Origin of the sequence: Massilia sp. UYP32 (assembly GCF_050434365.1) — a bacterium.
GTDB classification, from domain to species: domain Bacteria; phylum Pseudomonadota; class Gammaproteobacteria; order Burkholderiales; family Burkholderiaceae_D; genus Telluria; species Telluria timonae.
Map to the genome: position 1 here is coordinate 1 of NZ_JBNDIK010000012.1, position 175,735 is coordinate 175,735.

At 64.1% G+C, this 175,735-nt stretch carries 154 protein-coding genes; 70 read left to right on the top strand and 84 right to left on the bottom strand.

Annotated elements, in window-relative coordinates:
* Nucleotides 1-459 precede the first annotated feature (459 nt).
* The 11 genes from ahpF to ABIB42_RS10965 form a co-directional block, all read right to left on the bottom strand.
* Nucleotides 460-2,028: an alkyl hydroperoxide reductase subunit F gene (gene ahpF, locus ABIB42_RS10915; RefSeq protein WP_005662711.1), complete on the bottom strand. Its 1,569-nt coding sequence runs from the start codon at nucleotides 2,026-2,028 to the stop codon at nucleotides 460-462.
* A 103-nt stretch (nucleotides 2,029-2,131) separates the two neighbouring features.
* Nucleotides 2,132-2,695: an alkyl hydroperoxide reductase subunit C gene (gene ahpC, locus ABIB42_RS10920; RefSeq protein WP_005662712.1), complete on the bottom strand. Its 564-nt coding sequence runs from the start codon at nucleotides 2,693-2,695 to the stop codon at nucleotides 2,132-2,134.
* A 235-nt stretch (nucleotides 2,696-2,930) separates the two neighbouring features.
* Nucleotides 2,931-4,142 (bottom strand): hybrid sensor histidine kinase/response regulator, encoded by a 1,212-nt coding sequence (locus ABIB42_RS10925; RefSeq protein ID WP_071361826.1) that lies wholly within the window; start codon nucleotides 4,140-4,142, stop codon nucleotides 2,931-2,933.
* The gene (locus tag ABIB42_RS10930) at nucleotides 4,139-4,744 is read right to left on the bottom strand and encodes a chemotaxis protein CheB (protein ID WP_005662714.1); all 606 of its coding nucleotides are present in this window, start codon (nucleotides 4,742-4,744) and stop codon (nucleotides 4,139-4,141) included. The genes ABIB42_RS10925 and ABIB42_RS10930 overlap by 4 nt, the downstream gene beginning before the upstream one ends.
* Nucleotides 4,741-5,532 carry a CheR family methyltransferase gene (locus ABIB42_RS10935; RefSeq protein WP_051205044.1) on the bottom strand — a complete coding sequence of 264 codons (792 nt, stop codon included), beginning with the start codon at nucleotides 5,530-5,532 and terminating at the stop codon, nucleotides 4,741-4,743. Before ABIB42_RS10935 ends, ABIB42_RS10930 begins: the two co-directional genes overlap by 4 nt.
* Nucleotides 5,533-5,567: 35 nt before the next feature.
* Complete coding sequence (locus ABIB42_RS10940; protein ID WP_219864812.1) at nucleotides 5,568-9,050, bottom strand: response regulator; 3,483 nt, start codon at nucleotides 9,048-9,050, stop codon at nucleotides 5,568-5,570.
* Between the two features lie 174 nt (nucleotides 9,051-9,224).
* The gene (uvrA, locus tag ABIB42_RS10945) at nucleotides 9,225-11,762 is read right to left on the bottom strand and encodes an excinuclease ABC subunit UvrA (RefSeq protein WP_429248318.1); all 2,538 of its coding nucleotides are present in this window, start codon (nucleotides 11,760-11,762) and stop codon (nucleotides 9,225-9,227) included.
* 78 nt (nucleotides 11,763-11,840) lie between these two features.
* Nucleotides 11,841-13,088, bottom strand: coding sequence for a glycosyltransferase (locus tag ABIB42_RS10950; protein WP_429248319.1), 1,248 nt, complete (start codon nucleotides 13,086-13,088; stop codon nucleotides 11,841-11,843).
* Nucleotides 13,089-13,105: 17 nt separating this feature from the next.
* Complete coding sequence (locus ABIB42_RS10955; RefSeq protein ID WP_429248320.1) at nucleotides 13,106-13,642, bottom strand: pyridoxamine 5'-phosphate oxidase family protein; 537 nt, start codon at nucleotides 13,640-13,642, stop codon at nucleotides 13,106-13,108.
* A 134-nt stretch (nucleotides 13,643-13,776) separates the two neighbouring features.
* On the bottom strand, nucleotides 13,777-14,259 hold the full coding sequence (locus ABIB42_RS10960) for a DUF1854 domain-containing protein (protein ID WP_184240356.1): 483 nt from the start codon (nucleotides 14,257-14,259) through the stop codon (nucleotides 13,777-13,779).
* Nucleotides 14,260-16,539: an ABC transporter ATP-binding protein gene (locus tag ABIB42_RS10965; protein WP_083415320.1), complete on the bottom strand. Its 2,280-nt coding sequence runs from the start codon at nucleotides 16,537-16,539 to the stop codon at nucleotides 14,260-14,262. It abuts the gene before it with no gap.
* A gap of 295 nt (nucleotides 16,540-16,834) precedes the next feature.
* Here ABIB42_RS10965 and cphA (ABIB42_RS10970) point away from each other — a divergent pair, with 295 nt between their 5' ends.
* Together cphA (ABIB42_RS10970) and cphA (ABIB42_RS10975) are read left to right on the top strand one after the other, a co-directional pair.
* A complete protein-coding gene (gene cphA, locus ABIB42_RS10970) occupies nucleotides 16,835-19,003 on the top strand; it encodes a cyanophycin synthetase (RefSeq protein ID WP_429248321.1) in 2,169 nt (722 codons plus the stop codon).
* A 23-nt stretch (nucleotides 19,004-19,026) separates the two neighbouring features.
* A complete protein-coding gene (gene cphA / locus ABIB42_RS10975; protein WP_429248322.1) occupies nucleotides 19,027-21,606 on the top strand; it encodes a cyanophycin synthetase in 2,580 nt (859 codons plus the stop codon).
* A 51-nt stretch (nucleotides 21,607-21,657) separates the two neighbouring features.
* Here cphA (ABIB42_RS10975) and ABIB42_RS10980 read toward each other — a convergent pair whose 3' ends face one another.
* On the bottom strand, nucleotides 21,658-22,305 hold the full coding sequence (locus ABIB42_RS10980; RefSeq protein ID WP_005662732.1) for a hydrolase: 648 nt from the start codon (nucleotides 22,303-22,305) through the stop codon (nucleotides 21,658-21,660).
* 238 nt (nucleotides 22,306-22,543) lie between these two features.
* Between ABIB42_RS10980 and ABIB42_RS10985 the strand changes: the two genes are divergently transcribed.
* Together ABIB42_RS10985 and ABIB42_RS10990 are read left to right on the top strand one after the other, a co-directional pair.
* Nucleotides 22,544-23,326, top strand: coding sequence for a MaoC/PaaZ C-terminal domain-containing protein (locus ABIB42_RS10985; RefSeq protein ID WP_429248323.1), 783 nt, complete (start codon nucleotides 22,544-22,546; stop codon nucleotides 23,324-23,326).
* On the top strand, nucleotides 23,323-24,222 hold the full coding sequence (locus ABIB42_RS10990; RefSeq protein ID WP_429248324.1) for a hypothetical protein: 900 nt from the start codon (nucleotides 23,323-23,325) through the stop codon (nucleotides 24,220-24,222). The genes ABIB42_RS10985 and ABIB42_RS10990 overlap by 4 nt, the downstream gene beginning before the upstream one ends.
* A gap of 32 nt (nucleotides 24,223-24,254) precedes the next feature.
* Here the strand turns inward: ABIB42_RS10990 and ABIB42_RS10995 are convergent, their stop codons facing one another.
* Both ABIB42_RS10995 and ABIB42_RS11000 read right to left on the bottom strand, forming a co-directional pair.
* Nucleotides 24,255-24,713, bottom strand: a complete 459-nt coding sequence (locus tag ABIB42_RS10995; protein WP_005662738.1) for a hypothetical protein — start codon at nucleotides 24,711-24,713, stop codon at nucleotides 24,255-24,257.
* A 10-nt stretch (nucleotides 24,714-24,723) separates the two neighbouring features.
* Nucleotides 24,724-25,257 carry a lysozyme gene (locus tag ABIB42_RS11000; RefSeq protein WP_051204999.1) on the bottom strand — a complete coding sequence of 178 codons (534 nt, stop codon included), beginning with the start codon at nucleotides 25,255-25,257 and terminating at the stop codon, nucleotides 24,724-24,726.
* Nucleotides 25,258-25,387: 130 nt separating this feature from the next.
* Between ABIB42_RS11000 and ABIB42_RS11005 the strand changes: the two genes are divergently transcribed.
* A complete protein-coding gene (locus ABIB42_RS11005) occupies nucleotides 25,388-25,882 on the top strand; it encodes an Hcp family type VI secretion system effector (protein WP_005662741.1) in 495 nt (164 codons plus the stop codon).
* Between the two features lie 37 nt (nucleotides 25,883-25,919).
* On the opposite strand, the gene ABIB42_RS11010 is transcribed toward ABIB42_RS11005, so the two are convergent.
* The 3 genes from ABIB42_RS11010 to ABIB42_RS11020 are packed head-to-tail and all read right to left on the bottom strand — an operon-like array spanning nucleotide 25,920 to nucleotide 29,564.
* Nucleotides 25,920-26,816 (bottom strand): pirin family protein, encoded by an 897-nt coding sequence (locus ABIB42_RS11010; RefSeq protein WP_005662744.1) that lies wholly within the window; start codon nucleotides 26,814-26,816, stop codon nucleotides 25,920-25,922.
* Between the two features lie 34 nt (nucleotides 26,817-26,850).
* Nucleotides 26,851-27,750: a LysR family transcriptional regulator gene (locus ABIB42_RS11015; RefSeq protein WP_005662745.1), complete on the bottom strand. Its 900-nt coding sequence runs from the start codon at nucleotides 27,748-27,750 to the stop codon at nucleotides 26,851-26,853.
* 50 nt (nucleotides 27,751-27,800) lie between these two features.
* On the bottom strand, nucleotides 27,801-29,564 hold the full coding sequence (locus ABIB42_RS11020) for a monovalent cation:proton antiporter-2 (CPA2) family protein (protein ID WP_005662747.1): 1,764 nt from the start codon (nucleotides 29,562-29,564) through the stop codon (nucleotides 27,801-27,803).
* A 309-nt stretch (nucleotides 29,565-29,873) separates the two neighbouring features.
* Here ABIB42_RS11020 and ABIB42_RS11025 point away from each other — a divergent pair, with 309 nt between their 5' ends.
* From ABIB42_RS11025 to proX, 4 genes are all read left to right on the top strand, one after another.
* Nucleotides 29,874-30,713 (top strand): AraC family transcriptional regulator, encoded by an 840-nt coding sequence (locus ABIB42_RS11025; RefSeq protein ID WP_218918175.1) that lies wholly within the window; start codon nucleotides 29,874-29,876, stop codon nucleotides 30,711-30,713.
* Between the two features lie 349 nt (nucleotides 30,714-31,062).
* Nucleotides 31,063-32,298, top strand: a complete 1,236-nt coding sequence (proV, locus tag ABIB42_RS11030; protein ID WP_005662750.1) for a glycine betaine/L-proline ABC transporter ATP-binding protein ProV — start codon at nucleotides 31,063-31,065, stop codon at nucleotides 32,296-32,298.
* Complete coding sequence (proW, locus tag ABIB42_RS11035) at nucleotides 32,295-33,410, top strand: glycine betaine/L-proline ABC transporter permease ProW (protein WP_005662752.1); 1,116 nt, start codon at nucleotides 32,295-32,297, stop codon at nucleotides 33,408-33,410. Before proV ends, proW begins: the two co-directional genes overlap by 4 nt.
* Nucleotides 33,411-33,427: 17 nt before the next feature.
* Complete coding sequence (proX, locus tag ABIB42_RS11040; protein ID WP_429248325.1) at nucleotides 33,428-34,477, top strand: glycine betaine/L-proline ABC transporter substrate-binding protein ProX; 1,050 nt, start codon at nucleotides 33,428-33,430, stop codon at nucleotides 34,475-34,477.
* A gap of 74 nt (nucleotides 34,478-34,551) precedes the next feature.
* Here the strand turns inward: proX and ABIB42_RS11045 are convergent, their stop codons facing one another.
* The 4 genes from ABIB42_RS11045 to ABIB42_RS11060 form a co-directional block, all read right to left on the bottom strand.
* A complete protein-coding gene (locus tag ABIB42_RS11045) occupies nucleotides 34,552-34,875 on the bottom strand; it encodes a hypothetical protein (protein WP_005662756.1) in 324 nt (107 codons plus the stop codon).
* The gene (locus tag ABIB42_RS11050) at nucleotides 34,872-35,489 is read right to left on the bottom strand and encodes a T6SS effector amidase Tae4 family protein (RefSeq protein WP_005662758.1); all 618 of its coding nucleotides are present in this window, start codon (nucleotides 35,487-35,489) and stop codon (nucleotides 34,872-34,874) included. The genes ABIB42_RS11045 and ABIB42_RS11050 overlap by 4 nt, the downstream gene beginning before the upstream one ends.
* On the bottom strand, nucleotides 35,482-36,033 hold the full coding sequence (locus ABIB42_RS11055) for a PAAR domain-containing protein (RefSeq protein WP_005662760.1): 552 nt from the start codon (nucleotides 36,031-36,033) through the stop codon (nucleotides 35,482-35,484). Before ABIB42_RS11055 ends, ABIB42_RS11050 begins: the two co-directional genes overlap by 8 nt.
* A gap of 109 nt (nucleotides 36,034-36,142) precedes the next feature.
* The gene (locus ABIB42_RS11060; RefSeq protein ID WP_429248326.1) at nucleotides 36,143-36,406 is read right to left on the bottom strand and encodes a hypothetical protein; all 264 of its coding nucleotides are present in this window, start codon (nucleotides 36,404-36,406) and stop codon (nucleotides 36,143-36,145) included.
* A gap of 130 nt (nucleotides 36,407-36,536) precedes the next feature.
* On the opposite strand from ABIB42_RS11060, the gene ABIB42_RS11065 reads away from it, so the two are divergent.
* The 3 genes from ABIB42_RS11065 (at nucleotide 36,537) to ABIB42_RS11075 (ending at nucleotide 38,893) form a co-directional block, all read left to right on the top strand.
* Nucleotides 36,537-37,016 (top strand): hypothetical protein, encoded by a 480-nt coding sequence (locus ABIB42_RS11065; RefSeq protein ID WP_429248327.1) that lies wholly within the window; start codon nucleotides 36,537-36,539, stop codon nucleotides 37,014-37,016.
* A gap of 451 nt (nucleotides 37,017-37,467) precedes the next feature.
* Entirely contained in the window at nucleotides 37,468-38,526 is a 1,059-nt protein-coding gene (locus tag ABIB42_RS11070; RefSeq protein ID WP_429248328.1) for an RNase LS family HEPN domain-containing protein, read from the top strand.
* Nucleotides 38,516-38,893: a type II toxin-antitoxin system RnlB family antitoxin gene (locus ABIB42_RS11075; protein WP_429248329.1), complete on the top strand. Its 378-nt coding sequence runs from the start codon at nucleotides 38,516-38,518 to the stop codon at nucleotides 38,891-38,893. The genes ABIB42_RS11070 and ABIB42_RS11075 overlap by 11 nt, the downstream gene beginning before the upstream one ends.
* A gap of 42 nt (nucleotides 38,894-38,935) precedes the next feature.
* Here the strand turns inward: ABIB42_RS11075 and ABIB42_RS11080 are convergent, their stop codons facing one another.
* Nucleotides 38,936-39,991, bottom strand: a complete 1,056-nt coding sequence (locus ABIB42_RS11080; RefSeq protein ID WP_429248330.1) for a hypothetical protein — start codon at nucleotides 39,989-39,991, stop codon at nucleotides 38,936-38,938.
* Between the two features lie 11 nt (nucleotides 39,992-40,002).
* Nucleotides 40,003-41,454: a hypothetical protein gene (locus tag ABIB42_RS11085; protein WP_429248331.1), complete on the bottom strand. Its 1,452-nt coding sequence runs from the start codon at nucleotides 41,452-41,454 to the stop codon at nucleotides 40,003-40,005.
* Nucleotides 41,455-41,610: 156 nt separating this feature from the next.
* Here ABIB42_RS11085 and ABIB42_RS11090 point away from each other — a divergent pair, with 156 nt between their 5' ends.
* Genes ABIB42_RS11090 through ABIB42_RS11100 form a run of 3 tightly spaced genes read left to right on the top strand, consistent with a single transcriptional unit; the run spans nucleotide 41,611 to nucleotide 44,825 of the window.
* Nucleotides 41,611-42,837 carry a Shedu immune nuclease family protein gene (locus ABIB42_RS11090; RefSeq protein ID WP_429248332.1) on the top strand — a complete coding sequence of 409 codons (1,227 nt, stop codon included), beginning with the start codon at nucleotides 41,611-41,613 and terminating at the stop codon, nucleotides 42,835-42,837.
* A complete protein-coding gene (locus ABIB42_RS11095; protein WP_429248333.1) occupies nucleotides 42,818-43,651 on the top strand; it encodes an abortive infection family protein in 834 nt (277 codons plus the stop codon). The genes ABIB42_RS11090 and ABIB42_RS11095 overlap by 20 nt, the downstream gene beginning before the upstream one ends.
* Nucleotides 43,632-44,825, top strand: coding sequence for a DUF3800 domain-containing protein (locus tag ABIB42_RS11100; RefSeq protein ID WP_429248334.1), 1,194 nt, complete (start codon nucleotides 43,632-43,634; stop codon nucleotides 44,823-44,825). Before ABIB42_RS11095 ends, ABIB42_RS11100 begins: the two co-directional genes overlap by 20 nt.
* Here the strand turns inward: ABIB42_RS11100 and ABIB42_RS11105 are convergent.
* From ABIB42_RS11105 to ABIB42_RS11125, 5 genes are all read right to left on the bottom strand, one after another.
* Nucleotides 44,811-45,656 (bottom strand): EAL domain-containing protein, encoded by an 846-nt coding sequence (locus ABIB42_RS11105; RefSeq protein WP_429248335.1) that lies wholly within the window; start codon nucleotides 45,654-45,656, stop codon nucleotides 44,811-44,813. The two genes, ABIB42_RS11100 and ABIB42_RS11105, sit on opposite strands and share 15 nt — an antisense overlap.
* 205 nt (nucleotides 45,657-45,861) lie before the next feature.
* Nucleotides 45,862-47,745 (bottom strand): diguanylate cyclase domain-containing protein, encoded by a 1,884-nt coding sequence (locus ABIB42_RS11110; protein WP_429248336.1) that lies wholly within the window; start codon nucleotides 47,743-47,745, stop codon nucleotides 45,862-45,864.
* 468 nt (nucleotides 47,746-48,213) lie between these two features.
* Nucleotides 48,214-48,642, bottom strand: coding sequence for a hypothetical protein (locus ABIB42_RS11115; protein WP_429248337.1), 429 nt, complete (start codon nucleotides 48,640-48,642; stop codon nucleotides 48,214-48,216).
* 230 nt (nucleotides 48,643-48,872) lie between these two features.
* Nucleotides 48,873-49,832 (bottom strand): hypothetical protein, encoded by a 960-nt coding sequence (locus tag ABIB42_RS11120; RefSeq protein ID WP_429248338.1) that lies wholly within the window; start codon nucleotides 49,830-49,832, stop codon nucleotides 48,873-48,875.
* Nucleotides 49,833-50,166: 334 nt separating this feature from the next.
* Nucleotides 50,167-50,553, bottom strand: a complete 387-nt coding sequence (locus tag ABIB42_RS11125; RefSeq protein ID WP_429248339.1) for a response regulator — start codon at nucleotides 50,551-50,553, stop codon at nucleotides 50,167-50,169.
* A 292-nt stretch (nucleotides 50,554-50,845) separates the two neighbouring features.
* On the opposite strand from ABIB42_RS11125, the gene ABIB42_RS11130 reads away from it, so the two are divergent.
* Nucleotides 50,846-51,991 (top strand): sensor histidine kinase, encoded by a 1,146-nt coding sequence (locus tag ABIB42_RS11130; RefSeq protein ID WP_429248340.1) that lies wholly within the window; start codon nucleotides 50,846-50,848, stop codon nucleotides 51,989-51,991.
* 123 nt (nucleotides 51,992-52,114) lie between these two features.
* Here ABIB42_RS11130 and ABIB42_RS11135 read toward each other — a convergent pair whose 3' ends face one another.
* Nucleotides 52,115-52,504 carry a response regulator gene (locus tag ABIB42_RS11135; RefSeq protein WP_429248341.1) on the bottom strand — a complete coding sequence of 130 codons (390 nt, stop codon included), beginning with the start codon at nucleotides 52,502-52,504 and terminating at the stop codon, nucleotides 52,115-52,117.
* A gap of 345 nt (nucleotides 52,505-52,849) precedes the next feature.
* Between ABIB42_RS11135 and ABIB42_RS11140 the strand changes: the two genes are divergently transcribed.
* Nucleotides 52,850-53,956 (top strand): sensor histidine kinase, encoded by a 1,107-nt coding sequence (locus ABIB42_RS11140; protein WP_429248342.1) that lies wholly within the window; start codon nucleotides 52,850-52,852, stop codon nucleotides 53,954-53,956.
* 249 nt (nucleotides 53,957-54,205) lie between these two features.
* Here ABIB42_RS11140 and ABIB42_RS11145 read toward each other — a convergent pair whose 3' ends face one another.
* Complete coding sequence (locus ABIB42_RS11145) at nucleotides 54,206-54,598, bottom strand: response regulator (RefSeq protein WP_429248343.1); 393 nt, start codon at nucleotides 54,596-54,598, stop codon at nucleotides 54,206-54,208.
* A gap of 462 nt (nucleotides 54,599-55,060) precedes the next feature.
* On the opposite strand from ABIB42_RS11145, the gene ABIB42_RS11150 reads away from it, so the two are divergent.
* Nucleotides 55,061-56,194, top strand: a complete 1,134-nt coding sequence (locus ABIB42_RS11150; protein WP_429248344.1) for a sensor histidine kinase — start codon at nucleotides 55,061-55,063, stop codon at nucleotides 56,192-56,194.
* Between the two features lie 151 nt (nucleotides 56,195-56,345).
* On the top strand, nucleotides 56,346-57,470 hold the full coding sequence (locus tag ABIB42_RS11155; protein ID WP_429248345.1) for a sensor histidine kinase: 1,125 nt from the start codon (nucleotides 56,346-56,348) through the stop codon (nucleotides 57,468-57,470).
* 146 nt (nucleotides 57,471-57,616) lie between these two features.
* Here ABIB42_RS11155 and ABIB42_RS11160 read toward each other — a convergent pair whose 3' ends face one another.
* The 3 genes from ABIB42_RS11160 to ABIB42_RS11170 all read right to left on the bottom strand — a co-directional run bounded on the left by ABIB42_RS11160 (nucleotide 57,617) and on the right by ABIB42_RS11170 (nucleotide 61,276).
* On the bottom strand, nucleotides 57,617-57,919 hold the full coding sequence (locus tag ABIB42_RS11160) for a hypothetical protein (RefSeq protein WP_429248346.1): 303 nt from the start codon (nucleotides 57,917-57,919) through the stop codon (nucleotides 57,617-57,619).
* A complete protein-coding gene (locus ABIB42_RS11165) occupies nucleotides 57,916-58,896 on the bottom strand; it encodes an ArdC family protein (protein ID WP_429248347.1) in 981 nt (326 codons plus the stop codon). The genes ABIB42_RS11160 and ABIB42_RS11165 overlap by 4 nt, the downstream gene beginning before the upstream one ends.
* Before the next feature lie 541 nt (nucleotides 58,897-59,437).
* A complete protein-coding gene (locus tag ABIB42_RS11170; protein ID WP_429248348.1) occupies nucleotides 59,438-61,276 on the bottom strand; it encodes a type IV secretion system DNA-binding domain-containing protein in 1,839 nt (612 codons plus the stop codon).
* A 369-nt stretch (nucleotides 61,277-61,645) separates the two neighbouring features.
* Between ABIB42_RS11170 and ABIB42_RS11175 the strand changes: the two genes are divergently transcribed.
* From ABIB42_RS11175 to ABIB42_RS11185, 3 genes are all read left to right on the top strand, one after another.
* Nucleotides 61,646-62,206 (top strand): hypothetical protein, encoded by a 561-nt coding sequence (locus ABIB42_RS11175; protein WP_429248349.1) that lies wholly within the window; start codon nucleotides 61,646-61,648, stop codon nucleotides 62,204-62,206.
* Between the two features lie 62 nt (nucleotides 62,207-62,268).
* Nucleotides 62,269-62,793: a S24 family peptidase gene (locus ABIB42_RS11180; RefSeq protein WP_429248350.1), complete on the top strand. Its 525-nt coding sequence runs from the start codon at nucleotides 62,269-62,271 to the stop codon at nucleotides 62,791-62,793.
* A 136-nt stretch (nucleotides 62,794-62,929) separates the two neighbouring features.
* Nucleotides 62,930-63,178 (top strand): hypothetical protein, encoded by a 249-nt coding sequence (locus ABIB42_RS11185; protein WP_429248351.1) that lies wholly within the window; start codon nucleotides 62,930-62,932, stop codon nucleotides 63,176-63,178.
* A 357-nt stretch (nucleotides 63,179-63,535) separates the two neighbouring features.
* On the opposite strand, the gene ABIB42_RS11190 is transcribed toward ABIB42_RS11185, so the two are convergent.
* Entirely contained in the window at nucleotides 63,536-64,144 is a 609-nt protein-coding gene (locus tag ABIB42_RS11190) for a helix-turn-helix transcriptional regulator (RefSeq protein ID WP_429248352.1), read from the bottom strand.
* Between the two features lie 362 nt (nucleotides 64,145-64,506).
* Between ABIB42_RS11190 and ABIB42_RS11195 the strand changes: the two genes are divergently transcribed.
* The 7 genes from ABIB42_RS11195 to ABIB42_RS11225 all read left to right on the top strand — a co-directional run bounded on the left by ABIB42_RS11195 (nucleotide 64,507) and on the right by ABIB42_RS11225 (nucleotide 75,012).
* Complete coding sequence (locus tag ABIB42_RS11195; protein WP_429248353.1) at nucleotides 64,507-65,682, top strand: hypothetical protein; 1,176 nt, start codon at nucleotides 64,507-64,509, stop codon at nucleotides 65,680-65,682.
* A 949-nt stretch (nucleotides 65,683-66,631) separates the two neighbouring features.
* Complete coding sequence (locus ABIB42_RS11200) at nucleotides 66,632-67,711, top strand: competence protein CoiA (protein WP_429248354.1); 1,080 nt, start codon at nucleotides 66,632-66,634, stop codon at nucleotides 67,709-67,711.
* Nucleotides 67,712-68,025: 314 nt separating this feature from the next.
* The gene (locus tag ABIB42_RS11205) at nucleotides 68,026-69,234 is read left to right on the top strand and encodes a site-specific integrase (protein WP_429248355.1); all 1,209 of its coding nucleotides are present in this window, start codon (nucleotides 68,026-68,028) and stop codon (nucleotides 69,232-69,234) included.
* Between the two features lie 73 nt (nucleotides 69,235-69,307).
* On the top strand, nucleotides 69,308-69,598 hold the full coding sequence (locus ABIB42_RS11210) for a hypothetical protein (protein ID WP_429248356.1): 291 nt from the start codon (nucleotides 69,308-69,310) through the stop codon (nucleotides 69,596-69,598).
* Nucleotides 69,599-69,601: 3 nt separating this feature from the next.
* On the top strand, nucleotides 69,602-72,688 hold the full coding sequence (gene mobF / locus ABIB42_RS11215; protein WP_429248357.1) for a MobF family relaxase: 3,087 nt from the start codon (nucleotides 69,602-69,604) through the stop codon (nucleotides 72,686-72,688).
* Nucleotides 72,689-72,768: 80 nt separating this feature from the next.
* Nucleotides 72,769-73,548 carry a hypothetical protein gene (locus ABIB42_RS11220; RefSeq protein WP_429248358.1) on the top strand — a complete coding sequence of 260 codons (780 nt, stop codon included), beginning with the start codon at nucleotides 72,769-72,771 and terminating at the stop codon, nucleotides 73,546-73,548.
* 396 nt (nucleotides 73,549-73,944) lie between these two features.
* On the top strand, nucleotides 73,945-75,012 hold the full coding sequence (locus tag ABIB42_RS11225) for an ATP-binding protein (RefSeq protein WP_429248393.1): 1,068 nt from the start codon (nucleotides 73,945-73,947) through the stop codon (nucleotides 75,010-75,012).
* A 134-nt stretch (nucleotides 75,013-75,146) separates the two neighbouring features.
* Here the strand turns inward: ABIB42_RS11225 and ABIB42_RS11230 are convergent, their stop codons facing one another.
* From ABIB42_RS11230 to ABIB42_RS11245, 4 genes are all read right to left on the bottom strand, one after another.
* Nucleotides 75,147-75,557 (bottom strand): hypothetical protein, encoded by a 411-nt coding sequence (locus ABIB42_RS11230; protein WP_429248359.1) that lies wholly within the window; start codon nucleotides 75,555-75,557, stop codon nucleotides 75,147-75,149.
* A gap of 27 nt (nucleotides 75,558-75,584) precedes the next feature.
* Nucleotides 75,585-76,052, bottom strand: a complete 468-nt coding sequence (locus tag ABIB42_RS11235; RefSeq protein ID WP_429248360.1) for a hypothetical protein — start codon at nucleotides 76,050-76,052, stop codon at nucleotides 75,585-75,587.
* A 160-nt stretch (nucleotides 76,053-76,212) separates the two neighbouring features.
* Nucleotides 76,213-77,178, bottom strand: coding sequence for a hypothetical protein (locus ABIB42_RS11240; protein WP_429248361.1), 966 nt, complete (start codon nucleotides 77,176-77,178; stop codon nucleotides 76,213-76,215).
* A gap of 73 nt (nucleotides 77,179-77,251) precedes the next feature.
* Nucleotides 77,252-77,551 (bottom strand): hypothetical protein, encoded by a 300-nt coding sequence (locus ABIB42_RS11245; RefSeq protein ID WP_429203831.1) that lies wholly within the window; start codon nucleotides 77,549-77,551, stop codon nucleotides 77,252-77,254.
* A 180-nt stretch (nucleotides 77,552-77,731) separates the two neighbouring features.
* Between ABIB42_RS11245 and ABIB42_RS11250 the strand changes: the two genes are divergently transcribed.
* Nucleotides 77,732-78,118, top strand: a complete 387-nt coding sequence (locus ABIB42_RS11250) for a helix-turn-helix domain-containing protein (RefSeq protein WP_429248362.1) — start codon at nucleotides 77,732-77,734, stop codon at nucleotides 78,116-78,118.
* Nucleotides 78,119-78,173: 55 nt separating this feature from the next.
* Here ABIB42_RS11250 and ABIB42_RS11255 read toward each other — a convergent pair whose 3' ends face one another.
* Nucleotides 78,174-79,175 carry a hypothetical protein gene (locus ABIB42_RS11255; protein WP_429248363.1) on the bottom strand — a complete coding sequence of 334 codons (1,002 nt, stop codon included), beginning with the start codon at nucleotides 79,173-79,175 and terminating at the stop codon, nucleotides 78,174-78,176.
* Nucleotides 79,172-79,705 carry a hypothetical protein gene (locus ABIB42_RS11260; protein WP_429248364.1) on the bottom strand — a complete coding sequence of 178 codons (534 nt, stop codon included), beginning with the start codon at nucleotides 79,703-79,705 and terminating at the stop codon, nucleotides 79,172-79,174. Before ABIB42_RS11260 ends, ABIB42_RS11255 begins: the two co-directional genes overlap by 4 nt.
* Before the next feature lie 457 nt (nucleotides 79,706-80,162).
* On the opposite strand from ABIB42_RS11260, the gene ABIB42_RS11265 reads away from it, so the two are divergent.
* Nucleotides 80,163-80,579, top strand: coding sequence for a hypothetical protein (locus tag ABIB42_RS11265; RefSeq protein ID WP_429248365.1), 417 nt, complete (start codon nucleotides 80,163-80,165; stop codon nucleotides 80,577-80,579).
* An 11-nt stretch (nucleotides 80,580-80,590) separates the two neighbouring features.
* Entirely contained in the window at nucleotides 80,591-81,028 is a 438-nt protein-coding gene (locus tag ABIB42_RS11270; protein WP_429248366.1) for a DUF2442 domain-containing protein, read from the top strand.
* Between the two features lie 161 nt (nucleotides 81,029-81,189).
* Here the strand turns inward: ABIB42_RS11270 and ABIB42_RS11275 are convergent, their stop codons facing one another.
* Complete coding sequence (locus ABIB42_RS11275) at nucleotides 81,190-82,743, bottom strand: tyrosine-type recombinase/integrase (protein WP_429248367.1); 1,554 nt, start codon at nucleotides 82,741-82,743, stop codon at nucleotides 81,190-81,192.
* Nucleotides 82,744-83,070: 327 nt separating this feature from the next.
* On the opposite strand from ABIB42_RS11275, the gene mutS reads away from it, so the two are divergent.
* Nucleotides 83,071-85,707: a DNA mismatch repair protein MutS gene (gene mutS / locus ABIB42_RS11280; RefSeq protein ID WP_429248368.1), complete on the top strand. Its 2,637-nt coding sequence runs from the start codon at nucleotides 83,071-83,073 to the stop codon at nucleotides 85,705-85,707.
* The gene (locus ABIB42_RS11285; protein ID WP_005662764.1) at nucleotides 85,707-86,672 is read left to right on the top strand and encodes a hypothetical protein; all 966 of its coding nucleotides are present in this window, start codon (nucleotides 85,707-85,709) and stop codon (nucleotides 86,670-86,672) included. The genes mutS and ABIB42_RS11285 overlap by 1 nt, the downstream gene beginning before the upstream one ends.
* A gap of 46 nt (nucleotides 86,673-86,718) precedes the next feature.
* Here the strand turns inward: ABIB42_RS11285 and ABIB42_RS11290 are convergent, their stop codons facing one another.
* Nucleotides 86,719-87,252 carry an FKBP-type peptidyl-prolyl cis-trans isomerase gene (locus ABIB42_RS11290; RefSeq protein WP_005662765.1) on the bottom strand — a complete coding sequence of 178 codons (534 nt, stop codon included), beginning with the start codon at nucleotides 87,250-87,252 and terminating at the stop codon, nucleotides 86,719-86,721.
* A gap of 77 nt (nucleotides 87,253-87,329) precedes the next feature.
* Here ABIB42_RS11290 and ABIB42_RS11295 point away from each other — a divergent pair, with 77 nt between their 5' ends.
* The 3 genes from ABIB42_RS11295 to ABIB42_RS11305 all read left to right on the top strand — a co-directional run bounded on the left by ABIB42_RS11295 (nucleotide 87,330) and on the right by ABIB42_RS11305 (nucleotide 89,516).
* A complete protein-coding gene (locus ABIB42_RS11295) occupies nucleotides 87,330-88,451 on the top strand; it encodes a cupin domain-containing protein (RefSeq protein WP_005662766.1) in 1,122 nt (373 codons plus the stop codon).
* 14 nt (nucleotides 88,452-88,465) lie between these two features.
* Entirely contained in the window at nucleotides 88,466-88,945 is a 480-nt protein-coding gene (locus ABIB42_RS11300) for a hypothetical protein (RefSeq protein WP_184239260.1), read from the top strand.
* A 292-nt stretch (nucleotides 88,946-89,237) separates the two neighbouring features.
* Nucleotides 89,238-89,516: a hypothetical protein gene (locus ABIB42_RS11305; protein WP_081589823.1), complete on the top strand. Its 279-nt coding sequence runs from the start codon at nucleotides 89,238-89,240 to the stop codon at nucleotides 89,514-89,516.
* Nucleotides 89,517-89,652: 136 nt separating this feature from the next.
* On the opposite strand, the gene bamC is transcribed toward ABIB42_RS11305, so the two are convergent.
* The 8 genes from bamC to ABIB42_RS11345 all read right to left on the bottom strand — a co-directional run bounded on the left by bamC (nucleotide 89,653) and on the right by ABIB42_RS11345 (nucleotide 96,319).
* Complete coding sequence (gene bamC, locus ABIB42_RS11310; RefSeq protein ID WP_005662770.1) at nucleotides 89,653-90,855, bottom strand: outer membrane protein assembly factor BamC; 1,203 nt, start codon at nucleotides 90,853-90,855, stop codon at nucleotides 89,653-89,655.
* A gap of 46 nt (nucleotides 90,856-90,901) precedes the next feature.
* On the bottom strand, nucleotides 90,902-91,780 hold the full coding sequence (gene dapA, locus ABIB42_RS11315; RefSeq protein WP_005662772.1) for a 4-hydroxy-tetrahydrodipicolinate synthase: 879 nt from the start codon (nucleotides 91,778-91,780) through the stop codon (nucleotides 90,902-90,904).
* 53 nt (nucleotides 91,781-91,833) lie between these two features.
* Nucleotides 91,834-92,403, bottom strand: a complete 570-nt coding sequence (locus ABIB42_RS11320; protein WP_429248394.1) for a class I SAM-dependent methyltransferase — start codon at nucleotides 92,401-92,403, stop codon at nucleotides 91,834-91,836.
* A gap of 31 nt (nucleotides 92,404-92,434) precedes the next feature.
* On the bottom strand, nucleotides 92,435-93,088 hold the full coding sequence (locus tag ABIB42_RS11325) for a site-2 protease family protein (RefSeq protein WP_429248369.1): 654 nt from the start codon (nucleotides 93,086-93,088) through the stop codon (nucleotides 92,435-92,437).
* Between the two features lie 63 nt (nucleotides 93,089-93,151).
* Nucleotides 93,152-93,775 (bottom strand): L-threonylcarbamoyladenylate synthase, encoded by a 624-nt coding sequence (locus ABIB42_RS11330; protein ID WP_429248370.1) that lies wholly within the window; start codon nucleotides 93,773-93,775, stop codon nucleotides 93,152-93,154.
* Between the two features lie 18 nt (nucleotides 93,776-93,793).
* A complete protein-coding gene (gene htpX, locus ABIB42_RS11335) occupies nucleotides 93,794-94,669 on the bottom strand; it encodes a protease HtpX (RefSeq protein ID WP_005662780.1) in 876 nt (291 codons plus the stop codon).
* 104 nt (nucleotides 94,670-94,773) lie between these two features.
* Complete coding sequence (locus ABIB42_RS11340) at nucleotides 94,774-95,886, bottom strand: extracellular catalytic domain type 1 short-chain-length polyhydroxyalkanoate depolymerase (RefSeq protein WP_429248371.1); 1,113 nt, start codon at nucleotides 95,884-95,886, stop codon at nucleotides 94,774-94,776.
* A 1-nt stretch (nucleotide 95,887) separates the two neighbouring features.
* The gene (locus tag ABIB42_RS11345) at nucleotides 95,888-96,319 is read right to left on the bottom strand and encodes a hypothetical protein (protein ID WP_005662784.1); all 432 of its coding nucleotides are present in this window, start codon (nucleotides 96,317-96,319) and stop codon (nucleotides 95,888-95,890) included.
* A 281-nt stretch (nucleotides 96,320-96,600) separates the two neighbouring features.
* Between ABIB42_RS11345 and ABIB42_RS11350 the strand changes: the two genes are divergently transcribed.
* The gene (locus ABIB42_RS11350; RefSeq protein WP_005662786.1) at nucleotides 96,601-97,059 is read left to right on the top strand and encodes a hypothetical protein; all 459 of its coding nucleotides are present in this window, start codon (nucleotides 96,601-96,603) and stop codon (nucleotides 97,057-97,059) included.
* Between the two features lie 27 nt (nucleotides 97,060-97,086).
* The gene (locus ABIB42_RS11355; protein WP_429248372.1) at nucleotides 97,087-98,994 is read left to right on the top strand and encodes a RiPP maturation radical SAM C-methyltransferase; all 1,908 of its coding nucleotides are present in this window, start codon (nucleotides 97,087-97,089) and stop codon (nucleotides 98,992-98,994) included.
* 92 nt (nucleotides 98,995-99,086) lie between these two features.
* On the opposite strand, the gene ABIB42_RS11360 is transcribed toward ABIB42_RS11355, so the two are convergent.
* On the bottom strand, nucleotides 99,087-99,920 hold the full coding sequence (locus ABIB42_RS11360; RefSeq protein WP_005662789.1) for a 3',5'-nucleoside bisphosphate phosphatase: 834 nt from the start codon (nucleotides 99,918-99,920) through the stop codon (nucleotides 99,087-99,089).
* 63 nt (nucleotides 99,921-99,983) lie between these two features.
* Nucleotides 99,984-100,844 (bottom strand): LysR substrate-binding domain-containing protein, encoded by an 861-nt coding sequence (locus ABIB42_RS11365; RefSeq protein WP_040774817.1) that lies wholly within the window; start codon nucleotides 100,842-100,844, stop codon nucleotides 99,984-99,986.
* Nucleotides 100,845-100,924: 80 nt separating this feature from the next.
* Between ABIB42_RS11365 and ABIB42_RS11370 the strand changes: the two genes are divergently transcribed.
* Complete coding sequence (locus ABIB42_RS11370; protein WP_429248373.1) at nucleotides 100,925-101,992, top strand: NAD(P)H-dependent flavin oxidoreductase; 1,068 nt, start codon at nucleotides 100,925-100,927, stop codon at nucleotides 101,990-101,992.
* A 251-nt stretch (nucleotides 101,993-102,243) separates the two neighbouring features.
* On the opposite strand, the gene ABIB42_RS11375 is transcribed toward ABIB42_RS11370, so the two are convergent.
* Both ABIB42_RS11375 and ABIB42_RS11380 read right to left on the bottom strand, forming a co-directional pair.
* Nucleotides 102,244-102,786, bottom strand: coding sequence for a FlgO family outer membrane protein (locus ABIB42_RS11375; protein WP_429248374.1), 543 nt, complete (start codon nucleotides 102,784-102,786; stop codon nucleotides 102,244-102,246).
* 7 nt (nucleotides 102,787-102,793) lie between these two features.
* Nucleotides 102,794-103,489 (bottom strand): hypothetical protein, encoded by a 696-nt coding sequence (locus ABIB42_RS11380; RefSeq protein ID WP_005662795.1) that lies wholly within the window; start codon nucleotides 103,487-103,489, stop codon nucleotides 102,794-102,796.
* 363 nt (nucleotides 103,490-103,852) lie between these two features.
* Here ABIB42_RS11380 and ABIB42_RS11385 point away from each other — a divergent pair, with 363 nt between their 5' ends.
* The 3 genes from ABIB42_RS11385 to ABIB42_RS11395 are packed head-to-tail and all read left to right on the top strand — an operon-like array spanning nucleotide 103,853 to nucleotide 108,326.
* Complete coding sequence (locus ABIB42_RS11385; protein WP_429248375.1) at nucleotides 103,853-105,142, top strand: efflux RND transporter periplasmic adaptor subunit; 1,290 nt, start codon at nucleotides 103,853-103,855, stop codon at nucleotides 105,140-105,142.
* 44 nt (nucleotides 105,143-105,186) lie between these two features.
* Nucleotides 105,187-105,897, top strand: a complete 711-nt coding sequence (locus ABIB42_RS11390; protein WP_429248376.1) for an ABC transporter ATP-binding protein — start codon at nucleotides 105,187-105,189, stop codon at nucleotides 105,895-105,897.
* Nucleotides 105,894-108,326 (top strand): ABC transporter permease, encoded by a 2,433-nt coding sequence (locus ABIB42_RS11395; protein WP_429248377.1) that lies wholly within the window; start codon nucleotides 105,894-105,896, stop codon nucleotides 108,324-108,326. Before ABIB42_RS11390 ends, ABIB42_RS11395 begins: the two co-directional genes overlap by 4 nt.
* Here the strand turns inward: ABIB42_RS11395 and ABIB42_RS11400 are convergent.
* Complete coding sequence (locus ABIB42_RS11400) at nucleotides 108,319-109,200, bottom strand: alpha/beta fold hydrolase (RefSeq protein ID WP_429248378.1); 882 nt, start codon at nucleotides 109,198-109,200, stop codon at nucleotides 108,319-108,321. The two genes, ABIB42_RS11395 and ABIB42_RS11400, sit on opposite strands and share 8 nt — an antisense overlap.
* A gap of 140 nt (nucleotides 109,201-109,340) precedes the next feature.
* Here ABIB42_RS11400 and ABIB42_RS11405 point away from each other — a divergent pair, with 140 nt between their 5' ends.
* Nucleotides 109,341-109,865, top strand: a complete 525-nt coding sequence (locus tag ABIB42_RS11405) for a gamma carbonic anhydrase family protein (RefSeq protein ID WP_429248379.1) — start codon at nucleotides 109,341-109,343, stop codon at nucleotides 109,863-109,865.
* Between the two features lie 3 nt (nucleotides 109,866-109,868).
* On the top strand, nucleotides 109,869-110,837 hold the full coding sequence (gene hslO, locus ABIB42_RS11410) for an Hsp33 family molecular chaperone HslO (protein WP_005662809.1): 969 nt from the start codon (nucleotides 109,869-109,871) through the stop codon (nucleotides 110,835-110,837).
* Nucleotides 110,838-110,993: 156 nt separating this feature from the next.
* Here hslO and ABIB42_RS11415 read toward each other — a convergent pair whose 3' ends face one another.
* Both ABIB42_RS11415 and abiEi read right to left on the bottom strand, forming a co-directional pair.
* On the bottom strand, nucleotides 110,994-111,566 hold the full coding sequence (locus tag ABIB42_RS11415; RefSeq protein WP_051205000.1) for a nucleotidyl transferase AbiEii/AbiGii toxin family protein: 573 nt from the start codon (nucleotides 111,564-111,566) through the stop codon (nucleotides 110,994-110,996).
* Nucleotides 111,559-112,098 carry a type IV toxin-antitoxin system AbiEi family antitoxin gene (abiEi, locus tag ABIB42_RS11420; protein ID WP_005662812.1) on the bottom strand — a complete coding sequence of 180 codons (540 nt, stop codon included), beginning with the start codon at nucleotides 112,096-112,098 and terminating at the stop codon, nucleotides 111,559-111,561. The genes ABIB42_RS11415 and abiEi overlap by 8 nt, the downstream gene beginning before the upstream one ends.
* Nucleotides 112,099-112,409: 311 nt before the next feature.
* Between abiEi and ABIB42_RS11425 the strand changes: the two genes are divergently transcribed.
* Nucleotides 112,410-112,925 carry a Dps family protein gene (locus ABIB42_RS11425; RefSeq protein WP_005662814.1) on the top strand — a complete coding sequence of 172 codons (516 nt, stop codon included), beginning with the start codon at nucleotides 112,410-112,412 and terminating at the stop codon, nucleotides 112,923-112,925.
* 60 nt (nucleotides 112,926-112,985) lie between these two features.
* Here the strand turns inward: ABIB42_RS11425 and ABIB42_RS11430 are convergent, their stop codons facing one another.
* The 5 genes from ABIB42_RS11430 to ABIB42_RS11450 form a co-directional block, all read right to left on the bottom strand.
* A complete protein-coding gene (locus ABIB42_RS11430) occupies nucleotides 112,986-113,270 on the bottom strand; it encodes a hypothetical protein (protein ID WP_005662816.1) in 285 nt (94 codons plus the stop codon).
* 9 nt (nucleotides 113,271-113,279) lie between these two features.
* Nucleotides 113,280-113,639, bottom strand: a complete 360-nt coding sequence (gene ftsB, locus ABIB42_RS11435) for a cell division protein FtsB (RefSeq protein WP_071361775.1) — start codon at nucleotides 113,637-113,639, stop codon at nucleotides 113,280-113,282.
* Nucleotides 113,640-113,712: 73 nt separating this feature from the next.
* Nucleotides 113,713-114,999 (bottom strand): phosphopyruvate hydratase, encoded by a 1,287-nt coding sequence (eno, locus tag ABIB42_RS11440; protein ID WP_005662820.1) that lies wholly within the window; start codon nucleotides 114,997-114,999, stop codon nucleotides 113,713-113,715.
* An 86-nt stretch (nucleotides 115,000-115,085) separates the two neighbouring features.
* Complete coding sequence (gene kdsA, locus ABIB42_RS11445) at nucleotides 115,086-115,940, bottom strand: 3-deoxy-8-phosphooctulonate synthase (protein ID WP_005662822.1); 855 nt, start codon at nucleotides 115,938-115,940, stop codon at nucleotides 115,086-115,088.
* Nucleotides 115,937-117,625, bottom strand: a complete 1,689-nt coding sequence (locus ABIB42_RS11450; RefSeq protein WP_005662823.1) for a CTP synthase — start codon at nucleotides 117,623-117,625, stop codon at nucleotides 115,937-115,939. Before ABIB42_RS11450 ends, kdsA begins: the two co-directional genes overlap by 4 nt.
* A gap of 288 nt (nucleotides 117,626-117,913) precedes the next feature.
* Here ABIB42_RS11450 and ABIB42_RS11455 point away from each other — a divergent pair, with 288 nt between their 5' ends.
* Nucleotides 117,914-119,647: a methyl-accepting chemotaxis protein gene (locus tag ABIB42_RS11455; protein ID WP_429248380.1), complete on the top strand. Its 1,734-nt coding sequence runs from the start codon at nucleotides 117,914-117,916 to the stop codon at nucleotides 119,645-119,647.
* A 54-nt stretch (nucleotides 119,648-119,701) separates the two neighbouring features.
* Here the strand turns inward: ABIB42_RS11455 and ABIB42_RS11460 are convergent, their stop codons facing one another.
* Nucleotides 119,702-120,253: a hypothetical protein gene (locus tag ABIB42_RS11460; protein ID WP_005662826.1), complete on the bottom strand. Its 552-nt coding sequence runs from the start codon at nucleotides 120,251-120,253 to the stop codon at nucleotides 119,702-119,704.
* 214 nt (nucleotides 120,254-120,467) lie between these two features.
* Here ABIB42_RS11460 and ABIB42_RS11465 point away from each other — a divergent pair, with 214 nt between their 5' ends.
* Nucleotides 120,468-121,856: an MFS transporter gene (locus tag ABIB42_RS11465; protein ID WP_005662828.1), complete on the top strand. Its 1,389-nt coding sequence runs from the start codon at nucleotides 120,468-120,470 to the stop codon at nucleotides 121,854-121,856.
* 20 nt (nucleotides 121,857-121,876) lie between these two features.
* The gene (locus ABIB42_RS11470) at nucleotides 121,877-124,222 is read left to right on the top strand and encodes a GH36-type glycosyl hydrolase domain-containing protein (RefSeq protein ID WP_429248381.1); all 2,346 of its coding nucleotides are present in this window, start codon (nucleotides 121,877-121,879) and stop codon (nucleotides 124,220-124,222) included.
* 1 nt (nucleotide 124,223) lies between these two features.
* Here ABIB42_RS11470 and ABIB42_RS11475 read toward each other — a convergent pair whose 3' ends face one another.
* Together ABIB42_RS11475 and ABIB42_RS11480 are read right to left on the bottom strand one after the other, a co-directional pair.
* On the bottom strand, nucleotides 124,224-126,017 hold the full coding sequence (locus tag ABIB42_RS11475) for a glycoside hydrolase family 16 protein (RefSeq protein ID WP_005662830.1): 1,794 nt from the start codon (nucleotides 126,015-126,017) through the stop codon (nucleotides 124,224-124,226).
* Between the two features lie 242 nt (nucleotides 126,018-126,259).
* Entirely contained in the window at nucleotides 126,260-126,778 is a 519-nt protein-coding gene (locus tag ABIB42_RS11480; protein ID WP_429248382.1) for a gluconokinase, read from the bottom strand.
* Between the two features lie 300 nt (nucleotides 126,779-127,078).
* On the opposite strand from ABIB42_RS11480, the gene ABIB42_RS11485 reads away from it, so the two are divergent.
* The 4 genes from ABIB42_RS11485 to cynS are packed head-to-tail and all read left to right on the top strand — an operon-like array spanning nucleotide 127,079 to nucleotide 130,748.
* Nucleotides 127,079-128,479, top strand: coding sequence for a CmpA/NrtA family ABC transporter substrate-binding protein (locus ABIB42_RS11485; RefSeq protein ID WP_429248383.1), 1,401 nt, complete (start codon nucleotides 127,079-127,081; stop codon nucleotides 128,477-128,479).
* 18 nt (nucleotides 128,480-128,497) lie between these two features.
* Nucleotides 128,498-129,373: a nitrate ABC transporter permease gene (ntrB, locus tag ABIB42_RS11490; protein ID WP_429248384.1), complete on the top strand. Its 876-nt coding sequence runs from the start codon at nucleotides 128,498-128,500 to the stop codon at nucleotides 129,371-129,373.
* Entirely contained in the window at nucleotides 129,363-130,259 is an 897-nt protein-coding gene (locus ABIB42_RS11495) for an ABC transporter ATP-binding protein (RefSeq protein WP_429248385.1), read from the top strand. The genes ntrB and ABIB42_RS11495 overlap by 11 nt, the downstream gene beginning before the upstream one ends.
* 39 nt (nucleotides 130,260-130,298) lie before the next feature.
* Entirely contained in the window at nucleotides 130,299-130,748 is a 450-nt protein-coding gene (gene cynS / locus ABIB42_RS11500; RefSeq protein ID WP_005662838.1) for a cyanase, read from the top strand.
* Between the two features lie 11 nt (nucleotides 130,749-130,759).
* Here cynS and ABIB42_RS11505 read toward each other — a convergent pair whose 3' ends face one another.
* Nucleotides 130,760-131,788 (bottom strand): LacI family DNA-binding transcriptional regulator, encoded by a 1,029-nt coding sequence (locus tag ABIB42_RS11505; RefSeq protein ID WP_005662839.1) that lies wholly within the window; start codon nucleotides 131,786-131,788, stop codon nucleotides 130,760-130,762.
* Nucleotides 131,789-132,011: 223 nt separating this feature from the next.
* Between ABIB42_RS11505 and ABIB42_RS11510 the strand changes: the two genes are divergently transcribed.
* Nucleotides 132,012-133,634, top strand: coding sequence for a methyl-accepting chemotaxis protein (locus tag ABIB42_RS11510; protein ID WP_005662841.1), 1,623 nt, complete (start codon nucleotides 132,012-132,014; stop codon nucleotides 133,632-133,634).
* Here ABIB42_RS11510 and ABIB42_RS11515 read toward each other — a convergent pair whose 3' ends face one another.
* Nucleotides 133,635-136,832: an error-prone DNA polymerase gene (locus ABIB42_RS11515; protein ID WP_005662842.1), complete on the bottom strand. Its 3,198-nt coding sequence runs from the start codon at nucleotides 136,830-136,832 to the stop codon at nucleotides 133,635-133,637.
* 90 nt (nucleotides 136,833-136,922) lie between these two features.
* Nucleotides 136,923-139,064: a hypothetical protein gene (locus ABIB42_RS11520; protein WP_429248386.1), complete on the bottom strand. Its 2,142-nt coding sequence runs from the start codon at nucleotides 139,062-139,064 to the stop codon at nucleotides 136,923-136,925.
* Nucleotides 139,065-139,382: 318 nt separating this feature from the next.
* On the opposite strand from ABIB42_RS11520, the gene ABIB42_RS11525 reads away from it, so the two are divergent.
* Both ABIB42_RS11525 and ABIB42_RS11530 read left to right on the top strand, forming a co-directional pair.
* Nucleotides 139,383-141,551 carry a serine/threonine-protein kinase gene (locus ABIB42_RS11525; protein ID WP_005662844.1) on the top strand — a complete coding sequence of 723 codons (2,169 nt, stop codon included), beginning with the start codon at nucleotides 139,383-139,385 and terminating at the stop codon, nucleotides 141,549-141,551.
* The gene (locus ABIB42_RS11530) at nucleotides 141,551-142,129 is read left to right on the top strand and encodes a hypothetical protein (protein WP_157225396.1); all 579 of its coding nucleotides are present in this window, start codon (nucleotides 141,551-141,553) and stop codon (nucleotides 142,127-142,129) included. The genes ABIB42_RS11525 and ABIB42_RS11530 overlap by 1 nt, the downstream gene beginning before the upstream one ends.
* A gap of 11 nt (nucleotides 142,130-142,140) precedes the next feature.
* Here ABIB42_RS11530 and ABIB42_RS11535 read toward each other — a convergent pair whose 3' ends face one another.
* A complete protein-coding gene (locus tag ABIB42_RS11535) occupies nucleotides 142,141-143,679 on the bottom strand; it encodes a sigma 54-interacting transcriptional regulator (RefSeq protein WP_005662846.1) in 1,539 nt (512 codons plus the stop codon).
* A 228-nt stretch (nucleotides 143,680-143,907) separates the two neighbouring features.
* Between ABIB42_RS11535 and ABIB42_RS11540 the strand changes: the two genes are divergently transcribed.
* The 4 genes from ABIB42_RS11540 to ABIB42_RS11555 all read left to right on the top strand — a co-directional run bounded on the left by ABIB42_RS11540 (nucleotide 143,908) and on the right by ABIB42_RS11555 (nucleotide 148,367).
* On the top strand, nucleotides 143,908-144,699 hold the full coding sequence (locus ABIB42_RS11540) for a PhzF family phenazine biosynthesis protein (RefSeq protein ID WP_005662847.1): 792 nt from the start codon (nucleotides 143,908-143,910) through the stop codon (nucleotides 144,697-144,699).
* A 156-nt stretch (nucleotides 144,700-144,855) separates the two neighbouring features.
* On the top strand, nucleotides 144,856-147,234 hold the full coding sequence (locus ABIB42_RS11545) for a TonB-dependent receptor plug domain-containing protein (protein WP_040774830.1): 2,379 nt from the start codon (nucleotides 144,856-144,858) through the stop codon (nucleotides 147,232-147,234).
* 120 nt (nucleotides 147,235-147,354) lie between these two features.
* Nucleotides 147,355-148,134, top strand: a complete 780-nt coding sequence (locus ABIB42_RS11550) for a hypothetical protein (RefSeq protein ID WP_005662850.1) — start codon at nucleotides 147,355-147,357, stop codon at nucleotides 148,132-148,134.
* 83 nt (nucleotides 148,135-148,217) lie between these two features.
* Nucleotides 148,218-148,367 (top strand): hypothetical protein, encoded by a 150-nt coding sequence (locus ABIB42_RS11555; protein WP_005662852.1) that lies wholly within the window; start codon nucleotides 148,218-148,220, stop codon nucleotides 148,365-148,367.
* A gap of 42 nt (nucleotides 148,368-148,409) precedes the next feature.
* On the opposite strand, the gene ABIB42_RS11560 is transcribed toward ABIB42_RS11555, so the two are convergent.
* The 5 genes from ABIB42_RS11560 to ABIB42_RS11580 form a co-directional block, all read right to left on the bottom strand.
* Nucleotides 148,410-149,540 (bottom strand): branched-chain amino acid ABC transporter substrate-binding protein, encoded by a 1,131-nt coding sequence (locus tag ABIB42_RS11560; protein ID WP_229520504.1) that lies wholly within the window; start codon nucleotides 149,538-149,540, stop codon nucleotides 148,410-148,412.
* Nucleotides 149,541-149,600: 60 nt separating this feature from the next.
* On the bottom strand, nucleotides 149,601-150,941 hold the full coding sequence (locus tag ABIB42_RS11565; RefSeq protein ID WP_005662854.1) for an ATP-binding protein: 1,341 nt from the start codon (nucleotides 150,939-150,941) through the stop codon (nucleotides 149,601-149,603).
* The gene (locus ABIB42_RS11570) at nucleotides 150,938-151,600 is read right to left on the bottom strand and encodes a response regulator (RefSeq protein ID WP_005662855.1); all 663 of its coding nucleotides are present in this window, start codon (nucleotides 151,598-151,600) and stop codon (nucleotides 150,938-150,940) included. Before ABIB42_RS11570 ends, ABIB42_RS11565 begins: the two co-directional genes overlap by 4 nt.
* 42 nt (nucleotides 151,601-151,642) lie before the next feature.
* On the bottom strand, nucleotides 151,643-153,178 hold the full coding sequence (locus ABIB42_RS11575) for a Do family serine endopeptidase (RefSeq protein WP_005662856.1): 1,536 nt from the start codon (nucleotides 153,176-153,178) through the stop codon (nucleotides 151,643-151,645).
* A 225-nt stretch (nucleotides 153,179-153,403) separates the two neighbouring features.
* Nucleotides 153,404-153,874: an Hsp20 family protein gene (locus tag ABIB42_RS11580; protein WP_005662858.1), complete on the bottom strand. Its 471-nt coding sequence runs from the start codon at nucleotides 153,872-153,874 to the stop codon at nucleotides 153,404-153,406.
* A gap of 218 nt (nucleotides 153,875-154,092) precedes the next feature.
* Between ABIB42_RS11580 and ABIB42_RS11585 the strand changes: the two genes are divergently transcribed.
* The 3 genes from ABIB42_RS11585 (at nucleotide 154,093) to ABIB42_RS11595 (ending at nucleotide 158,218) form a co-directional block, all read left to right on the top strand.
* A complete protein-coding gene (locus tag ABIB42_RS11585) occupies nucleotides 154,093-156,006 on the top strand; it encodes a M61 family metallopeptidase (protein ID WP_273163800.1) in 1,914 nt (637 codons plus the stop codon).
* A 183-nt stretch (nucleotides 156,007-156,189) separates the two neighbouring features.
* Nucleotides 156,190-157,431 carry a tyrosine--tRNA ligase gene (tyrS, locus tag ABIB42_RS11590; RefSeq protein ID WP_429248387.1) on the top strand — a complete coding sequence of 414 codons (1,242 nt, stop codon included), beginning with the start codon at nucleotides 156,190-156,192 and terminating at the stop codon, nucleotides 157,429-157,431.
* Nucleotides 157,432-157,480: 49 nt separating this feature from the next.
* Nucleotides 157,481-158,218: an AAA family ATPase gene (locus ABIB42_RS11595; protein ID WP_005662864.1), complete on the top strand. Its 738-nt coding sequence runs from the start codon at nucleotides 157,481-157,483 to the stop codon at nucleotides 158,216-158,218.
* 13 nt (nucleotides 158,219-158,231) lie between these two features.
* Here the strand turns inward: ABIB42_RS11595 and ABIB42_RS11600 are convergent, their stop codons facing one another.
* From ABIB42_RS11600 to ABIB42_RS11610, 3 genes are all read right to left on the bottom strand, one after another.
* Complete coding sequence (locus tag ABIB42_RS11600) at nucleotides 158,232-158,600, bottom strand: hypothetical protein (protein ID WP_429248388.1); 369 nt, start codon at nucleotides 158,598-158,600, stop codon at nucleotides 158,232-158,234.
* A gap of 69 nt (nucleotides 158,601-158,669) precedes the next feature.
* Nucleotides 158,670-159,275, bottom strand: coding sequence for a flavodoxin family protein (locus tag ABIB42_RS11605; protein ID WP_429248389.1), 606 nt, complete (start codon nucleotides 159,273-159,275; stop codon nucleotides 158,670-158,672).
* Nucleotides 159,272-159,757: a DUF2938 domain-containing protein gene (locus ABIB42_RS11610; RefSeq protein WP_429248390.1), complete on the bottom strand. Its 486-nt coding sequence runs from the start codon at nucleotides 159,755-159,757 to the stop codon at nucleotides 159,272-159,274. Before ABIB42_RS11610 ends, ABIB42_RS11605 begins: the two co-directional genes overlap by 4 nt.
* Nucleotides 159,758-159,840: 83 nt before the next feature.
* On the opposite strand from ABIB42_RS11610, the gene ABIB42_RS11615 reads away from it, so the two are divergent.
* The gene (locus tag ABIB42_RS11615) at nucleotides 159,841-160,284 is read left to right on the top strand and encodes a helix-turn-helix domain-containing protein (RefSeq protein WP_005662871.1); all 444 of its coding nucleotides are present in this window, start codon (nucleotides 159,841-159,843) and stop codon (nucleotides 160,282-160,284) included.
* On the opposite strand, the gene ABIB42_RS11620 is transcribed toward ABIB42_RS11615, so the two are convergent.
* The 7 genes from ABIB42_RS11620 to ABIB42_RS11650 all read right to left on the bottom strand — a co-directional run bounded on the left by ABIB42_RS11620 (nucleotide 160,273) and on the right by ABIB42_RS11650 (nucleotide 168,367).
* On the bottom strand, nucleotides 160,273-161,907 hold the full coding sequence (locus ABIB42_RS11620) for a Y-family DNA polymerase (RefSeq protein ID WP_429248391.1): 1,635 nt from the start codon (nucleotides 161,905-161,907) through the stop codon (nucleotides 160,273-160,275). The two genes, ABIB42_RS11615 and ABIB42_RS11620, sit on opposite strands and share 12 nt — an antisense overlap.
* Complete coding sequence (imuA, locus tag ABIB42_RS11625; protein WP_005662877.1) at nucleotides 161,837-162,544, bottom strand: translesion DNA synthesis-associated protein ImuA; 708 nt, start codon at nucleotides 162,542-162,544, stop codon at nucleotides 161,837-161,839. The genes ABIB42_RS11620 and imuA overlap by 71 nt, the downstream gene beginning before the upstream one ends.
* A 111-nt stretch (nucleotides 162,545-162,655) precedes the next feature.
* A complete protein-coding gene (locus ABIB42_RS11630) occupies nucleotides 162,656-163,693 on the bottom strand; it encodes a DUF2955 domain-containing protein (protein ID WP_005662878.1) in 1,038 nt (345 codons plus the stop codon).
* Nucleotides 163,694-163,695: 2 nt separating this feature from the next.
* The gene (locus ABIB42_RS11635) at nucleotides 163,696-164,850 is read right to left on the bottom strand and encodes an HlyD family secretion protein (RefSeq protein WP_312485409.1); all 1,155 of its coding nucleotides are present in this window, start codon (nucleotides 164,848-164,850) and stop codon (nucleotides 163,696-163,698) included.
* The gene (locus ABIB42_RS11640) at nucleotides 164,847-166,412 is read right to left on the bottom strand and encodes an efflux transporter outer membrane subunit (protein WP_312160700.1); all 1,566 of its coding nucleotides are present in this window, start codon (nucleotides 166,410-166,412) and stop codon (nucleotides 164,847-164,849) included. The genes ABIB42_RS11635 and ABIB42_RS11640 overlap by 4 nt, the downstream gene beginning before the upstream one ends.
* Nucleotides 166,413-166,414: 2 nt before the next feature.
* Complete coding sequence (locus ABIB42_RS11645; RefSeq protein WP_184239184.1) at nucleotides 166,415-167,560, bottom strand: AI-2E family transporter; 1,146 nt, start codon at nucleotides 167,558-167,560, stop codon at nucleotides 166,415-166,417.
* 24 nt (nucleotides 167,561-167,584) lie between these two features.
* Nucleotides 167,585-168,367, bottom strand: coding sequence for a 3-hydroxybutyrate dehydrogenase (locus ABIB42_RS11650; RefSeq protein ID WP_005662886.1), 783 nt, complete (start codon nucleotides 168,365-168,367; stop codon nucleotides 167,585-167,587).
* A gap of 176 nt (nucleotides 168,368-168,543) precedes the next feature.
* On the opposite strand from ABIB42_RS11650, the gene hepT reads away from it, so the two are divergent.
* The 6 genes from hepT to ABIB42_RS11680 all read left to right on the top strand — a co-directional run bounded on the left by hepT (nucleotide 168,544) and on the right by ABIB42_RS11680 (nucleotide 175,593).
* Nucleotides 168,544-168,963, top strand: a complete 420-nt coding sequence (hepT, locus tag ABIB42_RS11655) for a type VII toxin-antitoxin system HepT family RNase toxin (protein ID WP_005662888.1) — start codon at nucleotides 168,544-168,546, stop codon at nucleotides 168,961-168,963.
* 126 nt (nucleotides 168,964-169,089) lie between these two features.
* Complete coding sequence (locus tag ABIB42_RS11660; RefSeq protein ID WP_005662890.1) at nucleotides 169,090-169,674, top strand: DUF2760 domain-containing protein; 585 nt, start codon at nucleotides 169,090-169,092, stop codon at nucleotides 169,672-169,674.
* On the top strand, nucleotides 169,671-171,527 hold the full coding sequence (locus ABIB42_RS11665) for an Hsp70 family protein (protein WP_005662893.1): 1,857 nt from the start codon (nucleotides 169,671-169,673) through the stop codon (nucleotides 171,525-171,527). Before ABIB42_RS11660 ends, ABIB42_RS11665 begins: the two co-directional genes overlap by 4 nt.
* Complete coding sequence (locus ABIB42_RS11670) at nucleotides 171,524-174,337, top strand: Hsp70 family protein (RefSeq protein WP_429248392.1); 2,814 nt, start codon at nucleotides 171,524-171,526, stop codon at nucleotides 174,335-174,337. Before ABIB42_RS11665 ends, ABIB42_RS11670 begins: the two co-directional genes overlap by 4 nt.
* Nucleotides 174,338-174,447: 110 nt before the next feature.
* Nucleotides 174,448-175,113, top strand: a complete 666-nt coding sequence (locus ABIB42_RS11675; protein ID WP_081589824.1) for a potassium channel family protein — start codon at nucleotides 174,448-174,450, stop codon at nucleotides 175,111-175,113.
* 3 nt (nucleotides 175,114-175,116) lie between these two features.
* Nucleotides 175,117-175,593, top strand: a complete 477-nt coding sequence (locus ABIB42_RS11680; protein WP_157225397.1) for a hypothetical protein — start codon at nucleotides 175,117-175,119, stop codon at nucleotides 175,591-175,593.
* The last annotated feature ends 142 nt before the right edge of the window (nucleotides 175,594-175,735 follow it).

Below are 175,735 nucleotides of genomic sequence, written 5' to 3' on the forward strand. Positions count from 1 at the left end.
GAGAAAGATTGGAAGATGCCACAGCGTACCTGGAAGCAGGCTGCCAACCAGTTCGCCATCATGTTCGGCGAGCGCTTCACGAACGCGATTATCTAACTACGAATTCTGGCCCCGCACACAGAATTTCTGACAGGTCCAATTCTCGACAAGGTTTAGTCCTACAACCCGACGGATATTTGACCGATGCCGGGTGTCCAGCTAGACATTTACTATTGTGACCATCATTCACCTATCCGCCATCTTCAGGAGAACCATCATGTCGCGCCGCCCTATGACCTGGACCGCAGTCCACCTGGCCCTTGCCAGCGCGGCCACCTGGTTCCTGCTGGAGTCCGGCGCGCTGTCGTCGGCCTTGCTGTTCTCGTTCCACTAATTCTCACTGCATAAAAAACGCCGCCTTCCCAAGGGAAGACGGCGTTCATTTCCTCGACATGGCGGGCCGCGTGGCCCTCCCGGTCATCAAGCAGCTTTCTGCTCTTCCTCTTCCACCGGCAGGCGGATCAGGTGGTCAAAAGCGGCCAGCGATGCCTTGGCGCCCTCGCCCACGGCGATCACGATCTGCTTGAACGGCACCGTGGTCACGTCGCCGGCGGCGAACACGCCCGGCAGCGAGGTGTGGCCGCGGGCATCGACTTCGATCTCGCCGTGCGCGGACAGGTCGATCGTGCCCTTGAGCCATTCGGCGTTCGGCACCAGGCCGATCTGCACGAACACGCCTTCCAGGTCCAGCTTGTGCAGCTCACCGGTATTGCGGTCCTTGTAGCTCAGGCCGTTGACGATCTTGCCGTCGCCGTGGATCTCGGTGGTCTGGGCCGACTTGATTACCTTGACGTTCGGCAGCGAGTACAGCTTGCGCTGCAGGACCGCATCGGCGCGCAGTTCATTGCCGTATTCGATCAGGGTCACTTCCTTGACGATGCCCGCCAGGTCGATCGCCGCCTCGACGCCGGAGTTGCCGCCGCCGATCACCGACACGCGCTTGCCCTTGAACAGTGGGCCGTCGCAGTGCGGGCAGTACGCCACGCCGTGGTTCTTGTACTCCTTCTCGCCCGGCACGTTGATCTCGCGCCAGCGGGCGCCGGTCGCCACGATCACGGTCTTCGACTTGAGCACCGCGCCGCTCTCGGTATGCACCTCGATCATCTTGCCGCCCACCAGCTTGCTGGCGCGCTGGGTGTTCATGATGTCGACGTCATATTCCTTGACGTGTTCTTCCAGGGCGACGGCGAATTTCGGACCGTCGGTGGCCTTGAGCGACACGAAGTTCTCGATCGCCAGCGTATCGAGCACCTGGCCGCCGAAGCGGTCGGCCAGCACGCCGGTACGGATGCCCTTGCGAGCTGCGTAGATCGCGGCTGCCGCGCCGGCGGGGCCGCCGCCGACGATCAGCACGTCGAATGGGTCTTTCTGGCTCAGTTCCGCAGCCTTGCGCTCACCGCCCTTGACGTCGATCTTCGACAGGATCTCTTCGACGTTGGTGCGGCCCTGGCCGAAATGCTGGCCGTTCAGGAACATCATCGGCACGGCCAGGATCTGCTTGTCTTCCACTTCCTTCTTGAAGACGCCGCCATCGATCGTCACGACCTTGATGCGCGGGTTGATGACCGACATCGTGTTCAGTGCCTGCACGACTTCCGGGCAGTTATGGCACGACAGCGAGATGTAGGTCTCGAAAACGTAATCGCCGTCCAGGGCTGCGATCTGGTCGATGACGGCTTGTTCCAGCTTGATGGTGTGGCCGCCGACGTGCAGCAGGGCCAGCACCAGCGAGGTGAATTCGTGGCCCAGCGGAATGCCGGCGAAGCGCACGCCGATATCGGTGCCGACGCGGTTGATCGCGAACGACGGGGTGCGCTCGTTGGCTTCCTGACGCACGGTGATCTTGTCGGACAGGGCTGCGATCTCGTTCAGCAGCTCGTCCATTTCGCGCGATTTTGGCGAATCATCCAGCGATGCAACCAGCTCAATCGGCTGCACCACTTTTTCCAGATAGGCTTGCAACTGTTTCTTGAGGGTTGCGTCCAGCATGATGTTTTTCCTTTTGTTTATTTCACTTAACTTGCACAGACCGGGCGTGCAACGGGCCGCCGCAGCGGCCCGTTCACGGGTGCTACTTAACTACAGGTATTGCTTAGATCTTGCCGACCAGGTCCAGCGACGGGGTCAGGGTTTCTGCGCCTTCGGTCCACTTGGCTGGGCAGACTTCGCCTGGGTGCGAAGCGACGTACTGGGCTGCCTTGACTTTGCGCATCAGTTCCGAAGCGTCGCGGCCGATGCCGTTGTCGTGCACTTCCATGATCTTGATCTGGCCTTCCGGGTTGATCACGAAGGTGCCGCGCAGTGCCATGCCTTCTTCTTCGATCATGACTTCGAAGTTACGCGACAGGACGCCGGTTGGGTCGCCGATCAGCGGGTAGTTCACTTTCTTGATCGCGTCCGAGGTGTCGTGCCATGCCTTGTGAGCGAAGTGGCTGTCGGTCGAGACGCCGTACACATTGACGCCCAGCTTTTCGAATTCCGGCTGGAATGCGGCCAGATCTTCCAGTTCGGTTGGGCAGACGAAGGTGAAGTCTGCCGGGTAGAACATCACCACCGACCAGGTACCCTTGAAGTTCTCTTCGGTCAGGTCGATGAACTTGCCGTTGTGGTAAGCGGTTGCTTTGAACGGCTTGATCTGGGTGTTGATGAGGGACATGTAATCTCCTGTTTGGGGGTTGATGAAACGTATGACAAGCAGTTTACCGCCCTGCTCGTCGTTTGTGAAATTGATTGATTCGATATTCTTGATTGATTTTGGCTATCAGTCAAGTGCGGTCTTGCCGTCCTGATAAAGGAGGGCCTCGAAGCAAACCCGGACAGTGTGTCGTAAATGGCAAGCGGGTGCAACCGGCGTCTCTCCAGGACGCCACATGCACCCGCCTATGGATGGGTCAAACGTCGGCTTCGGCGCACACCGGGACGTCGGTGCACGGCAGCACCAGGCTGAACACCGAACCTTCACCGGGCTTGCTCGTCACGCGCAGTTCGCCGCCGTGCGAGATGGCCAGCTGGCGCGAGATGTACAGGCCCAGCCCCAGGCCTTTCGGCTCGCCATTGCGGGCGCCCCGTTCGTAAGGCTCGAAGATGCGTTCCAGGTCGGACGAAGCGATGCCCTTGCCCTGGTCGCGCACGTCGATCCGCACCATGTCGCCGCTGCGCTCGACGCTGACCTCGACCGGCTGGCCGCAGCCATAGCGCAGCGCGTTGGTCAACAGGTTGACGATCACCTGCTCGACGCGGAATTCGTCCCAGCAGCCGGTCACGCCGTCGTGCGGGCGCAGGGTCAGCGAACTGCCGGTGGTGGCGGCCTGCAGCGACAGGTCGCTCACCACCCGTTCCAGCAGGTTCATCAGCTCGACCTGGGCCGGGCGGATCGACAGCTTGCCGCTGCGCATGCGCGAGACGTCGAGCATGTCGTCGATCAGCCGGATCATCGACTTGATCTGGCGCTCGTCGCGCTGGATCATCGCTTCCATCTGCTGGGCGCCGAAGGCGGCCGTGTTGCCGCGCTTGAGCTGCAGGCTGCGCATCTGCGTTTCCAGGAACAGCGTGTTGAGCGGCGTACGCAGCTCATGCGCCACCAGCGACATGAATTCGTCGCGCATGCGCAGCGAGCGCTGCAGCTCCTGCTGGGTCTGGTTCAGCTCGCGCAGCAGCACCTCTTGCTCCTGCCGGCTCTGTTCCAGCGCCAGCATCTGGCGCCGCGTCTCGCGCCGCTGCTGGTCGAGCGCCACGAAGACGTTGACCTTGCTGCGCACCGCGTCGGCGTCGAGCGGCTTGTACATGAAGTCGACCGCCCCGCTCTCGTAGCCCTTGAAGGCGTAATCGAGTTCGCGCCCGGCGGCCGAGACGAACACGATCGGAATGTGGCGGGTGCGGGTGGTCGAGCGCATCACCTCGGCCAGCTCGAAGCCGTCCATGCCCGGCATCTGCACGTCGAGGATCGCCAGCGCGAACTCGTGCTCGAGCAGCAGCGCCAGCGCCTGTTCGCCGGACCCCGCCTGGTAGATGACGCGCTGGTCATGGCGCAGCAGCGCCTCGAGCGCCTGCAGGTTTTCCGGCAGGTCGTCGACGATCAGTATCTTGCTTGGGTCCTGGTTCATGGGGTCTCCAACAGGGGCAGCACGGTGCGGATGCCGGCCAGCGGCAGCACCAGGTGCGGGGCACAGCGCCGGATCGCCTCTTCGGGCATCGTACTGGCCTGTGCTTCTTCAGGGTCTTGGACGATGGTCAGGCCGCCGCGCTCGCGGATGCGGCACATGCCGTCGGCGCCGTCGTAATTGGCGCCGGTCAACAGTATACCCGCCAACGCCGGACCATACACGTCGGCGGCGGATTCCATCAGTATATCGATCGCCGGCCGGGCGAACTGCACCGGCGGCTCGCAGCTGAGCGAAAAGCTGCGGTCCTGTTCTATCGACAGGTGGTAGCCGGAACCGGCGAAATACACGGTGCCGGGCTGGATCGGTTCCTTGTCCTGCGCTTCGCGCACCGGCAGCGCCGCGCGCATGGCGAACAGCTCGGCCAGGCGGCTGTCGCGGTCCGGCGGCACGTGCAGGATGCAGGTCACGGCCGGGCCGAACCCGGCCGGCAGCGCCGGCACCAGGCCGACCAGCGCGTCGACGCCGCCGGCCGAGCCGCCGATGACGACCATCTCGATCCGGCGCGAACCCATGGCCGCGGCCAGTTGCTGTGCGGGGCTCATGGGGACACCTTGCGGAACAGGCGCTCGCGCTTGGCCAGCGCCTCGAAGCGGTCGGCGTAGCTGGAAAAGTCGATGCTTTCCTTGCTGCCCAGGCCCAGGAAGCCGCGGTGGCACAGCGAGTCGTGGAACAGGCCGAGCACGCGATCCTGCAGGCGCCGGTTAAAGTAGATCAGCACGTTGCGGCAGCTGACGAAGTGGGTTTCCGAGAACACGCTGTCGGTCGACAGGCTGTGGTCGGCGAAGGTCACGTTGTCCATCAGGCTGCGCTCGAACAGCGCGCCGCCATAGGCGGCCGTGTAATAGTCCGAGAACGCGGCCTTGCCGCCGGACTTCTGGTAGTTCTCGGTATACAGGCGCATGCGCTCCAGCGGGAACACGCCGCGCCGCGCCGCTTCCAGCGACTCGGGATTGATGTCGGTCGCATAGATGATGCTGCGCTCGAGCAAGCCCTCTTCCTTGAGCAGGATGGCCAGCGAATACACCTCTTCGCCGGTGCTGCAGCCGGCCACCCAGATCTTGAGCGACGGGTAGGTCTTGAGGAAAGGCGCCACCTGCTCGCGCACCGCCAGGAAGTACTCCGGGTCGCGGAACATCTCGGTGACGGGGATCGTCAGGTATTGCAACAGCTGGGCGAAACCGTTCGGCTCGTGCAGCACCTTCGACTGCAGTTCCGACACCGTGTCGCATTCCATCTCGCGCATGGCGACCAGCACCCGGCGCTTCTGCGAAGCGCCGGTGTAGTCGCGGAAATCGTAGTTGTACTTCAGGTAGACGGCTTCGACGAGCATCCGCAGTTCGATGTCGAAGTCGCTCGGGGGTTGGCTCAAATTCGCTCCAGGGTAGGCATCCAGACCCGCAACAGCGAGTACAGGCGGGAGAGGTCAATCGGTTTGGCCAGGTAATCGTTGGCGCCGGCGGCCAGGCACTGCTCCTGGTCGTCCTTCATGGCCTTGGCGGTGATGGCGATGATCGGCAGGCGGTCGAAGCGGCCGTCGGCGCGAATGCGGCGCGTCGCTTCCAGGCCGTCCATGCCCGGCATCATGATATCCATCAGCACCAGGTCGATCCCCGGCACTTCATCCAGTTTCGCAATCGCTTCGAAGCCATTCCGGCCGACTTCGATCTTCGCCCCGCGCTGCTCCAGCGCGGAGGTCAAGGCGAACACATTGCGCACGTCGTCGTCGACCAGCAGGATGGTGCGGCCTTCGAACACGCGGTCGCGTCCGCGCACCGCCTTGAGCATGCTCTGGCGCTCGGTCGACAGCTCGGACTCCACCTTGTGCAGGAACAGCGTCACTTCGTCCAGCAGGCGTTCCGGCGAGCGCGCGCCCTTGATGATGATCGAGCGCGAATAGCGCAGCAGTTCGGCCTCTTCGTCGCGCGTGAGGTTGCGGCCGGTGTACACGATCACCGGCGGGAACGAGCACAGCTCTTCATGCGACATGCGCTCGAGCAGCTCGCCGCCCTGCATGTCGGGCAGCTTGAGGTCGATGATCATGCAGTCGAAGACTTCGTTCTTCAGGTGCGTGAGCGCCTCGCTGGCGGTGCCCACGGCCGCGATCTCGACGTCGTCGTCGGCGATCAGGGCCACCACGCTCTCGCGCTGGCGCTCGTCGTCCTCGACCAGCAGCACGCGCTTGATCTTCTGGCTCGATTTCTCCTGCAGCTTGCGGAACACGTCCTCCAGCTCTTCGCGGCTGGTCGGCTTCAATGCATAGCCGATGGCGCCCAGGTGCAGCGCTTCGCCGCCGTTCTCGATGCTCGAGATGACGTGCACCGGAATGTGGCGGGTCGACGGATTGTCCTTCAGTTGCTGCAGCACGGTCAGGCCCGAGCGGTCCGGCAGGCGCACGTCCAGCAGCACGGCGTCCGGACGCTGGCTGACGGCCAGCGCCAGGCCCTCGTCGGCGCTCATCGCCACCAGGCAGCGGTAATCAAGTTCGCGCGCCAGGTCGTACAGGATGCGCGCGAACGGCGCCTCGTCCTCCACCACCAGCACGGTGCGGCGGCCGTCGGCCGGCTTGTCGCGGTCGTCCGGGAAGCTGTTGACCGGCTCAAGGCTGGCCGCGGGCGCAGCGGACGCCGGAGCGCTCGGCGCCGGCGCCGGCGTGTAATGCGGCAGCGGGGCCGAGGCGACCGGCAGCTCGGCCGGCGCCGGCACCGCCGGGATCCCGCGCGGCAGGACCAGCGTGAACACACTGCCCTCGTTCGGCGCGCTCGACACGGCCACGCTGCCGCCCAGCAGGCGGGTCAGGTCGCGCGTGATCGACAGGCCCAGGCCGGTGCCGCCGAAGCGGCGGCTGGTGGTGCCGTCGGCCTGGTGGAAGGCGTCGAAGATCTTGTCCTGCTGGTCGGACGCGATGCCGATGCCGGTGTCCTGCACGCGGAAGGCGATGTCGCCTTCAGGCGTGGTCGACACCGACAGGCTGACCGCGCCGACCTCGGTGAACTTCACCGCATTCGACAGCAGGTTCTTGAGGATCTGCTCCATGCGCTGGCGGTCGGTGTGCAGGCTGGCCGGCACGCCGGGATCGACGGCGACCTTGAACTCGAGCTGCTTCTGGCGCGCCAGCGGCTCGAAAGTGCGCGCCAGACCCTCGACCACGCGCCGCACCGGCACGTCTTCCGGCACCAGTTCCAGCTTGCCCGCCTCGACCTTCGAGATGTCGAGGATGTCGTTGATCAGCTGCAGCAGGTCGTTGCCGGCCGAGTAGATCGTCTGGGCGAAGCGCACCTGTTCGTCGGACAGGTTGCCGCTGGTGTTGTCGGCCAACAGCTTGGCCAGGATCAGGGAGCTGTTCAGCGGCGTGCGCAGCTCGTGCGACATATTGGCCAGGAATTCGGACTTGTAGCGGCTCGCGCTTTCGAGTTCGACCGCGCGCTGGTGCAGCTGCTCCTGGGCCGATTGCAGGGCCGAGTTCTTCATGTCCAGGTTCAGCGCCTGCTCGGCCAGCTGGTCGTTGGTGGTGCGCAGCTCGGCCTGCTGGTTTTCCAGCGCCGACTGCGACTCTTCCAGCGCGCGCGACTGTTCTTCCAGCTCTTCGTTGGCGGTGCGCAGCTCTTCCTGCTGCACCTGCAATTCCTCGTTCAGGGTCTGGCTTTCTTCCAGCGCGTCCTGCAGGCGCTGGCGGTACAGCACCGCAGCCATGGCGGCGCCGACCGATTGCGCGATGAAGCCCAGGAACTCGCGGTCGCGCTGCTCCACCGGACGCAGGAAGGCGATCTCGAACACGCCCTTGACCTTGCCGTGGTTGTGGAACGGCGCGATGACCACGGCGCGCGGCGGCGTGTCGCCCAGGCTCGAACTGACCTTGATGTAGTCGGGCGGCAGCTGGTCGAGGACCATCAGGCGGTTTTCTTCGGCGGCCTTGCTGGCCAGCGTGGCGCCCGGCGCGATGATCTCGGCGCGCTCGGTGTCCGTGTGCTTGAAACCATAGGCGCCGATGCGGCGCATCGCGCCGTCGTCGCTGCGCACGTACATGGCGCCGATCACGCCGTCGAGGTACTTCACCACGTAGGGCAGCACGGCCTCGGCCAGCGGCTCCAGGTTGATCTGGCCGGCGCTGCGCACATTGAGTTCGTTCTGGCCGGTGCGCAGCCAGTCCTGGTGGCGCAGCTTGTCGTTGTGCTCGGCCTCGTGCCGCAGCACCTCGTTATAGGTGTCGGACAGGCGCACCAGCTGGCGCCGGCCGAAGGCGGCCAGGCTGCCGCCGACGATCGCGGACAGGAGCAGGAAGGCCGCCACCGACCAGAACGTGGTGCTGCGCGCCGAATCGCTGCGTTCCTGCAGCAAGCGCATCTCGGAGGCCAGCACCAGGTCGAAGTTGCGGCGCATCTCGTCGGTCAGCGCCTTGCCGCGGCCGCTGCTGACCGCATCGATATAGCCGATGTCATTGGCCCGGCGGCGATCGATCATCTCCTGGGCGAAGGCTTCCCACTGCTTCTGGATCTGGGTGATGCGGGTCAGCCGCTCGGCCTGGGCGAGGTTATCCTCGACCAGTTCGCCCAGCGAATCCAGGCTGGACGCCATGCGCTGCCTGGACAGGACGTAGGGAGACAGAAATTCCTCGTCGCCCGCCAGCAGGTAGCCGCGCATGCCCGATTCCATCTCGGCCGACAACTTGCGGATTTCATGGGCGCCGCCGATGACTTTCTGGGAATGCTCGACCCAGGTCAGGCTGTTGATCAGGTAGGCGATGATGCCCACAAACACGATCGCGCTAACAATACTCATGCCCAGCGGCAGCGCGACGTTACGGGTGAGAATGCGGCGAAACTCGCTGTTTTCGATGGTTGGACCGGCCATGCCTGTTGTTCTGTTAGAAAAAAAATATCCTAAGTGTAACGCAAACGTGAAATGTCGCGCACACGAAAGCGGCACGGTCGTGCGTAAGCGCGTCCCGTCTGGCGAAGGAACGATCTTATCAAAATGCACACAAAACCGGCGCACCGCTCGGCTCGCCGGTTTCTATCACTTTCATTAAATTATCTGCGCAGCCAGGTAGCGCGCAGTGCGACTTTTCTTGTTGCGTGCGACTTCCTGGGGTGGACCGGAAGCCACCACCGAACCGCCTTCGTCGCCGGCGCCGGGGCCGACGTCGATCACCCAATCGCTGCCGGCCACCACCCGCATCGTGTGCTCGACCACGATCACGGTGTTGCCGGCATCGACCAGGCGGTTCAATTGCACCATCAGGCGGTCGGCGTCGACCGGGTGCAGGCCGGTGGTCGGTTCGTCCAGTACATACAGCGCATTGCCGCGTGTCGCGCGCTGCAGTTCGGAGGCCAGCTTGATGCGCTGCGCCTCGCCGCCGGAAAGCTCCGTGGCCGGCTGGCCCAGGCGCAGGTAGTCCAGGCCGACCTCATTGAGTACTTCCAGCGACCGCTCGACGGGCGCCTCGTCCTTGAAGAAGTCGATCGCCTCGCCCACCGTCATGCCCAGCACCTCGGCGATGTTCTTGCCGCGATAGGTCACCTCCAGCGTCTCGGCGTTGTAGCGCGCCCCTTCGCAGGTCGGGCATGGCGCGTAGACGCTGGGCAGGAACAGCAGCTCGACCATCACGAAGCCCTCGCCGGCGCAATGCTCGCAGCGGCCCTTGGCGACGTTGAACGAGAAGCGGCCGGCGTCATAGCGGCGCTTCTTCGCATCCTCCGTGGCGGCAAACAGCTTTCTGACCTGGTCGAACAGGCCGGTATAGGTCGCCAGGTTCGAGCGCGGCGTGCGGCCGATCGGTTTCTGGTCGACCCGCACCAGGCGCCGCACGCCCTCCATGCCGGACACGATGCGGCCCTCGAGCGGCAGTTCCTCGTCGCGTTCCAGGTCCGGCTCGTCCGGCTGCTCGTCCTGCGCCGCGCCGCCCTGCCCCAGGGCCTGGCCCACCAGTTCGACCAGCACCTGGCTCACCAGGCTCGACTTGCCGGAGCCCGACACGCCGGTCACGCTGGTCAGCACGCCGAGCGGGAAAGCGACTTCCAGGTCGTTCAGGTTGTTGCGGTGGATGCCCGCGAGCTTCAGCCAGCCGGTGGGTTCGCGCGGGGTGCGCTGGGGCGGCGGCGCTTCGCCGAACAGGTAGCGCCGGGTCTGCGACTTCTCGACCTTGCGCAGCCCGTCCGGCACGCCGCTGTACAACACCTGGCCGCCACGCTCGCCCGCCAGCGGGCCGACGTCGACCAGCCAGTCGGCCTGCCGGATCACGTCCAGCGCATGCTCGACCACGAACAGCGAGTTGCCGGCCGCCTTCAGCTGGGCCAGCGCGTCGAGCAGGGCTTCGGTGTCGGCCGGGTGCAGGCCGCTCGATGGCTCGTCGAGCACGTACACCACCCCGAACAGGCTCGATCGCACCTGCGTCGCCAGGCGCAGGCGCTGCAGCTCGCCCGGCGACAGGGTCGGCGTGCTGCGCTCCAGCGCCAGGTAGCCCAGGCCCAGCGCCAGCAGCACTTCCAGGCGCGCGGCCAGGTCGGCGGCAATGCGGCGGCGCACGATCAGCTGCTCGTTGTGCAGGTGGCCGTCGTCCTTGTCCTTGCCCTGTGCGTAGGGCTGGAGCAGCTCTGCCAGGCGCGCCAGCGGCAGGCGCGAGATCTCGGCGATATCATGGCCGGCGAAGGTGACCGACAGCGACTCGCGCCGCAGGCGCTTGCCTTCGCATTCCGGACAGGCGGTGCTGACCATGTAGCGCGCCACGCGCTTCTTCATCGAGGCGCTTTCGGTATTGGCGAAGGTCTGCATCACGTAGCGCCGCACGCCGGTGAAGGTGCCCTGGTAACTGGGTGTGTCCTTGCGCTTCAATGCCGCCTTCGTTTCCTTCGGGCTCAGGCCGGCGTACACCGGCACCGTCGGGCTCTCGTCCGTGTACAGGATCCAGTCGCGGTCCTTCTTCGGCAGCTCGCGCCATGGAGTGTCGACGTCGTAGCCGAGCGTGACCAGGATGTCGCGCAGGTTCTGGCCATGCCAGGCCGGCGGCCAGGCGGCGATCGCCCGCTCGCGGATCGTGAGGCTGTCGTCCGGCACCATCGAGTGTTCGGTCACGTCGTAGATGCGGCCCATGCCCGAGCAGCGCGGGCAGGCGCCTTGCGGGGTGTTGGGCGAGAAGGATTCGGCATACAGCAGCTCCTGCCCTTTCGGATAATCGCCGGCGCGCGAATACAGCATGCGCAGGGAATTGCTCAAGGTGCTGACGCTGCCGACCGACGAGCGCGCGGTGGGCGTGCCGCGCTGCTGCTGCAGGGCGACGGCCGGCGGCAAGCCTTCGATCTCGTCGACCTCGGGCACCGGCATCTGGTGGAACAGGCGGCGCGCATAGGGCGAGACCGATTCCAGGTAGCGCCGCTGGGCTTCGGCGTACAGGGTGCCGAAGGCCAGCGACGACTTGCCCGAGCCGGACACGCCGGTGAACACCACCAGCTGTCCGCGCGGGATGTCGAGGTCGACGTTCTTCAGATTGTGTTCGCGCGCGCCGCGCACATGGACGTAGCCGTCTTCGGCCATGTTTTTTTTCTTGTTGGAAGTTTTGTTGGGCATCTGCCCTCCGGCATCATCGAGAAAGCCTCATTGGACGCCTGCCATCGCCCGACGTCGGTGCGCTTGCCAACAATGCGGTCAAGCCAGGGTTTCCAGACGCGCACAGACCCCATCGACGCCGCCCTGCCCCGCGAAGCGCGCGGCGAGCGCGGCGCTCTGCGCCGCGACCTGCGGGTTCCCGACCACGCGCTGCAAGGCCTTCGCCATGCGCGCCGGCGTGACGCGCGCCGCATGCAGGCTGGCGCCGGCGCCCATCGCCACCACCCGCGCCGCATTGTCGAACTGGTCGTGGGCCAGCGGCACCACCAGTTGCGGCGTGCCCGCGCGCAAGGCTTCGGCCGTGGTGCCGATGCCGCCGTGATGGACCAGGGCCGCCACATGGGGCAGCAAGGCCTTCAACGGGACGTATTCCTGCCAGCAGATGCTGGGGGCGAGCGTGGCCGGCAACTGTTCGACGTGCGGCGTCAGGAACACCGCGCGCAGGCCGAGTTTGGTCACCGCCTGCGCCGCCGCTTCGAAATAGCCGCGCGCCTGGCGGTTGCCGGTGCCGGGCGTGAACACGACCGGCGGCGCGCCGCCGTCAAGAAACGCGCGCAGCTCGACGCTCGGCGCGGCATTCGGGTCCGGGTCATAGAGCGGGAAGCCGGCCTGGTAGAGCGGCCGGGGCCAATCCGGTGGCGGCGCGGCGAACCAGTCGGGGAACAGGGCCAGCGACAGGTCGGGGATGGACGGGATGGTATTAACCATGCTGTCGACTTGCGGCAAGCCCCGTGCCACGCGCGCCGTGTTCAGGCTGGGCAGCGCCACCGGATCGAGGAAGCGCGCCGCCAGCGCACGCCACAGCCAGCGGCGCGCGCCATGCGGCACCCAGGTGGGCACCGGCCAGGGACCGAGCAGCAGCGGATCGTGCACCGTCGGCAGGTTGGAGGGCGCCAGCCAGGCCGCCGCGATCTTCAGGCCGGGACAGGCATGGCGGCACAGGTCGGCTTCCGGCAAGGCCAGCGGATGCACCAGCAGCACGCGCCGCTCGTTCGGCTGTTTGCGGGCGAGCGCCTCGACCACCCGCGGCAGCTGCGCCATCGCCGGCCGCGTCGCTTCCCACACCACGGCAAGGCCGCGGGTGGCGTGCCACAGGTCGGGATGGTCGAGCACCGCCATGTCGGCCGGCAAACCGTGGAAAGTGAGCCCGGCCGCCTCGACATATTGCGCATGCTGCTGCGGGCCGAGGAAATCGACCCGGTTGCCGCGCTCGCGCAGCGCGCGGCCGATCCAGAGGAAGGGAAACAGGTCGCCGGCCGAGCCGATCGTCGCCAGGATGAAATGCACCCGCCCTCCTCTTTATATTAGAAGGACAGTGTACCTTCGATCGAATCATCGAGCGTCTTGCCGATCACTGCGCCAACCGCCACCTTGACGCCGGCCACCGCGTCGCCGTGCTTGTTGTCCCAGTAATAGCCGGCCCTGGGCGTGATCTTGATGACGGTGATGCGCGGATCGTCCTCGCCCTCGGTGAACCAGGTCTTGAGCATCGAGTTCCACAATTGCTTGATGCGCGCCTTGTCTTGCGAGATCTCGGCGTGGCCGTCCAGTTCCAGGAAGCCCGAATGCTTGCCCGACTGGAAGAACAGCTTGACGCTCGGATTGGCCTGCAATTCCTGGTTCTTGTGGCTGTCGATGCTGCTGAGGAACCAGATGGCGCCGGCGTCGTCGGTCTCGCGCACGCTCATCGGACGCACGCCGCGGCTCGGGCCCTGGCCATTGCCGGTGCAAAAGAAGCACGAATCGGCGTCGTCGATCATGTCCTTGATGCGCTCGATCGCGTCCACGCCGGCCAGGTCGCGGCGGTTTTCTTCGGGTTGGTTGCGGTTGATGGAATCCATTGTCTTCTCCTGAGAGCATGGCCATGTGGCCGATGAGGAGACTGTAGCCGGATCGTCAACGCGGGTATGTGGGTGGCCGAACGCTGGATAGACGAACTGTCCAGCGCCCGGTTCAATACAGGTTCACAGCAGACTTACAAAAAGCGGTCGAGGATCTTGCGACTGTGCTTGTCGATCTTGAACATATCGCGCACCAGGAAGTTGATGCCGTGGTTGTCCGCCACCAGCAGCGACGCTTCGCCGATGCGGCGGATGTCCTCGTCCACCTTCAGCACGAATTCGGTGTCGCCGCGGTCGGTCTTCACGAACCAGGTGCAGGGGGTGGCGAAGCTCGACACGTCCATGATGGCCAGGATCTCGGGAATGAACTCGCGGCCTTCGATTTCCTCGCGGATCAGGGTGCGGATCGTGTCCGGCATGTCGGCCAGGTCGTCGATCCAGGCGACTTCCTTGCCGCCGTCGCGCACCAGCGAGATGCCCTTGGTCGGCGCCTGGATCGGGAAGGCGCGCACCGGCGTCACGCCGACCCATTCCTCGCCGTTTTCCAGGGTGATGACGAGTTTGCCGAAGCTGTCGCGGCGCAGCTGGAAGGCCGTATTCAACGTAGTCGATGTCATTTATGCGTCCTTGTCGTCCAGGTCCTGGTCCACGTTGCGCGCCTGCGCTTCGTACAACCGGTGGTAAGCGCCTTCGCGCGCCATCAGCTCGTCGTGACTGCCCTCTTCGACCACCACGCCGCGGTCCAGCACCACCAGGCGATCGGCCCGGTGCAGGGTCGACAGGCGGTGCGCGATGGCGATCGTGGTGCGGCCCTGCACCAGGTTGTCGAGCGCCTTCTGGATTTCTTTTTCGGTTTCCGAGTCCACCGACGAGGTCGCTTCGTCCAGGATCAGGATCGGCGGATCGATCAACAGCGCGCGCGCGATCGAGATGCGCTGGCGCTCGCCGCCCGACAAGCCCTGGCCGCGCTCGCCGACCATCGAATCGTAGCCCTGCGGCAGGCGCAGGATGAATTCGTGGGCGTGGGCAGCGCGCGCCGACGCGATGATCTCTTCGCGCGTTGCGTTCGGTTTGCCATAGGCGATATTCTCTGCGATCGTGCCGAAGAACAAGAACGGCTCCTGCAGCACCAGGCCGATGTTGCGGCGGTAATCGGCCACGGCAAACGAGCGGATGTCCTGGCCATCGAGCAGGATCGCGCCTTCGGCCACGTCGTAGAAACGGCAGATCAGGTTGACCAGCGTGCTCTTGCCCGAACCGCTGTGGCCCACCAGACCGACCATTTCGCCGGCCTTGATCTTGAGCGAGATGCCGCGGTTGACCGCGCGGTTGCCGTAACGGAAACCGACTTCGCGCAGCTCGATATTGCCCTCGATCTTGTCGACCTTCACCGGATTGACCGGGTCCGGCACGCTCGAGACGTGGTCGAGGATGTCGAAGATGCGCTTGGCGGCCGAGGCCGATTTTTGCGTCACCGACACGATGCGGCTCATCGAATCCAGGCGCACGTAGAAACGGCCGCTGTAGGCGATGAAGGCCGACAGCGTGCCCACCGTGATGTCGCCGCGCGACACCTGCCAGATGCCGAAGCACCAGATCACGAGCAAGCCGAGTTCGGTCAGGAAGGACACGGTCGGCGAGAACAGCGACCACACCCGGTTCAGCTTGTCGTTGACCGCCAGATTGTGCTTGTTGGCTTCGCGGAAGCGGGCCGCCTCGCGCTTTTCCTGGGCAAAGGCCTTCACCACCCGGATGCCGGGGATGGTGTCGGCCAGCACATTGGTCACCTCGCCCCAGACGCGGTCGATCTTTTCGAAGCCGGTGCGCAGCTTGTCGCGCACGATGTGGATCATCCACGCGATGAACGGCAGCGGCAGCAGGGTCACCACGGCCAGCCACGGGTTGATGGTAAACAGGATGAGGCCCGTCATGATGATCATCAGGACGTCCGACAGGAAGTCGAGCAGGTGCAGCGACAGGAAGACGCAGATCCGGTCCGAGCCGCTGCCGATACGCGCCATCAGGTCGCCGGTGCGCTTGCCGCCGAAAAATTCGAGCGACAGCCGCATCAGGTGTTCATAGGTGGTCGAGCGCAGGTCCGCGCCGATGCGTTCGGACGCCAGCGCCAGCACATAGGTCTTGGCCCAGCCCAGCAGCCAGGCCAGCAGTGCGGCGCCGAACAGGCCGCCCATGTATAAATAGACAAGACTGGTGTCGATCGCCTGCCCGTTCTGGTACGGGATCAGGACATTGTCCATCAGCGGCATCGTCAGGTACGGCGGGATCATGTGCGCGCCGGTCGAGCCCAGCATCAGCAGGAAGCCCAGCAGCAGCTGCCCTTTATAGGGCTTGGCGAAGCGCCACAGGCGCAGCAAGGTCCAGGTCGACGGCGGCGTATGCAGCACTTTTTCGCAGATCGGGCAGTCTTCCTGGTCCGGCTCGAGCGGTGCCTTGCAACTTGGACAAGTGTGCTGGTCGGGCGGCAGCACGGGCACGCCGGTGGCCACGCTATGGACCTGGTCGCGGAACTGGTCGGCGACGCGGATCGCGTGCAGGTTCTGGCCCAGGGTGAAGCGCCAGGCGGCCAGTAATCCGCCTTCGTCGACCAGCTCGAGATGCCCGACGCCGGCGTGGTCATGGTGGCGCAGCGCGGTGCCGGCGCGGTGCGGCCAGTCACGCCACGCGGTCTCGCCCGGCGCGCGCGCCAGCAGGCGGCGATTCGTCACCAGCAACAGGCCTTTTGAAAAATGTAATTTCGCGTCGAGGTCAACCTCCACGCTGCTTAAAACGTTTTCCCCTGGTGCAAGCTGTTTCGCGACGTCACTTTGCCACCGTTCAGGTACGGAACTGGCGGCTACCGCAAGCGACGGTGGAATAGCAGGTTGTTGAGTTGTCATGTATTGCGCCCTATAACAGGCTTTTGTTCTCTAAGGGTGGACATGGCGCCGAACCGGCGATGCACAAGGACCGTCGTTACGCCGTTGCGTGAAACGCTCCACAGAGCGCTAGAACGTTTGTGCGTATCGTTTGGATGACACGAGAAACGTGTTAGTAGGAATGTTGCGGCGCAGCAGGCCGGCAAGTGTACCTGTATTCGGCGGGTCGCGGCCGCTTTCGGCACCGTTTTGAAAGTCGGGCAGACAAGGACAAGTCGCCAGCGCAAGAGAGGCGCCAGGTGGCAAAAGTGATTACATGACCAAGAAGAATGACATCAAATTCCTGCGCGTGAGCTACCTGCGCGGACCGAATATCTGGACCTACCGTCCGGTACTCGAGGCCTGGCTCGACATCGGCGAGCTGGAAGACTACCCCTCGAACCTTCTTCCCGGCTTCACCGAGCGCCTGATCGCCTGGCTGCCCGGATTGGTCGAGCACCACTGCGGCGTCGGCTACCGCGGCGGCTTCCTGGAGCGCCTGCGTGACGGCACCTGGGCCGGCCACATCCTCGAACACATCGTGCTCGAGGTGCAGAACCTGGCCGGCATGAAGACCGGCTTCGGCAAGACCCGCTCGACCGGCGAGCACGCCATCTACAAGATGGCCTTCCGCACCCGTGATGAAACGGTCGGCCGCGCCGCGCTCGACGTCGCCCACCGCCTGATGATGGCCGCGATCAACGACGAGCCGTTCGACCTTTCCAGTGAAGTCGCGCGCCTGACCGACATGGTCGACCGTCACTGCCTGGGTCCGTCCACCGCCCACATCGTGGACGCCGCCACCGATCGCCGCATCCCCTCCATTCGCCTGACCGACGGCAACCTGGTGCAGCTCGGCTATGGCGCGGACCAGCGCCGCATCTGGACCGCCGAGACCGACCGCACCAGCGCGATCGCCGAAGGCATCGCCAGCGACAAGGACATGACCAAGTCCCTGCTCGCCTCCTGCGGCGTGCCGGTGCCGGAAGGCGCGATCGCGCGCAGTCCGGACGACGCCTGGGAAGAAGCCCAGGACATCGGCCTGCCGGTCGTCGTGAAGCCGATCGACGCCAACCACGGCCGCGGCGTGTCGCTCAACCTGATGACCGAGGCCGAGGTCAAGGCCGCCTACACCATCGCGTCGCTGGAGGGTGAGAGTAAATCCGTGCTGGTCGAGCGCTATGTCACGGGCAACGAACACCGCCTGCTGGTGGTCGGCCGCAAGGTGGTCGCTGCCGCGCGCGGCGAATCGGTCTGGGTGACGGGCGACGGCCGGAGCAACGTGGCCGCGCTGTGCGACGCCCAGATCAACATCGACCCGCGCCGCGGCGAGAGCGAGGAATTCCCGCTCAGCCCCGTCAAGCCGCGCGAGAGCGAAGAAAACCAGCTGCAGCTGCAGCGCCAGGGCCTGACCCCTGATTCGGTTCCGCCCGAGGGCCAGAAAGTGCTGATCCAGGTGAACGGCAACGTCGCCGACGACGTGACCGACCTGGTGCACCCCGACGTCGCCCACGCCGCCGCCCTGGCCGCGCGCATCGTCGGCCTGGACATCGCCGGCATCGACCTGGTGTGCGAAGACATCTCGCGTCCGCTCGAGGAACAGCGCGGCGCCGTCATCGAAGTCAACGCCAGCCCGGGCCTGCTGGCCCACATGAAGCCGGCCAGCGGCACAGCGCGCAACGTCGGCAAGGACATCGTCGACCACCTGTTCGCCGAGGGCGAAACGGCGCGCATCCCGGTGGTCGGCGTGACCGGCTCGAAGGGCTGCAGCCTGATCACGCGCCTGGTCGGCTGCCTGGTCAACATCACGCGCAAGGAAGTCGGCGTCGCCAACGGCGAAGGCCTGTACCTGAACGCGCGCGCCATCTCGCACCGCGATTCGACCGGCGTCGAAGCGGCCCAGCGCATCCTGATCAACCGCAACGTGCAAACCGCCGTGTTCGAATCGAACGCGCGCTCGATCCTGCAAGAAGGCCTGCCCTACGACCGCTGCACGGTCGGCGTGGTGACCGACATGAACGGCATCGAGGACGTGGCCGAGTTCTACGTGCGCGACGAGGATGCGATGCGCAACGTGATCCGCAGCCAGGTCGACGTGATCCTGCCGGACGGCGTGGCGGTGCTGAACGCGGCCGACGGACGCGTCGCCGGCCTGGCCGAGCTGTGCGACGGCAGCGTGATCTATTACGCCGCCGACGAGACCAACCCGATCCTGGCTGCGCACCGCCAGAACGGCGAACGCGTCGTGTTCGCGCGCGAGGGCCGCATCGTGCTGGCTGCGGGCGAACAGGAAACGCCGCTGATCGCGCTGTCGGCGATGAAGCCGTCGACCGTGAAGTACCCGGAAAACGTGCTGGCGGCAGTGGCGGCCGCATGGGCCCTCGGCGTGCCGAGCGACCTGCTGTGCGGCGGACTGCGCGCCTTCGACGCGACGCCGAAGAAGTAATCCCTCATAAAGGAAGACGGTTTATGGAAGTATCTCGCGTACGGGCCCTGCGTGGCCCCAATCTCTGGAGCCACCACACCTCGGTCGAGGCGATCGTGGCGTGCACGCCGGAGGAAGCATCGATCGACGGCCTGGCCGGTTTCGAAGCGCGCCTGCGCGTGCGCTTCCCGCAGATGGGCGCCCTGCAACCCTATGGACATAACGACACGGTGCCGCTGGCGCAGGTGCTGGAACTGGTGGCGCTGACGCTGCAGGCCGAAGCCGGCTGCCCGGTGACCTTCAGCCGCACCACCGCCACGCTGGAAACCGGCATCTACCAGGTCGTGGTCGAATACAGCGAGGAAGACGTCGGCCGCCTGGCTTTGGCCCTGGCGCAGCAACTGATCCAGTCGGCGCGCGACGACACCCCGTTCGACCTGGCCGCCGCGCTCAAGCAGCTGCGCGATCTTGACGAAGACGTGCGCCTGGGCCCATCGACCGGCTCGATCGTGCAGGCCGCCGTGGCCCGCAACATTCCGTTTCGCCGCATGACCGAAGGCAGCATGGTGATGTTCGGCTGGGGCAGCCGCCAGCGCCGCATCCAGGCCGCCGAGATCGACGCCACCGGCGCCATCGCCGAGTCGATCGCCCAGGACAAGGAACTGACCAAGAAACTGCTCGACGCGGCCGGCGTGCCGGTGCCGCAGGGCCGCAGCGTGGTCGACCCTGATGACGCCTGGGCCGCCGCCCTGGAAATCGGCCTGCCGGTCGTGATCAAGCCGAAGGACGGCAACCAGGGCAAGGGCGTGACGGTCAACGTCACCACCCGCGAGCAATTGGACGCCGGGTTCAGGGCCGCCAGCGAGTTCCGCGACGACATCCTGGTCGAGCGCTACCTGCCGGGCCACGACTACCGCCTGCTGGTGGTCGGCGACAAGATGGTGGCCGCCGCGCGGCGCGAACCGCCGCAGGTGATCGGCGACGGCAAGCACACCGTGCGCGAGCTGGTCGACGAAGTGAACCGCGACCCGCGCCGCGGCGACGGCCATGCGACCTCGCTGACCAAGATCCGCTTCGACGACATCGCCCTGGGCACCCTGGTGCAGCAAGGGATGAACGCCGACTCGGTCCCGGCCCTGGGCCAGCGCGTGGTCCTGCGCAACAACGCCAACCTGTCGACCGGCGGCACCGCCACCGACGTCACCGACGACGTCCATCCCGAAGTGGCCGAGCGCGCGATCGCCGCCGCCCACATGATCGGCCTGGACATCTGCGGCGTCGACCTGGTGGCCGACAGCGTGCTCAAACCCATGGAAGACGTCGGCGGCGGCATCGTCGAAGTCAATGCCGCGCCGGGCCTGCGCATGCACCTGGCGCCGTCGTTCGGCAAGCCGCGCGCGATCGGCGAAGCGATCATGGACACCCTGTTCAAGGATGGCGACGACGGCCGCATCCCGGTGGTGGCCGTGACCGGCACCAACGGCAAGACCACCACCGTGCGCCTGATCGCGCACCTGCTCACCGCGTCGGGCCTGCGCACCGGCATGACCAACACCGACGGCGTCTACATCGAAGGCCGCCGCATCGACAGCGGCGACTGCAGCGGCCCGCGCAGCGCGCGCAACGTGCTGCTGCACCCGGACGTCGACGCCGCCGTGTTCGAGACGGCGCGCGGCGGCCTGCTGCGCGAAGGCCTGGCCTTCGACAAGTGCCAGGTTGCGGTGGTGACCAATATCGGCGCCGGCGACCACCTGGGCCTGAACTACATCACCACGCTGGAAGACCTGGCCGTGCTCAAGCGCGTGATCGTCCAGAACGTGGCCGTGGGCGGCATGGCGGTGCTCAACGCCGCTGACCCGACCGTGGCGGCGATGGCCGAGAAGACCCGCGGCGAAGTCACCTTCTTCGCCCAGGACGTGAGCAACCCGATCATGGCGATGCACCGCGCCCAGGGCCGCCGCGTCGTGTTCGTCGAGGAAGGTTACCTGGTCGCCGCGCAGGGCAGCTTCGTGGAGCGCATCGACTTGAAGGAAGTGCCGATCACCCGTGGCGGCGTGGTGGGGTTCCAGGTCGAGAACGTGATGGCGTCGGTGGCGGCCGCCTGGGGCGTGGGCACCTCGTGGGACGCGATCCGCCTGGGCCTGAAGACCTTCGTGGGCGAGAGCGACAACGCGCCGGGCCGTTTCAATGTGTTCGACTACCGCGGCGCCACCGTGATCGCCGACTACGGCCACAATCCGGACGCGATCGCCGCGCTGGTCAATGCGGTCGAAGGCATGCCGGCCAAGCGCCGTTCGGTGGTGATCAGCGGCGCCGGCGACCGCCGCGACCAGGACATCCGGCAGCAGACCGAAATCCTCGGCAAGGCCTTCGACGACGTGCTGCTGTACCAGGACCAGTGCCAGCGCGGCCGCGCCGACGGCGAGGTGATCGCACTGCTGCGCGCCGGCCTGGCCGGCGCCACCCGCACCGGGCACGTGGAAGAGATCAATGGCGAGTTCGTCGCCATCGACCGCGCGCTCGACCGCCTGAACGAAGGCGACCTGTGCCTGGTCCTGATCGACCAGGTCGATGCGGCGCTGGCGCACATCACGCGGCGCGTGACCCAGGCCAAGGCGGCCTGAGTCGTCTTGCCGCCGGGGACGGCCAGTTGCTGGCCGTCCCCGACAATCCGGTCAGGCCGAATTCCTGGCGCGGGTTGCCAGCAACTGCGTTTCCCACGACAGGGCCACCGAGGCGGCGCCGCCGTTCTCGAAAATGAGGTTGGACACGCCCTCGAGCGTGCTCTCGCGCGCATAGTCGCGCTGCCACTCGGCCGCCACGGCGAACCAGGTGATCGGCGTGCAGCCGGCTTGGACCATGCGCCGTACGGCCATCTCGTGCGCTTCCTCGCTCACCCCTCCGGATGCATCGGTGACGACGAAGACGTCGTAGTCTTCGCCCGCAGCCTGGATCGCCGGCATCGCCAGGCAGATCTCGGTGTACAGCCCCGCGAGCACCAGCTGCTTGCGGCCGCTCTTCTTGACGATGTCGGTCACCTTCGCATCTTCCCAGGTGTTGATGAAGGTGCGATCGATCGGCTTTTGTTCAGGGAAGACCGCCTGCAGTTCCTTGATGAGGTAACCGCCACGCTCTTCCAGCACGGTCGTCAGGATCGTCGGCACATCGAATACCTTCGCCGCCTTGGCCAGGCCGACCACGTTATTCATGATCATGGTCGGCTCATGGCTTTTCAGGCAGGCGAACTGAAATGGCTGGTGATCGATGAGAACGACGATGCTGTCTTCCGGACGCAACAGCGCCTTGAGTCCATTCTTGCTCATTTTATGTATCCCTTAAATTGACCAAGCGCCGGGGCGCGCCTGGGATCAATAAGGTAGCAACGCGATGATCGAGCGGCAATGACGGTTCCTGCGGTTTGCAGGCCGATCCTGCTGTGTCGGAACCGGATCATCGCCAGCTAACGGCCGGATCGTAGCGGGTTGGCAACGATGGTATCCTGCGCGGATGAGCCCTGCGCACCTCGCTTCCCTGCCCTCTCTTCCTCCGTTTGGCGCGGCCATGCTGCTGCGGGCGCTGCTCAAGCATCCGGCGCGCCGGCCGACCGGGCAGGTCGGCGCCACCTGGCGCCTCGAGCGGATCGACCTCGATCACGTGCGCCGCTATAACGCCGCGTTCGGATTCGAGGGCGACGCCATTGCGCTCACCTTCCTGTACCTGCTGGCGCAGCGCGCGCAGCTGGCGACCATGCTGGCCTGCCCGATCCCGTTCCGCATTCCGGGCCTGATTCACGTCGAGAACCGGCTGGCGACGCAGGGGGCGGTCGTGCCTGACGCGCCGCTGGCGCTGACGACCACCTTGCAATTGCCGCCCCCTGCCCCGAACGGCGCCCTGCATTGCGTGCTGGAGACACGCGCCTTCGACGGCGAGCGGCTGGCCTTTTCTTGCGACAGCACCTATCTGATCCAGCGCGGCAGCCGCTCGGGCCGCGCTACGCCGCCGCCCGAGCCACCGCGTGGCCAGGCGCTCGGCGGGTGGACGGTCGCGCATGACGCCGGCCGGCGCTATGCGGCCTTGTCGGGCGACTGGAACCCGATCCATCTGTGGCCATGGTCGGCGCGCCTGATGGGCATGCGCGCGCCGATCATCCATGGGGCGCATACGCTGGCGAAGGCGTGCTCGCTCTTGCAGGCATCGACGGGCCGCGATATCGCCGAGGTCTGGTGCCGCTTCCGTCAGCCGGTGGCGCTGGACGCCGACGCCATCTTGCTTGTGGGCGGCAGCAAGGGCGAGTTCACGGTCATGTGCGACGGTCGTATCGCCATGGAAGGAAGGTATTCATGAAAGGCTTTCTTGCCATCGTTCTGCTCGCAGCCGCTGCAGCAGGCGCCGCGGCCACGCCGATCGGCGATCGATTCCAGTGCTTCGATGCCGAACTGAAGGCATGGGACGACGCCCAGACGCCGGAAGCGAAGGCGAACAGCGTTTCATTGGCTTACCGGCAGATGAAGAAGGGCCTCGATTACCGGCTCGTCCTGCCTGACGCCGGCACCGCCGACCTGCACCTCCTGTTCCAGGCTGCGAATGGCGCGCACTTTTACACCCCCTCGAGCGAACATGCGCTCGACATGCTGGCGGTGGCGCGCGAGCTCGCGGCGCGCCAGGTCGCGAGCGCCGGGCAACTTGACGACACCTACTACGCCCTCATCGGCGCGCGCGAATACGGGGCCGCGCGCGCGTGGCGCATCGAACATGCGCTCGCGGTGAATCAGGTAGAGCTGCACGAGGTGGACCTGCCGCCACTGCCGCCCGGTCAGGCCGCCGAACTGCTGTTCACGGACGGCAAGCGCAGCGCGCGTACTTTTTCCTTTCCAGGCGGCGCTTACGTGATCGTCGTCGCCGATCCCCATTGTGGCTTCACGCGGGACGCCGTCGCCCGGATCACGGCAGACCAGCCCCTGATGGCCGCGCTAAAGAACCGGATCAAGTGGCTGGCACCGCAGCAGACCGAACGTTCGCTGCAAGCCTACCTGGACTGGAACGGGCGCTATCCGCAGGCCCCGATCTCGCAGGCCTACAAGAACGAGGACTGGGATGCGCTCAGGAACAGGCAGTTCCCGGTGTTTTACTTTTACCGCGACGGCGCCTTGCAGACGCATTTCGCGGGGTGGCCGAAGGAAGGCCGCATGCGCGAACTCACCGAAGCACTTGAATTGATCGGGATCGCCGCGCAGCAGTAAGCATCTGGACGATTGTGCGCAGCACGCCACGGTTACTCATTCTTCACCGCGTCGAAGAAAAATCCTTTCCAATACACGACAATCTTGTTGTAGCCCTTGATCAGCGCTTCAGTACACGACAACTCGACAGCTTCCACGGTCGTCGGAATGCCCAGTCGGTCCACCGGCGCGTGCGCGGTTTCCCGGATATATCGTGCGGCGTCCTCGTAATGGCGCGTGAATGTGGGACGTTTGCGGCAGCTTTCTCCCGCGACTGTTATCTTGTCCGGCGCGATCACCAGAGCCTTTCCAACCAGGTCTGCGGCCTCTGTATCGTCGATTGATGCGATCGAGGAGGAATCAAGGACTTTTGTAAGGGTCCAGGTGCCCACCAGCTCATTACTATTATTCGATACGTCAGCCCACCCCGCCTGCGATGCAGACGCGATCATCAGGATCACCGTAGCCCGCGACAACGTCTTGGGACGCACAGCTGATTTCAGAAATGACATTGCAGTATCCTCACTTTCCGACGGTCTGCGCTTCAGCGGCTTCCAGGAATGGCGCCGCTTCCTCTCTTCGCCGGTACACCAGACCGCGTGCAATGACCTTCTTGCCCTTGACCGTCGTTCTCGTCATTTTCAAGATGTTGGCGGCGGCGCCTCTGAGGTCACCGCTATCGACCAGATCAAAGGTCGTGCCTGCACCGCGCTCACCAGCGTTGTACGCAAGACTCACCAGGGCGTCGAACTGTGCTTGAGTCAGCGCCTGAGTGATGACGTTCCGACGCACTACCCGTTCCATATAGGCGACCCTGCGCGCAAACTCTGCATCTGCCTCAGCCCGGCTAACCGGCCGGTTTAACTCCTTCTTCGTACAAGGCCCGCGATGCGCCAGGATACCGGCCCCCCATGTACAGTTACCTTTTCCTGGGCCCATATCGTCGTAATAGTTCAATACGACCACCTCTAGCCGTTGCATCCGTTTTCGCGCTTCTCCGCTCATACTCAAATGGTCGTTTGCTCCCCCGATTGCTCCGCTGGCTGCTTGCCCCATAGTTCCTCCTGCAGAATCGCTAGTGGTCCAATCTATCTGCCCTAGCATGCTCGTCTGTTGTGGGGCCACAAGCGATGTTTGCTACTGCTGGCGAATAATTGCAGCCGTACCTGACATAGAGGAGCAAATCGTGGCCATCGATGTATATCTGCAGATTGACGGCATCAAGGGCGAGTCGCAGGATGCCAAGCACAGGGACTGGATAGAGTGTACGAGCGTGCACTGGGGCATTCCTCAACCAAGATCAGCGACTGCTTCGACCGGCGGGGGCCACACTGCGGAACGTGCGGAGTTAAAGGAGATTTCGTTTACCAAGATCGCAGATCTGGCCTCACCCATCCTGATGCAGACCTGCGCCATGGGCAAGACAATCCCCAAGGCAAAGTTCGATTTCATGCGCGCCGACGGCAATGGCGAACCCATCTGCTACTTCCAGATTGAACTGGAAAATGTACTCATCGGAGGTATCGCGCCCGGTATCGAGCCCGGCACCATTCTCGACGAGCACGTCAGTCTCAAATTTTCCAAAGTGAAGTGGCGCTACACCCAACAGAAGATCGGCGGCGGTGGCGGCGGCAGCACTGTCGGCGGATGGGACTTGGCGGCGAACAGAGTCGTGGCATGACCGGCTCACTGCATCTCCACCGCCGCCGACATTAGTGCTAGGACATGGCCGGCGGCGCCGGCGGTGGCGGCGCATCCGGCAACGGAATGAACTCCTTGTCGTCCGCATCCGGCAGCTTCATCCTGCCCGCCTTCCAGTCGGCCGCCGCCTGCGCCAGGCGGTCCTTCGACGACGACACGAAATTCCAGTACAGGTGACGCTCGCCGACCGGCTCCCCGCCCAGCACCATCACCGTCGCGTGCTCCAGCGCCTCGACGCGCGAGGCCGTCGCCCCCAGCACCAGCATCCGGCCGCTCTCGTGGCGCATGCCGTCGAGCTCCACCGCGCCGGTGGCGATGTACAGCGCGCGCTCCTTGTAGCCGCCGGGGATCTCGGCGGTCGATCCCGGCTGCATGTCGAGATGGGCGTAGAACAGCGGCGAACACGTCTTCGCGCCGGCGCAGAGGCCATAGGCGCTGCCGGCGATGAGTTGCCCGGTGACGCCGCCATCCCGCCACTGCGGCAGGTCGGCGCCGGAATGGTGCGAGAACGACGGGTTGACTTCTTCCATCCCGTTCGGCAGCGCGACCCAGGCCTGGATGCCGTGCAGGTGGTCGCCGTGCGCCCGCGCGTGCTCGAAGCGCTCGCTGTGCGTGATGCCGCTGCCCGCGGTCATCCAGTTGACTTCGTGCGGGTGGATCTCCTGTTCGACGCCCAGGCTGTCGCGATGCATGATCCGGCCCGAGAACAGATAGGTCACCGTCGACAGGCCGATATGCGGATGCGCGCGCACGTCGACGCTGCGGTCGATGCCCGGGGCCAGGTCGAGCGGTCCGATGTGGTCGAAGAAGATGAACGGCCCCACCATGCGCCGCTTGGCGAACGGCAGCACGCGGCCGACTTCGAAACTGCCGCCCAGGCTGCGGCGGCGCTGCTCGATGATCATGTCAATCATGGTTTTCATGGCTCCATAGTGGATTGAAGGAGCGCTAGGCACGGGGCCAGGCGCGGGCGATCGGCGGCTTGCTGTCGAAATACGCCACCAGCAGATCGGTCAGGATGCGGATCTTGCGTGCCGGATGCTGGCCCGGCGGACGCACGACGTAGGCGCCGGCCGGCGGCGGGGGATAGCGCGTCATGACCGGAACGAGCGCGCCGGCATCCAGGTATTCATGCATCAGGCCATAGGGCAGATAGGCGACGCCCAGCCCCGCTAGCGCGGCTGCGACCAGCGCCGTGCCGTTGTCCGCCTTGAAGCGTCCCTGGGGCCGGACCGACACGATCTTCTCGCCATCCAGGAACTGCCAGGCCTCGGTGCCCTGCATCAGGGCCTGGTGCGACAAGAGCTGGTCTGGCGTCTCGGGCGCCCCGTGGGCCGCGATATAGGCGGGACTCGCGACCGTGAGCCCATGGATCGGCCCGATCCGCCGCGCCACCAGGTTGGAATCCTGCAGGTAGCCGAGCCGTATCGCGCAGTCGTAACCGTCCGCGATGAGGTCCACGTTGTGGTCGCTGTAGCAGGTGTGGATGTGCAGCCTCGGGTGGAGGCGCGCCATGTCGGCCAGCACCGGCGCGAAGTGGGTCGGTCCGAACGACAGCGGCGCGGCGATGCGCAGGCGGCCGCGCAGTTCGCCGGCGGGCAGGATCGTTTCGCGCGCCAGGGCGATCTCGGCGCAGACCCTGGCCGCATAGTCGCGGAAGGTCGTGCCGGCTTCGGTGAGCGCCGCGCCGCGCGTGGTGCGCGACAGCAGCTGGATGCCCAGCTCTTCCTCGAGGCGGGCGAGGCGCCGGCTGACGATCGACTTCGATACGCCCAGCCGCAGCGCCGCCGCCGAAATGCCGCCGGCATCGGCAACTTCCACGAATGTCTGCAACTCTTCGATATCCACTTGCCTGCTCCCGGTTGTGCCACACGGCGTCGCTGAGATGATACTGCCGTCTAGGCCGCGGGCTTGCCGAGCGGCTCAGGCATGACGGGCAGGTGCAGGTGGTCGCGGCCCGACAGCTCGTCGCCGTGGATCTGCTCGGACAGCCGCTCGGCGTCGCGCCGGCGGATGTCGAGCGACGCCTCCTGGACGTCGGCTTCGGCAAAGCCCAGCGCGCGCAGGCCCTCGGCGCCCATCAGGTAGGCCGATTCGACGGTCTCGCGCACCTGGACATCGACGCCGGCGCGGATCAGGGTGATGGCGTGCCCGCGATCGTAGCTGCGCACCAGCAGCCGGGCCTGCGGGAACTCGCGCCTGGCCAGCGCCACGATGTCGTTCGCGGCCTTGGGCTCGTCGACGCACACCATGATCGCATCGGCTTCGGCGGCGCCGGAATGGCGCAGGGTATCCATCCTCGTGCCTTCGCCAAAGAATACCTTGAAACCGAAGCGCTGCGCATCGCGGATGCGGTCGGGGTCCTTGTCGATCACCGTCAGCTTGACCCTGCTCGCCAGCAGCACCTGCGAGGCGATCTGGCCGAAGCGGCCGAAGCCGATGACGAGCACCCGCCCCTTCAGGTCGCGCGCATGCTCGACGCCGTCCATCGACTTTTCATGCCGCAGCAGGCGGTCGGTCACGAGCGTCAGGAGGGGCGAGAGCGCCATCGAGAGGATCACGACGGTGGCGAACAAGGCGTTCTCGCGTTCGCCCAGCACGCCGGCCGAGAGCGCGGCGGCATACAGCACGAAGGCGAACTCGCCGCCCTGCAGGAACATCGAGGTGCGGTGCAGGGCCTGGTGGTTGCTGGCGCCGAACAGGCGCGCGACCACGTGGACGACGATGCCCTTCGCGACCATGAAGCAAAACAGCATGGCCAACAGCAGCCGCCATTCGGCCGCGACGATGGCCAGGTCGAGCGACATGCCCACCGCCAGGAAGAACAGCCCCATGAGCAGGCCGCGAAACGGCTCGATATCGCTTTCGACCTGGTGCCGGTAGCTCGAACTCGACAGCATCACGCCGGCCAGGAAGGCGCCCATCGCCATCGACAGGCCGGCGAATTCCATCAGCAGCGCCGCGCACAGCACGACCAGCAGCGCACCCGCGGTCAGGACTTCGCGCGTGCGCGACCTGGCCAGCAGGGCGAAGAACGGGTCGAGCCCCCAGCGCGCCACGGCCAGCAGCCCCGCCAGGGCGGCGATCGCCAGCAGCAGGCCGGACCAGCCCTGCCCCTGCTGCCCGGGAAGCTGCGGCGCCAGGAAGGCGACCACCGCCAGCAGCGGCACGATCATCAAGTCCTCGAACAACAGGATGGCGACCGACTTCTGCCCCTGCTCGCTCGCGATCTCGCCCCGGTCCTGCAGCGCGGTCATGATGACGGCGGTCGAGGACAGGACGAAGCCCGCGCCGGCGACGAAGGCGGCCGGCCCGGACAGGCCGAACAGCGCATGGCCGGTCAGCGCCAGCGCGGCGGTCGCAGCGAAAACCTGGGCCAGGCCCAGGCCGAAGATCTGGCCGCGCATCGCCCACAGCTTGTGCGGCCGCAGTTCCAGCCCGATCACGAACAGGAACATCACCACGCCGAGCTCGGAGAAATGCAGGATCGAGCGCGCATCGGTGACCAGGCCCAGCACCGACGGTCCCACCAGGATGCCCGCCCCAAAATAGCCGAGGACCGCTCCCAGGCCGAGCCGCCTGAACAACGGCACGGCGATCACGGCCGCCCCCATCAGGACGACCACGGGGCCGATCGTCTGCCCCAGGCTTGCTCCAGCCATCAACTCTCCTCGCTCATCTCATTCATTCGATGCATTCATCTGCTATCGCGCCACGCGCAACGGCAGGCGCAGGCGTTCCCGATTGCGCAACACAGCGTGTCCGGGAACGGCACTAGCGCGTACGCCGCATGGCCAGCAGAATCGTTCTTGCGCCCAGGCGTTGGAGACAGAACGATACCAATCCGATATCGGCGCGGCAATGTTCAATCCTGCTATCGATGGTTCATTCCTGCTGCGCCGGATCCACAATGACAGTCTTAGGAGAACATTATTCCCGCCCCAATGGTCATAGACTCGCTCCCCGCCAACGTGACCGGCCTGACGCAGGCGCAGCGCGGGTGGAGCGGCGTCCAGCTCGTCGTCACCGGCTACGACTGTGACGGCGAAGGCACGAGCCCCTTGCCGCATCGCGACCAGCCGCGCCTGAGCGTGGTGCTGGAAGAGCACGGCGGCGCATGCGAGCCACGGTTTCATCCGGATCGTCCCTGCCCCGTCGAGCATGTGCCGCGACATATGTATTTCGCGCCGGCCGGCATGGAGATCTGGGGCTACACGAAAAATGCGCGGCGTGTCGTCGATGCCGTGCTCGTATTCGACACCGATATCCTGAGCGAACGCCTGAAAATGCCATTGGACCCGGGCAGGACCGGCGTCCCGAGACTGCGCTTTGCCAATGACCGGATCTGGAACCTGGTCAAGCTGCTTGCCGAGGCGGTCCATCACCCCGACCCGTCGATGCATTTATATGGCGACGGCATCATCACCGCCGTGTCGTCCCAGCTGTTCGCGGCGCCGCGCATCACGGAGTTCAAAACGGGCGGACTCGTGCCATGGCAGCTGCGGCGGGTGATCGACTACATGGAAGCGCATCTCCCACACCGCATCGAGCTGGAAACCCTGGCGGGACTGGTCAATCTCTCGCAAGCCCACTTCAGCCGCGCGTTCAAGAGATCGACCGGGCTCGCACCCTACCAATGGCAGCTCGACGCCCGCATCCGACGGGCGCAGCAGTTACTGTCCGCTTCCGATGCGACCCTGGGCGAGATCGCGCACGCCATGGGCTTCGCGGACCCGGTCCACTTCGGCAGGACGTTCCGAAAAATGATCGGCGCGTCGCCGGGCGCATGGCGAACCGAACACAAACGATAGACGCTCCGGCTTCGCAACGTCGAATAAATAAATCAAATTGACTTATCATTCGCCTTGCTCTATAATTCATGCCCACTAGACAATAGTTACTCTTAGCAACACCCCTGCTGCACCATATTTGCCATCCGCTGGGTGGGAAATAGCTCTTAGGCCAAGCGCCTACATCCCGACATCGTTTGACGACACTCTCGTCAGCATCCGTCGCGCCGGCAAAGCGTGCCTGCCCTTTCCGCCGCCTGGGCGCTTATCGCGCCATTCGCACCGCCGACGGCTCGGGGCCATCGATTCCCATGAACGCCAATGGCTGCAGGGTTTCATTCCATTCGCCAAATCGAAGGAGAACAACAACGTGGCAAAACAAATCATCATCGACCATGTCTTCAAGGTGTACGGCGACCAGACCGACGACGCCCTGGCGCTGGTCCGCCAGGGCGCCAACAAGCAAGACATCCTGGCCAAGACCGGCTGCACGATCGGCGTGTTCGACGCCACCTTCACCATCGAAGCGGGCGAGATCTTCGTGATCATGGGCCTGTCCGGCTCGGGCAAGTCGACCCTGGTGCGCATGCTGAACCGCCTGGTCGAACCCACCGACGGCCGTATCCTGGTCGACGGCAACGACATCAACACGCTGCCGGACGCCGAGTTGCGCGCCTTGCGCCGCAAGGACATCAGCATGGTGTTCCAGTCGTTCGCGCTGCTGCCCCATATCACCGTGCTCGACAACACCGCCTTCGGCATGGAGCTGGCCGGCATTCCCAAGGCCGAGCGCCATGCGCAGGCCCGGCAGGCACTGGAGCAGGTTGGCCTGGCGGCCTATGCCGCCAGCTATCCCGACGAGCTGTCGGGCGGCATGCAGCAGCGCGTCGGCCTGGCGCGCGCGCTGGCCAGCGATCCATCGATCCTGCTGATGGACGAGGCGTTTTCGGCGCTCGACCCCATCATGCGCACCGAGATGCAATCCGAGCTGCTGCGCCTGCAGCAGATCAAGCGCCGCACCATCGTCTTCATTTCGCACGACCTCGATGAAGCAATGCGCATCGGCGACCGGATCGCCATCATGAAGGATGGGCACGTGGTGCAGGTCGGCACGCCCGAGGAAATCCTGCGCAAGCCCGCCAACGACTACGTGCGCAATTTCGTGCGTGGCGTCGACGCGGCGGCGGTCTTCAAGGCCGGCGACATCGCCCGCAAGAGCCAGATCGTGGTGTCGGAATCGCCGAGCCGCGGTTCGCGCGCGGCGCTGTCGATGCTGGAGGAGCAAGACCGCACCTATGCCTACGTCGTCAATCCGCAGCGCGAATTCCTCGGCCTGGTGTCGGTCGATTCCCTGCGCAGCGCCCTCGACGGCCATACCGGCCCGCTGGGCCTGGCGCATGCCTTCCTGCCGGACGTGCAGACCATCAAGGCGGACGAACCCGTTGCCGGCCTGTTCGGCCAGGTGGCGCAACTGCCGTACGCAGTGCCGGTGGTGGCCGACGACGGACGCCTGTGCGGCGCGATCAGCAAGACCACCTTGCTGAAATTCCTCGACCCCGACACGCCCGCCATCCCCGAGGCCTCGACTCAGAAAGGACAAGCATGAGCACGACCGACAACAGCATCACCGCAGTACAGCCGGCCGCAGCGCAGGCTGCAGACACGGCGGCCCAGGCCAACCCCTGGCTGCCGACGCCGCCGAGCGACACCTCCTGGCTCGACGCCGCGGCGCCGGCCGCCGCGCCCGAACACGCCAGCAGCTTCGACCTGGCGCACGCCCTCGACGGCGCGCTGCCGCTGCAATCCTGGATCAACGACGGACTGGGCTGGGTGGTCGAGCATTTCCGCCCTTTCTTCCAGGCCGTGCGCGCGCCGATCGATGCGACGCTGACCGGTTCCAGCGAGCTGCTGCTGGCCGTGCCCTCCCTCGTCCTGATCGCCATCATCGGCCTGCTGGCATGGCAGTTCACCAACCGCGCGCTGGCCGTCGGCACCGTGCTGGCGCTGGTGGCGGTCGCCATGCTGGGCGTGTGGCCTGAAGCGATGATCACCCTGTCGCTGGTGCTCACCTCGCTGGTGTTCTGCCTGATCATCGGCCTACCGCTGGGGATCTTCCTGGCCAGCAGTGACCGCGCGCAAAACATCCTGCGCCCGCTGCTCGACGCCATGCAGACGACGCCCGCCTTCGTCTACCTGGTGCCGGTGGTCATGCTGTTTGGTATCGGCAATGCGCCTGGCGTGATCGTCACCATCATCTTCGCGCTGCCGCCGCTGGTGCGCCTGACCAACCTCGGCATTCGCCAGGTACGTCCCGACCTGATCGAAGCGGCGCGCGCCTACGGCGCCTCGCCCTGGCAGCTCTTAACGCGCGTGCAACTGCCGCTGGCAATGCCGTCGATCATGGCCGGCATCAACCAGTCGCTGATGCTGTCGCTGTCGATGGTGGTGATCGCCTCGATGATCGCGGTCGGCGGCCTCGGCCAGATGGTGTTGCGCGGCATCGGTCGCCTGGACATGGGCCTGGCCACCGTGGGCGGCCTCGGCATCGTCCTGCTGGCCATCATGCTGGACCGCCTGACCCAGGCCATGGGGCAACCGCGCCGCGGTGTGCGTCACTGGTACCAGACCGGTCCGGTGGGCTTCGTCCTGCGCCGGATTGGCAGCGGCGGCGCGCGCACCGATGCGGCGCCAGACACCAAGCCCGCCACCGCACAATAAGACAAGAAAGGATACCGATGCGTCAAACCGAACACTTCAACGCCACCTATAAAACGCAGCGCGCGTTCCGCTGGATCTCGGCCCTGGTGCTTGCCGGGCTCGCCCTGAGCACCGGCATCGCGACGGCGCAAACGCCAGGCGCCGACCTGCCCGGCAAGGGCGTCAAGGTGCAGGCCCTGCAGGGCCCGCTGGCCGAGGAAACCTTCCAGACCATGCTGGCCAATCGCGCCTTGGCCCAGCTGGGTTACGAAACGCAGCCGATCAAGGAAGTCGCCTACCCGACCGCGCACATCGCGATCGGCAACGGCGACGCGACCTTCCTCGCGGTGCACTGGGACCCGCTGCACAGCGACTATTACGACAATGCCGGCGGCGACGCCAAGCTGCTGCGCACCGGCCAGTATGCCGGCCCGGCCGCCCAGGGCTACCTGATCGACAAGGCCACGGCCGAGAAGCACAACATCACCAATATCGACCAGCTGCGCGATCCGGCCATCGCCAGGCTGTTCGACCACGACGGCGACGGCAAGGCCGACCTGACCGGTTGCGATCCGGGCTGGGGCTGCGAGGCGATGATCGAGCACCACATGGACGGCTACAAGCTGCGTTCGACGGTCACGCATGTGCAGGGCAGCTATTCGGCGCTGATCGCCGATACGATCGGCCGCTACCAGCGCGGCGAATCGATCCTGTACTACACCTGGACGCCGTACTGGGTGAGCAGCGTGCTCATCCCAGGCAAGGACGTCGTGTGGCTGCAGGTGCCGCACTCGTCGAATCCACAGAACGCCGATACCCGGATGGCCGATGGCAGCAATTATGGCTTCTCGGTCAACACCACGCGCTTCGTCGTGAACCGCGCCTGGGCCGAGAAGAATCCGGCGGCGGTCAAGCTGTTCGAAGTGATGCGCCTGCCGATTGCCGACATCAATGCGCAGAACGAGCGTGTGCGTAATGGGCAGGGGTCGCAGGAAGACATCGCGCGCCATACGGCGGGGTGGATCAAGTTCCACCAGGCGCTGTTCGATAGCTGGATCGCGCAGGCGAAGGCTGCGGCGAAACCGTAATCGTTGGGAAGATGGCCGGCTGATGCCGGCCACCGACGTTCCGGACGAAAAACTCCCGTCGTCCAAGCGGTGAGCTATCGGGACGCGACCATGACCAGGGAGTGCGCGACCACTAGCGCGGCGAGAAGTCCCAGCCATGCTGGCAATGACCGCCTCCGGCCGCCAAACACAAATGCACTAGCCGCGAACACGACACTTGGGCCGGCCCAGACCGCAAGCCGCAGAATATTCAGGCGCTCATCGCCCTCGCACACGTCGATGGGGCAGTAAATGGCCGCGACACAGACGAAGAAACGCGCGCAAAGCCACTGGCTCACCACGTCAGCCACCAGCAGGCTGGCGACGCCCAGCAGCGCGAACACCATGCCGATGGCAAGCCGATTGGCCTGGTGGATCATTCGATCTCCCAGAACAGGATCTCGGACGATCTTCCCAGATCTGAATAGCCCCACGACGTTCCCGCACCAAGCGAATCGAGGCCGAGGCGCCGGCCCATCGTGGAAAAGAAGCTCATGCCCGTCGCGGTCAGCCTGGCCCCATTCCACAGGTCGATGTGATCGCCGGTGGGCTTGCCACTGGCCTTCTCCCTGCCGTTTCTGGCCCAATAGTCCGCAAAGTACACAATGCCCGTCCGGCCGCGGATCTTGTTCTGCCAGTCGGCGCCGGTCACATTCTCCGCCGACGTTGGCAGGCCGCAGAACGGCTGCTGTTTCAGCCAGGCTGCCAGTTGGGACGCGAGCAATGCGGCGGGCAGGCCGTTCACCTTTTCGGCCGCGCCGCGGAACGACTTCATTTCGACGCCGACGCCGTGAATCGCTACGCTCACCTTGATCGCGCACTGGTTCTCGTAGCCTGGTGGCGGCTTGCCCGTCCTGGGATCGACGAAGGGAGGGTTGTCCGGATAGGATGCCCACAACGTCGAGAACTCGACCGCTTTCACCAGGACACTGCACACCGATTCCTTCCTGGTGTTGGTGCGGACCCTGGCCTTCTGGACCAGCGTGCTATTCATGCGTCGGCTCTTCCTGCAGCTTGGCCAGGGCGTCGTCGCCCCACAGGACTGTGTATTCATCCTCACCAAAGGTATCGACCCGTGGCAGCAAACCGTCCGGCCCGATCCGGCCTGAAAAGACACGGCCGTCCATCGTTTCGATATGGTAAGGCAGCCCGTCGGCGCGCTGGTGCATCAACAAGACCTGCTCGTCGTAAGAGTGCTCGCCGAGCGCCGGCGCGGCGTCCGTCCAACGGCCGTCCGCATTCATGAAGAAGCTGGTCGCGACCGGACCACCGTGGTTGCTCACGCCGTTCAGGTCGTTAAGGGTCGACACCAGTGGGCAACCGCCGCTCGTTCGCATGCCATGGATGACCGAGGCGCGACCATTCATGAGCATGCGGCGGCTGAGTCCGTCCGTGATCGAGCACTTCTTCGTGCAGGCCATCTGGGCACCCTGGAATGCGTAAGCCAGGCCCTGCCCGCGGCATAGCGGGTCTCCCTCGGCCACCACGCCACCGCAAGCCGCTTTGTCTCCTTCCCGAATCCAGCCGATGATCTTCATGCGTCCGCCCATTGGTCAAGACTGAAAAACCAATCTATCGGAACGTGACGACAATTCATTACTCATGCGCAAAAAGCCAGCGCATTGACGCCGCACACCACCATATGGATCATTCGGCAAAAAACTCTTGAGCAACAACGATCTTTGCAGCGAGCTGCCGGGTCGATCGGGTTAAAATGTCAAGTCCTGGCCTTTCACGCGCCAAGCCGTACCGAATCACGAAGACATGACCACCGCCCCCAAAGAAATCAACGCCGCCGCCATCAAGAACAGCGCGACGGAAAAGCTCACTCCGATGATGCAGCAATACCCTCGGGGGACTTTTTTTGAGCAGGTCCCGCCCTAAGGATGCAACAAGAGCCAGGATTTTCAACTAAACAGTCCCCTTCTTGCCCCCTAGGCTTTGCGCTTGAAGAGCGCGCTTTATGCCAACGCGACCAGCAAACGGAAATTACAAAAGGTGAACAATGGTTCTCCACGCCTCAGCTCAGCCAGAAGACCGCATGCTTCTCGCCACCAGAGACTTCGTGCTCTCTTCCTTGGAACTCGTGGAAGAGGACGCTTTTGGCCCTGGGGCGAGTGTTTGGGCATGCGACACGACCATTGCCAAAGGCCGCGCGTTATGGGTTGGCCATCGAAATCCCGACGGCACAACTGAGCTATACGCCTACTTGGCATTGATCGCTGCGAACTTGGGTGGGCTGCCGGTGATGGAAGCAAAGAAAGCGTGGACTGATCCCGAATGGAGGCGGCGCGGACTGGGTCGCGGGCTCCTTTTGAGGGCTGCGCAAATTGCCCCCGTGTTGAGCGACTCCGATGGCATGACCGATGAAGCGTTCGCTCAATGGAACAGCTCACTTGGCTTGAGGAAGCGCTGGTGGGACGAGAAGACGCGAAACTTCGTTGCCGAGGCCACCGTGCCGCAAGAAGATCGCCACACGGGGTATGCCCAAGGTTCGCGGTGGCGCATCCTCCTGGGATAGGCCCAAGGCCATCAGGACACGTGGCGGTCGCTGGGTTTGAGGAAACGCACGAGATCAAAAGCCGCGCCGATTACGCTCTCGTCACGAGGCCCGCATACGACCGACTCACCCACTACGTTTTAGACGACTTCCGAAATCGACCTGACTTTCCGCATTGTGGACATTGGAACGGAGTTGGCGCACCAAGATGGTCGCAAAGCGGCTGCCATGATGGACGCTGCGGGGGCTCCATTCCGAGTGATCGTTCGCGTGCCTCCCGAGCCAACCCTTCGCAGCCGTCGCTTGCCCTCGCTGCCGCGCGCGCTGGGCTATAGCTGCCGCGCCTACCCAAAGTTCCCCTTGCGAAATCCCCGCGTTCTCATTTATCCTTGCATTCCCCCATCTCGACCATCGATCTTTCGGATCAGTTCTTGCCATTTCAGATGGCGAGGAGACCGACGCCGCGCGCACAATGACCCAAAATTTCAAAAAGCTTTTCCTCGACGAATCGCAGATCGAGGGCGCCGTTCGCAGCTTTTCCGATGTGGCCACGATCACCGGCCCCAACGCCCGAGGACAATTCACCGAGTATGAAATTTTTATCGAAGGCCAAGAAGTCGCGAAGCTGCATGTCTACGCTTGCAATGACAGCACCTTCACGCTGTCGGCCTCGGTAGGGAAGAATACGCCCCTGTCTCAACAGGTCGCAGCGTATGTGGCCGAAAAATGCAAACGCAAAGCATACGAGCAACGCCCGTTTAGCCTTGAGCGCATCAGCAAGGACGATTGGAAGTTCCTGTTGGAGCATCTCGAGCATGATTACGGCTTCGCCGTCACGGAGGGCTCGGTGCCCCATGGAGTTCGTTTCGATGTGAAAAAGGCGCACAACGACTACGTCAACTTGAACCGCTACACGAAGAGCGGAAAGCTGCTCATGCAGGGCAAATCACGCGAAGTTTATGCGACGGTCGTCGAAGTCTTGTCGGATCACCTGGCCGACAAGCGAGAGCTTGTGGAAGCGCAGTTGAAGACCTACAACGTCCAAGACGTGAAGGTGGAGGACCTGTTTGCCGAATTGCGTCAGCACGTTCCAAGCGCGATGAATTTGCTGGGCGAAACCGGCGCGGCGGTGATCTCCCCGGCCCTCGCGTTGGCAAAACTCGACATTGATCTGCCTGACTATTCTTGCGTCGCCTACCACGCGCTTCGCGGCCTGGAGCTCTACATCAAAGCGATCATGGCTAAGCATGGCTGCCCGGTGCAGAACAACACGGGATTCGGCAACTACCTCGCGGCAGGCAACGCGCAGCTTAAGATTGGCGTTCGTGCTAAGATGACCCCAGAAGAGGCAAAGGCCGTCGAAGATGGATATGCGATGCTAAAAATCGACCGCAATGAGCTCTTCCACGCAGACGCCAATCCTGAGATGTCTCGCATTCTTCCCGACAAGGCGGAGGCTGCTGCTATTTTGCATACTGTCTTAGAGCTTATTGAAAGGACCGCTGCTGCGATACCTGATCATGCGCGATAACAGACATTACGAAATTCTGAGCGTTGTCAACGAAGACACCCTTGTGTGTTTTTCGATCGACCGCGCTCGCCCAGACTCGTATATGGACGAGCTGGAGGACGAGTTGCGGCAATTGGCGTATCGCGGAGAAGTTGTTCTCGATCTGTTCGCGGCGAACGGTAACAACTATCGACGCTTCATGCGTCTGCCATTTGACGGCGTGAAGCTGCATTGGCTTCAGGCGAAGATCACGAAGTTCGACACCATCCCCTCTGCGGTTTTAGACTTCTGCAACGACTTCTATCTGAGCCATCCGGAAATCATTGAAAACAGCGTCCTTTCGCGCGACGCGCAACTAAAATTCCTAGGCGACCACGCCTTCGCCTAAGTTGCCTATCGCTGACGGGATCTTTGGGTCCAACCTCGCGGCCTAGTCGTCCTTGTCCCGTTGGTATGCGTGGAAGCCACATAGGCCACTGTTGTGCTGGTCGTCCAAACCCAACGCTTCGCCGCATACAACGCACTCCCAATCTTCAAGTTCATAGCCGCACCAACGGCATTCTCCATCAGCAACGACAAATAAGCTCTCGGAACAGTTTGGGCAATCGCGCAACGGCGGCTCATCGCCGTCATATGGATCGTAGCTGCCGGCCTCCGCCTCCACGACCGCTTCCATAAGCTCTGACATAAGCGGAGAGCTCTCGCCGCAGGCCACGCATGTATATTCTCCGTCGTCATCTTGGCTAGGAGCCAAGAGCGGCGAGCCACACTCTCCGCAACGGATAGACGCCAGATATGGCAGCATGCCACTTGGGAGACTGCTTGCGCGCCAAGCGGCCAAGCACTCCTGCAAACGCCCTTCAAAGAATGCTCGATGTTCGAGCATGATCCGCCAACAGGGGCCCAAAAAATCCGCCGGCACTTCCTCAAGCTCTTCGACAACGAACTGCTGCACTATCGGGAACGTTTCAGCGACGAAGCCAGCGATGGCGCCAATGGATTTGGTGGGATGCAAGTGCTCCAAATTGTTTCGCTCGTCTTGGAGCTGCCGCATGGCGTCCCAGTCAACCTCGATGCCGAAGGCTTCAAATCGAGACTTGATGCCATCCACGTCGATGGTTTGCTTCGCGAATTTTCCGACCGGGCGCCATTGGACACCGCCAGAGCCATCGGGATGGGGAACAATCTGCTTGGGTGGGTTAAACAGCACCAAATCGATCTCTTCGGCCTTCGTGACCTTGGCGGCCAATCCATACTTGAACAGCAAAAGCAACCCGGCAAAAAGGTTCCTCGCGGCAGAAATCGCGCGCTCAGGATCGCCACCATCGGTTGCCGCCCTGCTGGCTCGTTGAAAATCCTCGACGCCCAACCTTATGGAAGTCAAGGCGTTTTCCTTTAATTTTTCCTGCGAAAGCATCGTTTCCCCATGGATCAACCAATGACCAATCGACAGCGTCCACCGGTCGAGAAAGTGGCTGCTGCGCATTCGCGGCTGACTTATTCTCCCGTCGGCAGCGCGCCAAGCACCGGCTGCAAAATCGCCTTCCCAACGATCGCGAGGCCTGGACCTTCGCCCATCAACTCGGCGAAGCGCCTCTCGTTCAGTCGCCCATTTTTATAGTCGTCGAGCATCGTGGACAGGATCGCCTGTTTTGCCAGATGGAAGAAAGCTGTCGCCTGCCGCGACAAACCATTTGTGGACATCGGATCAAGCTCAACCAACGTGTCGATAATAGGCCAGATTTTTTGAAACCTGCGGCCTTGGGCCGACTTTTTGAAATCTCTGACAAAAAATAGCATCAAATTGAGAATTCTCTGAGATCTCGCTTCCACGATGTCGGCAATGCGCCGTTCGATTTGGCCTTGCGACAGGCAAGATGCCTCGGCCAATTCATCGCTCATCTCACTCGCTGTCTTCGCCAGCGAGTGAGCGCTCATCCGCATCATCAAATCATCGAAAAGCCTCGACGCGTCGTCGCTTGCAATGGCCTGAGCCAACCCAGCGGTTTGAGATCGAGGACGCTCGACACGCATGAGCGCGTCGAACCGCTCAGTCCTCGCGATGTCCTTCGGCGGATGCTCGGCCAAAGGATCGATGTCGATGGTGACGGCCTTGGACTCGCGCGCGTCCGGCGCCACGCCAAAAACCATGGAGAAGTGCACTGACGAGAAGAATGACAATCGCCCATAAATCAAGCCGTCGTCGGCGTCGACGCCAACGGTCACGCGGTGCCCGAAAGAAAAGTGATTGGGCGCGACATCGGGCTTCGGCTCAAAGTCCCACCAGATGGGCGCGTCGGCCGACGCGGCTGCGCCCATCCCTTCGATTTGCATATTCTCGCTGGTAGACTTCTTTCTCGCCTTCGCTGCGATCTGGGTAAAGCGTATGAAATCCTTCACGCCTTGGGAGCGCGCCAACTCAGGAAATTCCTGCGCCAAGAACGTCTGCGACACGTAAGCCACCGCGGCGAGCCCGTCGCGTCCTCCAAACGCCCTACTGAAATGCACAGGCCCCACAAAGTAGGTCGACGGCTCGCCAGTTTTTTCGACTGTCACTGTGCGCCCCAATGCCTCTTGCTCGGCCCGCCATCGATTCATCGAAGCTAGATCGGGGAACGCCATCTGGAACAGAGCGCCTTCTCCTCGCGGCTCCTGGGAAAACACGCGAGGCCCAGCGAATTTGCTCGCTTTCGCGGACAACTCGATGTCTCGTCCATCGCTATAGCGTCCGCGGACGGACTTGATGTCTCTCGAGTGATCCGGCCGCACGCCCAGCAGCGAATTGAAGACATCCAACTGCCCTGCCAGCTCCGACACAAGGTAGGAGTAGCCGTTATCATGCGTCAAGCAGTAAATGCCGCGATTGGTGCGGCGGCCGCCCAGCGACGCGGGAAACACATGCTCACCCGATCCCGCCGGGCCTCCGCATACGATGCAGGTTTTCGCCATGTATAGCTCGCCCTTCGACAAGGTCGACCAAACCAGTCGAAACAATAAAAATTTAGAAGAAGCAACTCTCAAGTAGATTATAAACATATAATTTACTCAAGAGACATCACGAAATTGATCGATTTTTCCGCTTCAAATGCTCGCACGGAGATTTGCATGGACGAAGGTGACTACGACTTCAACAAGAGGCCAGACAAAACCTATATGAGCCCTAGCCTTCCAGATTTGAATGGCAGTGGACGGAAGATTCGGATCGCCACCAAGACTTTTGCCGCCACGACCGAGCCGGAGTTCGCCACCGTCAAGGGCGAACTGGTGGTGCGGCGCAAGGAGGGCCAGAAGAGGGTCATCACCGCGAAGTTTTTCGAGGACAACCGCGAGGTCAACGTTTTGAGCCTTCAGGCTTACACGGCGGCGACCGGGTCCGCCCACAAAAATGGATTTGCCCTTGTTGGCCGCGAGATCGCGACCTTCTTGGAGTTCGCGAAACACATCCAAGAGCACATCTTCAAGCACGACCATCCCGTCAACATCGAAGACGAAGAGCTCCGCCGCTTCATCTTATCCGAACGCCAGGCCGTTCAAATTATCGCCGAATATCCAGAGGCACTGGCCGAGGCTCTGCGCACTCAGGTGACAACGAAAGACCTTGTGGCGGTCGCCTATCGACGCAAGCAACTTGAAACGTTCGAGCGCCTTCTGAAAGATCCGGATTACTTCGCGAACGCAAAGACGCGCAAAGGATGCGCGGACGAGGGGCTCTGGCAACGATTCTTTGAAAAGAACACCTGGATCTTCGGGTATGGACTGGGTTACTTGTTCTTGTCATCGCTGGACGATCAAAAGCTCGAATCCGCCGTGCAGGGGCATTCGATCGTGGCCCATGGCAAGCGAGCGGACGCCTTGATGAAGACCCGCGGTTTAATTTCGAGCCTCTGCTTCGTCGAGATCAAGATCCACACCACCAAGCTCCTCTCCTCGACGAAGGCGCCCTACCGGGCCGGGTGTTGGGCCCCTTCGCCCGAACTGGTGGGGGCCGTCGCGCAAGCTCAGGGGACAGTCCACGCCGCCGTCAAAAACATCGGTGAAAAATACTCAGGACGCGACGAGTTCGGCGCGCCCACCGGCGAGGCGGCTTTCAATGTTCAGCCCAGGTCGTTCTTGGTCATTGGCAGTTTGGACGAATTCATGGGCCCACACGGCGTGAACGAGGAGCAGTATCGGTCATTTGAGCTTTATCGCCGCAACACGGCGTGGCCGGAGATCATCACCTTCGACGAGTTGTATGAGCGGGCGAGCTACATCGTCAACCATGCCGAGGCGTCGGAGGGCGAATTTGTGGACGAGAAAAACGGAGAGGGCCATGGCGCTTCCCATCAATGACACCATCATCGCCGCGGTGTCTCAGCTCATCGACGATTCGAAATCGAACGGCCAATATCGCGACCCCACCCACTCGGATATCGATTTCTACGTCAATCAAGCCGGCCTAGCGGCGTTCGACCCCAAGGGCCAAGGGCAAACCGTTGGCAAAGCCAAGAGGCTTCGAGCGATCTTGCATGAGGCGCTGGAAAAGAGCCTGCCTGGCGGTCCAACGCTGATCGCCTCGATCCTGTCGAAGGTGAAGGCGTGCGGCGGCTTTCGAGAGAGTTCGCCCAACTTTGTCGGATCCGAGGCCATCGCCAACGCGCAGGCAGCTTTCGACGCGGAGGGCTACGCGCTTTCCGCCGACGGATCGATCGGCCCGAAGGTGCTCGATTCGCTACGAGGCGCGGAGTTGACCGCCGCTTTGCGCGCCTATGCCGAGCGCGCGCGAAAAGGCTCTCAAGATGCAGCCTTGCTGGCTGGGACAAGCAAGGATTTGCTAGAGGCCACAGCGGCGCACGCGCTCATGACGATCAATGGAAACTACCCTACCGGGGCCAATTTCCAGAGTCTGCTTGGCATGGCCTTCGTGGCCGTGGGATTGGCTGTCCCCGAGATGCCTGAGCAACCAGGAGAATCCCCAATCAAGGCTATGGAACGGGGAATGTTCGCCTCCGCGATAGGTGTCAATCGTTTGCGAAACAAACAGGGGACAGGGCACGGTCGTCCCTTCCTGTCCACGCTGACCGAGGATGAAGCCAAGGCGGCTATTGAGATCATGGGATGCGTGGCAAGTTATGTTCTAGCTAAACTTGCCGCGCATCGCCGATGAATTTGAATACCGATTTTTTCTAAGCCGCGCCTACATGACCGATAAAATCGAACGTCAGGCCGACGTCTTTGGCCAACACCATCCGGGCATCTACGGAACCGAGCGCGAGATGACGCTCTACTACGACGAGACTAACAACATCCGGAAGCTCCGCTTGCGAGAAAATCACCTCAATGCCGCCAAACAGGACAATTTTGTTTTGGGGGGCATTGTGCTGCTGCCTGGTCAAAGCCTAGGCGACATCCACGAACTGCGGAAGACTCTCTACATTCAGCCGAGTGCTAAAGAGATCAAATTTGACTTGATCGCCAAGGGCGCTTTCATGGAGGCGCTCGGCTCCGAAAAACTCGAGAGAGTCTTAAAGTGGTTGCTAGATCAAGACATCGGCATCCACTACCTTAATGTAAACGTGCTGCATTGGGTGATTTTGGACATCATCGAGTCCATCGTCGCAGATGATGAGTTTGCCGAGAGCCTACCGTTTCAGGCCGAACTGAAGAATGAGCTTCATTACATAGCGATGCGCGACTTGCCGAACTTCCTAGTGATCATGCAGACCTACGCGTTTCCGGACATTCCGCGTGAGCGCACCGGCGACTTTATCCGCGAAGTGCGTGATTTCGTGCGCGCAAACTGGCCGAAGAACCCGAATCTCGCGACTATGATGCTGCGTGACCTCTTGACTAAGGCGGTGTCGCTGAACGAACTGGCTTTTCTAGTCAATGAGCAATCCGGCCAGCTCATCGACGGATTTGATCGTTTTTTCCTCAATCGAATCTGCATTTTCAAGAACGCGCGCCATATCTTAGACGAGGAGAAAACGGTTCAAGCTGAGCTAGCGCGCTTCCGATTGATGAATGGAAAAGAAGCAATGGATATCAGCTTCGTGGACTCGATAAACGTTCCCGAAGTCCAATTGTCGGACGTGGTCGTCGGCCTGCTCGGCAGGTATTTTACGTTCATCGAAAATACTCACTGCTCCGAGCTAATACGGTTGCGCGCCAATCTGACTGCAACTCAAAAGCGGACTCTCGAGACGTTGGGGAAGCTGATCAGCATTTCCGACGAGGTTAGCAACGGTTTGCTGTTTCACGTCACGACCTTGGACAGCAACTACAAAAACGACATTTTTCTGTGGGGCATCACTCCGTCACCTCATCTACTCCAACGGTAACTTATCTAGGCCATTCCCGATGTCGCTGCGACTTCTGCCACGGCAAATTTCCGGCTGAGGGGGCAGCCATGCATCGTCGTTCATTGGCGCGATGGCGTTGAAGGCTGGGCGGGCGAACAAAAATCCTTGCATGAGATCGATGCCAATACTCGACAGGAACTCACGCTCCTCGACAGTCTCCACGCCTTCCGCCAGTGGTATCACCCCAAGCTTGTCGCACAGGCTGACGATGTTCTCGACGATGATCTGCTTGGTTTTGTTGGCGTGGACATCGCGCACCAGATCGATGTCGATCTTGACAATGTCGGGCTGAAAGCGCGCCAGGAGATTCAACCCCGCGTAGCCGGCGCCGAAGTCGTCGATGGCCGTTTTGATCCCAAGCTTTCGGTATTCGCGGAAGATCCTCACGAGCGTCTCCGCGTCGACGATTTTCTCGCTCTCCGTCACTTCGAAGATCAGCCTCGAGAGGTCGAATCCGCAATCCGCCGCCGCGCGCAAGGTTCCACGCAAACACGCCCGTGGATCAGTCACGGCGTTGGGGATGAAATTGATCGAGAGCGATTCGCGCATGTCGAGAGCCGCGGCTTGCTCGATGGCGCGCATTCGACATTCCTGATCGAATCGGTGTCGATTCTCCCATGTCACCTGGCCAAGCACCGAGTCCGCCGGCTGCCCTTGCGGCCCCCTGGCTAACGCCTCGTGCGCGAAGACCGTATGGCTCTTGACCGAAACGATCGGCTGAAATGCGAATGCGAACTCAATGCCAGGAGCGCTCTCCGCGCACTTCGCGCAACCTGGTCGATCGGACATGTGGGACTTGTTCACGCGCATGGCGCCCTCCACTGCTCAACTGTAGCCCGCGAGGAACTGAGCGGGCATGAATTTATTTTACTCTGAGGAATACCATACAACCCATCGCACGCTTGATTTTTGAAACAAATTTAGTGGCGAGTGAATGCCAAACAACGACCATCCGAGCCAGGGCCCTCCGCCCCTCTCGACCCCTCATCATGCGCGGCGTCGCTCGCTCTCATGTTCAAGCCGCGAAGTCCGTCGCGAAACTGCCGCGGCCTGCGCGCTTCACTCGATACAGGGCCTCGTCGGCTCGCCTCATGATGGCGTCTGGATCGTCGCCCAGACCATGCGACATGGCGACGCCAACGCTCGTCGAGACCGATCGCCATCCGCCGGCGATGAAAAATGGCGCTCGCATCGCCTCGATGATCCTCGCGGCCAGCCGAGCCGCCTCGGGTTGGTCCGCGCCTTCCAGCACGATGACGAACTCGTCGCCGGCCAAGCGGGCCACCAAGTCGATTTCTCGCACCGTGGATTGAAGGCGCCGACCAAATTCGCGCAGCGCTTCGTCGCCACCCGCGTGCCCAAGCGAATCGTTGATCGACTTGAAGTGGTCGATGTCCAAGAATAGGCAAGCGATCTTCTTGTCGTCTCGCTGCGGCCTTGCCAGCGCCTCTTCCAGCCGCTCGTATAACTGGGTTCGATTGGGCAATCCAGTGAGCTCGTCGACGCGGGCTTTGGCGCGAAGGCGTTGCTGCGCCTCCTTCATGTCCGTGATGTCGATGCCCAGTGTGTAAAACCCAACGGTCGCGCCCGACTCGTCGAAATCCGGCGTGTATTCAAACTTGAACCAACGCTCCGACGGCCCGCTGCCAAGGGGCTGCTCAAAGCTCACACGCTTTCCCGCCAAAACTTGGCTGACTTGGTGGGCGATCGACTCGTAGGCCTCGCTCCCGATCACCGTCCACATTTCACGCCCCACCAATCGATCGGCGCTCGATCCAAACACCGTCTTGTAGTAGGAGTTGTGGAACACATATCGCTTGTCGGCGGCGATGTAAGCCACCAAGGCGGGAATACTGTCGGCGATCATGCGCGCGCGTTTTTCACCTCGGGCGTTCTCATCGCGCGCCGCGCGCAACGCTTCGTTGAGCCGCTGTTGATTCGCTTGGCTGTTTTCCAATCGCAGGAAGCTGCGCAACGCGAACCTGCCGCTGAACACCATCGCAAGGGCGATGACGGCCAGCGCGCCCAACGCCACCGAGACGTCGCGCGCGATGGTGCGCTTCCATGAATCCATGGCGATCCCCACCGCGACCACTAGGTCGCCGCCATTGACCGTCTGATACGAATAAACACGCCGCTGGCGATCGACTTGGCTGCGCCCTTCAAAACTGCCGCTGGGCGCGGACTTCCAGCGCCGATAAAGCTCGGAGGTCGAGAGATCGGACGCGAAAGAGCGCTCGAAGAGGGGGGCTCGCGCCACGACCTTTCCTCTTTCATGCAAGAGGGTGATGGAAAGCGACGGCTGGAACATCGCGTTGGAAAAAACGGCGGCGATCGCCGCGGCATCGACCGACGCGACCACCACACCCAGAAACACTCCCTCTTTGGAGGTCACGCTCCGGCTCATGAAGAACAGCGGCCGCTTGGACACGCGCCCCAACTCAGGCGAGCCCACATAGAGTCCGTTCCCATTGCTTCGCGCGTGGGCCATGAAGTAGGCGCGATCCGAGTAAGGCACGCCGGCAATTGGAAGCCCATTGGAGGCCGCGACCCCGACGCCGAGGGAGTCGACGAAATGAATCCAAAAATGCGCATCCGACATGCTCGCCGACAGCGCCAAGACCTGCCCGGCCTTCTTCGGATCTTTGAGAGCTTCGCGGTCGAGCGCAGCGAGTGACTCCGCGGCTCGCAGCAACGAGAGATCAATCACTCTCGAATCGCTTTCGACATGCGCCCGCATCGCCAGCGCGAAGCTTTTGGTCTGAGCGAAAGCGGCGTCGCGGTCAGCCTCAATTCCTGACGAAATCTTCCAGAACATCAGCGCCGCGAGCAAAGCGATCAGCAGCGCGAAACTCCAAAGCAGCCGGGCTCGAAAAATAGAATAAGAGGGTCTTGGCATTTATCACATCAGTCGCGCGCCGGCCTGAGCCAACAGTCTGCCGGCAAGGGGCGCGACGGCTTTCGCCAAGCGAGCTCTATGCGGAAGGCATGCGCAAGATTACCATGCGACAAATTTAGTTCGCTGGGAGAATTCAGCGAGTGGGCGAAAACGAGACACTTTTTTACATTTCGCTAACGCCTTCGGCACAAGCGCATAGTGCCCGATGGCCATGCGCGCCCGGTGTAGCCGAGGTCAACCTAGGCCACATCGACGATTGCATCGTCGATAAGCACCCCTTTGCATAGAGACTTCACGCGCATTTCCTCAGCCGTTTCCGACAGAGGGATCGTTCGCTCGAGGCCATCTGGTATGCGCGCCCGCACCATCGTCAAGGCGCGGCGCGATCGGGAAGTGACACATCGGCGCCCGATCCCGATGATGATGCCACCGCTTGGCGCCTCACGAGCGACAGATGGTTTGCGTGGACTACAACGTGTTGGTGCGATTTTTGACCGACCGCCGCGGAAGGGAATTCGCGGCCTTGCTCCCGCGAGCAATTTGGCTGGCCTCATGGAGCGCGAGAAGCTGCGCCGGGGCGGGAGCGAAGACTTCGTAAGCCATGTCCTCCCTTGGATTTCCCTGCGGCGAGCGGGCTCCGAACCGCGCCCCGAGAGAAACCAACCACTCGCCTTGGCTATCCTCGCGTCCGCTCGGGTAAAAGGAAACCTTTACTCTGAAGTCTCCGCTGTTAACCTGCCGTCGCATGGCGGCTGCGGAGGAGGAGATGCGCTTTTCGGTCTCGGCGCCGCAGTCCAAATAACTGACGCCGGCGAGCCTCTTGCAGCATGTGAACTCTTCACCGTGCTTGACCAGAAGAAGCGCGATGTCCTGATCACGCAGCGGAAAATCTTTCATCGCAGCCTCGCATCTTTACAAAAGGCGACCATGGCGGCGGTCGCATGCCCAAGTCTTATGACGACGAGCCCTCTCAGCATTTTCCGCCCCGTTTTTGGTCGAGCCGCGTGGGAGCGAGCTTGACCAAGCCTGCCTAACGTTGCGTCGCGCTGGCGACAGCGCAAGCGATTCGGCTCAATCGTTCGGCATGCCGGCGTCCAGAGCAAGCTTTCGATCACTCCGCAGGCCTGTCAAAGGGGACCGGAGCGCCGGTCGGTCAAAGCCCCCGTTTCGGCAAGCGACGATTCCAAATCGAATTTTGTTTTCAGCGAGTCGAGCCCGGCGTCGGTTAAGAACGGCGCCAGCCGAACATGCCAGCCCGGCCCAGGTCCAATTTCGCGGCGCACGAGCGCCATGAAGGAGTTCATCTCCGCCCCCTCGTCGTCCCATGTGAATTCACCGCGCTTCGAGACATAAGTCTTGTCGAACGGATTGCCGCCTTCGCGCAAACAGCAGATTGCGCCGTCAACACCATGGCCGCAACCAACATGCCGTTCGGCGACAAAGGAAGCCTCCCAATCCTTCTGCTTGGACAGCAGCGGATCGGTGAGCTGAGGCGGGTTCGTTGCGTCGCCATTGGCCTGAGCGCCGTGGAACTTCTCGACAAGCTCCCGCGCGCGCGCGTCGACTGAAAATCGGATCTTGAATCCGGTGACTCGGCGCTCGCCTTGCCAGATGGGACCAAAACTGAGCTTCCAGTGGCTCGCGCCGCCACGCCCCGTATCTTCGCATGTCGCATTCTCGATGCGGTTCCACTTCGACCCGATCAGTTTGGCGGCGGCTTTCGCGGTATCGAGCCCCCGCAGCTTTGTTCCCGGGTCCCCTGAAAGCAGAGTCGTCATCCCAGAAAACTCATAACCTCGCAGAGCCACAAACTCGACAAACGCGCGACTCCATCGACCGGGGCTCTCCGCCATCGCGGGAAGACCTTTGAGACCGCGCGACCGAGCCGCCTCTTCAATCATCTGCGAAACCGCGCTCGCTCCACGACTTTTCGCCAGATCGCGCAATAGCGTCGAGCCATCAATCCAAAAAGCCTCATAGTTCGCGTTGGCTTTCAGGGCGCCTCGCGCCGCCTCCGCGTCCCCCTCAATGATCGCCTTGGCCAGCGCCAAGGTGGCCAGCTCTTTCGCGCTTGCATTCTTTTTCATCCGACAGCTCTTGATCCTGGTGCATTTGAGAGCGCTCGCCGGTCTCGACAACGCGTGAGCAGTCGTCTGACCGGGCCGATCGGCAGCGGACGCTGCGTGGTCGAATCAAATGCTCAACGCATGCAAGCATACAGACGCGAGACCATGACAAACTATAAACCAAAAAAGGTTATATTTATACAGCGTAGGCTGCGGCTTTTTGATTGAGCGGCCGGCCGCAGCACGCCAAGCCATATCGGCGCTGCGAGACTGGACAAGGGATTCCCCGCACTCCGTCCCAAGTCATCGAATGGAACTGTGAAGCGCAGACTGGCGTTCGCCGCGATGCAAGACCTCAGTGAATGGAGGCGGTTCTCGCGGCCTCGCTTAATAGAAGCTCGGCGCGCGCCGGTTTGACAAGGTGGGCGTCGAATCCTTTGGCCGCCGACCACTCGCGGGCCTTGGCGCTTCCCCACGCGGTGAGGGCCACGATGCGAGTCCTCGGAAAACGGCCGGACCGGCGCAGCGCCGACGCGACCTGATATCCGTCCATGCCCGGCATGCCGATGTCCAGAAACACCACCTCAGGGTCGAGACGTTCGGCGGCCGCCAGCGCCTCCACGCCGCTGCACGCGAAGACCACTTCGTGGCCTTGCAGCGCGAGCAGTTGAGCGACGAGCTCCGCCGCGTCTGCGTTGTCGTCGACGACTAAAATGCGGCGAGAAGGACTTTGTTGGCCCATGGTTCACCTCTACTGGATCGGGCATCGCGGCTTATTCAGGCGCGGCCTGGATTCCATTATGCCTCAACCCCTAGGCGCGCACCGGCCATCCGCCTTCAATCGAACCGCGACCGAACAAGCGAGTCGTTTATGCGGCCTTCGCGCCACATGTTCGGTGCGACCAAGATCGCCAAGGAGTAGAATTGCGCCCTCAACTAAGAGCGCGCAACAGCCGCAAGCCCACTCCCGAGTTGTTTATCAAGCGACAATGCGCGCCGCGGACGCGCCGCAACCACCCTCTTCCTGAATGAACATGAACTTGGCCACTGATCAAAATCTCGACGACGACGGCTTGTCCGAGACCGCTCGAAAATTTGTCGAGATGCGAGATTCGACCATCGCTCGTTGGGAGCGCGAAATTCGCTCGCGCATCGATGGCGCCGACGAGCTTCGCAGCCCCGTGCTGACCAACACGATCCCGGCCTTTTTCGACAACATCGCCGAGGCACTCAGCCCAAGCCACAACCGGCGCGACGCGACGAGCCACACCAACGCGGCGGCGGTCCATGGCGGGGAACGCGCTCGCATGACGTCGTTTAGCCCTGACCAAGTGATCCACGAGTATCAGATTTTGCGCGAGTCGATCGCGGCGGAGGCTTTGGGCAAGGTCGACTTGACGGCGCGCGACTGGGCGATCATCGACCGCTCGATCAACCGCGCGGTGCGCGAGGCAGTGCGCGAGTTCGTCTCGATTCAAGACGACCTGCGCCGCAAGCTCGCCGCGGCCCTCTCCCATGACATGCGCACGCCGCTTGCCGTGATCCTCAATGGCGCCGAGGTCGTGCAGATGGCGCCGGACTTGGGCATGGCCCAACGCGTTGCGGCGAAGATCTCGAACAACGCCATCCGGCTCAAAGACATGATGGAAGAGCTGCTCGACGCCCTGACTTCGAAAGGCGGCGACCAACTCCCGATGACCCTCTCGTCGTTCGACATCGTCGACTTGGTCGACGACGTCGCGGTCTCGTATGGACAGCCTGGCGACGTGGACATTGAGACTTCGTTGGAGCCTGTTCAAGGTTTCTGGTGCCGCGGGTCGATGCGCCGGGCTTTGGAGAACCTCATCAACAACGCATCGAAATATGGCGACGGCTCCAAGGTGACCGTCGCGGCTACGCAGACCCGCGGACGGCTGATGCTTTCCGTGCGCAACACTGGCGAGCCGATTCCCAAAGAACGGCAAGGCGCGATTTTCGATTATTTGACTCGCGAACACGCGGATTCCACGGTGGGTTGGGGAGTGGGCCTCCCCTTCGTCAAACGCGTCGCCGAGAGCCATGGCGGCAGCGTGGCGGTGGACAGCTCGCTTGAAACCGGCACCACCTTCCTGATCGACATTCCAGTCGACTGCCGTCCTTACGTCGCTCCCTTCAACAGCTCGGCCGATCGCCCTGGCTGACGCGCGCGTTCACTGATGGCTGCGCACGCGCGGCCCGCCTCGCCGGCTTGGCGCTCCCTAGTCAGCAGCATCCCCATGCGCCGATGAGGCAAAATGCTGGGCTGCCCCCGCCCCCCAATCCTCTCACTCCGAAGGGCGTCCCAGGGCGGCTTCGCTGAGCAGCCGGTCAAGCTTGGCCGGCTTCACCAAATGGGCGTCGAAGCCACAAGCGATGACTCGCGCGCGCGACTCGTCGTCGCCCCACGCCGTCAGCGCAACGATTCGCGCGGCGCTCAGCGAGGGATCGCGCCTCAGCTCCATCGCCACCTGGTAGCCATCCATGCCGGGCATTCCGATGTCCAAAAACACCACGTCCGGCAAAAATACAATGGCTGCGGCCACACCCTCGCGGCCGCCATGCGCCACCTCCACCACATGCCCTTCCATCGACATGATCGCGCCGACCAGCTCCGCCGCGTCCGCGTTGTCGTCGACGACCAAAATGCGTCGACCATTCAATGGCTGTTGCGTCAACAAGTCTCCCGCGAGCGTTATTTGTGAAATTTCAAAAAAACATCACTTCACACTATATCATTCGTGGAAATATACTTCTTTTTAATTTTGGCTTGATCCGTGGCGCGAATCCGACAACAGTGGCGACGGATCGTTCACTTCTGCCGGACTGGCTCGAACGAAATAATTGTCGAAATGAGATCGCATTTCCTCCATTCGTATTAAGATGGAAGCAAATTTAGAGCGCCACCAAAGTCACATGCGAACTGGGCGCGCCAAGCGCCGTTCGCGGAAGTCTCTTAAACGTTTCAAGCATAAATTCTCTCGGGTAAGTCGCAGTCCTCATCCAACCGGATTGGAATCGCCATGCCGCTTGAACCACGCTTCGTTGCGATGGCGCTTTCGCCAAACGGGGAGAAACTCCTGGCCCACGGCGAAGAAATAGCGTCCAAATGGGAGCTGGTGGCCAGATCGCGCATCCTCGGCGCCGACGTCTTGTCCACCCAATCCCTGACCTTGATGCTGCCAGCTCTGCTCGTCGACATCGCCGAAGCCTTGACGCCTGATTTTTCCAAACCATTTCGAGACCGCGCCGACATCGCGGTCTACCATGGCGCGGAGCGAGCCCGATGCGCCGACTATGGCCCGGAGCAAATTGCCCAGGAATTCCAGTTCGCGCGCGAAACGATCAGCGAATTCGCTGCCACCCACCTCGATTTGACGGCGGAGGATCATGTGGCCATCGACCATCTGATCGACTTGGCCATGTGCGATTCACTTCACGCGTTCGCCTCCACCCAAGAAGAACTGCGGCGCAAGCTGGCGGCCTCGATCTCGCACGACATGCGCACCCCGTTGGCGGTGGTGCTTAGCGGCGCCCAGCTGGTCCAACGCTCCGGGGAGCCCGGCCAAGCCAGACACTGGGCTCAAAAGATCGCGGCCAACGCCGACCGGTTGAAAGAGATGGTGGCGGAGCTTCTCGACGCCCTCACCTTCGCGCATGGCGACAAGCTGCCTTTGGAGCTGTCGAGCTTCGACATGGCCGATCTGGTCAAAGAAGTTTGCGGGGAGTATCGGCAAATGAGCGGCACCCGCGTTCGGACGCGCTGCGAGGCGACCTTGGGAACTTGGTGCCGCAAGTCCATGCGGCGAGCGTTGGAGAACCTGGTCAACAACGCGGTCAAATACGGCGACGGCCAAGCCGTGGACATCGTGGCCACTCGCCGGGCGGACCGGCTGCTCTTGTCGGTTCACAACAGCGGAGCGTCCATTCCCATCGAACAGCAAAGCCGAATCTTCGAATATTTCACGCGGGACGTGACCGCGGCGGCGTCCGTCGGCTGGGGGTTGGGGCTTCCGTTGGTCAAGCGCGTGGCCGAGAGCCATGGCGGCAGCGTCAAGGTCGAGAGCTCGGAGGCGGATGGCACCACGTTCATCATGAACGTGCCAATCGATTGCTCGCCCCGCGCTTAAGTCATCGATCCGAACAGCCGCAGCGCAATCGTGATGGCGGCTGACTTGCATTCGCGCCGAGGGTCCGATGACGGCACCAAGCTGCGCGCGCAGCCGTCGAAACTACGCGGCATTGCACAGGCGACGTTTATGCTGGAATAAAGTGGGAAGTCTAGACTAGGCGAGAGCCCGTTGGGCCAAGTTAAAACTTGAAGCCGCCGCTCGTCGAGAGGGAAGGAAACCTGCGCATTGGATCAGCACAGCGCTAAATCACGCGGTAGCCAATCCAACGCTAAGCGAAGGGCGGCGCACGGCATCAACCAGTGACGCCAAAGGGGCGGGCTTGGTCAAATGAAGATCGAATCCGGCCAAGCGTGTGCGCTCTCTCGACTCGTCGTCGCCCCACGCGGTCAACGCCACCAATTTGACTTTGACGAACGCAGCTTCTCGTCGCAGCGCTGCAGCCACGGCGCAGCCGTCCATCAGAGGCATGCCGACATCCAGGACAATGACTGCTGGCGTCAGTTTTTTGGCCATCTCCAAGCCTTCGAGGCCGCCGTATGCGACGACGACATCGATGCCATGCATTCTGAGCACTTCCGCAGTCATGTCCGCCGCGTCCATGTTGTCGTCGACCACCAAAACCAGTGAGCTTGATCCCATTGCGCCTCCCGCGTCTCGGCCGCTCGTGTCACATCCGCTCGGTCGTTGGCTTGATCCATTGATTTGAGCCGATTGTAAAGCGTAGCGCTGATGTTGACGATGTCTAAAAAACATTTCTAAGCAAAGGAAGTTTTCGTCCTACATGGAAGGAGTAACGCTTCCTACATTCGCGACAATCAGCGGCGTTATCATAAATGCACTTTATCAATTTTAAAGCCACTCAGCCTGGGTTGGAATCGATAATTCGGAGCACTTTGCGATTCAGCCAAGATTGACTTTTAGCCTATACTGCACGATCGGACAAGGCTGAGCGCGCGGACCAGCTCTTGCCAATGACGACACACAAATTCGAGCCTGCCACTGGCTGCCTGGGCCGGCGTCGAACACGGGCGAGGTCGCGAGGACTCGGGCTTAAAAATTCCGGCGCCAAAGGCGTCAAAGCAGGACGGACAAGGACAACGCGTGACGCTCGCCACCGATCAACTATCAGATGGTTCTCATCTTTCAGCGAAGGCTCGGCAGTTTTTGGCCTTGCGAGAAGACGTGATCGACCATTGGGAGCGCTCCGCCAGGGCGAAGATCGAGAGCGCGCATGCGGTCGCGAGCCCAGTGCTGACCGACACGCTGCCAGCGTTTTACGACAACATCGCCCAAGCCCTCAGCCCCGAGCATCCGCGCGAAGACGCGACCAGCGACAACAACACCGCGTCCGCTCATGGCGAAGAGCGAGCTCGAATGACCAACTTTCGGGTCGACGAAGTGGCGCAGGAATATCAACTGCTTCGCTTGTCGATCGCCGCGACCGCGTCGGGTCGCGTCGAGCTCGACGGCGACGACTGGGCGATCATCGACCGTTCGCTGGGAGCCGCCAGCTTGGAAGCGATGCGAGCGTTCATGGCGCTGAGCGAGCGAATGAGGGCCAGATCGGCGGCCATGCTCACTCACGACATGCGCACGCCGCTGGCGGTGATCTCGAACGCGGCCGAGCTGATCGGCGTTTCGCGCGACATCGAGCGGACCAAAACGTTCGCCGCGAAAATCTCGACCAACGCTCGACGTCTCAACGCGATGATGGCTGAGTTGATCACCACCATGACGTCGCGCCGGGCAGTTGGGAGCGCGCTTGAACTCTCCGAGTTCGACATGCTTTCCCTGGTCAAGGAGACGCTTGATCAATACACCATGTTTGGCGGCGGAGAGATTTTGATGGACTGCGCCGGCGAGTCGGTCGTCGGCTTCTGGTGCCGAGATTCTATGCGACGCGCCTTGGAGAATCTGGTCAACAACGCGATCAAATATGGCGACGGCGGCTCGATCAAGATCAAGACACGCCAAAGCCGAGGCCGGCTGATGCTCAGCGTGAGCAATTGGGGCAATCCCATTCCGAAAGAACAACAGCAGGGCATTTTCGACTACCTCAAGCGCGAGAGCAACGGGGCGCGAGCGCCGGGTTGGGGAATCGGGCTGCCGTTTGTGAAAAGCACGGCAGAAGACCATGGTGGCGTCGTCGCCATCGACAGCTCTTCCAAAGCCGGGACGACCTTTCTCATCAACATCCCCGTCGATTGCCGCCCTTACGTCGACGCTGGCGCCTGAACCGGGAAGCTCCGCGCAAATCCGTCGCGGGCATTTCGCGCCCGATTTCGCGGTGCTACAATTGGACGGATTGGCGCTTGGCCTCGCTAGCTGGCCGCGCTGTTCCTTGCCGAGCGCGTCGTCGCGTGGGCAACAACGAAACCCGCCAGACTTGACCAAGAAAACTTCCTCTCCCGACGTCGGCCGAGAGCTGATCATTTCTCAGTTTGCCTCGCTTCAAAGCGAGGTGATTGGGCATTGGGAGCGCGAAGTTCGGGCGCGCGTCGATAGCGCGGACACCCTGCGTCGCTCGGCGCTCACTCAGGGCATGACGGCGCTTTACGACGAGGTGATCGCGGCCGTTGGCGATCGCTCAAACTCCGCCCAAACCCATGACGGCGCCATCTCCCATGGCGTCGAGCGCGCGCGCAACACCTCCTTCGGACCTGATCACATCGTCCATGAGTATCAAATCTTTCGGGAGTCCATGTTGGTCGTCGCCGAAGGACGAATGGAGATTAGTTTGGGCGAATGGCGCAAGGTCGACAGCGCCATCGACAACGCCATGAGGAGCGCGCTGCGAGCTTTCCTAGGCGTTCAGGAGCAGGCGCGGCGCAAGGTGGCGGCCGAGCTCTCCCACGACATGCGCACTCCTCTGTCCGTCATCGCCAACGGATCGCAGCTGATCTCCGTCACACCCAGTTTGGACATCGCCAAGTCGTCAGCGTCGAAAATCCAGCGCAACGCCCAGCGGCTGACCGAAATGATTGGCGAGTTGGTCAACGCGTTGACCTTTCAAGGCGACGCGACCATCTCATTGCATCCAACCCATTTCGACGCGATGGACCTTCTGCGCGAAGTTTGCGATCAATACGCGCAAGCCAATTCGGCTTCGGAATTTGAAGCCGAGGGAGATCGCGTGAGCGGGCACTGGTGCCGCGAGGCCCTGCGTCGCGTTTTGGAGAATCTGGTCAACAACGCTTTGAAATACGGGGACGGGGGACTGGTGAAGATGGCCGTCCGCCAAAACCGCAATCGCTTGATCCTCAGCGTCAACAATGCGGGCGCGCCCATCGCCCAGGAGCAGCGAGAACGCATCTTCGATTACCTGCGGCGAGACAACAATGTCTCCGCGGTGCCAGGCTGGGGGATCGGTTTGCAGTTCGTGAAAGCGGTCGCCGAGGCCCATGGCGGAGATGTCTCCATCGACAGCTCGCTTGATCGGGGCACGACGTTTTTCCTTCAACTTCCACTCGACAGCAGGCCATTTATTGACGAGGCGGGCGGTCAAGTTTAGTCGCGCCCCGATGCTGCAAACGAACCGCCACTGTTAAAGGCGTCGGCGCTACGAGTCCTGACGACGCCAACTGCTCAGGCCCCCACCGCCAGCGACGATCCCTATGCGAAAGCCACCTTGAGGGTGGCTTTTCGACGCGTGCGCGGCTAACAGGCGCGCAGAAAAATAGGTGGAGAAGCCGAGATCTTGCTGCCTTCGATGTTGTAACTGAAAAACTCCTCGGCGCCCTCCTCGTCCATGCCGTCGCGGCGCATCAGCCGCCGAATGACCGCGCCATGATCATAGACCACGCGCGTATCGCCCTCGATCTCAGCCAAGCCCAAGATGGCGTCATCGTGCCCGTCGATGAACACGAGAGGATCGCCATCGACAGAGTCCTGGCAACGCTGCCGACGACAGGCGCATGAACCCAGCAAGTCGCCACACTTTCCGCATTTCGCCTTCATCATGCGCTCCTCGCGTTGTCGTATTCTTCAATCCATTCTTGGTGCTGCCCGATCGCCGATCGCTGTTTTTCCAGTTCGAGCATGTAACCAGCCATATATTCGGCATCCCTCGCGGCTGAGAAAATGGCCATGGGATCTGCGGCCGCGACTTTCAACCAGCTTTTGAGGTAAGCAGCGTGGTTGTCGATGTGCGCCTGAGACACCGGCACGCCCGTCTCCGCCGCGAGGATGGCCGAGCAGATTTCCGCGCGCAGCTCCTCGACCGCATAAGCCTCGTCGCCCCACTTTTTCGACAGCGCCTCCTTGCGGTCCAGGCGCTTCGCGTGGAGGGTGCTGTGGGCTCCTTCATGCATGGCGGTCGCGTAGTAGTCGTAGACGCTGTTGAACTTCTTCTTCGGAGGCAGCCGGATCTCGTCGAGATCAGGGATGTAGCATGCCTGCGCGCCTTTGTGGACGACAATCAGTCCGGTTTTCTCTTGCAGGGCCGATATCACCGAGTCAGCACGTGCGACGGGGTCGAAGTCCAGCGGCGCCGGCGCTTCGAGCTCCGGAACCCCATCGATCTGCTGAGCATTGAACACGGTGTAGCGCCTGAGCGCGAACGCTCGACGCTGCCCGCCCGCCTCTTGCCCTTGCTCGGCATCGCCGCCGGCCTGCCCTGCCTCGTGGGGACTGAGCTCCACGAGTTTGACGATCGCCGTTCCTTTCTCGCCGCGGCGCACTTGCCACTTGTTCGCCTGCGCTTGTTGGTAAGTCATCCAGCGCGGATCGTCCCGCCCGGACATGGCGAGAAGCAGCCGATTGATGCCCCGGTAGCCGTTGCCCGATGTGGGGTTCGTGGGACGCAAGGCTTGGGCATTCCAAGGCTTCTGCCAGGGCGTATCGCCTCGCTCCATGGCTTCGATCAATGAGCGCACGATCTCTGATTTGATATCGACGCGCGCTGCGAAGGTTTCGCTTGCCACTGCCGGGGCGCTCATCGCGCGCCTCGCTGGATCGAGTTACCATTTGTATTGCCCCCAGACGTCGGGGCTGGTGGAGGCGAAGCTTGGCTGGGCGCGCCGCCACCGCCATCATCCTCGCGCAGCTTCGCGAAAAGCGCGGACTCGCTTAGTGCAATCCAATCAGCATCCGAAAAAATGGTTCCGCCATCCAACCGGGACACTCGCCGTTCTTGGGCGCTCCGAGTCCACAGGGTCCTGAGCCGCGCGAGAATCGCGGAGAGTTTCCTGTTGCCGATGTCTTCATCGAGCGCTTCTTGGGGTGTTTGGCGCCGAAGCGGCTCCTTGTCGGAGCTGTCCGCCGCAAACAGAGGATGCAGATCATCGCATCCGCAATTCGTCGAACGTCCACACCTCGTGCATCTCTGTTTCTTTTCCATGCGCATCTCCGGTTGATGCGCCCCCATTTGGGCGCTTCGCGGAATGCTGGCCGTCGTCATCCTGCGGCGGGGAGCCCGACAAACGGCGCGTAGGGCGCGCGCCGTCGGAGATCCATGAAGGCCGGCGACGCGCATGGAAGTCAGTGGGTGTCGACGTTGGCCAGCAACGCTTCGATCTCCGCGAGGCTGGGCATGGAGCCCATAGCTCCGTCTTGTCGATGCGGCTCCTCATCCAGCTCGTCGACAAGGTCAAGCAGATCCGCCAGCTCGGCCGCTTGCTCGACGGATAGCGCGTCGCCTCCAATCACGGACAGCTCGCTCGCGTCGCTCGATAGGACCGCGCCAACCGAGGCGCCTGCGACGGGCTCGGCGTCGGCAAACGAGGCCGCTTTGCCAGGCCCTTCCCGGTCTAGGACGGAGACGTCCGGCGACTGGACATCATCGCAGACAAAGCGGCGCGTCCACGGCGCCGGAACGTGAGCGCGCCGAGCGTTGTCCATGTCGAAGCGCGGCCAGAACAACTCGTAGGCGTTCCCCGCGACACAAAGGGCCAACCGCACGCCCCGCCCGTCCGCGGTCAGACCCAGACGGGAGGCCAGCTCCGAGGGCTTGTATAGGACGAGCTCGTCGCGCGAGAATGAGAGCGTTGTCGAGCGGCCCGATCCGGCCCCGACCGACGCCGACACGTTCGCTCGCTCCACTTCGCGAGTGCCCAACGCCTTGCAAAGATGTTCGGACGTTTCGCCTGGCATCATCTGGCCCAACAAGATCGAACCCGCCATCGACACGATGGCCTTCACCGTCTTGTCCCCATGGATCTCTTCAAGCTGGCCGAGGTCTTGGCAAGCGATCACGCAGCGGACGCCGCGAGAGCGCCCGACATCGAACAATGGCCGAAGCGGGATCTTCCCCATCTGGGCCGACTCGTCGGCGATAAACCAAATTTTACGACGGGGATCGTCGTCCATCTCGACGCTGTTGACGATCGCGGCCACCACGCCAACGATCCCCTCCAAACAACTTTTAGCCAAGTCCGGATACGCCCCGTGCCCCTGCAAAATAATCTGCTTTCGCTTGTCTCGCCCATGCGTCCACTCCACAAAGCTGACCCTACGCTCTTTGGGAACTTCACCCCAAGCCTGCGCCAAGTCCCGCACCGGCGACATGAACGACGCGAGGTTGATCAGGATGCCTTGCGTCGTCACCGAAGCGCGCTCCACGGCGCGGACAGCTTCCGGATGGTGCTCCTCCATCATCGGCAAAATATCGGTCTGCGGCGCCGACGCGATCTCGTCGAGCTCTTTCCAGCCCCAGTCGTTGCGGCGGGTGGCTTTCAGGTAGACCATGAACCCCACGAGAAGCTGGCGCGCGGCATTGGACCACATCGGGTCTTGCGCCTCCCGCACAAAGGCTGCCGCGAGCCGGCGCATGTCGCCGATGTTGCGCATGTCCTTCGCCACGTCCCACGCGACCGAGCGCGCGTCCCAAGGCGCCAAGATGGCGGGCCGGCCAAACCCCTTCGTGAATTCGCCTTTGGGGTCGAAGATCAGCGCGCGCTCGTTCGCGTTGATGACCTTCGCGATCAGCGGCTTCAACGCGGTCGATTTTCCACTGCCCACGCCTCCGACGACCAGCATGTGCCGGGTCCACATGTCGGCCGGATAGGGGACGTTTGGTGCGACGTCGTGGTCCGGGCGAGCAGCGGCGCGCTTGGACAGCATCTTGCGCAGCTCGCTCTTGGCCGCCTCGCCCTCGAGCCTGCTCGGCCCGCGAAGCACGGTCAACCCGTCGCGGGGCCGCAGCATCCTCGGGGCCAGCAACGCCGCGGGAAGGCAAGCGGCCAGCGCCGCGGCGCAGGCCCGCCATTGCAGCGCGAATTTGGCCGAAGGGCCGAGCCCCGCCAAACCTGAGGCGTAGTCCGTAGCTTCTCGCGCGAACGCTGGCGCGAAGGCTTGATGGATCGCCCAGCGCATCGCCATCCCCGCATGCTCCCGAAGTCCCCCGATGGGCGCATCGAGCCCTGGCCACGGCCGCCACGAGAGCGCCAGGACCGCCACTCCCGACACCACCCCCAACGCGACCCCGGCAAACGCCCACGATGACACGCCCACGCGCTTTGTCGTTGGCGCCACCAGCGGCATCGCTCCTAGGTCGCGCCATGTCTTGTCTCTTCGCTCCATCGCCTCCCCCCCTTGCGCGGGAAATGCAGGCGAGACCTTTCAAGCGCCATCGCATTCGCTTTGCTCCGACGGCCGGCGTTTCGCCCCTTCGGTCGGGCCGCCGGGCCGCGGCGGCGTCTGAACCGCCATCTGAGCAAAGCCCACATCACATCAACTTTGGAATGCACAATGACCCAACACGCCACGCCGCAGGACATCATGGACGCCTTCGCCAATCTCTCCGATCGGGAGCGGCGCGTCATCCATGCGATCGCCCGCAAGCATCTGGGCGGCACCCGCTTTTCCGAGCCGCTCGACCTGGTCCACGAAGCGCTTTATCTCGCGGTCGAGGGCCGGCGCAACTGGCCTTTGGGTTTGGACTTCGCGATCTTTCTCGCGATGACGATGCGCAGCGTCGCCTATGCCGACCGCACCCTCAGCGAGAACGCGATGGCCATCAGGGCGCCGGTTGAAGATATTTTGGAATGGACGACTGGGGACCATGCCTCGCACGCTTCTGCCGAAGACTGCGCCGCGCAGGCGCAGGACTTCAAGATCGCTTGGGGCAAAGTGGCGTCGGCGCGGGGACGCTTGGCCGAGCGCGATCCGATCGCCGCGCGCGTGCTCGATGGCTTCGTGGCTGAAGCGCCGGCCGCGGAGCTGCGCCGAGAGCTCGGGCTGTGCGCGGCCCAGTTGGACGCCGCGAGAAAAAGGGTCTTGCGCGCGCTGCGGAATACAGCGAGACTTTGACGCCGACGGGGCGTTCAAAAAGGCGCAGCCTTCGCTACCGCCGGCGCTCGGAGCCTGCGCCCATGAAAAACAAAGCGAAGCGAAACCGCGAACGTCAATCCGGCTGCGCTCAGCCCCTCCCGGTGGAGGAGTTCGCACGTTTGGTCGAAGGGCTCGGCGCCGCCGATATCGAGTGGGCATGCGCGCAAGATGGAGCGAGCCCGGGTTGCGCGCCTCCGGCTTGGGCTGAGAGTCGAACGCTGGACGTCCGCAAAGAGCGAGCAGCCAAGGCGGGCGCCCCCGATGCTTGGCCATCGGCGACTCGATCGGAATGGGAAGAAACCACGGCGCGCCGGATCGTCGCTCGCGGCGACGACCTCGCCGCCATCGAAATCCGAGACGGCGATCAATTTGATATTGACGGCGACATCGAGCCCCTCGAAGGCGACCTGGTCGTCGCCGAGGGTCCTCGCGGGAGGTTGCTACGCAAGCTGCGAATCGTTGGCGGCGCGTGGCTGCTTTGCTCTGGCAATCCTGAACGACCTGCCATCCCATTGGATGATGGGCTTCGGGTGCTCGGCGTCGCGCTCAAAGCCGCGTTCCGCTGATCGCCGTTTGCGATCGCGAATCGTCGCGCTGAGGGCGGAGCGATTCCCTTCAAACATGCGTTCGCCCGCAAGAGGGTTGCGAATTTCCGCACGCCATGGCAAGAACAGGTTCTGTCCTCACCACTTGGAGCCCACCATGTTCCCCCTCGCAAAATCGTCAGCCGAACAGATCAACGACATCATGGTCTTCGCAGGCAACCTTCGAGTCGCCTGCGAGTTGTGCGCCCGAGTGGAGCGAACCGACGAGATCGCCAACATGCACAAGATCTTCGAACGTCAAATGGTGGCGGCCCTGCGAGCTGCTGCGGACATGCTCTCAGATTTGGAGCGCTCGGGAAAAACCGGCGAAAAACTTCAAAGTAGCGATCCGATCCCAGCTTCCTGAGCAAGCTCGTTCAGCCTGCGCGCGTCTGCTCCGTCCACCCCACTGCTTTGCATGCGATTAGCCTCAGTGGACAGATTCTGTTTGATTGCGGCTTGCTGGTTGGGAGTCAACTGAACCAAGATCGCTTTGAGGATCATAGCGAGGATTTTGGCATCCGGGGACTGGGGGTTTGGGGCAGACAACATTTTATTGCCTTTCTTTGTTAGGCGACGGATCGTCGATCCCGATACTCTAGCACGCGAAAGTCACCCATCGATCGCGGGCGCATATATGTCACTAGTGGGGACTCGAAATTGCGTTTGACGGGGCAGCTCCCAGCAAAAAAATGGCGGCCACCGGGCCGCCTTCCTCATGTTTTCATGGACGCCGGCTCCGCCTGCGCTTGCGGGGTTCGATCCCCATCGAACGCATGGCATCGTCCGCCGCTTTGTCGACCGCTGCGTTCACCTCCTCCCGCGACAGCGCCCGACCCTCGCTGCCCTCGTCCCCCTCTTCGTCCCTGACCGTCTCGCTCCGAGGTTTGGAGCCAAAGGCAGGCACGACGCCCCTTCCCGAGCAGTGCCACTCCACCAGGTCGTCGATGAAGATCTTGGGCGCTGCGTTGAACATTCGGTAGGGAAGGAAAAATCGGCCGGCCCGCATGTGCCCGTAGATCGCCGACGGTGACAGTCCCAAAATCGTCGCGAGCTGGCTGACTCCGATGTATTCCGAATCCAGCTTGTATTGAGCGATCAGCTTAGCGCGATAGCGATCCCGTTGCGCCATGCCCGCCAGGTTTGGCGTTTCGGACGGATTCGGAGCAGGCGAAGCATCCGCTACGTGTCCGGCTTCCGGGCCCCTCTCCTGCGGATCTCCTGCCAGTCCCTGCTCCTGGTCCTGGGCCTTGCCCTGGGGCTGGCCCACGGGATGGCCGTTATCCAATCGGCGCCTAGCGCGCAGCTTTTCCACATCGAATTCGTGATCCATCCTCAGCCTCCTCGCGATCGCCGCCCATGCGGCGCGCCGGCGTTTGCTCGGCCGGACATGCGCGTCGCCATCGCGAGACTGTCTTGCGGCATCGAATTGGACGCGCGGGCGACCACTGGCCGCATGTCGGAGGGTTTAGAAAATTTCGGCCCAAAAGCCGCGCTGGGGAGCTTTTACCGAGCGAGGCTAGGTCAACGGCGCGACGGAGTGGGTCCAGGGCGCGCCGTTTTTCCTGAGCGCTTTCAGGAGATTTGAGAATCGCGACGACGGCTATTGACAAACCGCTTGGCGCTTGAGAAGGGTTAACCCGCCCGAATGCGTAAACCATCGTTTACGCATTCATCGATTGCCAGGAGAACGCGATGGAAACTTCTCAAGCCGTCCCCGACGACGACCCGCATGGCTGGCCGAGTGTCTACGAGCCCGACCCTATGCCTGCGGCGCAAGCGCCCGCGAAACCAGCGGTTGGCGCGCCCACAACCCAACGAACCCTGGAAACGTCCCCCTGGGGGCGAGACAACTTGCATGTCCTAGGAGACGACGAGGATTGGTCCGCGGGCGCCAACGCGTCTTTCAAAGCACCCAAGGAGGCCGAAGCCAGCGACGCACTCGCGGCGAGAGGACTGGGCCTGGGCGACTCGGCCGGCAAACACGCCTATGGCAAAATCGCCTCGCCCGCCGCGCCAACGATGTCCAAAATTTTGCCTCACGCGGACCACGAGGACATGTTCCCCGCATTCATGTCGAGAAGCGCCCTTTTCGGGGCCTTGCGGCCCAACCTTGGGGATGCCTACGCGGGACCGCTCAAAGCGGCCGGAGACGTCTCCCTGACGTTCGAGGGCCCCCGACTTTCGATGGCGGACAAACGCGTCTGGGAGGCCTTGATCCGGATCGCCAAGCGAGACCGGATCGACGCATCGGAACCTTTCGACGCCCGCCTTTCGGAAGTGGCGCGGTTGGCGGGTTACGGTCAAGGCCAATCCCGACCGGCCTGGGCCTCGATCGAACGGCTTGCGCGCTCGAAGCTCGACGCGACGGTTTACGGCGCGAAGGCCAACGGCTGGCTGGTGATGTCCAGCGAGCGACGCGGGCGAATCGCAAGGGTCCGATTCGATCCGGCGTTCATCCGACCCGCCCTGTCCCTGACGATGCAAGCGTCGATGGCCGGCGCGGTGGGCGATGGCCCGCGCTCGTTGCTCGGGCAATGGCTGCGCGACTACCTGTCCACCCACAAGCCTCCCGCCAGGCCGCTCACCTTGGACTACCTGCGCGAGCTGAGCGGCTACGTCTCGAAGCCCAAACATTTTGTGGCGGCGCTCGAAGCCGCGATGGGCGAGCTGGCGTCCGTCCGCCCCGACCTGGTCGCGTCTTGGTCGATCGACAAGGGCGAAGCTGTGGGCAACGCGAGCGATCGTTGGACCCTGCTTGCGATCCGCGGTCCCGCGATGCCCGTGGTGAAGCACCCGCCCAAAGCGGCCCCGGCCGAGGCGCCTGCAGCCACGACTGCGACGAAACGACGGGGCGGTCCAAGCCTGTGATTTCAGGTCGTCTTGGCCGGCAATGCTCGCGCTTATGCTTATTTAAGATCTAGCATTTTGCGAGATCGATACGTAACCTTATGAAAGCCTTCCTCGACGAGGATGGGCCGCCCAAACACGCATACCCGATTATTCATTTGCTCCAACCCGCGTTGAGTTGACCGACTTTCCTATGAAGTCGTCGTTTTCGTCCGATCGGCCGATCAAGTCGAAATTGCCAGCGCTTCACTACGAAGTGTCGACGGGTCGGCAATCCAAACGCCGAGGCATGAAAGCGAACGTTCAAATGTCTGAACAAAGACTCCAGGACAGCATCCCGCTCGCCTGTTTTTTGCGCCGCTCCCAGAACGGAAAATCGTGAAGCCTGGACGCCGAGAGAGGCCTCGTTGGCGACCTGCGTCATCGGATGCCCAAGCGCCTCGGACTTGTCCCCACATGAGAAATCCGCGCCAGAGAACCCGCGTCGAATTGGCCGGAATCGGTGTTGAATTGGCCGCAACCCGCGTTGAGTTGGCCGACTTATCTCAAAACCCGCGTTGAATTGGCCGTAAACCCGCGTTGAGTTGGCCGATTTCCCTATGAGCCATAGGTTTTAAATAGAACTACAAAACCCATAGGGAAACGGCGCGGCCCTCGGACAGCGCTTTGGCGCCGCCGACGTCCGCCGTGTCCGCGAAGCGCGGCGCGCAGCGCCGCTGGCTGCCTGATGGCCCAAAACCCCAACGACTGCGGCAGGCCCATGGGCCTCGCCGGAACAGCGACGGCGAGCCCCGCGCCACCATGACCGACTCAGCGAAATCAGTTTGCGGCGTTGAGACCTGGGACGCGACTTTGACATCGACGACTCTTCTGGGTAGCCTGAGCCGCTGCTAAACGATTTCGTCCTTCTTTTCCTCTTTGCCCGCGCCGACCCATGCCTCTCAAATGCCATCGCGACGACCAACCCCTCATGGCTTTCGACTTCGAGTCCGAGGAAGCGTGGGAGGCGCTGCGCCGCGAAAACGCGCGGGAGAAGAATCTCCGGATGCCGTGCTGCGGCGCCGGCGTCACGCTTCGGACCAGCGCGCTGGGGACCAAGCACTTCGCGCATGCGCGCCGCGGCCCTTGCGCGACGGCGCCCGAATCGGCCGAGCACTTGCTTGCAAAGCGAACGATCGTCGAGGGCGTTCGTCAAACGGACTGGGAGGCGGTCGCCGAGCACGCCGGATGCTCGCAGGACGGCGAGCCATGGATCGCCGACGTGATGGCCACGAAGGAGCATCGCAAAGTGGCCTTCGAGGTGCAATGGAGCCGGCAGGAGAACGCCGAGACAAGGCGCAGGCATCGGCGCTACGCGGCCTCGAGCGTGCGCGCGCTATGGTTCTTCCGCCAACATGCCTTCCCGATCGAGAAGGAGGTCCCCGCGTTCCGCCTGGCCTTCGATGAGGAAGCGTCCCGCTTCATGGTCCAGTTGCCCTCCCCGTCACACAACGAGTGGATGAGCGCCAAGGACAAGGACGAGCCGCGCTATTGGCGCCAATCCGTCGAGCTCTCGCGCTTCGTCAAAGGCGCGCTGACTGGGCGCCTGCGCTTCGCCCCGGCGCTTGGGCTGACGATGCCCGTCGAGGTCCTCACCCAGACAACCATTTGCTGGAAGTGCAAGGAGGACACGCGCCTCGTCCTGGGCATCACCTTCGCCGCCAGTCGCGTCCTGCCGGGATGCGCCGACATCGAGCTCAATCTCCATTCGTTCGGGGACAACCTGCAAGATGGTGCCAGCGTTGTCGCCCGCATGCTCCCGCGCGCCTTGTTGAAGTCCCACGGCATCGGCGAGCTGCGACCGCGCCACAGCCGCACCGAGGGCGGCTCCTACCTCTCTAACGGCTGCGTCCACTGCGACGCCCTGCAAGGCCGCTTCTTCGAGCATGAGCACGGGTTCAACATGGAGAAGGCGCTCGAAGTCGAGGCCCGCTTCGAGCCCGAGTGGGCTCCTCTCATGGAAGACGCGGCCAGCGACATCTATCGCTGGTGGTTCGACGAGCGCGCCTGATTGGCAGGCCCGGATGAGCGGAAAAAGCAACGCTCTTCATGCCGTTTGTCGGCAAATTTTACCGCGCGAATTGCGCCGCGATTTGCGCGATATGCTCGATCTGCGCGAGCCTGAAAATCATTTCTTAAATTAATGAAGAAACATTATTCAAATAACGTCTAGCCGCTACAAATAATTTCGTCGGATTTGACCAAATTTTTCAGTAGATAGGCCAATCCAGATGCCAAGAATTGATCGACCTATGTTCTTACATGATCAGGAAACCTCGCCTTGCACCAAAGCTAGTTTTTGATTTCATGGTTTCGTGAGCTTCGATGCGCACCGCGAAAAAAACCGCGACACGCTTATTCGCGATGTCGCGCCGCCTGGCGTCTCGACGGCAAGTCAAGACCAGCCGTCAGCACCTCGCTCGAACTCACAACGCCAACGACATCATGGAGGAGAGCGCAATGGGAATTAAGGAAGTCCAACGAGCGAATGGCCAAATAAAATTTCACGCCGACGTTCGAGTCGGAAGTGCCCCAAGAAAATACGGAACGTTCGACACGAGAAAGGACGCGGAGACCTTCATCGCCATCACGGAAGCATCCGCGCGAAAAGCTATTCGCGCGAGCGCCCAGAGCAGCTTGCAGCAAGCTGCGAAGCTGGGCGGGGAGCGAAACTATGCCAGAGCCAGACTGGCCGACGTCGTCACAGACTATCGCGAAAGTTCAAGTTGCAGCATGCGTGGGAAGAAAGCTCTCGTTCCGGTCGCAGATTTGGTTGGCAATGCGCGCGTAGGCAGTGCCGATGACGAGTGGTCAGCTAAATATGTCGCCGACGTTCGAGCTACGTTCACGAACCGACGAAAGCCCTATGCATATTCGACCATCAAGGTGCAACTCACCTACCTCATCAAGGCGTGCAAATGGTGGGCGAAGCAAAACAAGGTGAGCGCAACCACCATTGGCATCTCGACGGAGTGCATCCCAGAGGGCTCGGACGTGCAACGTGATCGACGTTTGGAGCATGGCGAATACGACGCGCTGATGGCGCAGATCAAGCAGGCTCATTCCCGTGCCGATCATTGGCGATGCCTAGTTGACCTGTGCTTGGAAACTGGCGCGCGTCTTCAAGAGCTTGTTTTGGCAAGTTGGGATGAGCTGCACAGTGAAGATCGACTTTGGAAAATCCCTGCGAAGCACACCAAGAAAAAGAAAGCGCGCAAAGTCCCACTGTCGCCCAAAGCGCGCTCCGTCATTGCGGAGCTGCGGGCACTGGAAAAGAAAGGGGACAAGCGCATCTTTCAGGTGTTCCCTAACCCTACCGCCACGTCCTGTGGCTTCCGCAATATCGTCATCGCCGCGGGCATTAAGGATTTCAGATTCCATGACCTCAGGCATGATTCCATAAGCATGATGATCGTCAACAATCCCAAAGTTTCCGTCCGAGCCATCATGGAGATTGTGGGTCATGCGGACTATGCGTCATTCGTGAGATATTCGCACCTGCGAGACGACGAAGTCATCGGCCTCTTCGACTGAACCACCCCGCTTCGGCGGGTTTCCATTTGGCGGACCAGCTCGCTCGCCAGCAATGCTTCGCAAGGAGGAGTCCATGCGAGAAGAAGAGAAATCGACCTCGGGCAACGCGCGGAAGCGGCTGGCATCCAAAGCCGCCTACGCCAAGAGTAAAACGGAGTATGAGCATGCGCTCCTGCGGCTACGACCCGGCTCACTCGCCCGACTGGACGCCGCAAGAACTCCCTTGGGCCTCTCACGATCGGCCTACATCGACGCCCTGCTTGACGCGTCTGCTCAATCGACGTTTTCTCCCAAGGTTGCCAGCGGCATCGACCATCCATCACGTTCGATCGGCGACGAATTCGAAGCACTGTTTGGCGGCTGATCCATGCTGTCGATCACCAAGATCAACTCCGCCTCCAACCAAGCCAAGCGCGGCGTGGCTGGCGGATATCTGCATTACCTGGGCGGACCATCGACGTCCACCAAGCAGCGCGGCGACTTCGACGACTACGCCCGCGGCGACGCCAAGCAAGCCGGCCCCCAACCGACCTGGGCGTGCTCCGGCGCTTCGCTGCTGGGCCTTTCCGGCATCGCCCATCCCGAGCATGTGGAGCGTCTGGCGAAGGGCTTTCATCCTCTCACTGGCGAAGCGCTGGTCAAGGGCGCGGGCGAAGATCATGTGATGGGCTTGGACATGACCTTCTCCGCCCCCAAGGACGTCTCGGCCGTCTTCGCCGGCGCCGATAGCGCGACGCGCGACGCTGTCGCCGACGCCGTCATGCAAGCCGCCAAGATCGCCCTGGCCCACGTCGAGACGCAATGCGTCACCCGCCATGGGCGCGCCGGCGCCGAGAAGCGCTTCGCCAAGGCCGCTGTCGCCGCTTGCTATCCGCACTTCGCCAGCCGCGCGGGTGAACCGCAGCTCCACGTCCACGGGTTTCTCTTCAACCTGGGCAAGCGCGACGGCAAGGATGAATGGAGCGCGTTGGAGCAGCGGGCCCAGTTCGAGCGCAAGATGAGCGTGGGCATTCTGTTCCGGGCTGAGCTTGCCAGCCGCATGAAGGCGCTGGGCTTTCAGGTCGAGGCAGACGGCAAATACTTTGCCTTGCGCGGCATCGACCAGACCCAGCGCGACGCGCTGTCGTCGCGCTCGAAGCAGATCGCGGACTATGTTCGAGAGTGCGGGATGCTGGGCGTCGACGGCGCCGCCGCGCGAGAGGTCGCCGCACTCAACACCCGACAAGCCAAAGCGGAGCCGCCCTTGCCGGAGCTCCTGGCCAGCTTTTCCGAGCAGGCAGCAGCCATCGGGCTGACGCCGCAAAGCGTCGCGGCGATGCGAATGCCGCTCCCCTCCCCTGGCCTTGGCTCCGAGTTGCCCAGCCTTGCCAGCGGTTCGCCTGGGCCGTCGCGCGACGCTTATCTGGCCAGCACGGCCGAGGGCCAAAGTGAGGCGCAAAACGACGCGCAAGAACCCTTCAAAATCGACCATCACGACCTGATGGATCGGCTCACGGAGTCGCAGTCGTGCGCGACCTCGTCCGACGCGCTGGCCGTCATCTGCGAGATGGCCATGGGCCATTGGGACGCGGCGCAATGCGTCGCCGAGCTTGCCTGCTTCTTGGCCTCGCCCTTCGTGGTCCAACTGGGACGCACCGAGCAGCTCGCGCAGGTGTTCACGTCCACCGCCACCCTCGCCGCGGAGACCGAATGCTCGGAGGCCGTCGAGCGCTGGGCCGGAGACGCGGCTCACCGACTGAGCCGCGCCACGATCGATCTCGAATTCGACCGGCTCGAAGCGGAGATATCCGCCAAGATCGGCGCTCCGGCCTCGCTTGCCCAGCAGCGCGCCGCGGCGCTGCATGTGGCTTGCGAAACGGGCCGCCACGCCTTCGTCGAGGGCTGGGCCGGCACGGGCAAGACGACCATGCTCAAAGCCCTTGGCGACTCGTATAAGGCCTCCGGCTTCGACGTCTTGGGATGCTGCCAATCCGCGGCCGCCAGCCAGAACCTGGCGCGCGAGACCGGCATCCGCTCGCGAACCATCGCGAGCCTTCTGCACGCCCTGAACCAAGGCAAGGCGAAACTGAGCGACAAGACGATCATGGTGCTCGACGAGGCCGGAATGGTCGGCTCGAAAGAGTTTTATTTGCTGCAGCGGGCCGTGCTCGATGCCGGCGGCAAGCTGGTCGCCGTCGGCGACGCGAAGCAGCTCCAACCGATCGCCGCCGGAGGCATCTTTCGAGCGCTGTGCGAGCGCCACGGCAAAGTCGAGATCTCGAACATCCAACGCCAGCGCACCGACTTTGCGCCACTGCTCGACTGGCTGCGCTCGCGTGGAGACCTGACCAAGCGCGCCGCCGCCGCGCTGCGGAGCTTGCCCGAAGACGCCAAGCTTGGCGCCTTCGAGTCGCTTTGCGCCGTCCTGCCCAAGCTGGCCAGGGCCTTCACCCGCTGGAAAGAGCGCTACGACCACCGTTGGCTGCGCGACGTGGTGCGCGCGTTCGCCACTGGCGAGGCCAAAGACGCGCTATCGAAGCTCGACGAGCGTGGCCGATTGAAGCTGATATCCGGTCACGGGGCCACGGTCGACGCCCTGATATCCGACTGGGCCGCCGACAAGGCGGCGCTGCCGGCGAAAACCATGATCGCCGGCACGCGCGCCGAAGTCCGCGAGCTCAACGCGATGGCCCGCGCGCTGCTGATATCCGCAGACCAGGTCCGCGACAGCGAAGGCTTGGATATCGAGATCGTCCACCGCGACGAGACGCGAGAGTCCAAGCGCTTCGCGCCGGGCGACCGCGTGGTGTTCACCAAGAACGACAAGAATCTGGGCGTGGCCAACGGCGTCGCCGGCACGATCCTGGCGATCGAACAAGCCGCATACACCCCACTGCTGCGCATCCAGCTCGACGACGCCAACGAGCGCGGCGAGACCATCGCCATGGTCCCGCCCTCGTTTGGCCGCTTCGACCACGGCTATTGCTTGACGAATCACAAGTCCCAGGGCCGCACCTTCGACTCCGCCTATTGCCTGGTGAACCCAGCCATGGCCGACCGCGAGTGGACCTATGTCGCGGCAAGCCGCTCGCGATTTTCGACGACGCTCTACGTCAACCGCGGCGCGCTTGCGACCATCGACCTCGACTCGCATCAGCCTTCCACGAGAGACCCTAGCGCCGAAGACCGCGCCAGCTTGGTCGAAAATCTCGCGTTTTCCATGTCCAGAGCCCGGCAAAAGGGGACTGCATTGGATTGGACGCGACCGACCGAAAAAGCCGGTTTGGAAGGGCATGCCGACAGCGCCTCGCGCGCCCCCCCCAATAGCAGCGCGTCACGCACGAAGCAGCAACGCGATGGCGCGCGTGAACCTCGACGGTCCAATTCGGATCGAGACGCTGCCGAGCTAAGCTTTCCGTTGTCCGTTCCGTCGGAAGCATATACGGCTGCGGCCGGCTTGGATAAAGAGCGTTGACTTGGGCCGCGCGCTACTCGGAAACACAACGCGGCGCGACTCCCCATTGACGTAGAAGTTGCCTGTTGGAGCCGGAATCGATGCAAAAAAATGAGAAGCGCAACCGATCGAGTGGCTATCCAGCGCCCGATAAACCGCCAACTGAAACCTCCGACCTCGCCGCGCTCGCATGGGGCCGGCCGTCGGTCACGTTCAGACTCACCGAGGAGCGCCGCAAGGCGCTTCTCGCGCTGACGCCCGAACTTGGCATGCGCGCCAGTCCGACGGCGGCCATCGACTTCGCCATCGAGCGGGCGGCCGGCTTGGGCGCGGCTTCGCTCGACCGCGTCGCGGACGGCATGGACGACGCGCTGGACGCGGGCTCGGACTTGCGCGCCGTGTTGGCGGCTTGCGCCGCTTTGCGGACGGACGCCGAAGACGCCCGCGCGGCGTTGGCTCGCGTCGAACAGCGCCTTGGCGCGATCGGGCGCGAAATGGAGCCCGCGCCTGGCGCGACGCGGCGCGACCAGCCTGCGCCTCCGGCCCTCTCTCTGGGCGCGTGGTTGGCGCGCGAGGCTCCCCAGGCCTTGGCGTGGGCGGTGGTCAAAGCGCGCTGGCTCGGCGCCACGTCCGCGGGGTCTGGCAAAGCCATGGCGCGCGTGGACGCGTGGGTCGCCGCCCCGATCGAATTCGCTTCCCAAATGGCCGTCGTGGAGACACTCGAAGTCGGGCCACTGCGCCTCGCGGCGCTGGCGGCATTCGAAGACGAGCCTGTCGCGGTCTTGGTTTGCTCAAGGGTTGCCGAAGGCTGGTCTGCCCGAATTCACGCGTTGGACGCTCAGGGAAAGCTCGGGCCGGCCCTGGACAGCTTTGCGGCGTGAGCCGCACGGTCCGGGTTGGCCTGCGGGGGCGTGTCAGCTTGCGGGCTCATCCGGTCCGATACGCATGGCATGGCGCTTGCGCCCATACAACAAGCGGCGGGTGGACGCCTATGGCTTCGCACGTTGGCCAGCAAGATTTCCTCATCGCAAGACCGGCCATGACCACCGCAAGCGTGTCTCGCGCAGTCGAGCTCGCCGGTGGAGCAGGTCCCACATCCGACGAAGGCCCGCTCCTACGCGCGTGCGACAGACGTCAAGGGATAATTGTAGACTTCGTTTTCAACAGCGGGACATTTCCGCGTCAGAGACATGAAAAGTTTACCCCACGCTCCAACCTCCGCTGTCACGCCGGCGCCCAACGCATGGCCCGAGTCCTACGCTTGGGCGATCGAGCAGATGCCTTGCCCGGCGTATTGCTGCGCGAGCGACGGCAGGGTCGTCCACCACAACGCCGCGGCAAGGCGCATCTGGGGGGATTGCTGGGAAAGTTTCTCGATGGCGCGCTGGGATGGCTTCACGGCCTTGCTCGACACCGAAGGGCGGCCTGTCGACAAGGTCGACAGCCCCGCCGCGCGAGCCGCCTCCGGCGCATGCCCTCCTCCGACAGAACTTCTGGCGCTTTGCCGCGACGGCACATTGCGGCGCGTGGTGGTCCACGCCAAGCCGGTGCTCGGCGACGACGGAGCGACGATTGGAGCCCTCTGCTGCCTCACGGACGTGAGCGAAAAGCGCCGTTTGGAGGAGCGTGAGCGCGTCGCCGCTGGCGCGCGGGAGGATTTTTTGAGCATGCTAGCCCACGAGCTTCGCAACCCTTTGGCGCCGATCATGAACGTCGCGGGCCTCTTGAAGCGTCCGAGCATGGACCCCACGGTGGCCAAATTGGCTGCCGTGGTGGAGCGGCAGACCAAGCAACTTTCGCGCTTCATCAAGGATTTGCTTGACGCCTCCCGCGTCGACCGCCTTGGCGAGGTTCAAGTCTCGCCCCGGCCTTGCACCGAGGACGACATCTTGGCCATGGCGCTCGACGCGGTGGAGCCGGACGTGCGCTCCCGCAAGCAGCGCCTGGTCGTCGAGGTCAACGACCGCGAAGCGGAGTTGCTTTGCGATCCGGAGCGGTTGGCACAGGCGTTGGGCAACGTGCTGTGCAACGCCAGCGCGTTCGCGCCCGACGGCGCCGAGATCTGTCTGAGGATTTTCGTCGATGGAGAGGTTTTGCGCGCCGAAGTGATCGATGGCGGCGCCGGCATCGCCGCCGAAGACCTGCCGCATGTATTTGAGCCTTTCGAGCGACGAGCCGTGGGGCCTGGCCGAGCTCCGGCCGGCGCCGGCTTGGGGCTGACCATCGCCAAAGGCGTGTGCGAGGCGCACGGCGGCTCGATCAACGTTCGCAGCGAAGGCTTGGGGCAAGGGACCACCGTGTCCCTCGCCCTGCCCGTTGCTGGCGGACCGGCGCAAGGGTCGTAGGCCGCGCGACGCATTGCGACGCACACCAGTGCGTCAGGTGTATATCAAAAAAACGTATGAACAACCGCTAGCCATCGCGTCGCCCCGCGTCGCAGGCATGCCTACTGCACGGCCCCGCGAATCTGCGGGCCGCGTTACAGCGCTGAGTCGATGGCGCGGGCTTTCGACCTCACCTTGCGAACGCCCGCGTATGCCGTGGCGTCGCGCGCATAAAGCTTGGCTTGCTCCCGCAGCTTTGCCACCGATTTGATCACGATCTCCACATAAGGAACGCGACCATTTTCTGGGCAAGCAAATTTGATTATAAAGGTCTGGCGACTGTGTTTGGGCTCTGGCGTCAAGAATGAGAAAATGGCCTCTGTCGCTTGCCTTTCTGCGAACATGCCAATGATTCTTCGTTGTTGTTCGTCTGCTGGCAGAAAACGAAAGTCTTCATCGAAGTCGTAACACATCCCTCTTTCGGAAAAGAAGTCGAGCGCCGCTCGCGCCATCGGCCCCGTGGGCGAATAGGAGCGCTGGACACGTTTGTTTTCCAAAATTTTCATCCCGCTCTCCAAACTGAAAAGCGCATCTTACAAGAAACTTGGTCGACTCCTCGCTGCCGGCGGCTCCAACGCGCCCACCAGCTTGGCGCGCTCCCATTCGCTTATGATCTTGACCAAGTCGCTCATCGACTCTTGGTCCAGCTCATCGATGGCGTCGGCCCATGGGCGGCCAGAGGTCATTTGCCCGTAGGGATCGAATTTTCCGGTGGCCAGCAGATAAGCGACCATTTCCCGATTATGCCCGGGATGGAGGGCTCGAAGAATCTCTTCATCCGTCAACCGAGCGCCTGCATCTTCCAAGGCTTTGACGCAATCGACTGACCCGAGCCAGACGGCTTCGCCCATCAATCGTTCGCTGGTGAAGCCGACGCCGCGGTAAAAAAACTTCGCCTCCGGGTCCAGGCCTTCCGCCAAATGGCGTCGGAGGGTGTGGGCATGGCCTCGCTCTACCGCGTAGGTCGCCAACCGAGCACGATGCTCGGCGGCGGTTTCCACGCGTGTAGGCCTTTTCAGATAGGCCGGGCGGGGCCTCGCTTTGGGTTCCATGGCCTTAGCATCTCAAACGGCCAATGCACATTCAAGGCGCCACGCCCGATCCAAGCGGCCGTCTCGACCGTGACCGGCTGGCGACGGAGCGCCACCGACCGCTTCGCCCCTAAACGCCCGCTCGCGCCTTCTCGTCGAGCAAGAATTTGTCGACGGCGACGGTCTCGGCTTTCGCGAGCACGCTAGATTTGAACGTCGCTTCAAGCGCGGCGATCTTCGGCTTCGCCGAGCTCTCCCACTGAGCTTGCAACTCAGTAGACACGTCCTTGGGAAGAGGCCCGAGCTCCACCTTGCTGTTGCGCGCGCCGGCCGTTCGCTCAACGCGGCCATGGTAGCGCAGCGAGCCATCGCCCCATCGCAACACATAATCTTGCTTCACCTTCCACTCGGTCGTGCAATGCTCGATCAACATGCGACACTCGCCAGTCTCGTATTCGATCGAGTGACCCGGCTGAGGCACTGACACGGAAATGGATTCTCCACTGTAGGTCCTGCCGTAGACGTTGGCCAAGGTGCCACGATGTTCTGTTTTCACGACTGTGCTGAACCCTACGGAACATTCGAGCAAGGGGCGGATCAGAGTCACTGGCCCCTCGTTGAAGCTCGACGAGACGTCGGACCACTGCGCGCGCCTGGCGCGAACCCGTAACTCGCCAGCAGCTAAATCCACCGCGATCTCCAAACCATCCGCCGTGAACGTCCAATCCGCCACGCGGCCAGCTTTGTCGCGCAGCACCGATTCACCCTTGCTATACCCCATGTCGCGACGGAGCCTATTCCATCCACCGCCGGCGGCGACGAAGATCAGTGGCCCCCAAGCGACGAGTAGATAAGCCAGCCCTTCCGCTGGGGGATAGCGTCCAAGCAGGTAAAAAGACCCAAGAAACCCCCAGAAAAAGCAGAGAAGTTTTAACCTTCCCAGCGGAAATAAAAGTGGACCGAATCCCACCGCGGCGATAAAGACCACTCTCGACACCAGGACGTTTCCGAACAGGCCCAAAAAGACGTCGCCGACGGCGCTCAACGACACCGCCGTGATCAGGCATCCCCAGACAACTCGAATCAATAAAGCCATATGCTCTCCTCCACGTGGCCGTCGACCGGCGTAGACTGATGTCATGTCTTGGCCGATCGAAGGTCGGTCCTGTTCAGTTGGCGACTGACCAGCCGGCGTCGGTCTTCACGAACCGGGCATTCGCCACGGCGCCCTGGGCGGTCGAGACGTCGCAATCGAAGCCTCCACGCTCGGCTTTCTCGCAACCGACGAGCTTGACCTTGGCGATCGTCTCTTTGTAATCCGGCGCGACCATCCTGACGCCACTGGCTTCGGCTTGTTTGATCATCGCGTCGCGCACGTCCGACTCGCTTGGTCCGCCACTGCAGGCCGCCAAAGCGATCGCGGTTGCGGCGATAAAAGCTGCGCGAACGCAGACCATGGATGCATCCATTTCTTCTCCTTCGTTTGGTTGTTTGGATATCTGACGCGCCCGCCGTTGGGGCGCTCCGATCGCAGAAACGCGATTGGGTGGAGTGGAAATGAATACTAAACTAATTTGGTTGACAGTCAACCTTTAAAGTCCTTCAAAGTCATGAGTTGACACTCGACCATAGGGGTTGAGGAGAATTTTATGCACCCTGATTTGGATGCGACGCGTCGCGAGGAACCCAGCGCCGATGTTTTGCGAATTCGAAAATCGATAGGCCACTCGATCGCTCGGGCCAGGCAGAACGCCGAATTGACGCAGGAGGCTGTCGCAGAACGGCTCGGCATTGGCCCGGAGGCGGTGTCGCGGTTGGAGCGCGGCATCGGCTCCATCACCGCGGAGCGGCTAGTCGTTTTGGCCGAAATGTTTGGTTGCCGCTCGGACCAGCTCCTGTTGGGAGCGAGCCAACGTCCGGAAGATCAAGCCGGCGCGCTGTGGAGCATGCTCGACGGCCTCTCAATCGAAGACCGCGATTTCATCTTGGGCAATGTGGATCGGCTGGTCGCGCACCTTAGGCGTCGGGCCGAGTGACCTGGACAGGCCGTGAAGATTTGCCTTGGCAGCGCAAGGCGCAAAAGACGTCGGCTTAGAACAAACCGTCGGCGCCGTTTCTGTCGTCTGGAACAAACTTGTCCATGATGGCCTGATGAAGCTCCGAGGCGAAGTCTTCGACCGCCGCCGCCAGCTCTTTCGCGTCGTCCGCGGTCACGGTGACGGGAAGCCCATCTTTGTCGTGCCCGCTTCGATGCACGATGTCGTGGCGCTTCTCCAAGGCTTTCACGAATGTTTTGAAGCTTGGAGGTTTGACGCCCAGGCCGTGGCGCAAGAGCATGGCGACGGTGTCGAACCGATGCCATACGACGTTCTGCAAGTAGGTCAAAACGCGAGTTTCAATGGCGTCGTGCGCGTCGAAAACGTCCCCCAGTTTGATTTCTTGGTCTCGCAGCGCCGGCATCCCCTTGACGATGGCTTTGAGCACGTCGCGATTTCCTTTGGCCCAGAAGGCGACGGCCTCCCAGAGGTAGGCTTCCAACGTCGATATCGCCGCGCCAAAGACCATCTTTGGGAGCTGCTCCATGGCTTGCGCATCGCCCTGCAAGGAAAGCACGCTCGCCGTTTGGGCTAGCCGATCTTTGAGTTTGTCCAAGGGGTCGTTGGGCTGCGCTGGATCGAAGTCCAAGCCAAATCGATCTTCGTAGTCCCTGTCGTCGTCGCGACGAACCGGGGCCCATTCATAGCCCCCATCGAAGTTCAGATCCTCGGCCAGCGCCTCGATGACCTCGTCGGCGACCACTCCGCCAAAGCGTTCTCGGAGCTCGTCCTCGGCGTAGTAGGGACCGCCCCAGATCCAAATGTAGCCGCCTTCCGCGCTCTCGTAAGGCGTCTCGTGCGCTGGATCGCAATAGCGCGCGAGGAACCACTCCCGCATCAGTTCGATTTGCTGATCGCGGTCCGCCGTGAGCAGCTCACGGTCGCCAGGATCGAAAGCCGGCTGCGGCGCCCAGGGGTCCTCGGAGTCGGGCAGCTCCGACAGCAGCACATCGCCGGGCTGTGGCGCCGCGTCGCGAGACGATTGGCGATCGTTCAAATCCCGTTCCGATGGTTGGAGTGCGCGATTGGCGAGGACTCGGCAGCAAGTTCGCTCGCTTCCAGGCCGGAGCGTCCTCGCGTGAGTTCGCGCGCCAAGATATCGGTGAGGGAGCCGACCAACTCGCGGTGGCTTTCCAGGTCGCTCCACGCTTTGGCTGCGGCGTCGGCCACCGCAAGCCATTCGATATCGTAAAGCCCTAGCCGCTCGATGACGAGCCTCGCCGGCGCCAGCTCCACCATCCCCACGATCTGCCCGTGGGCATCAATCCAGAACGCCTCCACTGCCGCGATATCGGCCAGCGTCGTGAACAGCTGGCCTTTGCGAACGGCTGCCTCCACCGTCGAGCTCACTTTGTTTGCTCGCTGCCAAGCAAGAAGATCCGCCTTCTCATAAAGGCATTTTTGGTTGGAGCCCGACGAGCCACGCCCCCCGCCCTGAATGTATACGGGTCCTGTGCCCTTGGCGCGCATGGCTTCCAGCGCGCTCACCGAGCTTCGCAAAAAGATCGCCGCTTCGCTTGTCGTCAACGCGACTGCATCCGGAAGTTGGTGGAGCCTGGCCAAGACATCTAGCTGGGCGAGGGATTCCTGAGAACGGGATTGTATTTCCATGGCAGCAGTCACTGATGCTTAAAGTGGATCCGCCGCAACTCTAGCATGGGGGCAGCCATGCCCGACTAGTTGCTTTCAACAAGCTTCCTCGTATAGCTTCCCTCCGGGCTGGTGCGTCGATGGCCTAGCATTTCCCGACATAACAATTTTTTCGATTCCGAAGCATCGTGCTGAACCGTCCTAGCGGCCCCTATCCTTCAAAACAAAAAGCGGCGATCGTATGTGGCAGTCAAGTTCTCCCGAACTTTTTCACTCGATTGCCTAGCTCCTAGTCGTTGACCGTGTGTTAGCCCTTGGACAACTATGGCATCATCAAACTTCGTAAACGTCATTTGACTAACCAAACCCGTTAGGTTAAATTATGCCAAGAGTCATGAAGCACCTGAAAGGTGGAGTGGAGATCAACGTATTAACACGAAAAGAGCACCCGCCTCCGCACGTCCACATTGAGCACCAAGCTCAAGGATGGGAAATCAAAGTGGAGTTTTCTTATATCGAAAACATAGCTACGACCTACAAGATCACACATCTCTTTGGCAAGCTCCCTACGAAAGCGCGGCTTAACACCATCGTCCAGGAGGTTATGAGTTCGCGACGCGAGTGTCGAGATGTTTGGTGGGATCATGTCTCGGACGCCGGTCTGGCCAACAAGTGGGTAGTCGTCAATGCAGGCAAAGCTTCTCCGGCGACTCCAAACGTGGCCGGCGCTTTCTCAGTCTCGACGGCGGTCTACGATGACCCCACTCAAAGTATGAAGTTCAACGGAATTATTGTCGGCGAATGCCCCTGACGGAGAAAACCATGACAGCCATCGAATTCGTAAACGACGCCACCTACGCAGAGCTAAAAGCGCAGAGCGACGTCAACAATGCACAGCCTAAGCGGTTCCGGTCGATTCGCTACGATGAGAAGCGTAAAAACATCGCGTTAGGTCTCGCGAACGGGATGGAAATCGCGCTGCCGGTCTCAGCGATCAGCGAACTAGTAGACGTGCCAGTCCGGCAGTTGAGGGAGCTGCGACTTTCGCTCTCCGGAGAGGCCATCGTTCTTTCATCCGCGGATGTCCATATGAGCACGGGGGGATTGCTACGGGACATTGTGCGAATGTTGCCGCGCGAATTCATCTCAGCCCAATTTGCGGCATCGGGAGGCGCGCGAACCTCGGCAGCCAAGACCGCCGCATCGGCAGCCAACGGGAAGCTAGGCGGGCGTCCGAAAAAAAGCAGCGCCGCAGCATAGACTACCCAGCCGAATGCCACAATCGCCGGCCCCTGAGCAAGTCTCACGCGGATTCCGCCACCTATCTTGCGGACTTTCGCATTCGCTTCAACTACATCGAGTTTCCCGCGCCGCGAGAAAGCGCATGAATCCCTGCGCTGCTTACAGCGTAGATCTCGGAATTATTCTAGACCGGTTTCGATAACGCCGAGACTGCCTCTGCGCGGCCGCCCAGGACGCGCCCTAGCCGGTCGGCTCACGCGGGGCTCCGGCGCAGCCAGCATCGGCCAATCAACTGGCTTGAGTGCGTTATAGACGTTCGGAGCTTTGGCCAAGATCTCTTGCTCGATGCGCGTCATCCATTCCCTCAGCAGCGCCCACTCTGCCCGCGTGTAGGTGTCGGTGACACTGGCATCGCTGTGATTGAAGAACCGCTTTCGCACGCCCTCGGGAACGTCGAGCGTCGTCATCATCGCGCCAAACGAGCGGCGCAAATCGTGACGGGTCAGCTTCTCAATGCCGGCCTCGTCCCTAATCGCGTCGAGCAGCGTGGTCGCGTCTGAATAGTGCCCGCTCTTCGACTGCTTGCTGCGCGCGGGGAAGACGAAGCCGCGCGACTTGGCGTCAAAGCCGCGACGCGCGCACTCCTCCGCTGCCGACGCTTGGCGGCGGCGCAGCAGCTCAGTCGCCATCGGCCCCAACGGCAAGCGATGGTTGCGGCCGTTCTTCGTGCGAGCGAAGAAGACATGCGCGCCATAGTCGTCGTCGCCATCCAAAACCACATGGCTGGCCACGCGGCGCTCGTCGCGCGAGAGCAGCTCGCCCCACCGGCATGGCGCATGCTCAGATTTGCGACATCCCCACAGCAACATTAGCATCAAATAATGCACGCCGGTTTCGTTGTCGTTCACGGCACGCTTCGCCCACGCGACTTCAAGAAACTGTCCAATGGTTTTGGAGGGCGTCAACGGATTGCGCTTGCCCTTTTCCTCGCGGTCGCGCTCGACTTGCTCTCGCGAGCGAAACATCTTGTTGAGCGTCAGGACCATGAACGGATTCGCGCGAAGCAGCGGCTCTCGGCCAGCAGAGGCGGCATCCAGCTCTTCCATACCCATGGACCAGCGCACCGCCGCCGTCGCCCATCGGAATGCTTGCTCGTTGGCAGTGGGGTGGACCGACATGCTCTGCTCAAAACGCTGCTGGATCTCTTCGGGCGTTAGGTCCTTGATGCGCTTGGCCATCCACTTCCAGCCGTCGAATTTGCGAGCGGCGCGGTCGGCGACGCGCAGCGTCTCCTTGGTCGCTGGCCTCTGCGTTCGCGTCGCGAGGTGATGCCGGTATTTTTCGAAGGCCTCGCCAAGCGTCAGTTCCGCCGCGGAGCGCTTGCGCGCCGTCTCATTCGGATTTGCTCGGGTCTCGACGATCTCCAAGGCCATTTTGGCAGCCTTGGCGCGGGCATTCGACAGCGCGCTCTTGGTGTCGGCCATGAAGTCCGCGACGTTGCCGACGGTGGGCATGAAGGACTTGCCGTGAACCTTTCGCCGAATGATGAACGTCTTCTTCTTGGCTACCCGAATGCCAAAGCCTGGCGGAGCCTCCTGGCTCGCGTCGTAAACGATGTAATCCTTGCCGGACAGGTTCGGCTCAAACACCAAGTCGCCCTTGGCGTCCACGCCCACCGGCTTGGAGTCCAGCCTTAATCGCTTAATGAGGGCCATCGTCAGCTCTGTTTTCATCCACTCTCCTCGAAGAGAGCAGTCCCCTGCATGGGGGGACTGCGCAAAAAGATTCACGTATAATTCTGTCCTCGTCCCTGCTGGCTAGTGAGGGGACTGAGGAACTTTAATCTTTCCCTTCCCACTCAATGACTTACCGAATGCTTCAGCCAGCGGGGGACTAAGATTTATTATATCTAAGTTGCGTGCACTTTAGTTCCCCTCCCGCACCCTGAAAGCTCGGGGAACACTAGGGCAAATAGAGGCAACTTAGGGCAAACCAAGGAATCGAATTTTGCGCAAGTCGTTGAAATATATGGATATTAGCTACAACAGGAACTGGAAACGATGAGCGCAGTTTTGAAAAGTCAGCTCACGCCGATGATGCAGCAATACATGAGCATCAAGGCAAATTATCCGACCATGCTGGTGTTCTACCGCATGGGCGACTTCTACGAGCTGTTCTTCGACGACGCCGAGAAAGCCTCGCGCGTGCTGGGCATCACCCTCACCGCGCGCGGCAAGTCGGGCGACCAGCCGATCAAGATGGCCGGCGTGCCCTTCCATTCGCTGGACGGCTACCTGGCCAAGCTGGTCAAGCTGGGCGAATCCTGCGCCATCTGCGAGCAGATCGGCGACCCGGCCCTGTCGAAGGGTCCGGTCGAACGCAAGGTGGTGCGCGTGGTCACCCCCGGCACCCTGACCGATTCCGACCTGCTGCCCGAAAAGGCCGAACGCCCGCTGCTGGCGCTGTGCCTGATCAACCAACGCAAGACCGTCACCGCAGGTCTCGCCTGGCTGTCGCTCGCCAGCGGCAACCTGCGCCTGATGGAATTCTCGGGCGACGCGCGCGCCGTCGAACAGCGCCTGGCGCACGAACTCGAACGCATCTCGCCGGCCGAGATACTGCGCGCCGATTGCGCCGACATGTTCGAGACTGATGGTTCCAATGCCCACCTCCAGCGTGTGCCCGAATGGCATTTCGACGTGCTCAAGGGCCACGGCGCCCTGCTCGAGCAACTGGGCGTGGCCACCCTCACCGGCTTCGGCGCCGACGGCATGGGCGCCGCCTTCGGCGCGGCCGGCGCGCTGCTGCGCTATGCGCAATCGACGCAAGGCCGCGGCCTGCAGCACGTGCGCGGCCTCGCCTGCGAAACCGAGAATGAATACATCGGCCTGGACGCCGCCACCCGCCGCAACCTGGAACTCACCGAGACCATCCGCGGCCAGGAGTCGCCGACGCTGTTCTCGCTGCTGGACGGCTGCCGCACCGCGATGGGCTCGCGCCTGCTGCGCCACTGGCTGCACCATGCGCGCCGCGACCAATCCGTGGCGCGCAGCCGCCACCAGTCGATCGCAGCGCTGATCCAGGCCGAGGCCATTGATGCGCTGTCGTCGACCCTGGCCCAGGTGCCGGACATCGAACGCATCACGACGCGCGTGGCGCTGCTCACCGCGCGCCCGCGCGACCTGGCCGCCCTGCGCGATGGACTGAAAGCCCTGCCGGTGGTGCGCGAACAGGTGGCGCGCTGCTTCGTCCCAGGCGACACCTGCCTGCTGCGCGAGATCCACGACGACCTGGCCACGCCGGGCGAATGCGTCGACCTGCTCACGCGGGCCGTGATGGAGGAACCCGCCGCGATGGTGCGCGACGGCGGCGTGTTCGCGCGCGGCTTCGACGCCGAACTCGATGAACTGCGCGCGCTGTCCGAGAACGCCGGCCAGTTCCTGGTCGACCTCGAGACGCGCGAGCGCGCCCGCACCGGCATCGCCAACCTGCGGGTCGAGTACAACAAGGTGCACGGCTTCTACATCGAAGTCACCAACGGCCAGGCCGACAAGGTGCCGGACGACTACCGCCGCCGCCAGACCCTCAAGAACTGCGAACGCTACATCACGCCCGAACTGAAGGCCTTCGAAGACAAGGCCCTGTCGGCGCAAGACCGCGCGCTGGCGCGCGAAAAAATCCTGTACGACCAGCTGCTGGCCGACCTGGCGCCGCACATCGGCGTTCTACAGACCATCGCGCGCGCGCTGGCCCAGGTCGACGTGCTGGTGGCCCTGTCGAGCCACGCGCTGCGCCATAACTGGTGCGCGCCGGTCCTGAGCGACGCGCCGTGCCTCACCATCGTCGAAGGCCGCCATCCGGTGGTGGAAAACCAGATCGAGCGCTTCATCGCCAACGACTGCAAGCTGTCCAACGACAGGCGCCTGCTGTTGATCACCGGCCCGAACATGGGCGGTAAATCGACCTTCATGCGCCAGGTGGCCCTGATCACCCTGCTGGCCTACGTCGGCAGCTACGTGCCGGCCACCAGTGCCACGATCGGCCCGATCGACCGCATCTTCACCCGCATCGGCGCCAGCGACGACCTGGCCAACGGCCGCTCGACCTTCATGGTCGAGATGACCGAATCGGCCGCGATCCTGAACGGCGCCACCGAGCACTCGCTGGTGCTGATGGACGAAGTCGGCCGCGGCACCTCGACCTTCGACGGCCTGGCGCTGGCCTGGGCGATCGCGCGCCACCTGATCGACACCAGCCGCAGCTTCACGCTGTTCGCGACCCACTACTTCGAGCTGACCCAGCTGCCCGAGACCTATCCGAGCGCCGCCAACGTGCACCTGTCGGCGGTCGAGCACAAGGACAGCATCGTGTTCCTGCACGCGGTGCAGGACGGCCCCGCCTCGCAGAGCTACGGCCTGCAGGTGGCGCAGCTGGCGGGCGTGCCGCAACCGGTGATCAAGGCCGCGCGCAAGCACCTGGCGCGCCTCGAAGCGCAGGCGCTGGATGCGACGCCGCAGCTCGACCTTTTCGCGGCGCCAGTTGCCGAGGAAGAGATCGGCGAGGCGCCGGCGCCGGCGCTTGCGGCGGAACCACAAGACGACGGCCTGCGCGACGCGCTCGACGCGATCGATCCGGACGCGCTCACGCCGCGCGAAGCGCTCGAACGTCTCTACGAGCTCAAGCGCCTCGCCGCCTGATGCAAGCACGGCGCCGATCACTGCTGCTGGCAGCCCTCCTGTCCTTCACGTCGCTCGCCGGCGCCAGGGACAAGGTGGACAAGGCAGACAACAGCGCGCACCGGTTCGCGGTGATCGGCAACAGCGCAGGCAGCCAGGGCGACGACGACGGCGAGGCGCGCCTGAAACAGACGCTGGCCGATTCGTCCGAAAAATCGCTGGCCTTCGTCGTCATCAACGGCATCAAGGGCGAGAAGGAAAGCTGCGGCGACCGGCTGTATCAGCAGCGGCGCGACATCATCGAGCGCGCCCGGCGGCCGACCATCGTGTCGCTGGCCGGCAGCGACTGGACCGCCTGCCGCAACTCGGCCAACCGCACCAATGCGATCGAGCGCCTCAATCGCCTGCGCGAACTGTTCCACGGCGAGCCGGAGTCGCTGGGCCGCGTGAAGATCCACCTCACCCAGTTGTCGGCCAGCCCGCGTTTTCGCAGCTACGCCGAGAATGCGCACTGGAAGGTAGGCAAGGTGCTGTACGCCACCATCAATCTCCCGGCCAACAATAACCACTACCTGGAGGCGGCCGGCCGCAACAGCGAGTACGAAGACCGGACGGTCGCCAACCGCTTCTGGCTGAACCGCCTGTTCGCGATCGCGCGCAGCGACAAGGCCGAGGCGCTGGTGCTGTTTTCGGAAGGCGCGGTGCGGCCGTTCTATCTGGACCAGCCGGCGGGACTACGTGGTCTGCTGCGGCGCGATCCGGTGGAGAAGGACGGGTTCGAGGCGGTGCGACGCCAGGTGCAAGCGCGTGCGGTCAAGTTCGAGGGCAAGGTGCTGCTGGTCGACAGCGGCACGCCGCACGGCAAGAAGCCCGGGATCGAGTGGAAGGACAACCTGGGACAGCTGTCGGTGGGGACGAAGGCGGTCGAGGTGAACGTGAAGTTCGGAAAAGAAGCGACGTTCGCGGTCGAAGACGCGAAGCAATGAGCATCCGCGGCCCTGCATGACGCAGGGACCGCGAACGTATCCGTGATTACTGCAGCGGCTGGCTACGGAAGTGGTCGCCTTCTTCGCTGTCATCCATCTCGTGATGATGACCGCCGGCGCCATGCACGTGGCCGTGCTGGATTTCCTCGGCGGTGGCCGCGCGCACGTCGATCACCGACAGCTCGAAGCGCAGCGCCATGCCGGCCAGCGGGTGGTTGCCGTCCAGGACCACCTTGTCTTCGGCGATCTCGGTCACGGTGAAGATCACCGGCTCGTCGTCGCCGCCTTCGGCCACGCCTTCGAACTGCATGCCGACTTCGATCGGCTCCGGCAGGCGCGCGCGGTCTTCGACCTTGACCAGCTCTGGCTCGTAGTCGCCAAACGCATCGTCCGGTTCCACCTGGATCGTCGACGAATAACCGACTTCCTTGCCGTCGAGCTCTTCTTCGATCTTTGGCAGGGTGTTTTCGTAGCCGCCGTGCAGGTAAACCATCGGCTGCACGCCTTCTTCGATCAGGTTGTTCTGGGCATCCGACAGCTTGTAGTTAACCGTCACGACCGTGTCTTTGGCAATCTTCATCGCACATCCTTTCGTTGTAAGGCTCGGATTATACCCCCGATGGGTTCCGTGACTTGTCCGGCTGGTTATAATGACGCATGAAAAAATTACCGCTTCTCGGGAATATCACTCCCGCCGAGTTTCTGCGCGATTATTGGCACAAGAAACCGCTTCTGATCCGTGGCGCCATCCCCGGCTTCAAGCCCCTGCTCAAATTCGAAAAGCTGGCCGAGATGGCGCGCCAGAATCACGTCGAATCGCGCCTGGTCACCCAGAAGGACGGCAACTGGGACATGCAGCACGGTCCCCTGGCCGAGCTCCCTGCGCGCACCGAACCGAACTGGACGATGCTGGTCCAGGGCGTGAACCTCTACGACGAGCGCGCCGACGAGCTGCTGCGCCAGTTCCGCTTCGTGCCCGATGCCCGCCTGGACGACCTGATGGTCAGCTTCGCCACCGACGGCGCCGGCGTCGGTCCCCACTATGACTCGTATGACGTATTCCTTCTGCAGGCCCACGGCAAGCGCCGCTGGAAGATCGGTTCGCAGCAAGACCTGACCCTGGTCGAAGGCTTGCCGCTCAAGATCCTGGCCAATTTCAAGCCCGAAGAAGAATTCGTGCTCGAGCCGGGCGATATGCTGTACCTGCCGCCGCATTATGCCCACGACGGCATTGCCGAAGGCGAATGCATGACGTATTCGATCGGTTTCCGCTCGCCTTCGTTCCAGGAACTGGGCGAAGCCTTCCTGCAATTCATGGCCGATTCCATCGATTTGCCGGGCCGTTATGGCGATCCGGAATTGAAACCAGCCAAGAATCCGGCCGAGATTCCGCGCGATATGCTCGACACCGTCACCGAAGAATTGAACAAGGTGCGCTGGGACCAGGAAGACGTGACCGTCTTCCTGGGCGAAACCATGTCCGAGCCGAAGCACAATGTGTTCTTCACCGGTCCGGCGAAACCGCTGACCGTGGGCCGCTTCATGGAAAGCGCCGCCAAGCGCGGCATCAAGCTGTCCAGCAAGTCCCTGATGCTGTACCGCGGCAAGCATGTCTTCATCAACGGCGAATCGTTCGCCGTCGGCCGCGCCGACAAGGTGGTGCTGGACGTGCTGGCCAACGAGCGCCGCATTGATGGCGCCGTGCTGGACAAGGCCACCGACGACGTGCTCGAAGCCCTGTACACCTGGTATCAGGACGGCTGGGTCGAGCTGGGCTGAAGGACGAGGTGTCGGTGAGCGAACCACGCACGATTGCCTTCGACACCCGTCTCGACTGCGAGACGCACTTTCTCGCTTGCATCGAAGCGGCACAGGCCACCCTGGTCGTTGTCGATCCGGATGCCGCGGTCTTTCCACTCGGCAGCACCAGGACCGATACCGCGCTGCGGGCCTTTCTTGCCCGCGGCGGCCGGCTGCGCCTGGCGCTGCACGATCCCTCCCACGTCGAGCTCCACTATCCGCGCTTCTTGCGCCTGCTACGCGACTACAGCCACCTGTGCGAGTGCCGGCAAACGCCACGCAGCCTGCGCCAGCTCACCGATTCCTTCTGTATCGGCGATGAGCGGCACATCGTACGCCGCTTCCACAGCGACCACATGCGTGGCGAAGCGGCCTTCGCCCATCCTGCCGCCTGCGAACTGTCTCAACACCGCTTCGAGGCGATCTGGCAAGAGTCACATCTCGTATTGCAAACGTCCACTACTGGCTTATGAGCAGCCTCAATCGCTGACTGAAAAACGCCACATAGTTACATATTGCCGTGTTTCTTAGCCACGTTGCATCTTGTAACAATATGAAGCTTATTCGCCCGCAAATTTCTTTCGCTACGGCATGTGTTCGCTATTGCGAAACAGTAAAATTGTCTATAATATCAATCAGGAAGGTTCCGTTGCGTCTATGGCGTTAACGCTATTTGTGAAGGCACGAGAATTCCACAGAGAAATAATTACCGGTAATTATTAATCGCAACAAGTGTTCGACTCTTGTAAATACTAAGGAAAAATCATGAAAAAAACCCTGCTGATCGCCTCCCTGTTCGCTGTGACCCTGGCTGCTTGCGCTAAGAAAGAAGAAGCGCCAGTCGCACCAGCTGCTACCGAAACCCCAGCAGCTGCTGCACCAGCTGACGCAACCGCAACCCCAGCTGCTGACGCAACCGCACCAGCTGCTGCTGACGCTGCTGCCGCTGACGCTGCTGCTGCTGCAACCACCGCAACCGACGCTGCTGCTGCTGCTCAGACCTCGGCTGACCAGGCTGCTGACGCTGCTGCTACCACCAAGTAATTCGTTACTTCGGTAAGAAGAACCGGTCTGCGGACCGGTTTTTTTTCGCCTGTCGATATCACGACGGGGGCGATATCAGGTCGCCCCATGAAAAAACCGGCCACGCAGGCCGGTTTTTTCATGCACGAGGAGAAGGTTACTTCAGCTCGGTATGCAGCAGGTTCAGGATCTTGCCCGCGGTCGGCGAGGTATCCGCCTGGCCTTCGTTGTTCTGCACCGTGACCTTGCTGACGTTAGCGCCCTGCTCGGTCTTGACCAGCACGCGGTAGCGCTGGGCTTCCTTGAGCTCGTCTTCCGACTTGCCGCCCCACGAGAACAGGCGCTTGAAGAAGCCTTCCTTCTGCTCGGCCGCGTCCGGATCGACGTAGCGCACGAAGTAGATGCCCTGCACGCGATCGCGGTCTTCGACGGTGAAGCCAACGCGGTCGAGCGCCAGGCCGACGCGGCGCCAGGCGCGGTCGAAGCCTTCGTCGACCTCGACCGTGTCGCCCACCAGCTTGGCGTGCTGCGGCGCCACCGGTGCGTTGGCGACCGTCGCTTCGGCCGTCGCCACTTCCTTGCTGCCGGTCAGCATCGCGACCATGCGGCCCAGGAATTGCGATTCCAGGCCCGGATCGTTCGGGCGCGAAGTCCAGGTGGTGGTTTCGTTCTGCGGGCCGGTCAGGACTTCCTCGGCGCCGCGGTGGCTGACCCAGACCTCGGTCGAGCCGTCCGGCAGGCGCTCGAGGCGGGTGCGGAACTTGTCGCGCTCGCCAGTCGAGTAGGCGCGGTCGAACACGCGGCCGATGGCGTTACGGATGAAGTCTTGCGGGATCTTCGAACGGTTCTCGACCCAGGCGGTTTCCATGGTGCCGGTCGTGGACGACTCGGTCTCGATGGCGAAGCCCTGCTCTTCCCAGAACTGGCGCAGCTGCGGCCACAGTTGTTCCGGGGTCTGCTTGACCACCAGCCAGCGCTGGTCGCCGTTGCGCTGCACGCTGACGGCGTCGGTCGAGATCGGGCCGATCTGCTGGTTGCTCGCCACGGCGCCAGGCACGAAGCCGCCGCCCGTGCCGGCGGCAGCGGCCGCCTGGCCGGATGCGGTGGCGACGCCACGGCCGTCAGGGATGGCGTAGCGGTTGTCGCGCTGCAGCTTGGTCAGATCGGGCGGCACGTCCAGCGGCGCGGCTTTCTTGGCGCCCTTGTAGTCGACCTTGTCGCCTTCGAAGATGGTGGTGCAGGCCGCCAGGCTGAAAGCGAGCGCGGTCAGCGTCAGCACGCGCGCGGCAGCAGGAGCGGAAACCAGGGGCGAGAAGTTGGAACGCGCGGAGTTGAATCCCGAGTACTTGCTTTTAGTCATGTCGTTCGATATCAGGTCAGGAACCCGAACCCTTGCGGGCCCGGGATTAGGAATGAACGCCGGCTTCCACCAGGGCGGCGCGCACGGTCTCGTGGTACTGGGCGGACAGCGGCGCGAGCGGCAGGCGCAGGCCGGCCGGCATCTTGCCCATGTCGGCCAGCGCCCACTTTACCGGCACCGGGTTCGGTTCGACGAACAGCTTGCCGTGCAGGCCGAGCACGCGGTTGTTGATCTCGACCGCACGGGCGACGTCGCCGGCCATCGCCGCCACGCACAGCTCATGCATCGCGCGCGGGGCGACGTTGGCCGTCACCGAGATATTGCCGGCGCCGCCGCAGAACATCAGGGTCATCGCGCTCGGATCATCGCCCGAATAGACGGCGAACGATTTGTCGACCATCTTGAGCAGCTCGATGCCGCGGCCGATATTGCCGGTGGCGTCCTTGATGCCGACGATGTTCTCGATCGGCGCCAGGCGCGCGACGGTCTCGTTGGCCATGTCGGCCACGGTACGGCCCGGCACGTTGTACAGGATGATCGGCAGGTCCACGCTTTCCGCGATGGCGCGGAAATGGCGGTACATGCCCTCTTGCGTCGGACGGTTGTAATAGGGAACGACCTGCAGCGAGGCGTCGGCGCCGCATTCCTTCGCATGGCGGGTCAGCGCGATCGCTTCCGCGGTCGAGTTGCCGCCGGTGCCTGCGATGACCGGGATGCGGCCGGCGACGTGATCGACGGCCAGCTTGACGAGTTCGCAATGCTCTTCCGGCGACACGGTGGCGGATTCGCCCGTCGTGCCCACGATGACGATCGCGTCCGTGCCTTCCGCGACGTGCCAGTCGATCAGCTTGCGCAAGGAATCGCGGTCAAGACTGCCGTCTTCGAACATCGGAGTGACGAGTGCTACGATACTGCCCTTAATCATAATCTTGGCCGTGCCATTCAATAAAAAATCTGATTGTAGCGGATAGCCCGCCGCTATGGTTCATTCCTGACCACAATATGGTCGAGCCGGGCCTCGGTTTTGGCAAATGCCGGACCGGCCGCGCACAGGCGCTGCACCTGGGCCGGATGCGGCCGTTCCACATGGCCATCCTCGTAGGCCAGCACCTGCAATCCACCGTCTTGCGCCAGCCCCAGCAACTCGCCGGGCGCCAGCAGGAAGGCGGGATTCGATGGCTTGCCGTAGATCTGGTTGCCTTGCGCAAAGGTTTCGTAGATCAGGATGCCGTCCGGCCGCAGGCTGGCCGCGAGCTGCGCGAACAAGGGCCGGTGCAGGTAATTGGTGACCACGATCGCCGAGAAACGTCCCGCCTCGAAGGGCCAGGGCGAACCCTCGGCCTCGAGGTCATAGGCCATGGTCGTGACGTTGTGGCCGGCGCTGGCGGCCAGCGCTTCGGGCTTGAGGTCCAGCGCCAGCACCTTCTGGCCGCGCGCCGCCAAGAGGCGCGTGTGGCGGCCATTGCCGCACGCCAAGTCGAGCGCCTCGCCCGGCGGCGCCAGGGAAACGAAGCGTTCCACCCACGGCGACGGCGGCAGAGTCTGCATGTTCACGCGTGGCGCGTCGACTGGCATGGCGTCAGAACAGCACGAAAGTGAACGGCAGGACCATGATGTCCACGATCCAGCGGCCCAGTTGCATCACCGGCACCACCCAGTAGCCCACCAGTTGCAGGAACACCAGGCCAAGCACGATGAAGAAGCCGTAGGGCTCGATGCGAGCGAATTTCCAGGCCAGGCTGTTGGGCAGCATGCTGGTCAGCACCCGGCCGCCGTCCAGCGGCGGGATCGGCAGCAGGTTGAAGGCCATGATCAACAGGTTCGTGAGGATGCCGGCTTCGGCCATGCGGCGCGGAAACGCCTCGCTGACGCCGAAGAACACCAGCAGCGCCGCGAACAGCAGCCACAGCGCGGCCATGATGAGGTTGGCGATGGGGCCGGCCAGTGCGACCCAGGCCATGTCGCGCTTCGGATTGCGCAGGCGGCCGAACTCGACCGGCACCGGCTTGGCGTAGCCGAACACGAAGGGCGTGAACAGGTACATCATGATGGGGATCACGATGGTGCCCCAGATGTCGACGTGCACCAGCGGATTCAGGCTCATGCGGCCCTGGGAATAGGCGGTGTTGTCACCGAAATATTTGGCAGCGTAGGCGTGGGCGGCTTCGTGCAGGGTAATCGCAAAAAGGACGGGCAGCGCGTAGACGGCGATGTTGCGTATCGTTTCATCCATAAGGGGGATTCTATCAGAGGGCGGTACGCACTTGTCCTGTGGAATTCTTAAGCCAGCATTACCTTACAGGCCGAAAGCGGCCGGATCGCCCCTGCCTTCGCGCACCAGCTCCGGTTCAGGGCCGGTGAGGTCGATGATGGTGGTCGCCTCCAGCAAGCCGGCGCCGCCGTCGATGATCAGCTCGATCTGCTTTTCCAGGCGTTCGCGCACTTCTTCCGGGTCGGACAGCATGTGGTCGTCGCCCGGCAGCTGCAGGGTGGTGCCGATCAGCGGCTCGCCCAGTTCTTCGAGCAACGCCAGCGTGATGCGGTTCTCGGGCACGCGCAGGCCGATGGTCTTGCGCGACGGGTGCGACAGCCGGCGCGGCAGTTCGCGCGTCGCCTCGAGAATCACCGTGTACGGACCCGGCATCGTGGCCTTGAGCAGGCGATATTGTGAGTTGTCCACGCGCGCATATTGCGCGACCTCGGACAGGTCGCGCACCAGCAGGGTCAGGTGGTGCTTGTCGTCGACGCCGCGGATGCGGCGCAGCTTGTCGACTGCCGCCTTGTCGTCCAGGCGGCATACCAGCGCATAGGCGGAATCGGTCGGCAGGGCGACGATGCCGCCGCTGCTGACGATCTGCGCCGCCTGCTTGATCAGGCGGGCCTGGGGATTCTCGGGGTGGATCTGGAAATATTGGCCCATCTAAACGTCCTTGATTGATTAGCGCAGTTGCTGGAGCGCGGCGATACGCTGCTCCATCGGCGGGTGGGTCGAGAACAGCGCGCCCCAGCCGCCGCCGCTGCCGGAAATGCCCGACGCCGCCATCGTCTTCGGCAGCGCGCCCGGCGCGAAGCCGCCCAGGCGGGCCAGCGCATGCTGCATCGGCACCGGGCTGCCCATCAGTTTGGCGGCGCCGGCGTCGGCGCGGAACTCGCGCTGGCGCGAGAACCAGGCAACGATGATCGAGGCCAGCAGGCCGAACAGGATCTCGAGCACGAACACACTCGCGTAATAACCGATGCCGGGGCCCTCGCCCTCCTTGCGGAACAATACCTTGTCGACGAAGAAACCGACCACACGCGCGAGGAACACGACGAAGGTGTTGACCACGCCCTGGATCAGGGTCAGGGTGACCATGTCGCCGTTGGCGATGTGGGCCACCTCGTGGCCGAGGACGGCTTCGACCTCGTCCTGGTTCATGCTCTGCAGCAAACCAGTGGAGACGGCGACCAGCGCCGAGTTTTTAAACGCGCCGGTGGCGAAAGCGTTCGGCTCGCCGTCATACACGGCGACTTCGGGCATGCCGATGCCGGCGCGCTCGGACAGGCGGCGCACGGTCTGCACCAGCCATTGCTCGGTGGCGTTGGCCGGCTGCTCGATGACGCGCGCGCCGGTCGACCACTTGGCCATCGGTTTGCTCATCAGGAGCGAGATGAAGGCGCCGGTGAAGCCGATCACCACCGACAACACGGCCAGTTCGCCGACATTGATGCCCTGCGCCGAGACACCTCGGCCCAGGCCGAACAGATTGATCACCAGCGTCAGCACCAGCACGACGGCAAGGTTGGTGGCAAGGAACAGAACAACACGCTTCATGGCAGACATCTCCAGTGAGTTCATGACAGGATGCCAAGATTGGGCTGGACCAGCGAAAAATCAAGGGCACAGCCATTAGCGGACCGGGCCGTGGCGCCTGGGCATTATCTTTGCAGGAAGAAGCGCAGCATCTCGCGCGAGGCGCAGGGGCCGAGCGCATCGGTGTGCGAGCCGGCCGCATCGCCGCCCGCCCAGGTGTGGCCGGCGCCATGCACGATCCAGTGTTCCGCCATCGCCCGTCCCTCCTCGTCGCGCCAGATGCGCTGGGTAGCGCGGCGTCCGCCCTGCGTGGATGCCGTTTCGCTCGCATGCAGCGGCGTGGCGCGCAGGCCGGCGTGGGCGCCGACGAACTGCTTCAGCACCGCTTCGCCGTTGCCCGGATCGACCACGTGGTCGGCGTCGCCATGGAAGACGATCACCGGCACCGCCTCGCGCAGGCTGCGCGCGCGGCCCGGTTTCTTCATGGCTTGCAGGCCCGTGATCATGTCGCGCGCGCTGCCCGCCGGCAAGCCCGAATGGACGCCGATCGCGGCGAACAGTTCCGGATACTCGGCGCCGAGCACCGCCGCCATCGCGCCGCCGGCCGACATGCCGGCCACGAACACCTGCGACGGCTCGGCATCGTATTCCCGCACCACCTGGCGCGTCATGCCGGCGAGGATGCCGGGCTCGCCCGCGTCGCGCGCCTGGTGGCCCGGCTCGAACCAGTTCCAGCAGTGGGAACGGTTGGCGCGGCCATCCTGCTCGGGGTACAGCACCAGGAAGCCGAACTCTTCGGCCAGCGCGTTCATGCCGGTGCCCACCGCGAAGTCGTCCGGGTTCTGCGTGCAGCCGTGCAGCATGACGACCAGCGGCCGGCGGCCCTCGGCCGGTTTCGCGGGAATGTACAGCTTGTAGCGGCGGCTGCCCGCTTCGCCGCCGTGGCTGCCGGCGATGAAGCGGCCGGGCGCCGTTTTCCTGGACGCCGGTTGGCGGGCAGCGGGCCGGGGCGGGACGGAGCGCCCGGTCGTATGCCGGCTCCAGTCGGGCGCCGGGTTCAGGTCGACGAATTCCGGCTGGCGCGCAAACGCGCTGGCCGACGGGTGCGCCTCCGGGGTGGCGAGGCCCGCCTGCGCCAGCGCCTGCTGGATCACGGCGGTCGCTCCGGACACATCCTTGGCGCGCGCCAGGCGCGCCGATTCCAGCATCTGGCCGATAAAACGATCGAGGTTTTTCATGTCAACTCCCATAACGGGTGTAAATGCGGTCTGCCAGCGCTTGCCGGACCGCCGGAGCGGCAACGAAGGCGCCAAGCACGTGGATCGAGGCGATCGCCTGGACGGCAAGCTCGACCGGGACGTCGTCTTCGATCACGGCCAAACCCAGCACATTGATTTCAAGCTGCTCCCCCTGAGCCACGACCTGCTCGAGTTCGCGCAGCGAATAACGGTGCAAGCCCATGACGTAGCGCTTGCGCACGACGGCCTGGCGGATCACGTCGGCATGTTGCTGCAACAGGTTGCGAATTGCCGCGCGGACGAGGTCGGTACGATTGGAATAAAAACCTTCATCGACCAGCAGGTCGACCTGGGCCAGGTCGACCAGGCCGACATTCACGGTGACCTTGTCGCTGTCTGGCAGCCTTGCTTGTGAAAGTGCGCGCTTTGCCATCCCCACATACTCCTCTTATACTCCAATTGGAGTATCCTATGCCGATAACCGGTGGCGTACAAGCTTTTTCTGGCGCTGCACCGGTCCCCGCGTGCCAGCGGCGCAACATCGTCCTGCGCGCGGCATCGAGTGCATTACTGGTGTTCCGCTGAGCGAAAGTTCCTGGAGCCGGTTGGCGTTGTGAGAGGAATCAAGGTCGCACTCTCTCCTGCATACGCTGTATTGAAGTGCGTCGAGCGGTCCATTAGGCTCTCCTTATCACGTCACTCCGGGGGCTAATCATGGACTGCAAGTCGACTGATCGCATTGCCTTCAAGCAGCAGCTATTTGCCCGTGAAGAACTTTCCCGACGCTGGCCGGCACTGAACAAATACATCAGTTCCACGACCGCGCTCGAAGCGGCCTATGTCAACACCGAACAGCTGGTGGGCAACCGCCTCGACATCTCTCGCGGCACCGCCCAGGAAGCACTCGACTTCTACAACAAGGTGGTGCAAGACGGCCGCTATATCGATCGCCTGCTCGAAGCGCCGCAAGAAGTGGCCGAGAAACTGAAATTGCCGCTGTCCAAAGAAGCCATCGAACGGCTGGTCACCGTCAACCAATTGCTTCCACCCGGAAGCACGGTGATGAACATCGCCGTCGTGGCCGTCGCCGTGGCCGTGACCGTCGTGATCGTCAAGGGCATCGATCCGCTGGAAGAACTCGTCATCGACCAGCGCGGCCTGGTGAGACTGTAGGGCATAGAGACATCGGCGCCGAAGGTCGTGCTGGCCAGCCTGCCGTGGGCTACCTACGCCGAGCCCTCCCTGGGCCTGGCGACATTGAAAGCGGAGCTGGACAGAGCGGGCATTGCCTGCCGGGTTCGCCACTTGAACCTGCGATTGCTGCGGTATGTCAGTGCGCAATCGTGTTCGATGCTGGCCACGTTCTGGGGCATCAATGAGTTCCTGTTCACGGGATTACTCGACGGCGAACTGGACGACGAGCAAGCCGCATGCCTTGCCGAGCGCTGCGCGGTGCATGCGGCGACGGTCCAGCAAGACCGCTACCGCTCGACCGAAGCGCTGCTGCATCTCTGTCTCCGGCTGCGCGACGACGTCATGCCCCAGTACCTGGCCGAGTGCGCCGACGACATCCTGGCCTTGCACCCCACGCTGGTGGGGTTCACCTGCATGTTCGACCAGACCATCGCCTCGGTTGCCCTGGCACGCTTGCTCAAGATGCGGCGCCCCGACCTGCCCGTGATCCTGGGTGGCTATGCGCTCGAAGGAATACCTGGCGATAACGTGCTTCGCAGCTTCCCATGGATCGATGCCGTGGCGCGCGGGGACGGCGAACCGCAAATCGCGCGCCTGGCCTGGGCTTCGGTGGGGAAGGATGACCTTGCCCGCATTCCCGGCATTCAGGTGCGCGCCGGGCCGGGAATCGTGCCCCCATCCGCCGCCAAAGGGCTGGCGGCTGAACTGAACCGCAATCCGCCGCCCGACTACACCGACTGGTTCGCCGACCTCGATGCCCTTCGGTCCGAAGAATCCATCACCGTCCACAGCAAGGTGTTGCCGGTGGAGGCGTCACGCGGTTGCTGGTGGGGCCAGCACAAGCACTGCGTCTTCTGCGGCATCGACGAGGACAGCCTGCGGTATCGCGCCAAATCGTCCGGGCAGGTGCTGGCCATGCTCGACGCCATGCGCCAACGTTATGGCGATCGCATTTATCGTTTCTCGGATTACATCCTTCCTCGCCAGTACTATCACGACATGCTCGATTGGCTGGCGCAGACCTCCCCCCGGCTGCGCCTGATGGGAGAAATCAAGGCCAACCAGAGCGACGAGCGCCTGGGCCGTTTCGCGGCAGCGGGCTTCGTCGAGCTTCAACCCGGCATCGAATCGTTCTCGTCCGAAGTGCTCAAGCTGATGGACAAGGGGGTGCGCGGCATTCACAACGTCCTGACCCTCAAATCCGGCTACCGGCACGGGATTCAGATCAATTACAACATCCTGTATGGTTTGCCCGGCGAGCAGGCGGCGTGGTATCGCGCCATGTTGCGTCAATTGCCCAAGCTTTATCACCTGACGCCGCCAGTCAGCCGCACCGAAACGATCGTCACCCGCTTCGCGCCCTTGCAAGCCGACCCGGCGCGCTTCGGCCTGTCGAGCAAGCCGCGCCATCATCGCTGCTATGACGTCATGTTTTCCCAAGCCTTCCAGGAAGAACACGACTTTCGGCTGGACGACTATGCCTATTATTTCGCCCGCGGCTTCGAATACCCGCAAGAACTCGGGACGCTCTATCGGATGCTGGTGGAGCAGGTCGACCACTGGAAGGCACAGCATCGCGACCGGGATGTCTATCTTTATTATGTCGATGATGGCGAAGCGCTGACCGTGCACGACAGCCGCTTCGGCGCCGAATGCACGCGGTGTTTCGACGGCCTCGAGCGGCGCCTGCTGCTGGCCTGCGATGACGCGACCCAGACACTGGATGCCATCACACTGGCATTGCCGGAATTCCACCGAGACACCATCGCGCCTGCCGCCCAGTTGCTGGCGGACGAGTATCGCCTGCTCTGGCGTGAAGGCGAACACTATCTGTCCCTGGCGGTGCCCGAAGAAGTCTGGCAGCGCCATATCGCGAGCAACTGGCCAAAGAGCTGGACTGCGAACTACTGTTAGCCGGCGCTACCGGTTCATGCCAGCGCCCGTGCCGCCGCACCAGGCGAAGATGCCTGTTTCATTTCCTGACGGTACGGTGCGTGCGGGGGCTTTCAGAACCAGTCGTGCCACACCGGCGTCACGCCAGACGGCAAAGGCGGCAGCTCGGCAAACTCGACCCGCGCCTCGCCCGGCGCATGGAAGTCCGTCCCGCGCGATGCCAAAAAGCCGTAGCGCCGCGCTACCTCGGCATAGGTCTGGTACTGGTCCGGCGTGTGGCTGCCGGTGACCACTTCGATGGTCTTGCCGCCCAGCTGGCGGAACTCGTCGAACAGCACGCCTTCGGCGGTGGCGCTGAATTTGTAACGCCCCGGATGCGCGATCACGGGAATGCCGCCGGCGCCGCGGATCCAGCCCATCGCCTCGCTCAGGGTGGCCCAGCGGTGCGGCACATAGCCGGGCCGGCCTTCGGTCAGGAAGCGGCGGAATACTTCGGAAGTGGTGTCGCACACGCCGATCTCGCACAGGAAGCGCGCGAAATGGGTGCGCGACATCAGGTCGGGATTGGCGACGTAGCGCAGCGCGCCCTCGTAGGCGCCGGGAATGCCGGCCTGCTCCAGCTGGGCCGCCATCTCGCGCGCGCGCTTTTCGCGGCCGTTGCGGGTCGCGGCCAGGCCGGCGACCAGGGCCGGATTGTCTTCGTCGACCTGCAGGCCGACCACGTGCACGGTCTCGTTGGCCCAGGTGACCGAGATCTCGACCCCGGCCACGAAGCGCATGCCCAGCTCCCCCGCCGCCTTGCGCGCGGCCTTGATGCCGCCGACCTCGTCGTGGTCAGTGAGCGCCCACACGTCGACCCCGCCCTTGCGCGCGTAAGCCGCCACGTCGGAGGGAGCGAGTACGCCGTCGGAGACGGTGGAATGGCAGTGGAGGTCGACTTTCAGCATGGGGAAAATGAGGTATCTGGAACGACACATTGTACGCGCATTTGCCCGCACTTCACCGGCGCCTCACGCCGCGCGCAGCCGCTCGGCGAACGCACGGAATGCCGGCGTCGCGAAGCCGTCGCGCCAGACCAGGCAGGTGTCGAGGCGCCCCAGCGGCAAGGCCTTGAGCGCGGCCGGCGCCCCGCTCAGCGCCAGCACGCTGGCCGGCAGCACCGTCACGCAGGCGCCGGCAGCCACGCAGGCGATCATCGCGTGATACGAGTTCATTTCCTGCACCCGCCAGGCGGTGGCGCCGGCGATGCCCAGCCGCTCTTCGGCGAGGCTGCGGTAGGTGCACCCCTGCGGGAAGGCGGCCAGCGAGCGCGCCCTCACCTGCCGGGCGTCGTCGACGTCCGCCTCGCCGGGCGGAAGCAGCAATGACAATTCCTCGGCCCACACCGGCATCGACCGCAAACCCATCTCGGCAAGGTCTGCGCCATCGTCCGGGAAAGCGGCGAAGGCGCAATCCAGCGCGCCGGCCCTCACCTGCTCGACGATCTGGCGCGAGGGGCCGGTGCGCAAGACCAGCTGCGTCGCCGGATGGTCGACGTGGAAGGCAGCGAGCACAGCCGGGAGGCGGCTGGCCGCCGTGCTTTCCATGCTGCCGATCCGCAGGACGCCGCCCGACGCGCCATCCGACACGACCTGGCGCGCCTCGTCTTCCAGCGCCAGCAGCCTCTCGGCATAGGCAAGAAACTGCTCGCCCGCCGTCGACAAGGAGATACGCTTACCCACGCGAACCAGCAGCTCGGCGCCGAGGTCTGCCTCCAGTTGCTGGATGCGTGTCGTCACGTTCGACGGCGCCCGCCCGAGCCGCGCGGCGGCCTGCGTCACACTGAGTTCCGCGGCCACGGCGCAAAAAATCCGTAAAGATTCAGTTTCCATATATCTTTTCTCAAAACAGAATGATACCATCACTTCATTCTCGATTTGAGAATACAAGTCAAGCGCGAAGGGAGCCAGCCATGCAGTCGTCCCACCCATTCTTCAGCCAGCTGTCCATCCAGTATCCGATCATCCAGGCGCCAATGGCAGGCACGTCGACGCCGCGGCTGGCGGCGGCGGTGTCGAATGCGGGCGCACTGGGTTCACTGGGAATCGGCGCGAGCACGGCTGCCCAGGCGCGCGCGATGATCGAGGAGACGCGGGCGCTGACCGGCAAGCCGATCAATGTCAATCTGTTCTGCCATGCGCCCGCCAGGCGCGATGCCGGCGTCGAAGCCGCCTGGCTGGCCCACCTGGCGCCATTGTTCGATGAAGCCGGCGCGGCCCTGCCAGCGTCGCTCGAGGAAATCTATCGCACTTTCAACGATGACGAAGAGAGTTTCCGGATGTTGCTCGCGCTGCGCCCGGAAGTGGTCAGCTTCCACTTCGGCCTGCCCTCGGGCGAGCGCCTGGCGGCGCTGCGCGCGGCCGGCATCCGCACCATGGCCACCGCGACCAACCTGATTGAGGCGCTGAACATCGAACGGGCGGGAGTGGACGCGATCGTGGCGCAAGGCATCGAAGCCGGCGGCCACCGCGGCATGTTCGATCCGGAGGCGACCGACGAACGGCTGAGCATGGCGGTGCTGGTGCGCCTGCTGGTCAAGCGGACAACGCTGCCGGTGATCGCGGCCGGCGGCATCATGGATGGCGCCGGCATCAGGGCGGCGCTGGACCTCGGCGCGGCCGGCGCGCAGCTCGGCACCGCCTTCATCCTGAGTCCGGAATCGGCGGCGAACGACGCCTACCGCGCCAAGCTGCAGAGCGAAGCCGCCGCCACCACCAGCTTGAGCGCGGCGATCTCGGGACGGCCGGCGCGCGGCATCGTCAATCGCTTGAGCGCCCACGGCGCGTCCGGCGTCCCGGCCGCCTACCCGGTCGCCTATGACGCAGCCAAGCAGCTGCACGCAGCGGCGGCAAAGGCGGGCAACCACGAATATGCGGCGCACTGGGCCGGACAAGGCGCGCCGCTCGCGCGGGCCATGCCGGCGGCGGAACTGGTGGAGACGCTGGTGCGCGAACTGCATGCCGCCGGCAACCCGGCCTGATGCGGACCAGCCTGCCCTCGCCCTGCATCTGATGGGCGAGTTGCAGCGCTATCGCGCGCAAGGCGGGCCGGTCGGCCCGGTGGCGCAGCGCTTCGTGTCCGCGATCGGGAGCACGGGCGCCGTCTACGGGATCGGGGCGGATGTGCTGGAGCGGATGGCTGCGCTGGCGCTGGCGCCAGAGCCGCTGGAAGAAGCCGCGCTGCGCTGGATGCGCAACCAGTTGCCGGAGATCGTACGACGGGTCGTCTTGTTTAGTCCGGCACCAGCATGGAACGGATCGTCCCCTGCTTCGCCAGCACGTAGTCATGTCCCGCCAGCACCAGATTCGTGGTCGGCTGGATCACCTTGACGTTGATGAAGATGGTGTCGCGCGTCTCGGCATACGAACCCACGACCACCGCCTGCGCATTGTGCGTGCCGGCCACTTCGCCCAGCTCGCGGGTGAGCATCAGCTCGCCCTGGTTGCGCTTCAGGTAGACGCTGTTGCGCAGCTTCATTTCCAGCACCGGCAAGCCGCCCTGGGCCAGGCGGGTGGCGATCTGCTCCGACACCACGCGGCCCAGCATCGAGCTGCGCTCGAGCGCGTCGATGTTGACGAGGGTGGCCATGATCAGGGGCTGGTCGCCGGCCAGCTTGCCGGCCAGCTGGGCCTGCAACGCGTCGGCCGCGCGATAGTTGGCGGCGACGAAATCGTTCGCGCTCACCGAGGTGTAGTTGGGCTGCTCGACCAGCGCGCAGCCGCCCAGCAGCAAGGCCAGGCCCAGCGCGGCCGCCGATAGTTTCAATATGCGCATAGTCGGCTCAATGGTCCTTGACCGCGAAGGTCTTCGATGCCGGCGCCGGTGGGGCCAGCTTCGCCGCCAGGGCGGCGTCGTACAGCGACACGTCTTCGTCGTTGGTGTAGTAGACCGAGGTATTGCGCGCGTAATAGCGCTGCTCGTCCGCCACCGAGACGGTCACGATCATTTCGGTCTTCGGCGTGTCGCCTGGCGCGAACTGGGCGGTGAACCAGCGATGCGCGTCGTAGCCGTAGATGCCGGCCGTGACGAGCCACTCGGGGCTGTGCTGGATGCTGGTCAGGACCCAGGCGCCGCTGGCCAGCGCGGTCGGCAGGCCGGCGTAGCGGTACTGCGGACGGTCGGCCGAGAAGGCGACCACTTGCGTGTCGAGTTCGATCTTGAGGGCGCCCGGCGCCGGATGCTTGACGACCACGAAGCCATCGTTGACCAGGGCCGTGATCAGATGCGTCTTCACGCCCTCGCCGAAGGTCGACGCTTGCAGCGGCTGCACGTACAGGGAGCGGCTCGGCGCCGTCTTCAGGGTCGGTCCCAGTTCGGTGGCCATATGGCGCGCGATCACGCCCCAATGGGCCGCGGCCTGTACCTTGAGCTGGTGGGTACTGGGAAAATTGCTGGCCACGGGGGCCGGGCTGTAGGGCATGGCGCAGCCTGCGAGCAGCAAGCCGGCAGCGAGTGCGCAGGCGCCTCGGTAAGCCATCGTGAATCCTGTCGGTCTGTGGTGCGACCGGACTGGCGCACGCTCGGGGGCGACTGTATCACAGCAGTTTCCCACCGGCAATTTATCCCTTGAGGATGAGGTGTGATTACAACGGCAAATAGCGCACAGTCCGTCCCTTCACCGGGAGCGTGCCGATAACAAGCGGCCTTTTGTTGGCTCCACAGTGTGGCATTCGACACGTTAGATATGTGGCATGCATCAATTCACTGTTGAAGAGTTTTTTATTTCTACAATAAAGTAGTATTTATTGCTAACCAAAGGAATTGCCGTGCTAAGCTAATAACACTCTTCAGGACAAGGGGAATCCAAGGTGCACCAGCCGGACAACGCAGCGGGCAGGATATGAACCAGCCGAACCCCGACCCTGTCCGTACCGGCCCGGCAACGGGGGCAGCCATGGATGCCCCCATCACGGCCAGGCGCCTCCCCTGGCGTGGACTCGCCGCCGCCGTGCTGGCCGGTGTCGCCATCGCTGGCTACTTTGCCTGGCCGCGCGGGCTGGAAGTGGCCCGCGCCGACGTGCACATCGCCACCGCCGAGCTCGGCGCGTTTCGCGACGAGCTGGTGGTGCGGGCCCAAGCGGTATCGCTGACCTCGGTGATGCTCGACTCGACCGAATCGGGCCGGGTCGAGGAAGTGATCGCGCGCGACGGCCTCGTCGTGACCAAAGGCGAACTGCTGTTTCGCCTGTCGAACCCGCAGCGCCACCTCGACTTGCTGGCCCGCCAATCCGAGCACGCCCAGCAGATTTCCAACCTCGCAAGCATGCGGGTCGCGCTCGAAACGAGCCGCGCCGACCACCAGCGCCGCATCTCCGAACTCAGTTATGAAACGGCGCAGGCGGGCAAGCACCACCAGCGCGCCGCCGAACTGGCTGCCAAAGGCTTCCTGTCGCCGGCCCAGGCCGAAGAAGCGTCCGACCGCCTGGCCCAGCAGCGCCACCTGCTGGCCGAGGCCAACAGCGCGGCGCGCACCGACCTGGCCATCAAGCAGGATGTGGTGCGCCAGATGCAAAAGGCGATCGCGGGCCTGGAAACCGGTCTGGCCCTGGTCGGCAACACGGTCAATGCGCTCGCCGTGCGTGCCCCGGTGGCCGGCCGCCTGACCGACTTCCGCCTGCAGGTGGGCGAAACCGTGCGGCCCGACCAGCGCATCGGCCGCATCGACGACCCGGCGCGCTTCAAGCTCACGGCCCAGGTCGACGAGTTCTACCTGACGCGCGTGGCCATCGGCCACCGCGGCAGCGTCGAAGTCGACGGGCGCAACTATCTGGTCGAAGTCAGCCGCATATTCCCGCAGATCAAGGATGGCCGCTTCGTCGTGGAGCTGGTCTTTGCCAAGGCGCAGCCCGGTTCGCTGCGCCCAGGCCAGAGCGCCGATACCCGCATCACCCTCGGCGCGGCCAGCAAGGGCCTGCTGTTGCCCAATAGCGCCTTCGTCAACGACAGCGGCGGCGCCTATGCCTATGTGGTGGCGGGCGATGGCCGCAGCGCCGTGCGGCGACCGATCCGGGTCGGCCGACGCAGCAATAGCCAGATCGAACTGCTCGACGGTATCGCTGCCGGCGAGCGGGTCATCGTGTCGAGTGTCGCCGCGTTCGGCAAGGCCGAACGCCTGCGACTGGTCGACTAGTCTTGCCCCACGCGGCCCGTCCGCATCGTCCAACAGGAGAACACATGCTCAAGCTTGTCAACCTCAGCAAGTCATTCATCGGCGGCGAGGTCAGAACGACCGCCCTGGACCATATTTCGCTCGACATCCAGGCCGGCGAATACGTGGCCATCACCGGCCCGTCCGGGTGCGGAAAATCGACCTTGCTGTCGGTGCTGGGCCTGTTCGAAACCTGTGACAGCGGCCAGTACTGGTTCGATGGCCGGGACGTCGCGGGCCACAGCGAGATGGCGCTCAACACCTTGCGACGCGGGCGCATCGGCTTCATCTTCCAGGACTTCAACCTGCTCGAAGAACTGATGGTGGCGGAGAACGTCGAGCTGGCGCTGACTTACACCGAGGTGTCGAAGCAGGAGCGGCGCGAGCGCGTGGCGGCGATCCTGGAAAAACTCGGCGTCAGCCATCGGGCCCGGCACCGCCCATCCCAGCTCTCGGGTGGCCAGCAGCAGCGCGTGGCCATCGCGCGTGCGCTGGTGGCGCGCCCCGCCCTGCTGCTGGCCGACGAACCCACCGGCAACCTCGATACCGGGCACGGCGATGAAGTGATGCGCCTGCTACGCCAGATCAACGAGGAAGGCACTACCGTGGTCATGGTCACCCACTCGCTCGAGCACGCGGCCCAGGCCGGACGCATCGTGCGCCTGCTCGACGGCCGGATCGAAGCCGCCTCCGCTGCCGCTTCCGATGATGCCGTCCTGGCGGAGGTGGCGCCATGAGACTGGATGATTTCCGGATCGGGCTGCGCCACCTGGTGCGCGAGCCGGGCTACAGCGCCATTGCCATCCTGGGCCTTTCCGTCGGCTTCGCGGCCTGCCTGCTGCTGCTCGGCTTTGTCCAGTACTCCTGGCGCTACGACGCCCACGTGCCGCAGGTGGAACAGGTGTACGTCGTCAAGCAGCGCTTCAACGTCGACCCGGTGGCGCCCTGGTTCGACCAGGCCCCGCTGCTGCTGCGCACGATCGCACGCGAGACCCCGGGGGTGGACGACGCTACCGCATTCTTCCGCCCGGACCCGCCGACCGTCAAAGTGGGCGCCACCCTGCACAAGATGCCGAGCCTGCTGGTGCTGCCCCATTTCGCCCAGGTGCTGGGACTGCGCGCGCTCGAGGGCGACCTGGACGCGGCCCTGACCCGGCCCGAAGGCCTGGCGCTGACGGCATCGACCGCCCGGCGCCTGTTCGGCGCCGCGCGTGCGCTCGACCGGACCGTCCAGGTCGGCGACAAGGTGCTGCGCGTGGCGGCGATCGTGCCCGACCCGCCGGCCAATACCACCATTCCCTTCGAGGCCCTGTACGGCGTGGGCTCCGTCTTGAACGACCCGGGCATGCGCACCGAGCTCCAGACCGGCGAGCATGGCGCCTGGGGCCGCCTCCTGCTCCGCATCGAAAACCCGGATGCGGTGCCGCAAGTGGCGGCGGCGCTCCAGCGCGCGCTCGACACCGCGCCCGCGGTCCAGGGCGTGCCGCCGGACGTGCGCGCGCGCCTGGGCGAACGCAAGGTGATGGACCTGGCGCTATCACCGCTGCGCGAAGCGTATTTCGACCGTGACGTGGCGCGCAATCCCGTCTCGCCGCCCGGCGATCGGGGCGACCGCGCCACGGTGACCGGACTGGCCGTGGTGGCGCTGCTGATCCTGGTCATCGGCGCCATCAATTACGTGAACCTCGCCACGGTGCGCGTCCTGCGGCGCCAGCGCGAAATCGGCATGCGCAAGGTGCTGGGCGCGAGCGTGCGCCGGATCGTGCTGCAATTCATGGCCGAGTCGCTGCTGGTGTCGCTGCTGGCGACCTTGCTGGGCCTGCTGCTGGCCTGGTTCGCCCTGCCCCTGTTCGCCGAACTGGTCAACCGCAAGCTGGATGGGCTGTTCGCGCCCGCCAACGTGGCGGCGGCGCTCCTGATCGGCATCATGCTGGGCGTGGTCGCTGGCCTGCAGCCAACCTGGACGGCGCTGCGTGTGCGCCCCGCCCAGGCCCTGGCCGGACGCGCCAATACCGAGTCGCGCGCCGGTACGCACCTGGCAAAGGCGCTGACCGTGCTGCAGATCGCCACCGCCGTCGGCCTGGCCAGCCTGGCCATGGGCATCGCGCTGCAAACCCGCTTCGCGATCAATGCCTCGCCCGGCTTCGACGCGTCACCGCTGCTGATCGTGGACTTGCCCGAGCGCGGCAAGAAGAACGAGGCCGTGCGCGGCTTCATGACGGCGCTCGGCCAGCAGCCCGGCGTGCACGGCATGGTGCTGTCCGAGCACGTGGTCGGACGCTCCGGCAACGGCCTGATCCAGGACATCAAGCGCGACGGCGGCGCCAGCGTCTCGGCAGAAACGAAGATGGTCGACACCAATTTCTTCGAGGTGTATGACCTGAAACCGGTGGCAGGCCGCCTGTTCGATCCGCGCCTGGACCAGGAAAACGCGGTCGGGCCGGTCGTGATCAATGCCATCGCCGCGCGCCAGCTCGGCTTCGCCACTCCCCAGGCCGCAGTGGGCCAGACCTTGCTACACCCGGGGGACGACGGCAAGATGATTCCTTATCGCGTGCTCGGCATCGCCCCCGAACTGCGCTTCCGCTCGCTGCACGACGAGCCGCGCGCCACGCTGTATGTGCTCAATACCGACTGGGCCGCCGTGCTCAGCGTGCGCAGCACCGCGTCGATGCCCGACGCCGAGCGCGCCGTGGCGGCGCTATGGAACCGTTACTTCCCGCATGCCATCATGCACACCGAGCGTGCGGCCGACGTACTGGCCGCCAATTATGCCGACGACCGCCGCCTGGCCCGGCTGCTGGCGCTGGCCACCCTGATCGCGCTGGCGATCACGGCCTTCGGCATGGTCGCGCTGTCGGCCTCGATCGTGCAGCGGCGCGCGCGCGAAATCGTGCTGCGCAAGCTCTACGGCGCCGGCCGCGCCCAGATCGCCATGCTGCTTGGACGCGAACTGGGCAGCCTGGTCGGGGTGGCCGCCGTGCTCGGCCTGCCACTGGCCTTCCTCGCGCTCGGCCATTACCGGGCCGGCTTCGTCGAGCATGCGCCGCGCATGTATTCGATGCCCTGGCTGGCGCTGGCCGGGGTGGCGCTGGTGACCTTGCTGGCCACGCTGCGCCACACCTGGAGTGCGCTGACGATGCGGCCAGGCAAGGTGCTCAGGTGACGGCCAGGAATTCCTCGACCATGCTTGCCAGCAGTTCCGGCTGGTCATGATGCAGCATATGGCCAGCCTGCGGCACCATGCGCGGCGTCACGTCCTTCAGGTAGGCCATCCTGCGGTCGACCTCGGCGCGCGCCTGCTCCTTGGCGCCCATCCAGCGCCACATATCGGTGTCCTCGGCCTCGACCCACAGCACCGGCGCCGTGATCGCGCTCCAGCAAGCCATGATCTCGTCGACGTGGTACAGCAGCGGCGAACTCATTTTATGCGCCGGATCGCCCAGGATCTTCCACAGGCCGTCGCGGTCCTGCTCGGCCCAGTGGGCGGCCAGGAAGGTGGCGCGCTCGGGCGCCAGGCGCGGATTGGTCTTGCGCAGGCGCGCCGCCACTTCCTCCAGGCTGGCATAGCCGCGCATCTCGGGAGGATCGCGCAACTCGTCCAGCCACTTGGCCACGCGGCCCGGATACTGCTTCGGGTGCGTGGTCGGCAGGCCGAAGCCCTCCAGGTTGACCAGCTTCGCGATGCGCTGCGGCCGCACGCCGGCATAGATGCCGGCGATATTGCCGCCCATGCTGTGGCCGAGCAGGTTCACCGCCTCGTCCGGGGCGTAGTGGTCGAGCAGGACGTCGAGGTCGGCCACGTAGTCCGGGAACCAGTAGGTATCGAAGCCCGAACGCGCGCTCTGGCCGAAGCCGCGCCAGTCGGGCGCGATCACGTGCCAGTCGCCTTGCAGGCAGTCGACCATGAACTGGAACGAGGCCGACACGTCCATCCAGCCGTGCAGCATGAACAGCTTGGGCGCGCCGGGCGTGCCCCAGTGGCGTACGTGCATGCGCAGGCCGCGAACGGTCAGGAATTCAGAACGGGAGGGTTTCATGCTGTTCCTAAATTAGTACGGTCGTTCGGATGATTATACGGGCCGGCAGTTGAATTCGCGCGCCGCGGCCCCATCTGCCGGACTTCGGGACAGGACGGTGGCGGTAGAATAGCGGCATTTCCACCTCCGCGAGCACATCCATGGCGATTTACCAGCTGGGCGAGCATGCGCCCGAGATCGATCCGTCGGCCTTTGTCGCCGACACGGCCACCCTGGTGGGCAAGGTCACGCTTGCCGCGAATGCGTCGGTGTGGTTTGGCACCACGCTGCGCGGCGACAACGAGCGCATCACGATCGGCGAGAACAGCAATGTTCAGGAAGGCGCCGTGATGCACACCGATCCGGGCTACCCGCTCGACATCGGCAGGAACGTGACGATCGGCCACCAGGCCATGTTGCACGGCTGCACGGTAGGCGACGGATCGCTGATCGGGATCCAGGCCGTGGTGCTCAACGGCGCGCGGATCGGCAAGGGTTGCCTGGTCGGCGCCGGCGCCCTGGTCACGGAAGGCAAGGAATTTCCCGACCACTCGCTGATCCTGGGTTCGCCCGCGAAGGTGGTGCGGACACTGACACAAGAAGACCTGCTGCGCCTGGAAGGCACCGCCGCGAGCTATGTGGCGCGCGGCCAGCTGTTCAAGGCGCAGCTCAAGAAAATCGGATAAAGAATGACGACTACGGATACTGGCACCACCAACAGGGACACCCTGCAAAAATTCATCTTCGACAATGCGGCCGTGCGCGGCGAGCTGGTCGAGATTTCGGACACCTGGCGCGAGATCCAGGCCCGTCATGCTTACCCGAAGGCGGTGCGTTCGGTGCTGGGCGAGATGGTGGCGGCCGGCGCCCTGCTGTCGGCCAACCTCAAGTTCAACGGCGCGATCGTGATGCAGATCCATGGCGACGGTCCGGTGCGCCTGCTGGTGGTCGAGTGCGACGCCGACCTGCGCATGCGCGCCACGGCCAAGCTGGCGCCCGACGTCGAGATCGCCGACGACGCCACCCTGGGCCAGCTGTTCAATGTGAACGGCAAGGGCCGCTTCGTGATCACGCTCGACCCGGCCGACAAGGTCCCGGGCCAGCAGCCCTACCAGGGCGTGGTGCCGCTCGACGGCGACGACATGGCGACCGTGATCGAGAACTACATGCTGCGTTCGGAACAGATGGACACGCGCCTGTGGCTGGCGGCCGACGACCAGGTCGCGCGCGGCCTGCTGCTGCAAAAGCTGCCGCGCCACAGCGGCAAGGAAGACCAGACCAAGCAGGCCACCGAGGCCGAAGACCTGGAAACCTGGAACCGCGCCGCCATGCTGGGCCAGACCGTCAAGCGCGAAGAGCTGCTGTCGACCGACATCTCGACCCTGCTGCACCGCCTGTTCTGGGAAGAGACCATCCGCGTGTTCGACCCGCTGCACCCGCAATTCCACTGCAGCTGCAACCGTGAAAAGGTCGGCAACATGCTCAAGATGCTGGGCCAGGAAGAAGTCGAATCGGCGCTGGCCGAGCTGGGCGAACTGGGCATCAACTGCGATTTCTGCGGTAAGCACTACGCCTTCGACAAGGTCGATTGCGCCCAGCTGTTCGCCAGCGACAGCCCGGTGCAGACCATGATGCCGCCGAGCGGCAGCACGCACTGAGATCGCTTGCGCCGGGAACGCCGGCGCACCGGTCCGGTCAGCGCACCGCGGCGCCCTCGCTCGACGATGTCGACAGCGATCAGTCCACGCCGTGGTGCCGCCGAACATTACGTCGGTTCAAGGGGGCGCATGGCAAATGCATCGAGCTGCGACGCGCTATCGGCTACATCCTGAAACCGTGGGCGAGCGCACCCTGCTCTCCGTGAAGGTGGGCCGCCATGGCGCCAAGCACCTGGCCGATCGTATTCTTGAGATAGACCGAAAACCTGGCGTCGCCCAGCGTCCGTGCACGTTCGCGATCTCCAGCTTGATACGCTGGCGTGGAAGGTCACGCCGCTCGGGAGACGTCTCGACACTGACCTGCCATTTGTCGACACGAACGTTCTCGTAGTCTGGCAGAGCAGCCATTTCCTTGGGTTCCTTAACCTCGACCAAGAGTCCATATCTTCCGCCCAGATGCTTTTCGATACAGGCTTTGATTGCCTGCATTTTTTGCGACGTGAAGTCGCGGCCTCCCGCGAAGTCGAGATCTTCGCTGAACCGGTTCGATCCGCGGCAGAGCCGCAAGGATGTCCCGCCCTGGAAGACCAGGTCATTGAGCAAACCGGCCCGGTCGAGCGAATAAAAGATATCGTAGTGGAGAATCTCTTTCTCGACGACGGGACGCATGGCCGTGCGGCCTGGCTGCTGCATTGCCAGGTCGACCAGATCATTGAAGTTTTCAGGCATCGGAAAGCTCTCTTGCGTCGATCATATTGGTGTTTCGCCCGGAGCGCATGAGGTCGGCAACAGCCGCCCGCCTCGTAGCGATACGCAGCGGGCGCCCTTTCATCGACGTCGTGCGTTTGACGAGTTCCGCTGGCGGGCGCTTGGTATGCGTGAATTCGATGACGCCGTACGGGGTCTCATATACGCCGTTTGCACCTGTCGTCATGAGGGTGATCCGGCTCACGGGAACTTGAGAGATAACACCGTACTCGGACAGCATCGACTCCCTGCTCACATACGAAAAATGACCGCGCCTCAAGACAGACGCGATGTCCTCGATGACCCGCCCCTTCATGGATCTGGCCATGGGATTGATATAGACGCCCTTCGCGACCCGCTCGAGGATTCCATCGGATACCAGTCGTTGCAAGGACTTTTCAAGGGCCTTTTCTTTTTCGCTCGGAAATGCCTTGGCAAGGTCGCTCTTGGAAAAGACGTACACGCCCCGCTGGTCCAGCACAGAAAGTGTCTTGATGGCGTCAATCTTGTTCATCGCTCGATTTTCCTGCCAACGGATCGTAGTGGAGGCAGCCAGGTTGCCAAATAAGTAGGTAGCCAAGAAGCCAGCCAAGCAAGTAGCGGGCAGCGTTAGGTATCATAATACCCTAATAAATATTAGGGTAGCAGACGACTTATCATGGTCCCTCTCCTTGTATCCGACTAGTGATGGTTTGCTGGAGCAGGCTTACTCCGCCTGATGTCCTACGACTTTTTCGCCGAAGTGGTAAGCTGATGCATCTTTGACACTGTTGCATTTTCGAACAGCGACACCATCTAGACATCACTGACTTACGGAGGAAGCACATGAACATCGATATTGGCATCAGCACCGAAGACCGCGCAAAAATCGTCGACTCGCTGTCGCACGTCCTGGCCGACAGCTACATGCTGTACCTGAAGACCCACAACTTCCACTGGAACGTGACCGGCCCGATGTTCCAGACCCTGCACGTGATGTTCCAGGAACAGTACACCGAGCTGTGGAACGCGCTGGACGACATCGCCGAGCGCATCCGCGCCCTGGGCCACTTCGCACCGGGCACCTACAAGCGCTACGCCGAGCTGTCGACCATCAAGGAAGAAGCGGACGTGCCGGGCGCGCAAGAAATGATCCGCCAGCTGGTCGCGGGCCAGGAAGCGGTGGCGCGCACCGCGCGTGCGGCCTTCCGCATCGCCGATGCCGCCGACGACCAGCCGACCGCCGGCATGCTGGCCAATCGCATGGAAGTGCACGAGAAGAATGCGTGGATGCTGCGCGCCTTCCTGGAGCAGGGCGCGGGCCATACCCAGGGTGAAGCGTCGTCGGATTCGAAGAACTGATGATGTGAGGTTGCGGTCCGCAGGGGCCGCAACCAGCGTTGAACCGGACGTGCAAGCGGCTCAATCGCCGCTGCGCCCACCACTCATATGCAAGTCGACCACCTTCATGATCTCGAGCGTGAGATCGAGGTCGAACTCGCCCGACGCCAAGGCAGCGCCCAGCTGCTCGCGCGGCACGCCGACCGCGGCGGCCAGCGCGCCCAATCCCGGCGCCTGCGACACCGCCTTCAACGCCGCGCCGACGACGGCGCCGTCGCCATCTTCGAAGGCATCTGCCAGGCAATCCGCGATCGCATCGAGCGAATCGAGGCCGGCGGAATCAAACGGGGAATGCTGTTCACTCATGGGGATTGACTAGTTGGTCGGGGTCGCGCCATGCTTGGCGCCATCCTTTGCCGGTGGCGGCGGAGGCGGCACGGTCATCGACTCGACCGGCTGCTCGTTCTTGCGCAGCACCTGCACGAAGATCTCGCCCTGCTTGATCATGCCCAGGTCGTAGCGCGCGCGCTCTTCCACCGCCCCCAGGCCCTCGCGCAGGTCTTCGACCTCCGAGGCCAGCTTGGCGTTGCGCGCGGTGAGCTGTTCGGTCTTGAGCCGCGTGGCATCGACCTGGCCCCGCATGTCGGCCACGGACAGCCAGCCCCCCTTGCCGAGCCAGAGTGGGTACTGGATCAGCACGAGCAGGACAGCGAGGGCGATCGTGATCAGGCGCATGGCGGCAAAAAGGATGCGATCTGGCCGGAGAACAGGAAGCGCAAGCGCCCTCCCCGCCCGCCGGCCAGGTGGATTACTTCAGGTTGTAGAACGCGTCGCGGCCAGGATAGCTGGCGATGTCGCCCAGGTCTTCCTCGATGCGCAGCAGCTGGTTGTACTTGGCCATGCGGTCCGAACGCGACAGCGAGCCGGTCTTGATCTGCAGGGCGTTGGTGCCAACCGCGATGTCGGCGATGGTCGAGTCTTCGGTTTCGCCCGAACGGTGCGAGATCACGGCGGTATAGCCGGCGCGCTTGGCCATCTCGATGGCGGCGAAGGTCTCGGTCAGGGTGCCGATCTGATTGATCTTGATGAGGATCGAGTTGGCGATGCCCTTCTGGATGCCCTCTTTCAGGATCTTGGTGTTGGTAACGAACAGGTCGTCGCCCACCAGCTGCACTTTCTTGCCCAGCGCCGCGGTCAGCGTTGCCCAGCCTTCCCAGTCGCCTTCGGCCATCGCGTCCTCGATCGAGATGATCGGGTACTTGTCGCACCAGGTCGCCAGCATATTGGTGAAGTCGGCTGCCGACAGCGCCAGGCCGCCTTCGCCTTCCAGCACGTACTTGCCGTCCTTGAAGAATTCGCTGGCGGCGCAGTCCAGGCCCAGGGCGATGTCCTGGCCGGCCACGTAGCCGGCCTGCTCGATCGCCTGCATGATCAGCTTGATGGCTTCTTCATGGTTCGCGACCGACGGAGCGAAGCCGCCTTCGTCGCCGACGGCAGTGTTCAGGCCCTTCGAGTGCAGGATCTTTTTCAGGGTGTGGAACACCTCGGCGCCGTAGCGGATCGCTTCCTTGAACGAAGGAGCGCCGACCGGGATGATCATGAATTCCTGGATGTCCAGGTTGTTGTCGGCGTGCGCGCCGCCGTTGATGACGTTCATCATCGGCACCGGCATCTGCATCGCGCCCGAACCGCCGAAGTAGCGGTACAGCGGCAGGCCGGCTTCTTCGGCGGCGGCCTTGGCGACGGCCATCGACACGGCCAGCATGGCGTTGGCGCCCAGGCGGCTCTTGTTTTCGGTGCCGTCGAGATCGATCAGGGTGCGGTCCAGGAAGGCTTGCTCATTGGCGTCCAGGCCCATGATCGCTTCGGAGATCTCGGTGTTGATATTCTCGCAGGCCTGCAGCACGCCCTTGCCGAAGTAACGCTTCGGATCGCCGTCACGCAGTTCGATCGCTTCGCGCGAACCGGTCGAGGCGCCCGACGGCACCGCGGCGCGGCCCATCACGCCCGATTCCAGCAGCACGTCGCATTCGACGGTCGGGTTACCGCGCGAATCAATGACTTCGCGGCCGATAATATCAACGATAGCACTCATGTTTCTCAGTCTCCAGAAAGGGTAGAAATGGGTGACGGGCGCGCGCGTGCAGTCTGCTGGACCTGCGCGGCGCGCCGAAGTTGCGATTACTTGAACTTGGTTTCCATGAAACCGGTCTTCTTGACGATGCGGTCGATCTCGACGAGCGTGGTCAGGAGTTCCTTCATATGCCCCAGCGGCACGGCGTTCGGGCCATCCGACATCGCATTGGCCGGATCAGGGTGCGTCTCCATGAACAGGCCGGCGATGCCCGCCGCCACGGCGGCGCGCGACAGGACCGGGACGTGCTCGCGCTGGCCGCCGGACGAAGTGCCCTGGCCGCCCGGCAGCTGCACCGAATGGGTCGCATCGAACACCACCGGGCAGTTCGATTCGCGCATGATGGCCAGACCGCGCATGTCCGACACCAGATTGTTGTAGCCGAACGAGGCGCCGCGTTCGCAGGCCATGAAGTTATCTTCCGGCAGGCCGGCTTCGCGGGCGGCGGCACGCGCCTTGTCGATCACGTTCTTCATGTCGCCAGGGGCCAGGAACTGGCCCTTCTTGATGTTGACCGGCTTGCCCGAACGCGCGCAGGCGTTGATGAAGTCGGTCTGGCGGCACAGGAAGGCCGGGGTCTGCAGCACGTCGACGACGCTCGCCACTTCGGGGATCATCTCTTCGTCGTGCACGTCGGTCAGGACCGGCACGCCGATTTCGCGGCGCACATCGGCCAGGATCTCCAGGCCCTTTTCGCGGCCAGGGCCGCGGAACGACTTGCCCGACGAGCGATTGGCCTTGTCGAACGACGATTTATAGATGAACGGGATGCCCAGCGCCGAGGTGATCTCTTTCAGCGTGCCGGCGGTGTCCATCGCCATCTGGCGCGATTCGATCACGCAGGTGCCGGCGATCAGGAAGATCGGGTGCTCGAGGCCGACGTCGAATCCAGCGAGTTTCATGCTGCATCTCCTTGCAGTGCGGGCGCCGCATTGGCCGCGCCTGCCGCGGTATTGGTGTTGGAAGCCTGGTGCGCCAGCGCCGCCCGGATGAACGAGGTGAACAGCGGATGGCCATTGCGCGGCGTCGACTTGAACTCGGGGTGGAACTGCACGCCCATGTACCACGGGTGCACGTCACGCGGGAGTTCCATGATCTCGCACAGGTCTTCGTTCGGGGTGCGCGCCGACACGGTCAGGCCGGCCGCTTCGACCTTCGGCAGGTAATAGTTGTTGCCTTCGTAGCGGTGGCGGTGACGCTCGGTCACGACGTTGCCGTAGATCTCGGCCGCCAGCGTGCCCGGATTGACGGCGCAGGTCTGGGCGCCCAGGCGCATGGTGCCGCCCAGGTCCGAACTCACGTCGCGCTTCTCGACCTTGCCGTCGTGGTTCTGCCACTCGGTGATCAGGGCCACGACCGGCTGGTCGGTTTCCGGATCGAACTCGGTCGAGTTCGCGTTCGGCAGGCCGGCCATATTGCGGGCGTACTCGATCAGCGCGACCTGCATGCCCAGGCAGATGCCGAGGTAAGGGATCTTGTTTTCGCGGGCGTAGCGCGCGGCCATGATCTTGCCTTCCACGCCGCGCTTGCCGAAGCCGCCCGGCACCAGGATGGCGTCGTACTTGGCCAGGTGCTCGCAGCCGCGGGTTTCGATCTCTTCCGAATCGAGGTACTCGATATTGACCCGGCTCTCGGTGTGGATGCCGGCGTGGCGCAGCGCCTCGGTCAGCGACTTATAGGATTCGATCAGGTCGACGTACTTGCCGACCATGCCGATGGTGATCTCGTGCTTCGGATTTTCCAGCGTGTGAATCAGCTTGGTCCACATCGACAGGTCGGCCTTCGGCGCTTCGAGGCCCAGGGCTTCGAGGATGATGTCGTCCAGGCCCTGGTCGCACAGCACTTGCGGCACCTTGTAGATGGTGTCCACGTCCCACACCGAGATCACGGCCTGCTCTTCGACGTTGGCGAACAGCGAGATCTTGGCGCGTTCGTCGTCCGGGATGCGGCGGTCGGCGCGGCACAGCAGCGCGTTCGGCGAGATGCCGATCTCGCGCAGCTTCTGCACGCTGTGCTGGGTCGGCTTGGTCTTGAGTTCGCCGGCCGATGCGATGTACGGCACCAGGGTCAGGTGCACGAAAGCGGCGCCCTTGCGGCCCGAGCGCAGCGACAGCTGGCGCGCGGCTTCCAGGAACGGCAGCGATTCGATGTCGCCCACGGTGCCGCCGATCTCGACCAGCGCGACGTCGACGCCTTCGGCGCCGCGGCGGATGTAATCCTGGATCTCGTTGGTGATGTGCGGGATGACCTGCACGGTCTTGCCGAGGTATTCGCCGCGACGCTCCTTGCGGATCACCGATTCATAGATCTGGCCGGTGGTGAAGTTGTTCACCTTCTTCATGCGCGTGCTGATGAAGCGCTCGTAGTGGCCGAGGTCGAGGTCGGTCTCGGCGCCATCATCGGTGACGAACACTTCGCCGTGCTGGGTCGGGCTCATGGTGCCCGGGTCGACGTTGATGTAGGGATCGAGCTTGAGCAGGGTGACTTTGAGGCCGCGGCTCTCGAGGATCGCGGCGAGGGAGGCGGCCGCGATCCCTTTGCCCAGGGAAGACACGACGCCGCCAGTGACGAATACGAATTTGGTCATTGTGCTGATGGTGCCGAATGGCACGCGCGGGAAATAGAAATTATACCTTAATCCTGCAAATACTTCTTCATATCAAGACGGCAAGTTCCCAAAAAACAGTGTCGTGGACCGTTCACAAAACCACTATTCCGAGTGCATTTTCGTTTCAGTTGGGCAATAATTGTAACCGGTCGGACGAGACAATATTTTACCGACAACATTTGTACAGACAGTTCTGGTGTCATAAGACAAACGCCGCACGGATGCCGCCATTCCGGCGGAAAAAACCCTATCTCAATTACACAAAACATGGGCAATTTCATCAAACTCAACATCGGTACGCGCCTGGCCGCCGGCTTCGCCCTGACGCTTCTGATGACCGTCATCATCGCTACCGTCGGCGTCTGGCGCCTGAACCAGGTCGCCCACGAGACAGAGGCGATTCTGGCAGAACCGCTGGCGAAGGAGCGCATGATCGCCGAGTGGTACACCCAGATCTTCGCCGCCGTGCGCCGCACCGCCGCCATCGTCAAGAGCAGCGACCCGTCGCTGACCGAGTTCTTCAAGGAAGACTCGGCCTCCACCGGCAAGCTGTCGGCCGACCTGGTCAAGAAAATCGAACCGTTGATCAGCGGCGACGACGAGACCGCCCTGTTCAAGTCGGTCATGGAACACCGCGCCGCCTACAGCAAGGCGCGCGATGGCGCGGTCAAGGCCAAGGCCGACGGCAACGTCGAACTGGCGGAACAGATCCTGACCCAGCAATTCAATCCCACCGCCAAGGCCTACCAGGAACGCGTGAAGGAACTGGTCGACCTGCAGCACAAGCGCATCGCCGCGAGCGCCGGGCTGATCGCCAGCACCGCGGCCCGCGGCAACGTCGTGATCGGCTCGCTGGCTGCCGGCGCGCTGCTGCTGGGCGGCGTGTTCGCCTGGCTGCTGACCCGCTCGATCACCCGTCCGCTGCGCCAGGCGGTGCACGCGGCCGAACAGGTGGCGGCCGGCGACCTGACGGTCGAGATCGACACCAGGGCGACCGATGAAACCGGCGCCCTGCTGCGCGCGCTGGGCCATATGAATACGTCCCTGTCGAAGATCGTCGACGAAGTGCGCAGCGGCACGCAAACCATCAGCGGCGCCTCGAGCGAAATCGCGGCCGGCAGCTTCGACCTGTCCAGCCGCACCGAACAGCAAGCCGCGGCGCTGGAAGAAACCGCCGCCTCGATGGAAGAACTGACCGGCACCGTGCGCCAGAACGCCGACAACGCGCGCCAGGCCAACCAGCTGGCGATCGCCGCCTCGAGCGTGGCCACCCAGGCCGGCCAGGCGGTCGACCAGGTGGTCGCCACCATGGGCTCGATCAACGATTCGTCGCGCAAGATCGTCGACATCATCGCGGTCATCGACGGCATCGCCTTCCAGACCAATATCCTGGCGCTGAACGCGGCCGTGGAAGCGGCGCGCGCCGGGGAGCAGGGCCGCGGCTTCGCGGTCGTGGCCTCGGAAGTGCGCACGCTGGCGCAGCGCTCGGCCGCCGCCGCCAAGGAAATCAAGCAACTGATCGGCGACTCGGTCGAAAAGGTCGACACCGGCACCAGGCTGGTCGACCACACCGGCGCGACGATGCGCGAAGTGGTCGACTCGATCCAGCGCGTGACCGACATCATGGGAGAAATCTCGTCGGCCAGCCAGGAACAGATCACCGGCATCGATCAGGTCAACCAGGCCATGGGCCAGATGGACAATGCGACCCAGCAGAACGCGGCGCTGGTCGAGGAAGCCACCGCCGCCACCGCGGCGCTGCAGGATCAGGCGCAGCGCCTGGCGCAGGTGGTCGATGTGTTCAAGCTCGATGCGCGGTATGTGACCCCGGCGGCGCCGGTGGTTGCGGTGAAGCGTCCGCCCGCACGGCCGGCGTTGGCCAAGCCGGTGGCGCGTGCGGCGGCCAAGCCAGCACCTGTCGCCAAGCCGGCAGCCGCCAAGGCCACCGGCAAGCCTACTGCACCAGCCAAGGTCAATGAGGCAGAATGGGAAGAGTTCTGACCGTCTCTCGCCGCTAAATGAAGCCGCCGTCCCTTTTCAGGCACGGCGGCTTTTTCATTGGCTCCGGCTTTCCAGCTGTTCCCTCACGTAGGCCAGCCACCTGTCGTCTGGATTGGGCTGGCCGCGCACGGTTTCGATGTACTCGAAGCTGCGCCAGGTGGCGGGCCTGCCGCGGAAAATCAAATACATTTCGCCGATCTCGAAGTTCGGTCGCAGCACGCAGTCGGAATCGTTGTACAGGCGTCCCCCTCCACGTTCCCAGAACTTTTCATCACTGTGGTCAAGGGATGACGGCGGCGATCGCGTCTCTCCCGCCGCGCCAACGATAATGAACCGCTGTGCGGGGAAGCCCCGGATGCGCTCTTGCACTTCGAATTCGTATTCAACGGTCAGGCGTCCTCCACCTCCGCGGATCGATGTGGGCGTCGCTCTGACGACTTTGGCGACGGAGACATCCGTGGCCATGGCGATCTGCGCTTCAGGTGTGACCATCTGCTCGCGTGGAGGCGCGTAACAGGCGAGGCTGGATGGACTTGCCAGGATGCCGAGCAGCAAAGTAGCGTACAGTTGGCTCTTCAAGAAAGTTGTTGATGGCGGTGCGAACACTTTGCCTCTCCTGCTGGCTGGACAGTTCATGCTAGCAGTCGTCTGCCTCATCAAGATGCGCACACTGTCACATCCCGGCTGAAACAGACGCAACGCGTGTGTTGACATTCCATTCACCCCGCCGCATACTTGCCGCTGATGTTAGCGTTATCATTCAAGGCACGGTGGACGTTTCCTCTCCGTCGTCGCACAAAAATATACACGGAGACAAACCATGCTCAAGCGCGCGCCTGAAGCCCTGGTTCCTGAAGAAAAAAGCATCGGTCATGCTCTCGGCTGGCGCGAAAAGCTCAGCTATGGCGTAGCCGATATGGGCTTCAATTTCTATTGGGCCAATATCGCGACCTTCCTGCTGATTTTCTACACCGACACCTTCGGCATCTCGGCGGCCCAGGCTGCCACCCTGCTCGCCTCGATCAAGCTGATCAACGCCTTCACCGACCCGCTGATCGGCGCCGCCGCCGACCGCACCAGCACCCGCTTCGGCAAGTTCCGCCCCTATCTGGTCTGGATGTCGATCCCGCTCGGCGCCGCCGCCGTGCTCACCTACACCACGCCCGACCTCGACGCCGACGGCAAACTCGTCTGGGCCTACGCCAGCTACCTGGCGATGATGGTGTTCTACACCTGCGTCAACATCCCCTATAACGCGCTGTCCGGCGTGATGTCGGCCGACCCGCAGGAGCGCTCGACCATCAACGGCCTGCGCTTCATCTTCGCCTTCGCCGGCTCCACCCTGGTAACGGCCGCCACGCCGGCCATGGTGGGGTGGCTGGGCGGCGGCGACGATGAACGCGGCTGGCAGCTGACCATGGTCGCCTGGAGCATCGCCGCCGCCCTGATGTTCCTGATCACCTTCGCCAACACGCGCGAGCGGATCGCCCCGCCGCCCGGCCAGAAGAGCGACGTGCTGCGCGACATTCGCGACCTGGCCGCCAACCGTCCCTGGGTGGTGCTGTTCGTGCTGGCCCTGGTGATCATGGTGACCATCACCCTGCGCACCACCACCTCGGCCTATTACTTCAAGTATGTGGTCGAACGCCCCGAGCTGATGGCGAGCTTCGTGCCGACCTATATGATCTTCGCCGCCATCGGCGCCGCCTGCACGCCGCTCATGACCCGCTTCGTCGACAAGAAACTGCTCATGATCGTGCTGATGAGCGCGACCGCCGTTTTCTCGGCCGCCTTCTTCCTGATTCCCAGCGACCGCATCGACCTGATGTTCGCGCTGCAGGCGGCCACCGGCTTCGTGCTCGGCCCCAAGTCGCCGCTGGCGTTCTCGATGTATGCCGACACCGCCGACTACAACGAATGGACCACCGGCCGCCGCGCCACCGCCATGACCTTCGCCGCCGCCACTTTCTCGCAAAAGCTCGGCACCGCGGTCGCGGTGAGCGTGATCGGCGCCGTGTTCACCGCGCTGGGCTACGTGCCCAATGCCGCGCAGACGACCGGCTCGCAGGCCGGCATCGTGTGGCTGATGTCCTTCGTGCCGGCCTCGTTCGCCCTGATGGCGGTGCTGGTCATGTGCTTCTATCACCTCGACGGCAAGCTGCTGGCGCGCATCCAGCTCGAGCTGGCGGCGCGCAAGGCGGCGCCATGAAAACATTGGAGACTCCATCCATGCTGCACCCGCAAGACGACCGCTACGTGCTCACCAGCCCCACCGCGATGCCGCAGGCCGGCGGCTTCCTGTGGAACCGCAGGATGATGATCCAGTCGACCTGCCGCGGCTATGCCACCGCCCAGTTCATGCAGCCGGAGCCGAGCAAGTATTCGCATGCGCCGAACATGCAGGCCAAGTCCTTCATGCAGCCGGAGCAGCACTACTACGCCCACCATCCGGGCCGCTTCTTCTACGTGAAGGACGAAGACACGGGCGAGCTGTTCTCGGCGCCCTACGAACCGGTGCGCGGTGGCGTCGACCGCTTCGAATTCTCGGTCGGCCGCCACGACCTGCGCTGGACCGTCGAGAAGTTCGGCATCCGCATCGAACTCGTGCTCGGCCTGCCGGTGGACGACGTCGCCGAGCTGTGGTCGATGGAAGTGACGAACCTGTCGGACCGCCCGCGCCGCATCAGCGTCTATCCCTATTTCACGATCGGCTACATGTCGTGGATGTACCAGTCGGCCGAGTACCGCCACGACCTGGGAGGCATCGTCGCCTCCAGCGTCACGCCCTACCAGAAGCTGGAAGATTATTTCAAGAACCGCCTGTTCAAGGACCGCACGGTGCTGCTGTGCGAACAGGCGCCGGACGCCTGGGAAGTCGGGCAGATCGCCTTCGAGGGCGAAGGCGGCCTGCATGCGCCGTCCGCGCTGGCCGGCGAACGCCTGGGCTGCGGCGACGCGCGCTACGAGACGCCGGCCGCCGTGGTCCAGTACCGGCTGGCGCTGGCGCCAAACGAAGCGGCCACGCGGCGCTTCCTGTTCGGCCCCGCCTTCGACGATGCCGAGATCGCGTCCCTGCGCGACACATACCTGAGCGAACAGGGTTTCGCCGCCGCCGCGCGCGACTACGCGGCTTATATCCTGGAGGGCGAAGGCGTGCTGCGGATCGCGACCCCGGACCGCGAGCTCGACAACTTCGTCAACACCTGGCTCGCGCGCCAGGTCTATTACCACGGCGACGTCAACCGCCTCTCCACCGACCCGCAGACCCGCAACTACCTGCAGGACAATATGGGCATGGCCTTCGTCAAGCCGGCGGCGGCGCGCGCCGCCTTCCTGCATGCGCTGAGCCAGCAGGAAGCCAATGGCGCGATGCCGGACGGGATCCTGCTGTTCGAAGGCGCCGAACTGAAATACATCAACCAGATCCCGCACACCGACCACTGCGTGTGGCTGCCGGTATGCCTGCGCGCCTACCTCGACGAGACCGGCGACGACGCCATCCTCGATGCGCCGGTCGCCACCCACGACGGCGACGTGAAAACCGCGTTCGAACGCATCTCGCTGGCGATGGACTGGCTGTTGCAGCGGCGCGATGCGCGCGGCCTGTCCTATATCGAGCAAGGCGACTGGTGCGACCCGATGAATATGGTCGGCTACAAGGGCCGCGGCGTCTCGGGCTGGCTGACGGTGGCGGCGGCTTATGCGCTGAACCTGTGGGCCGACGTGTGCGCGGCGCGCGGCGACGCCGCTTCGCTGACGCGCTACCGCGCCGGCGCCGAAGCGATGAACGGCGCCGCCGAAGCCCATCTGTGGGACGGCGCCTGGTTCGCACGCGGCATCACCGACGACGACGTCAAGTTCGGCGTCGCCAGCGACACCGAAGGCCGCATCTACCTGAACCCGCAAAGCTGGGCCTTCCTGTCGGGCGCCGCCAGCGCCGATCGACGCGCGCTGATGTTGAATGCGATCGACGAGCAGTTGCGCACGCCCTACGGCGTGCAGATGTTCGCGCCGCCCTACAGCGGCATGCGCGAGGACGTCGGCCGCGTCACGCAGAAGCATCCCGGCTCGGCCGAGAACGGCGCCGTGTACAACCACGCCGCGGTGTTCTACATCTACAGCCTGTACACGATCGGCGCAGCCGACCGCGCCTTCGACGCGCTGCGCAAGATGATCCCCGGCCCCGGCCTGGACGACTACCTGCAGCGCGGCCAGCTGCCGGTGTTCATCCCCAATTACTACCGCGGCGCCTACAAGGAATATCCGCGCACCGCCGGGCGCTCGAGCCAGCTGTTCAACACCGGCACCGTGGCCTGGGTCTACCGCTGCCTGATCGAGGGGCTGTGCGGCCTGAAGGGCGACCTGAAAGGCCTGACGGTGGCGCCGCAACTGCCGTCTGGCTGGGACGCCATGACGGTGACGCGGCGCTTCCGCGGCGCGACCTTCGAGGTCGACATCAGGCGCGGCGCGGTCGACCGGGTCGAGGTGACATGCGATGGTGTGGCCCTGCCTGCGGCCCGCGTCGACAACATCGAAGCGGGCCGCACATACCGGCTCGAGGTAAGCGTGCCCTAAATTACTGCATCGTGTGCGTCTGCTGCTGCGTATCCACCGCGAACCCGCGTTGCGCGTCCCAGTAGGTGAACCAGTACCGCACCACGTCCCCGATCTTCAGCCCGCCCGCCGTGTAGGTGTTGTTGGCGCCGCTGAGCTGCATCCGGACGTTCTGCTGCGGCCCATTGTTGACGGTGTAGTGCACGTCGGCCCAGCCGCCGGTGGTGGTGCGGAACTGCAGCATCGTCGACGAGGTCTGGCTGACCGAGGTCGGGCCGCTCGGCTCCGGCTGCGGCGTGGCGCCGCCGCCGCCCGATTCCCACACGATGTCGTCGATCGCGAACTGGAAGCTCGATGACGGCAGCGCGCCGTCGATGCTCGATATCATGAAGATGTCGTGGATCGACTGCGCCGCGACCAGGGGCCCGAGCAGGGTCGAGACAGGAATCGAGGCCTGCGCCCACTGCCCGTTGCGCGTCAATCCATAGGCCGTGGTATTGGCCGGGAAGTTGACCCAGTTCTGGTTCGTGTAGGTGTCGCCGATGCCGATCCTGAAGCCGACGTTGGCCGGGATCCGGATGCGGAACTTGACGGTGCCGTTGGCGCGGTAGTTGCTCAGGTTGCGCGCCTGGCGCGCCTGGATGCCGCCGCCGAACCACTGGCCCGGCGTGGTGTAGTTCCAGGCGATGACGTTGCTGCCTTCGAACGGCGCGGTGTTGCCGGCGCCGGTGGAGGCGACGTTCCACAGGAAGATGTCGGAACTCGTCCCCGCCACCAGCTTGTTGTTGACCGCCGTGGTGTCGGTGAACACGCCGAACTTGCCGGCTACTTCGGGCACGGTCTGGTCGCCCAGCTTCACCTGGCCCTTGCCGTCCATCTGATACACGCGCACGTAGTCGACGTACATGGTGGCGGGCAGCGGCGCCGTGACCTGGCCCGGGTTGGCGGCGTCGGTGAAGTTGCCGCCCACGGCCATGTTCAGCAGCAGGTAGAACGGCGCCTGCAGCGCGCTCGAATTGACCGGCAGCGGCGCGTTGTACATATTGTGCTCGACGCCGTTGTCGACCGTCGTGAAGCGCATCTGGCTCTCGTCCCAATAGAAGCGGTAGGTGACGAAGCGGTTCGCGAGCGAATTCTGGGGCACGTACCAGTTCTTGGTCTGCCACGCGGTCGAGGCGGCGCAGCTTTCGTTGCCGGGCACGCAGGCGGCCTGCTGCCAGGTGATCACGTTCGAGCCGACGAAGTGGTTCGACGACGGCGCCCCGCCCTCGGCGCGGCCGGACGCCTTGTGGCCCATCTCCATGATGTCGATCTCGCCGTTGCGCGGCCAGGTCTGCGGACTGACGCCCAGCATCCACGCGGCCGGCCACAAGCCGGTGCCGAGGTTCGGCGTGGCCATGCGCACCTCGATCATCCCGTACTGCACCTGCACCTTGTTCTTGGTGTCGAGCCGGGCCGAGGTGAAGACATTGCTGCCGATCGTCTGGCTGCGCGCCTGGATCGCCAGCGCGCGCGTGCCCGATTCGAAAGGCACGTTGACGATGCTGGCGTTGTTGGGGCTGTAGTACTGCAGCTCGGCGTTGCCGTAGCCGCACAGGCCGATCTGGCAGCCGTTACCGTCCTGCAGGTTCCACACGCCAGTGTTCACGCTGCTGCCATTGAATTCCTCGGACCACAGCAGCTGGCCGATGACCGGATTGGTGACGCTGGCCGCGGCCTGCGCTGCACAGGCCAGCAGAGCACCTGTGACAAGCGCTGCGGGAAGCGAATGGAAAGGTTTCCATCTCGAGCGATGTTTCTGGTTCTGGTTGTTCACGTCGACTCCTCTTGTTCTCACTACAAGAAAATGCGGCCGTGCCAGGATGGCCGTGCCGCGCCTCGCCAACTTGCCGTTGGTCTCGAATGCATGCGGATTCGTGCGGAATAAGGAAATTGGAAACCTTTCCAAACAGGAAAGAAAAATATAGTCCGATTCCCGCAAGGCGTCAAACGGATGTGAACGTTTCGTGTGCGATTACCCCGCCGGCATACGCATGCGACGGGGTGGAGGGCGCAGCGTCAGGTCCGGACGCTGGCGAGGATTTGCGCGACCAGTTGTTCCTGGCTGTCGCGGATGTCGAGGGTAATGCCGGCTTCGTCCGGCTGCAGGGGTTCGAGCGTCTCCAGCTGGCTGTCGAGCAGCGATGGCGGCATGTAGTGGCCGGGGCGGTTGCTGACGCGTTCGAGCAGCAGGCCGCGCTCGCCGGCCAGATGGGCGAAGCGCACGTCGCCGCCGGCGCTGCGCAGCAAGTCGCGATAGGCGCGCTTGAGCGAGGAACACGACAGCACCGCCCCGCCCTCGCGTGCGGCGAGCTTGTCGCGCAGGGTCAGGAGCCAGTCGCGGCGGTCATCGTCGGTCAGCGCAATGCCGGCCGTCATCTTGGCGATATTGGCCTGAGAATGAAAGGCGTCGCCCTCGATGAACGGCACGCCAAGCGCGGCGGCCAGCTTTTCGCCGATGCTGGTCTTGCCGCAGCCGCTCACGCCCATGACTACCCAGGCCGTCCCCTTGTTGTCGTCTCGCGCTTGTGTCGTCATTTCCTCATGTTAACGCTAACATCAATACAGCCGATTGTAGCGCCTGGGCACGAAGGATGTAAAGCATCATGCACCACGGTTGGGCGGATGCGCGGCGCCGGTGCCTGTCGGCAGAAATCGCACACCCCGCCCTGCCGGCGCTTGCCAACGCAAAAAGCGGTTTTCGTCTTTGAAATGAATGGCTTAACCCCACACGATTCCAGATGGCACAGGTCTTGCTGTCGACAATGCTCAGGCATGGTCACGCCCGCCTCGCAGTTTCACTTTTTGCGTCATCACCACTACCAGGGGTCTTCGCCAATGAAAGATGAGAATCTGTACCGTCCTTATTCGCCCGAATCTTCCCTGACCGGCTGCGGCTGCGCTTGCGGCAGGCATGGTTCCCAGGACGAGCACGATCGCGAAGCGCAAGCCGCCAGGCTGCGGCGCGCCGGCGATGCCGAAGCGCTGTCCGGTGACTTCGTCGAGGCGGCAGCGGTGCGCGCCCTGTTTCCGCATGAAGCGACGCGCCGCAACCTGATCAAGGCAGTGGGCGCGCCGACGCTGATGGCGGCGATCGGTTCGCTGCTGCCGCTGGCCAGCCTGCAGGCCAATGCGATGGAAAAAACGGGCGCGCTCGAGAAGAAGGACCTCAAGATCGGCTTCATCCCGATCAACTGCGCCACCCCCTTGATCATGGCCGACCCGATGGGCATGTACAAGGCGCAGGGCCTGAACGTCACCCTCAGCAAGACCGCCGGCTGGGCGCTGGTGCGCGACCAGATGATCAACCGCGAGCTCGATGCTTCGCACTTCCTGGCGCCGATGCCGCTGGCGATGTCGATCGGCCAGGGCGGCGCGCCGCAGCCGATGCGCGTCGCCACCATCCAGAACATCAACGGCCAGGCGATCACGCTCGGCCTCAAGCACAAGAACAACCGCGACCCGCGCAACTGGAAGGGTTTCAAGTTCGCGATCCCCTTCGAGTACTCGGTCCACAACTTCCTGCTGCGCTACTACCTGGCCGAGCACGGACTTGACCCGGACCGCGACGTCCAGCTGCGCGTGACGCCGCCGCCCGAGATGGTCGCCAACCTGCGCGCCGGGAACATCGACGGCTTCCTCGGCCCCGATCCGTTCAACCAGCGCGCCGTGTTCGACCAGATCGGCTTCATCCACATTCTCACCAAGGACATCTGGAACGGCCATCCCTGCTGCGCCTTCGGCGCCTCGCAGGCCTTCATCGACCAGAACCCGAACACCTTCGCCGCGCTGTACCGCGCCATCCTGAATGCCACCGCGATGGCGCACAAGGCCGGGAACCGGGCCGAGATCGCCAAGGCGATCAGCAAGCCGGCCTACCTGAACCAGCCCGAGACCGTGGTGCTGCAGGCGCTCTCCGGCCGCTTCGCCGACGGCCTGGGCAAGGTGCGCAACGAGCCGGACCGCGCCGACTTCGACGCCCTGCCCTGGTATTCGATGGCGACCTGGATGCTGACGCAGATGAAGCGCTGGGGCTACCTGAAGGGCGACGTCAACTACAAGGCGCTGGCCGAGCAGGTGTTCCTGCTGACCGATGCGCGCAAGCAGATGGCGGCCCTCGGCATGCCGGCGCCGGCCGCCGCGGCAAGCGGCTACCGACCGTTCACGATCATGGGCAAGACCTACGACCCGGCCAAGCCGCAGGCCTACCTGGACAGCTTCGCGATCAAGCGCGCCTGAGTTGGAACGAAAGAATCCATGCACAAGCAAATGAAGTTCAAGGCGGCGCTGCTGTCGCTGGCGCTGCTGCTGGTCTTGCTCGGCGTCTGGCATATCGCCACCGCGCCGCGCGCCGCGGCGCCGGTGGCGGCGATGAGCGCCGAGGAAGCCGAGTACGCGGCCCTGATGGGACAGGCGCCGGTGGCCGCCGCGGATCCGGCGCCTGCCGCCGGCAGCGGCTTTCCCACGCCGTCGCAGTTCGCGCAGATAGCGGGCGGCCACCTGGCCGACCCGTTCTACGATCGCGGCCCGAACGACCGCGGCGTCGGCATCCAGCTGGCGCATTCTCTGGTGCGCGTCGCCCTGGGCTATCTGCTGGCGATGCTGGTGGCGATCCCGCTGGGCTTCGTGATCGGCATGTCGCCGCTGCTGTACCGCGCGATCGATCCGTTCATCCAGGTGCTCAAGCCGATCTCGCCGCTGGCCTGGATGCCGATCGCGCTCTACACGATCAAGGATTCGTCGATCTCGGACATCTTCGTGATCTTCATCTGCTCGATCTGGCCGATGCTGATCAACACCGCCTTCGGCGTGGCCGGCGTGCGCAAGGACTGGCTCAACGTCGCGCGCACGCTCGAAGTGTCGCCGCTGCGCAAGGCCTTCCTGGTGATCCTGCCGGCGGCGGCGCCGACCATCATCACCGGCATGCGCATCTCGATGGGCATCGCCTGGCTGGTGATCGTCGCCGCCGAAATGCTGATCGGCGGGAACGGCATCGGCTACTTCCTGTGGAACGAATGGAACAACCTGTCGCTGGCGAACGTGCTCTTCGCCGTGCTCATGATCGGCGTCGTGGGCATGGCGCTGGACCTGATGTTCGCCGCCCTGCAAAAGAAGGTGACCTATGCCGAATGATCGCTTCGTCCAGGTCGACGGCCTGGCCAAGACCTACCGCGCCGGCCAGCCGCCGGTGTTCGAACAGGTGTCGTTCGCGATCGAGCGCGGAGAATTCATCTGCATCATCGGCCATTCGGGCTGCGGCAAGAGCACCATCCTGAACGTGCTGGCCGGGCTCGAAGCGGCCAGCGCCGGCACCGTGATCATGGACGGCCGCGAAGTGACCGGCCCCGGCCTGGACCGCGGCGTGGTGTTCCAGAACCACGCCCTGCTGCCGTGGCTGAGCGTGGAAGACAATATCGGCTTCGCCGTGCGTTCGCGCCATCCCGACTGGCCGCGCGACAAGGTGCGCGAGCACGGCGCGCGCTTCATCGAGATGGTGGGCCTGAGCGGCGCGGCGCGCAAGAAGCCGGCCGAGCTCTCGGGCGGCATGAAGCAGCGGGTGGGCATCGCGCGCGCCTTCGCGGTCGAACCCAAGATGCTGCTGCTGGACGAACCGTTCGGCGCGCTCGACGCCCTCACCCGCGGCACGATCCAGGACGAGCTGCTCGGCATCTGCGCGGCCACACGCCAGACCGTCTTCATGATCACCCATGACGTCGACGAGGCGATCCTGCTGGCCGACCGCATTTTCTTGATGAGCAACGGCCCCCGGGCGCGGATCGCCGAGATCGTCGTCAACACGCTGCCGGCCGACCGCAGCCGCGCCACGATCCACCGCGATCCCCAGTTCTACAAGATCCGCAACCACCTGGTCGACTTCCTGGTGCGCCGTTCGAAGATGCTGCAGCAGTCCGGCGCCGAGGGCGCCAAGCCCTCGGCGACGCGCATCGTACGTCCCGGCCTGGAAGACGATGCGCAGCCCCCTGTCCCCGACCATTACCGCGCACAGGCTTCGGCCTGAGCAACCGCCTTTACCACCACCACATCGATGGAGCCCAATATGATTTCATGCCGTGAAGACGTCACCAACATGATCTTGTCCGCCAAGGTCCGCAAGGGCATCAAATGGCGCGACGTGACCGAGGCCACCGGCCTGTCGAAGGAATGGACCACCGCCGCCTGCCTGGGCCAGATGACGCTGGACAAGCAGCAGGCCGAGGCGGTCGGCAAGATCTTCGAGCTGTCCGACGAAGCCATCGCCTGGCTGCAGATCGTGCCTTATAAGGGTTCGCTGCCCACGGCGGTGCCGACCGATCCGCTGATCTACCGCTGGTACGAGCTGGTGAACGTGTACGGCACCACGATCAAGGAACTGATCCATGAGGAGTTCGGCGACGGCATCATGAGCGCCATCGATTTTTCGATGGACATCCAGCGCGCCGAAGACCCGAAGGGTGATCGCGTCAACGTGGTCTTGTCGGGCAAATTCCTGCCCTATAAGACCTACTAGCGCTCGTCGGCTCAGGCGCTCTCGCGCTCGCGCAGGGTAAATCCCAGGTCGATGCGCTTGCGTTCGGGCTCCTGGCCCTTGATCACCTGCAGCAGCAGGCTGGCGGCCTCGAAGCCGACCTGGTAGCGCGGCGTGTCGATGGTGGTCAGCGACGGCATCATCCATGCCGATGCAGGGAGGTCGTTGAAACCGCAGACGGCGATCTCCTGCGGGATCTGGACGCCGTGGCGCTGGCAGTGATAGACGGCGCCGTGGGCCAGGTCGTCGTTGCAGCAGAAGACGGCATCGCAGTCGGGCATGTTCGCCATCATCTGCCCCATCAACTCGGCGCCGAGCGCGATCGTGGAGCGTTCCGGCACCATCAGCTCGAGCCGCGGGTCGGCCAGGCCGGCCTCGACCATCGCGGCCCGATAGCCGTCGGCGCGCCGCAGCGTACGCTCGTCGAGCTGGGCGCCGATGAAGCCGATGCGGCGGTAGCCTTTCTTGAGGAGGTGGCGCGTCATCTCCATGCCGGCCTCGAACTGCGAGAAGCCGACCGACAGGGCGCCGGGTTCGTCCGACAGGTCCATCATCGACACCGACGGCACCTGCGACGCTTCCAGCATCCTGGTCACGGCCGGGCTGTGGGCCTGGCTCGAGAACAGGATGCCGTCCGGGCTCGATTGCAGATAGGTGCGCAGCAGCTTTTCTTCCTCGGCCTGCGAGTAATAGGTATTGCCGATCAGGAGCTGGTACTGGCCCGGCGCGACGGCGTCGTGGATGCCCTCGAGGACGGCGGTGAACACGGCGTTGGAAAACGACGGCACCAGCACCACGATCACGTGCGACTGCGACGAGGCCAGCGCGCGCGCCGCGCGGTTGGGCACGTAGCCGAGTTCCGCCACCGCACGCTCCACCTTGACCCGGGTGACCTCGGAGACCATCTGCGGCTGGCTCAGCGCGCGCGAGGCGGTCATGATCGACACGCCCGCCATGCCCGCCACCTGCTCGAGCGTCGCGCGCCCCGTTCCCCTGCCCCTGCTGCGGCCCGTCTTATCCATTGTCATCCTGTCGTAGCGTTCTTCATCCCTGGTTCCATTCTATCAACAACGGACGGGCCTTTCGTGGCTGCCTTGGCCAGCGCAAAAAAGCGACCGAAAAGTCATCTATTGACTTTACTGATTTTATTGTTGTTTTTTTGCTGAATTATGCTTCGCCGCCGCAGACGACCTCCTCGGCCATGGCTATACTTTTCCTGCTATGTTGCCCTAATGAAAGAATTGCATGCGCCTGAACACCCCGGTCACCAATACCGAATACCAGCTCGCCGACGGCAAGACCATCGTCTCGACCACGGATTTGCAGGGCAATATCCGTTACGCGAACCCTTATTTCGTGCAGGTGAGCGGCTTTACCGAGGAAGAGCTGATCGGCGCGCCGCAGAATATCCTGCGCCATCCGGACATGCCGGTGGAGGCCTTCGCCGACATGTGGCAGGCGATCCGCGCCGGACGGCCGTGGAGCGGCATGGTCAAGAACCGCTGCAAGAACGGCGATTATTACTGGGTGTACGCCAACGTGACGCCGGTGCTCGAGAACGGCCAGGCGACCGGCTATATGTCGGTGCGCACCAAACCGACCCGCGAGCAGATAGCAGAGGCGACGGCGCTGTACGGCGAATTCAAGGCCGGCAACCCGCGCGGCCTGGTCTTGCGCAACGGCCGCGTCGAACACGGCGGCCTGCGCGGCCGCCTGGCGGCGCTGGGCCGGCTGCCGCTGCGCACCCAGGTCAACGGCGGCATGGGCCTGTTGACGTTGCTGCTGGCGGCGATCACGCTCCAGTGCTGGCGCGACGGCCTGCCGGCATGGGTCTTGTTGTCGCTGGCCGCTTCTCTGGCCATGGTGCTGGGCCTGTGGGCCAGCCTGCGCCGCAACGTGCTGGCGCCGCTGGCCGATGCATCCGGCTTCGCGCGCCGCCTGGCCGGCGGCGACCTCACCTGCCGCCTGGCGCCGCGCCGCGACGACGAGATGGGCCAGCTGGTGGCGGCCCTGCGCCAGTCGGCCGTGAACCTGTTCAGCGTGATCGGCGACGTGCGCGCCAACTTCGACGAGATCCGCCACGCCACCGGCGACATCGCGACCGGCAACCTGGACCTGTCGAGCCGCACCGAGACGCAAGCGTCGAGCTTGCAGGAGACGGCGGCCAGCATGGAGCAGCTCACTCACAACGTGGCGCAGAGCGCCGACAGCGTGAACGCGGCCAGCGACCTCGCGCGCCGCGCCGCCGCGACGGCCGGCAACGGCCAGCGCACCGTCACCGAGGTAGTGAGCACGATGGAAGCGATCAGCGCCTCGTCGCACAAGGTGCTCGACATCGTCGGCATGATCGACGGCATCGCCTTCCAGACCAATATCCTGGCCCTGAACGCCGCCGTGGAAGCGGCGCGCGCGGGCGAACAGGGCCGCGGCTTTGCGGTGGTGGCGGGCGAGGTGCGCACGCTGGCCCAGCGCAGCGCGGGGGCGGCCAAGGAGATCAAGGCGCTGATCGACGCGTCGATCCTCGACGTCGACAACGGCAACCGCCTGAGCGTGGCGGCCGGCGCGGCGATCCAGGAAGTGGTGGGCGCGGTCGACCAGGTCACCCGCGTGATGGACGAAATCGCGGGCGCGACGCGCGAACAGTCGGGCGGCATCGGCCAGGTGAACCAGGCGGTGACCCAGCTCGACGCGATCACGCAGCAGAACGCTGCGCTGGTGGAAGAAGCGGCCGCCGCGACGGCGACCTTGGCGCGGCAGACCGACGAGGTGTCGCAGGCCTTGCAGGTGTTTCAGTTGCAGGCAAACGCGCCGGGACGCAGCGCCCGCGCGGCCGCCGGCAAACACGCCATGAAATTGGCCGCGGCCTGATCAACAAAAATCCCTGCTGCGCGCATCCAGCCCGCCCAGCAGGTGCGACATATCGACCAGCCGCTTGGCCACCAGGTGGCGCACCTCTCCCTGGCGCTGCCAGATGCCGTACACCCCGAGCAGCGGCGCATTGAGCACCTCGCGCCGCTGCTGTTCGACCAGGGTCGGCCACACGATCACATTGACGTTGCCGGTCTCGTCTTCCAGCGTCATGAACAGCACGCCCTTGGCCGTGCCGGGACGCTGGCGCACCGTGACCAGGCCGCAGGCGCGCGCCAGCTGGCCGTCCTGGAAGTCCATCAGGCTTGAAGCCGGCATGAAGCGCTGCTTGAGCAGGCGCTCACGCAGCAGCGCCAGCGGATGGCGGCCGAGCGTCAATCCCTGCGCGCGGTAGTCGCCGACGATCTCTTCGCCTTCGCTCGGCGCCTGCAATGCCGGCGTCTCTTCGCGCGGCACGGTCGGGCGCAACAGATCCTTGTCGGGCGCCGCGCCCGAGGCCTGCCACAGGGCTTCGCGCCGGTGCCCGGCCAGCGACCGCAGGGCGTTGGACGCGGCCAGCACCTGCAGGTCGCCCCGGTCGAGATGCGCGCGCCGCGCCAGGTCGGCCACGCTGTCGAACGGCCGTATGGCGCGCGCCTGCTCGATGCGCTCGGCCGCCTCCTGCTTCAATCCGCGTTGCAGCGAGAAGCCCAGCCGCACCGCCGGCTGGCGCGAGCGGTCGACGGGGTCGTACTCTTCCAGCGCCGAATCCCAGCCGCTGACGGCGACGTCGACCGGCCGCACCTCGATGCCGTGGCGGCGCGCATCCTGCACCAGTTGCGAGGGACTATAAAAGCCCATCGGCTGGCTGTTGAGCAGCGCGCAGAGAAAAGCGGCCGGCTCGTGGCACTTGAGCCACGAACTCGCATACGCCAGCAGCGCGAAGCTGGCCGCGTGCGATTCGGGAAAGCCATACTCGCCGAAGCCCTGGATCTGGCTGAAGATTGCCTCGGCGAATTCCTGCTTGTAGCCGCGTTCGAGCATGCCGCCCACGATGCGCTCGTAGTATTTTTCGAGGCCGCCCTTGCGCTTCCAGGCCGCCATCGCGCGCCGCAGTTGATCCGCCTCGCCCGGCGTGAAGCCGGCGCCCAGGATCGCCACCTGCATCACCTGCTCCTGGAAGATCGGCACGCCCAGGGTGCGCCCGAGCGCGACCTTCATCTCAGGGCTCGGATATTCGATCGGCTCCAGCCCCTGGCGCCGGCGCAGGTAGGGATGGACCATGCCGCCCTGGATCGGGCCGGGACGCACCACCGCCACCTCGATCACCAGGTCATAGAAGCGGCGCGGCAGCATGCGCGGCAACATGCTCATCTGCGCGCGCGACTCGATCTGGAACACGCCGATGGTGTCGGCCTGGCAGATCATGTCGTAGGTGGCGCTGTCCTCGAGCGGGATGTCCTGCATCTCGAACACGTCGCCATAGCGCTGGCCGACCAGCTCCAGGCCGCGCCGCATCATCGACAGCATGCCCAGCGCCAGCACGTCGACCTTCATCAGGCCCAGTTCTTCGAGGTCGTTCTTGTCCCACTGGATGACGCTGCGATCGACCATCGTCGCGTTCTCGATCGGCACCAGGCGCGAAAGTTTTCCTTTCGCGATCACGAAGCCGCCCGGGTGTTGAGAAAGGTGGCGCGGGAAGTTCAGCAGCGACTGCGCCAGCGTGGCCCACTGGCGCGACAGCGGCGCCTCGGGATCGAGGCCGCTTTCGGCCAGGCGGCCCAGCAGATCCGCGCGGCTGTCGAACCAGTGGTGGGTCTTGGCCACCTTCTCGACGATGGCGAGATCGATGCCGAGCGCGCGCCCGCTGTCGCGCAGCGCGCTCTTGGGCCGGTAGCTGATCACCACCGCCGCCAGCGCCGCCCGCTGGCGGCCGTACTTGTTGTAGATGTACTGGATGACTTCTTCGCGCCGCTGGTGTTCGAAGTCGACGTCGATGTCGGGCGGCTCGTTGCGCTCGCGCGAAATGAAACGCTCGAACAGCAGGCTGGCGCGGGCCGGGTCGACCTCGGTGATGCCGAGGCAGTAGCACACCGCCGAATTGGCGGCCGAGCCGCGGCCCTGGCACAGGATGTGTTGCGAGCGCGCGTAGCGCACGATGTCATACACCGTCAGGAAGTAGTGTTCGTAGCCCATGTCGGCGATCAGTTCGAGCTCGTACTCGATCTGGGCCTGCACCTTGGCCGGCACGCCGTCGCGGAAGCGCCGGTGCGCGCCGATCCAGGTTTCGCTGCGCAGGTAGCTGCTGGCATCGTGGCCTTCGGGAACCACCTCATCCGGGTATTCGTAGCGCAGCTCGTCGAGCGAGAAGGTGCACAGGCGCGCGATGCGCACTGTCTCCGCCAGCGCCTCGCGCGAATAGATATTGGCCAGGCGCAGGCGCGCGCGCAGGTGCTGCTCGGCGTTCTGCGCCAGGCCGTAGCCGCAGGCGCCCACCGGCTTGCCAATGCGGGTCGCGCTCAGGGTGTCCTGCAAGGGTTTACGCGAGCGCACGTGCATGCAGACGTGGCCCAGCGCGACGATCGGCAGGCCATGCTGCCAGCCCACCTCTTCCACCGTGGCGCGGTGGGCGTCGTCGAAAGCGCGGTGCAGCTGGGTGAGGCCGAGCCAGGCGCGGCCCGGGAAGGTGGTGGCCATCCATGCCGCCTGGGCGTGCAGGCGGTCGACGTCCTGGGCTTCGTGGCCGGGGTATGGCGGCAGCAGGATCGCCAGGCAGTCGGGCATGTGCTGCAGGTGCGCGTATTCCTGGACGGGATTGGCCAGGTCGTCGGGCGTGAGCAGGTAGGTGCCCTTCTCGCTGCGCGTGCGGCCGATCGTGATCAGTTCGGACAGGTTGCCGTAGCCGTTGCGGTTTTGCGCCAGCAGGATCAGGGAGGGTGCCGGCGTCAGAGCGTCGTCGAGGCTCTTGAGGTGGAAGTGGGCGCCGATGATCAGGGGCAGGCCGGCGTTTTTCGCTTCGGCATGGGCGCGCACGACGCCGGCCAGCGAGCATTCATCGGTGAGCGCCAGCGCGAAGTAACCCAGCTGCACCGCGCGCGCGACCAGCTCCTCGGCGTGCGAGGCCCCTTGCAGGAACGAGAAGTTCGAGAGGCAGAACAACTCGGCGTAGGGGGGCAGCGCCTGGGGGGATGGGGGCTGGGCGGGGGTGGGCTTGGTCACGCTGGTGGGCTGTCAAACAGCCAATACTGTATAAAAACACAGTATAACCGAGCCGACCACGTCGGCGAAAAAACCTACGACTCAGGCTACTCAGGCGTGTGTGGGAAAGGGGCGCGGCATGGGTCCGAGGGACGCCCCTGAAGGATCTTGCACTCCCATCCGCGCACGCAGACTGGACACGCCACCACCGTGCGCACGGCGCATGACCTGCTGGTCGGCGCCAATCATGCGCTCATACGCCAGCATCAATGCCGTACCGCCCATTGAATTGATGTAATCGAGCATATCCATCGTGGTCTCGTAAGCCCAGCCAGAAAAGCTCTCGCCCAGTTCGCCCCCCGCCGCCGCACCGGCACTCGTGACGCCGCCCTGCACTTTCGTCAGGATCGTGACGATGGCCCACGAAATCGCCATCCATCCAGTCGTCGCAAGCGTCATGCGCAGCACCGGCATGAGAATGCCCGCTTCGTGGATCGCCTTGAGCACGCCGAGCAAGGCGCCGGCCGGCATTGCGCGGTTGCAGTCGATGGTTGCGATCAGGAACGCGATCTTGTTCATCACGCCAGGATAGCGCCGCAGAAAGCGGTACAAGGCAGGACCGATCTGCTGCTGGTCGCCAAGCAGCCGACCAAGACCGGCCGCTAGAAAGCAGCCGCCAGTGAGCTTCCACACCACTTTCACCAGCTTCATGTCGACCGGACCATCCATCATCGTCGCGCTGGCGAAGGTTTGCAGATGGCTGCCATTGCCGGCATGCGTAGGGCTCAGCAGCAGATTGAAGCAGGTGGAAAAATTGGGGTCGTAGCTGCCGTCCACCGCGATGGCGCCGCTCGCCGTCACCGCGATGAACGGCGCTACCGCTCCACCGACGACGCCGATATTGATGGCGCCATTGGCCTGGAGCGATGCCATCAACTGGAGTGCCTCCTGCGCGCTGCCGCCTGCACGCAGGAGGCCGTCGCTATTCGCGATCACGTAGCTGCCGTCACGGCATTGCAGGGTGATGGCGGCGGCATCCTGGGCCTCGGGCATGCCGATGGTAAACACCTCGGCCGCATCGCTCGAGGTCTCGAGCGCCGTGATCTGGCCGTCGGCGGCGATCGACCAGTAACCGCCTGCCGCGGTCTGGAGCTTGATCTCGTCGCCGGCGGCGAGCAGCCCGGCCAGCGAGACGTAGTTTCTGTCAGTGGTGAACGCGGGCTCGGGCTGCGTGATCGAGACCGGCGTATCTTCGGGCACGTTAACGCTCGAAACGGCCGCCACGCCCCAGCTATAGACCATCGAGAACGACTTGACGGCGGCCGGCCAGGTGTCGCCGAAGGTCAGGCTGTCGGCCGTGAACGACAGGCTTGCGTTTTCCACCAGCGCGGCGACCTTCTCCGTGACGTCGACCGGTCCGTAGGCGGCGGCGATGATGTTCAGGGCGCGGGGGTCGAGCGACGCCTGCCCGGCGGGAGCGGCCGGGTCGTAGTCGATGTGGAGAATCTGGTTCTCGGTGGTCGCGGCCATTTGCGGCTTGCGGTCGGCGTACTGGTAGACCACGTGCAGGGTCTTGCGCATGGCCGGCCAGCCATCGCCGAATACGCTGCTGGATGCGGCGACCGACAGCCTGCGCCGGCTCACGCTGGCGCGGACGATGTCGGTGACGTCCTTCAGGCCGTAGAAGGCGCTCAGGATGTGCAGCGGGGGACGGTAGCTGAGCGCATAGGGATTGCCCTCGACGACGATGTCGACGAACGGCACCTGGCCGCTGTAGCTGGCCACGATGACGAAGGTGTTGCGCTTCTCCTTGCTGGTTTCGCCGAGGGTGGTGCTGTCGGCGACCAGGGACAAGCTTCCGGTCGAATGGTCGGCCAGGTTGCGCACTGTCGCGCTTACGTCGGCGGAGCCGAAGCTGGCGCCCCACACGGTCAGCGCCGGCTGGGCGGTGCTGTCTTCCGAGGTTGAGGCAGGGGTTCGGATGGCTTGCTCGAACTGCTGTGCGCCGATGTTCAGCGTCTGGCCTTCCGAAGCCGTTGCCACGAACGTCGGGCCGCCGTCATAACGATAAACGACCGTCAGCGTCTTTTCGTGGCCAATCCAGGTGTCGCCGAACGCCCGATTGCTCGCCAAAACACACAGGGTTTCTGGAAAAGACTGACGGTTGACTTGCTTGATGACCTGAGCGGTAACCTGCTTGAGTCCGTAAGCCGCGCCAACGATCTGCAGAACGCCTGTGCTTTGGATAGCCATACTTGAATCTTCTTTCCGGAATGAATAATGCTTTGCGACAATTGCGATGGCAGGCGCGACGATCTTCCGTTACGCCCCCATTGTTGATACGCAATAGTTTGCAAACTCCGTGCCACGTTGAAACATGGTGTAGAAGCAACAGAATCGAGGATTTAGTCGACTAGCTATGCCTGTTGGGTGTAAAACAGCGGGTGTTTTTACATGTCAACGAAGAAGTTGACACGCCGGTTGCCTGAATCGCGAAGCTAGGAATGTGTATTCGGCAAGTTTCTTTCCCTGTAGTATTTACGGCGCCTGCGCCGACCAAACGAGCCGCAAATGACCTCCTCGCCTGACCTGCTTGCCAACCCCAGCACCGAGCGATATCGCCTCGGTAAGTTGCTTGGCAATGGCGGCTTCGGTGACGTGCATGAGGCGTGGGACCCGGCGCTGCAGCGCAGCGTTGCCATCAAGCGCCTGAAGCCTGACCTGGTGCGCGACCAGCCGGATAACCTGCTTCAGGAGGCGCGCCTGGCGGCCTCGCTGCGGCATCCTGCTTTCATCCAGATCTATTCGCTCGAAGACGACGGCCATAGCAAGTCGATCGTGATGGAGCTGGTTGGGGGGAAGACGCTGCATCAGCTGCTGGCCACGACCAAGCTGGCGTGGGATCAGATACTCGATATCGTTTGCCAGTTGGCGGATGCGATGGCGCAGGCGCATGCGGCTGGGTTGATTCATGGTGATTTGAAGCCGGCTAATCTGATGATCGAGCCGTCGGGGCAGGTCCGCATCATGGATTTTGGGCTGGCGCGCAAGATCGATCCGCTGGCGACCGAGTCGGGGGATGTGCTGCAGACGCAAGGGACGATTGCTTATCTAGCGCCTGAAATCTTGAATGGCAAGCATCCAAATACGCTCAGCGATATTTATGCTGTCGGTGTGCTGATGTACGAGATGATGCATGGGGAGAGGCCGTTTGCGCATCTGCATGGACTGGCCCTGGCCGCAGCTCAGGTACAGTCATCCTGTTCACAATGGAATTTTGCGGCAGACGCCGATCAAGGTATGGTCGCTTTAGTGCGTGCGATGTGCGCGCCAGACCCAGCTATGCGCATCCCAACAATGGAAGCAGTCAAGCAGGCTGCACAAACATTGCGCCAACCGGGTGCTAAAACGTCAAAATTATCTTCATCACCTACGACGACTAATACACCCGTGTCGCCACATGGTATTTGGCGGAGAGTCGGATTTGGCTTGGTAGCATTTATGCTCGTACTGGGAGGGACATATTTTGCACGCGTGGATAACTCGAGGCCCCAGTGGTTACCTCCAGCATCTAACGCTGCAAAAATGTCGAATGGCATGACAGCATTACGTCACTTCGACCGTGACGGCAGCTTAGATATCGCAATTGCAAATTTTAGTGGTATCTTGGAGAAGCAACCCAATCATGCCGCTGCAGCTGCAGGTATAGCGCTCGCATATGCTTTACGCTATTCGGGTGATCGTGGGGATGCAACTTGGCTAAAACGAGCAGACGCCAGTTCACAAGTAGCTCTCTCACTCGACGATCAGTTGGCACTTGGCTATGCCGCTATGTCTCACGTACGCGGACAGCAAGGTCGTTACGAAGAAAGCCTGCAACTTACTCAGCAAGCACTGCAGCTTGATCCATCCAATTTATTTGCCCTTAACTCCAGAGGTGAGGTGTTGATGCGAATGCAGCGCTACACAGAGGCTGAGCGCAACATTGAAATTGCACATAATGCATATCCAACGGAACGCTTGTTTGTCGATCAGTTAGGGGAGTTGCATGCGCGTAAAGGGGATTACATTAAGGCAGAGCAGGCCTTCCGGGATAGCATTCGATTGGAACCGGACGCAGTTTATGCTTATGCAAATTTGAGCGCAGTGCTGCAGCGACAAGGACGCGAGAAGGAAGCATTACAAGTGCTACAAGAAGGATTACAAGTTCGGCCGAGCGGAGTTCTTTATAACAATCTTGGAAATGCACTGTTCAATCGAGGCGATTACGTCGGCGCAGCAAAAGCATTTGAACATGCTGTCTCCGCCTCGAAAGGCAACAACATCGCATATTTACGATGGGCTAATCTTGCTGACACTTTACGCTGGATTCCAGGACGCGAGCGCGACTCTCAACAGGCCTATCGCAATGCAGCAATTCTAATGAAACCCCTACTCGAACACGCTCCAGACAACGCCACACTAACCTCGCGTATGGGGTTGTATTCCGCCAAGCTAGGTGACAAGGCCGCTGCATTAACTTTGAGTAAACAAGCAGTACTTGCCAAACCTGACAATCCAGATATCCGTTTCCGAGCGGCTGTCGCATACGAAGTAACAGGCAAGCGTGAGGCCGCATTGGCTGAACTAGCCAACGCGCAGCAACTTGGCTATCCGACAACACTGATCAGTACCGAACCTGATTTGTTGGCGCTGCGGAGTGATCCGCGGTTTGATTTACTTCGAATGGAAAGGAAATAATGACACAACCATTAATGACGTTGACCGCACGCTTCGATGTCAACCAAATAGACGACGGGGTCGATTGGGTTTTTGCTGATCTTGACTCGGCCATTGAAGCCCTTCACTCCCCAATTGAGGCACAATGGAATCGCGACATCCAGTTCTCAGCTGGCCAAGAATTCAAGATCGCCATTACAGCAAGCGATAAGGACAAAACTGGATTTGAGTCGTTAGAGGTCGTGGATTGCTGCCTGATTACCCGCCCCCATATCCTGTCCTGCGGACCGAATCAGCGCACCCGTTACGCTCCTCCTTCCCTCTTTGCATCCAGCAGCAGTCAGCAGCTCGGCGCCCTCTATAGAATTGAACCTTCGGCATTCACCGTACACAGTTCGGGGATCGATCCAGCGAAAGGAAAACGGATTACTCTACTATGGGACGGAAACTTGACTATAGGGCCTTATAACGGCCTGTGGGAATTGTCTTTTTATTTGACAGTTCGCATCAAGCGAAGTGGTGATGAGACTGAACAGCTGCGGGTATTTTACTTCGATCCTGAAACCGAGATTGGTAACGGTACATTCCCTCCAAACTAGTATCGAAAGATTTAAACTCTTTCGCTCAGACCTAACAGGCCAACATGACGCCGTAACGCCTCCGCCGGCGTCATAAGCCGCGAAGCACACCGCTGGAGATCCCCCTCACAAGCCTCCCAGGCCGCACGAATCTCTTCCTCCGAAATATTGGCAGGAAAACGAATCCGAGGGTGAGCCTCCAGCAATTTATAAACCGTCGGCCGCGAAATCCCCAGCATCCTGGAAGCAGCCAGAATTTGCCAATGACTCTTTTCCATCGCCTCCACAAGATCGTCATCGCTCAGCTCTGACACCTTGCGCCGCACCGGCCTTAAAGCAGCAGACGAAGAAGTTACAGCAGCATCGGGAGGAGCGACTACCTCCGCCACCACAGGCAGCCCCACCGCCTGTTCCAACACCGGCACATTCCCCGCTTGCAAATCCAGCGTCACCCGCCGCATCGCATGCCCCAGCTGCCGCACATTCCCCGGCCAGTCCCCATTGAACACCTGGCTCAGCAACTCGAACGGCAGATTCCACCCATCCCCTGGCGCCTCGGCCTCCAGAAAATGCCGCACCAACACACCAAGATCCTCACGCCGCTCACGTAACGCCGGCACCCGAATCACGAACGCCTCGAGACGCCGCCGCAAGGCCTGATTGAACCCACCCTCTCCCAGATCCTGGTCGGTCGCCGCAACGATCCGCGCATTCGACCTCGCATCCGCGCCCGCCCCAAGCGGCCGATACTCGCCGCTCTCCAGCACGCGGAGCAGCATGGCCTGCACCGACGCCGGCGTATCCCCGACCTCGTCCAGGAACAACGTGCCATCCTCGGCCTCGGCAAACCACCCGCGCCGAGCACTGGTCGCCCCGGTGTACGCCCCCTTGACCGCGCCAAACAATTCGGCCGCCGCCAGCGACTCATTCAAGGTCGCCATATTGATTGCAACAAACCGCCCGCTCCGACGCCCACTGAGGGCATGAATCGCCTGCGCCGCCACCTCCTTGCCGCTGCCGGTCTCGCCCAGCAACAGCACCGGCATGCTGGTCCCGGCCACCTGCGCAATCGCTTCGCGCATCTTGATCGCCCCGTCGCCAACGCCGATCAGTCCCGGCACGTTCGCCGCGCGCGGCAGGCTGCGCATCAGATGCAGGCACACGAAGATCTGGCTCCCCAGCCCGATCACGATGCCGCGCTCGAGTTCACCCGCCGTGAAGCGGTCGGTCCCGTTCGACGGCCGCCCATTGAGTTCCAGCCCCATCTTGCCGCGCACGTGATCGATCTGGATGCCGCCCTCGGCGACGAAGCGGATATGCACCGGCTCGCGTGTGATCGAACGCTCGCCCAGCGGCGTTCCTTCATGCCCCGCGCCAGGGCGTACGGAAAGCGGCGCGAACAGCGGCGCAAACCGGTTCAGCGCGATCGCGCCGCCCGCGGCTGGCCCCAGCATCTGTTCGCCGATGCGTTCGCGTTGCGGGTGCCACAGGATCGTGATGCCGAGCACCGGCGCCGATGCGAAGTCCTCGGCCATCCCATAGCTGGTCAGTGTCGCGTCGGGATCGCTCACGCTTGTCCACTCACGAAGTAAGCGCCGAGGGCATCGAGATATTCCTGAAACATGGGCTAAATGGGCACAATCCGCCTGATGAAAGATATACACAAATTCTAACCGATCGGAACGCTTCGGCGGCCTCTGGAAACCCAGCAAATTGTCGTGATCCGGCCAGCCCCTGACAGGCCAATCCAGCTATGATCCATCCAGCCTCGAGCGCCATGCCCGACAAGAAGGAGACCCATGCACATCCACACCCTGCGCTGCTTCGGCGTCACCGCCAACACGGGCAACCCCGCCATCGTCATCAAAGGCGATCCGTCACATCTAGATGCACGCCAGGCCTTCGCGCGCGAGCGCAACACCACCTGCGTCTGGATCGATCCGCCGAAGGACAAGGGCATGGCGGCCATCGTCGACTTCTACTATCCGCACATGCGCAGTCCCCTGTGCCTGCACGCCACGCTGGCCGCCGCTGCGCGGCTGTTCGCCCGCCCAGGCGCCAATCCACCATTAACGGTGAAGACCGCCATGCACGGCCTGCCGCTCGCACTGACCCGCGAAGCAGAACACCTGTTCGTGCGCCTGGCGCCGCAGCCCGCCCCGCAACCGGCACTTTCGCCGGAGCTACCGGCACGCCTGCTCGGCATCCCTACGTCAGCCATCGTCGCAGCGCCGCAAGTCGCCTCGGTCGGCAGCCCGAAACTGCTGGTGCGGGTGCGCGACCCGGCCACCCTGCACGCGCTGGCGCCCGACCTGGAAGCGATCGCGCAGTGGGGCAAGGAACACGGCGTCAACGGCCTGTACGCCTACGCAGGCGACGCCGATGCGCAGGCCTTTGAAGGCCGCAACTTCAACCACCTCGACCCACGGCTCGAAGACAGCGCCACCGGCGTCGCGGCCGGCGCCCTCACCGTCCTGCTCGGCCACGCATTGACCGTGCGCCAGGGCCACGCCACCGGCCACGATTGCCTGATCCGCACGCGGATCGAAGATGGCGCGATACTGGTCGGCGGCCGTGTCGAGATGATTTGACAAGCAGAATTGTCATGCTTTGTCATCACTTGGTCGAATAAGTTTTAGCTATAGCAGCACACCGTTGTGTTATTGCTACATTACGATGGTTACCGAAGAAACAATTGAGTAATATCCGAATTTCCTTCGGAGAAAATTGTGATTAAACTCAAAATAATGTCTGGTTCGGTGCTGTTGGCCTTATATGGTAGCGCCGCCCTGCTTTCCCTCGTCCCCGCTACCGCCCACGCGCAGACCGCGCCAGGCGTCGCCAGCGGCGATGTGATCCCCAGCGTCAGCGTGGTCGGCTCGCGCCGCGTCGGCGCCGCATCGAGCACCGATACCCCGGTGGCGATCGACTTCATTCCGATGACCAAGGCCGCCGAGCAAAGCGGCCAGTTCGACCTGGCCCAGGTGCTGACCAATCTGTCGCCCTCGTTCAACTCGACCCGTCAAACGGGCGCCGACGGCGCCGACCTGATCGACTCGGCCGCCCTGCGTGGGCTGGGTTCGGACCAGACCCTGGTGCTGGTCAACGGCAAGCGCCGCCACACGGTGGCGCTTGTGAACCTGTTCGGCGCGCGCAACCGCGGCAATACCGGCACCGACATGAACGCGATCCCCGTGATGGCGATCCGCGAAGTGCAGGTGCTGCGCGATGGCGCCGCCGCCCAATACGGCTCGGACGCGATCGCCGGCGTGATCAACATCGACCTCAAACGCAGCCTGGGCTGCGAATCGGTGCTCGGCTACGGCCAGTACACCGCGGGCGACGGCGAGAACTGGCTGGCGTCGGCCTATTGCGGCGTGGCGGTGGCCGGCGGCGTGCTGGGCATCACCGGCGAATACTACGATCGCGGCCGCTCCAACCGCTCCGAACCGGGCAATCCGCGCATCATCGGCGACACCAAGTCCGAGAACCAGACTGTCTACCTGAACGGCGAATTCCCCACTGGCCCCGGCAAGCTGTATTTCACGGCCGGCGCGCAAAAACGCGACGCCTCCTCGGCCGCCTGGGCGCGCGAAGGCATCGGTTCCGAAGACATCCCGTCGCGTAACTCGGCGGCGATGTACCCGGACGGCTTCGTCCCCTTCATCGACGGCGACGTCGACGACCGCTGGGGCACCGTCGGCTACCGCTGGGCGGTCGGCGAATGGAATGCCGACGTCTCGCAAACCTATGGCTACAACCGCCTGAAGTACGACATCAACAATACCCTCAACGCCTCGATCGCCAACCTCGATTTGATCAACGGCGGCCAGGGCGTCAGCGCCAGCCGCTTCTACGCCGGCGGCTTCTCGTTCCAGCAGTCGACCACCAATCTCGACATCAGCCGCTTCTACGGCGACGTACTGAAGGGCATGAACGTGGCCTTCGGCCTCGAGCACCGCCGCGAGAACTACAAGATCTTCGCCGGCGAGGCCGGCTCGTGGATCGACGCCGACGGCGTGGGCATAGGGGGCAACGCCGGCAGCCAGGGATTCCCGGGCTTCCAGCCGGGCGACGAGACCGACGCCGACCGCCATAGCAACGCCGCCTACCTCGACATCGAAACCGACGTGACCGACCGCTTCAAGGTGCAGACCGCGCTGCGCCACGAACGCTATTCGGACTTCGGCTCGACCACCACCGGCAAGCTGGCCGGCGCCTACCGCGTGGCGCCGAACGTGCTGCTGCGCGGCTCGGCCAGCACGGGCTTCCGTGCGCCGTCGCTGCAGCAGATGTACTTCTCGTCGACCTTCACCGACTTCGTCGGCGGCCAGCCGCTGGACGTGGTGCTGGCGCCGAACGGCGGCCCGGTCGCCAATGCCGCCGGCATCCCGCAGCTCAAGGACGAGGAATCGAAGAGCTACACGCTGGGCCTGACCTGGTCGCCGACCGGCGCCACCTCGGTGACGGCCGACCTGTACCGCATCGACATCGACGACCGCATCGTGCTGTCGGGCCGCTTCGACGCCGACAACTACCCGGCGCTGGGCGCCACCCTGCAGCAGCTCGGCGTGGGCCAGGCGCAGTTCTTCGTCAACTCGGTCGACACCAAGACGCAAGGCCTGGACCTGACCGTGTCCAACCGCCGCAAGGTGGGCATCGGCAACCTGACCACCTTCCTGGCCGTGAACTTCAGCAAGACCGAAGTGCAGCGCGTGAAGGCGCCGGCGGCGCTGGCAGGCTTCGAAGACGTGCTGCTGTCGGAACGCGAGCGCCTGTTCATCGAGGAAGGCGCGCCGCGCCGCAAGGCCACGCTGGGCCTCGACTGGACCCAAGGCCAGCTCGAAACCTCGCTGCGCGTGATCCACTTCGGTCCGCAGACCCTGGGCACCTTCTCGGGTCCGCCGGTGCCGAACCAGCACTATGAGGCGAAGACCTCGGCCGACCTGTCGTTCACCTGGGCCTTCACCGAGAAGACCCGCCTGACCGTGGGCGGCACCAATATCTTCGACGTCAAGCCGACCCGCCAGGATCCGAACGAGACCGACAACGGCTTCAAGTACGAGAGCGTGCAGTTCGGCCTGAACGGCGCATCGATGTTCGCGCGCCTGGCGCACAAGTTCTGATCGCCCCCTGATCGGACAGCAACGGCCCGCGATCATCGCGGGCCGTTTTCATTTGGAACGCCCCACCGCTCGGCCGGCGGGCGAGATATCATGCTTTTCTTTTGATGCTCCAAGAATGACATGCAAAAACTGATCGCCGAACTGATGCGGCTTTACCTTCCCGCCGACGCCCCACCGGCCGACGTGCTGACCCTGCACGTGCTCGGCCAGCAGAACGTGCCGATCAGCCTGACGAGCGGCGACGGCCAGACGCGCGCCATGATGATCCCTTTTCGCAAGACCAAGGGCCTCGAGGGCGACGCCCACTGGCTGCGGCTGTGCGAGGTCGCCAACACGCTGCAGGAAACGCTCGGCCTGCCCGCGCCGGCGGTGAGCATTTCGGGCGGCGACGCCTATTACCTGTGGCTGTCGCTGGCAGAGCCGGTGCCGGCCCACCAGGCCCAGACCTTCCTCGAACGCCTGCGCGACGCGTACTTCCCCGAAATCGAACTGGACACGGACGCGGTGCGCGCACCGATCGCGCTGCCGCCCTGCCTGCATCCGCGCACCGGCAAGTGGGCGGCGTTCATCCATCCGGGCATGGGCGCCTCGTTCGCCGACGAGCCGGGGCTGGACCTGGCGCCGCCGCCGCTGGGCCAGGCCGCCTTTCTCGAAGGGCTGGAAAGCATCGGCAAGGAACAGTTCGAGCAGGTCTTCCAGGCGCTCGAGGCGGCGCCGCAACCCATGCCCGCGCATGTGCCCGTGGTGGTTGCCGCGCCGGCTCCTTCGCTCGCGCCGCACACGCCGATGCCAGGCCTGCTGCTCAAGGATGCGACGCTGGAAGACATCGTGCGTCACCTGCATGCGATGAACATCGAACCGACGTTCCGCCACCTGATTCCACCGCCGCACCGCGACTGACGGCGCTTCCCAAGCGGGACGCCGCCCGATCGGCCGTCATGCGACACTGGCCATCCTGAATCCTGCATGTGAAGGAGAGCCTCATGACGACAGACCAGCAAAAGCCGGAACAGCCGCCGACCGTCCAGCCGGCCGATACCGATGGACTGAAGAACAAGAAACCCGAAGAGTTGACGCCGGAAGAACTGCGCCTGATGGCGGATACGATGCCCGGCGAGGGACCGGGAGACTGAAGCAAACAGGCCCGCAGTGCGACGCTGCGGGCCTGCTACTGTTTACTTCGTGACGGTCAGCAGCGAACGCTTGCCGCCCTTGAAGGTGTACAGCGTGATCGTGCCGTCGCGGATATCGCCGCGCTGGTCGAAGGCGATCGGGCCGGTCACGCCCTTGTACTGGATCTTCGCCAGCACCGGCAGATACCTGGCCGGCGCCGCCGAGCCGGCCTTCACCATCGCCTCGGCCATGGCCATCGTCGCGTCGTAGGCATACGGCGCATTGATCTGCACGTCGATGCCGAAGCGCTTCTTGTAGTCGGCGCGGAACTTGTCCATGCCGGCCTTGGCGTCGCCCTGCACGCCACCCGCTTCCGCGCACACTACCTGGCCATCCGCCATGGTGCCGCCCGACAGCTTGTAGATCTCGTCCGAGCAGATGCCGTCGCCGCCCATCATGCGCACGTTCATGCCCAGCTGTTTCATCTGGCGCAGCATCGGGCCGGCGGTCGCGTTCATGCCGCCGAAGAACACCAGGTCCGGCTTGGTGGCGCGGATGCGGGTGACGATGGCGCTGAAGTCGGTCGCCTTGTCGTTGGTGAATTCGCGCGCGACGACGCTGCCGCCGGCTTTTTGCAGGCTGCGCGAGAACTCGGTCGCCAGGCCCTGGCCGTAGGCGGTGCGGTCGTCCACCACCGCCACCCGCTTCGCCTTCATGGTGCCGGTGGCGTAGCGGCCCAGGGCCTGCCCCAGCTGCACGTCGTTGGCGATCACGCGGAAGGCCGTGTTGAAACCCTGCTGGGTGTATTTCGGGCTGGTGCTCGAGTGCGAGATCTGCGGGATGCCCGCAGTGTTGTAGATCTTGGAGGCCGGGATCGTGGTGCCCGAGGTCTGGTGACCGATCACGCCGTTCACCTTGGCGTCGACCAGCTTCTGGGCCACGCTGGTGGCTTGCTTCGGATCGGCCGCGTCGTCCTCGGCCACCAGCTGGAAGGTGACCTTCTTGCCGCCGATGGTCACGCCGCGCGCGTTGAGCGCCTCGATCGCCATGCGCGCGCCGTTCTCGGTGTCCTTGCCAAAATAGGCGACCGGGCCGGTCAATCCCGCCACGTGGGCGATCCGCACCACTTCCTGGCTCGAGGCCACGCCGGCCAGGGTCGACAGCACGGCTGCCATGATTATCTTCTTGTTCATCGATTCCTCATCCATTGCGATGCGGGCCAAGACCATGGTTGGCCCGCGGAACCGATCATTCTACCGCGAGGACGAACTGAACGTGACGACCGCCTTCAATCCACCCAGACGCGTCGATGCGTCCAGCATCAGCGTCGCCCCGTGGCGCTCGGCGATCGCCTTGATGATGGCCAGGCCCAGGCCGCTGCCGGCGGCATCGCTGCCGGCCACGCGGTAGAAGCGGTCGAACACGCGCTCGCGTTCCTCCGGCGGGATGCCCGGCCCGCTGTCCTCGACCTGCACCACGATCTTTTGCCCATCGTGCTGGACCGAGATGTCGACCGTGCCGTCGCCCGGCGTGTACTTGACCGCATTGTCCACCAGGTTGCGCAGCAGGATCTGCAGCGCGTCGGGCTGGCCAAGGACGGTGGCCGGATCGGCCTGCTGCACGCCCAGGTCGACGCCCTTGGCGGCGGCCACGCCGGCCAGGTCGGCCACGGTGCGGCGCGCCAGGTCGGCCAGGTCGACCGGGCGCGCGACCGCACCCTCGGCCGCCGTCGCCTCTTGCCGCGCCAGCACCAGCAGCTGCTCGACCAGGCGCGTGGCGCGGTCGATGCCGGCGGTCAGGCGCGCCACCGCGACGCGGCGCGCTTCCGGGTTGTCGGCGCGGTCCAGGCTCTGCGCCTGCAGGCGCAGAGCGGCCAGCGGCGTGCGCAGTTCGTGCGCGGCGTCGGCCACGAAATGCTGTTGGGCCTCGAAGGCGGTCTTGACGCGGCCGAACAGCAGGTTCAGCTCCTGCACCAGCGGGCGCACCTCGTCGGGCAAGCCGTTGTCAGACACCGGCGACAGGTCGTCGGCCTGGCGCGCGGCCACCTGCGAGCGCACCCGCGCCACCGGCTGCAGCGAGCCGCTCACGACCCACCACACCACCAGCATCAGGATCGGCATCATCACCGCGATCGGGCCCAGGGTGCGCAGGGCCAGATTGCCGGCCATGTTGCGACGCACGGCCAGGTCTTGCGCGACCTGCACGGTCTGGTTCGAGGTCTGGATCGAGAACACGCGGTAGGTGGTGCCGTTGGCGCGCACATTCGAAAAGCCCAGCACCGCGCGCTGCGGCAGGCGCGCGCGAGAGACGCTGTGGAACATCTGCACGCCGTCGGGAGACCACATCTGCACCACCATGTCGTCGTTGCCGCTGGCGCTGCTCTCGGCTTCCATGCGCGCGCGCGCCTCGTCGTTCGACAGCGGCGTGCCGGAGCGCAGCGACAACGCCATCTGCTGCATGTGGTAGTCGAAGATCTGGTCGGCGTCGTGCAGCGCGGTGCGGTAGGCGATCGTCGCCTGCGCCACCGCCGCCAGGGTAATCGCCGCGAGCAGGAACCAGAGCAGGCGCCCGCGCAGCGAGTGCGTCATTTTCATGCCTTGGGCACCATGTAGCCGACGCCGCGCACGTTCTGGATCAGGTCACTGCCCAGTTTCTTGCGCAGGCCGTGGATATACACTTCGACCGCGTTGCTGGAGACTTCGTCGCGCCAGCTGTACAACTTCTCTTCCAGCTGCGCGCGCGACAGCACCGCGCCGGGCCGGGCCACCAGCGCCTCGAGCACCGCCCATTCGCGCGCCGACAGCGACACCTGCGTGCCATCGACCAGCACTTCTCGGGTGGCCGGATTGATGCTGATGTTGCGGTATTCGAAGATCGGCTCGGCGCGGCCGGCGGCGCGGCGCAGCAGCGCGCGGATGCGCGCCAGCAGCTCGTCGAGGTCGTAGGGCTTGAGGACGTAATCGTCGGCGCCGGCGTCGAGGCCGGCGATGCGCTGCTGGACCGAGTCGCGCGCGGTGGCGACCAGCACCGGGGTGCGGTCCTTGCGCGTGCGCATCGAGCGCAGCACTTCGAGGCCGTCCTTGCGCGGCAGCCCCAGGTCGAGCAGCACCAGGTCGTAGTTCTGGTTCTGCAGCAGGGCCGTGTCGGCCATCTCGCCGTCCTTGACCCAGTCGACGGCGTAGTGCTCGGCCCTGAGCAGGTCGAGCACCACTTCGCCGATCATCGTATCGTCTTCCACCAGCAGTAGCCGCATGTGTTTCCCTAATATGAAGCCCGTGCGGGTCGAGGACGCTTTTTAGCCGATCCGCACCGGAATGAAGATTTTGTCACCACCGCGCTGGATCAGCAAGGCCACCGACTTGCTGGCCTTGGACACCATGTCGCGCACCTGCTCGACCGAATTGACCTGACGGCCGTTGACCGAGATGAGCACGTCGCCCGGCTCGATGCCGGCCATCATGGCGGCGCCGGAGGCGTCCTCGATCACCAGGCCCGACGGGATGCCGCTCTGGCGGCGCTCGACCGGGGCCAACGGCCGCAGGGTCAGGCCCAGCTTGGCGCTGTTGTCGGCCACCTCGGCCAGTTCCTGTTCACGACGCGGCTTGTCGGCGGCATTGCCCAGGGTCGCATCGATACGCACCAGTTTACCTTCGCGCCAGACATCGAGCGCCACCTTGTCGCCTGGCTTGGCCAGGGTCAGCATGGCCGGCAGCTCGATCGACGAGACGATGTTCTTGCCGTTGGCACGGCGGATCACGTCGCCCGACTTCAGGCCAGCGCGTTCGGCCGGGCCGCCGCGTTCGACGCTGAAGACCAGGGCGCCTTCGACCGTCTCGAGCTTGAACGAGTCTGCGAAGGCCTGGCTGACCTCCTGCACGCCCACGCCCAGCTTGGCATGCTGCACCTTGCCGGTGGCGACGATCTGGTCCTTGATGCGCACCGCGAGGTCGATCGGGATCGAGAACGACAGGCCCTGGTAGCCGCCGGTCATGCTGTAGATCTGCGAGTTGATGCCGACGACTTCGCCGCGGGTATTGAACAGCGGGCCGCCCGAGTTGCCGGGGTTGACGGCGACGTCGGTCTGGATGAACGGCACGTTGGAATCCCCCTGGATCGAACGGCCGGTGGCGCTGACCACGCCGGCGGTGACGGTGCTTTCCAGGCCGAACGGCGAACCGATGGCCAGCACCCATTCGCCCACCAGCAGCGACTGCGATTTGCCGATCGGCGCCACGGGCAGGCCCTTGGCGTCGATTTTCAGCACGGCCACGTCGGTGCGCGGGTCGGAGCCCAGGACCTTGGCGCGGAATTCGCGGCGGTCCTGCAGCTTGACGGTCACTTCGTCGGCGCCTTGCACGACGTGGGCGTTGGTGAGGATGACGCCGTCCGGGCTTACGATGAAGCCCGATCCGGCGCCGAAAACGGGAGTCCCACGATCGCCGCCGCGTTCACCGCGTGGATCCTGGAACTGTCGGAAAAATTCATAGAACGGATGGCTCGGGTCGAGGTTCGGCAAGCCGCCGCGGTTGGCGGTCTTGGTGCCGCCGACGACGCGGATGTTGACCACCGCCTTGCCCTGCTGGGCGGCGATGCGGGTAAAGTCTGGCAGGGCCACGGTCGACGCTGGAGCGCCCGCGGCGGCGGCCGGCGCAGGTGATGGGGCCGGCGCGGCAGCTGCAACGGCAGGCGCGCTTTCGGCCGCGGCACTGGCGACGGCATTATTGTGATTGACAGCGATGGCACCGACCGCGCCACCGATGACGCCCGCGGCACCCAGGGCCAGCATGAGGCGTTTGGCAGTGATGGCAGTAACGGCACTTGGGTTCGACATGGTGTGTGCTCCTGGTGAAAATGTGTTGAATCGATGTTGAGCATCGATGGACGTATCTTCGCGCAACCGCCTTAGATCATGCTTAAGTTGACAAGGCGTGGGGCTTAGGCGCGCCTTAAGGATCAGCGAACGCGGGCGGCCCGGACGTACGAAGGGCGCCCCGACTGCGAGCGCCCTTCTTTCAAACGACTACCGGGCCGTTACCGTTGCTGGCATTGCCAAGCCTTAGGCGGCTTCGCGCTGTTCCAGGGTCTTGACGTTGTCGCCGCTGATGACGCCGGCGGCGTCGCCGATGGCGATCTTGCGCGGCTTCAGGGCTTCCGGCACTTCGCGCACCAGTTCGATGGTGAGCATGCCGTTGTCGAACGACGCGGTGGTGACCTTCACGTGGTTGGCCAGCTGGAAGCGCTGCTCGAAATCGCGCGCGGCGATACCGCGGTGCAGGAAGGTGCGCTGGACGTCATCCTTCTGCTTGCGGCCGGTGACGTGCAGGCTGTCACGCTCGGTGACGATCTCGATCTCGTCGCGGCTGAAGCCGGCGAGCGCCATCACGATACGGTATTGGTCTTCGCTCACCAGTTCGATGTTGTACGGCGGGTAGCTCGGCTGCGCTTCGGCGCGTTGCTCGAGCAGGCTGGCCAGGCGATCGAAACCGATGGCGGAACGGTACAGGGGAGTCAGGTCGAAAGTACGCATGATGTCATATCCTTTTGAAAGTTAAGCGATAAGGGACGGAACCTCTGTTGAGCATTCCGTTGAGACCAATCTAATGTCACGCCAAACGATTTTCAAGTCATACGAAATACGGATTTTTAAGCATTTTTGCAAATTTTATTTGCATGATGTATCAACGGAAATTTGTGTTGGAATGCGGTGCTACACTCGCCGGTTCCCCTCAGCTTTCCCGCTCCACGATGACTGCCTTCCCCTTCCTCGCCCGCGCCGCCCGTCAGGCAGGCGCCCTCGCTTTCGCGCTCGCGCTTGCCCTGCCCGCTTCCGCCCAGGTCCCTGCCGTCGGCAACGCCCCGTATCCGGGCACGATCGCGCTGCACGTCGACGCCAGCAACCTGTCGCAGCAGATCTTCAGCATGCGGCTGTCGATGCCGGCGCAAGCGGGTCCGATGACCCTGCTCTATCCCCAGTGGGCGCCGGGCAACCACGGCCCCAATATTCCGCTGACCCAGCTGGCCGGCCTGAAGTTCAGCGCGGGCGGCAAGCCGCTCGAGTGGACGCGCGACCCGGTGCAGGTCCACGCCTTTCATGTGACGGTGCCGGAAGGCGCCACCGAACTGGTGGCCGAATACCAGTTCCTGTCGCCGCTGGACACCAGCCAGGGCCGCATCACGATGACCGACGACATCCTCGGCGTGCAGTGGCAATCGGTGGCGCTGTACCCGGCCGGCTACCACGCGCGCCGCATCACGGTGCAGCCGACGCTCACCCTGCCCGCCGGCTGGCAGTTCGCCAGCTCGCTGGCGGTGGAAAGCCGCACCGGCGACGAGGTGCGCTTCAAGCCGCACGACCTCGACACCCTGGTCGATTCGCCGCTGTTCGCCGGCCGCTATTTCAAGCGCATCGACCTGGCGCCGGGCGCTAGGAATCCGGTGATGCTGAACGTGGTGGCCGACAATCCCGAGAACCTGGAAGCGAAGCCCGAGCAGGTCGCGCTGCACCGCGCGATGGTCGACCAGGCCATCAAGCTGTTCGGCTCGCGCCACTACAAGCAGTACGACTTCCTGTTCGCGATCTCGGACGAATTCGGCGGCATCGGCCGCGAGCACCAGCAGTCGAGCGAGAACGGCGTGCGGCTCGGCTACTTCACCGACTGGGGCCGCAACGAAGCCGGCCGCGAACTGCTGCCGCATGAATTCGTGCACTCGTGGAACGGCAAGTTCCGCCGTCCCGCGGGCCAGGACGTGGCCAACTTCAACACCCCGCTGCAGAACGAGCTGCTGTGGGTGTACGAGGGCCAGACCCAGTTCTGGGGCAAGGTGCTGGCGGCGCGTTCCGGCCTGGTGTCGCAGAACCATGCGCGCGAAGCGCTGGCGATCGACGCGGCGCGCTACGACAACACGCAGGGCCGCGACTGGCGCGCGGTGCAGGACACGGTCAACGATCCGATCATCAACGGGCGCAAGCCGATCGGCTGGGGCAACTGGCAGCGCAGCGAGGACTACTACACCGAGGGCATGCTGATCTGGCTCGACGTCGACACCAGGATCCGCGAACTCTCGGGCGACAAGCGCAGCCTGGAAGACTTCGCGCGCGCCTTCTTCGGCGTCGAGGACGGCAGCATCGAGACGATGTACTACACCTTCGACGACGTGGTGGCCGCATTGACCAAGGTGCAGAAGTTCGACTGGGCGCCGTTCCTGCGCGCGCGCCTGGACGGCCATGGTCCGGGCGCGCCGCTCGACGGCCTGGCCCGCGCCGGCTGGAAGCTGGTGTACGGCGACACCCCGAGCAATGCCGTGCGCGCTGTCGAAGAACGCAGCCGCAGCGCCGACTTCACCTATTCGCTCGGCTTCTCGGTGCGCAGCAATGGCGACGTCACCGGCGTGGTGTGGGACGGCGTGGGCTTCCGCGCCGGCCTGGCGGCCAACACCACCATCGTGGCCGTCAACAACCGCGTGTACAAGGGCGACGTGCTGAAGGCGGCGGTGCGCGCCAACAAGGACGGCAAGGCGCCGATCGCGCTCCTGGTACGCAAGGGAGACAACCTGCGCACCATCACGCTCGACTATCGCGACGGCCTGCGCTATCCGAAGCTGGAGCGCATTCCAGGCACGAAGGATCGCCTGGACGCCTTGTTCAAGGCCGTCAAATAATCTTGACCTGTCTTTGCCGCTGCGGCTAAGATGGACTCATGACTTTCATCGTGACCTCCCCTGCCAGCTATTACGCCTACCGCACCTCGCGGCGGTAGGGGCTGTCACGCAACCCGGTCCGCCTCAGGCGGACCACGCATGGGCAATCGGTCATCCTGGGGCGTTCCACCACCAGGAAACCACATGACCCACACTTCCGACCTGCCTGATTTGCTGCAGCTGCTGCAAGAACGCGGCTTCATCCACCAGTGCACCGACGCGACCGGACTGCGCCACGCCCTGGCCAGGCCGCTCACCGCCTACCTCGGCTTCGACGCCACCGCCGACAGCCTGCACGTCGGCCACCTGCAGGGCCTGATGCTGATGCGCTGGCTGCAGCGCGCCGGCCATCGTCCGATGCTGCTGATCGGCGGCGCCACCACCCGCATCGGCGACCCGAGCTTTCGCGACACCTCGCGCCCGGTGCTGGACGGCGCCGCCATCGACGCCAATAGCGCCGGCATCAAGGGCGCCTTCACGCGCTACCTGGGTTCGGATGTCAGCGTGGTCGACAACGCCGAGTGGCTGGACGGCCTGGGCTACCTCGACTTTCTCGGACAGGTCGGACGCCACTTCAGCGTCAACCGCATGCTGACCTTCGACGCGATCCGCTCGCGCCTCGAACACTCGCTGTCCTTCCTCGAATTCGGCTACACCCTGCTGCAGGCCTACGATTTCGTCGAACTGGCGCGCCGCCACGGTTGCACGCTGCAGATCGGCGGCGCCGACCAGTGGGCCAATATCATCAACGGCATCGATCTCGGGCGACGCCAGTCCGGGCTCGACCTGTACGGCCTGACGATGCCGCTGCTGGCCACCAGCGATGGCAAGAAGATGGGCAAGTCGCTTGATGGCGCGGTGTGGCTGAACGCCGATCGCCTGTCGCCCTACGGCTTCTGGCAATTCTGGCGCAATGTCGACGATCGCGACGTGGAACGCTTCCTGGCGCTGTTCACCGAGCTGCCGATGGATGAGGTGCGCCGGCTTGGCGCGCTGCAGGGGGCGGATCTGAACGAGGCCAAGATCGTGCTGGCCAACGAGGCAACGCGACTGGCGCACGGGCAGGATGCGCTCGACGCGGCGCAACGCGCGGCGGCGGCGGCCTTCGGCGGCGCGGATCGGGGCGATATGCCGACGCATACGATCGACGCGGCGCGCCGCAGCGCGGGCGTGACGCTGGCGGAGCTGGCGGTGCAAGCCGGGCTGGCGGCATCGCGCGGCGCAGCGCGCCGCCTTGCCGCGGGCGGAGGCCTGCGGCTGGACGGCGTGGCGATGATGGATGCCGATGCGCCGCTGGCGGGCGATCGCGCCGAATGGGTGTTGTCGGCGGGCCGCAAGCAGCACGTGCGCATCGTGGTCGCCGCCGCGGAACAGGAAATCCGCTAGGTGCGCACGCTGTGGCACACTGGCGGCACGCATTCTTCTGTCATCGCTCATGAACAAGTTCGCCGCCAAACCCTACCTGCAGCGCGTCTGGCCCGATTTCGGCGACGACGTCGATTTCGACGCCTTCCCGTTCAACATCCCGGCCGTGCGCGACCTGCAGGCGATCGAGTTCCATGCCGACGTGACGTTCTTCGTCGGCGAGAACGGCAGTGGCAAGTCGACGATCCTGGAAGCGATCGCACTGGCGCTGGGCTTCGGGGTCGAAGGCGGCACCATGGCCGTCCAGCTGCTCAATACCCAAGGAGAGAGGTCGCCGCTGGCCAGGCATGTGCGCATGTCGCGCAGCGTGCGCCGCCCCAGGGACAGCTATTTCATGCGCGCAGAAAGTTTTTATAACGTCGCCACCTATATGGACCAGCAGATCGGTTCAGCCAGTTATGGCGGCAACCTGCATGCACGCTCGCACGGCGAGGCCTTCATGAGCGTCCTGCTCGACAAATTCAAGGGCAACGGCCTGTACCTGCTGGACGAACCCGAGGCGGCGCTGTCGCCCAATCGCCAGCTGGCCGCCCTGCGCGCGATCCACCAGCTGGTGCAGCAGCAGTCGCAGTTCATCATCGTGACCCACTCGCCGATCCTGCTGGCCTATCCGGGCGCGAAGATCCTCGCCTTCGACGCATCCGGCATCACCGAGATGGCGTACGAGGACACCGAGCACTATGCGGTGACGCGCGACTTCCTGAACCACTATCCGCGCCGGATCGATCAGTTGCTGGCGCCGGAGTGAGTTCAGGCCGGGATCACTTCCATTCGCCGCGCTGGCTCACCAGCGTCTTCCTGCCTTCGGTGACCACCAGGCGGCCGTCGGCGAACACGGTATAGGTCGCGCGGCCGGACTTGAACACATAGCCCTGGAAGGCGCCGGGCGCGACGCCATCGGCGGCGGTCGAGTGCATGGTCTTGCCGCGCAGGGTGATCGCCTTGCCCGACTTCTTGCTGGTGCCGACGTAGCGCACGTCGTCGCAGGTGACGTTGCCCTCTTCGCACTGCTGCGTGATCCTGACGGTGAAGCCCGGCGTTCCCAGGGTCTGCTCCGCCTGGGCGTGGGCATGGGTCGACGCGGCCAGCGTCAGGGCAGCCAGGGCTGCCAGGTTCGTGAGTCGCTTCATGGTTCCTCCGGTCGGCTTCGATGGGCGGATTATGCCTTACCAGGACGGCGCGACCGTTCGCCAGGTCTCTCATGGCTCGACGCGGCCCAGCCTGTGCAAGGTGGCGGCCACGTGCCGGCCGAACATGCGGGCGGTCTTGATATCGCCCGGAGGGAAGTCATGCGCCGGTGCGCCGTGTCCGGCCTGGGCCATCATGCCCGTCCACGATCCGAGCCGGTTCGCCGCTTCTGCCTCCGGCACGCCGGCATGCTGCTCGGGCAGGAACGGATTGCCGACCCAGAGCATCCCGTGCTGCATGCAGAAGGTGAGCATCGACAGCAGCGTGGACTGCTTGTCGCCGGCCGGCAGCGAAGACACGGTGAAGCCGGCCGCCAGCCGGCCTGCAAGGCGGCGCGAACGCCACAGTCCTCCGGTCGCATCCATGAACAGCTTGAACGGGCCGGAAACGCCGCCCAGATAGGTGGGCGAGCCGAAGATATAGCCGTCGTACTCGACCAGCATGGCGCTCTCGCGCGCCACGTCGCTGGCTTGCAGGAGCACGGCGCTGGTGCCGGGGACGGACTCGGCGCCGGCGGCCACATGGCTGGCGATGTGCGCGGTGTGGCCATGTCCGCTGTGGTAGACCACGGCGAGCGTGCGGGCCGCTGGGGCGGACGACGGCGCTTGCGGCATCATCGCGCCACCCCGGCCACGAGCCTGGCGCACAGGTAGAGGGCGAAGCCGAACAGGATGTGGTTGGTCATGCTGCGCAGGCAGTTGCGCAGCGGCGTCGGCGTCCTGGAGGCGGCGATGCCGGCGCCCATGGCCGGCTGCATCACGAACAAGGGCGCCACCACCGTGACGAAGCCGAAGGCCAGCGCCGGCGCCAGCTTGGGGTCGTGCAGCCAGTCGATGCCGGCCAGCGCCACCAGGGCGGCGGCGAAGCCGATGCCGATCGCGTAGTGCGCGATCCAGCCGAAGGCCGTTTCATGGCGCACCGGATGCGCCTTGCCGATCGCCGCATGCCGTACGCGGCCGCGCAGCAGATGGCCGATCCAGCGTCCCAGCAGCGCCATGCCGAGCGTCGGCGTGCCGAGCCGGCGCAGCAGCGCCAGCCAGGCGTCGAGCAGCGCGGTGGCGCCGCAGCCGATGAGCACGATCGCGATGATCTCGTTCATGTTGATTCTCCTTCGTGGTTGACGGGGCAAGCGATGCGTCTCACTATAGAAGTTGAAGTCAACTTCAAGTCAAGAGGGATTGCGTGGATATTGCTGAGGTCGCGAAACGAACGGGCGTGCCGGCATCGACGCTGCGTTACTACGACAAGCGGGGCCTGATCGTTTCAAATGGACGGCAGGGATTGCGGCGCACGTTCACGCCCGAGGTGCTCGACCGGCTGGCGCTGATCGCGCTGGGACAGGCTGCGGGTTTGTCGCTGGACGAGATACAGGCGATGTTCGGGGCAGGCGCCCAGCCGGAGATCGACCGGCGCATGCTGGCGGCAAAGGCCGACGAGATCGACGCGCTGGTGCTGCGATTGACGGCGATGAGCAAGGGCTTGCGGCATGCGGCGGCTTGCCCGGCGCCGAGGCATATGGAATGCCCGACGTTCAAGCGGCTGCTGGCGGCGGCGGGATCGGGCGCCCTGGAGCGGCGGCATCGACTCGCGACATCGCTCCCGCGAAAGCTTTCATCACCCGAATAATCCATGCAGGAACCAGCGCGGCGCGGCATCCTCGCCGGTGCCGTTGATGCGCTCGCGATAGATCCAGTACAGCGCGTGGTCTTGCCCCTCGGCGATGAAGTAGTCGCGCGTTTGCGTCTGGCTCCACCATCCGGCCTCGATGCGTTCGGGATTGGACGCCACCCGCAGCGGCGAACCGTAGAACGGCCGGTGGTCGCGCATCAGCAGCGCGATCGGCTTGGCCAGCAGCCAGGTCGGGCGTGGCAGGCTGCGCACATCGGGCGGCATCTGCGCCGCGCGCGCGGCGGCGCTCACCTTCTGCTGCACCGGCACCCAGGCATTGGCGACTTCGGGCCGGTAATCGGCCATCGGCAGCGCCTGCAAGACATTGTCTGCCCCCAGGCGCGCCACCAGCAGCTCGATCATGCGCATCCGGTCTTCCTCGCTGCCGCCGGGATCGGGGAACAGCGAATTGGTCGGCGGCGCCATCGCCTGCAATTGCTGCGCCTCCAGGCCGATGCCGATCACGGGCGCCTCGAGTTCGAGCTTGGCCAGGCGCTCGCGCAGCAGGCGCAGCAGGTGCTCGTCGCGCCAGGTGGGTTCGGCCAGCGCCACCTCGACCAGGGTCGGTGGACGCGCCATGCGGCCGCGCTCGTGATCGAGCGACAGCCGGATGCGCTCGACCGCCAGCTGGCGCGCGCACAGCCAGCCCGTCATCTGCAGCACCAGGCGATGGGCGCCGGCCAGCAGCAGTTCGGCCTGTTCGAGCCGGTCGAACAATTCGAGCCGCGCATGGAAACGCTCGGGCGGCGCGACCCACTGGAACAACTCGGCGTGCATGCCATAGGCGGCGTCGAGCATGTCGAGCAAGGCCCGCCCGCAGCGCCGCTGCAGGCCGGGCCGCGGCAGGCGCCGCAGCTCGTCCAGGCGGCGGCAGCCGATGCCCTCGAACCAGCCGGCGAACGGCCGCGCCGGCGGCAGCAAGCCCACCGGCAGGCGGTCGAGGCGCCGCACCAGCGAGTCCATCGTGAGGGCGCGCCCCGCATTACGGCGCGCCAGCAGCCAGGCCCCGCGCGCGGTGGGCGCGCAGGCGATGCAGGCCGTGAAGCCGAGCGCCGCCATATTGGCGCGCACCCGCTCGCACAGGCGCCGGATGCCGCCGAACAGGCGCAAACTGGCGCCGATATCGAGCAGCAGCGTCGCTTCTTCGGCCAGCGCCACCTGCGGCGTGTACTGCAGCATGGTCATGGCCACCGCCTCCATGGCCTCGGCCTCGCGCTCGTGGCTGCGCAGTTCGATGCGCGCCTCGGGCATCAGCATCAGCACGCCGCCGCGGCGCATGCCGATCTGCACGCCGGCAGCGCGCGCCGCCGGCGACAGCGCCATCACCCGCTCCTGCTCGAGGATGACGCTGCCATGGTCGCGGCCCGGACCGCCATGGCCATCAGCGCCAGGCGCGCTGCCATCCGATCCGCCAGCCGGGCCAACAGCCGGGCCAACCGCCGGATCAACAACCGAGCCAACTACCAGCCCCCCAATCGGGCCACCGACAACGCCGCCGGCCTCGCTCGCCTCACTGAACCAGCGTGGGCTGAAGACCTCGAGCGGTAGCTGGGGCAAATACAGGCCGATCCAGAGGCGCATGGCGTTGCAGTAGTGAAGATCCAAGAGGAAGGAACAGCGGCGCCTCGCGCTGCGGTCCCCGGCGTTTGACGAAGTCGATATTCATGCCGCCGGCCGCCGGCCGCAACGCAAGACGCAAAGGCGCGGGAGATGCATCTTGCGCCGCGGCCAGCGGGCGGAGCATGAAAAACAGCGTTTCGCCACCTTGCGCCGCCAGGTGCAGGCGGCGCAGATTGTCGTTACGCATATGGTTGGCCCAGAACAGCAAGGCGCCGCAACTGCCGCTACGCAACACCTGCTCGGCCGCCCAGAGTGCATCCGCGGTGCGCGTCGTGCGCAGCCACAGCAACTGGGATGGCTCCAGGCCGAGCGCGGCAAGCGCCAGGGCCTGGGGTGGATGGGGCGGTTGCAGCAGCACGATGCGGCGTTCGGCGCAGGCGGCCAGGGCCGGCCGCAGCAGGCGCATCTCGCCGATGCCGGGCTGCTGCAGGTGCAGGTCGACCAGGGTGCCGCCGGGCCAGCCGCCGCCGGGAAGCTGGCTCGAGAGCGTCGCGTGGCCGGTGTCGATGCAGCGCGTGTCGGCATGCGCCAGCTGCGACGCGCGCCACAGCGATGGGTGCACTGCCTCGGGTGCGGCAAGGATGGCTGAATGGGTCATGTCAGGCTTATCAGACAAATACTGTATAAACGTACAGTACTCGCTGAAGTCGCGTTTTGCAAGACCTATTCGTTTTGGCTATACCAATTGGGTCACTGGTATTGACTAAAATTAAACGTCCTGTTGCTTATTCACTCGCCCGAGCCGCAGCGCCCTCGCTGTGCGCCACCATTCCAGCGCCCACACGACGGCCCAGGCATACAGCGCGAGCGCGATGAACAAGCTCACCCGCACGAGCGAGGCGTGGCCGACGTCCTTCCCCACCACGCTGTCCTCGATGGCCGGGCCCAGCAAGATCAGCATGGTCACCAGGGCATTGCTCCAGAACGAGGGCGGCAGCGCCGAGGCCTTCAGGCCGAAGATCCGGGCCCCGCTCCACAGCGCCGCGGCGGCCATCCACAGCACCAGCATCCACAGGGTCGGCAACACCGCCAGGCCGAACCAGGCCAGGGTCGCCATGCCCGCGCCCGCCAGGGTCGAACCGACCAGTATCCGCCCCGCCGAACGGGCGCCGGTGGAGCCGGCCTGCTGGCCCAGCAGCACCGACTTGATGATGGCCGACAGATAGAAGGCCGGGTTGACCAGGGCCAGCACCAGCACCGGCATCACCACCAGCGTGGCCTGCACGGCGCGCCATCTGGCCGTGTGCGCGGCAACGGCGGGGGGCGCCGGCCTGGCGGCGGGGTCCGCTCCATCCGGGAACAAGGCATGCGACAGGCTGCCGACCAGCACGCCGACAAACAGCCCCAGCGCGATGGCGGTGCTGATCGCCGGCACCAGGGCCTGGTCGACCACCCCGGCCACCGGAATCAGGGTGAAAGCAATCGCCACGATATTCGCCAGCGGGCTGCCGCTTTGCAGGCCGATGAAGAATACCGTGTACAGCAGCAGCGCCGTCAACACCAGCGCGACGCTGGCGTAATGCTCCAGCAGCGGCACCATCAGCACGCCGGCCGCCAGCACCGCGGCGACCAGCAGGGCCACCACCATCCCCTTGAGCAAGGGCATCGGCGGCCCCGGCTTGCTCAACATCAGCACGGTCATGACGCACAGCACGAACGGCGACGACAGCGCCAGGCCATAGGCGAGCAGCACGGCCAGCGCCAGGCCGATCGCCAGCCGCAAGACCGCCTTGTCAGCGCGCTCCATCGTCAATAAAGATAAGAAAGGTAGCTCATCAGGCGGATGAAGACGGCGCCCAGCCAGTTCATCACCGTGTAGTCATCCGTATACACCAGCACGTCGGCCTGCCCGCCGATCCTGGCCGCGCGCAGCTGCGCGCGTTCGGAAGGGTCGAACTCCACGGCGACCGGGAAGCGCTGCGCCTGACGCAGCCAGTCGCGGCTGTTGTCGATCTCGGGCAAGGTGCCGGCCTTGGCCTCCCGGCCCGCATTGACCCCGCTGCCCACGCTGCGCACCCGACCCTTCAGCACCTTGCCCGGCACCACGTCGAGCACGATCGCGACCTCGTCGCCCGGCGCGATATTGCCGAGGTTATTCTCGGTCATGTCGGCGCTGATCCAGAGGTCGTGCACGGCGATCAGGGTCATCGCCGCCGAACCGGCCTGCACGACCTGGCCGACATCGGTGCGCAAGTCGGTCACCAGACCGCGCGCGGGTGCGGTCACGGCCGTACGCTCCAGATCGAGCTCGGCCTTCTCGACCGCCGCGCGGGCGCTGAGCAGCTGCGCATTGCGCTCCCCTTCATCGCCGGCCGCCTCCTCGGCGCGGCGCAGCTCCGCCTGGGCGGCGATTTCCTGGCTGCGCGCCGTGGCCAGCGACGCGCGCGCATTCTGCACCCGGCGGATCGACAGCGCGCCGGGGTCTTCGGCAAAGATCTGTTCCAGCCGGCCCGCATCCTGCTTGGCGAACACGTGCATGGCCCTGGCGGCCTGCAGCGCCGCATCGGCCGCCTTGACCGCCAGCGCCGAGGCATTCACCGAACGCCGCACCGATTCATAGTCCGCCAGGCTGCGGCGCAGGGCGATGCGGTAGGTGCTGGGGTCGATATGGAACAGGAGCTGCCCTTCCTCCACCTCGTCGTTGTTCTTGACGTAGACCTCCTGCACCATGCCCGTCACTTCGGACGCCACCGGCACCACGAAGGCTTGCACCCGGGCCTGCGAGGTATATGGCGTCAGGCGATCCGCCACCAGATACCAGCCCAGGCTGGCCACGATCAGGGCCAGCACGACGGTCAAGCCCAGCCGGCTTTTCCTGCCCGGCCGCGCCGGCGCCGGCGCGCCCGATGCGGCCGGGATGGGCGGCGGCGCCGTCTGTTCCAGCTTGACCGGTTCCGGGCTCATGGTTTGCGCTCCCCGCCGGGCGCCGGCAAGGGCGCGCGCAGGACGTCCTTCCAGTCGCTGCGCCGCTCCATGACGGCGCGGGTCGCCTCATCCACCGGCGGCCGGCTCCTGCCCCGTTCCCAGCCGCCGCCCATGGCTTTATAGAGGGCGATCAGGTTCTGCACCAGGCTGCCCCGGGTCGTGGCCAGGAGCTCTTGCTGGCTATACAGGACGCGCTGCGAATCGAGCACGCGCTGGAAATCGGTCAAGCCCTCGCGATACTGGAAGCTGGCGATATCCAGCGACCGCTGGGCGGCCTTGACGCCATCGGCCAGCAGCACGATCTGCGCGCCCGTCCGGGCAAAGCCGGCGGCCGCATCGTCGACCTCGCGCGCCGCATTCAGCACCGCGCCCTGGTACTGCTCATAGAGCTGCTGGAAGCGGGCATCCTGCACCAGGACGCCGTTGCTCAGGCGGCCATGGTCGAACACATTCCACAGCAGGCTTGATCCGAGCGCCCAGTTCAGCACCCGCGGCGCGCCATCGAGCGAGGTGGCCGACAGGCCCACCGATCCCAGCAGCGAGATCGAGGGATAGAGCTCGGCCGCGCTCACGCCGATCAGCGCCGACTGGGCCGCAAGCTGCATCTCCACCGCCCGCACATCCGGGCGGCGCCGCAGCAGATCGGCGGGCAGTTCGGTAATCAGGTCGGCCGCTAGGTCCATAGGCAGCCTGGTCATTGTGTGCCGGCCCGCCTCACTTGCGTTCATCTCGGGCAGCGGGCCGGGCGCGCGCGCCAGCAGCGTGCTCAGGGCGTTCTGCGCCTGGCGCAGGCCGATCTCGAGCGGAGGGATCGTGGCGAGGGTGCCCAGGTACAAGGTCCGGGCCTGCTGCACATCCAGCTCGGCCTCGTTACCGCCGCGAAACAGCAGCTCGGTGATCTGCAGGCTGCGTAGTTGCAAGGCCGCATTGTCGCGCGCGATCGCCAGCCGCGCCTCGGTGGTGAGGATCGTGTAATACAGGCTGGCCACCTGGGCCGCCATCAGGACCTGCACGTCGTCGTAGCGGGCGATGCTGGCCAGGTAGCCGGCGTCGGCCGCCTCGATGCCGCGCTTGAACTTGCCCCAGAAATCAAGCTCCCAACTGATGTCGACACTGGTGTTGAAGTCGGTCAGGCTGCTGTCCCGCCCTCCTGCCCGCCGCTGTCCCACGCGCAGCAACTCGCTCCTGAACTGCTGCCCCTGCGGATAGAGCGTGCTGCCGGCGATCCCGAGCTCGGCGCGTGCTTCCATGATGCGCAGGCCGGCGGCGCGCACCGTGGGGTTCACGCGCTGCGCCTCGGCGATCAGCGCGTCGAGCACGGCATCATCGAAGCTGCGCCACCATTGCTGGACCGATGCGCTCCCCTGCGCGCCGGCGCGCGGGTTCAGGGAAGCCAGCGAGCCGCCGTCCCAGCCGGCCAGCGCGGCCGGCATGCCGGGACGTTCGAAGTCGGGCCCGACCGTCGTGCAGGCGCCCAGCAGCGCCGCGCCCGCCAGCGCCAGCGCGCCCCTGCCCGACCACTTCCCGAGCGCGCCGCACACGGCTACTCCGGCGGCGCCGCCGCAGGCACAGGCACCGGCGCAGGCGCCGGCGGCGCCACGGCATCGGGGCTGTTCGCCACCCACCACATGAAGGCCTGGTAGCTCAGGGCAAAGAAGACCGCGCCGACGAACATGCCCAGCAGGCCGGCGCTGGCCAGGCCGCCCAGCGCGCCGAGCAGGATCACGGGCATCGGCGCATCCACGCCGCGTCCCAGCAGGAGCGGCTTGAGCACATTGTCGAGCGAGCCGGCGACCAGGAGCAGCACGGAATACGTGATCGCCTGCGTGCTGCTGTAATCCCCGCTGGTCCAGATATAGATAATCACCGGCAAGGTTGCCAGGATGGCCGGCACCTGCACGATGCCCAGCACCAGGATGAGCAGGGACAGCAGGCCGGCGAACGGCACGCCGGCGATGATGAACACCAGCCCGATCACGATGGCCTGGATGAAGGCCACGCCCAGCACCCCCAGGGCGACGGCCCGGATGGTCGCCGTGCACAGCACGGCGAACTCTTCGCCGCGCTCGAAGCCCACCATGCGCACGAAGATGGCCCGGATGCCGTTGGCGCTGGCCCGGCCCCAGGCCATGATGATGCCGGCGACGATGAACGAGAACAGGAACAGCAGCATCGCGCCGGCGATGCTGGCCACCACCTGCAGCGCCCTCCTGGTCAGGTCCGCCACTTGCGCATGCCTGCTGCGCAGCAGCGCCGGCAAGTCGGTATAGGCCTCCGACCACACTTCGTGGATGCGCTTGCCGACCAGCGGCCATTCGGCCACATTGGGCGACGGCGCGGGCACCTTCAGGGTGCCGGCGCGGACGCTGGCGACGGCGTTCTGCAGCGATTCGCCGAGCGAGGTCATCAGGATCGCCGTCGGCACCCCGATCACCACGATGGCGACCAGCACCAGCAGCGTGGCCGCCAGCCCCTGCTTGCCGCGCAGGCGCTGCGCCAGCTTCTGGTGCGCCGGATACAGGGTCACCGCCAGGATGATCGACCAGGCCACCAGCGCCAGGAAGGGAGCGAAGATGCGATAGCTCAGCAGCGCCAGCCCGAACACGATGCCGGCCCGGATGAACACATCCAGCAGCTTCCTCGACAGGCGTTCTTCGAGGTTGCTATCGAGCTCGTAGGGTGCGTTCACGGGGCGGTCCTTTTCTATCGTTGCCTACTCCATGAACCACCCATGGCTCACGATCAGCGACTGGCCGGTGAGCGCATTCGAGGGGAAGGCGGCGAAGAACAGCGCAACCCGGGCCACGTCCTGGACCGTCGTGAACTCGCCGTCGACGGTTTCCTTGAGCATGACGTTCTTGATGACCTCGTCCTCGGAGATGCCCAGCTCGCGCGCCTGCTCCGGAATCTGCTTGTCGACCAGCGGCGTGCGCACGAAACCCGGCGCGATCAGATTGGCGCGCACGCCGTGCTTCGCGCCTTCCTTGGCCACGACTTTGGTCAGGCCTTCCAGTCCATGCTTGGCCGTGACATAGGCCGACTTGAGCACCGACGCTTCTTTCGAGTGCACGGAACCGATATAGATGATGCTGCCGCCACGGCCGCCCGCGTACATATGCCGCACGCAGGCGCGCGTGGCGAGGAAGGCGCCGTCGAGGTGGATCGCCAACATCTTGCGCCAGTCGATGAACGGAAACGCCTCGATCGGATGCACGATCTGGATGCCCGCATTGCTCACCAGGATATCGATGCCGCCCCATTGCGCGACCACCGCCTCGATGCCGGCCTCGACCTGGGCTTCATTGGCGACATCCATGCCCACGCCCAGCGCCTGGTGGCCGGCGTCGCGCATCCCGGCTGCGGCAAGCTCGGCCGCCTCCAGGTCGAGGTCGGCGATGGCGATGCGCGCGCCTTCGCGCGCATAGGTGAGCGCGATTTCCTTGCCGATGCCGCTGGCGGCGCCGGTGATGACAGCAACCTTTCCTTCGAGCTTCATGAGGCCTCCGTGGAATGTCTGTCACATGCTCGACCGCTCGCACGGTTCAGACAATTGGACCTTGGTCGCATGATCCGGACAAGACGGGCGCCGCGCCTTGTTGTTTGACGTACTGGCACCATCTGCATGGTTTGCCCCTTGTTGGGCGCACGATGACCACCGAAAACGGAGGCGCCATGGATGACGACATTCTGATCAGCAAGGCCGGCACCATCGAACGCTGCTGCCGGCGTGCCCGCGACGAGTATGAAAAAGACCCAAATACTTTCCCTGATGACATCACGCGCCAGGATGCCGCCACCCTGAACGTGATTCGCGCCTGGGAAGCGGCGATCGAGATGGGCGACTATGTGATCGGCAACGCCCGCCTCGGCCTGCCGCAGGACGAGCGCGAAGTCATCACCTTGCTGGCAGAACATGGCTGGATCACGCCCACCCTGGCCGAAGACCTCAAACGCACCGGCGAGTTCTGCCGCGCCGAATGGGATCATCAGGCGTCGCCGCTGCCGGCGCTGGTGACCATCATCAAACGCGGCCTCGACGATTTCACCGATTATTCGGCCGCCCTGGTGGGCGGTGTACGACTCATCGAATAAACTTATCCCCCAGTTGTCGGCGCGAAAAACAGGCGCCAACTGGTATGATTCGCCTTTTTCCGGGGGTGGCTCTCCCATTGTCCGACATGACAGGCAGCCATCCCGCACCTGATTACCAAGAAAAAAATGAGCACACCTTCCAATCTGCCTGGCTTCTTCAGCCGCCTGTCGATCGCCTTCGGCGCCCTGTTCAAGTCGCTCGGCGACGCCGAGTTCGCCGCGCGCGTGCGCGATGACGGCGTCGGCCCGACCGCCGCGCCAGCCCCGGCGCCTGCCCCCGTCCCGACACCAACTCCAGCACCTACCCCGGCCCCGGCGCCACTGCGCGCCCCGACCCCGGATTCGGCCCTGCAACTGCTGAGCCTCTTCCAGCGCGAAGCGCGCCTGATCGACTTCGCCCACGAAAACCTGTCCGCCTATTCGGATGCCGACATCGGCGCCGCCGCCCGCGTCGTGCACGAAGGCTGCGCGCGCGTGCTGCGCGAGCATTTCGCCATCGAACCGGTGCGCAACGAAGCCGAAGGCAGCCGCGTCACCCTCAACGAAGGCTTCGACGCCGCCAGCGTGCGCCTGACCGGCAACGTGGTCGGCAAGGCGCCGTTCACCGGCACCTTGAGCCATCGCGGCTGGCGCGCTTCCAAAGTCACGCTGCCGCAGCTGGCCGAGAGCCACGATGCGCGCGTGCTGGCCCCGGCGGAGGTGGAACTGTGAGCCAGCTTGACAACGCACGCTATGCCATCGGCATCGACCTGGGCACCACCCACAGCGCCCTCTCCTATGTCGACCTGCAGGCCAGCGACGGCGAGAAGGCCGTCGAGTCGGTGCTGCCGATCCCGCAGCTGACCGCGCCCGGCACGATCGAGGCGCTGCCGCTGCTGCCGTCCTTCCTCTACCTGCCGCACCCGGACGAGATGCCGGCCGGCGAACGCGCCCTGCCCTGGAGCCAGGGCGAAGAAACCGCGGTGGCGGGCGAGATGGCGCGCAGCCGCGGCGCCACCACGCCGATCCGCCTGGTGTCGTCGGCCAAGAGCTGGCTGTGCCACCCTGGCGTGGACCGCCGCGCCGCGATCCTGCCGCAGGACGCGCCGGACGAAGTGCCGCGCGTCTCGCCGCTGGCTGCATCGACCCGCTACCTCGAACACCTGCGCCAGGCCTGGAACGCGGCGCATCCGCAAGCGCCGTTCGACCAGCAATCGGTCACGGTCACCATCCCCGCCTCGTTCGACCCGGCCGCGCGTGAACTGACCGCGGAAGCGGCGCGCCAGGCCGGCTTCGCGCCCACCCTGCTGGAAGAGCCGCAGGCGGCCCTGTACAGCTGGATCCAGGGCAGCGGCGGCCGCTGGCGCAAGCAAGTGCAGCCGGGCGACATCATCCTGGTGGTCGACGTCGGTGGCGGCACCAGCGACTTCTCGCTGATCGCGATCCTGGAACGCGACGGCAAGCTCGAACCGCACCGCGTGGCCGTGGGCGACCACATCCTGCTGGGCGGCGACAATATGGACCTGGCACTGGCCCACTTCGTGGCGCGCAAGCTCGCCACCAACGGCACGCAACTGGATGCCTGGCAGATGCGCGCCCTCACCTATGGCTGCCGCAGCGCCAAGGAAGAACTGCTGGCCAACCCCAACGCCACCACCCATCCGATCGTGGTGCCGAGCCGCGGCTCGAAGCTGATCGGCGGCTCGATCCGCACCGAACTCACGCGTGAAGAAGTCACCTCTTTCATTACCGACGGTTTCTTCCCGCGCGTCGAAGCATCGGCGCGTCCAGCCGTGCGCGCCCGCGCCGGCCTGACCCAGCTCGGCCTGCCGTATGCGCAGGACGCCGCGATCACGCGCCACCTGGCCGCCTTCCTGGCGCGCCAGGCCGGCGCCACCGCCGAACTCGAAGGTTTCCAGGGCCGCGTGAACGCGGAACATACCTTCCTGCATCCGAGCGCGGTGCTGTTCAACGGCGGCGTGTTCAAGTCCGGCATCCTGGCCCAGCGCGTGATGGACACCATCAACGACTGGCTGTACATGGAAGGCGCGGAGCCAGCGCGCATGCTCGAAGGCGCCGACCTGGACCTGGCAGTGGCGCGCGGCGCGGCCTATTTCAGCTACGCGCGGCGCGGCGGCGGCGTGCGCATCCGCGGCGGCACGGCGCGTTCCTACTACGTCGGCGTCGAATCGTCGATGCCGGCCATCCCCGGCATGGAGCCACCGCTGGAAGCCTTGTGCGTGGCGCCGTTCGGCATGGAAGAAGGCAGCGAGCTCGAACTGCCCGGCCAGGAATTCGGCCTGGTGATCGGCGAGCCGGTGACCTTCCGCTTCTTCGGTTCGACCGTGCGCCGCCAGGACCGCATCGGCGAGGTGCTGGAATTCTGGGGCCCGGACGAGCTGCAGGAACTGAACGAGATCCAGGCCACCTTGCCGGCAGAAGGCCGTGTGGCCGGCGAAGTCGTGCAGGTCAAACTGCATGCGCTGGCGACTGACGCGGGCACGCTGGAACTGGCGGCCGTCGCCCGTGACGGCCAGCGCTGGAAGGTCGAGTTCGACGTTCGACCCGCCTCCGACGCACAGTGACGTACCTGGTAGGCATCGACCTTGGCACCACGAATACGGTGCTGGCCTTTGCCCATGACGGCAAGGGCGCGATCGAGCTGTTTTCGGTCGACCAGCTGGTGGCGCCCGGCGAAGTCGCCGGCGCGCCGCTGCTGCCGTCGATGCGCTACCACCCGGGCGCGGACGAACTCGCGCCCGGCGAGCTGCAACTCCCCTGGCATGCCCTCGATGTCGCCGGCGTCGAACGCGTCGCCCTCGGCCGCCTGGCGCGCGCACTCGGCGCGGCCACGCCGGGGCGCCTGGTGGCCAGCGCCAAGAGCTGGCTGTCGCATACTGGCGTGGACCGCATGGCGCCGATCCTGCCCTGGGGCGCCGAAGGTGACGTGGCCAAGGTGTCGCCGGTGGCGGCCAGCGCCAGCTACCTGGCCCACCTGCGCGCCGCATGGAACACGCGCTTCCCCAAGCAGCCGCTGGAACGCCAGCAGATCGTGCTCACGGTTCCCGCCTCGTTCGACGAAGGCGCGCGGGCGCTGACGCTGGAGGCGGCGAAGCAGGCCGGCCTGCCGGACGTGCGTCTGCTGGAAGAACCGCAGGCCGCGCTGTACGACTGGCTGTACCGGCATCGCGCCGACCTGGCGCAGGATCTCGGTGATGCGCGCCTGGTGCTGGTGGCCGACGTCGGCGGCGGCACCACCGACTTCAGCCTGGTCAAGGTCGAGGCCAGGGATGGCGAGCCGCTGCTCACCCGCATCGGCGTGGGCAACCACCTGATCCTGGGCGGCGACAATATGGACCTGGCGCTGGCCCACCTGGTCGAAGCGCGCATGGAGGAACAAGCCGGCGAAGACGCCACGCGCAGCCGCCTGTCGAGCGCGCGCCTGGCCCAGCTCACCGAACGCTGCCGCGCCGCGAAAGAACAGCTGCTGGCCGACGATGCGCCCGACCACGTCACCGTCACCCTGCTCGGCGCCGGCAGCCGCCTGATCGGCGCCAGCCGCAAGGCCGACTTGCGGCGCGCGGACATTGAACGCATCGTGCTCGATGGCTTCTTCCCGCTCAATGCGGCGCAAGAGGACGCCAAACGCGCGCGCGCCGGCATCGTCGAATTCGGCCTGCCGTATGCGAGCGACCCGGCCATCACGCGCCACCTGGCGGGCTTCCTGCGCCAGCACGCGGCCGCCGCGCGCGAGGCGCTTGGCCTGCCCGACGATGGCGCGCTGCCGGTGCCCGACACCGTGCTGCTCAACGGCGGCGTGTTCCGCGGCGCGGCGCTGGCGCAGCGGCTGGTCGATACCCTGGCGGCATGGCGTGGCGCGCCAATGCGCGTGCTGCACAACGACAACCCCGACATCGCCGTCGCCCGCGGCGCCGTGGCCTATACGCTGGCGCGCCAGGGCCTGGCGCCGGCCATCGAAAGCGGCGCCGCGCGCAGCTATTACCTGCTGCTCGATGGCGAGGCGCAAGGAGACAAGCTGCGCACCGTCTGCCTGCTCCCGCGCGGCACGCCGGCCGCGCTCGAGGTGGCGCTGGCGGACCGCAGCTTCGCGCTGCGCGTCGGCCGTCCGGTGCGCTTCCACCTGGTGTCGACCATCGCCGACAGCGGCGCGCCGCCGCAGGCCGGCGACCTGGTCGACCTCGATCCGTCCGAGGTGGTGCGCCTGCCGGCGATCGCCACCGTGCTGCGCGCCGCGCGCGGCGCGCCAAGCGAGACCCCGGTGCGGCTGGTCACGACGCTGAGCGAAGTCGGCACGCTCGACGTGCATTGCGTGGCCGAGGATGGCGGCCAGCGCTGGCAGCTCGCCTTCCAGTTGCGCGGCGAAGATGACAGCGATACGCAGGAAGAGGTGCTGCCTCTGGAGCTGGATGCCGCCGTCGACAAGATCGAGCGTGTGTTCGGCGCCCGCTCGAAACAGGTCGATCCGAAGGAAGTGAAACAGCTGCGCGCCGGCCTGGAGCATCTGCTGGGCGCGCGCGAACGCTGGACCACGCCCCTGCTGCGGCGCCTGTTCGACGCCCTGCTGGCGCGCGCGAAAGGCCGGCGGCGCTCGGTCGAGCACGAGCGCGCCTGGCTGAACCTGGCCGGCTACTGCCTGCGCCCCGGCTTCGGCCATCCGCTCGACGAATGGCGCATGGAGCAGCTGTGGGCGATGTTCGAGGGCGGCGTCCAGCACCACAAGGACAGCCAGGTGCGCGCCGAATGGTGGACGCTGTGGCGCCGGGTGGCGGGCGGCCTGTCGACCGCATCGCAGCTGCGCGTGCTGGACGATTTCGCCTTCAACCTGCAGGCCGACGAATCGGAGCGCGGACGCCGTCCGGTCACCCTGGTCGACGGCAGCGAAGAAGACATGCTGCGCGTGGGCGCCTCGCTCGAACGCATTCCGTCGGCCTACAAGGCGGAGATCGGTGAATGGCTGCTGGGCCAGATCGAGGGCATCCCGTCCGGCGGCAAGCTCGATGCGCGCGCCAGCGCGCGCTATGGCCGCTATCTGTGGGCCCTGGGCCGGGTTGGCGCGCGCCAGTCGTTCCAGTCGAGCGCCCACGAAGTGGCCCCGCCCGAGGTGGCCGAAAGCTGGCTGGTAAAACTGCTGCAACTGGACTGGCGCAAGGTGGAGCCGGCCGGCCTCGCCGCCGCCCACATCGCGCGCATGACGGGCGACCGCTCGCGCGATATTGGCCAAGCGGTGCGCGAAGACGTGCTGCGGCGCCTGGCCGCCAGCGGCGCGCCGCCGATGTGGACGGCGATGGTGCGCGAGGTGGTGGAGCTGGACCAGGCGGTCGAGACGCGCCTGCTGGGCGATGCGCTGCCGCCGGGGCTGAAGCTGCTGCACTAGGAACGCTGTGAGTATTGGTTAGCCTTTTTTCAATCCATGGGTTTATCATAACTAGTTCATCAACGGCTACTTGGCAATCCTGTCGACACCAATTTTCGACAACAGTCAAAATGAAGAAAAAAACAAATGCGTTTTTTTGGATAATTTCTCCGACTTATAAATTTGCAGAGAGAAATAAAATAAATCTATCCCAAAAACCCGATGGGAAGACCAAAATTACAGATGGCATAAAAAAATACAATGTTTATTATTTGAGGGTAAGCATTGCACTAATACTACCGATAGAGGTGTTTTTTCAACTAACCTCTACGAGTGAAAACTGGAAACTCGAAAAATACTTCATTACTGTATTTTTAGGCTGGCTTATATTTTCAAGATCGATTGAGATTTTTAAAGCATTCTTAGACGATGCGGTAGAAAAATTAAACGGACTACCTTCCACCAGCAAGCTGAATTTTGGCGACCGACTACGTTTAGCATTTAACAGCTATATCGAATTAGTCATCAGTTTCGGCATTTTATACTACATACTACCATCAACTTTCTTTAAAGGAAGTGCTTCACCATTTTTCTTTGAGAACATTTTCGAAGCCATATATTTCAGCGGTGTTACGATGACAACTATAGGCTACGGCGATATAAGTCCTGCCAATTGGTTTACTCAAATAATGATTTTATTTCAAGTATTCTGTGGGCTAACTTTGGCATTGGTTTCCTTTACTGTCTACACTAGCTTAGCACTTTCAAATCCAAAAACGACTGATGCAGAGGAATAGATTATGGCAGATGAGATAAGCGCAGTCCTTAACACAGAAAATGGGCCAATCGCAACGAGAGATCTTTCCTATTTCCTCTATCTCTTTCGTGCCGCTTATGTAGCCGCGCACCAAGAAATTAATTCACAACAGCATGTAGAACTAGCAACGGACTACCAAGCACTTGAGTTTTCGAAAACAATAAAAGCTCGCATCGCTAATTTCCACTGGTCCTCCATTCGTGATCTGGCCTTATACGAACTACACCCTAAAGACGAGCTATCTATAATTGATATATCCCGAAGAAACCCTCTTGACATTGTATTTGCCGCAACCCCTCCCGCACTTATAGTTGCAGTAATTATTGCTGGTGGATCCTTCCAGTTTAACTCTGGCAGAATAATTTTACCCTCTCTAAAAAATGCGATAACCAATATGAGAGTAGCATTTGGCCAGCAACCTCAGCAAAAAATTACTCCACCGAGAGAAGATCAGCCATAGGCTGCAGGGTAAAATATCAAGATTGACATAATTGAGCATGGGCTAGCTGTCAAGTCCCGCCTGTTCATAAACCCGCTTAACGAATAATTCCGGCCGTTTTTGCTGCCATTCTTTGAGCGCGAGGATGGGCGTCTTTGCATCG

Bases quoted from the DNA above. Each gene is read 5' to 3' on its own strand.
- ABIB42_RS11585 (WP_273163800.1), top strand. From the start codon at position 154,093: ATGACTGCCTTCCCCTTCCTCGCCCGCGCCGCCCGTCAGGCAGGCGCC.
- ABIB42_RS11660 (WP_005662890.1), top strand. From the start codon at position 169,090: ATGAGCACACCTTCCAATCTGCCTGGCTTCTTCAGCCGCCTGTCGATC.
- ABIB42_RS11140 (WP_429248342.1), top strand. From the start codon at position 52,850: ATGCCGCTTGAACCACGCTTCGTTGCGATGGCGCTTTCGCCAAACGGG.
- ABIB42_RS11385 (WP_429248375.1), top strand. From the start codon at position 103,853: ATGAACCAGCCGAACCCCGACCCTGTCCGTACCGGCCCGGCAACGGGG.
- ABIB42_RS11675 (WP_081589824.1), top strand. From the start codon at position 174,448: ATGAAGAAAAAAACAAATGCGTTTTTTTGGATAATTTCTCCGACTTAT.
- proX (WP_429248325.1), top strand. From the start codon at position 33,428: ATGCGTCAAACCGAACACTTCAACGCCACCTATAAAACGCAGCGCGCG.
- ABIB42_RS11185 (WP_429248351.1), top strand. From the start codon at position 62,930: ATGTTCCCCCTCGCAAAATCGTCAGCCGAACAGATCAACGACATCATG.
- ABIB42_RS11540 (WP_005662847.1), top strand. From the start codon at position 143,908: ATGCACATCCACACCCTGCGCTGCTTCGGCGTCACCGCCAACACGGGC.
- ABIB42_RS11455 (WP_429248380.1), top strand. From the start codon at position 117,914: ATGGGCAATTTCATCAAACTCAACATCGGTACGCGCCTGGCCGCCGGC.
- ABIB42_RS11245 (WP_429203831.1), bottom strand. From the start codon at position 77,551: ATGGATGCATCCATGGTCTGCGTTCGCGCAGCTTTTATCGCCGCAACC.
- ABIB42_RS11190 (WP_429248352.1), bottom strand. From the start codon at position 64,144: ATGGATCACGAATTCGATGTGGAAAAGCTGCGCGCTAGGCGCCGATTG.
- cynS (WP_005662838.1), top strand. From the start codon at position 130,299: ATGATTTCATGCCGTGAAGACGTCACCAACATGATCTTGTCCGCCAAG.
- ABIB42_RS11650 (WP_005662886.1), bottom strand. From the start codon at position 168,367: ATGAAGCTCGAAGGAAAGGTTGCTGTCATCACCGGCGCCGCCAGCGGC.
- ftsB (WP_071361775.1), bottom strand. From the start codon at position 113,639: ATGCGCCTGATCACGATCGCCCTCGCTGTCCTGCTCGTGCTGATCCAG.
- ABIB42_RS11485 (WP_429248383.1), top strand. From the start codon at position 127,079: ATGAAAGATGAGAATCTGTACCGTCCTTATTCGCCCGAATCTTCCCTG.
- ABIB42_RS11265 (WP_429248365.1), top strand. From the start codon at position 80,163: ATGAAGCACCTGAAAGGTGGAGTGGAGATCAACGTATTAACACGAAAA.
- ABIB42_RS11575 (WP_005662856.1), bottom strand. From the start codon at position 153,178: ATGTCGAACCCAAGTGCCGTTACTGCCATCACTGCCAAACGCCTCATG.
- ABIB42_RS11465 (WP_005662828.1), top strand. From the start codon at position 120,468: ATGCTCAAGCGCGCGCCTGAAGCCCTGGTTCCTGAAGAAAAAAGCATC.
- ABIB42_RS11470 (WP_429248381.1), top strand. From the start codon at position 121,877: ATGCTGCACCCGCAAGACGACCGCTACGTGCTCACCAGCCCCACCGCG.
- ABIB42_RS11205 (WP_429248355.1), top strand. From the start codon at position 68,026: ATGCGCACCGCGAAAAAAACCGCGACACGCTTATTCGCGATGTCGCGC.
- ABIB42_RS11600 (WP_429248388.1), bottom strand. From the start codon at position 158,600: ATGAAGCGACTCACGAACCTGGCAGCCCTGGCTGCCCTGACGCTGGCC.
- ABIB42_RS11365 (WP_040774817.1), bottom strand. From the start codon at position 100,844: ATGGAAACTGAATCTTTACGGATTTTTTGCGCCGTGGCCGCGGAACTC.
- ABIB42_RS11390 (WP_429248376.1), top strand. From the start codon at position 105,187: ATGCTCAAGCTTGTCAACCTCAGCAAGTCATTCATCGGCGGCGAGGTC.
- ABIB42_RS11325 (WP_429248369.1), bottom strand. From the start codon at position 93,088: ATGGATGAAACGATACGCAACATCGCCGTCTACGCGCTGCCCGTCCTT.
- ABIB42_RS11175 (WP_429248349.1), top strand. From the start codon at position 61,646: ATGACCCAACACGCCACGCCGCAGGACATCATGGACGCCTTCGCCAAT.
- ABIB42_RS11070 (WP_429248328.1), top strand. From the start codon at position 37,468: ATGACCCAAAATTTCAAAAAGCTTTTCCTCGACGAATCGCAGATCGAG.
- ABIB42_RS11425 (WP_005662814.1), top strand. From the start codon at position 112,410: ATGAACATCGATATTGGCATCAGCACCGAAGACCGCGCAAAAATCGTC.
- ABIB42_RS11080 (WP_429248330.1), bottom strand. From the start codon at position 39,991: ATGCGCAGCAGCCACTTTCTCGACCGGTGGACGCTGTCGATTGGTCAT.
- ABIB42_RS11020 (WP_005662747.1), bottom strand. From the start codon at position 29,564: ATGGCTGGAGCAAGCCTGGGGCAGACGATCGGCCCCGTGGTCGTCCTG.
- abiEi (WP_005662812.1), bottom strand. From the start codon at position 112,098: ATGAACAAGATTGACGCCATCAAGACACTTTCTGTGCTGGACCAGCGG.
- htpX (WP_005662780.1), bottom strand. From the start codon at position 94,669: ATGAAGCGTGTTGTTCTGTTCCTTGCCACCAACCTTGCCGTCGTGCTG.
- ABIB42_RS11110 (WP_429248336.1), bottom strand. From the start codon at position 47,745: ATGCCAAGACCCTCTTATTCTATTTTTCGAGCCCGGCTGCTTTGGAGT.
- ABIB42_RS11360 (WP_005662789.1), bottom strand. From the start codon at position 99,920: ATGCTGAAAGTCGACCTCCACTGCCATTCCACCGTCTCCGACGGCGTA.
- ABIB42_RS11225 (WP_429248393.1), top strand. From the start codon at position 73,945: ATGCCTTGCCCGGCGTATTGCTGCGCGAGCGACGGCAGGGTCGTCCAC.
- ABIB42_RS11395 (WP_429248377.1), top strand. From the start codon at position 105,894: ATGAGACTGGATGATTTCCGGATCGGGCTGCGCCACCTGGTGCGCGAG.
- ABIB42_RS11635 (WP_312485409.1), bottom strand. From the start codon at position 164,850: ATGAGCCCGGAACCGGTCAAGCTGGAACAGACGGCGCCGCCGCCCATC.
- ABIB42_RS11065 (WP_429248327.1), top strand. From the start codon at position 36,537: ATGCTTCTCGCCACCAGAGACTTCGTGCTCTCTTCCTTGGAACTCGTG.
- ABIB42_RS11375 (WP_429248374.1), bottom strand. From the start codon at position 102,786: ATGCGCATATTGAAACTATCGGCGGCCGCGCTGGGCCTGGCCTTGCTG.
- ABIB42_RS11405 (WP_429248379.1), top strand. From the start codon at position 109,341: ATGGCGATTTACCAGCTGGGCGAGCATGCGCCCGAGATCGATCCGTCG.
- ABIB42_RS11630 (WP_005662878.1), bottom strand. From the start codon at position 163,693: ATGGAGCGCGCTGACAAGGCGGTCTTGCGGCTGGCGATCGGCCTGGCG.
- ABIB42_RS10940 (WP_219864812.1), bottom strand. From the start codon at position 9,050: ATGGCCGGTCCAACCATCGAAAACAGCGAGTTTCGCCGCATTCTCACC.
- ABIB42_RS11000 (WP_051204999.1), bottom strand. From the start codon at position 25,257: ATGGGGCAAGCAGCCAGCGGAGCAATCGGGGGAGCAAACGACCATTTG.
- ABIB42_RS11010 (WP_005662744.1), bottom strand. From the start codon at position 26,816: ATGATTGACATGATCATCGAGCAGCGCCGCCGCAGCCTGGGCGGCAGT.
- ABIB42_RS11530 (WP_157225396.1), top strand. From the start codon at position 141,551: ATGACACAACCATTAATGACGTTGACCGCACGCTTCGATGTCAACCAA.
- bamC (WP_005662770.1), bottom strand. From the start codon at position 90,855: ATGACTAAAAGCAAGTACTCGGGATTCAACTCCGCGCGTTCCAACTTC.
- ABIB42_RS11105 (WP_429248335.1), bottom strand. From the start codon at position 45,656: ATGCGCGTGAACAAGTCCCACATGTCCGATCGACCAGGTTGCGCGAAG.
- eno (WP_005662820.1), bottom strand. From the start codon at position 114,999: ATGAGTGCTATCGTTGATATTATCGGCCGCGAAGTCATTGATTCGCGC.
- ABIB42_RS10955 (WP_429248320.1), bottom strand. From the start codon at position 13,642: ATGGATTCCATCAACCGCAACCAACCCGAAGAAAACCGCCGCGACCTG.
- ABIB42_RS11200 (WP_429248354.1), top strand. From the start codon at position 66,632: ATGGCTTTCGACTTCGAGTCCGAGGAAGCGTGGGAGGCGCTGCGCCGC.
- ABIB42_RS11240 (WP_429248361.1), bottom strand. From the start codon at position 77,178: ATGGCTTTATTGATTCGAGTTGTCTGGGGATGCCTGATCACGGCGGTG.
- ABIB42_RS11370 (WP_429248373.1), top strand. From the start codon at position 100,925: ATGCAGTCGTCCCACCCATTCTTCAGCCAGCTGTCCATCCAGTATCCG.
- dapA (WP_005662772.1), bottom strand. From the start codon at position 91,780: ATGATTAAGGGCAGTATCGTAGCACTCGTCACTCCGATGTTCGAAGAC.
- ABIB42_RS11170 (WP_429248348.1), bottom strand. From the start codon at position 61,276: ATGGCGATGCGCTGGGCGATCCATCAAGCCTTCGCGCCAGCGTTCGCG.
- mobF (WP_429248357.1), top strand. From the start codon at position 69,602: ATGCTGTCGATCACCAAGATCAACTCCGCCTCCAACCAAGCCAAGCGC.
- ABIB42_RS11160 (WP_429248346.1), bottom strand. From the start codon at position 57,919: ATGATGAAGGCGAAATGCGGAAAGTGTGGCGACTTGCTGGGTTCATGC.
- uvrA (WP_429248318.1), bottom strand. From the start codon at position 11,762: ATGCCCAACAAAACTTCCAACAAGAAAAAAAACATGGCCGAAGACGGC.
- ABIB42_RS11520 (WP_429248386.1), bottom strand. From the start codon at position 139,064: ATGGCTATCCAAAGCACAGGCGTTCTGCAGATCGTTGGCGCGGCTTAC.
- ABIB42_RS11510 (WP_005662841.1), top strand. From the start codon at position 132,012: ATGCGCCTGAACACCCCGGTCACCAATACCGAATACCAGCTCGCCGAC.
- ABIB42_RS11165 (WP_429248347.1), bottom strand. From the start codon at position 58,896: ATGAGCGCCCCGGCAGTGGCAAGCGAAACCTTCGCAGCGCGCGTCGAT.
- ABIB42_RS11130 (WP_429248340.1), top strand. From the start codon at position 50,846: ATGAACTTGGCCACTGATCAAAATCTCGACGACGACGGCTTGTCCGAG.
- ABIB42_RS11560 (WP_229520504.1), bottom strand. From the start codon at position 149,540: ATGAACAAGAAGATAATCATGGCAGCCGTGCTGTCGACCCTGGCCGGC.
- ABIB42_RS11115 (WP_429248337.1), bottom strand. From the start codon at position 48,642: ATGAAAGATTTTCCGCTGCGTGATCAGGACATCGCGCTTCTTCTGGTC.
- ABIB42_RS11430 (WP_005662816.1), bottom strand. From the start codon at position 113,270: ATGAGTGAACAGCATTCCCCGTTTGATTCCGCCGGCCTCGATTCGCTC.
- ABIB42_RS10985 (WP_429248323.1), top strand. From the start codon at position 22,544: ATGCTGCTGCGGGCGCTGCTCAAGCATCCGGCGCGCCGGCCGACCGGG.
- ABIB42_RS11345 (WP_005662784.1), bottom strand. From the start codon at position 96,319: ATGGCAAAGCGCGCACTTTCACAAGCAAGGCTGCCAGACAGCGACAAG.
- ABIB42_RS11250 (WP_429248362.1), top strand. From the start codon at position 77,732: ATGCACCCTGATTTGGATGCGACGCGTCGCGAGGAACCCAGCGCCGAT.
- ABIB42_RS11290 (WP_005662765.1), bottom strand. From the start codon at position 87,252: ATGAAGATTGCCAAAGACACGGTCGTGACGGTTAACTACAAGCTGTCG.
- ABIB42_RS11340 (WP_429248371.1), bottom strand. From the start codon at position 95,886: ATGAAAAACCTCGATCGTTTTATCGGCCAGATGCTGGAATCGGCGCGC.
- ABIB42_RS11090 (WP_429248332.1), top strand. From the start codon at position 41,611: ATGGACGAAGGTGACTACGACTTCAACAAGAGGCCAGACAAAACCTAT.
- ABIB42_RS11595 (WP_005662864.1), top strand. From the start codon at position 157,481: ATGAACAAGTTCGCCGCCAAACCCTACCTGCAGCGCGTCTGGCCCGAT.
- ahpF (WP_005662711.1), bottom strand. From the start codon at position 2,028: ATGCTGGACGCAACCCTCAAGAAACAGTTGCAAGCCTATCTGGAAAAA.
- ABIB42_RS11125 (WP_429248339.1), bottom strand. From the start codon at position 50,553: ATGGGCCAACAAAGTCCTTCTCGCCGCATTTTAGTCGTCGACGACAAC.
- kdsA (WP_005662822.1), bottom strand. From the start codon at position 115,940: ATGAAACTCGCTGGATTCGACGTCGGCCTCGAGCACCCGATCTTCCTG.
- ABIB42_RS11380 (WP_005662795.1), bottom strand. From the start codon at position 103,489: ATGGCTTACCGAGGCGCCTGCGCACTCGCTGCCGGCTTGCTGCTCGCA.
- ABIB42_RS11220 (WP_429248358.1), top strand. From the start codon at position 72,769: ATGCAAAAAAATGAGAAGCGCAACCGATCGAGTGGCTATCCAGCGCCC.
- ABIB42_RS11195 (WP_429248353.1), top strand. From the start codon at position 64,507: ATGGAAACTTCTCAAGCCGTCCCCGACGACGACCCGCATGGCTGGCCG.
- ABIB42_RS11055 (WP_005662760.1), bottom strand. From the start codon at position 36,033: ATGAAGATCATCGGCTGGATTCGGGAAGGAGACAAAGCGGCTTGCGGT.
- ABIB42_RS11330 (WP_429248370.1), bottom strand. From the start codon at position 93,775: ATGGGCCAATATTTCCAGATCCACCCCGAGAATCCCCAGGCCCGCCTG.
- ABIB42_RS10990 (WP_429248324.1), top strand. From the start codon at position 23,323: ATGAAAGGCTTTCTTGCCATCGTTCTGCTCGCAGCCGCTGCAGCAGGC.
- ABIB42_RS10980 (WP_005662732.1), bottom strand. From the start codon at position 22,305: ATGAGCAAGAATGGACTCAAGGCGCTGTTGCGTCCGGAAGACAGCATC.
- mutS (WP_429248368.1), top strand. From the start codon at position 83,071: ATGAGCGCAGTTTTGAAAAGTCAGCTCACGCCGATGATGCAGCAATAC.
- ABIB42_RS11555 (WP_005662852.1), top strand. From the start codon at position 148,218: ATGACGACAGACCAGCAAAAGCCGGAACAGCCGCCGACCGTCCAGCCG.
- ahpC (WP_005662712.1), bottom strand. From the start codon at position 2,695: ATGTCCCTCATCAACACCCAGATCAAGCCGTTCAAAGCAACCGCTTAC.
- ABIB42_RS11620 (WP_429248391.1), bottom strand. From the start codon at position 161,907: ATGCGCCTCTGGATCGGCCTGTATTTGCCCCAGCTACCGCTCGAGGTC.
- ABIB42_RS11400 (WP_429248378.1), bottom strand. From the start codon at position 109,200: ATGAAACCCTCCCGTTCTGAATTCCTGACCGTTCGCGGCCTGCGCATG.
- ABIB42_RS11270 (WP_429248366.1), top strand. From the start codon at position 80,591: ATGACAGCCATCGAATTCGTAAACGACGCCACCTACGCAGAGCTAAAA.
- ABIB42_RS11285 (WP_005662764.1), top strand. From the start codon at position 85,707: ATGCAAGCACGGCGCCGATCACTGCTGCTGGCAGCCCTCCTGTCCTTC.
- ABIB42_RS10960 (WP_184240356.1), bottom strand. From the start codon at position 14,259: ATGACATCGACTACGTTGAATACGGCCTTCCAGCTGCGCCGCGACAGC.
- ABIB42_RS11415 (WP_051205000.1), bottom strand. From the start codon at position 111,566: ATGCCTGAAAACTTCAATGATCTGGTCGACCTGGCAATGCAGCAGCCA.
- proW (WP_005662752.1), top strand. From the start codon at position 32,295: ATGAGCACGACCGACAACAGCATCACCGCAGTACAGCCGGCCGCAGCG.
- ABIB42_RS10995 (WP_005662738.1), bottom strand. From the start codon at position 24,713: ATGTCATTTCTGAAATCAGCTGTGCGTCCCAAGACGTTGTCGCGGGCT.
- ABIB42_RS11570 (WP_005662855.1), bottom strand. From the start codon at position 151,600: ATGCGGCTACTGCTGGTGGAAGACGATACGATGATCGGCGAAGTGGTG.
- ABIB42_RS11680 (WP_157225397.1), top strand. From the start codon at position 175,117: ATGGCAGATGAGATAAGCGCAGTCCTTAACACAGAAAATGGGCCAATC.
- ABIB42_RS11120 (WP_429248338.1), bottom strand. From the start codon at position 49,832: ATGAAAAAGAATGCAAGCGCGAAAGAGCTGGCCACCTTGGCGCTGGCC.
- ABIB42_RS11075 (WP_429248329.1), top strand. From the start codon at position 38,516: ATGCGCGATAACAGACATTACGAAATTCTGAGCGTTGTCAACGAAGAC.
- ntrB (WP_429248384.1), top strand. From the start codon at position 128,498: ATGCACAAGCAAATGAAGTTCAAGGCGGCGCTGCTGTCGCTGGCGCTG.
- ABIB42_RS11495 (WP_429248385.1), top strand. From the start codon at position 129,363: ATGCCGAATGATCGCTTCGTCCAGGTCGACGGCCTGGCCAAGACCTAC.
- ABIB42_RS11145 (WP_429248343.1), bottom strand. From the start codon at position 54,598: ATGGGATCAAGCTCACTGGTTTTGGTGGTCGACGACAACATGGACGCG.
- ABIB42_RS10925 (WP_071361826.1), bottom strand. From the start codon at position 4,142: ATGAACCAGGACCCAAGCAAGATACTGATCGTCGACGACCTGCCGGAA.
- ABIB42_RS11610 (WP_429248390.1), bottom strand. From the start codon at position 159,757: ATGAACGAGATCATCGCGATCGTGCTCATCGGCTGCGGCGCCACCGCG.
- ABIB42_RS10965 (WP_083415320.1), bottom strand. From the start codon at position 16,539: ATGACAACTCAACAACCTGCTATTCCACCGTCGCTTGCGGTAGCCGCC.
- ABIB42_RS11525 (WP_005662844.1), top strand. From the start codon at position 139,383: ATGACCTCCTCGCCTGACCTGCTTGCCAACCCCAGCACCGAGCGATAT.
- ABIB42_RS11505 (WP_005662839.1), bottom strand. From the start codon at position 131,788: ATGGATAAGACGGGCCGCAGCAGGGGCAGGGGAACGGGGCGCGCGACG.
- ABIB42_RS11350 (WP_005662786.1), top strand. From the start codon at position 96,601: ATGGACTGCAAGTCGACTGATCGCATTGCCTTCAAGCAGCAGCTATTT.
- ABIB42_RS11295 (WP_005662766.1), top strand. From the start codon at position 87,330: ATGAAAAAATTACCGCTTCTCGGGAATATCACTCCCGCCGAGTTTCTG.
- ABIB42_RS11550 (WP_005662850.1), top strand. From the start codon at position 147,355: ATGCAAAAACTGATCGCCGAACTGATGCGGCTTTACCTTCCCGCCGAC.
- ABIB42_RS11480 (WP_429248382.1), bottom strand. From the start codon at position 126,778: ATGACGACACAAGCGCGAGACGACAACAAGGGGACGGCCTGGGTAGTC.
- ABIB42_RS11210 (WP_429248356.1), top strand. From the start codon at position 69,308: ATGCGAGAAGAAGAGAAATCGACCTCGGGCAACGCGCGGAAGCGGCTG.
- ABIB42_RS11605 (WP_429248389.1), bottom strand. From the start codon at position 159,275: ATGATGCCGCAAGCGCCGTCGTCCGCCCCAGCGGCCCGCACGCTCGCC.
- ABIB42_RS11580 (WP_005662858.1), bottom strand. From the start codon at position 153,874: ATGCGTACTTTCGACCTGACTCCCCTGTACCGTTCCGCCATCGGTTTC.
- ABIB42_RS11045 (WP_005662756.1), bottom strand. From the start codon at position 34,875: ATGATCCACCAGGCCAATCGGCTTGCCATCGGCATGGTGTTCGCGCTG.
- ABIB42_RS11180 (WP_429248350.1), top strand. From the start codon at position 62,269: ATGAAAAACAAAGCGAAGCGAAACCGCGAACGTCAATCCGGCTGCGCT.
- tyrS (WP_429248387.1), top strand. From the start codon at position 156,190: ATGACCCACACTTCCGACCTGCCTGATTTGCTGCAGCTGCTGCAAGAA.
- ABIB42_RS11230 (WP_429248359.1), bottom strand. From the start codon at position 75,557: ATGAAAATTTTGGAAAACAAACGTGTCCAGCGCTCCTATTCGCCCACG.
- cphA (WP_429248321.1), top strand. From the start codon at position 16,835: ATGACCAAGAAGAATGACATCAAATTCCTGCGCGTGAGCTACCTGCGC.
- ABIB42_RS11320 (WP_429248394.1), bottom strand. From the start codon at position 92,403: ATGCAGACTCTGCCGCCGTCGCCGTGGGTGGAACGCTTCGTTTCCCTG.
- ABIB42_RS11085 (WP_429248331.1), bottom strand. From the start codon at position 41,454: ATGGCGAAAACCTGCATCGTATGCGGAGGCCCGGCGGGATCGGGTGAG.
- ABIB42_RS10935 (WP_051205044.1), bottom strand. From the start codon at position 5,532: ATGCTCGTCGAAGCCGTCTACCTGAAGTACAACTACGATTTCCGCGAC.
- cphA (WP_429248322.1), top strand. From the start codon at position 19,027: ATGGAAGTATCTCGCGTACGGGCCCTGCGTGGCCCCAATCTCTGGAGC.
- ABIB42_RS11305 (WP_081589823.1), top strand. From the start codon at position 89,238: ATGAAAAAAACCCTGCTGATCGCCTCCCTGTTCGCTGTGACCCTGGCT.
- ABIB42_RS11450 (WP_005662823.1), bottom strand. From the start codon at position 117,625: ATGACCAAATTCGTATTCGTCACTGGCGGCGTCGTGTCTTCCCTGGGC.
- hepT (WP_005662888.1), top strand. From the start codon at position 168,544: ATGGATGACGACATTCTGATCAGCAAGGCCGGCACCATCGAACGCTGC.
- ABIB42_RS11050 (WP_005662758.1), bottom strand. From the start codon at position 35,489: ATGAATAGCACGCTGGTCCAGAAGGCCAGGGTCCGCACCAACACCAGG.
- hslO (WP_005662809.1), top strand. From the start codon at position 109,869: ATGACGACTACGGATACTGGCACCACCAACAGGGACACCCTGCAAAAA.
- ABIB42_RS11275 (WP_429248367.1), bottom strand. From the start codon at position 82,743: ATGAAAACAGAGCTGACGATGGCCCTCATTAAGCGATTAAGGCTGGAC.
- ABIB42_RS11095 (WP_429248333.1), top strand. From the start codon at position 42,818: ATGGCGCTTCCCATCAATGACACCATCATCGCCGCGGTGTCTCAGCTC.
- imuA (WP_005662877.1), bottom strand. From the start codon at position 162,544: ATGACCCATTCAGCCATCCTTGCCGCACCCGAGGCAGTGCACCCATCG.
- ABIB42_RS10930 (WP_005662714.1), bottom strand. From the start codon at position 4,744: ATGAGCCCCGCACAGCAACTGGCCGCGGCCATGGGTTCGCGCCGGATC.
- ABIB42_RS11565 (WP_005662854.1), bottom strand. From the start codon at position 150,941: ATGAAAATGACGCACTCGCTGCGCGGGCGCCTGCTCTGGTTCCTGCTC.
- ABIB42_RS11545 (WP_040774830.1), top strand. From the start codon at position 144,856: ATGTCTGGTTCGGTGCTGTTGGCCTTATATGGTAGCGCCGCCCTGCTT.